At 69.6% G+C, this 230686-nt stretch carries 198 protein-coding genes, 3 tRNA genes, 1 pseudogene and 1 riboswitch (2 of these 203 cut by a window edge); of the genes and pseudogenes, 83 read left to right on the forward strand and 119 right to left on the reverse strand.

Going from position 1 to position 230686, the window contains the following annotated elements; translation table 11 throughout:
- The 3 genes from ASD84_RS10905 to ASD84_RS10915 all read right to left on the reverse strand — a co-directional run.
- A protein-coding gene (locus tag ASD84_RS10905; RefSeq protein ID WP_056709954.1) for an NADPH:quinone oxidoreductase family protein crosses the window boundary here: on the reverse strand, positions 1–670 show its 5' portion. Its footprint begins 296 nt before the window's first position; the window shows 670 of its 966 coding nt (coding positions 1–670); the start codon lies at positions 668–670; its stop codon lies off the left edge, out of view.
- A 70-nt stretch (positions 671–740) separates the two neighbouring features.
- Positions 741–2096, reverse strand: a complete 1356-nt coding sequence (locus ASD84_RS10910; RefSeq protein ID WP_056709956.1) for a GH1 family beta-glucosidase — start codon at positions 2094–2096, stop codon at positions 741–743.
- 53 nt (positions 2097–2149) lie between these two features.
- Positions 2150–3538, reverse strand: a complete 1389-nt coding sequence (locus tag ASD84_RS10915) for a glycoside hydrolase family 1 protein (protein WP_056710921.1) — start codon at positions 3536–3538, stop codon at positions 2150–2152.
- A 16-nt stretch (positions 3539–3554) separates the two neighbouring features.
- Here ASD84_RS10915 and ASD84_RS10920 point away from each other — a divergent pair, with 16 nt between their 5' ends.
- From ASD84_RS10920 to ASD84_RS10935, 4 genes are all read left to right on the forward strand, one after another.
- Positions 3555–4250: a pirin family protein gene (locus tag ASD84_RS10920; RefSeq protein WP_056709957.1), complete on the forward strand. Its 696-nt coding sequence runs from the start codon at positions 3555–3557 to the stop codon at positions 4248–4250.
- A gap of 93 nt (positions 4251–4343) precedes the next feature.
- Positions 4344–5381, forward strand: coding sequence for a sigma-70 family RNA polymerase sigma factor (locus ASD84_RS10925; RefSeq protein WP_082573284.1), 1038 nt, complete (start codon positions 4344–4346; stop codon positions 5379–5381).
- Between the two features lie 3 nt (positions 5382–5384).
- The gene (locus ASD84_RS10930; RefSeq protein ID WP_056709959.1) at positions 5385–5963 is read left to right on the forward strand and encodes a TIGR03086 family metal-binding protein; all 579 of its coding nucleotides are present in this window, start codon (positions 5385–5387) and stop codon (positions 5961–5963) included.
- A 10-nt stretch (positions 5964–5973) separates the two neighbouring features.
- A complete protein-coding gene (locus tag ASD84_RS10935) occupies positions 5974–7212 on the forward strand; it encodes a low temperature requirement protein A (RefSeq protein WP_082573285.1) in 1239 nt (412 codons plus the stop codon).
- Positions 7213–7278: 66 nt separating this feature from the next.
- On the opposite strand, the gene ASD84_RS10940 is transcribed toward ASD84_RS10935, so the two are convergent.
- The 5 genes from ASD84_RS10940 to ASD84_RS10960 all read right to left on the reverse strand — a co-directional run bounded on the left by ASD84_RS10940 (position 7279) and on the right by ASD84_RS10960 (position 13674).
- Complete coding sequence (locus ASD84_RS10940) at positions 7279–8682, reverse strand: MFS transporter (protein ID WP_082573286.1); 1404 nt, start codon at positions 8680–8682, stop codon at positions 7279–7281.
- Positions 8679–10148: an NAD-dependent succinate-semialdehyde dehydrogenase gene (locus tag ASD84_RS10945; protein ID WP_056709965.1), complete on the reverse strand. Its 1470-nt coding sequence runs from the start codon at positions 10146–10148 to the stop codon at positions 8679–8681. The genes ASD84_RS10940 and ASD84_RS10945 overlap by 4 nt, the downstream gene beginning before the upstream one ends.
- Before the next feature lie 217 nt (positions 10149–10365).
- Entirely contained in the window at positions 10366–12300 is a 1935-nt protein-coding gene (locus ASD84_RS10950; protein ID WP_056709967.1) for a penicillin-binding transpeptidase domain-containing protein, read from the reverse strand.
- A gap of 48 nt (positions 12301–12348) precedes the next feature.
- Positions 12349–13158, reverse strand: a complete 810-nt coding sequence (locus tag ASD84_RS10955; protein ID WP_056709969.1) for an SGNH/GDSL hydrolase family protein — start codon at positions 13156–13158, stop codon at positions 12349–12351.
- Between the two features lie 63 nt (positions 13159–13221).
- The gene (locus tag ASD84_RS10960) at positions 13222–13674 is read right to left on the reverse strand and encodes a MerR family transcriptional regulator (protein ID WP_056709971.1); all 453 of its coding nucleotides are present in this window, start codon (positions 13672–13674) and stop codon (positions 13222–13224) included.
- A 27-nt stretch (positions 13675–13701) separates the two neighbouring features.
- On the opposite strand from ASD84_RS10960, the gene ASD84_RS10965 reads away from it, so the two are divergent.
- Both ASD84_RS10965 and ASD84_RS10970 read left to right on the forward strand, forming a co-directional pair.
- Entirely contained in the window at positions 13702–14652 is a 951-nt protein-coding gene (locus ASD84_RS10965; RefSeq protein ID WP_082573287.1) for an NAD(P)/FAD-dependent oxidoreductase, read from the forward strand.
- A gap of 12 nt (positions 14653–14664) precedes the next feature.
- Positions 14665–15267, forward strand: coding sequence for a hypothetical protein (locus ASD84_RS10970; protein ID WP_056709975.1), 603 nt, complete (start codon positions 14665–14667; stop codon positions 15265–15267).
- Here the strand turns inward: ASD84_RS10970 and ASD84_RS10975 are convergent.
- Entirely contained in the window at positions 15264–15881 is a 618-nt protein-coding gene (locus ASD84_RS10975) for a lytic transglycosylase domain-containing protein (RefSeq protein WP_056709977.1), read from the reverse strand. The genes ASD84_RS10970 and ASD84_RS10975 overlap by 4 nt on opposite strands.
- 12 nt (positions 15882–15893) lie before the next feature.
- Positions 15894–17609, reverse strand: a complete 1716-nt coding sequence (locus tag ASD84_RS10980) for a DEAD/DEAH box helicase (protein WP_200954490.1) — start codon at positions 17607–17609, stop codon at positions 15894–15896.
- A 164-nt stretch (positions 17610–17773) separates the two neighbouring features.
- Between ASD84_RS10980 and ASD84_RS10985 the strand changes: the two genes are divergently transcribed.
- A complete protein-coding gene (locus ASD84_RS10985; protein WP_056709980.1) occupies positions 17774–19063 on the forward strand; it encodes an endonuclease/exonuclease/phosphatase family protein in 1290 nt (429 codons plus the stop codon).
- Between the two features lie 71 nt (positions 19064–19134).
- Positions 19135–20724: a fibronectin type III domain-containing protein gene (locus ASD84_RS10990; protein ID WP_156391762.1), complete on the forward strand. Its 1590-nt coding sequence runs from the start codon at positions 19135–19137 to the stop codon at positions 20722–20724.
- A 49-nt stretch (positions 20725–20773) separates the two neighbouring features.
- Here the strand turns inward: ASD84_RS10990 and glmS are convergent, their stop codons facing one another.
- Both glmS and ASD84_RS11000 read right to left on the reverse strand, forming a co-directional pair.
- Positions 20774–22609: a glutamine--fructose-6-phosphate transaminase (isomerizing) gene (glmS, locus tag ASD84_RS10995; protein WP_056709984.1), complete on the reverse strand. Its 1836-nt coding sequence runs from the start codon at positions 22607–22609 to the stop codon at positions 20774–20776.
- A 9-nt stretch (positions 22610–22618) separates the two neighbouring features.
- Positions 22619–22882 (reverse strand): hypothetical protein, encoded by a 264-nt coding sequence (locus ASD84_RS11000; RefSeq protein ID WP_056709986.1) that lies wholly within the window; start codon positions 22880–22882, stop codon positions 22619–22621.
- Positions 22883–23119: 237 nt separating this feature from the next.
- Between ASD84_RS11000 and ASD84_RS25075 the strand changes: the two genes are divergently transcribed.
- The 6 genes from ASD84_RS25075 to ASD84_RS11025 all read left to right on the forward strand — a co-directional run bounded on the left by ASD84_RS25075 (position 23120) and on the right by ASD84_RS11025 (position 29245).
- Positions 23120–23257, forward strand: a complete 138-nt coding sequence (locus ASD84_RS25075) for a hypothetical protein (RefSeq protein WP_156391764.1) — start codon at positions 23120–23122, stop codon at positions 23255–23257.
- A 181-nt stretch (positions 23258–23438) separates the two neighbouring features.
- Positions 23439–23993: a YceI family protein gene (locus ASD84_RS11005; protein WP_056709987.1), complete on the forward strand. Its 555-nt coding sequence runs from the start codon at positions 23439–23441 to the stop codon at positions 23991–23993.
- Positions 23994–24081: 88 nt separating this feature from the next.
- Positions 24082–24909: a DUF4261 domain-containing protein gene (locus tag ASD84_RS11010; RefSeq protein ID WP_056709989.1), complete on the forward strand. Its 828-nt coding sequence runs from the start codon at positions 24082–24084 to the stop codon at positions 24907–24909.
- 4 nt (positions 24910–24913) lie between these two features.
- Positions 24914–25840, forward strand: a complete 927-nt coding sequence (locus tag ASD84_RS11015) for a GNAT family N-acetyltransferase (protein ID WP_056709992.1) — start codon at positions 24914–24916, stop codon at positions 25838–25840.
- Between the two features lie 80 nt (positions 25841–25920).
- Positions 25921–27060: a serine/threonine-protein kinase gene (locus ASD84_RS25505; RefSeq protein WP_056709994.1), complete on the forward strand. Its 1140-nt coding sequence runs from the start codon at positions 25921–25923 to the stop codon at positions 27058–27060.
- 52 nt (positions 27061–27112) lie between these two features.
- On the forward strand, positions 27113–29245 hold the full coding sequence (locus ASD84_RS11025; protein WP_156391766.1) for a TerD family protein: 2133 nt from the start codon (positions 27113–27115) through the stop codon (positions 29243–29245).
- Between the two features lie 207 nt (positions 29246–29452).
- Here ASD84_RS11025 and ASD84_RS11030 read toward each other — a convergent pair whose 3' ends face one another.
- Positions 29453–30802: a hypothetical protein gene (locus tag ASD84_RS11030; protein ID WP_056709999.1), complete on the reverse strand. Its 1350-nt coding sequence runs from the start codon at positions 30800–30802 to the stop codon at positions 29453–29455.
- A gap of 105 nt (positions 30803–30907) precedes the next feature.
- Between ASD84_RS11030 and ASD84_RS11035 the strand changes: the two genes are divergently transcribed.
- Together ASD84_RS11035 and ASD84_RS11040 are read left to right on the forward strand one after the other, a co-directional pair.
- Positions 30908–31477: a SigE family RNA polymerase sigma factor gene (locus ASD84_RS11035; RefSeq protein ID WP_056710001.1), complete on the forward strand. Its 570-nt coding sequence runs from the start codon at positions 30908–30910 to the stop codon at positions 31475–31477.
- Positions 31470–32582 carry a hypothetical protein gene (locus ASD84_RS11040; protein ID WP_056710004.1) on the forward strand — a complete coding sequence of 371 codons (1113 nt, stop codon included), beginning with the start codon at positions 31470–31472 and terminating at the stop codon, positions 32580–32582. Before ASD84_RS11035 ends, ASD84_RS11040 begins: the two co-directional genes overlap by 8 nt.
- A 58-nt stretch (positions 32583–32640) precedes the next feature.
- Here the strand turns inward: ASD84_RS11040 and ASD84_RS11045 are convergent, their stop codons facing one another.
- The 4 genes from ASD84_RS11045 to ASD84_RS11060 all read right to left on the reverse strand — a co-directional run bounded on the left by ASD84_RS11045 (position 32641) and on the right by ASD84_RS11060 (position 37368).
- Positions 32641–33447 (reverse strand): PadR family transcriptional regulator, encoded by an 807-nt coding sequence (locus ASD84_RS11045; RefSeq protein ID WP_056710006.1) that lies wholly within the window; start codon positions 33445–33447, stop codon positions 32641–32643.
- A gap of 173 nt (positions 33448–33620) precedes the next feature.
- Positions 33621–35603, reverse strand: a complete 1983-nt coding sequence (locus ASD84_RS11050) for a M3 family metallopeptidase (RefSeq protein WP_056710008.1) — start codon at positions 35601–35603, stop codon at positions 33621–33623.
- Positions 35604–35764: 161 nt separating this feature from the next.
- Positions 35765–37009, reverse strand: a complete 1245-nt coding sequence (locus ASD84_RS11055; protein ID WP_082573288.1) for an RNA polymerase sigma factor — start codon at positions 37007–37009, stop codon at positions 35765–35767.
- Positions 37006–37368, reverse strand: coding sequence for a YciI family protein (locus tag ASD84_RS11060; RefSeq protein ID WP_056710010.1), 363 nt, complete (start codon positions 37366–37368; stop codon positions 37006–37008). The genes ASD84_RS11055 and ASD84_RS11060 overlap by 4 nt, the downstream gene beginning before the upstream one ends.
- Before the next feature lie 152 nt (positions 37369–37520).
- On the opposite strand from ASD84_RS11060, the gene ASD84_RS11065 reads away from it, so the two are divergent.
- Both ASD84_RS11065 and ASD84_RS11070 read left to right on the forward strand, forming a co-directional pair.
- On the forward strand, positions 37521–39089 hold the full coding sequence (locus ASD84_RS11065; RefSeq protein WP_056710012.1) for a hypothetical protein: 1569 nt from the start codon (positions 37521–37523) through the stop codon (positions 39087–39089).
- Positions 39090–39124: 35 nt separating this feature from the next.
- A complete protein-coding gene (locus ASD84_RS11070) occupies positions 39125–40411 on the forward strand; it encodes an MFS transporter (RefSeq protein ID WP_056710013.1) in 1287 nt (428 codons plus the stop codon).
- On the opposite strand, the gene ASD84_RS11075 is transcribed toward ASD84_RS11070, so the two are convergent.
- Both ASD84_RS11075 and ASD84_RS11080 read right to left on the reverse strand, forming a co-directional pair.
- A complete protein-coding gene (locus ASD84_RS11075; RefSeq protein WP_056710928.1) occupies positions 40380–41132 on the reverse strand; it encodes an alpha/beta fold hydrolase in 753 nt (250 codons plus the stop codon). The two genes, ASD84_RS11070 and ASD84_RS11075, sit on opposite strands and share 32 nt — an antisense overlap.
- Before the next feature lie 55 nt (positions 41133–41187).
- Entirely contained in the window at positions 41188–41592 is a 405-nt protein-coding gene (locus tag ASD84_RS11080) for a hypothetical protein (protein WP_056710016.1), read from the reverse strand.
- An 80-nt stretch (positions 41593–41672) separates the two neighbouring features.
- On the opposite strand from ASD84_RS11080, the gene ASD84_RS11085 reads away from it, so the two are divergent.
- Positions 41673–42092 carry a MarR family winged helix-turn-helix transcriptional regulator gene (locus ASD84_RS11085; RefSeq protein WP_056710018.1) on the forward strand — a complete coding sequence of 140 codons (420 nt, stop codon included), beginning with the start codon at positions 41673–41675 and terminating at the stop codon, positions 42090–42092.
- On the opposite strand, the gene ASD84_RS11090 is transcribed toward ASD84_RS11085, so the two are convergent.
- A complete protein-coding gene (locus tag ASD84_RS11090) occupies positions 42067–42585 on the reverse strand; it encodes a mycothiol transferase (protein ID WP_056710020.1) in 519 nt (172 codons plus the stop codon). The genes ASD84_RS11085 and ASD84_RS11090 overlap by 26 nt on opposite strands.
- Before the next feature lie 105 nt (positions 42586–42690).
- Here ASD84_RS11090 and ASD84_RS11095 point away from each other — a divergent pair, with 105 nt between their 5' ends.
- Together ASD84_RS11095 and ASD84_RS11100 are read left to right on the forward strand one after the other, a co-directional pair.
- Positions 42691–43695, forward strand: a complete 1005-nt coding sequence (locus ASD84_RS11095) for an ATP-binding cassette domain-containing protein (RefSeq protein ID WP_056710022.1) — start codon at positions 42691–42693, stop codon at positions 43693–43695.
- Positions 43692–44495 carry an ABC transporter permease gene (locus ASD84_RS11100; protein WP_056710024.1) on the forward strand — a complete coding sequence of 268 codons (804 nt, stop codon included), beginning with the start codon at positions 43692–43694 and terminating at the stop codon, positions 44493–44495. Before ASD84_RS11095 ends, ASD84_RS11100 begins: the two co-directional genes overlap by 4 nt.
- 21 nt (positions 44496–44516) lie before the next feature.
- On the opposite strand, the gene ASD84_RS11105 is transcribed toward ASD84_RS11100, so the two are convergent.
- The 19 genes from ASD84_RS11105 to ASD84_RS11190 all read right to left on the reverse strand — a co-directional run bounded on the left by ASD84_RS11105 (position 44517) and on the right by ASD84_RS11190 (position 66300).
- Complete coding sequence (locus ASD84_RS11105; RefSeq protein ID WP_056710026.1) at positions 44517–47171, reverse strand: ABC transporter permease; 2655 nt, start codon at positions 47169–47171, stop codon at positions 44517–44519.
- On the reverse strand, positions 47168–47887 hold the full coding sequence (locus ASD84_RS11110) for an ABC transporter ATP-binding protein (RefSeq protein WP_056710028.1): 720 nt from the start codon (positions 47885–47887) through the stop codon (positions 47168–47170). The genes ASD84_RS11105 and ASD84_RS11110 overlap by 4 nt, the downstream gene beginning before the upstream one ends.
- Positions 47884–48033, reverse strand: coding sequence for a hypothetical protein (locus ASD84_RS25085; RefSeq protein ID WP_156391767.1), 150 nt, complete (start codon positions 48031–48033; stop codon positions 47884–47886). The genes ASD84_RS11110 and ASD84_RS25085 overlap by 4 nt, the downstream gene beginning before the upstream one ends.
- Complete coding sequence (locus ASD84_RS11115) at positions 48030–48668, reverse strand: PadR family transcriptional regulator (RefSeq protein ID WP_056710030.1); 639 nt, start codon at positions 48666–48668, stop codon at positions 48030–48032. The genes ASD84_RS25085 and ASD84_RS11115 overlap by 4 nt, the downstream gene beginning before the upstream one ends.
- Before the next feature lie 75 nt (positions 48669–48743).
- On the reverse strand, positions 48744–50090 hold the full coding sequence (locus ASD84_RS11120) for an aldehyde dehydrogenase family protein (protein ID WP_056710033.1): 1347 nt from the start codon (positions 50088–50090) through the stop codon (positions 48744–48746).
- 78 nt (positions 50091–50168) lie between these two features.
- A complete protein-coding gene (locus tag ASD84_RS11125) occupies positions 50169–53180 on the reverse strand; it encodes a S8 family serine peptidase (protein WP_056710035.1) in 3012 nt (1003 codons plus the stop codon).
- Between the two features lie 165 nt (positions 53181–53345).
- Positions 53346–53726, reverse strand: coding sequence for a type II toxin-antitoxin system VapC family toxin (locus ASD84_RS11130; protein ID WP_056710037.1), 381 nt, complete (start codon positions 53724–53726; stop codon positions 53346–53348).
- On the reverse strand, positions 53723–53989 hold the full coding sequence (locus ASD84_RS11135; protein ID WP_056710039.1) for a ribbon-helix-helix protein, CopG family: 267 nt from the start codon (positions 53987–53989) through the stop codon (positions 53723–53725). The genes ASD84_RS11130 and ASD84_RS11135 overlap by 4 nt, the downstream gene beginning before the upstream one ends.
- Before the next feature lie 31 nt (positions 53990–54020).
- Positions 54021–55514, reverse strand: coding sequence for a hypothetical protein (locus ASD84_RS11140; protein ID WP_056710042.1), 1494 nt, complete (start codon positions 55512–55514; stop codon positions 54021–54023).
- A 15-nt stretch (positions 55515–55529) separates the two neighbouring features.
- Positions 55530–56246 carry an ABC transporter ATP-binding protein gene (locus ASD84_RS11145; protein ID WP_056710930.1) on the reverse strand — a complete coding sequence of 239 codons (717 nt, stop codon included), beginning with the start codon at positions 56244–56246 and terminating at the stop codon, positions 55530–55532.
- A 73-nt stretch (positions 56247–56319) separates the two neighbouring features.
- On the reverse strand, positions 56320–57828 hold the full coding sequence (locus ASD84_RS25510; protein WP_056710044.1) for a CoA-acylating methylmalonate-semialdehyde dehydrogenase: 1509 nt from the start codon (positions 57826–57828) through the stop codon (positions 56320–56322).
- Positions 57829–59142 (reverse strand): aspartate aminotransferase family protein, encoded by a 1314-nt coding sequence (locus ASD84_RS25515; RefSeq protein ID WP_056710046.1) that lies wholly within the window; start codon positions 59140–59142, stop codon positions 57829–57831.
- 2 nt (positions 59143–59144) lie between these two features.
- Entirely contained in the window at positions 59145–60329 is a 1185-nt protein-coding gene (locus ASD84_RS11160; RefSeq protein WP_056710048.1) for an ABC transporter substrate-binding protein, read from the reverse strand.
- A 45-nt stretch (positions 60330–60374) separates the two neighbouring features.
- Positions 60375–61199 (reverse strand): ABC transporter permease, encoded by an 825-nt coding sequence (locus tag ASD84_RS11165; RefSeq protein ID WP_082573290.1) that lies wholly within the window; start codon positions 61197–61199, stop codon positions 60375–60377.
- A complete protein-coding gene (locus ASD84_RS11170; RefSeq protein WP_056710051.1) occupies positions 61196–62029 on the reverse strand; it encodes an ABC transporter ATP-binding protein in 834 nt (277 codons plus the stop codon). Before ASD84_RS11170 ends, ASD84_RS11165 begins: the two co-directional genes overlap by 4 nt.
- On the reverse strand, positions 62026–62907 hold the full coding sequence (locus ASD84_RS11175) for an ABC transporter permease (RefSeq protein WP_082573291.1): 882 nt from the start codon (positions 62905–62907) through the stop codon (positions 62026–62028). The genes ASD84_RS11170 and ASD84_RS11175 overlap by 4 nt, the downstream gene beginning before the upstream one ends.
- A gap of 2 nt (positions 62908–62909) precedes the next feature.
- The gene (locus ASD84_RS11180; RefSeq protein WP_056710052.1) at positions 62910–63932 is read right to left on the reverse strand and encodes a TIGR03842 family LLM class F420-dependent oxidoreductase; all 1023 of its coding nucleotides are present in this window, start codon (positions 63930–63932) and stop codon (positions 62910–62912) included.
- A gap of 78 nt (positions 63933–64010) precedes the next feature.
- A complete protein-coding gene (gene hydA, locus ASD84_RS11185; RefSeq protein ID WP_056710054.1) occupies positions 64011–65441 on the reverse strand; it encodes a dihydropyrimidinase in 1431 nt (476 codons plus the stop codon).
- A gap of 10 nt (positions 65442–65451) precedes the next feature.
- The gene (locus tag ASD84_RS11190) at positions 65452–66300 is read right to left on the reverse strand and encodes a nitrilase-related carbon-nitrogen hydrolase (RefSeq protein ID WP_056710056.1); all 849 of its coding nucleotides are present in this window, start codon (positions 66298–66300) and stop codon (positions 65452–65454) included.
- A 138-nt stretch (positions 66301–66438) separates the two neighbouring features.
- On the opposite strand from ASD84_RS11190, the gene ASD84_RS11195 reads away from it, so the two are divergent.
- Positions 66439–67788, forward strand: coding sequence for a PLP-dependent aminotransferase family protein (locus tag ASD84_RS11195; protein ID WP_056710057.1), 1350 nt, complete (start codon positions 66439–66441; stop codon positions 67786–67788).
- Positions 67789–67837: 49 nt separating this feature from the next.
- On the opposite strand, the gene ASD84_RS11200 is transcribed toward ASD84_RS11195, so the two are convergent.
- Together ASD84_RS11200 and ASD84_RS11205 are read right to left on the reverse strand one after the other, a co-directional pair.
- Entirely contained in the window at positions 67838–70030 is a 2193-nt protein-coding gene (locus tag ASD84_RS11200) for a 3-hydroxyacyl-CoA dehydrogenase NAD-binding domain-containing protein (protein WP_056710059.1), read from the reverse strand.
- Between the two features lie 127 nt (positions 70031–70157).
- Entirely contained in the window at positions 70158–71369 is a 1212-nt protein-coding gene (locus tag ASD84_RS11205) for an acetyl-CoA C-acetyltransferase (RefSeq protein ID WP_056710061.1), read from the reverse strand.
- 95 nt (positions 71370–71464) lie between these two features.
- Between ASD84_RS11205 and ASD84_RS11210 the strand changes: the two genes are divergently transcribed.
- Positions 71465–72199, forward strand: coding sequence for a MerR family transcriptional regulator (locus tag ASD84_RS11210; protein WP_056710063.1), 735 nt, complete (start codon positions 71465–71467; stop codon positions 72197–72199).
- Between the two features lie 82 nt (positions 72200–72281).
- Here the strand turns inward: ASD84_RS11210 and ASD84_RS11215 are convergent, their stop codons facing one another.
- The 6 genes from ASD84_RS11215 to ASD84_RS11240 form a co-directional block, all read right to left on the reverse strand.
- Entirely contained in the window at positions 72282–73784 is a 1503-nt protein-coding gene (locus ASD84_RS11215) for a DEAD/DEAH box helicase (RefSeq protein WP_056710065.1), read from the reverse strand.
- 256 nt (positions 73785–74040) lie between these two features.
- Positions 74041–75204, reverse strand: a complete 1164-nt coding sequence (locus ASD84_RS11220) for a CaiB/BaiF CoA transferase family protein (RefSeq protein WP_056710937.1) — start codon at positions 75202–75204, stop codon at positions 74041–74043.
- Positions 75205–75323: 119 nt separating this feature from the next.
- A complete protein-coding gene (locus tag ASD84_RS11225; protein ID WP_056710067.1) occupies positions 75324–76547 on the reverse strand; it encodes a M15 family metallopeptidase in 1224 nt (407 codons plus the stop codon).
- Between the two features lie 54 nt (positions 76548–76601).
- Positions 76602–77222: a TetR/AcrR family transcriptional regulator gene (locus tag ASD84_RS11230; protein ID WP_156391769.1), complete on the reverse strand. Its 621-nt coding sequence runs from the start codon at positions 77220–77222 to the stop codon at positions 76602–76604.
- 8 nt (positions 77223–77230) lie between these two features.
- Positions 77231–77425, reverse strand: coding sequence for a ferredoxin (locus tag ASD84_RS11235; protein ID WP_056710069.1), 195 nt, complete (start codon positions 77423–77425; stop codon positions 77231–77233).
- The gene (locus tag ASD84_RS11240) at positions 77422–78939 is read right to left on the reverse strand and encodes a fatty acid desaturase (RefSeq protein ID WP_235531060.1); all 1518 of its coding nucleotides are present in this window, start codon (positions 78937–78939) and stop codon (positions 77422–77424) included. Before ASD84_RS11240 ends, ASD84_RS11235 begins: the two co-directional genes overlap by 4 nt.
- Positions 78940–79149: 210 nt before the next feature.
- Here ASD84_RS11240 and ASD84_RS11245 point away from each other — a divergent pair, with 210 nt between their 5' ends.
- Positions 79150–80718, forward strand: coding sequence for a serine/threonine-protein kinase (locus ASD84_RS11245; RefSeq protein WP_056710070.1), 1569 nt, complete (start codon positions 79150–79152; stop codon positions 80716–80718).
- A complete protein-coding gene (locus ASD84_RS11250; RefSeq protein WP_156391771.1) occupies positions 80712–81452 on the forward strand; it encodes a M15 family metallopeptidase in 741 nt (246 codons plus the stop codon). The genes ASD84_RS11245 and ASD84_RS11250 overlap by 7 nt, the downstream gene beginning before the upstream one ends.
- Positions 81453–81489: 37 nt before the next feature.
- Here ASD84_RS11250 and ASD84_RS11255 read toward each other — a convergent pair whose 3' ends face one another.
- Together ASD84_RS11255 and ASD84_RS11260 are read right to left on the reverse strand one after the other, a co-directional pair.
- Complete coding sequence (locus ASD84_RS11255; RefSeq protein WP_056710075.1) at positions 81490–82803, reverse strand: cytochrome P450; 1314 nt, start codon at positions 82801–82803, stop codon at positions 81490–81492.
- Positions 82790–83167, reverse strand: a complete 378-nt coding sequence (locus ASD84_RS11260; protein WP_156391773.1) for a hypothetical protein — start codon at positions 83165–83167, stop codon at positions 82790–82792. Before ASD84_RS11260 ends, ASD84_RS11255 begins: the two co-directional genes overlap by 14 nt.
- Positions 83168–83361: 194 nt before the next feature.
- Here ASD84_RS11260 and ASD84_RS11265 point away from each other — a divergent pair, with 194 nt between their 5' ends.
- Positions 83362–84627: a sensor histidine kinase gene (locus tag ASD84_RS11265; RefSeq protein ID WP_162251520.1), complete on the forward strand. Its 1266-nt coding sequence runs from the start codon at positions 83362–83364 to the stop codon at positions 84625–84627.
- Positions 84627–85367: a response regulator transcription factor gene (locus tag ASD84_RS11270; protein WP_056710081.1), complete on the forward strand. Its 741-nt coding sequence runs from the start codon at positions 84627–84629 to the stop codon at positions 85365–85367. Before ASD84_RS11265 ends, ASD84_RS11270 begins: the two co-directional genes overlap by 1 nt.
- Before the next feature lie 45 nt (positions 85368–85412).
- Here the strand turns inward: ASD84_RS11270 and ASD84_RS11275 are convergent, their stop codons facing one another.
- On the reverse strand, positions 85413–86936 hold the full coding sequence (locus ASD84_RS11275) for a flotillin family protein (protein WP_056710083.1): 1524 nt from the start codon (positions 86934–86936) through the stop codon (positions 85413–85415).
- 44 nt (positions 86937–86980) lie between these two features.
- Complete coding sequence (locus tag ASD84_RS11280; RefSeq protein WP_056710085.1) at positions 86981–87478, reverse strand: NfeD family protein; 498 nt, start codon at positions 87476–87478, stop codon at positions 86981–86983.
- 134 nt (positions 87479–87612) lie between these two features.
- On the opposite strand from ASD84_RS11280, the gene ASD84_RS11285 reads away from it, so the two are divergent.
- Together ASD84_RS11285 and ASD84_RS11290 are read left to right on the forward strand one after the other, a co-directional pair.
- Positions 87613–88200 carry a TetR/AcrR family transcriptional regulator gene (locus ASD84_RS11285; RefSeq protein ID WP_056710086.1) on the forward strand — a complete coding sequence of 196 codons (588 nt, stop codon included), beginning with the start codon at positions 87613–87615 and terminating at the stop codon, positions 88198–88200.
- Between the two features lie 78 nt (positions 88201–88278).
- Entirely contained in the window at positions 88279–90570 is a 2292-nt protein-coding gene (locus ASD84_RS11290) for an MMPL family transporter (RefSeq protein ID WP_056710088.1), read from the forward strand.
- Between the two features lie 97 nt (positions 90571–90667).
- Here the strand turns inward: ASD84_RS11290 and ASD84_RS11295 are convergent, their stop codons facing one another.
- From ASD84_RS11295 to ASD84_RS11320, 6 genes are all read right to left on the reverse strand, one after another.
- Positions 90668–91147, reverse strand: coding sequence for a glutathione peroxidase (locus tag ASD84_RS11295; RefSeq protein WP_056710090.1), 480 nt, complete (start codon positions 91145–91147; stop codon positions 90668–90670).
- Positions 91148–91160: 13 nt separating this feature from the next.
- Complete coding sequence (locus tag ASD84_RS11300; RefSeq protein WP_056710091.1) at positions 91161–91568, reverse strand: hypothetical protein; 408 nt, start codon at positions 91566–91568, stop codon at positions 91161–91163.
- 93 nt (positions 91569–91661) lie between these two features.
- Positions 91662–92282, reverse strand: coding sequence for a nitroreductase family protein (locus tag ASD84_RS11305; RefSeq protein WP_056710093.1), 621 nt, complete (start codon positions 92280–92282; stop codon positions 91662–91664).
- 76 nt (positions 92283–92358) lie between these two features.
- A complete protein-coding gene (locus ASD84_RS11310) occupies positions 92359–93546 on the reverse strand; it encodes a lytic transglycosylase domain-containing protein (protein ID WP_056710943.1) in 1188 nt (395 codons plus the stop codon).
- Between the two features lie 88 nt (positions 93547–93634).
- Positions 93635–94876, reverse strand: coding sequence for an NAD(P)/FAD-dependent oxidoreductase (locus tag ASD84_RS11315; protein ID WP_162252164.1), 1242 nt, complete (start codon positions 94874–94876; stop codon positions 93635–93637).
- Positions 94877–94892: 16 nt separating this feature from the next.
- Complete coding sequence (locus ASD84_RS11320) at positions 94893–95213, reverse strand: 2Fe-2S iron-sulfur cluster-binding protein (protein WP_056710097.1); 321 nt, start codon at positions 95211–95213, stop codon at positions 94893–94895.
- A 754-nt stretch (positions 95214–95967) separates the two neighbouring features.
- Here ASD84_RS11320 and ASD84_RS11325 point away from each other — a divergent pair.
- From ASD84_RS11325 to ASD84_RS11335, 3 genes are all read left to right on the forward strand, one after another.
- The gene (locus tag ASD84_RS11325) at positions 95968–98298 is read left to right on the forward strand and encodes a YncE family protein (RefSeq protein WP_056710102.1); all 2331 of its coding nucleotides are present in this window, start codon (positions 95968–95970) and stop codon (positions 98296–98298) included.
- Positions 98299–98535: 237 nt separating this feature from the next.
- Positions 98536–99660 carry a copper resistance protein CopC gene (locus tag ASD84_RS11330; protein ID WP_056710104.1) on the forward strand — a complete coding sequence of 375 codons (1125 nt, stop codon included), beginning with the start codon at positions 98536–98538 and terminating at the stop codon, positions 99658–99660.
- Positions 99657–101618, forward strand: a complete 1962-nt coding sequence (locus tag ASD84_RS11335) for a PepSY-associated TM helix domain-containing protein (RefSeq protein WP_200954492.1) — start codon at positions 99657–99659, stop codon at positions 101616–101618. Before ASD84_RS11330 ends, ASD84_RS11335 begins: the two co-directional genes overlap by 4 nt.
- A gap of 29 nt (positions 101619–101647) precedes the next feature.
- On the opposite strand, the gene ASD84_RS11340 is transcribed toward ASD84_RS11335, so the two are convergent.
- The 4 genes from ASD84_RS11340 to ASD84_RS11355 form a co-directional block, all read right to left on the reverse strand.
- The gene (locus ASD84_RS11340; RefSeq protein WP_056710106.1) at positions 101648–103258 is read right to left on the reverse strand and encodes a copper resistance protein CopC; all 1611 of its coding nucleotides are present in this window, start codon (positions 103256–103258) and stop codon (positions 101648–101650) included.
- Entirely contained in the window at positions 103255–103953 is a 699-nt protein-coding gene (locus ASD84_RS11345) for a YcnI family protein (RefSeq protein WP_056710108.1), read from the reverse strand. Before ASD84_RS11345 ends, ASD84_RS11340 begins: the two co-directional genes overlap by 4 nt.
- A 95-nt stretch (positions 103954–104048) precedes the next feature.
- Positions 104049–104690 carry a response regulator gene (locus tag ASD84_RS11350; protein ID WP_056710109.1) on the reverse strand — a complete coding sequence of 214 codons (642 nt, stop codon included), beginning with the start codon at positions 104688–104690 and terminating at the stop codon, positions 104049–104051.
- Complete coding sequence (locus tag ASD84_RS11355) at positions 104681–105838, reverse strand: sensor histidine kinase (protein ID WP_056710111.1); 1158 nt, start codon at positions 105836–105838, stop codon at positions 104681–104683. Before ASD84_RS11355 ends, ASD84_RS11350 begins: the two co-directional genes overlap by 10 nt.
- Positions 105839–105982: 144 nt before the next feature.
- On the opposite strand from ASD84_RS11355, the gene ASD84_RS11360 reads away from it, so the two are divergent.
- On the forward strand, positions 105983–108163 hold the full coding sequence (locus ASD84_RS11360) for an MMPL family transporter (RefSeq protein WP_056710113.1): 2181 nt from the start codon (positions 105983–105985) through the stop codon (positions 108161–108163).
- Positions 108164–108240: 77 nt separating this feature from the next.
- The gene (locus tag ASD84_RS11365; RefSeq protein ID WP_056710114.1) at positions 108241–108933 is read left to right on the forward strand and encodes a hypothetical protein; all 693 of its coding nucleotides are present in this window, start codon (positions 108241–108243) and stop codon (positions 108931–108933) included.
- A 10-nt stretch (positions 108934–108943) separates the two neighbouring features.
- On the opposite strand, the gene ASD84_RS11370 is transcribed toward ASD84_RS11365, so the two are convergent.
- The 3 genes from ASD84_RS11370 to ASD84_RS11375 all read right to left on the reverse strand — a co-directional run bounded on the left by ASD84_RS11370 (position 108944) and on the right by ASD84_RS11375 (position 122879).
- Positions 108944–117472, reverse strand: coding sequence for a tandem-95 repeat protein (locus ASD84_RS11370; RefSeq protein WP_235532840.1), 8529 nt, complete (start codon positions 117470–117472; stop codon positions 108944–108946).
- Entirely contained in the window at positions 117459–122009 is a 4551-nt protein-coding gene (locus tag ASD84_RS24730) for a beta strand repeat-containing protein (protein ID WP_082587100.1), read from the reverse strand. Before ASD84_RS24730 ends, ASD84_RS11370 begins: the two co-directional genes overlap by 14 nt.
- Positions 122010–122207: 198 nt before the next feature.
- The gene (locus tag ASD84_RS11375) at positions 122208–122879 is read right to left on the reverse strand and encodes a response regulator transcription factor (RefSeq protein WP_268788467.1); all 672 of its coding nucleotides are present in this window, start codon (positions 122877–122879) and stop codon (positions 122208–122210) included.
- Between the two features lie 63 nt (positions 122880–122942).
- On the opposite strand from ASD84_RS11375, the gene ASD84_RS11380 reads away from it, so the two are divergent.
- On the forward strand, positions 122943–124457 hold the full coding sequence (locus ASD84_RS11380; RefSeq protein WP_056710118.1) for a histidine kinase: 1515 nt from the start codon (positions 122943–122945) through the stop codon (positions 124455–124457).
- A 7-nt stretch (positions 124458–124464) separates the two neighbouring features.
- On the opposite strand, the gene chrA is transcribed toward ASD84_RS11380, so the two are convergent.
- Positions 124465–125850: a chromate efflux transporter gene (gene chrA, locus ASD84_RS11385; RefSeq protein WP_056710120.1), complete on the reverse strand. Its 1386-nt coding sequence runs from the start codon at positions 125848–125850 to the stop codon at positions 124465–124467.
- Between the two features lie 9 nt (positions 125851–125859).
- Positions 125860–128865 (reverse strand): MMPL family transporter, encoded by a 3006-nt coding sequence (locus ASD84_RS11390; protein WP_200954493.1) that lies wholly within the window; start codon positions 128863–128865, stop codon positions 125860–125862.
- 182 nt (positions 128866–129047) lie between these two features.
- Between ASD84_RS11390 and ASD84_RS11395 the strand changes: the two genes are divergently transcribed.
- Both ASD84_RS11395 and ASD84_RS11400 read left to right on the forward strand, forming a co-directional pair.
- On the forward strand, positions 129048–129653 hold the full coding sequence (locus tag ASD84_RS11395) for a TetR/AcrR family transcriptional regulator (protein ID WP_162251523.1): 606 nt from the start codon (positions 129048–129050) through the stop codon (positions 129651–129653).
- A gap of 650 nt (positions 129654–130303) precedes the next feature.
- Positions 130304–131719 (forward strand): trypsin-like serine protease, encoded by a 1416-nt coding sequence (locus tag ASD84_RS11400; RefSeq protein WP_162251524.1) that lies wholly within the window; start codon positions 130304–130306, stop codon positions 131717–131719.
- A gap of 901 nt (positions 131720–132620) precedes the next feature.
- Here the strand turns inward: ASD84_RS11400 and ASD84_RS11415 are convergent.
- The 9 genes and pseudogenes from ASD84_RS11415 to ASD84_RS25100 all read right to left on the reverse strand — a co-directional run bounded on the left by ASD84_RS11415 (position 132621) and on the right by ASD84_RS25100 (position 139284).
- The gene (locus ASD84_RS11415) at positions 132621–132866 is read right to left on the reverse strand and encodes a hypothetical protein (RefSeq protein ID WP_056710133.1); all 246 of its coding nucleotides are present in this window, start codon (positions 132864–132866) and stop codon (positions 132621–132623) included.
- A 190-nt stretch (positions 132867–133056) separates the two neighbouring features.
- Positions 133057–133293: a hypothetical protein gene (locus ASD84_RS25090; RefSeq protein WP_156391777.1), complete on the reverse strand. Its 237-nt coding sequence runs from the start codon at positions 133291–133293 to the stop codon at positions 133057–133059.
- A gap of 309 nt (positions 133294–133602) precedes the next feature.
- Positions 133603–134427, reverse strand: a pseudogene (locus ASD84_RS24735) (IS3 family transposase); the annotation flags it as partial.
- A 47-nt stretch (positions 134428–134474) separates the two neighbouring features.
- Positions 134475–134756: a transposase gene (locus ASD84_RS11425; RefSeq protein WP_056710949.1), complete on the reverse strand. Its 282-nt coding sequence runs from the start codon at positions 134754–134756 to the stop codon at positions 134475–134477.
- 401 nt (positions 134757–135157) lie between these two features.
- Positions 135158–135613, reverse strand: a complete 456-nt coding sequence (locus ASD84_RS11430; protein WP_156391779.1) for a hypothetical protein — start codon at positions 135611–135613, stop codon at positions 135158–135160.
- Entirely contained in the window at positions 135610–136968 is a 1359-nt protein-coding gene (locus ASD84_RS11435; RefSeq protein ID WP_056710138.1) for a hypothetical protein, read from the reverse strand. Before ASD84_RS11435 ends, ASD84_RS11430 begins: the two co-directional genes overlap by 4 nt.
- A gap of 638 nt (positions 136969–137606) precedes the next feature.
- A complete protein-coding gene (locus tag ASD84_RS24740; protein ID WP_082573300.1) occupies positions 137607–138131 on the reverse strand; it encodes a helix-turn-helix domain-containing protein in 525 nt (174 codons plus the stop codon).
- Complete coding sequence (locus ASD84_RS25095) at positions 138017–138838, reverse strand: hypothetical protein (RefSeq protein ID WP_056710142.1); 822 nt, start codon at positions 138836–138838, stop codon at positions 138017–138019. Before ASD84_RS25095 ends, ASD84_RS24740 begins: the two co-directional genes overlap by 115 nt.
- An 11-nt stretch (positions 138839–138849) precedes the next feature.
- Positions 138850–139284: a hypothetical protein gene (locus ASD84_RS25100; RefSeq protein WP_156391783.1), complete on the reverse strand. Its 435-nt coding sequence runs from the start codon at positions 139282–139284 to the stop codon at positions 138850–138852.
- 653 nt (positions 139285–139937) lie between these two features.
- Here ASD84_RS25100 and mobF point away from each other — a divergent pair.
- From mobF to ASD84_RS11460, 3 genes are all read left to right on the forward strand, one after another.
- Positions 139938–142670 carry a MobF family relaxase gene (mobF, locus tag ASD84_RS11450; RefSeq protein ID WP_235531062.1) on the forward strand — a complete coding sequence of 911 codons (2733 nt, stop codon included), beginning with the start codon at positions 139938–139940 and terminating at the stop codon, positions 142668–142670.
- A 153-nt stretch (positions 142671–142823) separates the two neighbouring features.
- Positions 142824–143036 (forward strand): hypothetical protein, encoded by a 213-nt coding sequence (locus ASD84_RS11455; RefSeq protein ID WP_056710144.1) that lies wholly within the window; start codon positions 142824–142826, stop codon positions 143034–143036.
- A gap of 9 nt (positions 143037–143045) precedes the next feature.
- Positions 143046–143318 carry a helix-turn-helix domain-containing protein gene (locus ASD84_RS11460; protein WP_056710146.1) on the forward strand — a complete coding sequence of 91 codons (273 nt, stop codon included), beginning with the start codon at positions 143046–143048 and terminating at the stop codon, positions 143316–143318.
- A gap of 129 nt (positions 143319–143447) precedes the next feature.
- On the opposite strand, the gene ASD84_RS11465 is transcribed toward ASD84_RS11460, so the two are convergent.
- Together ASD84_RS11465 and ASD84_RS11470 are read right to left on the reverse strand one after the other, a co-directional pair.
- On the reverse strand, positions 143448–144707 hold the full coding sequence (locus ASD84_RS11465) for a tyrosine-type recombinase/integrase (RefSeq protein ID WP_056914046.1): 1260 nt from the start codon (positions 144705–144707) through the stop codon (positions 143448–143450).
- A 128-nt stretch (positions 144708–144835) separates the two neighbouring features.
- Positions 144836–144918: transfer RNA gene (locus tag ASD84_RS11470), tRNA-Leu, on the reverse strand.
- Positions 144919–145079: 161 nt separating this feature from the next.
- On the opposite strand from ASD84_RS11470, the gene ASD84_RS11475 reads away from it, so the two are divergent.
- Genes ASD84_RS11475 through pknB form a run of 7 tightly spaced genes read left to right on the forward strand, consistent with a single transcriptional unit; the run spans position 145080 to position 154287 of the window.
- Positions 145080–145817, forward strand: coding sequence for an FhaA domain-containing protein (locus ASD84_RS11475; protein ID WP_056710152.1), 738 nt, complete (start codon positions 145080–145082; stop codon positions 145815–145817).
- Positions 145810–146274 (forward strand): FHA domain-containing protein, encoded by a 465-nt coding sequence (locus ASD84_RS11480; protein ID WP_056710154.1) that lies wholly within the window; start codon positions 145810–145812, stop codon positions 146272–146274. Before ASD84_RS11475 ends, ASD84_RS11480 begins: the two co-directional genes overlap by 8 nt.
- Entirely contained in the window at positions 146275–147882 is a 1608-nt protein-coding gene (locus ASD84_RS11485; RefSeq protein WP_235531063.1) for a PP2C family protein-serine/threonine phosphatase, read from the forward strand. It begins immediately after the preceding gene.
- Positions 147883–147915: 33 nt separating this feature from the next.
- Positions 147916–149301, forward strand: a complete 1386-nt coding sequence (locus ASD84_RS11490) for an FtsW/RodA/SpoVE family cell cycle protein (protein ID WP_056710155.1) — start codon at positions 147916–147918, stop codon at positions 149299–149301.
- Positions 149298–150809: a peptidoglycan D,D-transpeptidase FtsI family protein gene (locus ASD84_RS11495; RefSeq protein WP_056710157.1), complete on the forward strand. Its 1512-nt coding sequence runs from the start codon at positions 149298–149300 to the stop codon at positions 150807–150809. Before ASD84_RS11490 ends, ASD84_RS11495 begins: the two co-directional genes overlap by 4 nt.
- Positions 150806–152338: a serine/threonine-protein kinase gene (locus ASD84_RS11500; protein ID WP_056710158.1), complete on the forward strand. Its 1533-nt coding sequence runs from the start codon at positions 150806–150808 to the stop codon at positions 152336–152338. Before ASD84_RS11495 ends, ASD84_RS11500 begins: the two co-directional genes overlap by 4 nt.
- Positions 152335–154287 (forward strand): Stk1 family PASTA domain-containing Ser/Thr kinase, encoded by a 1953-nt coding sequence (gene pknB, locus ASD84_RS11505; protein WP_056710161.1) that lies wholly within the window; start codon positions 152335–152337, stop codon positions 154285–154287. Before ASD84_RS11500 ends, pknB begins: the two co-directional genes overlap by 4 nt.
- On the opposite strand, the gene ASD84_RS11510 is transcribed toward pknB, so the two are convergent.
- Positions 154284–155081 carry a DUF881 domain-containing protein gene (locus ASD84_RS11510; RefSeq protein WP_082573302.1) on the reverse strand — a complete coding sequence of 266 codons (798 nt, stop codon included), beginning with the start codon at positions 155079–155081 and terminating at the stop codon, positions 154284–154286. The two genes, pknB and ASD84_RS11510, sit on opposite strands and share 4 nt — an antisense overlap.
- Positions 155082–155129: 48 nt before the next feature.
- On the opposite strand from ASD84_RS11510, the gene ASD84_RS11515 reads away from it, so the two are divergent.
- Positions 155130–155633, forward strand: a complete 504-nt coding sequence (locus tag ASD84_RS11515) for a cell division protein CrgA (protein ID WP_235531064.1) — start codon at positions 155130–155132, stop codon at positions 155631–155633.
- A 171-nt stretch (positions 155634–155804) separates the two neighbouring features.
- Here the strand turns inward: ASD84_RS11515 and ASD84_RS11520 are convergent, their stop codons facing one another.
- Positions 155805–156728, reverse strand: coding sequence for a rhomboid family intramembrane serine protease (locus tag ASD84_RS11520; RefSeq protein ID WP_056710163.1), 924 nt, complete (start codon positions 156726–156728; stop codon positions 155805–155807).
- A gap of 30 nt (positions 156729–156758) precedes the next feature.
- On the reverse strand, positions 156759–157265 hold the full coding sequence (locus tag ASD84_RS11525) for a peptidylprolyl isomerase (RefSeq protein ID WP_056710166.1): 507 nt from the start codon (positions 157263–157265) through the stop codon (positions 156759–156761).
- Positions 157266–157386: 121 nt separating this feature from the next.
- Here ASD84_RS11525 and ASD84_RS26015 point away from each other — a divergent pair, with 121 nt between their 5' ends.
- A complete protein-coding gene (locus ASD84_RS26015) occupies positions 157387–157512 on the forward strand; it encodes a hypothetical protein (RefSeq protein WP_268788468.1) in 126 nt (41 codons plus the stop codon).
- Between the two features lie 21 nt (positions 157513–157533).
- Here the strand turns inward: ASD84_RS26015 and ASD84_RS11530 are convergent, their stop codons facing one another.
- From ASD84_RS11530 to ASD84_RS11540, 3 genes are all read right to left on the reverse strand, one after another.
- Complete coding sequence (locus ASD84_RS11530; RefSeq protein WP_056710168.1) at positions 157534–157914, reverse strand: hypothetical protein; 381 nt, start codon at positions 157912–157914, stop codon at positions 157534–157536.
- A 151-nt stretch (positions 157915–158065) separates the two neighbouring features.
- Complete coding sequence (locus ASD84_RS11535) at positions 158066–158401, reverse strand: DUF3817 domain-containing protein (protein WP_056710169.1); 336 nt, start codon at positions 158399–158401, stop codon at positions 158066–158068.
- Positions 158398–159141: an SURF1 family protein gene (locus ASD84_RS11540; RefSeq protein ID WP_056710171.1), complete on the reverse strand. Its 744-nt coding sequence runs from the start codon at positions 159139–159141 to the stop codon at positions 158398–158400. The genes ASD84_RS11535 and ASD84_RS11540 overlap by 4 nt, the downstream gene beginning before the upstream one ends.
- A gap of 123 nt (positions 159142–159264) precedes the next feature.
- Between ASD84_RS11540 and ASD84_RS11545 the strand changes: the two genes are divergently transcribed.
- Together ASD84_RS11545 and ASD84_RS11550 are read left to right on the forward strand one after the other, a co-directional pair.
- Complete coding sequence (locus ASD84_RS11545; RefSeq protein WP_056710173.1) at positions 159265–159990, forward strand: FadR/GntR family transcriptional regulator; 726 nt, start codon at positions 159265–159267, stop codon at positions 159988–159990.
- Positions 159987–160724, forward strand: a complete 738-nt coding sequence (locus ASD84_RS11550; protein ID WP_156391785.1) for a sterol desaturase family protein — start codon at positions 159987–159989, stop codon at positions 160722–160724. Before ASD84_RS11545 ends, ASD84_RS11550 begins: the two co-directional genes overlap by 4 nt.
- On the opposite strand, the gene ASD84_RS11555 is transcribed toward ASD84_RS11550, so the two are convergent.
- From ASD84_RS11555 to egtB, 3 genes are read right to left on the reverse strand one after another with little or no spacing between them, the layout of a single operon-like run.
- Positions 160721–161677, reverse strand: a complete 957-nt coding sequence (locus ASD84_RS11555) for a hypothetical protein (protein ID WP_156391787.1) — start codon at positions 161675–161677, stop codon at positions 160721–160723. The two genes, ASD84_RS11550 and ASD84_RS11555, sit on opposite strands and share 4 nt — an antisense overlap.
- 30 nt (positions 161678–161707) lie before the next feature.
- The gene (egtD, locus tag ASD84_RS11560) at positions 161708–162688 is read right to left on the reverse strand and encodes an L-histidine N(alpha)-methyltransferase (RefSeq protein ID WP_056710177.1); all 981 of its coding nucleotides are present in this window, start codon (positions 162686–162688) and stop codon (positions 161708–161710) included.
- Complete coding sequence (gene egtB / locus ASD84_RS11565) at positions 162685–163965, reverse strand: ergothioneine biosynthesis protein EgtB (RefSeq protein WP_056710178.1); 1281 nt, start codon at positions 163963–163965, stop codon at positions 162685–162687. Before egtB ends, egtD begins: the two co-directional genes overlap by 4 nt.
- A gap of 53 nt (positions 163966–164018) precedes the next feature.
- Between egtB and ASD84_RS11570 the strand changes: the two genes are divergently transcribed.
- The gene (locus tag ASD84_RS11570) at positions 164019–164732 is read left to right on the forward strand and encodes a flavodoxin family protein (RefSeq protein WP_056710957.1); all 714 of its coding nucleotides are present in this window, start codon (positions 164019–164021) and stop codon (positions 164730–164732) included.
- A 17-nt stretch (positions 164733–164749) separates the two neighbouring features.
- Here the strand turns inward: ASD84_RS11570 and ASD84_RS11575 are convergent, their stop codons facing one another.
- The 11 genes from ASD84_RS11575 to recF all read right to left on the reverse strand — a co-directional run bounded on the left by ASD84_RS11575 (position 164750) and on the right by recF (position 176501).
- A complete protein-coding gene (locus ASD84_RS11575; RefSeq protein ID WP_056710180.1) occupies positions 164750–166159 on the reverse strand; it encodes a phosphatidylinositol-specific phospholipase C domain-containing protein in 1410 nt (469 codons plus the stop codon).
- Positions 166160–166260: 101 nt separating this feature from the next.
- Entirely contained in the window at positions 166261–167361 is a 1101-nt protein-coding gene (locus ASD84_RS11580; protein WP_082573304.1) for an alpha/beta fold hydrolase, read from the reverse strand.
- Positions 167362–167528: 167 nt separating this feature from the next.
- The gene (locus tag ASD84_RS11585) at positions 167529–168404 is read right to left on the reverse strand and encodes a hypothetical protein (protein WP_156391789.1); all 876 of its coding nucleotides are present in this window, start codon (positions 168402–168404) and stop codon (positions 167529–167531) included.
- A 254-nt stretch (positions 168405–168658) separates the two neighbouring features.
- Positions 168659–168731: transfer RNA gene (locus ASD84_RS11590), tRNA-Ala, on the reverse strand.
- 67 nt (positions 168732–168798) lie between these two features.
- Positions 168799–168924 (reverse strand): DLW-39 family protein, encoded by a 126-nt coding sequence (locus ASD84_RS25745; protein ID WP_235531065.1) that lies wholly within the window; start codon positions 168922–168924, stop codon positions 168799–168801.
- A gap of 58 nt (positions 168925–168982) precedes the next feature.
- A tRNA-Ile gene (locus ASD84_RS11595) sits at positions 168983–169056 on the reverse strand.
- A gap of 134 nt (positions 169057–169190) precedes the next feature.
- Positions 169191–169694 carry a DUF3566 domain-containing protein gene (locus ASD84_RS11600; protein ID WP_082573305.1) on the reverse strand — a complete coding sequence of 168 codons (504 nt, stop codon included), beginning with the start codon at positions 169692–169694 and terminating at the stop codon, positions 169191–169193.
- Complete coding sequence (gene gyrA / locus ASD84_RS11605; RefSeq protein ID WP_235531095.1) at positions 169694–172276, reverse strand: DNA gyrase subunit A; 2583 nt, start codon at positions 172274–172276, stop codon at positions 169694–169696. The genes ASD84_RS11600 and gyrA overlap by 1 nt, the downstream gene beginning before the upstream one ends.
- Positions 172277–172387: 111 nt before the next feature.
- Positions 172388–174478, reverse strand: coding sequence for a DNA gyrase subunit B (locus tag ASD84_RS11610; RefSeq protein ID WP_056710189.1), 2091 nt, complete (start codon positions 174476–174478; stop codon positions 172388–172390).
- A 294-nt stretch (positions 174479–174772) separates the two neighbouring features.
- Positions 174773–175372, reverse strand: coding sequence for a DUF721 domain-containing protein (locus tag ASD84_RS11615; RefSeq protein ID WP_056710191.1), 600 nt, complete (start codon positions 175370–175372; stop codon positions 174773–174775).
- The gene (gene recF, locus ASD84_RS11620) at positions 175365–176501 is read right to left on the reverse strand and encodes a DNA replication/repair protein RecF (RefSeq protein WP_056710193.1); all 1137 of its coding nucleotides are present in this window, start codon (positions 176499–176501) and stop codon (positions 175365–175367) included. The genes ASD84_RS11615 and recF overlap by 8 nt, the downstream gene beginning before the upstream one ends.
- 103 nt (positions 176502–176604) lie before the next feature.
- On the opposite strand from recF, the gene ASD84_RS11625 reads away from it, so the two are divergent.
- Together ASD84_RS11625 and ASD84_RS11630 are read left to right on the forward strand one after the other, a co-directional pair.
- Positions 176605–177039, forward strand: coding sequence for an NINE protein (locus ASD84_RS11625; protein ID WP_082573307.1), 435 nt, complete (start codon positions 176605–176607; stop codon positions 177037–177039).
- Positions 177040–177061: 22 nt separating this feature from the next.
- Positions 177062–177502, forward strand: coding sequence for a DUF2752 domain-containing protein (locus ASD84_RS11630; protein WP_056710195.1), 441 nt, complete (start codon positions 177062–177064; stop codon positions 177500–177502).
- A gap of 8 nt (positions 177503–177510) precedes the next feature.
- Here the strand turns inward: ASD84_RS11630 and gnd are convergent, their stop codons facing one another.
- From gnd to dnaA, 3 genes are all read right to left on the reverse strand, one after another.
- Positions 177511–178392: a phosphogluconate dehydrogenase (NAD(+)-dependent, decarboxylating) gene (gnd, locus tag ASD84_RS11635; protein ID WP_056710197.1), complete on the reverse strand. Its 882-nt coding sequence runs from the start codon at positions 178390–178392 to the stop codon at positions 177511–177513.
- Positions 178393–178451: 59 nt separating this feature from the next.
- Entirely contained in the window at positions 178452–179597 is a 1146-nt protein-coding gene (gene dnaN, locus ASD84_RS11640) for a DNA polymerase III subunit beta (protein ID WP_056710962.1), read from the reverse strand.
- 490 nt (positions 179598–180087) lie between these two features.
- Positions 180088–181659, reverse strand: coding sequence for a chromosomal replication initiator protein DnaA (gene dnaA, locus ASD84_RS11645; protein WP_056710199.1), 1572 nt, complete (start codon positions 181657–181659; stop codon positions 180088–180090).
- Between the two features lie 558 nt (positions 181660–182217).
- Between dnaA and rpmH the strand changes: the two genes are divergently transcribed.
- The 8 genes from rpmH (at position 182218) to ASD84_RS11680 (ending at position 187710) form a co-directional block, all read left to right on the forward strand.
- Entirely contained in the window at positions 182218–182355 is a 138-nt protein-coding gene (rpmH, locus tag ASD84_RS24745) for a 50S ribosomal protein L34 (RefSeq protein WP_082573308.1), read from the forward strand.
- Between the two features lie 42 nt (positions 182356–182397).
- Complete coding sequence (gene rnpA, locus ASD84_RS11650) at positions 182398–182787, forward strand: ribonuclease P protein component (protein WP_056710201.1); 390 nt, start codon at positions 182398–182400, stop codon at positions 182785–182787.
- Positions 182784–183062, forward strand: a complete 279-nt coding sequence (gene yidD / locus ASD84_RS11655; protein ID WP_056710203.1) for a membrane protein insertion efficiency factor YidD — start codon at positions 182784–182786, stop codon at positions 183060–183062. The genes rnpA and yidD overlap by 4 nt, the downstream gene beginning before the upstream one ends.
- A gap of 3 nt (positions 183063–183065) precedes the next feature.
- The gene (gene yidC / locus ASD84_RS11660) at positions 183066–184109 is read left to right on the forward strand and encodes a membrane protein insertase YidC (RefSeq protein ID WP_082573309.1); all 1044 of its coding nucleotides are present in this window, start codon (positions 183066–183068) and stop codon (positions 184107–184109) included.
- Positions 184106–184732, forward strand: coding sequence for a R3H domain-containing nucleic acid-binding protein (locus ASD84_RS11665; RefSeq protein ID WP_082573310.1), 627 nt, complete (start codon positions 184106–184108; stop codon positions 184730–184732). The genes yidC and ASD84_RS11665 overlap by 4 nt, the downstream gene beginning before the upstream one ends.
- Before the next feature lie 115 nt (positions 184733–184847).
- Positions 184848–185564 carry a 16S rRNA (guanine(527)-N(7))-methyltransferase RsmG gene (gene rsmG / locus ASD84_RS11670; RefSeq protein ID WP_321164025.1) on the forward strand — a complete coding sequence of 239 codons (717 nt, stop codon included), beginning with the start codon at positions 184848–184850 and terminating at the stop codon, positions 185562–185564.
- Positions 185565–185632: 68 nt separating this feature from the next.
- Complete coding sequence (locus ASD84_RS11675) at positions 185633–186709, forward strand: ParA family protein (protein WP_082573311.1); 1077 nt, start codon at positions 185633–185635, stop codon at positions 186707–186709.
- Complete coding sequence (locus ASD84_RS11680; protein ID WP_056710204.1) at positions 186706–187710, forward strand: ParB/RepB/Spo0J family partition protein; 1005 nt, start codon at positions 186706–186708, stop codon at positions 187708–187710. Before ASD84_RS11675 ends, ASD84_RS11680 begins: the two co-directional genes overlap by 4 nt.
- A gap of 192 nt (positions 187711–187902) precedes the next feature.
- Here ASD84_RS11680 and ASD84_RS11685 read toward each other — a convergent pair whose 3' ends face one another.
- Positions 187903–188691 (reverse strand): lysophospholipid acyltransferase family protein, encoded by a 789-nt coding sequence (locus ASD84_RS11685; protein WP_056710206.1) that lies wholly within the window; start codon positions 188689–188691, stop codon positions 187903–187905.
- 13 nt (positions 188692–188704) lie between these two features.
- Positions 188705–189919, reverse strand: a complete 1215-nt coding sequence (locus tag ASD84_RS11690; RefSeq protein WP_056710972.1) for a pyridoxal phosphate-dependent aminotransferase — start codon at positions 189917–189919, stop codon at positions 188705–188707.
- Between the two features lie 85 nt (positions 189920–190004).
- On the opposite strand from ASD84_RS11690, the gene ASD84_RS11695 reads away from it, so the two are divergent.
- Positions 190005–190670, forward strand: a complete 666-nt coding sequence (locus ASD84_RS11695) for a GNAT family N-acetyltransferase (protein WP_056710209.1) — start codon at positions 190005–190007, stop codon at positions 190668–190670.
- A gap of 146 nt (positions 190671–190816) precedes the next feature.
- On the opposite strand, the gene trxA is transcribed toward ASD84_RS11695, so the two are convergent.
- The 7 genes from trxA to ASD84_RS11725 all read right to left on the reverse strand — a co-directional run bounded on the left by trxA (position 190817) and on the right by ASD84_RS11725 (position 199952).
- Complete coding sequence (gene trxA / locus ASD84_RS11700; protein ID WP_056710211.1) at positions 190817–191149, reverse strand: thioredoxin; 333 nt, start codon at positions 191147–191149, stop codon at positions 190817–190819.
- Between the two features lie 54 nt (positions 191150–191203).
- A complete protein-coding gene (trxB, locus tag ASD84_RS11705; RefSeq protein WP_056710213.1) occupies positions 191204–192187 on the reverse strand; it encodes a thioredoxin-disulfide reductase in 984 nt (327 codons plus the stop codon).
- A gap of 96 nt (positions 192188–192283) precedes the next feature.
- Positions 192284–193150 (reverse strand): hypothetical protein, encoded by an 867-nt coding sequence (locus ASD84_RS24750; RefSeq protein ID WP_082573312.1) that lies wholly within the window; start codon positions 193148–193150, stop codon positions 192284–192286.
- A 62-nt stretch (positions 193151–193212) separates the two neighbouring features.
- Positions 193213–193944, reverse strand: coding sequence for an RNA polymerase sigma factor SigM (sigM, locus tag ASD84_RS11710; protein ID WP_200954495.1), 732 nt, complete (start codon positions 193942–193944; stop codon positions 193213–193215).
- Complete coding sequence (locus ASD84_RS11715) at positions 193934–195901, reverse strand: protein kinase family protein (RefSeq protein WP_056710215.1); 1968 nt, start codon at positions 195899–195901, stop codon at positions 193934–193936. The genes sigM and ASD84_RS11715 overlap by 11 nt, the downstream gene beginning before the upstream one ends.
- A 45-nt stretch (positions 195902–195946) precedes the next feature.
- Positions 195947–197644 carry a murein biosynthesis integral membrane protein MurJ gene (gene murJ, locus ASD84_RS11720; RefSeq protein WP_056710217.1) on the reverse strand — a complete coding sequence of 566 codons (1698 nt, stop codon included), beginning with the start codon at positions 197642–197644 and terminating at the stop codon, positions 195947–195949.
- Between the two features lie 7 nt (positions 197645–197651).
- The gene (locus tag ASD84_RS11725) at positions 197652–199952 is read right to left on the reverse strand and encodes a DUF6049 family protein (protein ID WP_056710219.1); all 2301 of its coding nucleotides are present in this window, start codon (positions 199950–199952) and stop codon (positions 197652–197654) included.
- 136 nt (positions 199953–200088) lie between these two features.
- On the opposite strand from ASD84_RS11725, the gene ASD84_RS11730 reads away from it, so the two are divergent.
- On the forward strand, positions 200089–201528 hold the full coding sequence (locus ASD84_RS11730; RefSeq protein WP_056710974.1) for a CCA tRNA nucleotidyltransferase: 1440 nt from the start codon (positions 200089–200091) through the stop codon (positions 201526–201528).
- Positions 201529–201567: 39 nt separating this feature from the next.
- Here ASD84_RS11730 and ASD84_RS11735 read toward each other — a convergent pair whose 3' ends face one another.
- Entirely contained in the window at positions 201568–202287 is a 720-nt protein-coding gene (locus ASD84_RS11735; RefSeq protein ID WP_156391791.1) for a hypothetical protein, read from the reverse strand.
- 14 nt (positions 202288–202301) lie between these two features.
- On the reverse strand, positions 202302–203975 hold the full coding sequence (locus ASD84_RS11740) for a PQQ-binding-like beta-propeller repeat protein (protein ID WP_056710224.1): 1674 nt from the start codon (positions 203973–203975) through the stop codon (positions 202302–202304).
- 116 nt (positions 203976–204091) lie between these two features.
- On the opposite strand from ASD84_RS11740, the gene ASD84_RS11745 reads away from it, so the two are divergent.
- Positions 204092–204574, forward strand: a complete 483-nt coding sequence (locus tag ASD84_RS11745; RefSeq protein ID WP_056710226.1) for an SRPBCC family protein — start codon at positions 204092–204094, stop codon at positions 204572–204574.
- Positions 204575–204646: 72 nt separating this feature from the next.
- Here the strand turns inward: ASD84_RS11745 and ASD84_RS11750 are convergent, their stop codons facing one another.
- Both ASD84_RS11750 and ASD84_RS11755 read right to left on the reverse strand, forming a co-directional pair.
- A complete protein-coding gene (locus ASD84_RS11750) occupies positions 204647–205732 on the reverse strand; it encodes an inositol-3-phosphate synthase (protein ID WP_056710227.1) in 1086 nt (361 codons plus the stop codon).
- A gap of 63 nt (positions 205733–205795) precedes the next feature.
- Entirely contained in the window at positions 205796–206392 is a 597-nt protein-coding gene (locus ASD84_RS11755) for a PadR family transcriptional regulator (protein ID WP_056710230.1), read from the reverse strand.
- Positions 206393–206510: 118 nt separating this feature from the next.
- On the opposite strand from ASD84_RS11755, the gene ASD84_RS11760 reads away from it, so the two are divergent.
- From ASD84_RS11760 to ASD84_RS11770, 3 genes are read left to right on the forward strand one after another with little or no spacing between them, the layout of a single operon-like run.
- On the forward strand, positions 206511–208850 hold the full coding sequence (locus ASD84_RS11760; RefSeq protein ID WP_162251526.1) for a transglycosylase domain-containing protein: 2340 nt from the start codon (positions 206511–206513) through the stop codon (positions 208848–208850).
- A 28-nt stretch (positions 208851–208878) separates the two neighbouring features.
- A complete protein-coding gene (locus tag ASD84_RS11765) occupies positions 208879–210390 on the forward strand; it encodes a glycosyltransferase family 87 protein (protein WP_056710234.1) in 1512 nt (503 codons plus the stop codon).
- Between the two features lie 3 nt (positions 210391–210393).
- Positions 210394–210867 carry a hypothetical protein gene (locus tag ASD84_RS11770; RefSeq protein ID WP_056710236.1) on the forward strand — a complete coding sequence of 158 codons (474 nt, stop codon included), beginning with the start codon at positions 210394–210396 and terminating at the stop codon, positions 210865–210867.
- On the opposite strand, the gene ASD84_RS11775 is transcribed toward ASD84_RS11770, so the two are convergent.
- From ASD84_RS11775 to ASD84_RS11785, 3 genes are read right to left on the reverse strand one after another with little or no spacing between them, the layout of a single operon-like run.
- Positions 210857–211939 carry an alanine racemase gene (locus ASD84_RS11775; RefSeq protein ID WP_056710238.1) on the reverse strand — a complete coding sequence of 361 codons (1083 nt, stop codon included), beginning with the start codon at positions 211937–211939 and terminating at the stop codon, positions 210857–210859. The two genes, ASD84_RS11770 and ASD84_RS11775, sit on opposite strands and share 11 nt — an antisense overlap.
- 1 nt (position 211940) lies before the next feature.
- Entirely contained in the window at positions 211941–213092 is a 1152-nt protein-coding gene (locus ASD84_RS11780) for a lipid II:glycine glycyltransferase FemX (protein ID WP_056710241.1), read from the reverse strand.
- A gap of 33 nt (positions 213093–213125) precedes the next feature.
- Entirely contained in the window at positions 213126–213923 is a 798-nt protein-coding gene (locus ASD84_RS11785) for a deoxyribonuclease IV (RefSeq protein ID WP_200954498.1), read from the reverse strand.
- Positions 213924–214009: 86 nt separating this feature from the next.
- Here ASD84_RS11785 and ASD84_RS11790 point away from each other — a divergent pair, with 86 nt between their 5' ends.
- The 6 genes from ASD84_RS11790 to ASD84_RS11815 all read left to right on the forward strand — a co-directional run bounded on the left by ASD84_RS11790 (position 214010) and on the right by ASD84_RS11815 (position 218859).
- Positions 214010–216016, forward strand: a complete 2007-nt coding sequence (locus tag ASD84_RS11790) for an FHA domain-containing protein (protein ID WP_056710244.1) — start codon at positions 214010–214012, stop codon at positions 216014–216016.
- Between the two features lie 210 nt (positions 216017–216226).
- A complete protein-coding gene (gene rpsF, locus ASD84_RS11795) occupies positions 216227–216514 on the forward strand; it encodes a 30S ribosomal protein S6 (RefSeq protein WP_056710976.1) in 288 nt (95 codons plus the stop codon).
- A gap of 120 nt (positions 216515–216634) precedes the next feature.
- A complete protein-coding gene (locus ASD84_RS11800; protein WP_056710247.1) occupies positions 216635–217207 on the forward strand; it encodes a single-stranded DNA-binding protein in 573 nt (190 codons plus the stop codon).
- A 76-nt stretch (positions 217208–217283) separates the two neighbouring features.
- A complete protein-coding gene (gene rpsR, locus ASD84_RS11805; RefSeq protein WP_056710249.1) occupies positions 217284–217520 on the forward strand; it encodes a 30S ribosomal protein S18 in 237 nt (78 codons plus the stop codon).
- 28 nt (positions 217521–217548) lie between these two features.
- On the forward strand, positions 217549–217995 hold the full coding sequence (gene rplI / locus ASD84_RS11810; RefSeq protein WP_056710251.1) for a 50S ribosomal protein L9: 447 nt from the start codon (positions 217549–217551) through the stop codon (positions 217993–217995).
- Between the two features lie 216 nt (positions 217996–218211).
- Complete coding sequence (locus ASD84_RS11815) at positions 218212–218859, forward strand: hypothetical protein (RefSeq protein ID WP_056710252.1); 648 nt, start codon at positions 218212–218214, stop codon at positions 218857–218859.
- 46 nt (positions 218860–218905) lie between these two features.
- On the opposite strand, the gene ASD84_RS11820 is transcribed toward ASD84_RS11815, so the two are convergent.
- Both ASD84_RS11820 and ASD84_RS11825 read right to left on the reverse strand, forming a co-directional pair.
- Positions 218906–219457: a hypothetical protein gene (locus ASD84_RS11820; protein ID WP_056710254.1), complete on the reverse strand. Its 552-nt coding sequence runs from the start codon at positions 219455–219457 to the stop codon at positions 218906–218908.
- Positions 219454–220842 carry an MATE family efflux transporter gene (locus ASD84_RS11825; RefSeq protein WP_056710256.1) on the reverse strand — a complete coding sequence of 463 codons (1389 nt, stop codon included), beginning with the start codon at positions 220840–220842 and terminating at the stop codon, positions 219454–219456. Before ASD84_RS11825 ends, ASD84_RS11820 begins: the two co-directional genes overlap by 4 nt.
- A 590-nt stretch (positions 220843–221432) precedes the next feature.
- Here ASD84_RS11825 and dnaB point away from each other — a divergent pair.
- From dnaB to ASD84_RS11850, 5 genes are all read left to right on the forward strand, one after another.
- Positions 221433–222737 (forward strand): replicative DNA helicase, encoded by a 1305-nt coding sequence (gene dnaB, locus ASD84_RS11830; protein WP_268788473.1) that lies wholly within the window; start codon positions 221433–221435, stop codon positions 222735–222737.
- A 79-nt stretch (positions 222738–222816) separates the two neighbouring features.
- A complete protein-coding gene (locus ASD84_RS11835; RefSeq protein WP_056710259.1) occupies positions 222817–223392 on the forward strand; it encodes a nitroreductase family protein in 576 nt (191 codons plus the stop codon).
- A 181-nt stretch (positions 223393–223573) separates the two neighbouring features.
- Entirely contained in the window at positions 223574–224554 is a 981-nt protein-coding gene (locus tag ASD84_RS11840) for a matrixin family metalloprotease (protein WP_056710261.1), read from the forward strand.
- A 76-nt stretch (positions 224555–224630) separates the two neighbouring features.
- Positions 224631–225653 carry an RNA polymerase subunit sigma-70 gene (locus ASD84_RS11845; RefSeq protein WP_056710263.1) on the forward strand — a complete coding sequence of 341 codons (1023 nt, stop codon included), beginning with the start codon at positions 224631–224633 and terminating at the stop codon, positions 225651–225653.
- Complete coding sequence (locus ASD84_RS11850) at positions 225653–226216, forward strand: dihydrofolate reductase family protein (protein ID WP_056710265.1); 564 nt, start codon at positions 225653–225655, stop codon at positions 226214–226216. Before ASD84_RS11845 ends, ASD84_RS11850 begins: the two co-directional genes overlap by 1 nt.
- A 7-nt stretch (positions 226217–226223) precedes the next feature.
- Here ASD84_RS11850 and ASD84_RS11855 read toward each other — a convergent pair whose 3' ends face one another.
- Positions 226224–227132 (reverse strand): RNA polymerase sigma-70 factor, encoded by a 909-nt coding sequence (locus tag ASD84_RS11855; RefSeq protein ID WP_056710266.1) that lies wholly within the window; start codon positions 227130–227132, stop codon positions 226224–226226.
- 98 nt (positions 227133–227230) lie between these two features.
- Here ASD84_RS11855 and ASD84_RS11860 point away from each other — a divergent pair, with 98 nt between their 5' ends.
- The 4 genes from ASD84_RS11860 to ASD84_RS11875 form a co-directional block, all read left to right on the forward strand.
- A complete protein-coding gene (locus ASD84_RS11860; protein ID WP_056710268.1) occupies positions 227231–228178 on the forward strand; it encodes an NAD-dependent epimerase/dehydratase family protein in 948 nt (315 codons plus the stop codon).
- A 32-nt stretch (positions 228179–228210) separates the two neighbouring features.
- A riboswitch (cobalamin riboswitch) is annotated at positions 228211–228394 on the forward strand.
- Positions 228395–228450: 56 nt separating this feature from the next.
- A complete protein-coding gene (locus tag ASD84_RS11865; RefSeq protein ID WP_156391793.1) occupies positions 228451–229446 on the forward strand; it encodes an ABC transporter substrate-binding protein in 996 nt (331 codons plus the stop codon).
- Complete coding sequence (locus ASD84_RS11870) at positions 229446–230519, forward strand: FecCD family ABC transporter permease (protein ID WP_082573318.1); 1074 nt, start codon at positions 229446–229448, stop codon at positions 230517–230519. Before ASD84_RS11865 ends, ASD84_RS11870 begins: the two co-directional genes overlap by 1 nt.
- On the forward strand, positions 230516–230686 hold the start of the coding sequence (locus ASD84_RS11875) for an ABC transporter ATP-binding protein (RefSeq protein WP_082573319.1). 684 nt of this gene lie beyond the right edge of the window; 171 of the gene's 855 nt are visible here — the first part of the coding sequence; its start codon is at positions 230516–230518; the stop codon falls past the right edge of the window. Before ASD84_RS11870 ends, ASD84_RS11875 begins: the two co-directional genes overlap by 4 nt.

A 230686-nucleotide genomic window follows, 5' to 3' on the forward strand; every position in this document is an offset into this window, starting at 1 on the left:
TGCCGAGCGAGCGCAGCGAGTCGGTGAAGAGCGAGCCGCCCACGACGTCGAGGACGACGTCGACACCCTTGCCGCCCGTCAGCTCCCGCGCGGCGTCCTTGAAGCCCTCCACCGCGATCGCCTCGTCAGCGCCCGCGGCGAGCGCGAACTGCCGCTTCTCCTCGGTGCTCGCGACCGCGATGGTCCGGGCGCCCAGACCCTTCGCCACCTGCAGCGTGGCCGTGCCGACGCCACCCGCGGCGCCGTGGACCAGCACCGTCTCTCCGGCCCGGAGGCCGCCACGCTCGTCGAGCGCGAACAGTGCGGTGAGGTAGTTCATCGGCAGCGCGACCGCCTCCTCGAAGCTGATCACGTCCGGCAGGGCGAAGACCGACTCGTTCGACCCGATGACCAGCTCCGCGGCACCGCCGTACCCGCCGACTCCGGCCACCCGCTGGCCCGGCGCGAACCCCGGTCCGGAGACCACGACGCCGGCGAAGTCGACCCCGACCGTGAAGGGCGGCTCGGGCCGCAGCTGGTACTGCCCCTTGCTCAGGAGCAGGTCGGGGAAGGAGATCCCGACGGTGTGGACCTCGACCAGGAGGTCGTCGGGGCCGGCGACCGGATCCGGGACCTCCCTCACAACGATGTCGGAGGGACCCGTGGTGGTGATGACCTGGATGGCGCGCATGAACGGCAGGCTAGCGGCCGGCCCTCAGTGCCAGGCCTCAGGATCGGGCCTCAGGATCAGGCGCCGAGCATCAGACGCGCTGTGCGTGCCGGGCCACCAGGTCGGCGTACCAACCGAAGGACCGCTTGGGCGTGCGCACCTGGGTGTCGTAGTCGACGTGCACGAACCCGAAGCGCTGGGTGTAGCCCTCGGCCCACTCGAAATTGTCGAGGAGAGACCACGCGTAGTAGCCGCGGACGTCGACACCCCGCTCGGTCGCCTCGGCAACAGCGGTCAGGTGAGCCTGGTGGTAGTCGATGCGCGGCTGGTCGTCGACGACCCCCTGCTCGTCGGGGCCCATGTTGTAGGCGCAGCCCGACTCCGTGATCACGATCGGGGGTACGGCGGCCCGGAGTCGCGCGCGGAACATGATCAGCCACTCGCGCAGGGCGTCCGGGACCACCGGCCAGCCGAAGTCGGTCACGGGGTAGCCGAGCACCTCGCGGAAGTCGAACGGCAGGTCCGCGTCCTCGGCGGCCGCGCCGATCCGCATCGGGTTGTAGTAGTTGACGCCGTAGAAGTCGAGGGGCTGGCGCATCGTCGCGAAGTCGCCGTCGCGCACGTGGTCCTCGACCAGCATCGCCAGGTCGTCGGAGTAGCGGCCGAGCAGCATGCCCTCGAGGTAGTGGCCGTTCCAGATCAGGTCGAAGATCTTGGCGGCCCCGACGTCGGCCGGGTCGTCGCTCGCCGGCCAGATCGGCGCATGGTTGTTGGCACAGCCGACGCTGGTCGCCCCCGCGGCGCGTAGCGCGATCGCAGCGCGGCCGTGCGCGACGAGCAGGTGGTGACCGACCCCCATCGCGTCGAACATGAGCTCCTTGCCGGGCGCATGGATCCCGACGCCGTAGCCCATCAGCGTCACGACGTTCGGCTCGTTGACGGGCACCCAGTCGGCCACCCGGTCACCGAGCCGCTCGCCGACGATCGCGGCGTAGTCGGCGAAGCGGTCGATCGTGGCCCGGTTGAGCCAGCCGCCGTCGTCCTCCAGCGCCTGCGGGAGGTCCCAGTGGAACAGCGTCGCCATCGGCCGGAGGCCGGCCTCGAGCAGGCCGTCCACGAGGCGGTCGTAGAAGTCCAGGCCGGCGGCGTTGGCGGGCCCGCTGCCGGTCGGCTGGATGCGCGGCCAGGCGATGGAGAAGCGGTAGCCGGGGGCACCGAGCTCCTTCATCAGCGCGATGTCCTCGGGGAAGCGGTGGAAGTGGTCGCAGGCCTCCGCGCCCGTGGAACCGTCCACGATCCGGCCGGGTTCGTCGGCGAACGTGTCCCACACCGAACGCCCGCGGCCGCCCTCGTCGACCGCGCCCTCGATCTGATAGGCCGCCGTGCTCGTGCCGAACAGGAAGTCCTTCGGGAGCCGGTCGGCCAGGTCCCTCTCCCGGTCCACCATGGGGCCACTGTTCCACGTCGACGCGTCCCGGTCAGCCGATCAGCGAGGTCAGCTCAGGCATGCAATTTTCGGTGAGCGGCCACCAGATCGGCGTACCAGCCGAAGGACCGTTTGGGGGTACGGACCTGGGTGACGTGGTCGACGTCGACGAAGCCGTAACGGGGCACGAACCCGTCCCCGCCCTCCCACGTGTCGAGGAACGACCAGACGTAGAACCCGCGGACGTCGACCCCCATCGCGATCGCGTTGGACACCGCATCGAGGTGGCGGGTCAGGTAGGCGATCCGGTCGCCGTCGTCGATGCTTCCGTCCGCACCGGCCGGGACGGAGTAGGCCGCACCGGCCTCGGTGATCACCAGCGGTGGCAGCGCGGCGCGGTACCGGGCCCGGGTCATGATCAGCCATTCCTGCAGGGCTTCGGGTACGACGGCCCAGCCGGTCTCGGTCTGCGGCCGACCGAGGATGTCGAGGAACCGGAACGGCGACTCGTCGTCGCCGTCGGCGTACTCGTTCACCTCGTCGCCCTCCGCATCCAGGGCGGCGCCGACCCGCAGCGGCGTGTAGTAGTTGACGCCGTAGAAGTCGAGGGGCTGACGGATCACCAGGTGGTCTCCCGGGAGCGCGATGTCCTCCATCAACGGGGCGATGTCCTGGGGTTGGCGACCGAGCAGCATGCCCTCGAGGAACAACCCGTTCCACAGCGCGTCGAAGAGCTTCGTGGCGCCGACGTCGGCGGGGTCCTCGGAGGCCGGCCACATCGGGGCGTGGTTGTTGGCGCAGCCGACCCGTTCGGCGCCGGCAGCACGCAGGGCGGCCGCGGCGCGGCCGTGCCCGAGCAGCAGGTGGTGGGCCGCCGGCAGGGCGTCGAAGAGGAGCCGGCGGCCGGGCGGGCGCTCGCCGGTGCCGTAGCCGAGGAACGCGGTGACCGCCGGCTCAGCCACCGGGATCCATTCCTTCACCCGGTCCGTGAGGCGCGTGCCGACGATCGCGGCGTACTCGCCGAACCGGTCCGACGTCTCCCGGTTGAGCCAGCCGCCGTCGTCCTCGAGGCCCTGGGGCAGGTCGCCGTGCAGGAGCGTCGCCATCGGCTCGATGCCTGCCTCGAGCAGGCTGTCGACGAGCCGGTCGTAGAAGTCCAGGCCGCTGGCGTTGACCGCGCCACGGCCGGTCGGCTGCACCCGCGACCACGAGATGCTGAACCGGTAGCCGGGCGCTCCGAGCTGTCCCAGGAGCGCCACGTCCTCGCGGTAGCGGTGGTAGTGGTCGCATGCGATCGCGGGCGTCGAACCGTCCAGGATCCGGCCGGGCTGGGCGGCGAAGGTGTCGATGATGCTGGGCCCGCGGCCATCGACCGAGGCAGCGCCCTCGATCTGGGCGGCAGCGCTCACCGTGCCGAATCGGAACCCTGCAGGGAGCCGCGCTGCGAGGTCGGCGTCGGGCACCGGCACAATCTGCCATGTGAACGTGGAGATCCGCAGGGGTTCGGTCAGGTTCGTCGAGCGCGAGCGCGGACGGCTGAGCAGGCATGCCTTCTCGTTCGGGCCGCACTTCGACCCCGAACGGCTGTCGTTCGGCCCGATGGTCTGCCACGACGACCACGTGCTCGGTCCCGACCTCGGTTTCGAGGAGCACACCCACCAGGCCCTGGAGATCGTGACCTGGGTCGTGTCCGGCACCGTCGTGCACACCGACGGCACCGGCGCCGCGGTGACGCTGGGCCCCGGCGAGTGCGGCGTGCTGAGCGCCGGCGCGGGGGTGCGCCACTCGGAATTCGCCGGGCCCGACGGCCCGGTCCGCTTCGTGCAGGTCTGGCTGACCGCGGACGACCCCGAGACCACGCCGGCCCACGCCCGCGCCGCGGTGGTGGCGGAGCCGGGCGCAGGACTGGTGCGCGCGGTCGGCGACGGCGGCCCGCTGAGTGTCGGTGTCTCCGGCGCGACCCTCGACGTCGTGCGGCTCGAGGCGGGCGAGGTCCTCTCGCTCCCCGCCGCCCACCAGGTCCACGCCTACATCACCACGGGGGCGCTGCTGCGGTTCTCGCTGGCCGAGCCGCTGTCAGCGGGCGACGCCTTCAGCCTGACCGGCCAGCCGTCGTACGACGTCACGGCTGCGGTGCCGACGGAGATGCTGATCTGGGGTTTCGAGGCTCGCTAGCGCTCGCACCTCAACCACCGGGTGGCGACCGATGAGTTTTCCGATCGACCCCGGTCAACTCGTCAGGCACACTGGCGACACACAGGGGTAGTGATGGGAAGCGCGACGGTGACCGAGATCGAGACGGCGGCGACGGCAGTGGTCGGGAGCGAGGAGCTCGCTGACTTCGACACGCTGACCGGCCGCTACCAGCGAGAGCTGATGGCGCACTGCTACCGGATGAGCGGCTCGGTGCACGAAGCCGAGGACCTCGTCCAGGAGACGTTCCTGCGGGCGTGGAAGGCGTCGGCGAACTTCCAGGGCCGCTCCTCGGTGCGGACCTGGCTCTACAAGATCGCCACGAACGTGTGCCTGACGAACCTGGAGAGCAAGCCCCGGCGACCACTGCCGACGGGCCTCGGTACGTCGGACTCCGCTCCGGCCGACGAGCTGCTCGAGGACCACGAGGTCCCCTGGCTGGAGCCGATCCCGGACGCTGCCGTCGAGGTGGCCGAGCGCGACACGATCCGGCTCGCGTTCATCGCGGCCCTGCAGCACCTGCCGGCCCGGCAGCGCGCCGTCCTGATCCTGCGCGACGTGCTGCGCTGGTCGGCCGCCGAGACCGCGACCGCCCTCGACACGACGACCGCGGCCGTGAACTCCGCACTCCAGCGCGCACACGCCCAGCTCGCCGAGCGCGGACTGACGCCTGACACGGTGGAGGCCGACCTCGACGCTGCCCAGAAGGGGCTGCTCGACGCCTACCTCGAGGCGTTCTGGCGCAAGGACATCGACCGCATCGTCCAGCTCCTGACGTACGACGCGACGTGGGACATGCCGCCGTTCCTGAACCACTACCGCGGCACCGCCCACATCGCCGAGCTGATCGGCACCAAGTGCCCCGGCGGGGTGGCCGACATGCCGATGGTCGCGACGACCGCCAACGGCCAACCGGCGTTCGGGCTCTACATGCGCCAGCCCGAGGGCCACTTCGAGCCGTTCCACCTGCAGGTGCTGCAGATGGTCGGCGCCGGCGAGGACGCCAGGGTCGAGCACGTCACGGCGTTCTTCGACACGGCACTGTTCGCCCGGTTCGGGCTCCCCGAACGGCTCCCGGCCGACTACGTGCCGGACCTCGCCCCGGCCGGCTGAGTCATGTCCGCGGTTCCCGGAGTCGAGCCGATGTCGACGGATCCGGGAGTGGAGCTGCTGGAGCGTGCCCTCGCCTACACCCAGGGTGCACTCGTCACGATCACTCCCGCGCACCTGGGCCTGCGCACACCGTGTGCGCACTGGCGACTGGTCGACCTGCTCGCCCACATGGAGGACTCCCTCGACGCGTTCGCGGAGGGCGCGACAGGAGTGATCAGCCTGCACAGCGCCGCGCCGGCCGCGGTCGGTGACCAGATCGCGGCGCTGCAGACCAAGGCCTGCGGGCTGCTCGGCGCCTGGGCGTCGGCCACCACGCCGCTGGTCGAGGTGGGCGGGCGGCCGGTGCCCGTGGGCACCATCTCCCGCCTCGCCGCGTTGGAGATCGCGACCCACGGCTGGGACGTCGGCCGAACCACGGGGCACGCCGCTCCCCTGCCCGACGAGCTGGCCGAGGGCCTGCTGCCCACGGCTCTCGCGGTGGCGCTGGAGCAGCACGGCGAGTTCGGGCCGCCGGTGCCCGTCAGCGCCGACGCGGGGCCTGGGCGCCGACTGCTCGGCCTGCTCGGGCGCCGCGGCTCCTAGACTCCCCACCATGGCTGAGTCCGTGGTGGCACATCACAAACAACGGATGACCGGGCGGGATCCCGACGAGCACCATCGCGTCGCGACGCCGCTGGAGCTGCTGTTCGACCTGACCTTCGTGGTCGCGTTCGGCACGGCGGCCAACGCGCTGGCGCACGCGCTCGCCGAGGACCACGTCGGTGCGGGACTCGTGGGCTTCGCGTTCGCGACGTTCGGCATCTCCTGGGCATGGATCAACTTCACGTGGTTCGCGTCGGCGTACGACACCGACGACTGGATCTACCGACTGACCACGATGCTGCAGATGGTCGGCGTGCTGGTGTTCGCGCTCGGCCTGCCCGCCATGTTCGAGTCGATCCACGACGGCGACCACCTCGACAACGACGTGATGGTCTGGGGCTACGTCGTGATGCGCGTCGCGATGGTGTTCCAGTGGTGGCGCGCCAGCCGCCAGGATCCGGACCGGCTCGGCGCACACCGCGCGTACATCGGCTCCATCGTCGTCGCGCAGGTGCTGTGGTGCGCGATCGCGCTGATCGACCTCCCGGTCGGCACGACCTTCGCGGCGATGGCGATCCCGTTCCTGATCGAGATCGGTGGACCGGCATACGCCGAGAAGAAGTGCGGCGGCACGCCCTGGCACGCGCACCACGTCGCCGAGCGGTACGGCCTGATGGTCATCATCACCCTCGGCGAGGGGATGATCGGCACGATGGTGACGCTGACTGCGCTCTCCGAGGACGGGCTCACCTTCGACGTGGCACTGCTGGCCTTCGCCGGCACGGCGCTGACCTTCGGCACCTGGTGGATGTACTTCGGCGTGCCGCACGGCGAGATTCTGCACGCCCGACGCGAGAGCTCGTTCGTGTGGGGCTACGGGCACATGGTGCTGTTCGGCGGCATCGTCGCCATCGGTGCGGGGCTGCACGTGGCGGCGTCGTACCTCGAGCACGAGACCCACCTCGGCCTGACCGCGTCGGTGCTGACCGTGGTGGTGCCGGTGGCCATCGTGATCGTCGCGTTCTTCCTGCTCTACTCACTGACCACCCGATCCGCCGACAGCTTCCACCTGCTCCTGCTGGCCCTCACCGTCGTCCCGCTGGTCGCGCCGGTGCTGATGGCGGCCGGACACGTGGACATCACGTGGTGCCTGCTCGTGCTCTCCCTGGCCCCGTGGGTCACCGTCGCGGGCTACGAAGCAGTCGGGCACCGCCACCTCGCCACGACGATCGCGCGCCTGAAGGGATGACCCTCGCGCGTGTTGATTGATGTCAATCAACACGTACGGAGCTCCACCGAACGTAGAGGTGCCCCCTCAGACTTCCGATTCGTCCCGCAACTCGTCGATCAGGTCATTCGTGACGGAGACGCCGCCCGTCGGCAACGGGTGGAACCCGAAGTCGTCCCGCAGCGGGTGAGCCAGCTCGTCGGCCGGCAGCTTCGCCCACACCACGGCCACGATCGCCGCGATGCCGGGCACGATCGCCGCGATCGCGAAGGTCATCTCCAGGCCGATCAGCTCGGCCACGGGGCCGGCGATCGCCATCGAGACCGGCATCAGGCTGACGGAGACGAAGAAGTCGAGCGAGGCCACACGACCCAGCAGGTGCGGCGGGACGCGGCGCTGCAGCAGCGTCCCCCAGATCACCATCGGCGCTGAGAAGAAGGCGCCGATCACGAACGCCGACGCCGCGATCACCCACACCTCCTGCGCGAAGCCGATGAGCAGGAACGGCAGGCAACCCAGGCCCCACATCAGGTTCATCCAGGTGAGGTAGCGCCGCGGCATCCTCAAGGACGCCATCACGAACGACCCGACCGCGCCACCGATGCCGAAGCAGGCCAGCACGATCGCGTGGTCGCCCGGACCGCCGCCGAGCTCGTCCTTGATCAGGAACGGGACGAGCACCTCGAGCGGGCCCATCAGGACCAGGATCATGATCGAGGCGAACAACAGCGTGGCCAGCAGCCACGGCGTCTTCATCATGTAGGCGAAGCCCTCGCGGATGTCCGCGATCGCCGTGGCGACGGCACCCGCCGGGCTGGTGTCCGGATCGTGCGCGACGGCCTCCCGTCGTACGGCGGTGAGCGGGACCGTGGTCAGGGCCAGCAGCCCGATCAGGCTGAACGCCGCCGCGACACCGAGCGCGGCCGAGGACGAGGCCGCGCCGACGACGACTCCGGCCACACCGGGACCGATCGCCTGCCCGACCGTCGGGCGCACCATCCCCTCGAACCCGTTGACCGCCATCAGGTCCTCCTCGGGGACCAGCGCGGGCAGCCAGGCGGAGTAGGCCGGGTAGTAGAACGCCATCGCCACACCGGTCACGAAGGACACGGCCGCGAGGTGCCACAGCTGCGTGAGGTCGCCCCACGACAGCAGCGCAACGACGCTCATGCCGGCCAGCTCCACCGCTGCGACGACGAGCAGGATCAGCTTCTGCGGGATCCGGTCGGCGACGACGCCGCCGAGCAGGGCCGGCAGCAGGACGCCGACGGCCGCCGCGGTCGACACCACGGACAGCTGGCCGGGGCCGCCGTCGATCCGGATGACCTCCCAGACCAGCGCGACGATCCACACGCCGCTCGCGAACGTCTGCAGCACGAGGGCCGTGCCGAGCCGACGGTAGGCGGCGTGGCGGAACGGTGTCAGGGCGCGCGGCAGCCGACGGACGGACGGTGCCGACAGTCCGGGTTCGGTGGGGGCCGGGAGCGTCACGGGGCCGGCAGGGCGACGTACGTCGTGTCGAGGTACTCCTCGATGCCCTCGAAGCCGCCCTCGCGACCGAACCCGCTGGCCTTCACGCCACCGAACGGAGCCGCCGGGTTGGAGACGATGCCGGTGTTGATGCCGAGCATGCCCGTCTCGAGCCGCTCGGCCAGCCGGAGGGTGCGGGTGAGGTCACGGGTGTAGGCGTAGGCGGCCAGGCCGTACTCCGTCGCGTTCGCCAGGGTGATCGCCTCGTCCTCGCTGGTGAACGTGGTGATCGGTGCGACCGGACCGAAGGTCTCGGCGGTGACCGCGTCCGCGTCGGCCGGTACGTCGACCAGGACCGTCGGCGGGTAGAAGAAGCCCGCTCCGTCGACCCGCTGCCCACCGGTGAGCGCCCGTGCTCCCCGCGCCAGCGCGTCGTCGACGACCGCGGCGACCGAGGTCACCGCCTTCGCGTCGATCAGCGGACCGACCTGGACGCCGACGTCCTGGCCGCGGCCGACGCGCAGCGAACCCATCCGGTCGGCAAGCCTCGCGGCGAACTCGTCGGCGACCGACACCTCGACCAGGAACCGGTTGGCCGAGGTGCAGGCCTCGCCCATGTTGCGCATCTTGGCGAGCATCGCCCCGTCGACCGCCGCGTCGAGGTCGGCGTCCGCGAAGACCAGGAACGGCGCGTTGCCACCGAGCTCCATCGACACCCGCTGCAGCTGGCCGGCCGACTGCTCGACCAGCCGCTTGCCGACGGGCGTGGACCCCGTGAAGCTCACCTTGCGCAGCCGCGGGTCGGCCATCAGCGTGCTGCTCAGCCCGCCTGCGTCCTCAGTCGTCACGATGTTGAGCACGCCGGCCGGCAGGCCGGCCTCGGCGAGAAGTCCGCCGAGCAGCAGCATCGTCAACGGTGTCTGGGCGGCCGGCTTGACCACCATGGTGCAGCCCGCGGCGATGGCCGGTCCGATCTTGCGGGTACCCATCGCGAGCGGGAAGTTCCACGGGGTGATGAACAGGCACGGGCCGACCGGCTTGCGCACGGTCAGCAGCCGGCTGCCACCCGCAGGGTTGTGCATCCAGCGGCCGTGGATGCGGACCGCCTCCTCGGAGAACCAGCGCAGGAACTCCGCGCCATAGGTGACCTCGCCCTTGGCCTCGGCGATCGGCTTGCCCATCTCCAGGCTCATCACCAGCGCCAGGTCGTCGGCGTGGGCCGTGACCAGGCCGAACGCACGGCGCAGGATCTCGCTGCGCTCGCGGGGCGCCGTGGCCGCCCAGTCCGGCTGCGCAGCGACCGCCGCGTCGAGGGCCGCCCGGGCGTCGTCCAGGGTGCCGTCGGCGACGTCGGTGAGGACCGATCCGTCCGCCGGGTCGATCACGTCGATCCGCGCACCGTTGCTCGCCGGGACCCAGTGGCCCCCGACCAGGAGCTGGCGGCGCGCCTCGGGAAGCAGGTGGGTCAGACGCTCACGAAAGCTCATGCCCCCACCCTGCCAGTCCCGGGCGAAAAAGGAGCGAGCCCGTCATTGCATGGGGTCAACGACGGGCTCTTGTCGGAATCGGTGCTCCCTCCGATGTACGACTTGCTCCACGATAGCGCGGGCCTGGCGACCGCCATAGGGGAGAAGGTCCCGCCGATCGGCCATTTCGACCCGGGACCAAAGTCCCGGGTCGAGTAGTCCCCGGTGTCTCGAGACCTCATCGGGCGCGGCGGAGGAACTCCTCGATCAGCGGGCCCGCGGTCTGCGACCCGGACACCCCGGTCTGCACGAACACGGCGACGGCGAGGTCACCCTGGGCGGAAACCATCCAGGCGTGGGTCCTGATGGCGGCGCCGTCGGCGTACTCCGCGGTGCCGGTCTTGGCGATCACCGGACCACCGGGGACGTCGGCCAGCCCGCGGCCGCTGCCGTCGGTGACCACGCCCCGCAGCATCGTCTTCAGCGCCGCGGCCTCGTCCGCGGTGAGGGGTGCGGCCTGCTTGGGGACGGTCACGTCGACCTGCTCGAGCAGGCGGGGTACGACGGTCTTCCCTGCCTGCACGCTCGCGATCACCGCGGCCATCGCCATCGGCGAGGCGAGCACCTTGCCCTGGCCGATCAGGTCGGCAGCTGCCTCGGTCTCGCTGGCGGGGTCGGGCACCTCACCGAAGAAGGCGGGGAAGCCGAGGTCGTGATCGATGCCGAGCCCGAGGCTGGCCGCAGCGGCGGCGAGGTCGCCGTCGTCGACCTTGGCGCGGGCATTGATGAGGGCGGTGTTGCAGGAGTTCGCGATGGCCCTGCGGAGCGGGATCGTGCCGAGCGCCGCGGACGGGTAGTCGGAGTAGTTCTTGAACCGCTTGCCGTTGACGGTGGTGGTCGGCGTGCACTCCACCGGTGTGTCCGGGGTCAGTCCGGCGCGCAGCAGCGCCAGCGAGGTGACGATCTTGAAGGTCGAACCCGGGGCGAACTGGCCGAAGGTGGCGTAGTTCTGCTCGGGGGACGCGGCGGCCAAGATGGCTCCGTCGCTGGGCCGGATCGCGACCAGCGCACGCACGCCGTCGGCCTTCGCCAGCACGCTCTCCGCGATGTTCTGAGTCGCCGTGTCGAGGGTCAGGGACAGGTTCCGGCCCGCCACGGGGGCGCGGTCGTAGAGGGTGCGCTTCTTCGCGTCGCCGGCCTCCGGGACGGCGTACACGATCCGGCCGGGTGTGCCGCGCAACTGGTCGTCGTACCGGCCCTGCAGGCCGGAGAGGCCGGCGATGTCGCCGGTCCGGTACTTGTCGGGGCTCTTCTCGACCATCTCGCCGGTCACCGGGCCGACGCGTCCGAGGATCGGCGCCGCGAAGTCGCGGGTGGGCGCGAGCGCGACCTCGGCGCTGACCTGGTGGGCGCCGTCGATGGTGCGCACACCGGTCTGGACGGCACCCGGGACCTCGCCCTCGCGGTAGGTGATCGCCTCGACGAAGGCCCGGTCCCCGGCGTTCGTCACCGCCTTGACGAACGGAGCCACGTCGATGTCGACGAGCTCGGCCAGTGCCTTCGCGGACGCCGGTGCCTGGGCCTTCTCCACGCGGGTGCGGTCGATGCCGACCCGGATGACGGGACGCTCGGTGACCAGGACCTCGTCGCCGGCGCCGAGGACGTCGCCGCGATCCGTCGGCTGGGTGACGGCGTCCAGGACGTCGCCGTCCTTGAGGCTGGGCTCGACGATCGACGGCGTCCACACGACGCTCCACTCCTCGCCGCTGCGGACCAGGTCGACCTGGGTGTCGTAGCCCCAGGCCGCGTCCTTGCTCTCGGGCCAGGACCAGGTGAGCGTCGCGGTGGCCTTGTCGTCGGTGACGGTGGCCTCGTCACTCGCGCTGACGCTGGGCGCGATGCCGTCCATGTCGTCGATGATCGAGGCGTACGCCTCGGCCACCGTGGCCGTCTCCACCTCCCCGAAGGGGACCGTCGCGAACCGGTCGGGCTGCGGGTTGCCGGCGTCCTCGCCCTCAGGTGCGGCAGCGGTGGCCAGCACCCCGGCCAGCTGGACGGCCAGCGCGTGGGCGGCCTTCTCGTCGTCGCCCTGGTTGCTGCAGGCGGCGAGACCGCCCGCCACGGGGAGGAGCACCAGCAGGAGGGGGACGAGGGTCACCGAGGTCCGACGCATGCCGATGGTTCTACCAGCACGCGCCGACCCGCCAGCGAGCCAGCGGCCTCAACCGACCAGCAGGCCCGACACCAGCGGCTGGAAACCGGACGAGTGACCGAGCTTGTTCGGGTGATAGCTCTCGCTGATCGGGTTGGACAGCCCGTTGAGCCACTCGACGTCGTCACAGACCGCGTGCCCGACGAAGCGTGAGGTGGGGTTGGCCCACTTGAAGCCCTTGGCCCCGGCAGCCGCCGACAGCTTGCTGTTGAGGAGATCGGCGGTCGCATTGAGCCGGGTCTCCTCGGCCGGGGAGAACCAGGTGGCGGCGTTGCAGTCCTCGCCCTGGAACAGGCGCGGGTACCCGACCACCACGACCACGGCGTTCGGCGCCTTCGACTTGATCGAGGCGTACAGCGTGCTGAGCCGGCCCGGCAAGGTGTTGTTGATGAACGACTGGGCGGTGTTGATCGCCCCGTCGCAGTTGGACAGCCACCCGGGCTGCGCGCACTCGGTGAGGACACTGGTGAAGCCCGCGTCGTTGCCGCCGACCGAGATCGTGACGTACTGGGTGCCCGTCGTCAGTGCGCTCAGCTGGCTGTTGGTGACCGTGCTGGTCGTCGCGCCCGAGCAGGCCTTGAAGGTCAGGGCGTAGCCCTTCTGGGCCGCCACCAGCTTGGGATAGGCGTAGTTGGAGCGTTGGCAGCTGGTGCCGTCATCGATGTAGCTGCGGGTGCCGGTGCCCGAGGCGTACGAGTCACCGAGGGCGACGTACGGCAGTGCAACGGCCTGGGCCGGAGCAGGTACGCCGACGAGGGTGACCAGTGCGGCCGCGAGACCGCTGAGGGAGGAGACGAGCAGACGCAGCGACCGGGACATGGCGTGACACCTTCTGCCGAGAAATGTGACCTGGATCACTAGATCACGAAGGTGGTCCCCGCGTCACCTGGTGTGCGAACCGTGCCCGTTCACCCACGGCAACCCACGGCGGGTGCCCTCGACGATGTCGGCGACGTGCGACTGGAACGACGGGCAGGTGGTGATGTCGTGGGCGCGGCACTCGAGGGCGTGCTCGGTCATGTGACGCGACCGCGCGAGCTCGGCCTCGCGGCGGTCGAGCTCGACGAGGTGCTGGCGCAGCGCCTCGCGCCGACCGTCCGCCGAGGCGTCGACGAGGGTCCGGATCTGGTCGAGGCTCATCCCCGACTCCTTGCTCGCGATGATCGCGGCGACCCGGTAGGCGTCGTCCTCCGCGTAGTACCGGCGGCCGGCGGAGTCGCGGGCGGGATGCAGCAGCCCCTTGTCCTCCCAGTGCCGCAACACGTGCGTCTCGAGGTCGAACCGGTGCGCCAGGTCGCCGATGGACCACCGCACTGCAGCGGGACTTGACTTCATGTTGACATGAACTCACACGCTGGTGCCATGACGCAAACATCACAGCCCAGGCACTACGACGTCGCGGTGATCGGCGCCGGCTCCGCCGGCCTCCAGGCCGCCCTGACCCTCGGCCGGATGCGGCGCGACGTGGTCGTGTTCAGCACCGACCGGTTCCGCAACGACCCCGCCGAGCACATGCAGAACTTCCTCGGCCACGACGGCGAATCGCCCGCCGAGCTGCGGCTGGCGGCTCGCAAGGACCTTGAGCGCTACGGCACCGTCGAGCTCGTCGAGCGTGCGGTGGTCGCCGTCGAGGGCGCGCCCGATGCGTTCGTGGTCGCCGTCGACGGATCACCGGACGTCACCGCCCGGCGGGTGCTGCTCGCCACCGGCCTGTCCGACGAGCTGCCCGACGTCCCCGGACTGGCCGACCTGTTCGGCACCGTCGTCGCACACTGCCCCTACTGCCACGGCCACGAGCTCGCCGACCGCCGGGTCGGCCTGCTGGGAGCCGGGCCGCACGTCCCGATGCTCGCGCAGCTGATCTCGCGCCTGGCGAGCGAGGTCGTCGTACTCACGAACGGGGCTGAGCCGGAGCCCGCGGTGCTGGCCGCGATCAAGGCGCTGCGCCTCGAGCTGCACACGGGACCGGTGCTGGGCGTCGAGGCTGCGGGCGACGGGCTCCGGGCGCTGCTCGGTCAGGACCACGCGGTCGAGCTGGGCGGGATGTTCGTGGCACCGACCTGGCGCCAGGCCGCCCCGTTCGCCGAGCAGCTGGGACTCGAGACCGGCGAGCTGGGCGGCGTCCTCGTCGACATCATGGGCGCCACCAGCCGTCCCGGCGTGTACGCCGCCGGCGACCTCGCCCACCACCGCGACCTGCCGATGCCGATGGCCTCGGTGCTCACCGCTGCTGCGGCCGGACTGGTCGCGGGTGCGGCGTGCGACCGGGACCTCGCGATGGCCGACCTGGCCCGTGTCGTCACGATGACCTGACAGGCTGGGGTCGTGGCCCCCCTCCTCCGCCGCTCCGGCCTGCTCCTCGGTGGGTGCGTGATCCTCGGGATCGGAGTCGGCTTCCTCCTCGGCGCGAACCTCGGGTCCGACGGCTACTCGACGCTGGTCAACGGCGTCGCACTGTCACTGGACCTGGAGTTCTGGATCGCGAACCTCGCCATCGGCGTGCTGTTCGTGGCGCTGGCCGCGACCCGGAAGGTGTTCCCCGGTGTCGGGACCGTCGTCCAGGTGCTCCTGGTCGGCGTGACCGTCTCGGTTGCCCTCGACGTGCTGGGCTGCCCGGAGGAGCTCGCGACCCGCGTCGTGTTCCTGGCGATCGCGTTCCCGGTGCTGGCGCTGGGCATCGCGACGTACCTCGGCAGCCAGACCGGCGCCGGTCCGGCCGAGGCCGCGGCCCTCGCGTGGGACCCGCCGGTCCCGTTCCGGTGGACCTACAGCGCCGTGCAGGGTGGCGGCGCGTTGATCGGGTGGCTGCTCGGCGCCACGGTCGGCCTCGGCACCGTCGCCGTGATCCTGCTGCTCGGCCCGCTCGTCGACGTGCTCGCGGGAGCCCTCCACCTCGACGTGCACCAGGGCACGTCGGACGAGGCCTAGTACCAACCCAGGCGCTCCGAGTGCTGCCACGCCCGCTGGGCGTTGCCGTACCGCGCCGCGATGTAGGCCAGCCCCCAGCGGATCTGGGTGTCCGGGTTCGTCTGCCAGTCAGCCCCGACGACGGCCATCTTGATCGCGGGCAGCGACTGCGGGATGCCGTAGGCCCCCGAGGTCGGGTTCTCGGCCAGGTGGTTCCAGCCGGACTCGCGGTGCCAGAGCGCGTCGAGGTAGGCCCACTGGTCCGCGGGGAAGCCGAACTCGATCATCAACTGGTAGCCGAGCGCCCGGTTGCTGCCGCGGTCGACGTCGGTGGGGACGACGACCTTGGGCAGGTTCTTCGCGATCCGCTCGGCCCGGCGGGCGAGCTGGGCCATGATCTCGATCAGGGGTACGTCGGCGCGGGCGCCCGACAGCTTCGCCGCGGAGGGCGAGGCAGTGGGCGAGGCAGTGGGCGAGGGGACCGGCGTCGACGCGGGAGCCGCGCTCGAGACGCTCGGTGACGCAGCAGCCTCGGGCTCAGCAGGCGTGGCGGCGCACCCGGAGCCACACCAGACGGCAGTGGTCGCGACCGCGACGAGAGCACCAGCCCTCGCGCGCCGCGACCACCGCACCATCAGCCAGTCCGATCAGCGACTCGGCGGGCCCTGGTCGACCTGCAGCTCGATCAGCTTGCCGCTGATCCGCGTGGTCTTCAGCTTCGCCCAGGTCTCGGCGGACAGGTTCGCGGGGAGCTCGACGACCGAGTAGTCCGGGCGGATCGTGATCCGGCCGAAGTCGCGACGGTCCAGGCCACCCTCGTTGGCGAGCGCGCCGACGATCTGGCGGGGCTCCACCTTGTGGCGCTTGCCCACCTGGATCTTGTACGCCGCCAGGCCGGCTGCCGGCGGCCGGTCGCTCCGGTCGGGGCGGGCACCGGAGCGGGGACCGCGGTCGCCACGGTCGGACCCGTAGCTCTTGCGCTCGCCCTGCTCGGGACGGTCGAAGGACTTGGCGCGCACGGTCTTCTCGGCGGCCGGGTCGAGCAGCAGCGGGGTGTCGCCCTGCATCGCGATCGCCAGGGCGGCGGCCACGTCGACCTCGGGGACGTCGTGCTCGCGGATGTAGTGGCTGACCACGTCGCGGAAGAACGAGATGCTCGGCGACTCGAGAGCCGCGGTGATCTGGTCGTCGAAGCGGGCCAGACGCGTCACGTTCACGGCCTCGACGGTGGGGAGCTGCATCTGCTCCAGCGTCGAGCGGGTGGCCTTCTCGATGTGCTTGAGCAGGTAACGCTCGCGCGGGGTGACGAACGAGATCGCGTCGCCGCTGCGGCCGGCGCGGCCGGTGCGACCGATCCGGTGCACGTAGGCCTCGGTGTCGGTGGGGATGTCGTAGTTGACGACGTGGCTGATCCGCTCGACGTCGAGGCCACGGGCCGCGACGTCGGTGGCGACCAGGATGTCGAGCTTGCCGCTCTTGAGCTGGTTGACGGTCCGCTCGCGCTGGGCCTGCTGCACGTCACCGCTGATCGCGGCGGCGCTGTAGCCGCGGGCGCGCAGCTTCTCGGCCAGCAGCTCGGTCTCGCTCTTGGTGCGGACGAAGACGATCATCCCCTCGAAGTTCTCGACCTCGAGGATGCGGGTGAGGGCGTCGACCTTCTGCGGGTAGCTGACGATCAGGTAGCGCTGCCGGATGTTCTCGGCCGTGCGGGTCTTCCGCTCGATCGAGATCGACACCGGGTCGTTGAGGTACTTCGCCGACAGCCGCTTGATCTGGCTGGGCATGGTCGCGGAGAACAGCGCGACCTGCTTGTTGTCCGGGGTGTCGGCGAGGATCGTCTCGACGTCCTCCGCGAAGCCCATGTTGAGCATCTCGTCGGCCTCGTCGAGGACCAGGAAGCGCAGCTGCGTCAGGTCGAGAGTGCCCTTCTCGAGGTGGTCCATGATCCGGCCGGGGGTCCCGACGACGATGTGGACGCCGCGACGCAGCGCGGAGAGCTGGGTGCCGTAGCCCTGGCCGCCGTACACGGGGAGGACGTGGACGCCCTTGATCGTGGCGGCGTACTTCTCGAAGGCCTCGCAGACCTGGATCGCGAGCTCACGCGTCGGCGCCAGCACCAGCGCCTGGGGCGTCTTCTGGGTCAGGTCGAGGCGGTCCAGGATCGGCAGCGCGAAGGCGGCCGTCTTGCCCGTTCCGGTCTGCGCGAGACCCATCACGTCGCGGCCCTCGAGGAGGTGCGGGATGGTCTGCGCCTGGATGGCGGACGGCGACTCGTAGCCGACGTTCGACAGGGACTTCAGGATCCGCTCGCCGAGACCGAGGTCGGCAAACGTGGCGGTCTCGTGCTCTGCGGTCTCACTCACACCCCGCAGCCTAAGGCCGTGAGGCGTATCACGGGCGATCGTCAGCGCGGTGCGCTGGGTCACCCTCCGGCCACGTGCGCCGCCAGAGGTCCCGAGCCGCCGGATTCTCAGGTTCGGATCCCACCTGCCGACCTACCCTGCAGAGGGGTAGGGAGAAGGACTCGATGCGCAACGGGAACGGCACACACCGCTGGGTCGTGCTGCTCGCTGCGCTCGTCTGCGCCCTGCCGCTGATCGGCCTGTCCGCCGCGCCCGCCTCCGCCGCCAAGCCGAGCAGGGCGGGCGTCTCCTGGGTGACGGTGCAGGCCCTCAACCCCGGACCGACCGTCTCCGTGCGGGTCGAGTGGCCGCGGGTGGGCGGCGCGACGTCGTACGAGATCGACTTCGCCCTCTCCTCGGGCGCGATCAGCAGCAACGAGGTGCAGGGCTCGCGCACGAAGCGGACCGCGAGGGTGCGCGGGACCCGCAGCAGCCTCCAGGTCGGCTACGCCGGCGGGCTCCGGCCCGGCGCGACGTACTGCTTCCAGGTGCGCGGCCGCAACAGCAGCGGCTTCGGCTACCGCGGTCCGATCCACTGCAAGGTCACCGTCCGCTCTTCGCGGGCGACGCCCGCACGCTCGATCCCGATGGTCGTCGGCACGTACAACACGTGCAGCAGTGCCTGCACCAGCTCGCTCGGTGCCTGGAGCAGCCGCGGCGCGCGGGTGCGTGACCGGATCCGGCAGATGAACGTCGGGACCACCGGGCGCGCGGTCGACGTGCTCGCCATCCAGGAGGGCAACGACGCGACGCCGTACCTCACGACACAGCTGGACGGGACCTTCACCCGGGGTTGCCAGACCGGTGACGGCACCGGCCGTGTGTACGACGAGAACCAGTCGCTCTTCGTCCGCGACAGCACCTACGAGGTGGTCCCCGGCACCGCCGACGGGGTTTCCTTCGCCCGCTTCGACGACCCCTCGCACGGAGCCTGCTGGGTGAAGGTGCGCGAGAAGGCGTCCCAGCAGGAGGTGGTCGTGGTCAGCATGCACCTGTGGCACGTCTCCGACGCCGCGGCCGACAGCCGCCGGGCGACGGAGACGGACCTGGTCGCCGACACCGTCAAGGCTGCGTTCCCCGGTGCCACCATCGTCTACGCCGGCGACTTCAACTCGAGCCGGAGCCGCGCCACCGATGCGCCCCTGCTCCGGATGTACGCCGACGGCGAGGACGACTCCTACGACCAGGCGACCCGCTACCTCTCGCGGCCCTACCGCAACTCGGCATGCGGGACGACCACCACGCCCCGCACGTCGTGGCGGTGGGGCGATCACATCGACCGGGTCTTCGTCCCGGCGGGCGTGCACGTCGCGAGCTGGGAGGTGGACTACCGGATGGACGGACGCCTCTACGTGGCGCCGATGCCGTCCGACCACAACCCGGTACTGGTCTCCCTGCTCATTCCGGCGACTTGACCTGTTCGCCGGACGGCTGCGCGAACCGTATTTACCCTTGACTTCCGAGGGACTCTTTTCGGGAGCAGATCGTGGACGCATGGGGAGCTGTCCGGTCCTGCCTGGTGGCACTGACCGGCATCACCGTCATGGTGGTTGTCATTGTGGCCGGACCGCTGTGGCCGGGCGCGCCGGCGCACGCCGACGGCGGCAGGCCCGGCGCCATCAGCAGCGTCCGGGTCGGCGAGGGACGCACCGTGGGTGCCGACGCACGGCTCGTGGTCCGCTGGCGTGCGGCCCGCGGAGCGACGTCCTACCAGGTGTTCTACGCCGGTTCGCGCTCGATGGCCGGCGCGAAGTCGAAGCGCACGACCAGGACCGGGATCGCCATCCACGGCCTGCGCGCTGACCGTGGCTACTGCTTCCGCGTCCGGGCGGTACGACGCGTCGGGTCGCGGCTGCTCAACGGGCGCGCGACGGGTGTCATCTGCGCCCGCACGCCCAGGCCGGTGCGCACCTCCCACGCCGCGTGGATGAGTGCGCAGCAGGTCGTCACCGGGACGGGCGGGGCGACCACCACGCTCACCATCCACTGGCCGCGCACGGGCGGCGCGACGTCGTACGACCTGCTCCTGGCGCCGTCCTCGGACGTGCTCGGCTCCCGGTACCGCACGGCCCGCACGGGCATCAGGGTCGGCGGCGGGTCCCAGGAGACCTTCGTGCTGCGCGGCCTGAAGCCCGACACGTTGTACTGCTTCCGGGTGCGTGGCCGATCGAGCACCGGGATCGGCAACCTCGGTCCGCTGCACTGCAAGGTCACCATGCCGGCCGCGCGGGCCCTGGCCCCGACACCGCTGGCCATGAACGTCGCGACGTTCAACGTCTGTGGTCGCGCCCTGTCGTGCCAGCGATGGAGCTGGGAGACGCGCCGACCGGTGGTCAAGCAGCACATCCTGATGTCCGGCGCGGACGTGGTCGCGATCCAGGAGGGGCGCACGCGGATCGCGGACATCGAGGCGGACCTGGCGGGATCGGGCTTCGTCAAGGCGTGCGACGCCAGCGGTGCCCAGGCCGTCTTCGTGCGCAGCAGCGTCTACGCCGTCGCGCCGAACAGTGCCGACGGCGTCCGGTTCGCCACCGACCTGTCGCACGGCGGTTGCTGGGTGCGCCTGCTGCACTCGGCGACCCGGACACCCGTGGTCGTGGCCAGCGTCCACCTCTACGTCGGTAGCGGCGACGTCGGCAACCGGACCCGGGCGGCACAGACCTCCCAGGTGCTGGACCTGATGGCGGCGAAGTACGGCGCCATCAACCAACCGGGCACGCCGCGCTTCGTCATCGCCGGCGACTTCAACTCGCACCGGTCCCACTCGGTCGATGCCCCACTGGTCCGCCTCAACCAGGCCGGCTTCGCCGACGCGTACGACGTCTCCGCGACCTATCGGTTGCCGTACCTCAACTCCGCGAACGGGTACGACGTGGTGCCGAGGACCTCACTGCTGTGGGGCGCGCACGTCGACCGGATCTTCGTCCCGCAAGGTGGTTCCGCGACGGGCTGGCGCACGATCTCGCGACTGAGCAACGGTCGGTACGTCGCCCCGATGCCGTCGGACCACCACCCGGTCGCAGCGACGGTCTACCTCCCGCCGGCGACCTGCACCCTCGGCCTGTTCTGCAGCTGAGTGACCCGCTGGTCGAGGAGGGCCGTCTCGCGGCCCGTCTCGAGACCTCTCACTCGACCGTGACGGACTTCGCCAGGTTGCGGGGCTTGTCGATGTCGTGACCCAGCTCCAGCGCCGCGTGGTACGACAGCAGCTGCAGCGGGATCGTCAGCAGGATCGGGTCGAGCTCGCGCTCGTTTCGCGGTACGTCGACCCGCTCGACCGCGCCCGCCAGGTCACCGAGGTCCACGCTGGCGTGGGTGATCACCGTGAGCGGACCGCCCCGGGCGGCGATCTCGTGCAGTGCCGCGACGTTGCGCTCGACCAGCTCGTCGTCGGGCACGATCGCGACCGTCGGCACCGCCGCCGAGATCAGCGCCAACGGACCGTGCTTGAGCTCGCTGGTCTGGTACGCCTCGGCGTGGCGGTAGCTGATCTCCTTGAACTTCTGGGCGCCCTCGCGCGCGACCGGGAAGCCGCGGACCCGGCCGATGAAGAACAGGCTCTCGGCCTCCGCGAGCGTGTGCGCAATGTTCGCCAGCTGGTCCTCGGTCGCCAGGATCTGCTCGATCTGGCCCGGGATCGCGGCGAGGCCGGCGATCAGTCGCCGGCCGTCGGAGATCGACAGGTCACGCACCCGGCCGAGCTGGACGGCCAGCAACGCGAACGCGAGGAACATGTTGGTGAGCGCCTTCGTCGACGCGACCGCCACCTCCGGACCGGCGTGGAGGTAGATGCCGCCGTCGACCTCCCGGGCGATGGCGGAGCCGACGACATTGACCAGCCCGATCACGCGGCCACCCTTGCGTCGTACCTCCTGCACGGCAAGCAGCGAGTCGATCGTCTCCCCCGACTGGCTCACGACGACGTAGAGGGTGTCCGGGTCGACGATCGGGTTGCGGTAGCGGAACTCGCTGGCGGCTTCGGCGTCGGCGGGGATCCGGGCCAGCTCCTCGATCAGGCCCGCACCCATCTGGCCGACGTAGTACGCCGACCCGCAGCCGAGGATCTTGACCCGCTTGATCGCGCGGAGATGGCGCGCGTCCAGGTTGAGGCCACCGAGGTGGCCCGTCCCGAACCGCTCGTCCATCCGGCCCCGCAGCACCGCCTCGGCGCGGGCGGGCTGCTCGAGCATCTCCTTGTGCATGAACGAGTCGTGCTCGCCGGCCTCGTAGGCCTCGGGGTCGATGTCGACCTCGTTGGCGCGGCGGTTGGTGGCCGACAGTCCGGAGGCATCGAGGCGGTAGGTCTTGAAGCCGCCCGCCGTCACGGTGGCCATCTCGCCGTCCTCGAGGTGGGCGACCGTCGTCGTGTAGCGAATGATCGCCGCCAGGTCGGAGGCGACGTGCATCTCGTGGTCGCCGACGCCGATGAGCAGCGGGCTGCCGTTGCGGGCCACCACGATGCGGTCCGGGAAGTCGGCGTGGGTGACGGCGATGCCGTAGGTGCCGTCGATCCGGCCCAGTGCCTCGGCGACCCGGGCCTCCAGGGTCGGTGCCGTGGACCTGCCGATCAGGTGGGCGAGCACCTCCGTGTCGGTGTCGGAGGCCAGCTCGATGCCCTGGTCCCCCAGCTCCGCGCGCAACGCCGCGGCGTTGTCGATGATCCCGTTGTGGACGACGGCCACGCGGCCGTCGACGCTGGTGTGGGGGTGGGCGTTGACGTCGTTGGCCGGCCCGTGGGTCGCCCACCGGGTGTGCCCGATCCCGGCCTTGCCCGAGAACCGCTTGGGCAGGCCGTCGGAGAGGTCACGGACGCGGCCGGCACGCTTGGCCACCTTCACGCCGCTGCCTCCGACGACCGCCACTCCGGCGGAGTCGTAGCCGCGGTGCTCGAGCCGGGTCAGTCCTTCCAGCAACAGCGGGGCCGCCTGCTGGGTGCCGATGTATCCGACGATGCCGCACATGGGCTGGTCCTATCCGTAGATCATCCGGCGCAGCTGACGCTCGGACAGGTCGGGCGCGGCCACGACGTGGCCACGCAGTTCGTCGCGGAGCCGGTGGAAGATCTCGGCGTTCTTCGCACCGACGGTCTTCAGCTCCGTGTGCCGGCGGCGGACCAGGTCCTCCACCGGCTCGGCGTGGAAGGACAGGACGTCCTCCACCAACCGCAGGGCCTCCGCCTCCGTCAGTCCACTGGACTCCTGCACGTGGCGCAGGAGCCGCGGGTCGACGTACACAACGACGAGAGTGCATCTTCGCGTACCAAATCTCAACTTCCTGCCCGGAAATGGGCAGATTCATCCGACTCGAATCAGGTGACGGGCGTCACGGGTGCGGCAAATGGAGCGTCCGAGTCGAGTGGAACGAGCGATGACCGGTCAGGTGGAGTGCCGGGAAGCAAAATGTGGCGTTTTCCGGGCCTGGAGTGGGGGACGTGCTATCTTGGTGAACACAAGGTGAACAGGAGGTGTCCCATGACCAACACCGAGACGACAACCAGGCTCGAGATGCGCTGGGTCCCCGTGACCGCCGACGACGGCCGCACCCGCATGGAAGCGGTGTGGATCGAGGTCGGCCAGCCCGCGATCGCGCACTCGCACGCTGCCGCCTGACCCAGAACCCGAGGACGCCGCCCCCGCCAGGGGGCGGCGTCCTGTTTTTTGCGCCCTCGTTGCGCGCGCCGATCTGTGGCAACGTGATCCAGGTCACGCTTGAAATCGGAATGGTTGACATGTCACCATTGGTTCAAGTCATTGAAACTTCAACGGCACACCCCTCCAAGGAGCCCCACTCATGACCGAGAACGCAGCCCTCTCCGACATCACCGGTGACTACACCCTCGACCCGGCCCACAGCCGCCTCGGCTTCGTGGCCCGCCACGCGGTCGTCACCAAGGTCCGCGGCCAGTTCGGCGACTGGACCGCCACCGCCCACATCGACACGGCCACCCCGGCCAACTCGTCGGTGACCGTGACCATCAACGCCGGCAGCGTCAGCACCGGCAACGCCGACCGCGACGGCCACCTCTCCTCCCCCGACTTCTTCGACGCCGCGACCTACCCCGAGTGGAAGTTCGTCTCCACCGACGTCTCGCGCGACGGCACCGACTGGGCCGTCACCGGCGACCTGACCATCAAGGACGTCACCAAGCCGATCACCATCAACTTCGAGGAGAACGGCTCCGCCAAGGACCCGTTCGGCAACATCCGCGTGGGCTTCGAGGGCGACGTCACCGTCAACCGCAAGGACTGGGGCCTCACCTGGAACGCCGCGCTCGAGACCGGCGGCGTGCTCGTCTCCGAGAAGATCAAGCTCGAGTTCGACATCTCGGCGATCAAGAACGCCTGAGTCTCCGGACGCCTGCCTCTCCGGACGCCCGAGCGGATCCCTGCGATCTGCTCGGGCGTCGGCCATTTTTCGCGTACGTTCGGGAGCCATGACCGCCGCCACCCTCATCGCAATGCTCCTCCAGGACCCGCCGTCCGCGGGGAGGCCGGCGACGTACAGCGCCACCTCGCTCGCGATGCGGCTCGGCACGGACTGGCGTGGACAGGCCCCGACCGGGATCGAGCTCGGTACGCCGACAGAAAGCGGCACCGAGTCGTTCTCCAGCGCCGGCTGCGACGTCCTGTGGACGGCCATCGATGCCCCGGTCCCCGACGACATGGAACAGATGGCGCGGCACAGTCGCCTCTGGCCGACGGACGCCCCGGGCCCGACCAACCACGCACGCCACACGATCGTCATGGTGCGGTCCGACGACCCGGACAGCACCAACCTGCGCGGGCTCGCCACCTTGCTGACCCAGGTGGTGACCTCGCTGATCGCCCTGGACGACAGCATCGTCGCGGTGCTCTGGAACCCGGCCGAGCACCTGGTGCTGCCCGCGGCCTTCCGCGAGCTGGCGCTCGCCGATCTTCCGGCGCCGGTGCTGCACGCCTGGGTGGCGTTCAACGTCGCTCCCGACCCCGGCGGCAACCTCACCGGCCACACCCGCGGGCTGCGCAGCCTCGGGCTGATGGACATCGAGGTCCCCTCCACCCACGACACGCCCCAGGCGTTGCTGGACAGGCTGCGGGGCCTGACGCAGTACCTGTTCGACAACGGGATGACCATCAAGGACGGCGACACCGTCGGCGCCAGCGACCGCGAACGGATCGTCGCGCGCCACCTGCCCTCGGCTCTCGATCCCGAAGTGACGGTGCTGACCCTGATCGACGATCGAGCCGGGGCGAAGAAGCGCGGCTTCCTCCGGCGGGGCTGATCGCATGGTCGACGCTGTCCTGCCCTCCGGCCTCACCGTCCGTCCGTTGGTCCCCGGTGACGCACGCGCCGTGTTCGAGGTGATCGCCGAGCAGGAACGCACCGACGTCGGCGCCGTCGAGATCGAGGAGGACGACCTCGTCAGCGAGTGGCAGCGGCCGTCGTACGACCTCTCCGGAAGCTCCATCGGCGTGCTCGACGGCGAGCGGATCGTGGCGTACGCCGAGTACATGGGCGAGGAGCGGTACGACGCCGCCGTACTGCCGTCCCATCGTGGGCGCGGGATCGGCACCTGGCTCGCCGGGTGGGTGCAGGACCTGGCCCGCAGCCGTGGCGTCGCGATGATCGGCATGCCCGTGCCGGAGGGCTCGGTCGGCGACCGCCTGCTCACCGCCCTCGGGTACGACGTCCGGTGGACCAGCTGGGTGCTGCGACTGCCCGAGGGCGCGATGGTCGAGGAGCGCCCGTTGCCCCCGGGCTTCCAGTTGCGGAAGGCGACATCGGCCGACCACGAGCAGGTGTGGACCGTGACCGAGGACGCCTTCCTCGAGTGGGCGGTGCGCGAGCGGGAGTCCTTCGAGGACTTCGCTGCCCGCGTCTGGCAGCGGCCCGGCTTCGAACCGTGGCACCTGCAGGTGGTCACCGCGCCCGACGGGCAGGTCGTGGCCGTGGCCAACGCGTGGAACGCTCCCGCGGACGACCACCTCGACACCTACGTGTCGAAGCTGGCCGTGGCCTCCTCTCATCGCCACCGCGGCCTGGCGCAGGCGCTCCTGGTCGCGGTCTTCGCTGCCGGGCGCGAGCGAGGTGCGACGTCGTCCAGCCTCGCGACGGACTCGCGCACCGGGGCGCTGTCGCTCTACGAGAAGGTCGGCATGCGGCCGGCCTCGGTGTGGCTGCACCGCGCGATCGCGCTCGGCCCCGGTGGTTGAGGTGCGAGCGCAGCGAGCCTCGAAACCCCTGGACGCCAGCGCACGCGTGAACGGGCTCCCCGCTGGATAGAGTCCCTTCCATGGGTGAGGTCTTCGCGGGACGCTACGAGCTGCTCGACCCCATCGCCACCGGTGGCATGGGCACGGTGTGGCGCGTCCTGGACCGCACGGCCGGCGAGGTCAAGGCCGCCAAGATGCTGCGCCAGACCGACGCCGCGATGCTGCTCCGCTTCGTGCGCGAGCAGGGGGTCCGCATCGACCACACGCACGTGGTGACCCCGCAGTCCTGGGCCGGCGTCGACGACCGCGTCCTGTTCACGATGCCGCTGGTCCGCGGCGGTTCGGTGTCGAACCTGACCCGCCGCCACGGTGGCAGCCTGCCGCCACGGTGGATCGCCGTACTCGCCGACCAGACCCTGCAGGCGCTCGAGGCCGTGCACGCCGCGGGCATCGTGCACCGCGACATCAAGCCCGGCAACCTGCTCCTCGAGCCGACCGGCAGGTCCCGTCCGCACCTCCGGCTGACCGACTTCGGCATCGCGGTCCCCAGCGACGAGCCGCGGCTGACCCATGTCGCCATGGTGATCGGCACCCCGGGCTACATGGCGCCCGAGCAGTACCGCGGCTCCGACCCCGACCCGAGCGCCGACATCTACGCCCTCGGAGTCGTCGTCCTCGAGATGCTCACCGGCCGACGCCCCTCCAGCGACGGCGAGCCGCCGCCCATCGACGTCGCCGCGCTCCGCAACGGCAACCCCGAGCACGACGCGATCCTCGACGTGGTCGAGGCCGCGACGGCGTACGACGCCCTGGCCCGCCCGAGCGCAGCGGCGCTCCGCGCCCACCCGGCCCTCCAGTCGCTCGCCGCCCGCTGGGACGACCCGGCGCTCCTCGATGACCTGGAGGTGCCGGACGAGTACCCGACGCCGACGCCGGACATCTCGGCGACCAACCTGCCCACGACGTCGTACCCACCGCCTCCGCCGTCGAGCTACGGCCCGCCCCCGACGATGCCGCCGTCCGCGCCCCCGTCGGCGCCTCCGTCGACGCCCCCGATCGGTACGGCCGTCCTGCCCCCGCACCCGGCCGCAGCACCCACCCGGCTCGACGCACCGCGCCCGCACGGTTCCGGCAGGTCTGGTCCGCCGATCGATGCGCTGGTACTGCTCGGCCTGGGCCTCGTGGGCCTGGTCATCGCGCTGATCCTGCTGCTCGGCTGACTTCCCTGAAATTGTGGCGCGGCATGGCGCGCCCCTCCGTCATGCTGGCTCGGTGATCCATACGCCCGATTCCGCCCCGGCAACGCTGACCGGTCTACTACTTCGCCGTTCGTCGGCTGCCGTCGCCCTGAAGCCTGGGACGCCGGACGAGCGCGTCCCGGCGCTGGTCGCAACGGTGGCGCACAACCTTGAGCGGGTCGGCTTTGCGCTGTCCCGTCCGGTCATCGACAACTGGTCTGCGGCAGACCCGGCCGACGTGATCCGGGTCGGTACCCAGCTCTCCGCGGTCGCTCGGGAACTCGTCGGCGACCACGTCGCACACACAGCCATGTACCCGAACTTTCCCGCGCAAGTGATGGCCGCCTCAGATGCCGAGCTCTATCTGAATGCGTTCCTGCACTACTACGGCGACCTGATCGGCGCCCGAATCATGCCGGTTTATCAGGCCGCACCCCGCCGGCACCGGCGCGACCCTCAGATCCTGATGCGCCCCGTCGGGCTCGCCGCCGACGACGAGATCACGGCCCTGGCCAGCTCATTGATGGCTGCCAACGGCGGCCTCTCCCCGACCGATCGCGACGACTTGCGGGTCCTGGCGCGGTGGAATGCCCAGCGCTTCGCGAGCGCTGTTCCCGAATCGTTCGTAAACCGGGAGAACCGTGCCACGGTCACAGCCCTGCTCCTCGATACAGGTCGTCCCGAAGCAGACCGGTTGCTGCAGGAGATGTCGACCGCGACCGACGTGCTCCGCCTCGCGGCGGGATTGTCCGGCGGTGATGTGTCGCTCGCCGAGCAGACGAAGTTCGTGTCGTTCAGCCGCAAGATTCGCCGCGACCTCCTCGCCTTGCTGGAGAGCGCCAACGATCCGCTCGACGACATGCTTCGCCGAACGGAGGAGTTCAAGCGGTTGGGGGAACGGCTGCACCCTGGCGAGCACCGCATCCGCTTCCCCAACGCGGCACGGGCGTTCGACGTGATTCGACAAGGCCTCGACCACGAGACGTTCAACTCCAGGATCGAGACCTTGATCCTGTCTGGTGATTCGGTGGCTGCTACCCGATTGCTCAGCACTCGCCCCGGCATTCTCGCGCGCCGTCTCGACGAGCTCGTCCGGCTGCGCGCTGAGCACGCGGCTCTTGTCATCACGGAGTTCGAGAGCGTGGCCTCCGACGTCGCGACGCGCGTCCTGCTGCAGGCTCGCGCTCACTTCGCCTCCCGGGGCACAGGTCGACTCCGTGCGTTCTTTCCGAAGGGCAACATCTCCCGTGTCCGTACGGTCCCCGACCAGCTCCCGTCGATCAGTGAGGAATCCCGCGCGCGAATCGTCGCCGTACTCGATGCTGCACTCGTGAAGCGCTTCGTTGCCCTGCCGCCATTGGGCAAGGTCTACATCGACCCCGCCATGGCGCTGTACGCCGTCCCGCTCTCGGCTCGCTCTGCTTCGCGTTCCTTGCGCACCGCGGGCCGGGGTTCCCACCTGCCACTGCCCGACGCCGAGGTGCTGCGCTTCTTCATCTGGTGGCAGGACCAGTCCACCGACAACGAGCGCGCCCGCGTCGACCTGGACCTGTCCGCGGTGCTCTACGACGAGACCTTCGCCAAAACCGCGCAGATTGCCTATTACAACCTTCGCGGCAGCGGCTGCACCCACTCGGGCGACATCACCAGCGCCCCTCAAGGCGCCTCCGAGTTCATCGACATCGAGCGAGCCAAGCTACAGAGGAACGGGTATCGCTACGTCGTCATGGTCGTCACGTCCTACACCGAGCAGCCGTTCAACGAACTGCCCGGTTGCTTCGCAGGCGTGATGGGGCGCGGAGAGCCGCAGTCCGGCGAGATCTACGACCCGGCGACGGTCCTCGATCGCTGGGACCTGTCGGGTGACAAGCGGATCGCCGTACCTCTCATCATCGACCTGCAGTCCAACGAACTCATCTGGACCGACCTCACGTTCAGCAACCACCTGCAATCGGTCAACGCGGTCGCCAACAACAACTCGAGCTTGGCCTCGGTCGTTGAAGCGATGGTCGAATTCCAGCCGCCGACGGTGCAGGACTTGCTCGTTGCGCACGCACAGGCACGGGGCAAGCTGGTAACGAATCGCGTCGACGCCGACTTCGTGGTTGCCCTGGACGGAGACTTGTCGCCGCTCGATCTCGATCGACTGATGGCCGAATTCGTCTAGACTGGCCGCGGCGGCTATGCGACTGCTTCCTTCTCACTCCTGTCAACCCAGCGGTCGCGCTCTCCGCCGTTCTGTGGAGCGCTCGGGCTCCCAGGCATTCCCGAAAATGTAGAAGAGCAACCAGCCGGGCAAGGCGTATCGATACATCTTCGCTCGTCCCTCACGACAGATCGCCTGGCGGCTCGGGCCACTCGACGACCTCGGTGGTCAGCGGCGAGCGCGCAGCCTGAAGAGCCCTCCGGCAACGCAGGCGAGGCTGGCGGCGCCGAGGCCCAGCCCGGCGAGGTGCCGACCCGACAGCCAGCTCTCGGAGTCCTCGTCGTCGACCACGGGGTTGCCCGAGGCGGCGGCCGAGAAGGTGTCGTCGGCGACCAGGAATGGCTTGCCGGGTGAGTACCCGTCGGGGCCGGCCTTCTTGTCCTGCGACAGCACCGCTGCGTCGTACGTCGGGGCATCGGCGCCGGTCGCGTCGACGGCGACCGTGATGGTGACCGGGATGTCGACGGGGTCACGGTCCTCGACCTCGGCCTCGGGCACCGCCTCGGCGGCCAGCGAGATCCAGTAGTCGCCGGGGAGACGACCGTTCGCGCGGCGGACCGGGTAGCCGGAGGCGACGAGCTGGTCGATCTCGCCGGTGGTGCTGGCGACGTACTGGCCGGTGGCGGAGTCCTCGCGCTCGGTGTTGACGTAGCGGAACCGCCCGCGCAGCGGGTCGATGAAGTGCAACGTCAGGTCCGGGCCGCTGTAGGCGAAGTCCTCGGCGTGCTCCTTCGAGGCAGCCGGTACGTCGACACGGACCACCGGGAGGTCGCCCCACGTCAGGGGGACCCGCCAGAGCAGCTCGGTGCCTTCCTTGATCGTGGTCTCGATCGTGATCGTGCCGGAGCGGGCATCGACCTTCGGGGCCTCGTCGAAGGATGCGGCGCCCGGCTCGTCGGTCGTGCTGACCGGATCGGGGACGTCGTACTCCGGCTTGTCGTCGGGCTCGATGCCACCGGCGTCGGAGACCGGCGCCTCCTCGACGATCTTGATGACGTAGGGGAGGTCGTCGAGACTGCTGGAGCTGCGGCTCACCGCGATGACCACCGTGTCGGCGGCCCGGCAGGTGTCACCCGTGCTGCCGTCCTCGTCGCCGACGACCACCCGGTTGCCGACGACGGCGAACGGAGCGAGGTAGTCGGTCGAGTCGTTCTCGTCACCACAGCTGGTCAGGTCGGTGCTGCCCTCGGTCTGCACCCCTGCGTTCACGCGGATGCCGTCGCTGCCCGTCCCCTGGGGCGCGCCGAGGACGCCGACATGGACGGTGCTGTCGTTGATCCGCCGCTGGTAGCTGAAGTACTGCGGGAACTCCGGGGCCAGCGTCGCCTTCCACAGGCCGGGGGCGAGCGGTGTCGGCTGGGCGGGGTTGGTGCTCGCCGTACCCGACAGGGATGACCCGCCGAGGTCGACGGGGTCCGAGGGCTCGAGGGCCGCCGCGGCGCCGTACCCGGTCGTCAGCGTCAGCCAGGACAGGCACACGACGCCGACGAAAGCGGCGGGAAGTCGACGGGAGAGCACGAGGGGAGCCTATCCGCGTGAAGACGTCCGCAATCACCCCAACCGAAGTGGCGCACCAAAGCGTCTGGGTATTGGGCTACACCTGAGGATGAGGAAGGGGATTCCATGGCGCGTATCGCTTCTCGGGCACCGACGGAGGACGAGTTCGTCGAGCTCGTCCATGCCGCCTGGCCATCGCTGTACCGGACCGGCCTGCTGCTCGTCGGCGACCACGCGCTCGCCGAGGACCTCGTCCAGGCCGCGCTCGCGAAGACGTACGCCCACTGGCACCAGGTGCGCGAGCCCGCCGCCGCGCGGGCCTATGCCCGCCGGATCATGGTGAACACCGCGACCAGCTGGTTCCGCCGCCGCAGCTTCGGGGAGCGGCCCACCGAGCAGGTTCCCGACCGGCCGGCAGCCGGAGCCCGCGACGAGCACGACGACCGGTTGCGCCGGCTCGACATGGTCGCGGCCCTCGCCCAATTGCCGCCGCGCCAGCGCGCGGTCGTCGTGCTCCGCTTCTACGAGGACCTCAGCGTGCGGGAGACCGCCGCCGCCCTCGGCGTCACCGACGGCACCGTCAAGAGCCAGACGTCCCTCGCCCTCGAACGGTTGCGCGCGATCCTCGGCGACGAGGTCGCCCTGCCGGCCGAAGGGCCGGCCACCTACTCCACCACCGGAGGTCCCCATGCCTGAACAGCTCACCGACCTGCTCCACGCCAGCGTCGACGACGTGCCCGTGCCCCACCCTTCGGCGTACGACATCCTCGGCCGGGGTCGGAGCCTGCGCCGGCGTCGCCGGGTCGCGACCGGCGTGGTCGCCGCCGTCGCCGTGCTCGCCGCCGGACTGGGGGGCGCGCTGGTCCACGACCTCGGTACGCCCGACTCCCGCGACAACCAGGAGATCGCCGACCAGCCCACTGGCGGTGCGGTCGAGGCCTATGACCAGTCGGGCGCGTGGGTCGTCGGCGACCAGCTCACGATCGGCCAGAAGACCGTGACCCTCCCCCAGCCGCCGACCTACCTCGCGCAGACCTCGGCCGGCGTGGTCGCGCAGCTGCGCAACGGGCCGGGCGACTCGACCTTCGTGCTGGTGCGGCCCGACGGCACCCAGACGACGCTCACCATCCCGTCGACGACGTTCACCATCAACGGGGACCTCAGCGCACCCCGCGTGGCGTGGGTCGATGACGGCGACGACGTACTGGACCTCCACGTGTGGGACGTCGAGGCGGACCGGGAGGTCGGCAACGGGACGATCCCCGCGCCCGGCACCAGCCCCGCCAACAGCGGCCAGTTCCTCACCCCCGCCTTCCTCGACGGCGACAGTGCGTACGTCGGCGCCGACGACGGCACCGGCCACCGCGTCCGGTGGGCGACCGGGGCGGTGAGCACCATCGAGCACGCCCCCTTCTCCGTCCGCAACGACGTGCTCGCCTGGCAGGCGAAGGACGGCTGGGCCTTCGACGATGCGGCCGGCAACCGGCAGCTCGGGGTGCTGCCCAGGGAGTTCCACAACCCGCTCCTGTCGCCGGACGGACGCTTCATCGCAGTGGCCCGGACGAACGAGACCGAGGACCGGATCGGGTTCGCCACGGTGTCCGGTGGAGAGTTCACCGAGATCCCCGGGCTGCGGATCGTGTCGGTGTGGACCCCCGGCGGGCGGATGTTGTCGACCAGCGAGGACGGCACAGCCGTGCGCATCTGCACGACCTCGGGAGACTGCGAGACGCGGGCGGTCGACCCGGCGGGCCTCGCCGACAACGGCATCCTGCTGGCCGACGTCCTCAACGTGGGCTGAGCCCGACGCGGGCGCACGACAGCCCCCGCCGATCGGGCGGGGGCTGTCGTGTCGTTGCTCAGGCGTCGGTGTCGTCGCCCTCGGCTGCCTCTTCGGTGTCAGCCTCATCGGTGTCGGCCTCGGGGCCGGCGGCGAGGATGCCGTAGAGCCCCTTGCGGGCCTCGACGAGTACGTCGACGGCGGCCCGGCGCTGGGTGTCGGACCCGGCGCTGACGATCTGCCAGACCGCGCCCATGACCTGCCCGATCTCGGACTTGAGGTCGGCGTGACCGGTGGTACCGGCACCCCGGCCCTCGGTGCCCTCACGGCTCCGGTCGAACGGCACCCAGACCGCGGCGAGCTCATCGGCGTGCTCGGCACACCAGGTCGCTCCCTTGGCCGTCAGCCGCAGCGAACGGCGGCCCCGGGCGTCGTCGAGCTCGACGAGCTCCTCGTCCTGGAGCTGCTGCACGTGCGGGTAGACCGAGCCGGGGCTCGGCTTCCACGCGCCACCGCTGCGCTCGGTGATCTGCTGGATCACCTGGTAGCCGTTCGGCGACTCCTCCCGCTCGTTGGCGGTGCGGAGCACGTCGAGGATCGCGGAGCGGACGTCGCCGCGCCGTACCCGCGGACCGCGGCCGCCCTCGGGGCGACCCTGGCCGAAGAGACCGGCCAGCCACGGCGGGGGAACCCCCGGGCCGTGGCTGTGGCCACCGCGCCCGGGTTCGCCCCACTGGGCCCAGCCACCCCACGGCCCGCCCCAGGGACCGCCGCCGGGGCCGAAGCCACCGCGCTGGCGACGCTGGAAGCCGCGAGGTTCACCGCGACCGAACGGGTCGCGGTCGTCGGATGATGCGAAGTTCTGCTGAAAGTTGTGGCGTCCCATGGTGGGGACCTCCTTGTGCATCGGCGGGGCGATCGGCCCCTGTGTCTGTGAGATACCGCGTGATGTTTCGTGTTGCTATCGCGATATATCGCAAGCGTACGCCGACTGTTCTGCTGACGCAACCCTCAAGGTCGTCGAGTAGCGGCGAGCGCAGCGAGCCGCGTATCGAGACGTCAGCGGGCCAGCCAGGCGGCGTACGCTTCGAACGAGAACGGCCGGCCGAGGAAGTCGGCGACCAGGTCGGCGGCGTCACCCGCGCCGCCGGGCACGAGGATCCGGTCGCGGTAGCGGGTCGCTGCCTCGGCGGCGAACACGTCGGTGTCGTCGAAGGCGCTGAAGAGGTCCTTGGCGATCACCAGCGACCACATGTACGTGTAGTAGCCCGAGCTGTAGCCCCCGAGGTGGCCGAAGCTCGCGAACATGTGCGTGTCGGGGAGGTAGGGCAACGCGGCGTACTTGCCCTGCAGCTCGACCATCCGATCGGTGAGGTCCGGGACCTCGGCGCGAGCCCGGTCGGCATGGAACCAGTACGACATCGCGGCGTAGAACATCTGCGTGCGCGCGAAGATCCCCTTGCCGTAGTCATCGGCGTCGCGCATCGCGGTGACCAGGTCCGCCGGGATCGGCTCGCCGGCGGCGTCGGTCGCGAACGTCTGGAGCACGTCGGCATGCCACGCCCACTCCTCGAGCATCTGGCTCGGCGCCTCGACGAAGTCCCACTCCGTCGCCACACCGGCGAACCGGAACCAGTCGCCGTGGCCCGCGAGCACGTGGTGCAGCAGGTGGCCGAACTCGTGGAACAGCGTGACGACGTGGTCGTGCTCCATCAGGCCTCGCGCGAAGTTGCAGACCAGGACGCCCTCCGGGGTCTGGCCGTGCCCGTCGCTGGCCTCGACCCCGTCGACGAGGGTGAACTGCGCGGCGTGCTTGTACTTGCCGTCGCGGGGGTGGAGGTCGAGGTAGATCCGCCCGACGCGGCTCTCGCCGGTGGTTGAGGTGCGAGCGTCAGCGAGCCTCGAAACCCCCGCGAAGACGTCGTACGCCGTCACCTCCTCGTGCCACACGGGTACGTCGACCTGCTCGTAGCGCAGCCCGAACAGCCGACCGGTGACGTCGAGCAGGCCCTGGCGGACCTTGCCGAAGTCGAAGTACGTGCGCACCCGCTGCGAGTCGACGTCGTACTTCTCGGCCCGCACCAGTTCGGCGTAGTAGTTGTAGTCGTAGCCCGGGACGACGGTCGCGTCCGGGAAGTCGCGGCGGTAGCGCTCCAGCAGCTGCCCGAGGTCGCGCTGCATCGGCTCCTCGGCGGCGGCGGCGATCTTGTCGATGAACTCCGGGATCGCCGGTCCGGTGCGGATCATCTTCACGTCGGCGTCGTACGACGGCCAGTCGGCGTAGCCGACGGTGGTGGCGAGCTCGTGGCGCAGGCTGAACAGCTCGACGAGGAGCGCTTCGGTCGCTGGCCAACCACGCTCCTGGAACGCGATCGTGATGTCGCGGCGGACGTCCTGGTCGTGCGCGAACATCCGCACGGGCACGGAGTCCGGGTAGTCGGTGGTGACGGTGACCAGGCCCTCGTCGTCGACCGGGTGTGCCTCCAGCCAGTCGGCGGGCATCCCGTCGAGGCGGTCCGGTGTGACCTGGATGGTGCGCACGTCGTCGCGGATCACACGGCTGAACTCCTGGTCCAGCTCGGTGATCCGTTCGCGGATGGCCGAGATCCGGTCGCGCGTCGCCTCGTCCTTGTCGACGCCCGACCGGCGGAAGTCGGCACGCACCTTCGCGAGCAGCCGAGTCGCCAGCGGGTCATCGGCGACCGCGCTGTCCTCGATGCCGGCGAAGACGTCGTACAGGTCCCGGTCCAGGCTCCACCGGGTCCCGACCCGGGAGGCCTCCTGCTCGGCGTTGTCGGCGAGCTCGCGCACCTCCTCCGAGGGGTGCACGTTGCCGAACAGCGACCCCACCGCCGCGACGTTGCCGAGGTGCCCGCCCGCGCGGTCCCACTGCCGGAGCACGGCGACCGGGTCGGCCGGCGGGTCGTTGCGGAGCCCCTCGACCAGCTCGGTCGCCAGCGCCAGCTCGGACGCGCCCCGATCACGGATCCAGGCGGGCCAGGCGTCGGGCGAGGTCGGGAGGGCGAGCGGCTCCGTGGTCATGGAGCACAGCCTAGGAGCGTGGACGAAGTGCGTGGGTTTCTCCCACGAAGTGCGTGGGTTTCTCCGTCGACGTACGACGGTTGCTCACCTCACAGCGAGAAACAGCCGGACCTCGGGCGAGAAACCGCCGCAGTTCGTGCGAGAAGCCCACGCACCTCGCGTCACACGAGTTCGCCGCGCTTGCGGGTGAGGTAGGCGCGTTCGGCGGTGTTGTCGCAGCAGGCGAGGGCGGCGTCGTACTCCTGGCGCGCCTCGGCGCTGCGGCCCAGGCGCCGGAGCAGGTCGGCCCGGGTGGCGTGCCAGGCGTGGTAGCCGGACAGGGGCAGCCGGTCGACCTGGGCGAGGGCGACCTCGGGTCCGTCGAGCTCGGCGATCGCGACGGCCCGGTTGAGCGCCACGATGGGCGACGGGTCGAGGCGGACCAGCTGGTCGTACAGCGCAGCGACCTGGGACCAGTCGGTGTCGGCAGCGGACGGTGCGTCGGTGTGGACGGCGTTGACAGCCGCGAGGATCTGGTAGCGGCCGGGGCGGTTGGCGGCCAGGCACTCCCGGACCAACGCATGTCCTTCGGCGATCAGGGCGCGGTCCCAGCCGCCACGGTCCTGCTCGTCGAGCGGCACCAGCTCGCCGTGCCGGACCCGCGCCGCGCGCCGCGACTCGGTGAGCAGCAGCATCGCCAGCAGCCCGGTGGTCTCGCGGTCGTCGGGCAGCAGCTCGTGCAGGATCCGGGCCAGCCGGATCGCCTCGCCCGTCAGGTCGGCGCGGACGGGGTCGCCGTCGCTGGCCGACAGGTAGCCCTCGTTGAAGATCAGCAGGAGTACGGCGAGCACCGCGCCGACCCGCTCGGGCAGGTCCTCGGCGGAGGGCACCCGGTAGGGGATCTTGGCGCCCTTGATCTTGGTCTTCGCGCGGGTGATCCGCTGGCCCATCGTCGTCTCCTGGACGAGGAAGGCACTCGCGATCTCGGCGACCGTCAGCCCGCCCATCAGGCGCAGCGTCAACGCGATCCGCGCCTCCGGCGCCAATGCCGGGTGACAGCAGGTGAAGATCAGCCGGAGCCGGTCATCGGTGATGATGCCGGTCGGCTCGTGCGGTGTGTCGTCATGAATCATCTCTGCCGCCTGGTGCTTGCCGTCGCGGAGCTTCTCGCGGCGGAGCCGGTCGATCGCCCGGTTGCCGGCAGTGGTCGTCAACCACCCACCGGGATTGGGCGGTACGCCGACCTCGGGCCACTTCTCGAGAGCGGTCACCAGCGCCTCCCCGGCCGCCTCCTCGGCGATGTCGATGTCGCCGAAGCGGCGGACCAGGGACGCGATCAGGCGGCCGTACTCCTCACGGAAGATCCCCTCAACGGCCGCGAACTCGGTGGTTGAGGTGCGAGCTTGCGAGCCTCGAAACCCCGTCACGCGGCCGGGGGCTCGGCCTGGAACGGACGGACCTCGACCTTGCCCTGGCACGCCTTCGAACCGGCTGCGGCGTACTTCAGCGCGGCGTCCAGGTCGGGCACGTCGATGATCCAGAAGCCACCGATGTGCTCCTTGGTCTCCAGGTAGGGACCGTCGGTGAAGACCGGGCTGTCACCCGAGTTGTCGACGACCGTCGCGGTCTCCGCACCCTCGAGCCCACCCGCGAACACCCACACGCCGTCGGCGCGGACCTGCTCGTTGAAGGCCTCGACCGCGGCGAACATGACGGGCCACTGGTCCTCGGGGACCTTGGCGTTCTCCTCTTCGCTGCCGTGCACGGTCAACAGGTACTGCGTCATCGCGATCTCCTAGTTTCGGTGTGCTCGAAGCGGTCCCGATGACCGCCTCTCACCCTCACCACGAAGGGGGCCCTGCCGATACGACACCTTGCCATGAAACTTTTCAAAGCGAATCGGTGACAGCGGACCGCGACCGGAGGACGCTCGGCTTTGTGTTCAACAAGCTGAAGCAGATCGGGCAGGCCCTCAGCCCCGACGCCATCAGGCAGGGACTCGCCGCCAGCCGCGAGGCCATGGCCAACGGCGGGCGCCTCACGCCCGAACAGCTCGCCACCATGACCCCCGAGCAGCGGGCGCAGTACGACGAGGCGATGGCCCGGGCGCAGAAGTCGGTCGACGACACGATCGCCAACGAACGGGCCCGACGCGTCCTGCTCGGCCCGGCGGGCGACCACGTCTACGGACCGATGCCCGACCGCGAACAGATGACGTCCACGGACATCGGGCTGCACATTGCCCAGGCGAAGGACGGCTTCAAGCAGGCGCTCCGGGACACGGTGAAGGGACGGCCGATTCCCCCGCCGCCCATGCCCCCGGTCAGCGCCAACCCGGCCGAGCAGTCGGCGGCCGAGCGAGCCATGCGTGACGAGGCGCGGACGCCGTACCTCGCGCCCGACCGGAGTCCCGTCGTGTTCACGCGGATCGCCGCGGACCGCAAGCGCCCGCTCGAGGACCTGTGCGCCTGGCTCGGTACGTCGGGCCTGGCCGGCCGCCCCGACCTCGTGTACGGCGTCGCGCGGGTCCCCGACCACGTGCCCGGGAAGCTCGGCATCGGCCGGGCGGCGATCGTCGAGTGGGAGATCACGCACGCCGCCCTGTCGACGCTGCCGCCCGCACCGCCGCCGACCGCCGTCTCCTTCGACGCGCGCGAGACGTGGGCCGCGCGTCGTCCCGGTGAGCCCTCGGTGCTCGACGAGGACCTCGGCGTGGAGTACCTCCGCGCCGGCGACCTCGGCCCCGAGCAGTGCCTCGGCATCGCCCGCCGGGTCGCGGTCGACGCCAGCGGAGGAAGCGGTGGCGACGACGGTGGCGGGAGTGATCCGTACGTGCTCGCCGGTGTCACCGGTGTCGTCGTCCTGCATCCGACCGGCCTCGCCGTGGGCGCCGTCGACCGGATGCGCGCGACCCGGCCGCTCCAGGTGATTCCCCCGCCGGACCTGCACGTTGCGGTGCTGAACTGGCTGGAGATCCGGCGCGTCGTGATGCCCCGCACCGACAAGCGGCCGCTGGTGCCCTCGCCGTTCCCCTACCTCCCCGGCACCGCGGCCGAGCTCCTCCACGCCTACCTGTCGATCGTCGGCATCAAGCCCCGCGACTGCTACAGCGCCCAGGTCACCCAGGACCAGCCGGGCAACATCATCGGCGGCACCGCCCACACCATCACCACCGGCGCCGACAAGGAACCGGCGGCCGACGGCGAGATGCGCAAGCGGTTCCGTGGTGGCAGCCGGGTCGTCGTCGCGTACCGCGACGCAGTGGAGTACGTCGCGGGGCGGGAGCGCTGGGCGTCGTACGAACGCGAGGTCCTGCAGGCCCAATTGTCCGTGGGTACGGCGGTCCGCGCTCCCGTCGACAAGCAGAGCGCGCTGGACCGCGGGGTGCTCGGTGCGCTGGTGCGCACCGCCGAGGTCGTGGGCGACGTGGTCAGCGGCTACGGCTGGGAGAGCACCGACTTCGACAAGATCCCGCACCACCGCTACTGCTGGCCTCCAGTTCAGTGAGTCGACCAACGAGTCCGTAGCCTTGCCGGGTGAGGATGCGTGGACTGCTGGCCGACACCCGGCCGCTGCGCAACCAGCACTTCCGGCGGCTGTGGACCGCCAACATCATCACCGTCGTCGGCGCGCAGCTGACGGTGGTGGCGGTCCCGGCCCAGATCTACGCGCAGACCGGCTCGTCGGCGTACGTCGGCCTGACCGGGCTGTTCGGCCTCGTGCCCCTGGTGGTGTTCGGCCTGTGGGGCGGGGCGCTGGCCGACCACTTCGACCGGCGCACCCTGCTCCTGGTGACCACCACCGGACTGATCGGCACGGCGGTGCTGTTCTGGCTGCAGGCCGCACTGGGACTGGGAAATGTCTGGTTGCTGCTGACGCTGTTCGCCGTGCAACAGGCGTTCTTCGCCGTCAACCAACCCACCCGGTCGGCCGTCCTTCCGCGTCTCCTCGAGCCCGAGGAGCTGCCGGCGGCCAACTCGTTGAACATGACCGTGATGCAGGCCGGTGCGATCGGCGGCCCGCTCGTAGCGGGCATCCTGATCCCGTTCGTCGGCTTCTCCTGGCTCTACCTCGCCGACGCGGTCTGTCTCTTCGCGACCCTGTTCGCAGTCGTCCGGCTGCCACCACTGCCGATCCAGGGCATGACCGGGACGCCCGGCCTGCGCTCGGTGATCGAGGGCATCACCTACCTGCGCACCCAGCCGGTGCTGATGATGTCGTTCGTCGTCGACATCATCGCGATGGTCTTCGGCATGCCGCGTGCCCTGTTCCCGCAGATCGCCCACGAGAGCTTCCTGGGACCGGAGGAGGGAGGCCTCGCCTTCGCCCTTCTCTTCGCCGGAATCCCCGCAGGTGCGGTGATCGGTGGCATCTTCTCCGGATGGGTCTCGCGGGTGAGCGGTCAGGGACGAGCCGTGCTCTGGTGCATCGTGGTGTGGGGACTGGCGATGGTCGGCTTCGGCCTCGCGGTGTTCGGCGCCGATGAGCTGTCGGGATCGCCCCACCTGTGGCTCGCGCTGGCCGTCCTGATGCTCGTCGTCGGCGGCGCCGCCGACATGGCCTCGGCGGCCTTCCGCACGTCCATGCTCCAGAGCGCCGCGGCCGACGAGGTCCGCGGCCGGCTGCAGGGCATCTTCATCGTGGTCGTCGCAGGCGGCCCGCGCATCGCGGACGTCGCCCACGGGGCCACCGCCGCCATGGTGGGTACGGCGACCGCGGCTGCCGGAGGCGGCGTGCTCGTCGTGGTCCTGACGGTCGTGGCCGCGCTCGCGGTGCCGTCGTTCGTCCGCTACCGGATCACGCGAGAAACTCCGCCAGCAACGCGTTGATCGCGGAAGGCCGCTCGAGACTGGGAAGGTGCGCGGCCCACGGCAGATGCTCCAGGCGCGCACCGGCGACGGAGTCGGCCACGTGCTGTGCGATGTCCTGGAAGTGGTCCAGGTCGAGACCACCGCTCACGACCAGCGTGGGCACGGACACCAGAGCCAGGTCCACGTCGACCCGCGTCGCCTCAGGGCCCGGATCGAGTTCCTCGGCGGCCAGCTGGACCTCGAAGGCATGCGCCTGCATCCGGCGGACGAGGTCACGACTCGCAGCAGACGCCTCCGGCCCGAGCCACGTGGAGACGTTCAGCTCCACTGCGCCCGCCACGTCGCCACTGGTGAGCAGCCGGTCCTCCTCCTCGTCGAAGGCATCCGCCCGCGGCGTGCTCGGGACACCCCGGAATGCCGGACACAGCAGGGCCAGGGACGCGACCCGTTCACCCGCGGTGACGGCCACCTCCAGCGCCACCCGCCCGCCGAAGGACGACCCGACGATCGCGGCACGTTCGATCTGCAGGTGGTCGAGGAGCGCGACCACGTCACCGGCGAACGAGAACCGTTCCGCCGGCAGCGGTGTCGCACCGAACCCCCGCAGGTCCGGACGAATGACGCGGTGAGACGACGCGAGGGCAGCGACCTGGTCGTCCCACATGCGTCGATCACAGACGCCCGAGTGCAGGAGGACGACCGCCGGACCGGAGCCCTCGTCGTCGTGGGAAAGGATCATGCCCTGATCGAACCCCATCACCGGCGACGGCGTCGACCGGATTCCTGCCCTCGCGTCAGGCCAGCAGCGCGGTCGTCCGGCGCAGCACCTCGTTGAGCACCCGCTCGGCAGCCGCGACGTCGTCGAGGTCGAGACCGGCCCAGACCGGGCCGACCACCTCGGCGATCCGTGCCTGGACCTGCTCGACCAGGGCGGTGCCGACAGGAGTCGGAGCACCGTCGGCGAGCAGGCCACGGCCGGTGAGGACCGCGACGAGCTCCGTGGCATCGGCGAAGTGGGCCCGCTCGCCCACCTGGGCGACGAGGTCGTCCTCGCTGTGCACCTCGCTGGCGGCCAGGTGGGCCACGCGCAAGGTCACCCATTCCGGCTCGCTGACCCGGCCGGCAAGGAGGGCCTCGAGCAGCGCGCCGAGCGACTTCTCGGTCTGGCCGATGAGCTGGGGTCCGAAGGGGACGGTCATGGTTTCTCCTGGATCGTTGGTGATACCAACGATATACCGAGACCGTTGGTGTTGCCAACGGTTTGCTCTAGGGTGGGCGCGTGACCTCCCTCCAGCGCGTTGCGAACCGCCCGACCTGGCTGCTCAGTCGTGCGAACGCCCGCGCGCAGGCACTGCTCGCCGACGCGTTCGCCGCCGAAGGCGTGCGCGGCTACCACTTCCGGCTGCTCGCCGCGCTCGACGAGCTCGGCCCGGCCAGCCAGGCCGAGCTCGCCCGCAGCACAGGCGTCGACCGCAGCGACGTGGTCGCGACCCTCGACGACCTCGTGGGCTGGCGGTTGGCCCGACGAGACCCGGACCCCGTCGACCGGCGCCGCAACATCGTCACCATCACGGCCCGCGGCACGACGCGCCTCGCCGGGCTCGACGCCGTGCTCGACGAGGTGCAGGCTGCCGTCCTCGGCCCGCTCACCGCCGGCGAGCGAGCCGCCCTCGTCAGGATCCTGGCGAAGCTGGGCTGAGCAGCCCGCGCACGTAGGCCGCCTGGCCGACGTGTTGCGTGCAGTCGTTGACGACGCTCACCAACCGCACGCCGAGCGTGACCGGCGGGTCCCAGTGGGTGTCGACGACGCGATCGAGGTCGTCCGGCCCCACGGTGGCAACGAAGGCGAGCGACTGCTCGTGGGTCGCCCGGTAGTAGCTCAGCAACAGGTCGGCAGGAGCACTCACCAGGGCAACCTGGTCGCTCGTGTGGCCGTAGCCGATGTCGCCCGTCTCGAGGGGAAGGCCGAAGCGCGCGTCGTACCCCTGCGCCGTCCAGATCTGTTCGGTGCCCGCGACTCCGGCGACGTGGTCGTCCTGCACGCGCGTCAGGTGCCAGACGAGCCAGCCGATGCTGTTCGCGTCCGGCCGCGGCCGCTGAGCAAGGAGCGCGTCGTCGGCATCGTCGAGAAGTCGCTCCACCTCCTCCAGCACGCGGTCGAGGGCATCAGTCAACACGTTCGCGGGCGTCATGCCTCGACGGTACGACGACAACGGCTGCGATGAGTCGGGCTGTCGGTGTCGGTCTCTAGTGTTCAGGACAGGGCACCCGAGACGACGACGGAGACGAACGCGAACATGGACGAGACGATGATCCGCGCCAGCGGACTGACCAAGAGCTACAAGGCGGTGCAGGCGCTGGCCGGACTCGACCTGGCCGTCCCCGAGGGCAAGGTCCTCGCCCTGCTCGGCCCCAACGGTGCCGGCAAGACCACCGCCGTGCGCTGCCTGACGACCCTGCTGAAGCCCGACTCCGGCTCGGCGACGGTCGCCGGCATCGACGTGCTGGCCGACCCCGCGGGCGCGCGCGCCAAGATCGGCCTCTCGGGCCAGTACGCCGCCGTCGACGAGCACCTGACCGGCTACGAGAACCTCGTCATGGTCGGCCGGCTCTACCACCTCGGGAAGGCCCGGGCGCAGGCCCGCGCCCGCGAGCTGCTGGAGCGCTTCGACCTCACCGAGGCGGGCGACCGGCCCTCCAAGACCTACTCCGGCGGCATGCGCCGCCGGCTGGACCTCGCCGGTGCGCTGGTCGCCGAGCCACCCGTGCTGATCCTCGACGAGCCCACCACCGGCCTCGACGTACGCAGCCGCCAGCAGATGTGGGACGTCATCCGCGAGCTCGTCGCCAGTGGGGCGACGCTGCTGCTGACCACGCAGTACCTCGAGGAGGCCGACCGGCTCGCCGACGACATCGTTGTCATCGACCACGGCCGGGCGATCGCGCACGGCACGGCCGACGAGCTCAAGGCGACCACCGGCGGCGAGCGGATCGAGGTCGTGCTCGCCGACGTCGAGGACCGCGAGGCCGCCGTCCGCACCCTGGCCGAGGTCGCCGTCGGCGACGTCCGGGTCAGCGACAACGGCCGCGAGCTCAGCGCGGCGGTCTCCGGACGCGGCGCGGGCCACCTGCTGCACGTCCTGCAGGGCTTCGAACGCGACTCCGTCACCGTCCTCGACGTCGGCCTGCGCCGGCCGACCCTCGACGACGTCTTCCTCTCGATCACCGGCCACGCAGCAGAGGAAGCTGCCACCACGACCGGCACCGACGCCCCCGCCGACACCCAGGAGGTGGCTCGATGAGCACCGCTGTCCAGGCCCTCACCGACGGCTGGGTCGTCGCCCAGCGCAACCTGATCAAGATCAAGCGCGTGCCCGAGGTGCTGGTCTTCGTGCTGATCAGCCCGATCATGTTCGTGCTGCTCTTCGCCTTCGTGTTCGGCGGCGCGATCGACCCACCGGGATCGGTCAACTACAAGGAATGGCTGATCGCGGGCATCTTCGCCCAGACGGTCGTCTTCGGCGCCACCTTCACGGGAGCCGGTCTCGCCGAGGACATGCAGAAGGGCATCATCGACCGGTTCCGGTCGCTGCCCATGTCGGGTTCGGCGGTCCTCGTCGGGCGGACGACGTCCGACGTCGTCTACAACATCCTGTCGCTGATCATCATGGCGCTCACCGGCCTGCTGGTCGGGTGGCGGATCCGCGAGGGCATCGTCGACGCGATCCTCGGCTTCGCCCTGCTGCTGCTCTTCGCCTACGCGGTGAGCTGGGTGATGGCGTTCGTCGGGATGCTGGTGCCGAGCGTCGAGGTCATCAACAACGCGTCGTTCATCGTGATCATGCCGTTGACGTTCGTCTCGAACGCCTTCGTCCCGACCGAGTCGTTCGACGGCGTGCTGCGCACCATCGTCGAGTGGAACCCGGTCTCCACACTGACCCAGTCCTCGCGCGAGCTGTTCGGCAACACCGGCGGGTTCTCGCCGACGGACGCGTGGTCGATGCAGAACCCGGTCCTCTACACGCTGATCTGGGTCGCGATCATCCTGGTCGTCTTCGCCCCGCTCGCGGTCCGGCAGTACCGCCTCACCACGAGCAAGTAGCCACACCGACCCGCCCGGGCGTCACTCCACCCGGGCGGTCAGCGGCAACCGACCCCGCGCGCAGGCCCCGACGGCCGCGGCAGTGAGCAGGGGCAGCCCGATCACGACGGCGATGATGAGCAACCACGGCACGTCCAGGCTGGAGACCCCGGTCTCGTGGTGGCGGGTCAACGGCTGGCTGATCGCGAGCCCCGGGATGAAGCCGACCGGTGCTCCGAGCAGGGCACCGATGCCACCGACGAACAGTGCGTAGCCCGCGGCCACCCGTCGCCGTTCCCGTGGGCGGGCGCCGACGGCCGCCATCGTGGCGAGGTCGGGGCGCGCATCGGACAGGGCCAGGAAGGTCGCGGTGAGCGTGCCGCCCAGCATCAGGATCGCGCCGAGGGCAGCGAGCACGAACTGGATGATCTGCACCGCGTCGTCGGCCTGGTAGCCACGCTCGACGTAGAAGTACGGCTGCACCGCGAGCGCACCGAACGCCTCCTGGACGTCCTTCTCCTGGCTCTCACTCACGGGGCCGGGCAGGACCAGGCCGACCGTGTCGACCTCGAGCCCGAGTGACCTGGCGACCTTCGGTGACATCAGCGCCGGGGCGGGTGCCGTCGGCCGCTGCACGTGGACCACCCCCGCCTTCGACGTCGCCGAGGCGAGGTCCTTCGGCTCATCGCCGGCCGGGTCGTAGCGCCGTACGTCGACCTGCACCTCCGGCGCGTCGGGACCGTCGTCGTCGGCGCCCCGGAGCAGGACGAGACCGCCGTCGGCGAGGAGCTCGTCGGCGCGCTCCCGCTCGCTGGCGTCCATCTCGATGAAGTCCGGCACCTCGGTGCCGACCAGGTACGGCGACCCGATCGAGGACCAGTAGTCCAGCATCACCGCCTCGCCATCGGCGGTGAACTCGATCTCCAGCTCACCGGCTTCGGTCGAGGTCTGCAGGCCCCGGACGGCCTGGACACCCTGGCCCGGCAGGAACCGCGTCAGGGTCTCCTCGACCGCGTCCCGGTCGGCGTCGAGGCCGAGCGCGATCGATGCATACCCGATGGGGAGCTGCGGTTGATAGGCGTCCTTGTTGGCTGCCTCCTGACTGCTGACCGCGATGCCGAGCGCCACGACGCCCGCCACGGTGGCACCGACTGCTGCGACGGCGGGCACGGTGCGGGTGCGGTGCCGGGCGGCGTCACGGGCGGCAAAGCGCAGCGCGAGCGGCCACCGCGCAGCCAGGCGGGAGATCAGTCCGACCACCATCGGTACGACCAGGATCATCCCGAACACGGAGACGATCGCGGAGCCCGCGATCAGCAGCGGCGCGGTGTCCCGCCCTCCGGCCGAGCCGAGGACGGCGCTGACCACCCCGCCGCCGAGCAGGACGAGTCCGAGGATCGGAGTGCGGACCGAGGGACTGCCCTCGCCCCGACGCCCGCCCAGCACTGCGACGACGTCGTGCCGCGACGCCGAGAAGGCGGGCACGACCGCGGCCAGCAGGGCAGAAACCAGTCCGAACGCGGCGACGACCAGCAGCAACAGCCACGGGACCTCGAACGGACCGAACCGGCTCTGGTCGAAGCGCTGGGCAATGGGTACGGCGAGCACTCCGATGAGCACACCGAGGGCTACCCCCAGGACGCCCCCGACGGACCCGATCACCACACCCGAGGCGAGGACGGTCCGCCGCGCTTGGCGCGGGGTGCCACCGGCGGCGGCGACGAGCGCCAGCGTGTGCGCCTGCGCCTTGGCGCGTACGGCGAACGCGGGGCCGGCCAGCAGCACGACCTCGATCAGCACCATCGCCACCACGAGCGCCAGCACGGTCATCGTGATGTCGTCGATGCCGTCCTGGGACGGCACGGCGGTCGGGTCGAGATCGAGCGTGGGTGGGTCGTTCAGGACGGCACGAGAGGTGACGAGCAGGCCCACCTCGTTGAGGGCCTGGACGTCGTCCCAGGTCACCGGGCCGCCGCCGACCAGCCAGCGACCGGTCGTGTCCTCGCCCTTCCCGAAGGCCCCGGGCAGAGCGGCCGCGATGGGATACCCCCGCGATCCGGCGCTCTCGGCGACACCGACGATCCTGAGCCGGAACTCCTGCTCGGTGCCGTCCATCCGCTTGCGGACCGCGGTCAGCGAGTCGCCGACACCGGGTCCACGATCGGCGAGTGCCTGGTTGACCACGACCTCGCCGGGCCCGGGCGGGTACTCGCCACTGACCGGCTCGAACAATCCGTCGGTGACGGGATTCGCGAGGTCGGTCGTGAAGGCCTCGAAGTCGCCGATGCCCTTGTCGGTGCGGAAGCCGAGCGAGTCGCGGCCGAAGACGGTGACCGGGCGGTCGCGGCCGACCACGTCGCGCACCGCGGCGAGGTCGTCGATGTCGAGGACCTCGTCTTCGTTGACCTTCTCGCCGGGGATGCCGTAGCCGCCGGACTCCGGGTCTGGGGTCTGGACGATCTTGTCGGCGTAGCTGGTCTCGATCAGCGCCTCGGCTGATCCCATCCGCCGATCGATGCCCTCGACGCTGGACACGTCGGCGGTCCGCCACACGATCGCGGCGGCGCTGACGGCGAGGACGGGCAGGCAGATCAGCACCAGCATCAGGGCGGTCTGACCCTTGCGACGCAGCGCTTCGCGGCGGGCCAGGCGCAGGGCCACCCGCCAGCCGCCGCTGGTCGACAGGTTCTGGCTCATCGCGCAGCGTGCTCGGTCAGGACGTCGACCCGGTCGGCGCCGGTCTCGTCCACGACCACACCGTCGCGGAGGAACACGACCCGGTCGGCCCAGGCCGCGTGCCTGGCCTCGTGGGTGACCAGGACGCCGGCGGCACCCGCGTCGCAGCGGGCACGCAGCAGCTGCAGGATCTCCTCGCCGGTCTCGGTGTCGAGCGCGCCGGTGGGCTCGTCGGCGAGGATCAGCCGCCGCTCGCCGATGATGGCGCGGGCGATGGCGACGCGCTGCTGCTGGCCGCCGGACATGTCGTCGGGGAAGCGGTCGGCGAGCTCGCCGATCCCGACCTCGTCCAGCGCGGTGCGCGCCTCCTTGCGAGCAGCCCGGGCACTGATGCCGTCGAGCTCGCGCGGGAGCGCGACGTTCTCCGCTGCCGTCAGTGCGGGGATCAGGTTGAAGCCCTGGAAGACGTAGCCGATCGACGTACGGCGCATGCGTGCCCGGCCCTGCAGGTCAAGCCCGCCGAGGTGGGTGCCCTCGACGGAGACCGTGCCAGCGGTGGGCTGGTCGAGGCCACCGGCGATGGTCAGCAGGGTCGACTTCCCGGATCCGGACGGGCCCATCACGGCGACCAGCTCGCCGGCGTGGGCCGTGAACGAGATGCCGCGCAGGGCGTGCACCTGGTTCGCGCCCTCACCGTGGACACGGGTGACGTCGGTGAGCTCGAGGATCGGATTCATCGTGACTCCTCGGTCTGCTCCGGTGCGGTCGTCGCAGGGGTGGGGCGCACGGTCGCGGTGCTCCGCAGCCTGGCCCGCGCGTCGACCAGCCAACGCCGCTCGGCGCGGGCCAGCCGACTCGCGTGGTCGTGCAGGGTGTCGTTCATCGCGAGGTCCCCTCCGTGCCGGACGTCGAGGGAGTTTCACCGGCCGGCCGGTGAAACTCACGGTGGGACGAGGAAGTTTCGTCGTCCAACCTTGAGTTCTGTCGTCCAGCCTCGAGCGCCGCCCGTCGCAGCCGCGCCTCGCAGTGGTCGAGCCAGCGGATCTCCGCCTCCGCGGCGAAGACCAGCGAGTCGAGCACCAGGCTCCAGGCCAGCTCGCGCGGGTCGGCGCCGACCGCACGTCGCTTCAACCGGGTGTAGTCCTGGAGGGCGGCCATGGTCGCGCTGCGCTGCTGCTGGATCACGGTGCCGATGTCGACACCCGGCACCGTGACGGCCAGCGCGAGCTTGATCGCGAGCTCGTCGCGCGGCGGCTGGGTGCGCGCCACCGGCGTCGTGAACCACGCTGCGACCTCGTCACGCCCGGCCTCGGTGATCCGGTAGACGACGTGCCCCTCGGCGTTCTCGGCCTCGGCGGCCGCGAAGCCGTCGCGCTCCAGGCGGGTGAGGGTCGTGTAGACCTGCCCGACGTTCAGCGGCCAGGTCTCACCGGTGCGCTGCTCGAACTCGGCGCGCAGCTGGTAGCCGTACATCGGTTCGGTCTCCAGCAGTGCCAGCAGTGCGTGCTTGACGGACATCGTGCCCCCTCGGGTGGCCTACATACTCGGTATGGCCATGTATACCCGATATGCATGCGGCCTGTCGAGCGCCCGTCAGGTCAGCGAGTGGCGGAGGTGGAACGCGAGCCGCGCCGCGAGCTTGCCCGCCGGCGTCGCCAGGAGTACGTCGGCCGGGTTGCCCGGCACGGGAACCGACAGCCGGCGCCGGGTGGTCACGGCCACCGCGCGTCCGAAGGTGCGCAGGCCGTGGTCCCCCGAGAGCGGCCCGTACCCGCGTGCACCGATCACCTGGCGCGGCAGGGCTCCAGCGACCGAGCCGACGCCCACGTTGACACTCACCTGCGCCGCCCGGAGCGCCTCGCCGATCTGCGTTCCCCTGCCACGGGAGAAGACAGCCACGTGGGCATAAGGGCGATCGCGGAGGCGCGCGAGGACCTCGCCGAACTCCGCCTGTCCGTGCACGCGCAGTCGCGGGTCGGCGTCGGTGGACCCGGCTGCCAGCTCGGCCGCCGCGCGCGGTCGACGTACGCCCAACGCCCGCGCCAGCCCACTCCCCAGGCCGCTCCCCAGGCCGAGGGGCGCCGGGTCGGCCGCCGCGAGGGCTTCACGCAGCTCGGCGTCGAAGTCGGCGCTGACGTCCGGGGCGACGAACACCTCCGGAACGGCGCCGGCGTCGGCCGACCCGGCACGTCCGACGGTGCGTGCGACGCTGGCCGCGGCAGCCCGCAGGTCGGCGTCGGGCGCCACGACCGTGACCGCGGGGCCGACCGGAACGACCGTGACCGGCACCAGCGCGCGGGCACTCACCGCACTGATCCGCGCGGCCACCGCAGCAGAGCCGAACACGCAGACCCGGTCCACGGGAGACGCCGCGAGTGCCGCGGTCGTGGTCTCGTCGCCGGTCACCACCTGGAGCAGGGGGACGTCGGCGCGGAGCAGCTCGGCGTAGGCGAGCAGCGTCGACGGGTGCTCGAGGGCCGGCTTGAGGACGACCGCGTTGCCCGAGGCCAGGGCGTTGACCACCGCGCTCGACGGGCCGTAGAGCGGAGCGTGGGACGAGGCGATGACCGCGACGACACCCTCGGCCGCGTAGCTCGTGCGCGTGGTCAGCTCCGGGTTGAGCAGTCCGGCACCGTGGGCCGTCGCGTTCAGCACGCGGGCAGCATTCGCCTCGACCCACTTCAGGTGCTCGATGCTGTGGAGCACCTCGAGCATCGCCTCGTCGATCGAGAGCCCGGCCTCGAGGTGGAGCGTGCCGGCGAGGTCGCTCGCGGCTCGCCACAGCCGGCCACGCCAGGCGCGGAGCAGTCGGACCCTCTCGGCCACGGACGTGGCCGCCCAGTGATCGCCGGCGACGTGGGCGGCACGGACCACCTCGGCGACATCGACTACATCGACTACATCGACGACATCGCCGACATCACGTGCTTCGAAGCCCATGCGGCTCAGGATGCCACCTCCGTACGACGAAGGGTCGGCCCCGTGCGGGACCGACCCTCGTCGTTGGAGACCTTGCGACTACGGAGTCGCCGTGTCGACGTACACGAACGTCGAGTTGGGCGCGCCGTCGTACCCGAGCAACCCGAAGTAGTGGGCCTCGGCGTCCAGGCCGGACCACGACACGTCGAAGCTCGTGTCACCACCGGTCGTGACCGGCACCGGGTTGGGATCGACGGCGAGGTTGCCCACCGACGGGGTACCGCCGAGGTCGTAGACCCGCAGCGAGTACGGCACCGGAGCGCCCTGGTCACCGGCCGCGAACGCGTCGACCTCGACGAGGTAGGTGCCGGCCGGTGCGCCCTCGAGCGAGAACGTCTCGCCCGGGGACGGCGTCGCCACCTCACCCGCGACCGCGAAGATCGTGGCGGGATCGCAGGACGATGCGGCGTAGACGAACATGTCCAGGTCGCTGGTCTGGTCCGGCGCGACCAGGTCGAACTGGGCCAGGTCGTTGCCCTCTCCGATCGTGACGCACTCCAGGGCGTAGTCCCCGACGGCCAGCGCGCCCTCGGCGACCTGTCCCTTGACGAGGCCGGCCGTGGACACCTGCAGGTCACCGTTGAAGCCACCGGTGATCGGCACGTTCGTGGAGCCGTCGGTGCCGGTGCCGTCGATCGACGTGGGTGCCTTCACCGACACCGGGCGCAGGGCAACAGGCAGGCGGACGGTGGTCGGACCGGTCAGCGTCACGTGACCGAAGGCCCACTGGCTCAACGGCGCCGTGGTGCGCTGGAAGGTGAACCCGACCGTCGTCTCCTGGCCGGCCTTCTTCGCGACCACCGACGACCGGCTCGCGGTGGACTTGAAGCCGGGGACCTCGACCTTCACCTTCCAGGTGCCCTTGCGGGCGGCCGTGAAGGTCCGGTTCAGCGACACCTCGGTCATCACGTGGCCCTCGGCGAGCGAGGGCAGGTTGACGGCGTTGGGTTCGATCGCCGGCACACCGGTGTCCAGGCCCAGGCCGGTGATGTAGCCATACCACTGCTCCCAGTCGGACAGGACGAACAGGCCGGGATCGAGGAACGCCTTCGCGTTGACGTGCCCGGCGCCCTGCGCGAACAGGTCCGTCGACTTCGCCCCGGTGGCCGTCTTCAGGTCGGTCGCGGTCGTCATCATGGCCGACTTGATCTGCATCGGCGTCCACTTCGGGTGCTTGCCCTGGATCAGCGCAGCGAGACCCGCGATGTGCGGAGCCGACATCGACGTACCGGAGTAGAGGTCGTAGTCACGGCCGTGGTTGGACGGCGGCGCGACCGCGGCCAGCACGCTGACTCCGGGCGCGGAGATGTCCGGCTTCAACAGGTCGCTGTCGTCGGACGCGGCCGGGCCCCGGGACGAGAAGCCGGCGATCTGCGGCACGGGAGTCACCGTGCCGGTGAGGTTGCCGAGCTCGAACCGCGCCGTCGCGCCGGCACCGGCGGACTCGAGGTAGTCGTAGACCTTCGGGGAGTCGACGTGCGAGACGTGGATCGTCGGCACCGCATGGAAGTCCGCGTCCAGGCTGCCGTCGGTGATGTTCGCGAGGACGACGCCCACGCCGCCCGCACGCTTCACCTCCTCGCTCTTCACGACGCGGTCGTAGACGCCGCGCTGGCAGACCACGATCGTGCCGGCGACCTTGGCCGGGTCCAGGCTGTTCGGCGGGCACAGTGCCGTGTCGGGGGCCGAGCCGTTGCCGACGTCGGCGGCATCGACCAGCTTCGTGTCCGGCAGCGCCGTGCGGCTGATCGAGGCGCCGACCAGCTTCTGGCCGTCACCCAGGACGACGGTGTTCTCGAAGCTGGTGTGCGTGCTCGCCGCGACCGTGGTCACCCACGGGCTGTTGTGCGCGACGGTCGAGGCACCCGGGCCCTCGTTGCCGGCGGAGGCGGCCACGAAGACGCCGGCCTCGGCCGCACCCTCGAAGGCGATCTCGGCGGCTTCGAGGACCGTGTCGGTCGGTCCCGAGATCGAGTAGTTGAGGACGTCGACACCATCGGTGACGGCCTGCTCGATCGCGGCGACCAGGTCGGACGTCGTACCGGAGGCACGGCCGTCCTCGGTGGCCCACAGGGCCTTGTAGACGGCGATCTTCGCCGCGGGGGCGACACCGCTGATGTTGCCGAAGGTGACGCCCTCGGTGGCGACGTCCTTGACCGGGTTGCCCGCCGACGTCGAGGCCGTGTGCGAGCCGTGGCCGTTGCCGTCACGGGCGGAGAGGTAGTCCTCCTCGACGGTGCGGCTCTCGCCGTACCCCTCGACGAAGGACCGGGCGGAGATCAGCTTGGTGTTGCAGTTGGCGAGGGTGAACTCCTCGCCGGTCTCGCACTCACCGCGGAACAGGTTGCCGTCCGACTTCTTCATCGACGTGATCGAACCGCTGATCTTCGTGCCCCACTTGCCCTGCGGCTTCGAGGTCAGCTTGCTGCCCTTGAAGGACTTCGACTCGGGCCAGATGCCGCTGTCGATGACACCGACGACGACGCCGTCGCCCGCCTTGTCCTGGCCACCGACCTGGTTCCACACGCCCCGCTTGCCGGTGAGGCCGAGGAAGTCCGGGGTGTTCCAGGTGTCGGCGTAGACGATGGAGTCCTTCTGGACCGTCAGCACCCGACGGTCGGTCGCCAGCTCGGTGGCCTGCTTGGCGGTGAGGTCCGCGACGAAGCCGTTGGCTGAGATCGTGTAGTGCACCTTGACGTCGAAACCGAGGTCGGTGCCGAGCTTTTCGTGGCTGGCGCGCAGCTTCTTCGTGTACGACGCCACGCCGGCGCCCTTCGCGTCGAACTGCTCGCCCGCGCCTGCGCGGGTCGGGCCGGCCGTGGAGGCGGGCGGTGCCGCCAGCATCACGACGTAGCGGCCGGCCTTGTAGCGGGTGAGGTCGGCCTTGACGGCTGACTGGCCTTCCCCGTCCGCGGCGCCGGGACCCGGGTCGCTGGGATCAGCCAGCGCCGGCGCCCCGAGGGTGACGGTGAGTCCGAGCGTCGCCGCGAGGGCGAGCACGAGGAGTGAGGGAAGCCGACGAGCGCGAGCGCCCGTACGCAGGTCCTGCATGGGGGGTCCTCCGGGTCCGAGAAGGAAGAGACAGGGTGGGGGTCCTGCCGTGGTGGCGGAGATCGTTCCGCCTCCGTCACCCAAGCGGCGAAGATCCTCCGCGTCAAGGGTCCTGCGGCAGGACGACACGAATCGTGACGATCGTCAGGCCGGATCGCTCAGGACTCAGTACGGCGCCGCGAGGTCGCCGAACATCGGGAAGTGCTTCACGTTCCGGGTCCAGAGCCGCCCCCCGACCGCCTCCACCGTCGCCGCGATCACGTGGTCGACCGTGTCGACCCCGGTGTGCGACCGGAGATACGTCTGCGCAAACCGACCTGCCCGATCCGCGATGTCGGCTGTCACCGGCAGCCACTCCAGGGTGTCGAGCAGAGCCAGGGTGCCCACGTCCTCACCGCTCCGCATTCCAGCGAGGACCTCGGTGCGGGAGAGCACCGTGCCGACGATCGCCTCGCCGGACTCGATCAGGCCGCTGAGCGCTTCGCGGGCAGCAGGCTTTCCGCGGAGGTGGTCGATCAGCACGGAGGTGTCGACGACCACGGTCACTGGCGGGCCAGCCTTGCGCCGAGACCGCCCCGGAGGCTCTCGACGTAGTCGGCACCATCGAGGTCCTCGTCGAGCTCGACCCTCGCCCACGCACCGAAGGAGGCCTCGAGGCGGAGCTTGCGCTCAGCGGTGGTGCTGGTCCCGTAGACCTCGTTGATCGCCCGACGGACGAGCTCGGCCAGACCGAGACCGGTCTGCGCAGACTCGGCCCGGAGGCGCGCGTACTGCTCATCCTCCAAGGTGATCTGGGTACGGTGGCTCATGATGTAAGCCTACATCACCCGTCCGGCAAGTTCAGGCCGCGACGACCGCCACCACCGCCGCCCGGCGTACCGGATCCGACCAGCGGTGCGCGGCGCGCACGACCCGGACGGCGGAGAACGCGAGCAGCACCGCGGCCAGCTCGAGCATCCAGACCGGTCGGTCGACGGCGGCCAGCGTGGCGAAGAACAGCCCGGTGAAGGTGGTGGCGAGAGCGAGCCGGAGCGAGTACCCGACCATCGCAAGCGGCGGCGCGGGCGTCGCGCGTGCCGAGCGGAGGTCGACGGCGTACGGCGCCTTCGCCGACCAGCGCAACCCGGCGGAGACGGCCTGTCCGACGACCACCAGCAGCGCCAGCACGATGGCGAGGGCCTCGGCCCGTGTGGGCAGCCCGGCACGCACAGCACCGAGCGCGATGGTCAGGAGTCCCGCGCCGAGCAACACCTCGGCGAGCACCCACGCCCGCGCGAGCAGGACCGTCCGGGGAGTGACCGGCAAGGTCTCGCGCCAGAGCAGGCCCCGGCCGTCGAGACACCAGAGGTTCACACCGAACAGCAGGACGCAGCCGGACGCAACCAGTCCGGGGAACAGGATGAGGGTCGACCACGGCATCGCACCGGCGAGCGCGACCAGTCCGGGGGCGAGGGCGAGCAGCAGGGTGCCGCGACGCAGCGGGACGCTGCGCCACACCGAGGCCCGGTCGATCCGGCACATCATCGCCAGTCCGGAGCCGCCCATCGGGCGCGCCGCATGGGTGCGGCTCTCCTGGCGGCCCTCGTCACGTGGGGTCCGAGTGGCGGCGAGGGTGGCGAGGCGAGCACCGAGCACCACCAGCGCCACGGACGTGACGAGCAGCGTGAGCACCAGTGCAGCGACGGTGACGACGGTGCCGCCCTCGATCGCGGCGGCGGTGACCCTGGCCGGTCCGGCGACGAGCAGCGCCCGCGCATCGGTGGCGCCGGCTGCCGCCAGCAGGGCAAGTACGACGGCGACGGCCAGGCGCACCAGACGTACGCCGCGCGGACCGCGCCTGATCCACTCGACCCCCCACGCCACGGTCTGTCCGAGCGCGGTGGCGGCCAGCACCCAGGACATGGTCAGCAGCTGGGCGCCGAGCAGGCCCGGGGGCCCGGTCACGACGGCGGTGAGGCCCAGCAGCAACCAGGTCTGCAGCAGCCAGCCGGTGTTGAGCGGCGCCAGCACCAGCGCGCCCAGGTGGTCGGTGACCGGGCTGATCGGGTGGATCGACGCCGGGTCGCGTGCCAGCAGCTCACGCCCGCCTGCACCGGCGACGGCGCTCGCCACGCTGACCCCCGCGACTGCGGCGAGGGCGGCGGGCAATGCGCGCGCCGCGCGGGTCGCCGCATCGACGTCGATGTCCAGCCACGCCGGCACCGTCGCTGACAGGGCCGTCACCACGCCGAAGACCACGAGAGCCACGGCGACGGCCCGCGGCCGTTTCAGGGTCGCCGCCCGGAACCACAGCAGGTGCCGCACGTCCGCGACGGCGCGGCCGACCTCGTTCAAGGGATGCTCGGACGATCAGGCGAGGAGGGCGCGGTACGCACGCGCCCCGTCGTCGCCCGCCATGAAGCCGGACGAGATGGTGGCCATCCGGGTCCCTCCGCGGAGCACGGCGACCTCGCCGCACACCTGGACCGCGAGGTCGCGCAGGTGGGTGGAGACGAGCACCCCCGCGCCGCGTGCACGGGCGTCCTCGATGACCTCGAACGTCGCTTCGACCCCCACCGGGTCGACCCCGTCGAACGGCTCGTCGAGCAGCAGCACCGTCGGCTCGTGCAGGGCCGCGAGCACCACGCTCAGCCGCCGCGACATGCCGTGGCTGAAGCCCGCAGTCACCCGGTGCGCGACGAGACCGAGGTCGAAGCGCTCCAGCAGCGCCCGAGCCCGCGACTCCCAGCCCTCGAGGTTGCGCAGCCGCGCGCTGAGCTGCAGGTGCTCCCACGGCGTCGCGCGCGGCACCAACCCGCCGACATCCGGGCAGTACCCGACGGCGCGCTTGGCTTCGAGCGTCGACTCCCGGACGTCGTACCCCGCGACGAAGGCGGTGCCCTCGGTCGGCGGCACCACGCCTGCCAGCACGCGCATCGTCGTGGACTTGCCCGCGCCGTTGCGGCCGAGCAGGGCCATGGCCTGGCCCGGCTCGACCCGCAGATCTACTCCAGTCACCGCTTCTACCGTGCCGAACTGGACCCGCAGGCCCGACACCTCGATGGCGGCGTGGGTTCCCCTCCCCATCACCTCCACATCCTCGCCCGGATCGGACGCGGGACCAACGGCCGAGCGGCGCGGAAGCGCTAGTCCTTTCGGGTCAGGTGTGTTGCGGGAAGCCGAGGTTCAGACCGCCGTGCGAGGGGTCCAGCCAGCGCGAGGTCACCGCCTTCTCGCGGGTGAAGAACTCGACGCCCTGGGGGCCGTAGGCCTTGGCGTCACCGAAGAGCGAGGCCTTCCAGCCGCCGAACGAGTGGTAGGCCACCGGGACCGGGATCGGGACGTTGATGCCGACCATGCCGACCTCCACCTCCCGCTGGAAACGCCGGGCCGCGCCGCCGTCGTTGGTGAAGATCGCGGTGCCGTTGCCGTACGGGCCGGCGTTGATCAACGCCACCCCGTCGGCGTACGACGCCACCCGGACCACGGAAAGGACCGGCCCGAAGATCTCGTCGATGTAGACGGTGGAGGTCGTCGGCACCTTGTCGATCAGCGTGGGGCCGAGCCAGAAGCCCTCGGCAGCACCGTCGATCTCGACCTCGCGCCCGTCGACGACGACCGTGGCGCCATCAGCGGCAGCGACGTCGAGGTAGCCCGCGACCTTGTCACGGTGCTCGCGGGTGATCAGCGGTCCCATGTCGCAGGACCGGCGACCGTCGCCGATCACCAGCTTGCCCATCCGGTCGCTGATCCGGCTGATCAGGTCGTCGGCGATCGGCTCGACGGCGACCACGACGGAGATCGCCATGCAGCGCTCGCCGGCCGAGCCGAACCCGGCGTTGACCGCGGAGTCCGCGACCAGGTCGAGGTCGGCGTCGGGCAGCACGAGCATGTGGTTCTTGGCGCCGCCGAGGGCCTGCACCCGCTTGCCGTGCGAGGTCGCCGTCTCGTAGACGTAGCGGGCGATCGGGGTCGAGCCGACGAACGAGATCGACGCGACGTCGGGGTGGGTGAGCAGTGCGTCCACCGCCTCCTTGTCGCCGTGCACGATGTTGAAGACACCGTCGGGCAGGCCGGCCTCCTTGAGGAGCTCGGCCATCCAGTTCGCGACGCTCGGGTCCTTCTCGCTGGGCTTGAGGACCACGGTGTTCCCGGTCGCGATCGCGATCGGGAAGAACCACAGCGGCACCATCGCCGGGAAGTTGAACGGGCTGATGATGCCGACGACGCCGAGCGGCTCCTTGAGGGAGTAGACGTCGACGTCGGTCGAGACGTTCTGCGAGAACGCCCCCTTCGCCAGCTGCGGCATCGCGCAGGCGAACTCGACGACCTCCAGCCCGCGGGCGACCTCACCGGCGGCGTCCGACAGCACCTTGCCGTGCTCGGAGGTCAGGATCGCGGCGAGCTCGTCCTTGCGGGAGTTGAGCAGCTCGCGGAACCCGAACAACACCTGCTGGCGACGGGTGATCGAGACCTGTCCCCAGCTCGCGAACGCCTCCTTCGCCACCGCGACGGCACGGCCGATGTCCTCGGCGCTGCCGTAGCGGACATGCTTGGAGACCTGTCCCAGCGCGGGGTCGTAGACGGGTCCCGTTCGGGGCGAGACGCCGGCATCGGGGCCGCCGGCGATCCAGTGGTCGAGAACGGGCAGTTGCGTGGTGTCAGACATCTAGAGCTCCTCGTCGAGCAGGGTGAGTACGGCGTCGTACGTCGCCAGGGCCTCGGCCACCTCGTCGGCGGTCACGACACAGGGCGGGACGACATGGATGCGGTTGTCGGCGGTGAAGGGGATCAGGCCACGGCCGAGCAGCTCGGCCTTGGCCCGCCCCATCAGCGCGGCGGGCAGGGGGGCGCGGGTCGCACGGTCGGCGACCAGCTCCACGGCCCAGAAGACTCCGGTGCCGCGGACCTCGCCGATCACCGGGTGCTTGTCGGCAAGGACGTCCAGGCCGGGGCCGATCACCTCGGCACCGATCTTCTTCGCGTGCTCGACGATGCCCTCGCTCTCCATGGCATCGATCGAGGCGACGATGGATGCGGCCGCAAGCGGGTGGCCGCTGTAGGTGAGCCCGCCGGGGAAGACCCGGTCGTCGAAGGTCTTCGCGATGACATCGCTCAGCACCACGCCGCCGACGGGCACGTAGCCGGAGTTGACCCCCTTCGCGAACACGACGAGGTCCGGGGTGACGTCGAACGCGTCGAACGCGAACCACTCCCCCGCCCGACCGAAGCCGGCCATCACCTCGTCGAGGATGAGCATGATCCCGTGCTCGTCGGCGAGGGCCCGCACGCCCGCGAGGTAGCCGGGCGGCGGCACCAGCACGCCCGCCGTACCGGGGATGGTCTCCAGCAGGATCGCGGCCACACTCTGCGGCCCCTCGCACTCGACCACCCGGCGCAGGTGGCGCAGCGCCCGCTCCGCCTCCTCCTCGGGCGTGGTGGACCAGAACTCCGACCGGTAGAGATAGGGACCGAACACGTGCACGTGTCCGCGCGCGTACTCGTTGGGCAGCCGTCGCCAGTCGCCCGTGGAGACGATCGCTGCCCCGGTGTTGCCGTGATAGGAGCGGTACGTCGACACGACCTTGTCGCGGCCCGTGTGCAGCCGCGCCATCCGGATGGCGTTCTCGTTGGCGTCGGCACCGCCGTTGGTGAAGAACACCTTGTTCATGCCCTCGGGGGCGCGCGCCGCGATCCTCCGGGCGGCCTCGCCACGGGTGAGGTTGGCGGTCGCCGGCCCGATCGTCGCCAGGGTGGCCGCCTGCTCCTGGATCCCCGCGACGACCGACGGGTGCTGGTGCCCGATGTTGACGTTGACCAGCTGGCTGGCGAAGTCGAGGTAGCTCCGGCCGGCGTGGTCCCAGACGCGGGTACCGAGACCCCCCGCGACGACGAGGGGCGCGAGCGCCGCCTGCGCGCTCCACGAGTGGAAGACGTGCTCGTGGTCGAGCTCCGTCGCGAGGGTGTCTCGGTCCTCGGACATGGCTACTTGCCGCCTTCCTTGAGCTCGACCTCGATCGGCTTGAAGCCGGCGCCCTTGGTGTCCACGCCGTCCGCCTCGAGCTCGGCGAGTGCCTTCTCGACGTACTCGTTGGTGTGGGCCGAGGCCGGCGGTTCCTTGCTGATGATCGATGCGCCCGTCTCGTTCTTCGTGTGGAGCGCGATGTCGACGGTCTGCTTCCAGGCGGCGTCGTCGATGATCCCGACGCCGTTGGTGGAGGGCCACAGCAGCTTGTTGACCTCGTTGGTCATCCAGAGCTGGTGGCTGGTGCCGAGCTCGGAGCCCGACTCCGCCACGATCTTCGCGCCGTCCTCGGGGTTGTCGCGGACGAAGGCCCAGCCCTTGATGGAGGCCTTGATGAAGGCCACGGTCTGCGCCTCGTAGTCGGCGTCGGAGAGCTTCTCGGTCTGCGCCCAGATGGCGTCCTGGAGCATCGCGGAGCCGACGTCGTTCCAGTCGATGACGTTGAGGTCCGCAGGGGTGTAGAGCTTGCCCGTGTCCGGGTTCACCGTCTCCAGCACCTGGGCGTACTCGTTGTAGGTCATCGCCTGCGCGGCATCGATGTCGCCGGCGAGGAAGGCGTTCATGTCGAACGCCTGCTGCACCAGGTTGATGTCACCGACACCGACCCCGGCCTCCTGCATGCCGGCGAAGAGCTCCCACTCGTTGCCGAAGCCCCAGCTGCCGACCGCCTTGCCCTTCAGGTCCGCGGGCTTGGTGATGTCCTTGTCCTTGAAGGAGATCTGGGTCGTGGCGCTGCGCTCGAAGATCTGCGCGACGTTCGTGATCTTGGCGCCCTGCTCGATCGAACCGAGGACCTTCGGCACCCACGAGATCGCGTAGTCGACGTCGCCGGACGCCAGCACGTCCTGCGGGACGATGTCGACACCGCCCTCGACGATCTTCACGTCGAGACCCTCGTCGACGTAGAAGCACTCCGCGACCGCGGCGTAGTAGCCCGCGAACTGGGCCTGCGAGACCCACTGGAGCTGCAGCGACACCTCGTCCAGCTCATCCGCGTCCCGCGCCTCCTGGGTGCGCTCCGCGCAGTCCTTGTTGGCCGCGACGTCGACCTCCGAGGAGTTCTTCCCGTCGTCGCTCCCACATCCGGAGGCGACCAGTGCGAGGGCGGCAACGGCGACGCCCAGCTTCAGTGTTGGTTTCTTCATTGGATCTCCTGTTTTCCTCAGGGGGTTCCGAGACTCGGGGGGTGTTCAACCAGCGGTGGGACGGTGGTGGCGGGAGAACCACAGCTCGACGAGCAGGGTGACGACGTAGAAGAGCAGGCCGAGCACGATCGCTCCGGACACGTAGGCCCACGCCAGCGGGTAGTTGCTGCTGGCCGCCGACGAGGTGATCGACTTGCCGAGCCCGCCGATCGGGCCACCGAAGTACTCCGCGATCAGCGCCGCGATCACGGCCAGTGAGGACGCCACCCGCAGTCCCGTGAAGACGTACGGCGTCGCCGTCGGCAACGTGACGCTCCGGATCACCTGCAGCGGCCCGGCGGCGTAGGCGGTCATCAGGTCGCGATGGACGGCCTTCACCTGGCGCAGTCCGCGCAGGGTGTTGAGGTAGACCGGGATCGACACCGACAGGCCGGCCACGATGATCCGGCCGGTGTCGACCGCGGCGCCGTACATCGAGTAGAGCACCGGGGCCAGCGCGACGATCGGGATCACCGCGAGGGCGGCGACCACAGGGGCGGCCATCTGGTCCAGGAACCGGAAGGTCCCGGCCAGCATCGCGCCGGCGACCCCGATCACCGCACCCGCCAGGGTGCCGATCAGGGCATTGCGACCGGTGACCGTGGCGCCCTTGACGATGCTGTCGAAGTTGAGGGTGATCTGGTCCCAGATCGCGCTGGGCGCGGGCAGCACGAACGGCTCGATCTCGAGGGAGTCGACCAGCCACTCCCACGCCGCGATCGCCAGGACACCGACGACCAGCGGCGCCAGGACCGTGCTCCACCGCAGCTCGGCGATGGGCAGCCGGGCGCGGGTGTCCTTGGCGGGCGAGACCTGCGCGACGGTGGTCATCGTGTGTCGACTCCTCGCGCAGCCACGGCCTGTTCCGGGGTGCCGTGCAGCAGGGCCCGCACCTCGCCGACCGCGCGGAAGAAGCCCTCCTCGTCACGGGCGCCGGCCGAGCGGTCGTGGGCCGGGACCATGCCGTCGGCGCGGACGTCGACGACACCGGTGATCCGGCCGGGACGCGGCGACATCACCACCACCCGGTCGGACAGGAAGACCGCCTCGGGGATCGAGTGGGTCACGAAGAGGACGGCGGCGCCGGTCTCGGCGCAGATCCGGACCAGCTCGTTCTGCATCCGCTCGCGGGTGATCTCGTCGAGCGCTCCGAAGGGTTCGTCCATCAGCAGCAGGCGCGGGCTCTCCGCCAGCGCGCGGGCGATGGCGACGCGCTGCTGCATCCCGCCCGACAGCTGGTCGGGGTGGCTCTTCGCGAAGTCGGTCAGGCCGATCAGCTCGAGGAGCTCCGCCACCCGCTGGCGCCGTACCTCGGCGGGGACGCCGTGCAGCTTGAGCGGCAGCTCGACGTTGCCGGCCACGGTGCGCCACGGCAGCAGGCCGGACTGCTGGAAGGCGATGCCGTACTCCTGGTCCAGTCGGGCCTGGCGAGCCGTCTTGCCGAAGACCGTGATCGTCCCGGAGGTCGCGGCGTCGAGGTCCGCGACGAGCCGCAGCAGGGTGCTCTTGCCGCAACCACTGGGGCCGATCAGGGAGACGAACTCTCCGTCAGCGACCGTCAGGTCGACGTCCGTGAGCGCGTCGACCTGCTTGCGCCCCTTGCCGAAGATGCGGTGGACACCGCGCGCCTCGATCGCCGGGTCGGTCCCCAGATGGTTCACTGCGCGACTCCTGTCAGTCGGAACGGTCGGAGGGCCAGTCCCAGCAGGCCGATGGCGCCCGCAGCCACCAGGCCGATGGCGACGGCACCGAAGATGGGCGCCCAGGGCTTGGCCGGGTCACCACTGGCAGCGACGGCATAGTCGATGACCATCCGGCCCAGGCCACCCTTGAGGCCGATCGAGACCTCGGCGACGACCGCGCCGATCACCGCGCTCGCGGCGCCGAGGCGCAGCGCCGGCAGCAGGTACGGCACGCTCGCCGGGATCCGCAGGGTCAGCAGGGTGCGCCACCAACCGATCCCGAAGGCACGCATCAGGTCGAGGTGCGTGGCCTCGGGCGACTTCAGTCCACGCAGCGCGCCGACGGCCACCGGGAAGAACGCGAGGTAGGCGGCGATCACGGCCACCGAGTCCTCGCTCGTCCACACGTGCCCACCGATCTCGACGGCCGATCCCCAGCGCCGCACGAGCGGTGCGATCGCGATCAGCGGCACCGTCTGGCTCAGCACCACCCACGGCAGCAACGCCGACTCGATGATGCGGAAGCGGCTCATCACCAGCGCGAGCAGCAGTCCGACGACCACACCGATCAGCCAGCCACGGGCTGCCAGTCCGAGCGAGAACATGCTGGCGTCGTACACCGTGGAGAAGGCGTCGGGGGCGCCGGCCAGCGAGGTCACCGGCTCGGTGAACCGCTGCAGCATCTCCCACGAGTGCGGCATCGCCAGGTCGGTCGTGCGCGGCAGGATCCGGGTGTCGCCGATCAGCACCCCCTGCTCCGGTCCGAGCGCCTTGTAGAGGTCCCAGCTCGCGACGACCGCGGCGACGCCGACAGCGCCCAGGATGACCGCGCGGAAACGGGTCCAGATCTGTGCCAACGTCAGGCCTTCGCCGTCACGTGCTCGCGGAGTGCCGGCATGATCGACTCGCCGTAGAGACGCAGGGTCTCCTCCTTGTTGTCGTGCTGGAGGTAGACGGCGAACTGGTCGACGCCGATGTCCTTGAGCTCCTTGAGCTTCGCGATGTGCTGCTCGGGGGTGCCGAGGATGCAGAACCGGTCGACGATCTCGTCGGGCACGAAGTCGACGTGGTCGTTGTCGGCCTTGCCGTGGGTGTTGTAGTCGTAGCCGGTCCGGCCCTTGATGTAGTCGACGAGGACCTTCGGGAACTCGCCGTCGTCGCCGTACTTCTCCACGATGTCGGCGATGTGGTTGCCGACCATCCCGCCGAACCAGCGCGTCTGGGAGCGCATGTGGTCCATCTGGTCCTCGCTGCCGACGTACGCCGGCGCGGCCACGCAGAAGGTCAGCGCATCGGGGTCGCGTCCGGCGTTGGAGGCCGCCGTCCTGACCTGCTCGATCATCCACTTCGCGACGTCGACGTCACCGAGCTGCAGGATGAACCCGTCGCCCGCCTCACCGGCGGCCTTGAGCGCCAGTGGCCCGTACGCCGCGATCCACACCTCGAGCGCGGAGGACCGCGCCCACGGGAACTGCAGGGTCGCGCCGTTGTGCTCGACCGGTCGGCAGTTGCCGAGCTCGCGGATCACGTGGGTGGCGTCGCGGACCTCCTTCAGCGTGCACGGCTTGCCGTTGAGCACGCGGACCGCCGAGTCACCGCGACCCATGCCGACCACGGTGCGGTTGCCGTACATCTCGTTGAGGGTGGCGAACACCGACGCCGTGACGGTCCAGTCCCGGGTGGCCGGGTTGGTCACCATCGGCCCGACGATGATCCGGTTCGTCTCGGCCAGGATCGCCGAGAAGATGACGTAGGGCTCCTGCCAGAGCAGGTGGGAGTCGAAGGTCCACACGTAGTCGAACCCGTGCTCCTCCGCCTGCTTCGCGAGACCGACGGTCCGCCAGGCCGGCGGGTTGGTCTGCAGTACGACACCGAAATCCATCTTCACTCCTAAGTTCGTCGACCAGCGGAACAAGTTCGTCGAGTAGCCGAGCCGCCAGGCGAGGCGTATCGAGACGCGCTACACCAGGTACTGCGTCAGATCGCGCTTGAGGAACTGCCCGTGGCCCTTGGTCCCCTTGAACTGGCCGTCCTCCACGAGGACCGTGCCGCGGGAGATCGTGACGTCGACGTGGCCGTCGATCTCGAAGCCCTCCCACGCGGAGTGGTCCATGTTCATGTGGTGCGTCCTGCCCTCACCGAGCCCGATGGAGGTGTGGCCGTTCGGGTCGTAGACGACGATGTCGGCGTCCGCGCCGGGCTGGATGACGCCCTTGCGCCCGTAGAGCCCGAACATCCGCGCCGGGGTGGTGGCGATCAGCTCCACCCACCGCGACAGGGAGATCCGGCCGTCGACGACGCCCTGGTAGAGCAGGTCGACGCGGTGCTCGATCGACCCGATGCCGTTGGGGATCGCCCGGAAGTCGTCCTTGCCGAGCTCCTTCTGGTCCTTCATGCAGAACGGGCAGTGGTCGGTCGACACCATCTGCAGGTCGTTGGTGCGCAGGCCCTGCCACATCGCCTCGAGGTGGCCCTCCTCCTCCGAGCGCAGAGGCGTCGAGCAGACCCACTTGGCGCCTTCGAAGTCGCCCCACTCCTCGCTCCGTGCCCCGAGCTGCTTCTCGAGGGAGAGGTAGAGGTACTGCGGACAGGTCTCGCCGAAGACGTTCTTGCCCTTGTCGCGCGCCCACGCCACCTGCTCGACGGCCTGTTTCGCGCTCATGTGGACGATGTACAGCGGCGCCCCGGTGAGGTCGCTCAGCATGATCGCGCGGTGCGTGGCCTCCTCCTCCATCTGCCAGGCGCGCGCAATGCCGTGGAAGTACGGCCCGGTCTTGCCGGCCTCTGCGAGCTGCGCGGCGAGGACGTCGATCGCCGGACCGTTCTCGGCGTGCATCATCGTCATCAGCCCGAGCTCACGGGCCTTCTGCATGGCGCGCAGGATCTGCGCGTCGTCGCTGTAGAAGACGCCGGGGTAGGCCATGAAGAGCTTGTACGACGTGATGCCCTCGTCGATCAGCCCGTCCATCGCCTTCAGGGAGTCGTCGTCGACGCCGCCGATGATCTGGTGGAAGCCGTAGTCGATCGCGCAGTTGCCGGCCGCGAGCTCGTGCCAGTGGGCCAGGCCGTCCTGCACCCGCTCGCCCGTCTTCTGGACCGCGAAGTCGATGATCGACGTCGTGCCACCCCACGCGGCGGCCGTCGTACCGGTCTCGAAGGTGTCGCTGGCCTGGGTGCCGCCGAAGGGCAGCTGCATGTGGGTGTGCGCGTCGATGCCGCCGGGGATGACGTACTTCCCGGTCGCGTCGATGACCTTGTCGGCGGCGATCGCCCCGAGCGGCTCGGTGCCGGGCGTGAGCAGCGCGACGATCTTCTCGCCGTCCACGAGGACGTCGGCGACTACGGTGCCGGTCGCGTTCACGACCGTGCCGCCCTTGATCAGGATGGTCATGGTTTCCCCCTCAGGGCCGGGCGATGGCGGCGTACGAGTCGGGCCGGCGGTCGCGGTAGAACTGCCAGTCGTCGCGCATCTGCTGGACCATGTCGAGATCGAGGTCGCGGACGAGCAGCTCCTCCTTGTCGCTCGAGCCCACGTCGCCGACGAAGTTGCCGCGCGGGTCGATCACCTGGCTGGTGCCGTAGAAGTTGACCGCCTCGTCGCCGTACTCGTTGTCCTCGAGGCCGACGCGGTTGGGCTGGAGAACGAAGTACCCGTTGGCGACGGCGGCGCACGGGCCCTCCACCTCCCACAGCCGGTTCGACAGGCCGGGCTTGGTGGCGTTGGGGTTGAAGACGATGTGCGCCCCGTTCAGGCCGAGCTCGCGCCAGCCCTCGGGGAAGTGCCGGTCGTAGCAGATGTAGGTGCCGACCTTGCCGACCGCGGTGTCGAAGACCGGGTAGCCCAGGTTGCCGGGACGGAAGTAGAACTTCTCCCAGAACTTCTCGACGTGCGGGATGTGGTTCTTGCGGTACTTGCCGAGGATCGTGCCGTCGGCGTCGACCACGACCGTCGTGTTGTAGTAGACGCCGGTCTGCTCCTCCTCGTAGATCGGGAGCACCATCACCTGGCCGAGCTCCTTGGCCAGGGCGGCGAAACGCTGCACGACCGGGCCGTCGGCCGGCTCGGCGTAGCGGTAGTACTTCTGGTCCTGGGTGATGCCGAAGTAGGGGCCGTAGAAGAGCTCCTGGAAGCACATCACCTGGGCACCCTGCGCCGCGGCGTCGCGCGCGAACTGCTCGTGCCGGTCCAGCATCGAGTCCTTGTCGCCCGTCCAGGTGGTCTGGCTGATCGCTGCGCGCACGATGGTCAACGTGCACCTCCAATGGGGGTTGGGGTGAGGGGAGCGGTACTTCCCGTTATTCGTTATCCTTCGGGTTGAACATTTCGCTTGTATTTCTCTCCTGTCAAGGTTCTCCCGCAAAACCGGTACACCGAGGAGGTCGCCGTCGTGGGTCGTGCACCGGACCTGGCTTCCCTCGAGGACCGCTCCCCGTCCGGGATCGCGGGGGCGTTCAGCCGTGCCATCCGCGCCGGTGAGCTGCTCCCCGGCGACCGGCTCCCGACCGTGCGGGAGGTCGCCGCCGAGCTGGGCGTGTCACCGGCCACCGTGTCCGCGGCGTGGCAGGCGCTTCGTCGTACCGGAGCGGTGGTGTCGCGCGGCCGCGCCGGGACCTACGTCCAGGACATCCCGACCCCCTGGCTCTCCCCGCGCCATCGCGAGCTCGTCGGCGCCGGCCCCGACGGCCTGCGCCTCGACCTCTCCCGCGGCACACCCGACCCCCGGCTGCTGCCCTCCCTGGCGCCTGCGCTGCGCCGGGTCTCGGAGCGGGCCGGCACCCTGACCTACCAGGACGAGCCGGTGCTCCCCGAGCTGCGGACCGTGCTGCGGGCGTCGTGGCCGTACGCCGCCGAGGCGCTGACGGTCGTCGACGGCGCGACCGACGGCATCACCCGCACCCTCGAGCAGGTGGTCGGGTACGGCGACCGCGTGGTGCTCGAGTCGCCCGGCTTCCCGCCGTTCTTCGATCTCGTCGAGGCCCTCGGCGGCGAGATCGTGCCCGTCGAGCTGGACGACCGCGGCGTACGGCCCGATGCCCTGCGGGCCGCGCTGCGCACCCGCCCGGCCGCCGTGCTGCTCCAGCCCCGCGCCCACAACCCGACCGGCGTGGCGATCGACGCGGCTCGCGCCCAACAGCTGGTCCGGGTGCTCCGCCGCTCGACGACCGGGCCGCCCGTGATCATCGAGGACGACCACTCCGCCGGGATCAGCACCTCACCCGACGTCACCCTCGGCAGCTGGCTGCCGGACCAGGTGGTGCACGTCCGGTCCTACTCCAAGTCCCACGGGCCCGACCTGCGGATCGCCGCCATGTCCGGACCCGCGTCGCTCATCGACCGCGTCGTCGCGCGCCGCATGCTCGGACCCGCGTGGACCTCGCGGATGGTGCAGACGATCCTGCTCGACCTGCTCACCTCGTCGCAGTCGATGGACGAGGTCGGGGAGGCCCGCCGTCAGTACTTCGCACGGCAGCGCACGATCGTCGCCGCGCTGGCCACGCACGGCGTCGAGGTGGCAGCCCCGGACGGCATCAACCTCTGGCTCCCGGTCCGGGACGAACGGGCCGCCCTGGTGCACCTGTCCGCCTCCGGCATCCGGGCAGCGGGCGGCACACCCTTCCTCGCCGGTGACTCCGCGGCCACGGGCGAGGCGTTCGTGCGGGTCACCACCGGCCTGGTCTCCCCCGACGACGCGGCCGACGTCGCCGCTGCGATCGCCGAGGCGGTCGTCGCGGTGTGAAAACGCCAGAAGCGCCTCGACACTCTCGTGCCGAGGCGCTTCCGATGGATCAGGCGGGGAACGAACCGCCCGAGGCGGCCAGGTCACGCAGCCAGGCGGTGGCCTGGAAGCGCTCGCCGTACTTCGCGGCCAGCTCGTCGGCACGCGCGATGAACGCGGACAGGCCGATCTCGCCGGTCGCCTTGTTCTCGTAGCCGGTCATGAACTGCGCGGCACCACCGGTGTTCGGCGGGAAGCCGATGCCCATGATCGAGCCGATGTTCGCGGCGGCCGCCGAGGTGATGACGCCCTCCTCGAAGGTCTTCGCGGTCTCGAGCGCCTCGGCGAAGAGCATCCGGTCCCGGATGTCCTGGATCGGCGGCTGCTCCTCGGCGACGGGGAACAGGGTCGCGAGCTCGGTGGAGATCGAGCCACGCTTGCCGTCCACGTAGTCGTAGAAGCCGGCGCCACGCAGGCGACCGGGACGACCGGCGTCCAGCATCTTCTGGACGACGGCGATGCCCGGGTGCTCGACGTACGTGTTGCCCGCCGCCTCTTCGCCCTCGCGGGTGGCCTTGGCGATCTTGCCCATCAGCTCGAGGTTGAGCTCGTCGGAGAGCTGCAGCACCGGGGCCGGGTAGCCGGCCGAGGTGGTCGCGCGCTCGATGGAGTACGGCGCCACGCCCTCGGCGAGCATCGCCATGCCCTCGTTGACCATGAAGCCGATGACCCGCGAGGTGTAGAAGCCGCGGCTGTCGTTGACGACGATCGGCGTCTTGCGGATCAGCTGCACGACGTCGTACGCCTTGGCCAGCGCGACGTCGTTGGTCTCCTTGCCGGTGATGATCTCGACGAGCGGCATCTTGTCCACGGGGGAGAAGAAGTGCAGCCCGATGAAGTCGGCCGGACGGTCGACACCCTCGGCGAGCTGGGAGATCGGCAGGGTGGACGTGTTGGAGCAGAGCAGCGCGTCCTTGTTGATGAACGGTGCGATCTCGGCGAAGACCTTGGCCTTGAGGGCCGGGTCCTCGAACACGGCCTCGATGACCAGGTCGACGCCGGTCAGGTCGGCCGGGTCAGCGGTCGCCGTGATCCGGCCGAGCAGCTCGGCCTTCTTCTCCTCGGTGGACTTCCCACGGGAGATCGCCTTGTCGAGAATGGCCTCGGAGTACGCCTTGCCCTTCTCGGCGTTCTCGACGGCGACGTCCTTGAGGACGACCTCGAAACCGGCCTTCGCACAGACGTAGGCGATGCCCGCGCCCATCATGCCCGCGCCGAGGACGCCGACCTTGGTGGGCTTCCACGGCTCGATGCCCTGGGGACGGAGCGAACCGGAGTTGATCGCCTGCAGGTCGAAGAAGAACGCCTGGATCATGTTCTTCGAGTCCTGGTTGACGATCAGGTTCGTCAGGTAGCGCGACTCGATCCGCGAGGCGGTGTCGAAGTCGACGTTCGCACCCTCGACCGCGGCCGAGAGGATCGCCCGCGGCGCGGGGTAGTCGGCTCCCTTGACCTGCTTGCGGAGCAGGGCCGGGAAGGCCGGCAGGAAGCCGGCGAGGGCCGGAGACTTCGGGGTGCCACCGGGCATCTTGTAGCCGGGGGCGTCCCACGGGTTCAGCGCGGCTTCGGGGTTGGCCTTGATCCATGCCTTCGCAGCGGGGATCAGCGCATCCTGGCTGTCGACGAGCTCGTCGACGATGCCCTTCTTCAGCGCCGTCTCCGGGTCGAACTGGGTGCCCTGGAGGAGCACGTCCATCAGCGCGGACTGCAAGCCGAACTTGCGGACCGTGCGGACCACGCCGCCGCCGCCCGGCAGCAGGCCCAGGGTGGCCTCGGGGAGGCCGACCTTGATCTTGCGGTCGTTGACGAGGATCCGGTGCTGGGTCGCGAGGGTGATCTCGTAGCCACCGCCGAGCGCGGCGCCGTTGATCGCGGAGACGACCGGCTTCGGGAACAGCTCCAGGCGACGCAGCGCCTTCTTCACGTTCTCGGCCATCTGGAACACGCCTGCGGCGTCGGCCTTGGTCGTGGTGACCATGCCCTTGAGGTTGCCGCCGGCGAAGAAGGTCTTCTTCGCGGAGGCGACGACGACGCCGGTGACGTCGTCCTGCTCGGCGTACAGGCGCTCGACGGCATCGGCCATCGAGGAGATGTACAGCTCGTTCATCGTGTTGGCGCTGGCGTTGGGGTCGTCGAGGGTCAGCGTGACGATGCCGTCGGCGTCGCGGTCGTAGCGGACCGCGGTCTGGGTCTCGGTGCTCAATTTATGTCCTAGATTTCTGAAGTCTCGAGTTGGGGTTTGTCACCGTCGAGTTGTGGCTTGTCGTCCCGCATCCAGTGGCAAAAGTGCCAACTCGACGGTGACAAACCCCAACTCGACATCAGGTCGGTCAGACCAGTTCCACGATGGTGGCGATGCCCATGCCGCCGCCGACGCAGAGCGTGGCGAGGCCGCGGCGCAGGTCGCGCCGCTCGAGCTCGTCGATCAGGGTGCCGAGGATGATCGCGCCGGTCGCACCGAGCGGGTGACCCATCGCGATCGCGCCGCCGTTGACGTTGGTGATGTCGTGGCTGATGCCCATGTCGCGCATGAACCGCATCGCGACGGCGGCGAACGCCTCGTTGATCTCGAACAGGTCGATGTCGCCGACCTCGAGGCCGGCCTTGGCCAGTGCCTTGCGGGCCGCCGGGGCGGGACCGGTGAGCATGATGATCGGGTCCGCGCCGGAGACGGCGGTCGCGATGATCTTCGCCCGCGGCGTCAGGCCGAGGTCCTTGCCGACCTGCTCGCTGCCGATCAGGGTCAGCGCGGCGCCGTCGACGATGCCCGAGGAGTTGCCGGCGTGGTGGACGTGGTTGATCTTCTCGAGCCAGTGGTACTTCTCGAGCGCGACGTCGTCGAAGCCGGCGTCGGCACCGAGCTGGGCGAAGCTCGGCTTGAGGGCGCCGAGGCTCTCGACCGACGTGTCGGGACGGATCGTCTCGTCCTTGTCGAGCAGGGTGAGGCCGTTGATGTCCTTGACGGGCACGACGGGGGTGTCGTAGTAGCCGTTGGCCCATGCCTTGGCGGCGCGGTGGTGCGACTCGGCGGCGTACGCGTCGACGTCCTCACGCGACCAGCCCTCGATCGTGGCGATCAGGTCGGCGCCGATGCCCTGGGGCACGAAGCCGGCCTTGAACGCGGTGGCCGGGTCAGAGGCCCAGGCGCCACCGTCGGAGCCCATGGCGACGCGGCTCATCGACTCGACGCCGCCGGCGATGATCAGGTCCTCGAACCCACCACGCACGCGGCTGGCGGCCTGGTTGACGGCCTCGAGGCCGGAGGCGCAGAAGCGGTTGAGCTGCACACCGGCAACGGTGTCCGGAAGGCCGGCCGCGATCGCAGCGGTCTTGGCGATGTCGCCACCCTGGTCGGCGACCGGGGAGACCACGCCGAGCACGACGTCGTCGATGCGGTTCGTGTCGAGGCCCGGGTTGCGCTCCTGGAGTGCGTCGAGCAGCCCGACGACGAGGTCGACCGGCTTGGACTCGTGGAGGGAGCCGTTGGCCTTGCCTCGTCCTCGCGGAGTGCGAATGTGGTCGTACACGAATGCTTCTGCCATGACCGTCCTTGTTGCTTGGCGTGACATACGGCGACAACGGGCGCGCCGTACTGGAATGGGGTGTCCCTGCAGACGATTGTGACACTATTACTGTCATGGTCAAGAGCGACGGTCAGCACAGCCGTGTGACGCACGACGCATCCGAGGCCACGCTGACCCTCGAGGAGCTCACCGCCCGGGTCGGCCTGAGCGTGCGGACGCTGCGGTTCTACACCTCGCGCGGGCTGGTGCCGCCGCCGGTCCGCCGCGGCCGGTCGGGCTACTACTCCGCGATCCACGTGGCCCGGATCGAGCTCGTGCTCGAGCTGCAGAGCCACGGCTTCACGCTGTCGGCCATCGAGCGGTACGTCGCCGGCATCCCCGAGGACGCGACCCCCGAGGACATCTCGCTCGCCCGGACGATGCTCGCCCCCTGGCAGTCCGACCTGCCCGTGGAGATGGACCGGGAACAGCTCGAGACCCGCGCCGGACGGGCGCTGTCGAGCGAGGACCTCGCCACGCTGCAGGCGCTCGGCGTGCTGCGGGGGCGCGGGTCGTCGTACCTCGTGGCGAGCAACCAGCTGGCCATCGGCGTCCGGCTGCTCGAGCTCGACTTCCCGCGCGAGGTCGCCGCGGCTGCCGCCGCCGTCTACCAGGAGCACGGCGAGCAGATGGCCAAGGAGCTCTACGAGGTCATCAACGACAAGCTCGCGCCGTTGTACGACGACGCTGCCCAGTCCGACCACTTCCGCGAAGTGATGGAGCGGCTCAAGCCGCTCTCGGTCGGTGGCCTCGTGTCGGCCTACGAGGCGGCCGTCGCCCGCGCCGCTCGCTCCCCGCGCCAGAAGTAGACCGGACCCGAGATCGGAATTGAGACCGGCCCGACTCGTCGAGACGAGTCGGGCCGGTGTCAGTCTGTCGTGCGGGTGACGCTCAGCGTCGACCGCTGAAGCTGGCGGCGCTGTGGCTGCCGCCGCTCGCGTTGCCACCGCTGCCACCACGACCGCCGGCGCCACCACCGGCGCCGCCGCCGCTGCGCCGACCGCGGTTGCCGCCAGCCGACTGACCGGCCTGGCCGGACTTGGCCGACGAGCCGGACTTGGCACCGGCGGACGCGCCGCCGTTGCCGCGCGGGGCACCGCCGGAGCGACCGCCACCCGTCTTGGTGCCGGTCTTCGCCGCACCGGACTTGCCGCGGTTGCGACCGCCGCCACCGTTGCCGCCGCCACCGGCCGAGGGGGCCGGGCCGAGGTCGATGCCGCCGGGGCGCGAGCGCTCACCGGGAGCGAGCTCCTTGAGCATCGGGTGGTTGGGGTTGTCGATCCGGGTGGTGGTCGGCTTGATGCCGGCCGCCCGGGTCAGGTCGCTGACGTCGCGACGCTGGTCGCTGGTCATCAGGGTGATGACCGTGCCGGCGGCACCGGCGCGCGCCGTACGGCCCGAGCGGTGCAGGTAGGCCTTGTGCTCGGCCGGCGGGTCCGCGTGCACGACGAGCGAGACGTCGTCGACGTGGATGCCGCGGGCGGCGATGTCCGTGGCCACCAGGGTGGTCGCGGTGCCGCTGTGGAAGGCGTCCATGTTGCGGGTACGAGCACCCTGGCTCAGGTTGCCGTGCAGGTCGACCGCGGGAACGCCGTTGCTGTTGAGCTGGCGGGCCAGGCCCTTGGCGCCGTGCTTGGTGCGGGTGAAGACGACCGTGCGGCCCGGCGCGCTGACCAGGTCGATCAGCACCGCGAGGCGCTGCTCGCGCTCGATGTGCAGCACGTGGTGGTCCATCTTGGAGACCGGCGACTGCGCCGAGTCGGCCTCGTGGACGGCCGGGTTGGCGAGGAAGCGCTTCACCAGCACGTTGATCGCGCCGTCGAGCGTGGCGGAGAACAGCATCCGCTGGCCGTTCTTCGGCGTCTGGTCCAGCAGGCGTCGTACGGCGGGCAGGAAGCCGAGGTCGGCCATGTGGTCGGCCTCGTCGAGCACGGTGACCTGGATGTCGCTCAGGTCGCACGCGCGCTGCTGGATCAGGTCCTCGAGGCGACCGGGGCAGGCAATGACGATGTCGACACCCTGGCGCAGGGCGTTGACCTGCGGGCCCTGGCCGACGCCACCGAAGATGGTGGTGACGCTCAGGCCGGAGGCCTTGGCGAGCGGCGTGATGGTCGCGGCGATCTGCGAGACCAGCTCACGGGTCGGCGCGAGGACGAGGGCGCGCGGCTTCTTGGGGGCCGGGCGGCGGTTCGCGGTGGCGAGCCGGGCAACGAGCGGAAGACCGAACGCGTAGGTCTTGCCCGAGCCGGTGCGCCCGCGGCCGAGGACGTCGCGTCCAGCCAGGGAGTCCGGCAGGGTCGCAGCCTGGATCGGGGTGGGGATGGTGATCCCGTCGGCCGTCAGGACGGCGAGCAGGTCAGAGGGAACGCCGAGATCGGCGAACGTGGAAGTCATCGGGATGTTTCTCTCCGGGGACCGCAACAACTCGGCGCAGCCCCCTGATGTGGGCGTCTCGCCGTGCTGCCCGTCTGGTGACGGGCGGTGAAGCGGTGCCTCAGGTAGAGGGCGCATCCGCGGGCGGAGCGCAGGATCCAGGGCAAGACTGGCCGGATCGGTGACTCCACCCTAGGGGTACGGCGGGGCGCGGGGTGAATCTTCGCGCAACGATCGGGTGTGGGCTGTGACACGCCCCGGCCGCCGCCCGGACGGATCAGCCGTCGAGCTGCACCGCGGCGCCGCGCTCGATCAGCCCGTCGACGTCCTTGATGCCCCACGCGACGAGCGCCTCGCGGGTGTGGGCGCCGGCGCCGGGTGCGGGCGGGTGCGAGAGCGTCGCCTGCGTGCGGGAGAACCGCGGGGCGGGCTGCGGCTGCAGGATCCCCTCGTGCTCGACGAACACGCCACGGCCCTTGATGTGCGGGTGCTCGGGCGCCTCGCTGAGCTTGAGGATCGGCGCCACGCAGGCGTCGGTGCCGTCGAAGATCGCGCACCACTCGTCGCGCGTCCTGGTCAGGAAGGTCGCCGCGAACAGCTTGCGCAGCTCGTCGGTCTTCTCCGCGTCCCAGCGGTCAGGTGCCTGGTCCCGGACTCCGAGCCCGTCGATGAGGAGCTCGTAGAACTGCGGCTCCAGGGCGCCGACCGACAGGTGCTCACCATCGGAAGTCTCGTAGATGTCGTAGTACGGCGCCCCGCCGTCGAGCATGTTCGAGGCCCGCTCCTCCTTGAAGCCGTTGCCGGCAAGGAACGCGGAGGTCATGGCGTTGAGGCTCGCGGTGCCGTCGACGATCGCGGCGTCGACGACCTGACCCTGGCCGGAGGCCTTCGCCTCGAAGATCGCGGCCAGGATGCCGATGACGAGGTACGTCGACCCGCCACCGAAGTCGCCGACGAGGTTGGTCGGGAACTGCGGCTTGTCCTTGCTCTGGCCCAGGCCGTGCAGGGTGCCGGTGATGGCGATGTAGTTCATGTCGTGGCCGGCGACCTGCGACCACGGGCCGTCCTGGCCCCAGCCGGTCATCCGCCCGTAGACCAGGCGCGGGTTGCGAGCGTGGCAGTCCTCCGGACCGAGGCCGAGACGCTCGGTGACGCCGGGGCGCATGCCCTCCACGAGGACGTCCGCCTCGGCGACCAGGTCCAGAACGGTCGCGACCGCTTCGGGGTCCTTGAGGTTCAGCGCGATGCTCGGCCGACCACGGTTGAGCAGGTCGTGCGAGCCGCCGCTCAGCATCTGGCCACCGGGCCGCTCGACGCGGATCACGTCGGCGCCGAGGTCGGCGAGGATCATGCACGCGTGCGGGCTCGGCCCGATCCCGGCGATCTCGACGACCTTGAGGCCCTTGAGCGGACCGGTTCCCTGACCCAGTGCGAACGTCATGGTGCGCATCATGGCACGAACGTGACAGCGTTGGTGTCACTGTCCGGAGCGCTCCGGAGCGCTCCGGAGAAACGAGCGGGGTCTCGAGACGGTTGCTGCGCAACCTCCTCGACCACCGGTCAGCCCGGGTTGACGATGCGGGACAGCTCGAAGTGCATCGGGTCGGTGAACGCCCAGTCGCCACCCCAGGCGAAACCCCACCGCTTGAAGATCGCGACGATCGCGCGGTCCATCTGACCGACGGTGCCCCGCTGGTTGCCCGGCACGTTCATGTCGAGCGCGAGGCCGAACGAGTGGTTCGACAGTGACGAGGACCCGGCGATGAAACGCGGGTAGTAGCAGCCGGCGTACTCACCGGGGTGGATCTTGTCGGCCAGCTTGCTCGTGACGACCTCGGCGAGGGCGGCCTTGAGCTGCGGCATCATGAACTTGTTGCAGGTGACCCGGCCCAGGATCGGCACCTGTTCGGTGACGATGTGGGACCGCACCCATGCCGGGTCGGGAGCGATCCGGCCGCCGCCGATCGGGCGGTAGCGGAACACGCCGACCGCGTCGCCGAACGCTCCGACCGGGATGACGTTCTGGAAGGTGTCGAGGTCGATGCCGGCCTGGGCGACGATGTCGAGCGCCGTGATCGAGAACGTGTCCTTGCCGAAGGCCTTCTCGATGACCTTGCGCACCGCCTGGGGTGAGGTGATGCCGGTGTTGATCAGTACGGCGTTGTCCTCGGGCAGGCCGAGCTCCTCGCCCCACTTCTCGTTGACCACCGCGTCGACGCTGTCGACCCCTTCGCGGTCCCACGAGCCGACGTGGATGTCCTGCTTGCCGACGGCGAGGTAGCCCTTGCCGTCGATCGGGAGCTCCTGCTGCAGGTGCACCGCGACGGAGACCTCGCCCCCGGCGATCCGGTCCCACTGCTCCTGGAACTTCGCGCTGTTCGGGCCGGCGAACCGGCGGTACTCCGCCGGGTCCACTGCGGCGATGTTGAACAGCTTGTTCTCGACCGAGAACTGTCCGTAGGAGAGCTGGGTGTAGGCGGCGACGCCCACCTTCTTCTTCACCTTCACGCCGGTGATCTGCTTGAGGACGTCCGCGGGGATCGTCTTGTTGCTGACCAGGAGGAGGTCGTCGCCGAACTGCGTGCCGTCGAACTTGCCGGGCGGCGCCACGGCGTGGGACGGGTCGGCCGCGTCGGTGGAGACCGCGGTCGTGGACGCGGCGGCCTTGCTCGCCTTGGCCTCGGGCGTGCCCTTCTCAGGCGTTCCGCAACCGACCATCAGCGTCGCGACGACGACGGCCGACAGCCCAGCCGTCAGCCGTACGCGTCCTCGCCCCAACGCCATTGTCCCTTCCCTGCCACCGGTGACCCGGCAGTCCTCCCACAGGGAGGATACCGGTCACCTCAGGACACGTTCAGCGATCCATGCGATGTCATCGCCCGTGCGGGCCGGGTCGGCCGAGGGCTGCATGACGTGGCTGAGCACCAGACGGACCACCATGTCGATGCTCGCGTCGAGCCGTCCCTCCGGCAGGTTGAGGTCGTACGACGCCACGCGCTCCGAGACGACGGCCTTGGCTCCCTCGAGGAGGTACTCGGAATGGGTGGTCAACAACGGCAGCAGCTCGGTGTCGGCGCCATGGGTGGCGGACACGACCGCGTGGAGCAGGGCGTTGTTCTGGGCGTACTTGAGGACGCGGCGTGCCGAGGCGCGGATCGCGTTGATCAGGTCGCCGGGGTTCTCGTCGAACGAGCGGGTCACGCCGGCGAGGAACCGGTCCAGCTCGCGCATGACCATCGCCTCGGCGAGGTCGTTCTTGGTGCCGATCTCGTTGTAGACCGTCTGCCGGCTGACGCCGACCTCGTCGGCCAGGCGGGCCATGGTGACCTTCGCCCACCCGGCGCTGGTCATCACCCCGACCGCGGCATCGATCATGCGCTCGCGCAGCGACGAGGCCGCCTCCCCGTCCGGGGAGGCAACCTCGTGCGCCTTCGCGGGGCGACCCACGAGAATCGACATCGGTGAGCTCAGCCTTCCAGGGTGAGCGCGAGGACGGGGCAGGCCTGGACGGCGGCGTAGACGTGCGCGCGATCCTTCTCCGGCGGCGAGTCGTCGAGCACCTCGACCTGGTCCTCGTCCTCGTCGACCATGAAGTAGTCGTTGGCCATCGCCTCGCACATGCCGAGGCCCTCGCACTTGTTCAGGTCGGCAACGATTTTCATGCCTGCACCTTATCCGGGTCGAAGGGAATGAAGTCTGCCTTGTCGCGCACGCCGCAGTCGGGGCAGAACCAGTCCTCGGGGATGTCCGACCATGCCATGCCGGCCGGGAAGCCCTGGTGCTCGTCGCCCGCCGCCACCTCGTAGACGTAGGAACAACCGGGGCACTTCGCAGCCAGGATCTCGCCCTCGTGCTTCTGCAGCCAGTGGTCCTCGTGCTGGACGTGCTCGGCCGGCGGCGGGAACTTCGCGAGGTACTTCGCCACCTTCCTCGGGTGGATGTTGGCCAGGGTCACGTCACCGTCGAGGTGCTCGACCACCCGGTGGTCCATCACCCTGCGCCACAGCGGCGGGAACAGGGCGAGGGTCAGCATGCCGGCGTACCCGGTCGGCAGGGCCGGCGACTCCTTGAAGTCACGCAGCGTCTGGTAGCGCCGGGTCGGGTTGGCGTGGTGGTCGCTGTGGCGCTGCAGGTGGTAGAGGAACAGGTTGGTGACGATGTTGTTGCTGTTCCAGCTGTGCATCGGCAGCACCCGCTCGTAGCGCTGCTTCTCGCCGACCTTCTGGCGCTTCATGCCGTAGTGCTCGAGGTAGTTGATGATCTCCAGCAGGGAGAAGCCGAACACGATCGTGACGAGTGCGTACGGCGCGATGTCCCAGCCGTAGAGGGCGAACATGCCGCCGTACAGGACGGCTGACATCACCCACGCGTTGAGGACGTCGTTGCCGATGTGGAACGGGTGCGTGCCCTTGCGCTTGTAACGCTTGGCCTCGACCTCCCAGCCCGACTTGAGCGAGCCGCTCACGGTGCGCGGCCAGAAGGCCCAGAAGGACTCACCGAGACGGCTGGACGCGGGGTCCTCGGGGGTGGCGACGCGGACGTGGTGGCCACGGTTGTGCTCGATGTAGAAGTGGCCGTAGAACGTCGGCGCGAGCGCGATCTTGGACAGCCAGCGCTCGACGGACTCCTTCTTGTGGCCGAGCTCGTGGGCCGTGTTGATGGCGATGCCCTGGACGCCGGCGATCGAGACCGCGAGGAAGAGCTTCTCGTACCAGGACATGTCGACCGAGCGCACCAGGTCGCTGCCGAGGTTGTCGGTGACCCAGCTGGTCGCGCCGAAGAGGTCGGCGAGCCAGGCGACGGGGTTGGTGCCGGCGATGATCGCGAAACCCGCGAACAGGATGAAGAACTGCAGCGGGATGTACGCGTAGACCACCCAGCGGTAGTACTTGTCGTTCTCGAGCTCCTCCATGACGTCGTCCGGAGGGTTGGACGGGTCGAGGCCGAGAGCCAGGTCGAGGAGCGGGATGACCGCGTTCACCAGGATCGGACCGGCGAGCAGCAGCCACATCCAGTCGGTGTAGAGCCACGCGATCACGGCGGTGATGCCGAGCCCGGGCACCATCAGGCCGAGCAGCCAGAGGTAGCGCTTCTTGTCCTTCCACTTCTCGGTGGAACCGTCAGGGACGGTCTTGCCGATCTGCTCCGGATTCATCCCGGTGCTCGAGGTCTCCATCGATCTCTGCCTTCCATCTGGGTACACGCTGAGTCCCTCCCCGGGCACAGCGGCCGCGACGTCAACTGTCGCTTGACAAGACGGTACGACTTGTAAAGGCCATTTGACAACCCCCCTTGATCTGTAAAGTGGTCACCCGGCGTGATGGGCGGCCGTCGCAACAGGCGAGAATGCGACTGCACCCGGACCCGGCGCACCGAAAGGCTCCTGATGGTCGGCTACCCACGCGAGGGCGAGACCTTCGGCGAGTACCTCGTCGACGGCGTCCTCGGCCGCGGCGGGATGGGCGTCGTCTACTCCGCCACCCACGTCCGGATCAAGCGTCGCGTCGCGCTCAAGGTGATCACGCCCCAGCTCGCCGGGACCGACGAGTACCGCGAGCGGTTCCTCAACGAGGCCGAGACCCTGGTCCGCCTCGACAGCCCGCACATCATCCAGGTGCTCGACCACGGCGAGGTCGACGGATCGCTGTTCATCGCGACCCAGCTGGTCCACGGTGCCGACCTCGCGCAGCGGATCGAGAGCGGCCCACTGTCGGTCGGTACGGCGCTGGCCCTCGCGATCCAGGTGACGTCCGGCGTCGCCGATGCCCACCGCGGTGGCGTCCTGCACCGCGACATCAAGCCCAGCAACGTGCTGGTGACCGGACCTGACGACGCACCGTTCGCCTACCTCTGCGACTTCGGCATCGCCCAGGACACCGAGCCGGACCGTGGCCTGACCATGACCGGCGCGGTCATCGGCACCTTCCCCTACCTCGCCCCCGAGCGGTTCGACGGCGCCCCTGCGGCCGTCACCACCGACGTGTACGCCCTCGGCTGCCTGCTCTGGGCGATGCTCACCGGTTCGCCGCCGTACGACGGCACGCAGTTCACGATCGCGCGCGACCACGTCGAGGCGCCGGTGCGGCAGCTGCTGCCCGGCCAACCATGGGTCCAGGACCTGAACGGCGTGCTGGCGCAGTCGATGGCCAAGGACCCGGCGCACCGGTTTGCGGGGGTCCACGCGATGCGGGTCGCGCTCGACCACGTGCTGGCGGGCATCCCGATCGACCGTCGGCGGGACCACGTGCAGCCGGCCGCAGCGAAGCCCGCCGCTGTGCTGTCGCCGCCCGCGCGTCCGATGGCGCCGGCGGACGTCACCGAGGCAGCACCGTTCCCCGCGTCGCGCGCCTTCGCGCCACCGCCGCCCCCGCCACCGGCGCCCGGTCCGGCCGTCCCCCTGCCCGGGTCACGTCCGGCACGGCGCGGCCGTCGCGCTGGCTGGGTGGCGGTGGCTGCCGCTCTCACCGCTCTGGTCGCGGTCGGTGTCACCGCGGTCGTGCTGCGCTCGGGCTCGGACGATCCCACCGCTCGCGACGACACCAGCGCCACGGAGTCGGTCGGCACTCGCGACACGGAGACCGGTGAGGTCGGCGGAGTTGCCACGACCGCGGACCCCACCACCGCTGGCCGCACCACTGCCACCCCGCCCACGGGGTCCCCGGATCCGACGCCGATCGCCGTACGCGTCGTCGGGACCTGCGGCGACGGCAGCTGCTACCTCCAGGTGCGGACCGGCACGTCCGCCGGCGCGGACGAGCTCGTCCGCGACGGGCACAGCGTGCGCTGGGCCAACGACAGCGCACACGAGGTCCTCTGCCAGGCCCGCGGCGCCACCGTCTCCTCCACGAGCCTCAACGCGAGCTCCGACGTGTGGGCGAGGACCAGCGACGGCGGCTGGGTCTCGGCCCTCCACCTCGACGGCATCGACTCGTTCAACGTCGAGGTGCCGTGCTGAGGGTGCGGGTCACCGCGCTGATCCTGCTTGCCCTGACGGCCGCCGGCTGCAGCACCGACGACCCTGTGGTCGAAGAACCAGCGGCGACGCCGCGGTCTTCCGCCAGCACGGATCCCTCCACCACGACCGGCCCGTCCGCGACCGTTGCGCCGACCGGCTTCGACTCCGCCAGCCGCCGCCTCACCGCTCGCGAGCGGGCGGCGATGACCGGGGTGACCTGGCACGAGGGCTGTCCGGTCCCGCTCGCCGACCTGCGCGTCGTACGACTGACCCATCGCGACTTCGAGGGACGGCGCCGTACGGGCCGGCTCGTGGTCCACGCCGATGCGGTCGCCGACGTCACCGCGATCTTCGAGAAGCTCTACGACCTCGACTACCCGATCCGCCGGATGGTGCCGATCGAGGCGTACGACGGCGACGACTTCGCCTCCATCGAGGCCGACAACACCTCGGCGTTCAACTGCCGTGCGATCACCGGCGGGACCGCGTGGTCACACCACTCCTACGGCCGGGCGATCGACGTGAACCCGATCGAGAACCCGTACGTGTACAGCGGTGGGCGCACCGACCACACCGGATCGCAGTCCTATCTCGACCGGTCCCGCGAGCGCCCCGGCGTACTGCTCCCGGACAGTCCTGAGGTGGCGGCCTTCGAGGACGCGGGCTGGTTCTGGGGCGGTCGGTGGACCGACCCGGTCGACCACCAGCACTTCTCCTCGATGCCGACGGGCTGACCGGCTGACTCAGGCCCGGACGATCAGGCCCGGACGATCAGGCGACGACCCGCGCCCCCGTCGTGACGGGCAGCCGCTCGAACCCGCGCAGCACACGGGTGCCCCGCCGTTCGGGCGTCCCGCTGATCCGCAGGTCGGGGAAGCGTTCGTAGAGCGCCCGCAGCGCGACGGCGGCCTCGAGCCGGGCCAGGCTCGCGCCGAGGCAGAAGTGCACGCCGGCCGAGAACGCCAGGTGGTCGGCGGCGTTCGGGCGGGTCACGTCGAAGGCGGCCGGATCCTCGAACACGGCAGGGTCCCGGTTGGCACCACCGAGGTAGAGCAGGATGCCGTGACCGGGCTCGAACCGCTTGCCGGCGACCTCGGTCTCGCGCAGCGCGATCCGCAGGGTCAGCTGCACCGGCGACTGGTGCCGCAGCACCTCGTCGACAGCATTCGCCCAGCCGTCGGGGTTCTCCTGCAGCCAGCGCAGCTGCTCGGGGTGCTCGTCGAGCATCGCGACGGCGCTGCCGATCAGGTTGACCGTGGTCTCGAAGCCGGCGGCGAGCACCAGCAGGCCTACCTGGTGCAGCTCGACGGGAGTCAGCCGATCGTCGCCCTCGAGGAGGGTGAGCTGGCTGATCAGGTCGTCGCCGGGGTCGGCCGTGATCCGCTCGACGTGGCCGCGGAACCACCCGTGCATCTCCCGCAGGGCCGTCTCTGCGCGGCGGAACTGGCGCCAGGACAGGCCGGGATCGAGGGTGACCGCGGCTTCGTTGCCGAGCGTGAGGAGCCGTTCGCGGTCCCGGTCCGGCACGCCGAGCAGGTCGGCGATCAGCGTGACGGGCAGCTGGGACGCATACCTCTCGATCAGGTCGAAGTCGTGCTCCCCCGCGAGGTCGTCGAGCAGCTGGCGGGCGACGTCGTCGACCCGGTCACTCATTCGGCCGACCTTGCGAGCGGTGAACGCGCGAGCCACCTGCTTCCGGTACCTGGTGTGCAGCGGCGGGTCGACGGCCAGCATCGACGGCGGGTCGACCGGCCCCAGCGTGTCATCGTCGATCACCTTGTGGTGCAACCACCGCAGCGGCTTCGGCAGCTCGCCCTGCCCGCCGGCCGTGCCGAAGGCATCGCTGCGCAGCACCTCGTTGCAGACCCCGTGGTCGACGCTGGCCGAGATCAGGTTGTTGGCGCTGACGAGTCCGCGGCCGCGCAGCTCCTCGTACGCCGGGAAGGGGTCGGCCCGCAGAGAGGGGTCCATGACCATCCGGGCGATCAGGTCGCCTCGGCGTGCGCCGCGCTGGATGAGTGATCGCTGGATCCCGTGGGCCAGGGTCCAGGCCACGAAGGAGCGCGGGGTGTCAGGCGACCACACGCGTCGTACCCCACGTCTCGTCGTCCAGTCGGCCCGTCCTCTGGCCCGTCCTCTGGCCCGTCATCTGGTCAGCCTGCATCGATGCAGCATGGTCCTCGGCCTGCAGGAGGCGCAACACACCCTGTGTGCGTGCGACCAGGTGGGCCCGCTGCTCCTCGAGCACCGCCTCGGGCAGGTGGGTGTCCATCTGCGTGTTGACGGCCAGGCGCAGGCGGTAGCGGAGTGCGGCGAGGAGGCTGGCCCGGTCACCGAAGACCAGGGCGAGCTCGTCGTTCCACGGGAGCTCGGGCTTCGTGGCGGTGGCCAGCTGCTCCTCGATGGTGCGCAGTGCCTGCCAACGACGGTGGGTCTCGGTCCAGGTCATGGTCCTCACGCCTCTCTTCGGTGCTGTCTTCGGTGCTGTGACGGGGAGGTCACTGGGGATGGCACCGACGCTACGGAGGATCGGCAGCACGGACATCGGCCCACGGAAGGCACCTGGACTCCTCCCAGGGGAGGAGTCGACCCACCTCCCGCGGACCGATGCCGAGCCGGCGCGTGGTGCCTAGGCTGGGGGTCATGTTGTGGCGGCTACCGCGCTGGGTGCGCGATCGGATCGAGCGCAATCTCGCGCGCCGCGACATCCTCTACCCGTGGTGGGTCCCGATGACCTGCTTCGTCGGGCAGACCCTCGCCGTGCTCCTCGCCCTCGCCCAGCGCGAAGCCCTGTGGCCGGTGCAGCCGATGACCGTCACCGTCGTGCTGGTGCTCATCTCACCGGTCGTGCACTTCGGCTTCGGCGGCTGGCTGCCCTGGTGGATCGACAGCGCGGCCACGATCGTGGCCGCAGCCGTGCTCATGGCGTCCCCCGTCGAGTCCGGCATCGACCTCGCGCCAGCCCTGCTGGCGCTGATCGCCGCCGAGGCCGTCGCCCGCGACGGGCTGCGCCCGGGAGCCGCCGTCGCCACCGTCGCGACCGGCGTGATCATCGCGACGGAGGTCACCGCTGACCTCGACAGCTACGGCGTCTACCTGCTGGAGGTGCTGCTCGGCTTCGTCGTCGGCGCCATGCTGTGGTGGCAGATGCGGGCGCTGGCCTCGGAACGCGAGGCCCGCACAGCCGCCTGGGCCCAGGCGACCACCGCCGAACGCGAGCGGATCGCCCGCGAGATCCACGACCTCGTCGCCCACTCGCTCAGCGTCTCGCTGCTGCAGGTCACCGGCGCTCGCCGCGCCCTCCGCGACGTCGCCGACGCGGCCGGCCCCGACGAGACCGCCGACGCCGTGGCCGAGGTCGACGCCGCCCTGGCCGACGCCGAGCAGGTCGGCCGCCGAGCGATGGCCGACATCCGCCGCACCGTCAGCGCGATGGCCGACGGCCCCAGCGACCGCAACGCCCTGCCCGGAGCCGCCGACATCGCCGCCCTCGTCGAGGAGGTGTCGGCCGCCGGCCTCCGGGTCGAGTACGACGAGCAGGGCGATCCGAGCACGCTGACGGCCGCCGCCGGGCTCGGCCTCTACCGGATCGCACAGGAGTCACTCGCCAACGTCGCCAAGCACGGCAGCGGCGTGGCCCAGATGTCGTTCCGGGTGACCGGTCCCGGTGCCGCCACCCTGCGGGTCCTCAACCCACTGCCGCCCGGCCGGACCCGTGCCGACGGGCTCGGCTCGGGCCTGGCCGGCATGCAGGCACGGGCGAGCCAGCTCGGGGCGACGCTGCACACCGGTGCCGCGGACGGCGGCTGGGAGGTCGTCGTACAACTGGGACCGGAGCGGAGCCCGCGTCGCGAGGCGTGGGTGGAGCTGCCGTGCGGGAAGACGATCGGAAAGGTGGCCCCGTCCTGATGGAGCCCACGGTACGAGTGGTGCTGGTCGACGACCAGGAGCTGGTGCGGTCCGGCCTGCGCCGGATCCTGCGCCGGCGCGACGGGTTCGAGATCGTCGCCGAGTGCAGCGACGGGTCCGAGGTGCCTGCCACGCTCGACCGGCTCGTAGACGGCGCCGATCGCGGGGCCGATCGCGGGGCCGATCGCGGGGCCGATCGCGGGGCCGATCCCGGGGTGGACGTGATCGTCATGGACCTGCGGATGCGCACCGTCGACGGGATCACCGCCACCGGGGCCGTGGTGGCGCGCGGCGACGGTCCGCCGGTGCTCGTCCTGACGACCTTCGACGACGACGAGATGCTGTCCGGCGCGCTGCGGGCGGGTGCCGCGGGCTTCCTGCTCAAGGACTCCTCGGCGGACGACCTGATCCGCGCCGTACGCACTGTCGCCGAAGGCGGCAACTGGCTCGACCCGTCGGTGACCGGCCGGGTGTTGCACCGGTTCCGGAGCATCGCGCCTCCCCCGGACAGGTCCGCCGCGAACGGAGCCGCCGACCAGCTCACGGTCCGCGAGCTCGAGGTGCTGCGCCGGATGGCGCTGGGACGCAGCAACGGCGAGATCGCCGGCGACCTGGTGATCTCGGAGCTGACCGTGAAGAGCCACATCGGCCGGATCTTCACCAAGCTGGGGCTGCGCGACCGGCCCGCGGCGATCGTCTACGCGTACGACCACGGACTGGTGCAGCCCACGCCCAGCTGACAGGCGGACCCGTCAGCTGGGCGACTGGACACCTCGGGCGTCGGGCTACTTGGCCGACTTGCCGGTCAGGGTCGCCCCCGTGTCACCCATGCCGCTCGCGGCCCGCTCGACCGAGCGATGGATGAGGGACTCCAGGTCCAGACCCGTCGTCGTCTTCAGCATCTGCAGGGTCTGGGTCACGTTGTCGGTGACCTGACGCGGCAGCGCGCCGGCTCCGTCGCTCGACAGGATCGTGAGCTGGTCGATCGCAGCGATGGGGGCCGCGACCTCCTTCGCGATCTGCGGGAGCACCTCGATCAGCATCTGCAGGACGGCGGCGTCGTTGTAGTTGGCGAAGGCCTCGGCGCGCTTGTCCATCGCCTCCGCCTCGGCCTGACCGACCGCGAGGATGGCGGCCGCCTGGGCCTCGCCCTCCGCACGAGTGGCGTCGGCCTCGGCGATACGGCGACCCTTCTCGGCCTCGCCTCGCTTCACACCCTCGATCGCATCGGCCTCGGCGAGCGCGGACCGCCGGGCCTTCTCTGCCTCACCACTCAGCTTGGTCTCCTCGGCCTTGGCCTGCGCGGCGGCGATGGTCGACGCCTTGCGGGCGTCGGCGGCCGCGATCTCGGACGACCGGCGGGCCTCGGCCTCCTGCTCGACGCGGTACCGCTCGGCGTCGGCCGGCTTGCGCACCTTCGTCTCGAGCTGCCGCTCGGTCAGCGCGGCCTGCTGGACGGCCACCTTCTCCTGCTCCGCGAAGATCGCCTGGTCCCGGTCAGCCTGGGCCAGTGGGCCGGCCGCTGCTGCCTGGGCGGCGGCGGCGTCGGTCTCGGCCTTGATCTCGGCCTGCTTGAGGGCGAGCGTCCGCTGGGAGACGGCGATCTCCTGCTCCGCCGCGATCTGGGCCTGCTCGGCTGCCTGGCGGGCGTTGGCCTCGGCGATCCGGGCCGCCTGGCTGACCCGCGCGGCCTCGGGGCGACCGAGGTCGGCCAGGTAGCTGCCGTCGTCCGTGACGTCCTGGATCTGGAAGGCATCCAGGATCAGGCCCTGTCCGGTCAGCGAGCTCTCCGACTCGTCGGCCACGCGCTGCGCGAACGCCGCGCGGTCGCGGATGATCTGCTCGACGGTCAGGCCACCGACGATCGAGCGGAGCGCGCCGGCCAGCACCTCCTGGGTGAACGTCTCGATGTCGGCCTGCTGGCTGAGGAACCGCTGGGCACCGAGCCGGATCTGGTCGGCGTTGCCCCCGACCTTGACGATCGCAACGCCGTCGAGGTTGAGCTTGATGCCCTGCCCCGAGACCGCGCCGCGGATCTGCACCGAGATCCGGCGGCTGGACAGGTCCATCGTCGCGAGCTTCTGGACGAACGGGATGACGAAGACGCCGCCGCCGAGGACGACCTTCTGGCCGGACAGGTCGGTGCTCAGCTCGCCCGTCTCCGGGTTGATCACCGCCTTGCCCTTGCGGCCGGTGACGATGAACGCCTGGTTGGGTCCGGCCACCTTGTAGCGGCTCGTGACGAGCAGGACGAGCAGGACCAGGAGGACGGCGATGCCAGCGATCGGCACCCAGACAGCGGGGTTCATGGGTCGACTCTCAGTTCGTGGGTGGGTGGTGGATCAGGGACGGTTCAGGGCTGCCAGACGGTCGTGACGCTGACCGCTGTCGGGGACAGGACGCCGGTGATGTGGACCTTGGTCCCGGCTTCGACCGGCAGGTTGGCGGACGCGTTGACCTGGAGGCTGTGGCCGCCCACGATCACCCGGATCACGCCGTACCCCTCGCTCGGGATCGCGGTGATCACCTGCGCGGTCTGGCCGACGCTGTCGCTGATCGAGACGGTCCCGTCGCTGGGACCGTCCTTGACCAGACGGGTCAGCCACCACGCGAACCAGGCGACCAGGACGCCGGAACCAGCCCCGATCGCGACAGCGACCGGCCAGGGCAGGCCGGCGCCGTCGGCGGCAGCGCCGCCGAAGCCGAAGGCCGACACGAAGCCGCCCACGACAGCGGTCGAGATCCAGTCGGCCTCGAGGGCGTCGAGCGCTCCGTCGAGGAGGTCGGCGACCAGCAGCGAGAGAGCAAGGATCACCAGGCCGGCGAGGCCAAGGACGAGGAAGACGGTCACGAACGCTCCTGAACGGGGCCGAGGTACGTCGCGGCCGGTGTCCAACGATCGTATCCAGTCGCACCTCGCGGCAAACGGCGTGATCGCCCTCACAAATCTTGCACTCGCGCTCCCAAGGGTGCAAAGATGCACTCATGGAGCAACTGTGCAACCGGCGTGAGACGAAGCGGACCCAGACCGCGCTCCGTCTCCAGCAGTGCGCGGTCCAGCTCACCATCGACCGCGGCTTCGACGGCTGGACCATCGATGACCTGGCCGCGGCTGCTGATGTCTCCCGCCGGACGGTGTTCAACTACTTCGACGGCAAGGCGGACGTCGTCCTCGGGCCGGTCGTGGAGCTCGATCCGGAACGGGTCGCGGTGTTCGTCGCCGGTGGCCCGTCCGGGAACCTGCTGGCCGACGTCCTCGCGCTGGCGGCCGACCTGATCGAGGAGCACACCAGCGACCAGGACATGATCGCCACCGGACGCAACGCAGTCCTCGGCGATGCGCGGCTGATCGGCCTGGCACACCAGCGCTTCGAGGACATCACGGCGACGTTCGTCGAGCTGGTCCGCGAACGCGACGGCGACGCCTACAGCCCGGACCGCGCCCGGCTGCTGAGCCGGCTCGTGGTCACCCTGTTCGACAACGCCGCCGAGCGGTCGGTGGCCGACCCGGGCCGTCCGTTCTCCGAGCACTTCGACGCCGCGATCCGTGACGCCCGCGACGTCCTCGCCTGACCCTTCCCCACCTCTTCCCCCACCATCGGCCCTGTGCGGGCGAACCCTGCACACCCACCACTCACAGGAGACCTCACCATGGCCCGCCTGCTCTATCGACTCGGCTCGACCGCCTACCGGCGGTGGCCCTTCTTCATCGCCGGCTGGCTGCTGCTCGCCGTCGCCGTCGGCGGCGTCGCTGCCGCGTACTCCAAGCCGATGGTGGACTCGTTCTCCATCCCCGGCATCCCGTCGGAGAAGGCCGCCGACATCCAGCAGGAGCTGTTCCCCGACGCCGAGGACGCGTTCGACTCCGTCCCCGTCAGCATCGTCGTGGCCGCGCCGGAGGGCCACACGTTGGCGGAGCCGGAGTACCAGGCCGCTGTCCAGCACCTGATCGACGAGGTGCCGACGCTGCCCCAGACCGCCGACGAGAACCCGCAGCTCGTCGCGCCCGCTGCCGCTCCGGACGGAGCCTCACCTGCTGCGGCCACGCTGTCCGACGACGGCCGGATCGGCATCCTCGGCTTCGAGTGGGACGTCGACGGTCCCTCCGACCTCAAGGCCGCCTCGATCGAGGACCTCAAGGACCTGCTCGCCGACACCGCGGACCAGTACGGCCTCACCGTCGAGGCCAACGGCGCCGGCACGGCCGCGATGGAGCCGCCGGGCGGCAGTGCCGAGCTCATCGGTCTCGGCATCGCGCTGATCGTCCTCGTCCTGACCTTCGGCTCGCTGCTCGCCGCGGGCATGCCGCTGCTCAACGCCGTCTTCGGCGTGGGGCTCGGGATGACCGGCATCACCGCGATGACCGCCTTCATGGACATCGGATCCAGCACGCCGATGCTGGCCACGATGATCGGCCTCGCCGTCGGCATCGACTACACGCTCTTCATCCTCGCCCGCTACCGCAACGAGCTGCACCACACCGACGACAGGCCCCACGCCGCCGGGATCGCCGTCGGTACGGCGGGTTCCGCGGTCGTCTTCGCCGGACTCACGGTCCTGATCGCGCTGTCGGCCCTGGCCGTCGTACGGATTCCGTTCCTGACGGCCATGGGCCTGGCTGCTGCCGCGACCGTGCTGGTCGCCGTGCTCGTGGCCCTGACGTTGCTGCCGGCGCTGCTCGGCCTGACCAAGTCGTGGGCGTTCCGCGGACAGGTGCGCAAGTACCGCCCCCGCCGTGACGAGCACGGCCGGGTCCACAACAACGGTGTCCGCTGGGCGAAGCTGCTCGCGAAGGCGCCGGTGGCCTGGGCCCTGGCCGCCGTGGTGCTGCTCGGCGCGCTCGCCGTACCGATCACGCAGATGTACCTCGCCTTCCCGACCGACAGCACCGCCGCCAGCGACACCACGCAGCGCAAGGCCGCGGACCTCAAGACCGAGGCCTTCGGTCCCGGCCGCGAAGGTCCGATGACGCTGGTCGTCGACGGTGCCGACATCGCCGACGACGCCGCCCGCAGCGACGCCTTCGAGACGGTCCGCGCCTGGGCTGCACAGCAGGAAGACGTCGAGTACGCCGACCTGCTGTTCACCAACGCGCCCTTCGCCGAGGACGGCACCCAGGAGGGCACCGGAACCGGCGCGATCATCAACATCACGCCGTCCTCCGGCCCCGACGACCCGAAGACGCTCGACCTGCTCGAAGCCCTGCGCGACGGACAGGGCGCCATCGAGGCGCAGACCGACACGGTCATCGGCGTCACCGGGCTCACCGCCATCACCACCGACGTGTCGGACCGCCTCAACGGCGCGCTGCCGATCTACCTCGCGGTGGTCATCGGACTGGCGTTCATCCTGCTGGTACTGGTGTTCCGCTCGATCCTGATCCCGCTGACCGCCACCCTGGGCTTCCTGCTCTCGGTGCTGGCCACGCTGGGCGCGACGGTCGCGATCTTCCAGGAGGGCGCCTTCGGGATCTTCGAGGGACAGCCGATCGTCAGCTTCATGCCGGTGTTCCTGATCGGCGTCGTGTTCGGGCTCGCGATGGACTACCAGGTCTTCCTGGTCACCCGGATGCGCGAGGCCCACGTCCACGGCCTGCCGATGCACGAGGCCGTCATCGACGGGTTCCGCAACAGCGCCCGCGTCGTCGTCGCGGCCGCGTCCATCATGATCGCGGTGTTCTCCGGCTTCATCCTCGAGGACGACGCCGTCGTGAAGTCGATGGGCTTCGCCCTCGCCGCCTCGATCATCTTCGACGCGTTCATCGTGCGGATGGTGCTGATCCCGTCGGTCCTCTACCTGCTCGGCGAGAAGGCCTGGTGGCTGCCCGCCTGGCTCGACCGGATCCTGCCGAACGTCGACATCGAGGGTGAGTCCCTCGAGCGCGACTCGGCACCCGTGGCCGTCGACCAGGGCGACGAGGACCGGGAGCTGGTCAGCGTCTGATTCGCCGAGTTGGGGTTTGTCACCGCCGAGTTGTGGGTTCGCTCCGGCTCACCCGGTGACAAACCCCAACTCGAGGGTGACAAACCCCAAGTCGCGATCAGGCGAGCGCCTTCTCGATGTCGCCGGCGATCTTCTCGGGCTTGGTGGTCGGTGCGTAGCGGTCGATGACCTGGCCGTCCTTGCCGACGAGGAACTTGGTGAAGTTCCACTTGATGCTGCCGCCGATCAGGCCGCCCTTCTGGGACTTCAGCCACTGGTAGACCGGGTGGGTCTCGTCGCCGTTGACGTCGATCTTCGAGAACATCGGGAACGTGACGCCGTAGTTCTTCTGGCAGAAGCCGGCGATGTCGTCGTCGTTGTCGAGCTCCTGGTTGGCGAACTGGTCGCACGGGAAGCCGAGGACGGTGAACTCGCGGTCCCCGAACTTGTCGTAGAGCTCCTGCAGGCCCTCGAACTGCGGCGTGAGGCCGCACTTGGAGGCGGTGTTGACGACGAGCACCACCGTGCCGTCGTACGACGACAGCTCGATCGGCTTGCCGTCGATCGCGGTGGCGGAGAAGTCGTGAAGGCTGGTCATGGCGCCCAGTCTGTCACCGGGTGCGAAGCGCCCGTGCCTGGAGCAGCGCGAGGTCGGCGACGACCAGGGCCTGCAGGACGACCCAGACGCGGCCGGCGCCCTCGAGTCCGCCCATCGCCGTGAGGGCGACCTCGATCGAGGCGATCACCCAGACCACGTTGCCGGCGACGACCGCCCAGCCCAGGCGCGGCGACATCGCGCTGCGCGCGTAGGCGCCGACCACGACGGCGTAGCCGAGGAGGAAAGCGCCCACCCAGCGGTGAGCGGCCACGTCCGCGCCGACCAGGTCGGCCAGCGGTACGGCGGCCGCGAGGTGCGCGACGCCGACGACCGCCGACACGACGGCGTCGGCGGCGAACCAGAAACGCCGCGGGGCGGTCGTGCGGGGAGCGGTGGTGCGGGGAGCGGTGGTGACGGTCATGGCTGTCCTCCTCGGTCCGGTCACCCCGGTTGTGGCGACCTCGGTGCCATGACTCTCACCCGGCGGACGGTCCCCTGACGATGACGTCAGAGGTCATGCGGGCTCGGCAGTGGTGGGACCGGAGGGCGTGATCCCGGGCCACGGCGTGCCCCAGCGGTCGCCGTACGCGGTCTCCTCGAGGGGGCGCCGGGACCGGACCTTGTGCTCGCGCTCGGCATCGCGTTCGCTGACCTCCGCCGGGTTGCCGCGCACGCCGACGGCGATGCCCGCGACGACCCGCGCGTGGGCTGGCACGCCGAGCGCCTGCCCAACCGCGTCGTGGTCGAATCCCGCGAACTGGTGGGCTTCCAGGCCCATCGCCCGCGCCTGCAGGGTGAGGTGGGCGGAGGCCTGGCCCAGGTCGTGCAGGGGGTACGTCGGGTCGCCCGGCCCGTCATCGTCGGGCTCGACGACAGCGACCGAGATGAAGACGACCGATGCCCGCGGCACCCAGCCGGAGTTGCCACGGCTCAGGTGCGGGACCAGCACGTCGTGGGTCTCGTTGCCACGGACGGCGACCAGGTAGCGCCACGGCTGCCGGTTGCCGCTGCTCGGCGCCCACTGGGCCGCCTCGAGCAGCCGGCTGATCTCGACGTCGCTCAGCTCGTGGCTGGCATCGAAGACGCTCGGACTCCAGCGGGAGCGCAGCGGCTCCACGATGTCGACGGGGTTCATGGGGTGAGTATCGCGGGGTCTCGAGACGGTTGCTGCGCAACCTCCTCGACCAGCGGTGGTCGGTGTCGGGTCCAGGTCAGGGCTGTGTGAAGTTGCGGACGCACCTGTCGAAGGGGTCGTTCCGGACCAGGATGTTGTCGAGGTGGCCGTTGAGGGTGCACTGGACGACGGCCTGGACGACGGTGAGGAGATCGTCGACGGGATCGATCGAGGTGGTCGGCAACGGGGGCAGCCGGATGGTCGGCGCGTCCGGGCTGTCCTTGCCGCCGCCGTCGTTGCCGCCGTTGTTGCCGCCGTCTCCGGGGGGGTCGATGGGCGGGTCGGTGGGCTCGGGGTGCTTGGTGGGGGTGCTCGGCTCCTGGCCGCCCGTGTTGTCGGCTCGGGGCTGTCCCTGTCCGCGGTTGTTGCCACCGGTGGGCCGCCGCACGTAGGTGGGGCCGGAGGCGATCACGCCGGCTGCGGTGCCGCTGGTGGGCACCGACATGAAGTCGCCGTCTGAGTAGGCGTTCATGATCGAGAGCACCAGGTCGACGTACGCCTGGGAGTGGTTGTAGCGGTAGACCGCGGCCCGCTGGCCCGCCGTGGCGGAGAGGTCGTCGTCGCCGGAACAGAGGTAGACGGCCGTGGCGAGCGCGGCGTCGTCGATGTCCTGCGGGTCGCGCTGGCCGTCGCCGTCGGCATCGACCCCGACCACGGACCAGGTCGAGGCGATGAACTGCATCGGCCCGACCGCGCGGTCGTAGCTCGAGTCGTTGTCGAGCTTCCCCGCGTCGGTGTCACTGATGACCGCGGTGTTGTTGGAGCCGTCGAGCGCGATGCCGAAGATGCCTGGCTGTGCGACGCCGTCGTCATCGAGCACGTTGCCGCCGAAGCGACCGTGGTTGGACTCCACCCGGCCGATGGCCGCGATCAGCTGCCAGGTCAGGTTGCAGCTCTCGTCGGCGGAGTTGATAACGCTCGCGGCCCGCTGGTAGGCCGCGAGCGCGGCCGCCGAGATGCCGTTGGTCGTCGAGCTGGCGATGATCTGCTGGGTGTCACCGTCGACGCCGAGACCGAGTCCGCCGCCCACCGAGACGCCGGTGGGTGCCTCGATCGCTTCCTTCAACACGGGCAGTGACGCCTCCGCATCGGCCGAGGCGACAACTGAAGTGTTCGACGTGGCACCGAGTCCAGCAATCGTGGTGGTGGACGCCACGGACAGGGCCACGACAGGGAGGAGCACAGAAAGGCGTTGCCACCAGACGAACGGGAAGTCCGTGGCCATGTCACCGCCTGCACGCTGCGGCTGCATCCATCTTGCGAGTACCCCAAGGAGGGAGTGCGACCTCATTTCGACCTTCTTCCACGGTTCATCAGGGCGAACCCGGTAGGGCGGCGTCGACGGTCATCGCTCGACGCGCGAGCTTGCGCACATCGAAGTCGACCTCCTCGAGCTCGATCTCGGTGGGAGTGATCCGGCTCAGCAACCTGCGGGCCGCCATGTGGATGGCCGAATCGTTGACCGACTCGACGCCGGTGAGCAGGCCATCCTGCAGACAGAGCACGGAGAACCCGGCGTCGCCCTGGCGGACGACCAGTCGATCGTGCCCGGGCACACTCCTGACCATCTGCAGCTTGAGGGCACCTTGGTTGCTCCAGAACGACGGCAGGGCATGGTACGGCGGGACGTCCCCGAGGATGCGCGCAGCGACATAGCTGCCCTGGTCGGTTGCGTTCTGGATGGACTCCAACCGCCGAGACGTACCGGTCGCGGCATCCCCTACCGACGCGCAGTCCCCAATGGCGCTGATCCGGGGGTCGGAGGTGAGCAGCCATTCGTCGACGAGCACACCGTCGTCCGTGGCCAAGCCGGCCCGGCGAGCCAGACCGTCCTCGGCGATCGAGCCGACGCCGAGAACAACGAGGTCGGCCGGAAGCCATTCCCCGGCCACTGTCTGCACACCGACTGCGCGGCCGTTGCGGCCGACCACCCTGTCTGCCTGGTCGCCCAGCAGAAGTCGCACGCCTTCGGCACGGTGGTGCGCCGCGACAGCAGCGGACACCGGTGGGCTGACCGCACGCCCCAACACCCGGTCACCCTGCTCAAGCACGGACACATGGAGTCCCCGCTTGCATGCCGCGCTCGCCACCTCCATGCCGATGAAGCCGCCGCCCAGGACCACCACCCGCCGGGCCCGGTCGAGCGCGCTGCGGAGCGCCAGTGCGTCGCTCATGGTGCGCAGCTCGTGCACCCCAACCAGCGCGGCACCGGGAAGCGTGATCCGCCGCGGTGAGGCGCCCGTGGCGAGCACCAGGTGGTCGTATCCCAGCCGGCGGCCACCGGTGATCTGCACGCGCTGGCTCAGCCGGTCGATCTCGATCGCCTGCCCACGCAGCACCGAGATTCGATGATCGGTGAAGAAGTCATGGGGTCGCAACGAAAGAGAGAACGAAAGAGAGGCAGCGTCGACTTCCTGGTCGAGTGCTTCCTTCGACAGAGGTGGCCGCTCGTAGGGGAAGTGCGCCTCGGTCGTCACCATCGTCACCGGCCCGCCATAGCCGCCGGCACGCAGACCGGCGGCGGCCTGCACGCCGGCATGCCCAGCGCCGATCACCACGACACCGTGCACCTCAGACCTGCTTGCTCGGGACGTGGACGACCAGCTCGGCGTCCGCACGGGTGAGGGTGAGCTGGCAGCTCAGTCGGCTGTTCGCGGCCCGCTCGGAGGCCGTCCACTCCAGCATGTCCTCCTCGTCGGGGGAGGGCGGGGCGAACTGCTCGGTGCTGTGGGCAACGTAGACGTGGCAGGTGCCGCAGGTCGCCGCGCCTCCGCATTCGCCGATGATGCCGGGCACTTGATGGGCCAGGGCTGCCTTCATCAGGTTGGTGGCCGTAGCCACCTCGACCGTCCGACGGGAGCCGTCCTCGTAGACATAGGTGAGACGGGGCACGGTTTCTCCTCCTTTGGCAGTTGTTCCGGATGTCGCGGGCGAAGGCCCGGATCCTGAGGCGCGATGGTCTTCGACGCTGAAGCGGCCAGTTAACCGACCAATTCGGACCGGTTTGTCGCGGTAATGCAACGCGCCAGTGAAGAACATCTCACCGATTTCCGTGGAATGCCGTGAGAACAGCGCCGCACTGACGCCGCCGGACATTCGAGCCGGTAAATGGTTTTTCGCCGTAATGAAACGTGGCAGTAAACAACATTTACCAATTCCTGTGGAGCGCCGTGAGGAACAGTGCTGTACTGCCGCCTGGGCGGTTAATCGTTTGTCGCGGTGACAGCACGTGAGAGTAAACAACATCTCACCGATCGCCGTGGAGCGCCGTGAGAACACCTCCGTACTGACGGCGCCCACGGGATCTGCCCGCCTGTGGCCCGCCCGCCACCATCCAATTGCCTATCGGCGGCTGGTGCTCGCGCGCCTTCGAGATCCTGTCCGAGCAGCCGGGGTCGAGGAGATGTATTTGTCGACAGCGGCACCCCGCCGTTGACTTCTCCGTCGCCTTTCCAATTCCTTCGTGAGGACCTGAGGACCTGTTTACGAATCAGGTAGTTCTCAAGGTCTAGGCCCTTAACAGGCTCGGGATTGACTGGCTCACTCCACGCGCTCTCCTGAGTTGTCCCAGTGGAGCTCGAACAAAGTGCGAATACGAAAGGAAACCTTCATGTCCGAATCAGCTCCCCCAGGATTCATGGGGTCCATGAAGCGACGGCGGCTCGGCGCAGTGGCCGTGGTGGCGGCCACGGCGATCACCATGACGACGCTGGCCGCGATGCCGGCATCAGGCCATCCGGACGCCCCGAGTCCGAACAACGGCCCGAATCCGATCGGGGTGGGACCGCTCCCCATCACCTTCGACCTGACCGACAAGAACGGAGGATGGTTCGACTCCGGTCTCAACCTCTTCGGCAGCACGTCCCTCGCGGTCGGCGTGCTCCCCCGGGTCGGCGTACCCAATGTCGGAATCCCCACCATCGGTGGCCCCGTGCTGCCGACTGATCTGTCGTTGGTGAACAACGTCCTCGGCGGGCTCTTCGGCGGCGGCGGCAGCAGCCTCGGCCTCGGCAAAGTCCTCGGTGGAGAGGGCGGCGGCCTGACCGACCTGCTGGGCCTCGACTCGACCCTGGCCGCCGTGCAGGGCCTCGCGAAGTCCTCGCCGAAAGCGGCTCCCAAGGCCGCCGAGGCCAAGAAGCTGATCGGCGAGCTCAAGACGACTGTCGCCAGCATGCCGGCAGGCGCGCCGGTCGACCTGACCTCTCTACCGGTCGGCGTGGACCTCATGGGTGTCCTGGAATCCCTCTCGGACTTCGCGGTCAAGGGGCCCCCGGTCACCGTCACGTTCAACGTGGACCCCGCCAAGTCGGAGGGAATCCGCAACCCGATCGGGCTGATCGCCCCGGAGGGCGCGGACAACTTCCCGTACATGGACAACGGAGGCGCCTTCTACGGCAAGAAGACGATCCAGCTCACCGAGCCGGGCCTGTACGCCTTCACCGACTCGGTCGCGCCCTACATGCTCGGCGCCGTCGTGGTCGACGACCCGCTGACGTTGGGTCTCGACTTCGGCGAGAAGCTGGTGGTCAACGGCAAGCCCGAGGCCGTTCCTTCGAACGCCGACATCATCCAGCGGCTGGTGAACGCCTTCTTCACCATCACCAACCCGAACAACTGGCAGCAGTTCAGCAACACCAAGGAGGTGTCCTGGAATCCGGTCCAGCCGCCCGCCCCGATCCTGCAGTACGACGCAGACGGCAAGCCGGTGCTGATCCCGAACCTGGACGCGTACTACGACAAGAAGTTCTCGTACCCGCGGAAGCTGCCCGCGTTGAAGGCGCCGACCACCCCTGGTGTCGGTGAGGTCTGGATCGCCACCCAGATGGAGGACTACGCCGGGAAGACCAAGCACGGCTCCATCACGAAGATCAATGCCGAGAACTGGACGATCGATCGGAAGATCGCAGCCCCGGAGATCAATTTGAACAACGTCCACAACATGTGGACGGACAAGAACTACAAGTACATCTACGGCAACGAGTGGTTCGACAACGAGACCGACGTCTTCGACCGGGCGACCGGCAAGTTCATTCGGAGCCTCGAGGTCGGGCCCAACCCGGCGCACGTGATGACCCGTCCAGGCAACGACAACCTGACGATCGGCATCAACGCCGGGACGGACATCGTCGAAGCGACGCCAGGCGCCACGAAGATCATTCAGCGCATCCACGTCGACCCGGACAGTGGCATCACCCCCCACCCGCACGCGCACTGGACCAGCCATGACGGCAAGACGGTCGTCGCGCCGAACACGATGACCGACGAGGCCGTCATCGTCGACCTGGACTCGGGGAAGGTCAGGCACGAGCCGGTCGGGGCGTTCCCGATCGCCACGTCGATGACGCCGGACTCGAAGAAGGCGTACATGTCCAACTTCCTGGGCATGAGCGTGTCGTGCGTGTCGCTGGAGGAGGACGCCTGTGCCACCCCCGACGGCGGCGTGGCCAAGAACTCCACGATCGACCTGTGGGAGAACTACGACACGCAGACCGGCCCCGAGAAGGGCAAGCCGTGGGGCGGGCTGACCATCCAGCTCCCGGTGAGCCCGGATGGCAAGGCGCTCCTGGCGGTGAACACCCTGTCCCAGACGGTCAACGTGATTGACCCGAAGACGAACAAGGTGATCAAGGACCTGCCGTGCAACGCCGGTTGCCACGGCGCCAACTTCGGTGCCAAGAAGGGTGGCGGCTACTACGCCTACGTCTCCAACAAGTTCTCCAACGCCACGCAGGTCATCGACATCGACCCGAACAACGACGGCGACATCTCCGATGCCGCCATCGCCGGTCAGCTGGTGCTGGGGCCGACGTCGGACACCAAGATGGACGACAAGCTCGTCGCGCACCCCGGTCAAGGTGGACAGGGCGTGCTGGCCATCCCGCTGGTCTACAACGGCTGGTCGCAGGAGATCCCGACGGCCTGGCGAAAGGGTCTGACCTGCGAGCAGATCAACCCGATCAGCAAGTCGGCCTGCTGATCACTGGCTGAATCACCGACGGTCCGGGGCTGGGCAGCGCTGCCCAGCCCCGGACCGTTCCTGCCAGGCCTTCGTTGCCGGCGCTCGCATCACCACCCCCCAACTGTTCCCCTTCATGCTGGAGGCTTGCCGATGACGGCGCAGGAGATTCACGCACGGGCTGTCCCCACCCCACCCCACCCCGAGCTCCGTTGGCGTTTGACCGGGCTGGTCGTGTTGGTCGCAGTCTGCTGGGGAGTGTTGCTCACTGTCCTGCCATCAACATCCGGTGACCCCGAACTGATCTCGCTGAGCCCGGGGGACGGCGAGACGGTCAAGTCCCCCGACGAGGTCCGGATCACGTTCGACCGGCCTGTCCCCGCGGAGCTCACGTCTGTCCAGATGACAAGTCCCGCAGGCGAGCGCCTCGTGTCGACCCGTCCGTACAACCCGCCGGGTGCTGACGACGCGATTGCCGTGCCGATGCCGGAGACCCGCTACGAGGGGATCTACACGGTCATCTGGTCGGTGCCGTCCAGCACCCTCGAGCCGATGATCGGTTCGTCGACCTTCTCGGTGTACTCCGCGGCGAGGTTCACCGCCGTCCCCGGGCTCGTCGTCGACCGCGACCCAGTCGTCGTCACGGTGTACACGGTGGCAGAAACCTTCGCGACAGCCGCCCTGGTGCTCGGTGTCGGGACCGTGTTCGTGCTCGGAGTCGCCTGGCCTGAGGGCGCCCGCCGTCGGGGATCGCGCCGTCTGCTCCGGTACACGTGGACGACCATGGTGCTGGCGACGCTCGTGTCCCTGCTGTCATTCGGCGGTTACGCCGCCCGGACCTCGCTCGGTGACGCGTTCGACCCGGCTCTCCTGGCCGGGACGGTCAAGTCGGACATCGGGGCTGCGTACCTTGCCAGGCTCCTCGTCCTGCTGCCGCTCACGCTCGGCTTCTGGCAGCTCCTGCGGAGCGCGGCCGCCCGGTCCTCGCTCGAGCGCTGGACGGCCGCCGCGACGGTGCTCGGTGCCGCCTCGGCGTTGGCGGCCACCTGGATCTTCGCCCGCCCGCACGCACCGGCGGGACCGGGACCGCTCAACCTGCTCGCAGGCATCGCGCTCCTGCTCGCGGCTGCCGTCGGCGTCGGCGCGGCCGTGATGCGGTGGACAGTCCTGCGTCGAGCCGGTGGACAGGCGGCGCCCGCCGCGCGGCTGCTTGCCCGGATCATGCCGGTGAGCGCTGCGGTGCTGCTGCTCACGGCGGCGATCACGACCGCCGGCTGGCAGCTGATCGTGTACGGCGCGCTGGCGGTGGTGATCGTCGGCACGGGGGTGGCACCCCTCTACCGCGAGCGGCTGCGCAGGGCCGAACCGGAGGGAGCACGATGAGCGAAGTCTCCGACGCAAGGACTCCGGTGCGATCGCACCGGACGAGCGAGATGAACCCGAGCCTGGGTGCGCCCGTCGGCGCTCCGGCCGCGGTGTCCACGACCGACCTCCGACCGGCCCCCACGCGCCCGGAGCGGCGGCGGCCGACGAGCACCGTGGGCGCGGCACTGCGCCCGCTCGCCCGCCGGGTGCACCTCCTGGCCGGGATCCTGGTCGCCCCGCTGTTGCTGGTCCTGTGCCTGACCGGGCTCGTCTACGTGTTCAGCCCGCAGATCCACGAGAGCCTCTATGCGAGCCAGCTCTTCGTCGACACGGTCGGCGAGGAGCGACGCCCGGTGGCCGAACAGGTCGCTGTGGCACTGGCCGCGCACCCGGAGGGTGAGCTCCAGTCGGTCGTGCCACCGTCCGAGCCGGACCGCACCACGCGGGTGAACCTGTCGGTGCCGGGCAACGGCGACCCGAGCCATGCGCGCACGGTCTTCGTCGACCCCTACACGAACTACATCAACGGCGAGATGAACACCGAACACGGGCGGCTGCCCGCCAACGTCTGGCTGCGTGATCTGCACGCCAACCTGCACCTCGGCAAGGTCGGCCGGCTGTACTCCGAGACCGCGGCGAGCTGGCTGCCAGTGATCGGCGTCGGCGGGCTCCTGCTCTGGCTGATCAAGCAGGGGCGCCGGGCGCGTACCGCCCGGGAGTTCCTGGTTCCCGCCCCACGCGGCAAGGGCGCACAGCTCCGCCTGAAGTCCGTGCACGGACCGCTGGGATTCTGGGCGTTCGCGCTGTTGCTCGTCACAGGGGTGACCGGACTGATGATGAGCCCGTTCGCCGGACCGCGGCTGTTCGACGCGCGGCCGCCCCGCCTCGGCGCAGCACCGGTCGACGTCCCGGTCCCCGCGAAGCCGATCGGCGTCGACGCGGTGCTGCACGCGGCGCGCGACCGCGGCCTGAGCGGGACGCTCGAGGTGACCCCGTCCGCCGCGCCGGGGCAGGTGTTCACGGTCACCGAGACCTCGCCCGGCCTGCCCGTCCACCGGACCGCCGTCGCCGTCGACCCGTACACCGGTCGGATCACCGAGCAGATCGGCTGGGACGACTACTCCCTGCTGGCCCAGATCCGGACCCTCGGCATCGAGCTGCACACCGGCACCCTGTTCGGCCTGGCCAACCAGGTCCTGCTCGCCGTGTTCGCCGTCGCCACGATCGTCCTGATCGCCGGTGGCTACCGGATGTGGTGGAAACGCAGCCCGTACCGCGGGCAGCTGCCGCCCGCCCCGCTTCCCGCCCTGCGCCAGGTCCCCCTCCCGCTCGCGGCTGTGGCGGTGCTGGTCGCGGTGGTGCTCGGCTGGTACTTGCCGATGTTCGGAGCGAGCCTGGCCGCGTTCGTCCTCGTGGACATCGTGATCAACGCCATCCGGCGACGACGACAGAGGTCGCCGAAGGTCCCGACCCCTCCCAGGCACGCCGCTGCCGCCCAGGTCGACGTCCCGGACCCGATGCGTCAGACGATGGACGTGCCCGAAGGCGTTGTCGAGTTCAAGCGGCGCGGCGCGTCCCGGTGGATCTCCGTCGTCCTGCAGATGGTGCTGCGGATGGTCCTGCTCGCGCTGGCCCTCGGGGCGCTCCACCTCGCCTACCAGGAGCCCACGGCCACGACCGTCGTACCAGCTGCTGCACTGTCCCTGGCCTTCCTGGTGCTGGGGTTCCGGTCCAGCTCGTCGCCGGCCAGGCTCAAGATCGAGGACGGCACGCTCGACATCGTCGCGTCCAGGTCGCACTACCGGTTCGACCTGAGCAAACCCGGGTTCCGACTGGAGATGCCACACCCGCCGGAGAGCCGCAAGTGGAAGGTGCTGGTGCACCGCACCGGCCTGGCTCCCTACGCCATCGACGCGAGCATGGTCGCTCCGGCCGAGTTCACGACGGCTCTGCGGCGCTACCGTCCCGAGCTGTAGTCCACCGTCCACGCTGGCGAGCACGCGGCTCAGGACACCTCGAGCTCCAGCGTCGCGACGGGGTTCTCGAACCGGGACATCCGGACGCCGACCTGGAACGTCCAGGTCCCCGAGGTCGGCAGCACGGCCGTGACCACGTAGGTGCCGGGCGCGCCGGCGACGACGGGCTGGGAGCCGAGGTGGACGTCCATGGAGTGCAAGGAGATGTCCGGAAGGGCCCGGGGCACCACGGGCCCTCCGGCGCCGTCCCGCAGGTGGACGGTGATCGTGTTCGGTCCCCGTCGGCCGGGTGAGATCGTCGCGTGAAGGTTCAGGTCCGGAGTCACGACGGCGGTGGCCCCCCGCGACGGTGCCGCCGTCGCCGAGCGTTCGCGCGGCGAGTGCTGGGTCAGCAGGCCGGTCAGGGCGAGCAGGAGCACGAGCAGTGCTGCCTCGACCCGCACCGCGACCCGAACGGATCCGGACACCGGACCGGCGCCTTCGCCCGGGGCAAGCACCGGAGGCAAGAGGCGGAACCGGTTCCAGGCGGCGACGGCGACGACCACGGCCGCGACGCCGATCTTGCCGAGCAACAGGCGCCCGTAGGCGGTGTCGACCAGCGGCTGCCAGGCGCCCAGGATGCGCCAGGCCATCAGCATGCCGCTCGCTGCGAGCAGGACGACCGACCCGGCCGCCAGTCCCGAGAAGCGGGACAGCACCAGGCCGGTGTCGCGGGCACGCCCGCGCAAAGGTCCCAGGACCATGGCGAGGGCGATCAGCCCGCCCAGCCACACGAGGCCAGCCATCACGTGGACGACGTCCGTCAGCAGCATCACCACCACCGGCTCGACGGAGCGCGAATGCCCCACCAGGACAGGGGAAACCCCTGCCAGCAGTACCGCGACCGAGGCTGCCCACCGCGCACCCGAGCGCGCGAACGCCAGGGCCGCGACGAGCCCCGCAGCTTGCAGTCCCGCAACGACGGTGTCGTTCGAGAGCAGATCCAGGTCCGCCAACCGGTCGAGCCCGACTCCTTGCAGATGGGCCGCCTGCAGGGGAACCAGCAGCACCGCACTCAGGACCGCCAACCGGACTGCGCCGCGAGCGACGGCGAGCAGGCTCGCGTGGACCGCGGCCGGCACCGTGATGCCGGCCAGCACCCAGAGCAGGAACAGCAGGACGCCACCGGCAACGAGGAGGCCGACGTAGTCGAGCGCCTGGAGCACCGCCACCATCGACCCGATGCCGGCCACGTCGTCGTCGCGCAGCGTCGGAGGCACGACCTCCGGACTGGCCGCACCGACAGCGAAGGTCAGCGAACCGGCGATCGGGTGGCCGTCGGCCGAGACGGCCCGCCACACGACGACGTAGCTCCCGTCCGGAAGCCGATCGGGCAGATCGACGGAGATGACGGCGTCCTGACTGGCCGCGGCGGCGGTCACCTCGATTCCCGTGGCATCGAAGACCCGGACACCTCCGGCCGTCAGCGAGACAGCTTCGTCGAAGGTGAAGGTGACGACGTCAGGAGTGCGGGGCAGGACCGCACCCTCCGCGGGGTCGCTGCTGACCAGCGATGCGTGCGCCGCGGCAGGCGAGGCCGTCCCCACGACCGACAACACCGTGAGGACGACGCACGCCAGCGCCGCAGCAAACCGGCTCACGAGGAGCGCGTGCGCACCAGAGCAAAGCCGGCGACCAGCAGGCCCAGCGCCCCCAGGACCACACCAACGACCCCCACCGTGCTGCCGCCGTCGGTGTCGTCCTCCTCCGCCTCCGCCGAGCGGTCCGCGGCACCGCCGCGCGCCCCGTCTTCGCTTGCCGTCACCACGAACGACGGAGCCGGGTGCTCGAGATCGTCCGCGGACTGGCCGCTGGACGGGATCTCGGTCCACGCCGTCTGTCCCTCGGCGCACGTCTGGACGACCGGGAACGCGAGCGTCTCCCCGGCCATGTCCTCGGGAATCTGGAGCTGCACCTGGAAGGCGTCGCGGTAGCCGTCGGGCAGTGCCGTCGTGGCGGCGTACGTCACCGTGGCGACCCGCTCGGTGAGCTCGTTGCCGTGCGCGTCCTTCACCGCGGGTTCGAGGTCCTCGAACTGCTTCGACGCCTCGTAGAAGGGTTGCCGCGTCGGCGTCACGGCGTTGACCCCGTCCGGCACCGAGATGGTGATCTTCGTCGTGGGGGAGCCTTCGCAACCGTGCCCGTTGCTGAAGGTGAGGACGGTGTACGACCCGGCACTGGTCACCGTGGGCGTGACGGTGACATGGGCGGACGCAGGCGTCGCACTGATCAGGGCAAGAGCAGCAACGATGCCGGCGACGCCGGCGAAACGGGCCACGGAGCGTTGAATGGTCATGGTCGATCGTCGCTGCGGACCGTGTCAGCGGATCGACACGAGCGCATCACCTGCGTTTCCTTGTCCGCACCGGCGTTTCCGCATCCGCACGTGGATCAGACGTGCAGCCACGCAAGGACCGCCCGGACCCGGCGGTGGTCGTCGGTGTCGGCGGGCAGGTCGAGCTTCGCGAAGATGCTGTTGATGTGCTTGGCCACGGCCTTCTCGGTGACCACCAACGACTCGGCGATCCCTGCGTTGGCGCGGCCTTCGGCCATCAGCGCGAGCACCTCCCGTTCCCGGTCGGTCAGTCGCTCGATGGGCGAGTCCTTGCGGCGGTCGAGGACGGCTGCCACGACCGAGGGGTCCAGCACCGTCGCGCCGCCGGCCACGCGTCGTACGGCGTCGACGAACTCGGCGACGTCGGAGACGCGGTCCTTGAGCAGGTACCCGACCGCGCCCTCGCCGCTCGCGAGCAGCTCGCGGGCGTAGAGCTGTTCGACGTACTGCGACAGCACCAGCACGGGGAATCCCGGCCGGGCGGCGCGCACCGCGATCGCTGCCCGCAGGCCCTCGTCGGTGAACGTCGGTGGCATGCGTACGTCGACCACGGCCGCTTCGGCGCGGGGGTCGGCGAGCGCGCGCTCCAGCTCGGGGAGGTTGTCGACGGCGGCGATCACCTCGAAGCCCTTGGCCTCGAGGAGCTGGGTGAGGCCGGCGCGGAGCAGCGCGTGGTCCTCGGCGAGCACTACGCGCACGGGACCTCCCAGCTGACGACGGTCGGGCCACCGACCGGGCTCGACAGGGCCATCGTGCCGTCAAAGGCCGCGAGGCGCGCGGCGATTCCCTGCAGGCCGGAGCCGGCGCGGGGGTCGGCACCGCCGCGGCCGTCGTCGCCGACCTCGCCGCGCAGCAGGCCGTCCGCGTGCGTCAGGCGGACCCACGTGCGGGAGGCACCGGCGTGCTTGGTGGCGTTGGCGAGGCACTCGGCGACGGTGAAGTAGACGGCCGACTCGACCGGCGCCGGGAGCCGTGACTCGACGGAGAGGTCGAGCTCGACGGGCACCGCCATGTCCAGCGCCAGCGCGGAGACGGCACCGGTGAGACCCCGATCGGCCAGCACCGGGGGGTGGATACCGCGGACGACGTCACGCAGCTCGCCGAGCACCGCCGACGAGTTCGACCGCGCGTCGAGCACGAGCCGGCGGGCCGCCTCGGGGTCGGTCTCGAACAGGTCCTCGGCCAGGCCCAGGCTCAGCGACACCGCGGCCAACCGGGCCTGGGGGCCGTCGTGCAGGTCGCGCTCGATCCGGCGCAGCTCGGCAGCGGAGTGGTCGACCACGACGGCCCGGGACTCGGTCAGCACCTGCACCCGCTGCTCGAGTCGTTCGGTCCGGCCGACAGTGAGGATGGCGCGGTCGACGGCCGCCCGGGCGCGCATCAGCGGGCCGACGCCGTACCACCAGATCGGCCAGGTCACGACGCCGACGAACAGGATCAGCGCCAGCAGGGAGATGACGAACCCGAAGGTCATCGCCCACAGCATCCACAAGATGTCGCGCCAGGTCATCGGGTCGGTGGCGCGGGTGTTGAGGTTGCGCAGCAGGCCGCCCGGCAAGGGGCGGTACGGCGCCACGAGGGGCACGCCGAGCAGGCGCCCGGCGATCGACCTGTGCACGCCGACCAGGGCGCGCATCAGCGGCAACAGGCCCGCGAGCAGGAGCACGCCGACCCACACCACGACCAGCACCGCGCTGACCTTGACCAGGACGAAGACGACCACGACCGGTACGAACAGCAGGAGGTGGAGCGCGGCGTAGCCGGTGGCCGCCCAGCGACCGGCACGCAGGTCGTCGGCCCGCAGGTCGTCGGCGCGCAGGTCGTCGGCGTACGGGCCAGCAGTCATGGACCCAGTCTCTCGCGTCGACCGCTGGCGGACAGGGGTGCAGGCACCACCCCGGGCCGGGACGCTCCACCCCTGACGCGCGGCGCCCGGAGCGATTCGCTGGAGACACCCCTCCTCTCCCCCCGACCAGCCCCAGGAGTCCCGATGTCCAACCCGCTCGCCCAGCTACCGACCCGCGCGGCACGGTGGAGCGCCACCCATCCGTGGCGCGCCATCGGTGCGTGGTTCCTCCTCGTCGCCCTCGCCGTCGGCCTCGCGATGACCGTGTCGCCCAACGAGGTCAAGGACTCCGACTACCGGATCGGTGAGTCCGGACGCGCCGACGCGATGCTCGACTCCGCCGGCCTCGACCACCCGCCGACCGAGAACGTGCTGATCACGTCGAAGAGCGGGGGTCTCGACACCGCCGATGCCCGGGCGGCCGCGGCTGAGGTCGCGTCGTCCCTGGCTGACGTGAAGGGCGTCGTCGGCGTCGGGGACGCCGTCGCCAGCGAGGACGGAAGCGCCCTGCTGGTGCCGGTCGAGCTCACCTCCGACGAGATCGATGCCGAGCCGTTGCTGGAGGCGACGGCCGCCGTACAGAAGGCCCATCCGGGGCTCGTCGTCGAGCAGGCGGGCGACGTCACCATCGACGAAGCGATCAACGAACGCGTCGCCGAGGACCTGCACTCCGCGGAGTTCATCAGCCTGCCGATCACGCTGGTGCTGATGCTGCTGGCGTTCGGGGCGTTGATCGCCGCCGGCCTGCCGGTGCTGCTGGCTGCGACCAGCGTGGCCGCCACGATCGGCATCAGTGCGCCGGTCTCGCTGCTCGTGCCCGCTGAGCCGACCGTGACGAGCATGATCGTGCTGATCGGCATGGCCGTCGGTGTCGACTACTCGCTGTTCTACCTCAAGCGCGAACGCCAGGAACGCGCCGCCGGCCGTACGACGCTCGACGCCGTCGCGATCGCCGCGGAGACCTCCGGCCACGCGATCCTGGTGTCCGGTGGCGCCGTGATCGCCGCACTGGCGGGGCTCTTCGTGCTCACCGACGTCACGTTCAACTCGTTGGCCACGGGCTCGATCATCGTCGTGGCCGTCGCCGTCCTCGGCTCGATCACCGTGCTGCCGGCACTCCTCGCCAAGCTCGGTCGCTGGGTCGACCGGCCGCGGGTCCCGTTGCTCTGGCGCCTCACCCGTCGTACGACGACCGGCTCCATCAGCGGACGCCTCCTCGGCCCGGTGGTCCGTCATCCCGTCGCCGCCCTGGTCGTCGCTTCAGTCGGCATCGTGGCGCTCGCCGTACCGGCGTTGTCCATGAAGACCCACCAGGCCACGCCCGAGACGCTGCCCCGCGACATCCCCACGGTGCAGACGTTCCGCGCGATCACCGCGGCCTATCCGAGCGAGGGCACGTCCGCGCAGGTCGTCGTCACCGGTGCAGACCCGTCGGCGGCGAAGGCCGCCCTGGAACGGCTGGCTGACGAGGCCGGGAGCTCCGACGACTTCGCGACGGACGGTGCGCGGGTACAGGTCTCTGCCGACGGGAACACGGCGGTGCTCGACCTGCCGATGCCCTACGAGGAGTCCGATGACCGCGCAGGTGCGGCGATCGAGCGGTTGCGGACCGATCTCGTGCCGGCCGCACTCGACGACCTCACCGGTGCGGAGCACGCCGTCGGCGGCAGTGCGGCCGAGGCGCTCGACAGCTCGGAGAAGCAGTCGGCGCGGATGCCGTTCCTGCTCGGGTTCGTGCTCCTGCTGACGATGGTGATGATGATCGCCGCGTTCCGCAGCGTGCTGCTCGGCGTGGTGTCGACGGTGCTCAACCTGGCGTCCGTCGGCGTCGCGTTCGGCATCCTCGCGATCGTCTTCCAGCACGGCGTGGGTGAGTCGCTGCTCGACTTCACCAGCCCCGGCTTCGTGATCGACTGGATCCCCGTGTTCGTGCTGGTGGTGCTGGTCGGCCTGTCGATGGACTACCACGTGTTCGTGCTCAGCCGGATCCGCGAGCTCATCGACTCGGGCATGTCTTCCAGGGACGCCGTGCACCGCGGCATCGCCGACACCGCCGGCGTGATCACCAGTGCTGCGGCAGTGATGGTGTCGGTGTTCGCCATCTTCGCGACCCTGTCGATGATGGAGATGAAGATGATGGGCGTCGGCCTGTCGGCCGCGATCCTCATCGACGCCACGGTGATCCGGCTGGTCGTGCTGCCCGCGATCCTGGTGCTGCTCGGGGACCGGGCGTGGCCGAAGCGTCGTACTCCTGTGGTGGCGGTGGAGTCGTCGCCGACCTCCTGGGAGTCACAGAACGGGGTGCTGGTGCCGACCGGTCGCTGACGGCGACCCGGTGGTTGAGGTGCGAGCGAAGCGAGCCTCGAAACCTCCGGGCCGGCGGCGCTTGCTTGAATGAGCCGGTGCTGCACTCCTTCCACCTGGCCGAGCTCCCGCCCCGCTCCACGAGCGGGGCGTTGCTCCGCCCGCCCCGCGCGGGCGCCGTACCGGGAATGAAGCATGCGGAGACCCTCGCGATGATGCGGCTCGGCTCACCGACCATCTCGCTGGAACGAATGCAGCTGAAGCGGCTCGCGGTGTTCGCAGCGTGGGAGGACGAGGCCGCGCTCGAAGCCTTCCTGGCGACCCACCCGCTCGGGCAGAGGCTCGCCACCGGCTGGCACGTGCGCCTCCAGTTCCTGCGTCGGTACGGCGAGGTGGCCGCCCTCGCGCCGCTCCCCCAGAAGGCCGGTGACTGGGACCCCGAGGAGCCGATCGTCGCGGTGACGCTGGCCCGGCTCCGCCTGCGCGAGCTGCCGCGGTTCCTTTCCTGGGGCAAGCCGGTGGAGCGCCTCGTCGCCGGTCACCCCGCTGCGGTGTTCTCCACCGCCGCGATGCGCCCGCCGCACACGTTCTCGACGTTCTCGATCTGGCGCACGGTCCGGGAGATGACGGAGATGGTGCACGGGCGAAGTGAGGGCGTCGGCGAGCAGCCCGCACACACCGTCGCGATGGCCGAGCAGCGGCGTCGCGAGTTCCACCACGAGTCGGCGTTCATGCGGTTCCGGCCACTGTCCGAGCACGGGACCTGGCAGGGGCGGACGCTGCTGCCCTGACCGCTGCAGCTCACACGCCCGGCGGCAGGGTGCAGCTCGTGTAGTTGCTGCCGGTCGCGTAGACCCGCTTGCCTGCGTAGAAGCCGGCTCCGACGGCACTCAGCGGGTTGAGCCCGGTCACGTAGGCCTCGGTCTGCAGGGCGGTCGCCGGTGACGGGGCCAGCCCGACCAGGCCGAACTTGTACGTCGTCGCGCTGGTACTTCCCTTCCTGAGCGCGATGCCGGGGTCCTGGTCGCCGAAGCCGTCGGCCGGACCGTTGGCCACGTTGTTGTTCGCGACGCTGGCGCACATCGTCGGGTTGTAGGCGACGTTGCCGGAGCTGCCGTTCTCGATCGAGATGCCCGCGTTGGGACCGAGGACGTTGGTGATCGTGTTGTTCTCGACCCGAAGGTCCAGGCTGCCGTTCGTGTCGTGGTTGAGCACCCGCAGGCCGCCACCGGAGGTGTTGGCCACCGTGTTGCCGGTGATCGTGGCGCGCACGACCGCGTTCGCGAGCGTGCTGAGGTCGGCCTGGATGTTCTTGTCGACCCCGAGGGCGATACCTGAGCTGCCGAAGCCGTTGTTCGCGCTGATCCGGTTGCCCGTCACCGTGAAGTACGCCGTCACGTCACCAGCAGCGCCGATGGCGATCGCCGACGACTTCATGTACTGCAACGGACTCCCGGCGCTGCCGTTGTTGGTGATCACGAAGTTGCCCTGCCCACGACCGGTGACGCTGGCCGAGATGCCGAAGCCGTTGATCTTGTTCGTCGGATCACCGATGACGAAGTTCCCGGTGATCGTCACGGGCGCACCACCCGGCGTGCCGTAGGTGCCGGCGGGAGCAGACGCGCTCGCGGTGTTGGCGCCCTGGATCGAGATGCCGTCACCGCTCGGGAAGCCGGTGACCGTGTTGCCGGAGATGGTCGCCGTGGTCAGGCTGGCCACCGTCGTCGTCGAGCCGAACAGGTTCAGGGCAATGCCGCTGCGACGGGACACAGCCGGGTCGGTGAGGCTGGAGACCTGGTTGTTGGAGATGTTCGCGTTCGTGATCGTCCCCGCGTAGTTGAAGATGTCGATGCCGCCGCCGTACGCCTGCGAGAACTGGTTGCCGGTGATCGTCACGACGCCGTCGACGTTGTTGTTCTGGCCACCGGTGGTGGTGTTGAACGCGATGGACGAGTCGTTGTCGTCCACGGCCGAGTCGCCGGCCCCGAGAATGATCCCGTTGGTGAACGAGAACCCGGTGACGCCGACGCCTTGGACACCGCTGCGGTTGGTGCCTGCGATCCGGAGGTTGTTGAACGAGGCCCCGTCGGTGTCCGTCAGCGAGACGCCGGGACCCGTGGTGTTGAGGATCTGACCGCCGGTGGGCGCAGCACCGGTACCGGTGACGTTGAGGTTGCCCACCGTCCCGGTGTTGTTCAGCACGATGCCACTCGGGGCGCCGTTCGCGGAGATGTTCTGGAAGGTCAGGTCGGCCGCGCCGATCGTCGTACTCGTGATGCTCAGGGCAGTTCCCGCGAGGGTGCTGATCACGTTGCCAGCACCGGTGACGGTGACCGTGCCACCGCCGGACGCGAGGAAGCCTGAACCTGCGCCGGCGAGGGCGTTCAGGCCACCTCCAGTGAAGTTGGTCGACGTCGCCGCGTTGTTGGAGGTCAGCACGACCCCGTTGGAGGTACCCGTATTCACGACCTTGGTGGCGCCGGTGAAGTTCACAGCGCCCCCGCTGTTGTCCGTGACGGCGATGCCGCCTCCGACGTCGGCGCCGTCGCTGATGTCGCCGCTGACGGTCACCACGCCACCGTCGCGGCCGGTGACCTCCACACTCAACGGTCCGGGCCCGTTCTCGATGCGCGTGTTGACGGTCACGTCGCCGGCCGCACCACCGCCATTGACGTCGAGGCCGATCCCGGAAGCCCCGGAGATCACACCACCGGTTGCACTGAAGAGCGTCCCGACGTTGGTGTCGAGGTTGATGCCGTCGCCCGCGCTGTTGGTCGAGCTGACCGAGTCGAATCCATACGTCGAGCCGAGGCTGTTCCGGATGTCCACGGCGGGTCCCCCGACGGCGACGATCACATCGGTGCCAGCGGCGTCGACGGTCACGGTGTTCGAGCTGGCGATGTCGAATGCCGGCGTGGAACCGGACGTGATGTCCAACGAGACGTCGGTGCCGACACCGTCACCGAGCGTCGGGGTGCCCGAGACGCTGTTGAACCTGACCCCGCCCGTTGTCGAGGCGATGGACGTGACGAGGTCGAACACGCTGGAGCCGAGGTTGGTCGAGATGACATCGAGGGCCTTGGCGCCATTGCTGACGGCCGACACGTTGGAGGCGGCCGGGAAGAGAACCGTCCCCGCGCTGCTCAGGACGATGGCCGACTGACCGGTGGCGGTGATGTTCGCGGAGCTGAACGTGAGAGAACCCGTGGTGTTGGTCAGGCTGATGCCCGGGCCGGAGGTGCTGCCGCTGACTTGCACGCTGACGGTGCCGGCGAGCGCGGTGCCGGCGAGGGTGAGCGCACCGGCCGACGTGGTGATCAACGAAACCGGCGACGTGAAGGTGAGGCCATTGCCGACGCCGGTGGTCTCGATCGCGGGTTGGGTCGCGGCCGCACCCGTGTCGTTGACGTCCATCGAGCGCAACGTGACCCCGGCCGTTGCGTTGCCGAAGACTCCGTTGGCTGCTCCGTCGGCATTGATGCTGACTCCGGCGACCGTGGTGTTCGACGCAAGGGTGACGACGTCGACTCCGGACGCGGTGAGCACCGGCCTGGTGCCGGTGGCGGGGAACAGCGTCTCCACGGTGGCCGTACCGACCTCGACGTTCGTCAGGGCGACGCCTTCGCCGAGCAGCTTGTCGCCCGCTCCGAGGACGATGGCACCGCTGAGGATGCCGTCACCGAAGCTTCGCCGGATGTGGACCGGCTGGCCAGCGGGTGCTGCGGCCAGGGCTGCGGCGACCGTGGCGAACGGCCGCACCGCCGTGCCGTTCGCGCCGACGATGGCCTGGTCGGCGACGTACCAGATGGCGCCGCTGAGGCTGATCGTGAAGGTGATCGGCGCGCTCGGGGAGGTCCCGTCCGTGAGCGTGTACGCGTAGGTGTCGCTGGCCAGGGTCCCGCTGGCGGGCGGCTCGTAGCGCAGGCTGCCGTTCGCGAGAAGGCCGATGATTCCGCCCGATGACGTGGTCACCGAATCGACCGGGACGACCGAGATCGCGGACTCGAGGTTGTCCGGGTCGACGGCGTTGCCGACGAAGGGCACCGCGGACCGGACCACATGAGGCTCGGGCGTGGTCACGCCGGAGACCAGCGTGGTGTTGCGTACGCCAGCCACGGTCGGCAGCACCGATGGTGCGGCGGGCGCGTCGTTGATCGGCGCGATGGTGACGACACGGGTCACGGGCGAGCTGGTGAGGGTCCCGTCGTTCACGACCACCGACAGGGTGCGGCTCGCGTCGAGCGCATTGGGCGTGCCGTCGTTGCGGTGGTCCGGGTCGTTGTCGGTGTTGCCGAACTGCACGTTGCGCAAGGCGTTCTGGTACTCCGCGACCGTTCCGCCGGCACGCGTCAGCGTGAGCACGCCGCCGGTGAAGGTGGGTGTGAAGCCGGTGATCGTCGGGTTGAGGCGCACCGTGTCGAAGCTGGCGTCGAAGCCGGCCGAGACGGTCACACTGAGCGAAGCCAGGGTGGCCGAGTCGGGGTCGACCACGGTCGCCGCGGGACCGAAGGCGTTCACGGAGCCGGCCTGCTCGGCATACGGCAGACCGCCCGCGCCGTCGAGGTTGACCACCGACGGATCGTTGACCTGGGTGATCGCGATCGTCTTGTTCGAGGTGTTGGACGCGACGGGTGCGGTGATCCGGAACCCGATCACCCGGGTGGCCCCGGGGGCGTTGTTGCTCGCGTTGGAGAACTGCACGGTGCGCAGCGCCGCCTGGTACTGGGCCAGGGTCGCCGTACCGGAGAGGGTCAGCACGTTCGAGGCGAAGACGCCCGTGATCGTGCCCTGGGTGGTGAAGTGAAGGGTGTCACCGGCGAGCGCGGACACGACGGTGACGGTCGCACCCGTCACGTTGCCGGCATCGAGGTCGGTCGCAGTGAGGCCCGGGTCGACGACGGTCGCCGCCGCCTGTTCGGTGTACGGCGTCGTCCCGGCGCTCGCGGTGACCACGGGCGCGTCCTCGACGGCCGTCACGTTGATGGTCCGGGTGCGGGTGGCACTGGTGCCGCCGTCGCCGTCGGTCACGACGGCTCGCACGGTGCGCGCGGCCGTGGACGGGGACTCCGACACGTTGGCGTAGGTGATGGACCGCAGCAGAGCCTGTACGGCAGCGGGCGTCGCGGTCGCGTTCAGGGTGATGACCAACGGGGTGGTCCCGTTCGTGCCGCCCACGACAGTGCCGATCGTCGTACCCCCGGCGACGGCGAGGCGGTCCTCGGCCAGGCCACCGGCGGAGAAGTCCACCGTGAGGGTGCCGGTCGCGAAGTCGGCCGAGTCGACGTCGGTGACGGTCACGGTCGCCGTGATCGGGGTCGCTGCCGCGTTCTCGGTGTAGGCCAACGCGGCGGCTTCGAAGACCGAGACGGCTGGTGCGTCATTGACGCTGGCGACCGTGATGGTGCGGATGCCCGCGCCGCTGGTGCCGCCGTCACCGTCGGAGACCACGACCCGCACGGTCCTCGATGCGGTCACCGGGTTGTTCGAGGCGTTCGCGTAGGTGACGTTGCGGTGCAGCGCCTGGACGGCGGTCGGGGTCGCGCTGGCATTGAGGGTGACCACCAGCGGGGTGGTGCCGGGGTTGCCGCCCGCGAAGGTACCGATCGTCGTACCGCCATAGGTGACGTTGGCGCCCGAGACACCGATCTGTCCCGCAGCGACGCCCTGGTTGCGGATCGCCAGCCGGTCCTCGGCCTGGCCGCCCACGGAGAAGTCGGCGGTGTAGGTGCCGCCCGCGAAGTTGGCGGAGTCGGGGTCCGTGAGGGGGCCCGTGACGGTGATCGGCGTGGCCGCGGCGTTCTCCGTGTAGGCCAGGACGGCGCCCTCGAGCCCGACCAACGGCGGGTCGTTGACCGCCGCCACGCTGACCGTCTTCGTCGCGCTGTTGCTGGGGGCGGTGCCGTCGTTGGCGACGAAGGTCACCGTGCGGTTGGCGGTCGCCGGGTTCTCGCTGCTGTTGCTGTACCGGACGCCGCGCAGGGCGGTCTGGTAGGTCGCCACCAGGGCGTTGCCGCTGAGCGTGAGCTTCCCTGTCGCGGCGTCGTACCCGACCGTGATCCCGGACGGCGGGGTGAGCGAGAGCGTGTCCTGGGCGCTGACGAGGCCGCCGGTGATCTGGACGGTGGCACCCGCCAGGTTGGCGTTGTCGGTGTCGGTGACCGTCACTGCGCCGTCGACGACGAGGGCCGCGCCGTTCTCCGTGTACGCCGTCGTGCCCGCGCTGGTCGTCACCACCGGCGGAGCTGCCGGTGCGCTCACCGTGATGGTGCGGAAGACCGGACCGCTGGTCCCGGTCAGGCCACCGCCGCCGTCGGCCATGATGAAGCGGACGGACCGGTTGGTGGTCACCGGACTCGCCGCGACGTTCCGGTAGGTGATCACGCGGAGCACCGCCTGGGCGACGGGCGGGGTGACGTTGGCGTTGAAGGTGACGACCAGCGGCGTGAGGCCCGAGCCACCGCTGAAGGTGCCGATCGTCGTACCGCCGTAGGTGACGTTCGCTCCGGACACGCCGATCTGACCGGCGCCGGTGCCCTGGTTCAGGATCTCCAGCCGGTCCTCGGCCTGGCCGCCGGACAGGAAGTCGACGAACAGGCTGCCGGTGTCGAAGTTGGCCGAGTCCGGGTCGTTGACCGAGCTGTTGGGCGTGATGACGGTTGCCGGGTCGCCGGCGTCGTACACCAGAGGGGTGGGGTCACCCATCAACAGGACCGGTGGGTCGTTCTCGGGCGCGACGGTGATGGCCCGGGTGGCCGCGTTGCTGGTGCCGCCGTCCCCGTCGGTCAGCACGAAGCGGACGGTGCGGGACGGGGCCGGTGCATCCGACAGGCTCCGGTAGGTGACGTTGCGCAGCAGTGCCTGTACGGCGGCGGGCGTGGCGCTCGCGTTGAGGTTGACCACGAGTGCGTCGAAGACGCCGCCCGCGAAGGTGCCGATCGTCGTACCGCCGTAGGTGACGTTGGACCCGGAGACACCGATCTGCCCCGCAGCGAGGCCCTCGTTGCGGATCCCGAGCTGGTCGGCGGGCTGGGTTCCGACCGAGAAGTCGACCGTCAGGGTGCCGGTCGCGAAGTTCGGCGAGTCGGAGTCGGTCACCGTGCCGGTTGCGGTGATGGGTGCGTACGGGTCGTTCTCCGTGACGGCCAGCGGCGTGGTCTCGACGGCCGCGATCACGGGGGCACCGTTCACCGCGCAGGTCACGGTGATCGAGACGGTGGCGGAGTCGCCGCCGTTGAGGACGTAGGTGAAGGTGTCCGGGCTGCCGCCGGTGTTGCAGTAACCGGGGTCGGGTTCGTAGGTCAGTCCGGTGTGCGCACCGACGCTGCCGCCGGTGAGGATCACCTGTCCGTTGGCCGGGTCGCTCGCGGACGAGATGGTCTTCGGACCACCGTCCACGTCGGTGTCGTTGGTCAGCACCGGGACCGCAGTCGCCGGAGCGTCCTGGCTCATCGTGGCTGTGTCGTTGACCGCCACCGGGGCGTCGTCGATCGCAGTGACCGCGATGCCGCGGGTGGCGGCGTTGCTCGTGCCGCCGTCACCGTCGGTCAGCACGAACCGCACGGTCCGCGCCGCGGTGGACGGGTTGTTGGAGACGTTGGCGTACGTGACGCTGCGCAACAGGGCCTGTACGGCGGCCGGCGTGGCCGTCGCGTTGAGGGTGATCACCAACGGGGTGGTCCCGTTCGTGCCGCCCACGACGGTCCCGATCGTCGTACCACCAGCAACAGCGAGGCGGTCCTCAGCCGCACCCCCCGCGGTGAAGGAAACCGTCAACGTGCCCGTCGCGAGGTTCGCGGAGTCCACGTCGGCGACCGTGCCGGTCGCGGTGATCGGCGTCGCGGCCGCGTTCTCCGTGTAGGACAGGGCGCCCGCCTCGATCGCCGCGATCACCGGGGCATCGTTCGCGCCAGTGATCGTGATCGTCACGGCCGCGGTGTCCGTGCCACCGTTGCCGTCGGACACCGTGTAGGTGAAGGTGTCGGTCGCGGTTTGACCCGCACCCAGCGCCTCGAAGGCACCGTTCGGGTTGTAGCTCACGTCGGTGCCGTTGTTCGTCACCAGGCCCAGCGTCGAACCGACTCCCAGGCCGCTGACCGCCAACGTGTCCCCATCAGCATCGGTGTCGTTGCCCAACACCGTGACCACCGTCGGACCGGTGTTCTCAGCGACCGTCGCAGCATCGTTGACCGCCACGGGGAGGTCGTTGACGGCCGTCACCGTGATGCCGCGGGTGACGGGTGCGCTGGTGCCACCGTCGCCGTCGGTCAGCACGAACCGAACCGTCCGCGCCGCCGTGGACGGGTTGTTGGAGACGTTGGCGTAGGTGACGCTCCGCAACAGGGCCTGTACGGCGGCCGGCGTCGCCGTCGCGTTGAGGGTGATCACCAGCGGGGTGCTCCCGTTCGTGCCACCCACGATCGTGCCGATCGTCGTACCACCAGCAACAGCGAGGCGGTCCTCGGCCGCACCACCAGCGGTGAAGCTCACGGTCAGGGTGCCCGCGGCGAGGTCTACGGAGTCGGCGTCGGCAACGGTGCCCGTTGCGGTGATCGGCGTCGCCGCTGCGTTCTCGGTGTAGGCCAACGGGGCGGACTCGATGGCCGCGATCACGGGGGCGTCGTTCGCGGCGGAGACATTGACCTGGCGGGTGGGGGCATTGCTGGTGCCACCGTCGCCGTCCGTCAGCACGAACCGCACCGTCCGCGCAGCCGTAGACGGGTTGTTGGAGACGTTGGCGTAGGTGACGCTCCGCAACAGGGCCTGTACGGCGGCCGGGGTCGCGGTCGTGTTGAGGGTGATCACCAGCGGGGTGGTCCCGTTCGTGCCACCCGAGACCGTGCCGATCGTCGTACCACCAGCAACAGCGAGGCGGTCCTCCGCCAGGCCACCCGCGGAGAAGTCGACGGTGAGGGTGCCGGTCGCGAGGTTCGCGGAGTCGACGTCGGCCACGGTGCCGGTCGCGGTGATCGGGGTTGCTGCCGCGTTCTCGGTGTAGGCCAACGGGGCGGACTCGATCGCCGCAATCACAGGGGCGTCGTTCACACCGGTCACGGTGATGGTGACGGTCGCGTCGTCCGTGCCGCCGTTGCCGTCGGAGACGGTGTAGGTGAACGAGTCCGTCGCGGTCTGTCCCGCACCCAGGAACTCGAACGCACCGTTCGGGTTGTAACTGACATCAGTGCCGTTGTTCGTGACGACACCGGTGGTGCCGGTCGTGTCGGTCGCCGACACCACGAGGGTGTCGCCGTCCGCGTCGGTGTCGCCGACCAGCACGGGAACCACCGTCGGACCGGCGTTCTCGCCGATCGTCGCGGTGTCATCGTCCGCCACCGGCGCCGTGTTCGGCGTGCAGTCGACGGTGATCGAGACGGTGGCGGAGTCGCCGCCGTTGAGGACGTAGGTGAACGTGTCCGGGCTGCCGCAGACCGGTGTGCGCACCCACACTGCCGCCGGTCAGGACCACGACCCCGTTGGCCGGATCACTCGCGGACGAGATGGTCTTCGGACCACCGTCCACGTCGGTGTCGTTGGTCAGCACCGGGACCGCCGTGGCCGGGGCGTCCTGGCCCACGGTGGCGGTGTCGTTGACCGCCACCGGTGCGTCGTCGACCGCAGTGATGGCGATGCCACGGGTCACCGGGGCACTGGTGCCGCCGTCGCCGTCGGTCAGCACGAACCGCACCGTCCGCGCCGCGGTGGACGGGTTGTTCGAGACGTTGGCGTAGGTGATGGACCGCAGCAGGGTCTGTACAGCCGTCGGGGTCGCGGTCGTGTTCAACGTGATCACCAGCGGGGTGGTGCCGTTCGTACCACCCACGACAGTGCCGATCGTCGTACCGCCCGCGACGGCCAGGCGGTCCTCCGCCGCACCACCGGCGGTGAAGGAAACCGTCAACGTGCCCGTGGCGAGGTTCGCGGAGTCGACATCGGCAACTGTGCCGCTCGCGGTGATCGGCGTCGCCGCGGCGTTCTCGGTATAGGCCAACGGCGACGGCTCGATCGCCGCAATCACCGGAGCGTCGTTCGCCCCCGTGATCGTGATCGTCACGACGGCGCTGTCCGTTCCCCCGTTGCCGTCGGAGACGGTGTAGGTGAACGAGTCCGTCGCGGTCTGACCCGCACCCAGCGCCTCGAACGCACCGTTCGGGCTGTAGCTCACGTCGGTTCCGTTGTTGGTCACCAGACCCAACGGGGACCCACTCAGCCCGGTCACCGCCAACGTGTCCCCGTCAACATCGGTGTCGTTGCCCAACACCGCCACCACCGTCGGACCGGCGTTCTCACCCACGGTCGCGGAGTCATTCGCCGCCACCGGCGCCGTGTTCGGCGTGCAGTCGACGGTGATCGAGACGGTGGCGGAGTCGCCGCCGTTGAGGACGTAGGTGAACGTGTCCGGGCTGCCGGTCAGACCGGTGTGCGCACCCACACTGCCACCGGTCAGGACCACGACCCCGTTGGCCGGATCGCTCGCGGACGGAATGGTCTTCGGACCCCCGTCCACGTCGGTGTCGTTCGCGAGCACCAGAACAGCCGTTGCCGGGGCGTCCTGGCCCACCGTGGCGGTGTCGTTGACCGCAACCGGCGCATCATCAACAGCCGTCACCGTGACTCCGCGGGTCACCGGGGCACTGGTGCCACCATCGCCGTCGGTCAGCACGAACCGCACCGTCCGCGCCGCGGTGGAAGGGTTCTCGGACATGTTGCGATAGGTGACGCTCCGCAACAGCACCTGGACAGCGGCCGGCGTCGCGAGCGCATTGAGGGTGATCACCAGCGGGGTGCTGCCGTTGCTGCCGCCCACCACGGTGCCGATCGGCGACGTACCGGTCGTGAGCGCCAACCGGTCCTCGGCCTGGCCACCGGCAGTGAAGCTCACCGTCAAGGTGCCCGTGGCGAGGTTGTCCGAGTCGACGTCGACCACGGTGCCCGTCGCCGTCAGCGGCATCGCCACGTCGTTCTCCGTGTAGTCCAGCCCAGCGGTCTCGATGCCCGCGACCACGGGTGCGTCGTTGCTGCCCGTGACGGTGATCGTCACGATGGCGGTGTCCGTGCCTCCGTTGCCGTCGGAGACGGTGTAGCGGAACGTGTCGAACACGGTCTGACCGGCAGCGAGCGCCTCGAAGGCGCCGTTCGGGCTGTAGCTGGCGGTGGTGCCGTTGTGGGTCACCGTCCCCGTCGTCCCGATCGTGTTGACCGACAGGACCGCCAACGAGTCACCGTTGGCATCGGTGTCGTTGCCGAGCACCGCGACCACGGTCGGACCGTCGTTCTCGCCCACCGTCGCGGAGTCGTCGACGGCGACCGGCGGCACGTTGGCGGTCGCGACGCCGGTGACGGTGATCGTCACCGTCGCGGTGTCCGTGCCGCCGTGGCCGTCGGAGACGGTGTAGCCGAACGTGTCCGTCGCGGTCTCCCCGGCGCCCAGGGAGTCGAACGCGCCGTTCGGGTCGTAGCTCACGTCGGTGCCGTTGTTGGTCACCGTTCCCTGGGGCGTGCCGGTCACCCCGACCACCGCCAACGTGTCCCCGTCGGCATCGGTGTCATTGCCCAGCACGGTGATCACCGTCGTACCCGCGTCCTCGGCCACCGTCGCAGCGTCGTTCGCGGCGACCGGATCGTCGTTGACGGGAGTCACCGTGATGCCTCGGGTGACCGGAGCGCTGGTGCCGCCGTCCCCGTCGGTGACCACGAAGCGCACGGTGCGGGCCACCGTGGAGGGGGCGTTCGACACGTTGCGATAGGTCACGCTCCGCAACAGCGCCTGTACGGCGGCCGGTGTCGCCGTCGCGTTGAGGGTGACCACCAACGGAGTACTCCCGTTGGTGCCGCCCGAGACCGTGCCGATCGTCGTACCTCCCGGGACGGCCAGGCGGTCCTCGGCCTGGCCACCGGCGCTGAAGCTCACCGTCAAGGTGCCGGTGTTGAAGTCGTCGGAGTCGACGTCGGACACGCTTCCCGTCGCCGTCAGCGGAGTCGCTGGCGCGTTCTCGACGTAGCCCAGTGCCGCGGTCTCGATGTCCGCGATCACGGGGGCACCGTTGACACCCGTGACGGTGATCGTCACGGTCCCGGTGTCGGTGCCCCCGCTCTCGTCGGCGACGGTGTACCCGAACGTGTCGGTGGTCGACTCCCCCACACCCAATGAGTCGAACGCGCCGCTCGGGTCGTAGGTGACGTCCGTGCCGTTGTTCGTCACCACACCGTCTGTCCCTGTTTGATCGATGTCCGACACCGACAACGCGTCCCCGTCCGCGTCGGTGTCGTTGTCCAGCACATCGACCACCACGCCCGAGGAGTCCTCAGCAACTGTCTTCTCGTCGTCCACCGCCACGGGATCGGTGTTGGGCGTGGCGACACCGGTCACCGTGATCGTCACCGACGCGGTGTCGGTCCCGCCGTTGCCGTCGGACACCGTGTACTCGAAGGTGTCCGTCGCCGACTCACCAGCACCGAGCGAGTCGAACGCACCGTTCGGGTCGTAGGTCACGTCCGTGCCGTTGTTCGTCACCGCCCCATCGGTCCCGGTGTCATCGATCGCCGACACCGACAACGCATCCCCGTCCGCGTCGCTGTCGTTGTCCAGCACATCGACCACCACGCCCGAGGAGTCCTCGGCAACTGTCTTCACGTCGTCCACCGCCGCGGGATCGGTGTTGGGCGTGGCGACACCGGTCACCGTGATCGTCACCGACGCGGTGTCGGTCCCGCCGTTCCCGTCGGACACCGTGTACTCGAAGGTGTCCGTCGCCGACTCACCAGCACCGAGCGAGTCGAACGCACCGTTCGGGTCATAGGTCACGTCCGTGCCGTTGTTCGTCACCATGCCGTCGGTCGCGGCGTCGTCGATCGCCGACACCGACAACGCGTCCCCGTCCGCGTCGCTGTCGTTGCCCAGCACGTCCACCGTGACACCACTGGAGTCCTCGGCCACCGTGGCCTCGTCGTCGTCCGCCACCGGGTCGGTGTTGGCGCCGGCGCTGGTGATCTCGTAGTCCTCCAGCGTGGTCAGCGGCGAGGTCCGGTTGGTGGCCGATCCGATCCGGGCGATGACCGTCTTGTCGTCACCGAGCGCGGTGGCGATCGTGACGTCCTCCCACGAGCCGAGGATCCGGCTGTCGGTGGTCGGTGCGATCGGCCCGGAGGTGAAGTCGTCGGCACTGCTGATGAACGTCCCCGCCAGGCTCGATCGAGCGGCCGTCGGAGTCAGGGTCCCCGTGGTGCGGTTGCGTCCGCAGACCACCAGGGTGTGGCCGGTGCTGGCCGACTCGGCCGACTTGCTCGCCGTGGGGCAGGGATCGCCGGGCGTGGTGGTCTCGGGATCGACGACGACGTCGAGCACCTGGAAGGAGTGCACGGTGATGCCGAGGCCCGGCGGGGCCGCCGCGGCAGCGGCCAACGTGTCCTTCTTGTCGAAGGTCCCGTTTCGGCTGACCACCACAGGCCAGGTCCCGGTCAGGTTCTGGCTCCCGGCCGACGACGTCGCGGTGACCTTGAAGGCCGAGCTCTCCCCACCGGGTGCGATGTCGTCGGCGAGGGAGGCCCCGCTGCGGTAGCGACACATCGTGTCCGAGCGCTGCGCTGTCCAGCCGACCGGCGCACCGGGGCAGCCCGTGATCGTCCACGACTTCCCGGGGCGGTCGATCTCCACCGCACCGATGGACTGCGTGGTGCTGGTGTTCGAGATGGTGAAGGTGAACGTGGTCCCGGCGGAGTCGCCGAGGTACTGGATGCCGGGCGACACGCTCGCGCGCGCGGCAAAGGCAGCGGCACCGCTGGCGGGCACGAGCACACCGCCGAGCACGGTGGACGCGAGACAAAGGGTCACGGCGACATAGCCCGCCGGGCGGAACAGCTGGCGGAAAGGCACAAGCCCTCCAGAGGGGGGAGCGGAGGGCCTGGTCAGGGGTCGCCGGACTGCCCCATGGCGACCCGAGTCAGAACCCCTGTTGGTTCAGGGGGAACGTATGACCGTCCGTCGCCGGCTGTCGTCCGTGCTGGCACGTAGCCCGAATGGCGACCGGCCACCTGGACTGCCACCTGGCCTGCCACCTGGGCTGCGCGCGATTCAGTCAGCAGGCGACGAGCCGGCCCGCAGATGGGCCAGCACGGCCAGTACCCGGCGGTGGGTCGTGGCGCTCATCTCCAGCTCGAGCTTGGTGAAGATCCGGCTCGTGTGCGTCTCCACCGTGCGGACGTTGGAGTCCAGGAGCTCGGCGATGGTGGCGTTCGAGTGCCCCTCCGCCACGAGGGTGAGGACCTCGCGCTCCTTGTGGGTCAGCCGGGTGACCGGGTCCGCCCGCCGCGGCGTCTCGATCACCCGTCGTACGACGTCCGGGTCGATCACGGTGCCTCCGGCAACCACCCGCGCCAGGGCGTCGACCAGGTCCGCGGGCTTGGCGATGCGCTCCTTGAGCAGGTAGCCGACGCCGCGCTGCCCTCCGGTGAGCAGCTCCAGGGCATGGCGCGTCTCGACGTACTGGGACAGCACGAGCACGCCCACCCGGGGGTGGGTCCGCTTGAGCTCGACGGCGGCGTCCAGGCCTTCGGTGGTGTGCGTCGGGGGCATCCGTACGTCGAGGATCACCACGTCCGGTCGGGTCTCCTCCACGGCGGTGACCAGGCTCGTGGCGTCCGCGAGCTGGGCGACGACCTCGAGCCCTTCCTCGCCGAGCAGCCGGGCGATTCCTTCACGCACGAGCGCAGCGTCATCGACCAGAAGCACCCGAATTGCCCGCACATCGGAATTATGGACCCCCCGAGACGTTGGCGCAGCGGCTTCGGGAAGAGGAGTCTGGGCACCGTGGTGATCTCGTGGCCCCGACAATGGCGACTCGGCGATCGGCGAGCAGCGCAGCGGCTGGTCGAGCTGGTCGCGGGCCTGCAGACCGTGGGGCCGGGAGACACCCTCCGCAACGCCTTGCGCAGGTCGCTCGGCGATCCCGGGCTCGACATCGCCTACCTCCGCATCGGCAGCGGCGGTTGGATCGACGAACGCGGCCAGTCGATGACCGAGCCCGTCCACACCGCTGGGCGGGCGGTGACGCCGATCGACTGTGGCGGGAAGCCGATCGCTGCCCTCGTCCACGACCCGGCGCTGCTCAGGAATCCGGGTCGCCTGAAGGCAGCTGTCGACGCTGCCACCCTGGCCTTCGAGAACGAGCAGCAGCGGGCCGACCTCCGGGCCGAGATCGCCGAGCTCCGCGCGTCGCGTGCCCGGATCCTCGAAGCCGTCGACCTCGAGCGCCAGCGCGCCGAGCGGAACCTGCACGACGGCGCCCAGCAACGCCTGGTCGGGGTGGCCCTGATGCTCCGGCTTGCCGGGAACAGGTCCAGTGCCGACGCGGCACTGTCCGCGATCCTGACGAACGCCGCCGGTGAGCTCGATGGTGCCATCGCCGAGCTGCGCGAGCTCGCCCGCGGCATGCACCCCGCGATCTTCGCTGCCACCGGCCTCGTCGGGGCACTCGAGTCCCTTGCCGAACGTCCGGGCGTACCGGTCGACCTGCAGGTCGACGTACCCGTGCCGCTGCCGGACGTCGTCGAGGTCGCCGCCTACTACGTCGTCGCCGAGGCGCTCGCCAACGTCACCAAGCATGCCGACGCCACGCACGCCGTGGTCAGCGCCGTCGTGACCCCTCAGGGCCTGCGCGTCGCGGTCAGCGATGACGGCAGCGGCGGCGCCAGGCCGTCACCCGGCTCCGGGCTTGAAGGACTGTCCGACCGGGTCTCCGCCCTCGGCGGGCGCCTGGAGCTCTCGAGCGTCCCCGAGGAGGGGACCACGATCAGCGCCCGCTTCCCGCTCGGCGACCACCCGCTCGCCGTACGCGATCCCCACAGCCTGACCGCGCTGCGCTGGGTGGGCTGGGAGATGTACGAGCTGCCGGCCGAGATGTACGACCAGCTCACGCACGAGGACCAGCGGTCCTGGGTGCGCGCAATGTTCGCCGCGGCTGGCGGCGTCAGTCACGTCACGCCTCGGCAGCGCGAGTGGGCGATCGGCTTCGAGGCCGCCGCCGGCGCCGCGCCGTGGGTGCTGGAGGACCTGCGGACCTACGACGTCGACGAGACCATCGAGAACACCCTGGCGCTGCCCGGGATGGCGGCGGGCGGACGCGGCGTGCTGTATTGCACCCTGCGCATGTGTACGGCGGACGGCGACCTCACCGCCGACGAGCTGGCCCGGATCACCCGAACCGCCGACGGGCTCGGGCTCCGCGACCTCCTCCCCGACCTCCAGCGGCTCGTGGAGCAGGAGCGGATCCTCCAGGACCAGCGCTTCGAGGTCCTCGTCGCCCCGGCGCTCCAGCACCGGTGACCTGCCTTCAGCTGACGGCTCCGACCACAAAGACACCGACACCGATCAGTGCGCACGCCCCCAGGGTGCGCAGCGGGCTCCAGCCGCGCCCGAACATCAGGGCGACGGCCACTGCGGTGATCGCGAAGGCGACCGGGTCCCAGGAGTCGAGCACCGGGAGATCGAGGTGCACGATGCCCTCGTCGACGTCCCGACTCCGGTCGAAGAGGTTGTGCAGTGCGAAGAAGACCGCCAGGTTCGCGATCACTCCCACCACGGCTGCAGTGATGCCCGTCAGCGCGGCGGTGAGGTGCTGGTTGTCGCGGAGCCGCTCGACGTAGGGCGCCCCGAGCAGCACGAACAGGAAGCACGGCACGAATGTCACCCAGGTGACCAGCAGCGAGGCGAGGACGGCGGCGACCCACGGGTCGAGGGAGCCGGGGTTGCGGTAGGCGCCGACGAAGGCGACGAACTGGACGACCATGATCAGCGGCCCCGGCGTGGTCTCGGCGAGGGCGAGTCCGCGGACCATCTCGCCGGGAGCGAGCCAGCCGTAGACACCCACGGCCTGCTGCGCGACGTACGCAAGCACGGCGTAGGCACCACCGAACGTGACCACCGCGGCGCCCGAGAAGAAGAGTCCCTGGTCCACGAAGACGTCCGTGTCGGTGACTCCCGCCAGGAGCACGAACGCGACGACCGGCGCGCCCCACAGGGTGAGCCCGAGCGCGATCACGCCGGCGGAGCGGCGCAGTGAGGGGAGCTCGTGGTGGAGCGCCTCGTCACTGATCAGTGGCTCGGGACCGTCCTCGGCTCCGTGTCCCTTGGTCTCGCGCAGGGCGGGGATGCGGCGGCTCAGGAGCCAGCCCAGCAGCCCCGCCGTGAAGACCACGGCGGGGAAGGGCACGGCGAAGACGGTGAGGGCGACGAAGGAGGCCACGGCCAGCGCGACGAGGGCGGGGTGGTGCAGCGCCCGCTTCCCCACGCGCTGCACGGCATGGACGACGATCGCGATGACGGCCGGCGCCACGCCCGCGAACAGTGCGTTGACGAAGTCCGTCTCGCCGTACCCGACGTAGATCCCTGACAGGGCGAGCAGGGCCACCATCCCGGGGAGCACGAACAGCCCGCCGGCGATGAGGCCGCCGCGGATCCCGTTGAGCAACCAACCCGTGTAGATCGCCAGCTGCTGGGCCTCGGGACCGGGCAGCAACATGCAGTAGTTCAGGGCGTGCAGGAAGCGCTTCTGCCCGATCCACCGCTTCTCGTCGACGAGCTTGTGCTGCATGACCGCGATCTGGCCGGCCGGCCCGCCGAACGTCTGCAGGGAGATCGCGAACCAGGCCCGGGTCGCATCGCCGAGCGGGATGACGTCACCGCCCGTGGGATGGCGGCTCGCGCGGGTCTCCCCCATGGCCAGAAGTCAAGCACGCGGTGCCTCTGTCCCCTCGGCCGCCCGTGGCCACCACAACCGTGGCCCGAGCAGGGCAGCCCCGGCCGGGACCACGAGGGTGCGCACGACGAAGGTGTCGAGCAGGAGGCCCACCCCGATGGTGAAACCGATCTGCACCAGGGTGAAGACGCTGCCGGCCATCATCGCGAACAGGCTCGCCGCGAAGATGACCCCCGCTGCCGTGATCACGCCTCCTGTGGCGGTGACTGCTCGCGCGATGCCCGCCCGGGACCCATCAGGTGCCTCCTCGAGCATGCGCTTCATCAACAGCAGGTTGTAGTCGGCGCCGACGGCGACCAGGAGGATGAACGCGATCGTCGGCACGCTCCAGTCCATCGGACGGTCGAGTGCGATCTGCCAGACGAGCACGCCGACGCCCATCGCGGCTGCATAGGAGAGGGCGACCGAGGCCAGCAGGAACCCCGCTGCCACGACGCTGCGCAGCAGCACGAGGAGGATCAGGAAGACACCCAGCAGAGCCACCAGGGCGATCAACGCGAAGTCGTCGTCGTTGATCGCCTCCAGGTCGGCCATGGTCGAGGCCATCCCGGTCGTGGCGACCGCGCTGCCTTCGAGCTGTGTGCCGCGCAGTCCCCGTTCCGCTGCCTCCCTCACCTCGATGGACCGCTCGGTCGCCGAACGCTCGAACGCATCCGTGTCACCGAGCACCACGAACCGGGCAGTGCGACCGTCAGGGGAGAGGAACAGGCCGCTGGCCAGCGCGAACCGCGGACTGTCGAGCGCTGCCGGAGGCAGGTAGAAACCACCGACGGCCGGGTCCTTGCTCGCCTTCCCGGCCTTGCGGAGGTACGACGCCGCGCGGTCCAGGCCGCTGCGGAGCTCGGCGACCGAGACCGCCATCTCCCCGGTTCCGTCCTCCACCGCCCGGCTCCCGTCGGCGACCTTGTCCGCACCACTGGCGAGCTCGGCGAGCTTCGTCTCCATCGTCTGCGAGCCGGTCTCGAGTGTCGCGACCCCGCGCTCGGCGCGTGAAAGTCCTCCGTCGAGAGCGGTGAGTCCTCGCTCGAGGTCCACGCTGCCGTCGGCGATCCGGCGAGCGGCGGTCGCCGCGTCCCGCAGCCCGGGCAGCAGCTGGTCACGTTCGCCCTCGTAGACCTGACGAACGCCGTCGCGGGCCGCCTTGCAGACGGGGTCGAGTGAGCAGGTCAGGCTCCGTTTCAAGGCGTCGTACGCGAGACCGAGACCGTCGACCGCGACCTTGGTCTGGGTCTGCGCCAGCTCGAGTCCGTCGGCCAGCTGGTCGGCGCCGGCGCGCAGCTTCGCACTGCCCTTCAATGCCTCGCCATTTCCTGTGGCGAGGCGCTCGACCCCGTCCTGCAGTCGACGGACGCCCGCGACGAGCTGGCCTGCCCCGTCGACAGCCAGGTCGGCTCCGTCGGCGACCGCGACGGTGCCGTCACTCACCTGACCGGCGCCGTCAGCGAGCCGCGCCGCGTCCGCCTCGCCGTCGCGGAGGTCGTCGCCGGCACCGTCGAGCCGGTCGCCGACCTTCTCGGCCTGGTAGCCGAGCGATGCCTCGGTGATCGTCTCTCCGAGCGGACGGGTGACGCCACGGACCGAGACCACGCCGGGTGTACGGGCGATGGCAGCCGACATCTGCTCGAGCGCGGCAAGATCGCTGGCGTTGCGCAGGTCGTGGTCGGCGGTCACCAGGACGTAGTCGGGGAGGGTCTCGTTGAGCGGAAAGTGTTCACCGAGGACCCGGTACCCGACGTTGCTCTCGGTGTCGTCCGGCTGCACGGTCGCTTCGTTGAAGCTCGGCTCCAGCAGCGGGTAGAAGCAGGCCAGCGCGATCAACGGAGCCAGGCCGGCCGCGAGCACCCTGCCCGGCCGCGCCACCACGACCCCGGCAATGCGCTGCCAGCTGATCGGACCCGTGGTGCGCGGTCGTGGGTCGAGCCAGCCGCGGGCACCGAGGAGACCGATGAGCGCCGGCATCAGGGTGAGCGAGAGAACCAGGGTGACCAGGATGCTCACGGCGATGGCGGGGCCGGTGGTGAGATAGATGCCGACGTCGGCGAGGGCCATGCACGCATTGGCCAGGACCACGGTCATCGCCGAACCGATGATGACCGGTGCGACACGGCCAGCGGCCTGGACGGCTGCGTCCGGCGCAGCCACCCCGTCCCTGCGCAGCTCCTGGAAGCGGCTGACCAGGAAGACCGCGTAGTCGGTCGCGGCCCCGAGGACCACCGCGGTCAGGAACGACGCCGTGAAGGTCGACACGTCGAACGCATGGCCGCCCAGCAGTGCGGTGAGTCCTCGAGCAGCCGCGAGGGCGATGCCGATGAATCCGAGGATGAGCGCAGTGACCGCGACCGAGCGGTAGATCAGCATCAGGATGATCGCGATCAGGCCGACGGTCACGAAGGTGATGTGCAGGATGCTGTGCTCCACCTCGGTGGACATGTCCGCGATCGTCGCCGCCGGCCCGGTGACGAGCACCTCCAGCCCAGCGGGCTGGTTCTCCGCCACGATGTCGCGGACCTCGTGGATCTGACCCAGCGAAGCCGGCGCCCCCACGTCACCGGGGAGCCCGACCTGGACGTAGACGGCCTCCCGGTCACGACTGGTGACCGCGTTCATGATCTCCGGGCTCCTGGTGACGTCCTGCACGAACGCGACGTTCTTCTCGTCCGCTCGCAGGTCCACCAGGAGGTGTCGGAAGTAGGCCTTGTCCGCACGTGTGAGGCCGCCGTCGCGCTCCAGCACGACGAACACGGTGCCGAGGCTGCGGCCGTTGCCGAACTCCCGATCCATGGTCCTGAGGGCCTGCACCGCAGGTGCCTCCTGCGGGACCACCGGCGTCGTGTCCTTCGCCATCACCTCCTCGAGCTGCGGGACCAGCACGTTGACCAGCCCGACCAGCGCGAGGCAGGCCAGCAGGATCGGCAGGGGCCGGCGGACACAGGTGCGGGCCAGGGTGACCATCCAGCGACTGGGTTCGTGGGCCATGGCGTGCACTCCTCGTGATGCGCCGCAGCGCTGTCGACTCCGACCCGTCGTTCGGGTCTTGTGACACTGTCAAGTGGTGGATGTGACAGTGTCAACGAAACGAGGCTGTGATCGCCGACACCCGCGCCTCGGCACGCCCGGCTCGAGTTGACTCCACCCCGGTGGCACACCACGATCGGAACGTGCCGAAGCCCACACGCAGCGCGGACGCGGCGTCCACGTCGTTGCGCGAGCGCTTGCTGAAGGCGACGGCCGTCGAGGTCTCGGAGGTGGGCGTCGACGGAGTCAGCCTGCGTGCGATCGCCCGCCGTATCGGTGTCTCCCACCAGGCACCGGCTCACGTCTTCGGCTCGCGCAGGGGGCTCCTCACGGCACTGGCCACCGAGGCCGTGAACCGGATGCGGGACGAGACGAACGCCACCGCCGAGGCAGCACGAGCGGCGGGCCGGAGCGGCCCGGAGGTGGTCGTCGCCATCGGTCTGCGCTACATCGAAATTGCCCTGCGCGAACAGGCCCTGTTCGCGCTCGCGAGCCGGTCCGAGGTCCTCGACCTCGCCGACCCCGACCTGGTGCGCGCCCGCGACGGCGCCTGGCTGGTGCTCCTCGACGCGGTCACCGACGCCCAGGCCCAGGGCTGGCGCGCGGGCCAGCCGACCGACGTCGTCGCCCTCATGTGCTGGTCGATGGTGCAGGGCCTGGCCGTGATCTACCGCGACCGGCTCGCCCCCGAGGAGATCGCCAACCGGTCCCCCGAAGATCTGGTTCGCGAGATCACCGCCCTGTTCTGACGCGACGTTCTGACGCGACCCACCAGGGACATCCGGAAATGCGGAAAGCCCCGGTCTGTCGACCGGGGCTTTCGCCACACGTGCGCGAGGGGGGATTTGAACCGGAGAATCCTGCCGCTCAGGTGACCAAATTTCGCCGTTCTGAGCGTGGATTCAAGGTCCCGTTGGCTCCCGTTGTGCGCGGTTTCGCCGGGGGTGTGCCACCTGGGTGGGCACCAAACTATTCTTCCGCGAGGGCAGAACTGCTCCGCCCCGTTCGCCCGGATTGGCCCGTGGCGACCACCACAGCCTACTCGTGCCCACCCGTGGGGGCACGACATCCGTTCCAGCTGAGCGCACGCGTCGGGACCAGTGCTACCAAGGGAACTTTCCTACGGGAGTCTGGCATCTACTGACCATTGTTGTTCCTCGATGAAGGAACGGTCCGATAGTCCCCAGATCGTCGTATCTGGGACCGGCCGGAGGGTGACAGTCAGCCCGGCGGCCGTCGTTTTCGGCTGCCGCCTCCTTGTTCCCTTGCGAAATGAAGGAACCATTCTCACTTTGGCGCCGTCATTTCCTAAAGGACCGGACAGCGGCGCGCCGCGCCGTTAGCGTCGTACTCCCTTACACCCTCCGAGGGGCCTTATATGTCCAAGAGATTGCTCAGCGTGGCTACCGCCCTGATCTCCGCGAGCGTCCTCACTCTGGCGGCAGCGACCGCCGGGGCCTCATCGGAGGCAGACTCCGATGGCCCAGACAGGGCCGAACTCGAAGCAGCGCTGAAAGCGTGGACGAACGGAGAGCCCGCGGAACTCGCAAAGCTCCCGGACGACGCGCGCGGCGATCTCGCTCGAGGCGCCAACCTCTGGCCGACGTGGGGCGAACTCGAGATGCTCGAGGGCTTCGTCGACGGGGGAAATGCTTCCCGAGACTCGGATGTTCTTGAGATCGTCTGGCACGGCCCTCAGACCCAAGAGCTCGAGGACGTACGTCAACGCGCCGCCGACCGTGGACTGGTAACGACGCTCATCGAAGCGCGCTTCGACAAGGCCACCCTGGAAAAGGCCGTGCTGGACGTGGCCGCCGCACTGGAAACAGCAAAGATCAACTACGACGGCGTCGGGCCTAAATGGCCCTACGCCGGCCTGAAGATTGACCTTCCCCTCTACGACGCCGAGGCCTCCACATTGATCGAGGCCAAATCGGTGGCTGAGCGTGCGATGCCCGGCATTCCCATCGAGGTCGTCCCCTACGACACTGGCTGGAAGCCAGGCGAGAAGATGAACATCGGGACAGCAACCTCGCGGCAGAACGATACGGGGTCAGTTGATGCCGGAAGCACCACCAGGAACAACCACGTCGCGACTAATGGCAATCCCTGCACCACGGGCCTCAACTTCACCCGGCCGGGCAATCCTAACTACCAACTGCAGGCCGCCCATTGCACCCAGTTCGTGAACAACGTCCCCATCGAAACCTGGGCCGGCGGCCTTAACTTGGGCATCAGTCGAGGTGTCCAGATTTTCTGGGGTACGGGCGTCGACTCCGTGGGGCCGCGTCTCGACGCTGGTCTCATCGAACTGGACAACCCCCCACGGGCCGTCAGCACCAGTGTCTTCGTCGGATCGGCGACAACTTCGACAAAGAGCGCTGTCGCCGCGACGTCATCGATCCCGTACAACCAAGGGCTATGTGTGTCTGGAGGATCCTCTGGATTCCACTGCCAGGCGGAGCGCAACTCCGAGCAAGTCCTCAGGTGTATCGAACTAACCGCTGCCGGAGCGTGCGTACGCCACGCGAATATCGTCGCCATCACCTCGACTAACCCGAATCAAGTCGTGATCGCACAAGGTGACTCCGGTGGCCCGGTGTTCTGGTACACCAACACCGGCGGCCTGACTATCACGTCCATCGTCGAAGGCTTCAGGAATGGCTTCACGTGTAGTTCCTCGCAGAGCTTCTTCTGGAACTTCACCGATGATGGCGTGTTTTGCACGATTACTGGAGGACGGGTGACTGCCCTTTCATCGATCGGCAACGCGCTCGCGGGCTTGGGGTTCGACTCGGCGACAACCTCCGGGTAGCCGCGACGATGTTGTCCCGTCATGACGTCGCCAGGGGCCGCGGTCGCCGCGCGACCGCGATCGCCCTACTCACTGGTGTCGTGCTGGCGTGCCTCGCGTGGGTGGTGCTTGATTCGAGCACCGATCGAAACCAGAGGGCTCCCGACCCGAGTTCGGTAAGTGCTTGCGAAGCCGTGGACGAGCTGTTGACCGCAGAGTCGAAACAGACGACTCCGGTACCAGGTCGAACTCTCAGCGGCACTCTGACCGAGATCTCCCGCTACGCTCACGGATCCCTCGCTGACACGATTTCCGCTCTCGGAACCGAAACCCATCAGACCGGCCCTCAGTTCGTCGACGACCCAGTCTCCGTGCCGCTCTTGGTCGACGAGGATCGGATTAAGCGGTACCACGAAGCCTTTGCTGCGGTCATAAATGAATGTCGAGACGTCGGCGTAGATCTCACCCGACACGCTCCGGAGGGCAACTGGCAGGGACGGGAGTTCATGAGGCGGGAGTAGCGGGGGACGCGAGCGATCACGAGGGTGGCGGCCACTGCCTGCCTGACAGCACCGCGTACGGGCGATGGGAGCTGGTCCTGGCGCAGCACATTGCCGCGTTCGACTCCCTCACCGCCCACCCGTCGCGCTGGCACGCGATCGTGTGGATCGCTTGCATCAACGGGGCTCTCTGACAGTCGACCAGGATGCAGACACGTTGAGCGAGGTCGGAATTCGCTTCACTGCCGTCGACCTCGAGGCCGGCCAAGCGATCCACCAATGGATGCTGAACCTGGCACAGCGAAACATCATCGAGCCACTGGACAGCCCGACAGCGGAGTGGGAGTCGTTGTATCGGCTCCGGTCTTCGGTTGAATCGCCCCGGGTCTGATGGAGGCTCGGGACATCCCGGGGCGGTTCAATCAGGCACCCTCAGGGCCGCCTGGACGGGTCGCGACCCTGTCGAAGGCGATGACAGCCGCGATGAGCTCCCTCACGGAAGCAGCGTCAAGATCCTCTCGCTCGAAGATGGGCGAATCGGGGTTGGCTACGGTGATCCCACCCTGCTGGGCAGTGGAGAAGCCGACCTCGATCCGAACGCCATTGGCCGTTACGATCACGGCCGCGATCGTGCCGTCGGGCAGGCTCGTCAAGCTCTCCACCCTCACCGGAAGACACCTCCGCTCACGTACTGGCCAATCCAATCGCTGCCGACTTCGTATGTGGAGCCGCCTGCCCAAGGATCTCTGACGACGAAGGGGCCTTCTCCAAGGAGTGAGGTCACGACCATGTGCCCCGGCCCGTGACTGTCTGCAATGGCCGCAGGAGACAGCAGTCCGTGGACGCGTCGCCGAATGCTCAGCACAGGTCGTCGCCTGCCTCGCGGCGGTCCAAGTAGGCGCCGAGCACCGCAGCTGCCTCGTCGTGTTCAGGTAGTGCTTCAAAACAAGCTAGGTGAACTCCCGAGTCATTAAGATGCTCGGCGTCGGAGGAGGACGCGAATAGAGCCGGAGGAAACAGTTGGATTTCGTCGCCTTCCGCGACTACGAGACCACAGATGTGGCAGAGGCTCTTGCCGCGAATGATCATCGCCATGCGATCGTCCCTCCCGGCCCGAACAGAATTATCTGGCCGTGCTCGAGCAGGATCGAGCTGCTCTGGCCGAGTTGGCTCAGCATCGCGACATCGTCAGCAGAAGGCCCAAGCGCCGGCAGATGGTACGGATGCGTATGAGCCAGCACCTGAGTGACGTCCGAGCTGAGATCGATGCCCGTCGCTCCTCCAGCGTGGATTTGAAACTGTCTGGCCCCAGGTTTCTGGTCCACCCGGTGTGAGAGTTCCGGGCTAGGCATCGAGTCGCTGGCCGGAGACGGACTGGTCCAGGCGCAGTGGTGGTAGTCCCTCTCACGGGCAACCACCATCCTCTTCGGGATCGACTGTGTCTGGATACATCTTCGCGTACGCGGCGGGCGTCTTGCCGCCAAGGCCGCGGTGGGCGCGGCGAGTGTTGTACTTCTCGGTCCACTCGTTCACGACGTGCCTGACTTCGATCACTGAGTGGTAGATCTCGTGGCCGAAGAGCTCTCTGGCCATGGTCCCGTTGAAGCGCTCGACGTAACCGTTCTGCTGGGGCGAGGCCTTGGCCACGAAGACAGCCCGGACGCCCTGGTCGTTCAGCCATTCACGCAGGGTGTCGGCCACGAACTCGCGGCCGTTGTCGGCCCGGATCAACGAGGGTTTCCCGTGGCGCTCGAAGAGAACCTCGAGGTGGCGTTGGACATGGATCGCACCGATCGACCTGGCCACCCATGAACCCAGCGCGACACGGGTGAACTCATCGATCACGTTCAGCACTCGAACCGCTCGCCCATCGTTGGTCCTTCGGGTCACGAAGTCATAGGACCAGATGTGGTTGCGACGTAGAGGTGGCAGCTTCCACAAGGAGTTCTCGTCGTCCCCTAGCGCCTTCTGACCTGCATCTTTGGCTTTGCGTGGGGGCACCTGGAGGCCTTCTTGGCGCCACAATCTCTCGATGCGTTTCTTGTTGACCTGCCAGCCCTCCTCGACAAGGAGTGCGTGGATCATCCGGTATCCCCACTTCGGGTGCCGGCCCGCGAGCTTCGTCATCCGCGCGACCAGTTGCGACTCGAAATCGGACGGGACCGGGGTGTAGCGGTTGGAGGATCGGTGCTGCCCGACCAGTCGACACGCACGCCGCTCACTCACCTGGAACTTCTTCTGAAGGTGAGCAACAGCGTCGCGTCGACGGGCCGGGCTTAGAAGTTTCCCTTCTGCAGATCCTTGAGCATCGAGATGTCCAGGGCCTGCTCAGCCACGATCCGCTTCAGCCTGGCGTTCTCCTGCTCGAGCGTCTTGAGCCGGATCGCCTCGTCCTCCTTCAACGCGCCGTACTTAGTGCGCCACCGGTAGAACGTCTGCTCGCTGACCCCGAGGCGTTTGCAGACCTGCGGGATCGTCGCCCCCTGGCCCTGCAGCTTCTCCGCGTCTCGCAACTTCGCCACGATCTGCTCAGGCGACAACCGTTTCGATGCAGCCATCACTTACACCGGTCCTCTCACTCATGGATGGATTCTCACAAGTTCTGGACCAAAATTCGGGGGGCCGGACAACCTGGATGCTGTCGCACCGCCGGCAGGCTCAACGAGTATCGGCGTGAACGGGCCGAACTTGAGCGGTCTGTAGTTATTGCGACTTGAGCGAAAGACTGCCCCCTAGTGCTGAGTGGGCGACGGCTGGTCACCCTCGGCGTCGAGTCTCAGCGCTCGACGCCGCACGCGCGGCCGCAGCCCGCGCACGCGATCGACCAGAGCAGTGCAAGGCGATATATCGCGATACAGCCGGTAACTTTCGTTATGTCCGACTTGTGGTCTGCGTATTGCGCCAGACGAATCAGCGGCGCTGATGCACCCCAATAGCGTCGATCCCTGTACTCGCGATCTCACTCCTCGTTATCGAAGCCGAAGTCGAGGACGGTCTGTTCATCTTCTGCCGCAAGGCATGCAACTGCCTGATCGCGGGCGCCGGCCGGAAGGTCGGCGACCGGGACTCGGCGTGCGACTCCGCTCACAACGTCACCTACGGCGTAAGTGACGCCCGCGTCCGTCTTGAGACCGGGGGGATCGATGATCTCAGTGAAGCCGGGGACCATCAGCAATACGCCGTCAAGGGTGAAGCAGCCCCTTTGGTTAACCTCGAGTGCATCCGTGAGGGGGTCGCCTCCGACTTCGCGGAGCGCGCTTCCTTTCAAGACCGTGAGCTCTTGGCCAGGCGAAACCTTTCCGGTTGAAGACTCTGCGCCGGGATTCTCACTGGGTTTTTCTTCGGAGCAGCCGCTGATACTGGAGCTGAGCGCGATGCCGACGACCAGGGCCGCTCCCGAGAAGCGCACGTTCATTGCGTCAGCACATCGGCGTGGAGGTACACGGGAAGGGCGCGAATTCTGGTGAAAAAGGATGTGTCGGCGCTTGAGTTGAACCCAGAGGTGATTCCGATCGCCGTGTTGGCGCTGAACCAGGGACCTCCACTGTCAGTGTGGTCGATGATATTCGTGGTGGTCGTCGCGATGCGACAAATCTGCACAATTCCTGTGGGGCCCGGCCAGTCTGCGCTGAAACAGGTGTCTGGGTCGTCGACATTCGTGCAGTCGAACCCGGAGAGGATCCCGTTGGCGCAAACGAACTGATTGTCTACGGGGTTCGCCCAAGACAAGACGCTGCGGAGGTCGGTCGTCGTTTCGGACCACTGGAACCGATTGTCGGTTGTGTGCCCCGAAAGGGTCCTGTGGAACTGGAGATCTACGACGTCGGTCCCCGACGGATCAGCATGATCGACGTACTGAATGATGCCGGCGACGTTGCGATACGTCATGGTGTCGGGGCAGTGCCGAGCGGTGACCATGCCCCGAACTCCGTTCCGGACGGCGGTGAAGCCGCCTGTGCACTGCACGAGGCCGCCGCTCCAGAGGTCCCGGCCGCCAATGACCGTGTTGGCGAGTAAGTTCCTACTTTCGGCATCGACGAGCTGGACCTCGACCTGAAGGTCTTGGTTGCCGGTCGCCTTTCGGACGGTAGCTGTCAAAACCGCCAGTACGCGGTCGAGGTCCTCGGTGGTGAGGTCCTGACTGCTGGCGAACTTGACCTTGATGCCGGAGCCTGCGTCATTCAGACCAGCGGATCCGACCCCGGAGACAGCCACATCAAGTTCACCCAGCGCTCGAAGCGCGGCCGATGACGCAGTTGCTTGGGCATCGCCGTCCAGCTTGATGCCTCCGAATCGGATCTCGGTAATTCCGTTCAGTGCCTTCAGCTCGTTCAGGACCTTCTCGTCGGGTGCTGATACAAGCTGGATGTAGTAGTTGTACGAGCTGTCGGCGTCGCTGGAGATTCCTGCCTTCACGAAGTTGCCCGGGAAGGACATCTCGATGGCGGTCGCTGCAACTGCGAAGGCGGCCTCGTTCGCGAGGTCAATCGCGCTTACCGTGGGATTTCCCTTGTTCGCCGAGTACCGCTCCGCATCTTGAGCAGCTGCCTCACTGACCTCCGCGGGACGTCCCGTTCCGGTGACCTGCACGATGTCGAAGTCGGCTGCTGAGATTGGAGCGGTGTGCGCCAAGACCAGCCGTTCGTCAGGCTCGGCCGCGTTGTCACTGAATGCTGGCCCAGAGAAGGCGAAGGCTGGTGCCAGGACGGCGATCGCCGCGGCCGCAGTCAACCAAGCCGACTCCTTACGAGTCGGACTAATGCTCTTCATGTTTGGTTCTCCTGTTGCTATCAGCAAGTAGGGGCGCGGCTCGCAAAGTCGAAGAACGTGGTCGTCCTCACAAAGGGTGTGACGTTGGGAAACGCTCTCACGTTCCCAACATCCGCGGGCCTTTTAGAGGGATCTGGCTAGCCGCGCGTCACAAGTGGGTCGGGGATGCCGCGTGTTGTGGCAACGGGGCCTGGCTCCGGGCTCCAGTTGGAAACGATCGGCCGTCTCGAAAAACGCCGCGCGGCAGTCGACAAACAGGTGAGCGAACTCGACCAGACGGTCTTCAACGTCGGCTGGACTGTGCTGCCAGAAGGCCATGCGCGCAGGCTCCGAGCATGTCGCGCGGCCGCCCGACGAACTCAGGCGTGGCGAGCCGTATCGACTGCTCGTGCGCGCAAGTCGCCTCACCGGCCATCGACCGGAATATGCCCGGAGCTTGAAACGCGCGGTGTCCACTACTGCAGCACTGGCGATACAACACCACCCGACAGTGCCTGGTCAGTCGTCGCGGACAAGCCGGCGCGAGGGTCGCGACGTCGCCCTAGGATCCGCGGGCAGGCGATCCCAGAAGACCTCGTCCGTGACGGACAGGTACCTGGACGGCCTGGCAACCGATCAGTAAAGAGAGGGCGAGAGTTTCACCGAGAGGGTTGTTCGCCGACCTCCGGGCTGCGGGCTTCTTCCCAGACCCGGATCGAGGTTACGAGGTCCTCATAGGTACGTGTGTTCGCCGGCGAGTGAAGCCAGCGAGCTGCGGCAGCCGCAACGGCGTCAGCCAGACCCTCCCCGTTGTTGACTCCCACGAGCTCATCGACGTCCACGCCCAACTTTGCCGCGATGTGCTCGAGCACGCTGACGCTGGGGCGTCGCTCACCGTGCTCGATGCGGGACAGGTAGGCGGCACTCACGCCGGCACCAGCCACAGCTTCGGCCTGGCGCAAGCCTGACCCGAGTCGGCGGGCCCGGATCCTCGATCCCAGGGTTGCTGGGAGGATTCGTTGGTGCGCGAGCACTTGAGCGGGCGTCATCAAACCGAGTCCATCATCGATTAAGTCCACGGTCCTGCTGGCGAACGATCCCGCTGCTCCGGGCTGGCCGTGGCTTGGCGTTTCGCCCGTTCTTCGTTCGGGTGGCCTCCGTTGCCGGCCGGCCCTGCGCGACATTCGGACCGCATCCGCGCCTCGACGGCCTGGGAGTCGTCGACCTTACTGTTGAGGTCCTGCGCAGTGGCTTCGCGCCGCTCCGCGCAGTCCCAAGCAACCTCAGCCTTCTCGTCGAGTTCGCCGCGGTCCTCGCGCAGATCCTGCGCGACTTCTTGAGCCTCGTGGATCTCCTCGCTCTTCGACGACGGATCATGCTCCGTCTTCGCCGCGTGCTCCTCAGCGCCTCGGCGAGCAGCATCAGCCCGGTCGGCGGCGGCCGTGAGCACCACCGCCTCGGCGGTGTCTCGCGCAGCTCGAGCACGCTCGGCGGCCGCGAGCTCTGCCGGCACGGTGGCCAGGTCGACCAAGCGCGGGTCGACGTCGTAGCGACGCCGGATCTCCTCAGTCATGAATTCCTCGACCCTGCGAGCCTCGGGGTCGAGCTCGCTCCACACAGTCGCGACCTGGTAGACCTCCGCGACTCGTTCGGGTGTGGGGTTGGTCCACCACTGAGGATCGTCGACCGAGCGGTACGACGTGCGTGCAGCGTCGCGCTCTGCGTCGAGCCGGGCCGTGAGGTCGGCCGCACGTGCCTCGGTCTCCGCTCGTCGACGTTCGGCGATCAGCTCGGCGGCCTTGGCAGCCGCTTCGGTCAGTCGCGTAACCACGGTTGCCGCGACGCGCAAGTGCTGCCCGACCGCCTCGTGGATCTCCTTCTGCTCGTCCATGTCTGTTCTCCCTATCTGTCGATGCCACGGTCCGGGCGCCCCGATGCGCCCGGAGCCTGCCGCGGCCCGATCTGCGGCCGCTCGGTCGCTCCCGGCGTACGTACCGGCCCCGTCGAACATCTACCTGTCGCCGGCATGACCCCGGTGCTCGGGGAGGCACCAACTCCGGCTGCTTCCAGCCTTCGGGAAACCATGTCGAGATCTCTTCGCACCACCAGCTGAATGGTCCGCGCCCGACGGGCGGCGGCCTCAGCTCGGTGCATGTCGTGCAGTGCCTTGGCCAGGTTGGCCAGCTGCTTGAGTACGGCGACGTAGGCCGCCGGGCCGGGCCGGCTCGCGGCGAGCAGCAGGTATGCCGTGCCGGCCGACGCCATCGATCGTCGCGGCGTCCGCCGTGGCTCGACGATCGTGCTCGAGCGCGCCAAGGCATCAGCAGTTGCAGGCACCGGACCAGGCGTTGCCTCAGTCCTCAACGACCATGCAGCGAACGCACCGGATGGTCGCTGACGGAGCCAATCGGTCCGTCCGTCTACGCACTCATCGGCATGAGCGTGCGGGTCGCGCACGGCGACGGGGACAACAGGCGAAGCCTGCACTCACACAGCTCACGCCGTTCCCAGCGGAGGGGACTGCTGCTAGAAAGCGTGGCGAGTCCCCTGGATTTTCGACGTCAATCAGATCGATTTCATCGTCGAGGATCGAGCTACGTGAACGCCGACCCGGAGCCAAACGACCTCCGTTGCTGTCGCGATCGGCGTGCTCGGCAGCGCCGCAGACGGTCTGCCGCGGCGCCTGCGCAGCCCGGGAACCGTCGGCCTGGTGCCTCTGGGGACGTGCCACTTGCTGTCGACTGCGCCCTGTAACTGCACCTTTGCCACCCCTAAAGCATCACCGCTGACATTCCATCGCCGCCATCCGACCGCGAGCCCCCGATGACGAACGGTGACGGATTCTGACGAGCCCGAAAACCCGCTCGCCCTGAGGCGATTCGAAGGCTCGAAACCGAGCGGCACGCATGCTACGAAGGTCCGTAGATCGATCAGCACGGCCCGTCCCCCCAAGGGCGGGCCGGTGTCATTTCAGGGGTCTTTGACGAACCGTGACGGGCGGTGACGAGCACATCATGCACGGTGGCGTGAAGTTCTACCGCGGCTCAGCAGCCGCCGCACGTTCCTACGTCGAGGCCGACCACTCACGTGCGGACGACTACTACCTGACCGAGGGCAGCGGCGTTGCCGAGCACTACGTCGTCGACGTGAGCGACGACGGAACTGCGATCGTCCGGCGACCGGATCTTGACGGTCCGGCGTACGAGAAGTGGGTCGCGGGGTACGACGTCGCAACCGGTGCCGCGAAGGGGCGGTTGCGTGATGACGATCGCGCGTTGCGGTTCGTCGAGGTGGTCGTCAACGGGCCGAAGACCTGGTCGCTCGCTGCCGCACTCCATCCGGATCTCGCTGCTGCGTACGAAGCTGCACAGACCCATGCGGCCGAGGAGGTCATCGGGTGGGTCGCCCAGCACGCGACCACGCGCATCGGTCCGCGTGGCCGACAGGTCCAGGTGCCCGTCGAAAAGATCGAGGCCGCGGTCGTTCGGCACTACACCTCGCGCGCCGGTGACCCGCACCGCCACCTCCACGTCCAGATCAACACACGCGTGTACGCAGCCGGCGCCTGGCGTGGCCTCCACTCCGTCGGAGTCGTGGACTCCATCGAGGCACTCAACGGCATCGGTCACGCCGCCGTCATGTGCGACCCCGAGTTCCGCGCTGCGCTCGCCGAACATGGCTACACCCTCGACGACTCCGGCGAGATCAAGGAGCTCGCTCCGTACGCGGGTCGGTTCAGCCAACGCACCTCGCAGATCAACCGCAACGTCGACCGCTACGAAGCCGAATGGCGCACCGACCACCGCGGCGAAGAACCGGGTCCGAAGCTGCGACAGTCATGGGACCGCCGCGCATGGGCCGACGCACGACCCGACAAAGTCGTACCCGCCAGCGGCGCCGACCTCGTCACCCGCTGGAACGGTGAACTGCACGACCTCGGCTTCCGTCCACCGACAGAAACAGTTGAGGTTCACTCAACGGCTATCGGTCGGTTGCGTCGCGACGCCGTCGTCGACCTTGTCCTCACCCGACTCGGAGCGAAACGCTCGGCATGGAACGCGGCCGACATCCGCGGCGAAGTCGAGAAACTGATCCCCGCCGTCGGCATCATCGCCGACCGAGCAGTGCGCACAGAACTTGCAGAGGACCTCACCGCACGGGCAGTGTTCTCGTGTCGCCCGCTGCGCGAACGCGGCGACGTTCCCGAGCACATCAGGAACCTCACCTCCGACCGGGTCCTCGACGTCGAAGCGAACCTGATCGACGCCATCGCAACCCGCGCACTGCAACCAGTTCGACCATCAGTTCCGATGCGGGGGTGGGAACACCTCGATGCCGCGCAGCGGAACGTTGTTGCTGCACTTGCCGGTGACGCTGGCCTGCTCGTGATTGAGGGCGCGGCCGGTACCGGGAAGACCACCACCCTCGCCGCCGCCCGTGATGCGCTCGATGCCAGCCACTGCCGACTCGTTGTCGTCACCCCGACCCTCAAAGCCGCCCAGGCTGCGCGCCAACAGGTCGGCACCGACGCGTTCTCCGCCGCGTGGCTCATCCACCAAAACGGATTCCGATGGGACACCGACGGCCACTGGTCACGCATCGACCTTGCCCGCGAACAGATCAACGCCGTGGCACGGCTGTCGCCTGGCGACGTACTGCTCGTCGACGAGGCCGGGATGCTCGACCAAGACACCGCCCGCGCACTGTTCGCGATCGCTGACCGCGCCGGCGCGACTGTTGCGCTCCTCGGGGACCGCCACCAACTGCCCGCCGTCGGTCGCGGCGGGCTACTCGACCTCGCAACGCGCTGGGTGACACCCGAAGCACACCTCGAGCTCGAGTCCGTGCACCGGTTCGTCGACCCCGCGTACGCCAACCTCAGCCTGCTCATGCGCTCTGGTGAGCGATCTAGTGAGATCTTCGACGCCCTCCTCGAGCGCGGACTGATCACGATCCACGCCACCGAGGTCGAACGCACCGCCGCCCTCGCGGACATCGGCGCTGCAAGCGAGGACCTGATCATTGCCGACACCCGCGAACAAGTCGGCGCCCTCAACGCCGCTATCCGCGACCACCGCCGCCGCACTGGTGAGCGGGTTGGTGAGCGGAATGGTGAGCGGAATGGTGAGCCTGTCACCCGTCGTGGTGAGCGGATCGGGCTCGGTGACCGTGTCGCCACCCGTCGCAATGACCGCGACCTTGGCGTCGCCAACCGCGACGTGTGGACTGTCGCCGGCATCGGAGACGACGGGAGCCTTCTCGTCGCTGGTCGCGCCGGCCAACGAGAACTCCCCGCCGACTACGTCGGCGAACACGTCGAGCTCGCCTTCGCCTCGACCGTCTATGGAGCCCAGGGCGAGACCGTCGACTCCGCCCACCTCGTCATCGGCGAAACGACCGGTGCCGCAGCGGCGTACGTCGCGATGACCCGCGGCCGCCACAGCAACACGGCGCACCTGGTCGCCGACTCTGTTGATGACGCCCGCGACCAATGGGTGGGCGTGTTCAGCCGCGACCGAGCCGACCTCGGCCCCGGATACGCCGCCATCCGTGTCGATGAAGACGTCGAGCGCTACGGCATCCAGACGTCACGTCCGGAGACAACGCTCCAGGCCGCTGCACTGAAGCGCGCACTGGCCGATGGCCTGGCCGGACGTCGGCCGCGACCCGAAGACCGGCAATACATGAGTCCTCCACCGGTTGGGCCGGGGATCGGCCGATGACATTCCTGACCAGGGGTGATCGGTGATCGCACCGGGGCGATGCGCGACATAGGTGACTGTGAGAGGTCAACGGCTGCCGTCCGATCTAGGACAACAGCGGTTGCTTCTCCGGCCATGAGCGCCGCCCGGCGCACCGCCGACTGAGGAGTCACCATGACGATTGCACCGATCAGCGTCCCCGAGGAGTGGGACGACAACGCGATTCTTCTGTTCGAGGAGTTCTGCGCCTTCATCCGCACCCCGCAGCGCACCGTCCGTGAGTGGCGCCGCCTCAGGCGCGGACCACGCTGGTGGCGTTTCAACGGCAACGGCCGGCTCTACACAACCGTCGCCGAACTGCGCCGCTTCCTGGGTCCCATCGCCTGAGGAGTCGTCGTGACCACTTCACCGATCAACCCCGATGTCGTAGCGGAGCCAACCCAAGGACGTTCATCGCTACTGACGATCGACGAGGCGGCGGCCTACCTCAATGTGCCCGCACGATGGGTCGCCGAAGCGGTCCGACAACGGAAGGTCCGCTGCACGCGCATCGGTAAGCACGTCCGATTCCGGGCCGAGCACCTCGAGGAACTCATCGTCGCCGGCGAGCAGCCCGTCACCACAGAGGTGGTCACCCTTCACCGCGATCGACGTCGCGCCCGGCTGTGAGCCTCGGGCGATACCGCGTTGAACAATTGCGGCAACATGGTTGGCGCGTTGTTCCGGGTTCAGCGCCAGTTGCCCCAGCGTCGCCCGGTCGAACGGGCTTGCTGGCCTCCATGGAGGTCGCTCGGATGCTCATACCCCGGCCTTGGGTCGCACGGTCTGGCCGGACAGAGCGGTGTCGATGATCCCGGAGATCAGCTCATCACCGGCTGAGAGCAGGTGACCGTAGGTGTCGATCGTCGTGGTGATCGACTCGTGACCGAGGCGGGCCTGGATGTGTGGCAGCGGTGCGCCGCCGGCGACCAGCCAAGCGACGTGAGTGTGTCGAAGGTCGTGGAAGCGGAACCTGCCGATGCCCTCGGCCTCGAGCGCTTTCATCAACCTGCGCCACACGTGCGTGCTGAAGTCACCGTTGTGCAACGGGTAGCCCGCGTTCGACACGAAGACGAAGTCGTCGGCCGCCTTGTCCTTGAGCCGCTCGCGCAGGACGGCGACCAGTGCTGGGGAGATCGTGATGGTGCGGCGTGACTTCGTCGTCTTCGGTACGCCGAGATGGTGGTCGCGCATCGTGTGCTTGGGCTTCAGCAGCTTGGCCAGCCAGCCGGGGACATCGGTGCTGTCGTCCTCTCCGTTGCGCTTCCATGCCTTGTTGACCCGGATCGTGCCGCGTTCCAGATCCACGTCCGAGGCCCACAGCGCGCCGAGCTCCCCGAAGCGCATGCCCGTGCCCACAGCGACCACCAACAGGTCGGCGTACCCGCCCGCCAGCTCGACCGCCCTCTTTAACTCCAGCTCGGTGAGGAACCGCAACTCCGGGCGCGACTGCTTCACACGCGACATCCGCGGCGCCGTTCCGATAGCGGTGTTCGCGCTGAGGTAACCAAGCTTGACTGCGTAGGCGAACACGCCGTGGATCAGACCGTGGTAGTTCGCCTTCGTCTTCAGCGACCGGTCCCAGTCGATCAGCCACTCCTTCAGGTCCGCCTCTGTGATCGCGGTGACCGGCTTGGTGAAGATCAGCGCCCCACGGATCCGGGTCTTCTCCAGCACGCCCAGGTGGCCGAGGTAGCGCTTGCGGGTGCCGGGCGTGAGGTCGACGATCTGGCGGACGTACTCCTCGCCGATGTCCACGAACCGCGGCGGCGCCTTGAGCGGATCGGTTTCGCCGGGTGGGCGGACAAAGCCCTCACCCTTCACCCAGCCCTCAGGCCATCGCTGGCCAGCAGCGTCGACCATCTTCCGGAAGCCGTCGGCCCGTGCCAGGTTCTGAGCGTCAGTGCCGACGCTGAACGTCTCGACCTGTTTTGCACCGTCGCGGGCGCCTCCGAGGCGCCACATCACTCTCGCAGAGACGCCGCCGTCGCCGCGCTTGCGCTTCTCTATCCACGCCATACCAGGACCTTCCGAGTGTCGCTGGTGCCCCCATCGTGCCCCCATGGGGCCAAACGGTGGTGACGAGGCTACGCCCGAAATGAGTGAAACCCCAGGTCACCCTGGGGTTTCACACCAACTGCTCAACGTGCGCGAGGGGGGATTTGAACCCCCACGCCCTTTCGGACACTGCGACCTGAACGCAGCGCGTCTGCCGTTCCGCCACTCGCGCGTGAAGCGTCGGCAAGGTTATCCCAGTCCGCGCCACTCGCCCAAAACCGGGTCGCCGATGCCGGGACCACGCGGGGTCGCGGACGATGTACCGGGTCCGGAAGGGCACCACCGATACGATCGAGAGACCCGTCAGACGACCTCGGAAGGGAGGGCACCCACGTGGGGGGACTGCAGCGTTTCGAGCAACGGCTCGAACAGGCGATCTCCGGCGCGTTCGCGCGCACCTTCCGGAGCGCCGTCCAGCCGGTCGAGATCGCGGCCGCTCTCCAGCGCGAGCTGGACAACAAGGCGCAGGTGCTCTCGCGGCATCGTCGACTGGTGCCCAACAGCTTCGCCGTCGAGCTCTCGACGGGTGACCTGGACCGGCTCGGACCCTATGACGCGGCGCTGGAGACCGAGCTCGTCGAGCAGCTGACCGAGCACGCCGAGCTGCAGTCCTATGTCTTCCCCGGGCCGATCCGGATCGTCTTCGAGGCAGCCGACGACCTCGGCACCGGGCGGTTCCGGGTGCGCAGCCAGGCCGAGGCGTCCGTCACCGGACAGGCCCGGCGCGGCGGCGGCCAGCGCACCCGCGCGGTCATCGAGGTCAACGGCACCCAGCACGCGCTGCAGGCGCCGGGCCTGGTGGTCGGCCGCGGCAGCGAGGCCGACATCCGGATCAACGACCCCGGCGTGAGTCGGCGTCACGCGGAGTTCCTGATCACCACCCAGTCCGGGGACGGCTTCGCGCCGGGTGAGGGACCGGTGCACATCGAGGTCCACGACATGGGCTCCACCAACGGCATCCGGGTCGACGGCCAGAAGGTCGCCCGCTCCGCGCTGCGCGACGGCTCCCGCGTCCAGATCGGCCACACGTCGCTCGTACTTCGACTGCTCGAGGAGGCGGCCGATGTCTGAGCTGACCCTGTTCCTGGTCCGGATCGCCTACCTGGCGATCCTGTGGATCTTCGTCCTCTCCGCGATCTCGGTGATCCGGTCCGACATGTTCGGTGCCCGGGTGCCCACGCCCGCCGGACCGGGCAAGCAGCCGAAGCCGCCGAAGGCACCCGCGCCGCGCCGTGGGCAGCCCAAGGAGGTCGCCGTCGTGCAGGGCGTCAACACCGGGATCGTGGCCGACCTCGCGAACGCGCCCGTCCTGATCGGTCGCGGCAACGACGCGGCCATCCGGCTCGACGACGACTACGTCTCCACCCGCCACGCACGGATCGTGTCCTCCGGCGGGCAGTGGTACGTCGAGGACCTCGGCTCCACCAACGGCACCTACATCGGCAGCCAGCGACTCACCCAACCCGTCCCCGTGGGCCTCGGCTCGCAGATCCGGATCGGAAAGACCATCGTGGAGCTGAGGAAGTAGATGACCGAACCGACACCGCCGGACGGTCCCGAGACTCCCCTCCCGCCGCCCGCCGAGCCGATGCCCGCCGAGCCGATGCCCGCCGAGCCGCCGCCCGCCGAGCCCACCAGCGACCGGCCGGTCGACCCGGACCCCATCGCGGGCCCGACCGTCGAGTCCGACACCGTGCTCCCCGCGATCCCGGTCGACACCGTCGACGCCCCGGTTCGCGCCCCGCGCCCCGCCCTGGCCTTCAGCTTCCACGCCGTCTCCGACGTGGGCCGGGTGCGCAAGGACAACCAGGACTCCGGGTACGCCGGCCCGTGGCTGCTCGCCGTGTGCGACGGCGTCGGCGGCGCCGCCCGCGGCGACATCGCGTCCAGCACGGCCGTCAACGAGCTGCGCCAGCTGGACGAGGCACCGGGTTCGGTCGACCTGATCGACCGGATCAACGACGGCCTGAACGAGGCCCACGTCTCCATCGGCGCCCAGGTCGACCACGACGCCTCCCTCAGTGGCACGAGCACGACGGCCACCGTCGGGCTCTTCGACGGGTCGCGGCTCGCGCTCGGCCACGTCGGCGACTCGCGCGCCTACCTCTACCGGGACGGCGAGCTGTCGCAGCTCACCAACGACCACACCTTCGTCCAGAGCCTGATCGACGAGGGCCGGATCACCGAGGAGGAGGCGCGGGTCCACCCGCACCGCAACCTCATCCTCAAGGCCCTCGACGGCCTGCACGACGTCGAGCCGGACCTGTTCTCGATCGAGCTGGTCGCCGGCGACCGGCTGTTCTTCTGCAGCGACGGCGCCTGCGGCGTCCTCGACGACCGCCGGATCACCGAGATCCTCGCCGACGGGACTCCCGAGTTCTCCGCGGTCGAGATGGTGCGCGCCAGCCTCGAGGCCGGCAGCTCCGACAACGTGACCTGCGTGGTCGCCGACGTCCATCTCGCGCCCGACCCGGATGCCACTGCCGTCGTACCCCCGGAGCCGCAGATCGTCGGCGCCGCCGCCGACCTGAAGCAGCGGCGCCCACGGGCGCTGTTCCGTGGACACCGCTCCGGCGACACCGGCGAGCTCGAGCCGATCGACGAGGAGATCCCGGCCGGCGTCGACTACGCCATCCGCGCCGACCCGCCGCCGGACCCCGAGGCGGTCCGCTACGCCCTCCAGCCTCCGCCCCGGTTCACCTGGGCACGCCGCCTGCTCGCGCTGGCCGTGCTGCTCGGCCTGGTCTGGGTGGTCCTCGGTACGGCGTACTGGTGGAGCCAGCGGCAGTACTACATCGGCGAGCAGGAGGGCGAGGTCGTGCTGTTCCAGGGCGTCGACGTCCCTGGCCTCTCCGACGTCGTGTGGTCCCCGGGCCTGTCCTTCGAGGACCTCAGCCAGGCCGACCAGAGCGCCGTCGACGGCCGGTTGAACTACGACAACTACGAGGAGGCCGTGAAGAAGCTGCGCCAGCTCGCGGACCACCCGGACCAGACGCCGACCGACGACCCGACCGACCAGCCGACCGACCAGCCGACCGAGGAGCCCTCCGCCACGCCCCCGACGACGTCCACGACCAGTCCTGCGCCGTCCTCCGGCGAGGCGAGCGACTTCGGCGACCCGGCCGACGGCTCCTGAGCGCGCCACGACGGCACGGACGGCGACACTGACATGGCCACCAACTCAGCCCTGATGGGCTTCGTCCACCGCAGGCGGCGGGGCGCGGAGCTCTTCTTGCTGATCCTCGCGCTGCTCGTCGGCGTCGGCGCGTACGCCGCGGTCGGGCTCGGCGTCGACGGTGAGGTGCCGACCAACCTGATCGGGTACGGCGGCTGGCTGACCCTGCTCGTCGTCGCCGCCCACGTCGCCGTCCGCCGGGTCGCGCCGTACGCCGACCCGGTGCTGCTGCCTGTCGTGGCAGCCCTCAACGGCCTGGGCCTGGCGATCATCCACCGCCTCGACCTGGCCAGGGAGACCGGACTGGCCAGCCAGCAGCTGACCTGGATGACGCTGGGCGTCGTGCTGTTCATCGGCACCCTGGTGGTGCTGCCCGACCACCGCCTGCTCGCCCGCTTCACCTACACGTCGGGCCTGGCCGCGATCGCGCTGCTGATCCTTCCGATGCTGCCGGTGCTCGGCACCGAGATCAACGGTGCCCGGATCTGGATCTCCGTGGGCCCGTTCAGCTTCCAGCCGGGCGAGATCGCGAAGCTGCTGCTCGTCGTCACCTTCGCCGGGTACCTCGTGGTCCACCGCGACGCGCTGGCACTGGCCGGGCGTCGCGTCCTGTTCCTGGACCTGCCCCGCGGCCGCGACCTCGGACCGATCCTGATGATGTGGGTGGTCAGCCTCGGCATCCTGATCCTGCAGCGCGACCTCGGCTCCAGCCTGCTGTTCTTCGGCCTCTTCCTGGTGATGCTGTACGTCGCCACCGAGCGCCCGGGCTGGATCGTGGTCGGCGGGCTGATGTTCTTCAGCGGTGCGGCCGTTGCGGTCAAGATCTTCTCCCACGTGCAGAACCGCGTCGACATCTGGCTCGACCCGTTCGCCGACCCGAGCGGCAGCGGCTACCAGCTGGTCCAGGCCCTCTACGGCTTCGCGTGGGGCGGCCTGATCGGCCGCGGCCTCGGTGAGGGCATGCCCGAGCGGGTGCCGTACGCCGAGTCCGACTTCATCCTCGCCGCGATCGGCGAGGAGCTCGGTCTGACCGCGGTGATGGCCGTGCTGCTCCTCTACGGACTCGTGGTCGAGCGGGCGCTGCGTGCCGCGCTGATCTCGCGCGACGGCTTCGGCAAGCTGGTCGCCACCGGACTCGCGGCGGTGTTCGCGCTGCAGATCTTCGTGGTCATCGGCGGCGTCACGCGGCTGATCCCGCTGACCGGCCTGACCACACCCTTCCTGTCGTACGGCGGCTCGTCCCTGGTGGCCAACTGGGTCATCATCGCGATCCTGCTGCGGATCTCGGACCAGGCCAGGCGGCCGGTCCCGGACCTCAACGAGCAGCAGGACGATCCCGACGAGCAGCAGACCCAGATCGTGAAGGTGGTGCCGTCATGAACAAGCCGATTCGTGCCGTCTCGATCTTCTGCATGTTCCTGTTCCTCGCCCTCATGGCGAACGTGACGTTCCTGCAGTTCTGGCGCGCCGACGAGTACAACACCGACCCGAAGAACTCCCGGGTCGCGGCCGCGGCGTTCAGCCGAGAGCGCGGCCTGATCCTGGTCGGCGAGGACCCGATCGCGCGCAGCGAACCGGTCGACGACCAGTACAAGTACCTCCGGGTCTACCCCGGGAAGCAGCTCTACGCACCGGTCACCGGCTACCTCCAGCTCGGCAGCCAGACCGGCATCGAGCGCAGCCAGAACGAAGTGCTCTCCGGCGAGGACCCGCGGCTGTTCGTCAACCGCCTCGTCGACCTGCTGAAGGGCGACACCAACCAGGGCGGCAACGTCCTGCTCACCCTCGACCCCGCCGCCCAGCGCGCGGCGTACACCGCGCTGCGCGACACCGTCGGTCCCGAGGGCGAGGGCGCGGTCGTGGCGATCGAGCCGAAGACCGGTCGGATCCTCGCGATGGTGTCCTTCCCGTCGTACGACCCGAACAAGCTGGCCTCCCACGACCGGGAGACCCGCGAGAAGGCGTACGACACGCTCGACGGCAACAAGCGTCAGCCGCTGCTGAACCGGGCCATCCAGACCCGGCTCTTCCCCGGGTCGACGTTCAAGGTGGTCACTGCCGCGGCGGCGATCGAGAACGGGGTCTACGACGCCGACGACGACGTGCCTGCGGGCGCGACCTGGCAGGCGCCCGGCACGTCCGGCTCGCAGAACGTGATCGACAACGAGGGCCGCGCCGGCTGCAACCCGGCGAAAATCTCCTTCTCGGCAGCGATGGAGAACTCCTGCAACACGGCCTTCGCGAAGATGGCCGTCGAGGTCGGACCGGAGAAGCTGCGTGAGCAGGCCGAGAAGTTCGGCTTCAACAGCGACTACCTGCTGGACCTCGGACCGCAGGCCCGGTCGGTGTTCCCCGAGGAGGTCGTCGACACGATCGACGACGTCCAGCAGGACCCGCGCGAGCTCAACGACGCGGAGACCGCACGCTCCGGCTTCGGCCAGTTCTCGGTCCAGTCGACGCCCCTGCAGATGGCGATGGTGGTCTCCGCGATCGCCAACCGGGGCGCGCTGATGCGGCCCTACCTCGTCGACGAGGTGCAGACCGCGACCTTCGACGTGCTGGAGACGACCGAGCCGGAGACGCTCCGCGACGCGATCTCACCCCAGACCGCCGACCAGCTCACGGACCTGCTGGTCGCGACCGTCGACGACGGCACCGCCTCGCCCGCGGCGATCGACGGCGTCAGCGTCGCCGGCAAGACCGGTACGGCGCAGCGCGGCGTCGAGGGCAAGGCGCCGTACGGATGGTTCGTGTCGTTCGCCCCGGCCGACGACGCCCAGGTCGCCGTGGCCGTGATGATCCAGGAAGCACCAGGCAAGGAGATCGCGGGCGGCCAGCTCGGCGGCCCGATCGCAAAGGCAGTGATGGAAGCGGTGTTGAACAAGTGAACTCCGAGCAGCGGCAGTACGCCGACCAGGCCGGGCGCTATCACCTCGACTCCGTGATCGCCACCGGCGGCATGGGCGTGGTCTGGCGGGGCACGGACACGCGCCTGAACCGTTCGGTCGCGGTGAAGGTGCTCAAGCCCGAGTACGCCGACGACCCGATGTTCCGCACCCGTTTCGAGGCCGAGGCGCGCAGTGCCGCGGCCCTGCACCACCCGGGCATCGCCGGGGTCTACGACTACGGCGCCAGCGAGGTCGGCGGCTCCCTGCCGCCGTACCTGGTGATGGAGCTGGTCGACGGCCAGCCGCTCTCGAGCCTGCTCGCGACCGCGCGCGGCAACAACCGCACGCTCGACACCGCCGTGGTGCAGGACCTCGTCGCCCAGACCGGCGAGGCGCTCGCCGTGGCGCACCGCGCCGGGATCGTGCACCGTGACGTGAAGCCCGCGAACCTGCTGGTCACCGCCGATCGCCGGGTCAAGATCACCGACTTCGGCATCGCGCGCGCGGCCGACGCGGTCGCGCTCACCCGCACCGGTTCGGTGATGGGCACGCCGCAGTACCTCAGCCCGGAGCAGGCCCGCGGCAACGCGTCGACGCCTGCCTCCGACGTCTACTCCCTCGGTGTCGTGGCCTTCGAGTGCCTGACCGGGCGCCGTCCGTTCGACGCCGAGACCCCCGTCGCGACCGCGCTGGCGCACCTCCAGCAGCCCGTCCCCTCGCTGCCGTCGACGGTGCCGCCGGCCCTGGCGGCCGTCGTCACGCGCGCCCTCGCCAAGGAGCCGGCCGACCGGTACCCCGACGGTGCGGCGTTCGCCGCCGCCGTACGCGGGGCCAGCCTCGACCCGTCAGCAGCAGGGGCAGTGCCGCCGACCCCGGCCGAGGGTTCGACCCAGGTCCTCCCGGCCACGCCCTCGCACCTCGCGGTCCCAGCGCCGATCCCGGTGCCGGCCGCCGTGCCCGGCCAGCCGATCCAGCGCCTCGACGCGCCGGGGGCGTACGCCGGCTCCCCGGAGGCCCAGCGCCAGGGGCGTTCTCCGTGGCCGGCCGCGATCGCGGTGATCCTGCTCGTCATCGCCGCCGTGGTGGTCGCGGCGCTGCTGCTCGGTCGCGACGGTGACGACGACCCGGCCGCCGACGACACCACGTCCGAGGCGCGCACCACGCCGACCACGGAGTCGTCGTCCAGCGAACCCACCGAGACGACCGAGACCACCGACGAGGCCGCCACGGTCCAGGTCGACGACACGCCGTACTCCTGCACCCGCGACTACCGCGACGCCGTGGCCGACCTGCAGGACAAGGGCCTGCAGGTCACCTGGGAGCAGGACTCCGCCGTCAACGACGGGACCTGCCCCGCCGACACCGTCGTGCGGTTCTCCACCAACGGCACCTTGAACGAGGGCGACCCGATCACCGTCTACTACTGGGGCCCGGTCGTGGAACCGACCGAGGAGACCACCCCGACCGACGAGACCACCGACCCGACCGACCCGCTGAGCGACCTCACTGACGGAGGTGCGGACGGATGACCACTCCTCCGACGGAGCCCGGCTCGGGCGGTCCGACGGTCGGCGGCCGGTACGAGCTCGCCGAGCTCCTCGGCCGCGGCGGCATGGCGGAGGTCCGCAAGGGCACCGACACCCGGCTCGGCCGGGTCGTCGCCGTCAAGCGGCTGCGCACCGACCTCGCCAGCGACCCCACCTTCCAGGCGCGTTTCCGCAGGGAGGCGCAGTCCTCGGCCTCGCTGAACCACCCCTCGATCGTGTCGGTCTACGACACCGGCGAGGAGCGCACCGTCGGCGGCGTCGACGACGGCGAGATCGTCCCCTACATCGTCATGGAGTACGTCGCCGGGCGCACCCTGCGCGACATCCTGCGCGAGGGTCGCAAGATCCTGCCCGAGCGCGCCCTGGAGATCACCAGCGGTGTGCTGTCCGCGCTGGACTACAGCCACCGCGCGGGGATCATCCACCGCGACATCAAGCCCGGCAACGTGATGCTCACCCCGTCGGGCGACGTCAAGGTGATGGACTTCGGCATCGCCCGCGCGATGAGCGACGCCCAGTCGTCGATGACCCAGACCGCCGCGGTCGTCGGTACGGCGCAGTACCTCTCCCCGGAGCAGGCGCGCGGCGAGACCGTCGACTCACGCTCCGACGTGTACTCCGCGGGCTGCCTGCTCTACGAGCTCCTCACCGGACGGCCGCCGTTCGTCGGCGACTCACCGGTGGCGGTGGCCTACCAGCACGTGCGGGAGCCCGCCGTACCCCCGTCAACGCACGAAGCCGACCTCACTCCGCAGATCGATGCGATCGTGATGAAGTCGCTCGCCAAGCGGGTCGAGGACCGCTACCAGTCGGCCGCCCAGATGCGCGCCGACATCGAGCGCTACCTCGCCGGCCGGCCGGTGCAGGCGGCCGTGAGCGACGGCACCACCGTGGTGCCCGTCGTCGGCGGGCCTGGGACCAGCGTGACCAACGCGACCGACGCACACCACGAGACCGCCGTCCGTTCGGCGGTGCCACCGGCGCGCGACGACGACCGGCGCAGCCGGGTGGCGCTGTGGGTGGTGCTCGGGATCGTCGTCCTGGCCCTCCTCGGAGCCGCCTTCTGGAGCCTGCCCAAGCTGTTCGACACGACGCCGCCCGACGTGAAGGTGCCCTCCGTGCTCGGCCTCGACAGCGACGTGGCGCGCGACCGGATCGGCGACGTCGGACTGGCCATCGACGACCGCTCCACCGAGTGCAGCGACGAGTACCCCGAGGGCGGCCAGGTCATCAAGCAGGACCCTCTGGGCGACCGCTACATCGAACCGAACGGGACGGTGTTCCTGACCCTGTCCACGGGGCCCTGCGACTTCCCGATCCCGTCGGTCACCGACCAGCCATACAAGGACGCCGTTCGCGACCTGCTCGGCGCCGGCATCCTGCGGGCGAACATCAAGAAGAACGAGACCGACTGCAAGGACTCCGACGAGCCCGCGGGCACCGTCGTCACCCAGACCCCGGAGGCGGGGATGGCGATCGACACGTCCGCGATCGTCGAGCTGTGCGTCTCCGACGGGCCGGCCAAGGTGCCGAACGTCGTGGGCCGCACGCAGGCGGCGGCAGAGAAGGCGATCCGCGACGCGGGGTTCATCCCCGTCGTCAACAACGCGGCGGCCGACGACGACAGCCAGCCCAAGGGCCGGATCACCCGACAGGACCCCATCGCGGGTGAGCCGCTGCGCCAGGGCGACCGCGTCGTCCTGTACGTGTCGATCTACGAGAAGCCGGCAGCGCCCGTGGACACCGACGGCGACGGACTGTCGGACGCCGACGAGGCGACGGCCGGCACCAACCCCGCGGTGGCCGACAGCGACCTCGACGGCGTCAGCGACGGTGCCGAGGTCGCCGCCGGCACCGATCCGCTCAACCCGCTGGACCCGCCGCCCGGCGGCGGGCCGGGAGCGGGACGGGCAGCACACCGAACCGGCTAACGCAGGGGGCGCGCGTACTCCAGGTCGACGACGGCGTCGTACGCCGGCGCCTTGACCAGCTCGGGCTCCTCCAGCGACCAGCCGATCCGGATCTCGGCGTTGTCGGCGTCGGAGCGGTAACGGTTGACCAGCTCGTCGGTGTCGACCGAGGCCAGCAGGGCGGTCTGGTCGCCGACCGCCTCGATGACGTACGGCTGCGGGTAGGGCACGCCGGCGAGCTGGACGACAGGGCCCTTGCACTTGATGCCGGTCGTGCTGATCACGCGCTGCCCGGCGATCGTGACTGCCGTGGCGCCGCCGCTCCACAGAGCGTTGACGACGGCCTGGATGTCCTGCTGGTGCACCACGAAGCGGTTGAGGTTCAAGCGCTTCTCGGGCGGGAGCTCCCGGTTGCGCTTGGCGGCTTCCTCGAGGAGGTCCTCGGGTCCGTCGGCAAGGGTGATCCGGAGGCCGGCCCCGCGGCGCGGCGTGAAACCAGCCGGGTCATTGAGCTCCTCGACCTTGGCGCGCGCACTGTCGACCCCCTTGTCGCTGACGTCGGCGCCGAGCCGGTCGACCTCCTCCGAGAGCTCGTTGAACTGGTCCTCGACGGCCTGGTAGTCGGCCGCCTCGCCCTCCACCAGTCCCGCGAGATCGTTGTAGCGACCGGGGCGGAGGTCGGTGCCGTCACTGTTGGTGGCCGACACCGCGAGCAGGCTGCCGCAGAGCACCGCGACGGCGGGCGTACCGATCCGCCACGCCAACGAGCGGCCCGAGCGATGGCCCGTCGGACCGTCGGTGTGCGTACCCGTCATACTGACAGTGTCTACTACCCAAGTCCCAGAACGATCGAGGAGCCCTCCGTGGCAAAGTTGCCCCGCCTGTCGAAGAGCAAGGAACGCGACGTCCTCGCGCCCGACCGCGGGCCGCTGTTCACGCTGCGGTTCGCGCTCGCCCTGCTGCTCATCGTCGGCGGCATCGCCTGGATCCTCTTCTACTACTTCGGCGTGCGCCCGACTGACGGCTTCGGCAGCATCAACGCCGACGGCAAGCCGAACCAGCCGACCGGCCCCTCGTTCCTGCAGGACCTCGAGGGCAAGAACTACCTGATCGGGTTCATCGCACTCTTCCTCGGCCTGGCCATCTCGGCCCACCCGAAGACGCCGCTGGGCCGCGGCCAGGGTGTCGTGATCGGCATGCTCGGCTGCTTCATCATCGGCCTGATCTGGATCTGCATCTTCTACATCTTCCTCACGGGCAACGACCCGAAGGACCTGGCGATCTTCAACGACCTCGGCCAGAAGAACCTGTTCGTCGGCATCGCCTTCATGGCGGTCGGCTTCACCTTCGCCACCCGCTGGGAGTAACCCACCTCGTTGGTCGAGGAGGTTGCCCAGCAACCTTCTCGAGACCACAACGCCGGCGACCCTTCGGGGTCGCCGGCGTTTGTCGTTCCACAGGTTTGTCCCCAGATGTGGAGAACTACATGGGTGTGATTCATCCACAGCGGTGGATAACCCTGTGGATGAAGGTCCCGGTCAGGTCAGCGTGAGCGTGCGAACGACGGTCGCCGCGACCAGGGCGAGGGCAACCGCACCCAGGCCGATCACCTGGAGCTGGGTACGTCGTCCCTTCGGCGCGTAGGCGATGACAGCAGCGATCAGGGCACCGCCCGCGAGGCCGCCGAAGTGGCCCTGCCAGGACACGTTGGAGAGGGTGAACGTCAGGGCCACGTTGATGCCGATCCACAGCAGCAACCCCTGGAGCTGGCCGCCGACCTTGAAACCGACGATGACCAGCGCACCCATCATCCCGAAGATGGCACCCGAGGCGCCGACGGTGCTGCCGTGCTCGGCAGAGAGCCAGTAGACCGCCACCGAGCCGGCGAGGCCCGAGAGCAGGTAGATGGCAAGGAAGCGCGCCCGGCCGAAGACCTGCTCCAGCTGCGGGCCCAGTACCCACAAGGCCAACATGTTGAAGCCGAGGTGCCACGGTTCGACGTGGGTGAACATGCTGGTGAACAGCTGCCAGTAGGCGCCGTCCTGCACACCGTGGACCCACTGGGCCGTGGCGCCGCCGGTGCAGGTGGCCGCGTCGGTGATGAACGGGTAGTAGGACCCGTCGTCCTCACGGCACGAGCCGGTGGGCTGGAGCGCGAAGTGCTCGTAGAGCCAGCTTCCGTAGCGGCCGGTGGCCATGATCGCGATCCAGACCAGGGCGTTGATGCCGATCAGGACCTGCGAGGTCAGCGCGGGATTCGTGGACCTCGCGCCGCCGTACGCCGCAGTGGCCTGGCGGACGGACTTGCGGCCTTCGGCCACGCACTCGGGGCACTGGAAACCGACGGCAGCATCACTCATGCAGTCGGGGCAGATGGATCGCTCGCAGCGCTGGCAGCGGATCCAGGACTCGCGGTCGGGGTGCCGGTAACAGGTCGGCACCCCGACCGGAGGGTTGGTCATGTGTTCAGTGGAGCTTGTCGAGACCCGAGGTCAGCCGACGATTTCGACGGACTCGATGACGACCGGCTCGACCGGCTTGTCGTTGCGACCGGTCGGGACCGCAGCGATGGCGTCGACGACGTCGCGGCCGGCCTGGTCGGCGACCTCACCGAAGATGGTGTGCTTGAAGTTCAGCCACGTGGTCGCGCCGACGGTGATGAAGAACTGCGAGCCGTTGGTGCCCGGGCCGGCGTTGGCCATGGCGAGCAGGTAGGGCTTGTCGAAGACCAGCTCGGGGTGCGGCTCGTCCTTGAACGTGTAGCCCGGCCCGCCGGTGCCGGTGCCGAGGGGGCACCCGCCCTGGATCATGAAGCCCGGAATGATGCGGTGGAAGGCGAGTCCGTCGTAGAACGGGCCCGTCTTGCCGTTGCCGGCGTCGTACGCCTTCTCGCCCGTGGCGAGGCCGGTGAAGTTCGCGACCGTCTCCGGCGCGTGGTTGGGGAACAGGGTGACGTTGATGTCGCCCTTGTTCGTCTTCAGGATGGCCTGGTCTGCCATGAAATCCTCGTCTCGGTGATGGGTACGTCTTCGTGCGCGGTCGATCCTACGGGCACCCTGCTTGAGCGATGGGACATGCTGGGTCCTGCCCGCACAACCACGACCGCAAGGAGAACTCGGGATGAAGAAGTTGAAGACGCTCGTGCTGGTTGCCGCGCTCGGTGCGGTCGTCGCCGCCGTGGCCAAGAAGGTGCAGGCCGGCAACGCCGGTGCGGCCCAGTGGCAGTCGGCAGACACCGCCGCCTGACCAGCCTCTCGGTGATGGCCGTCAGGCGGCCGGACGTGTCGCTTCGTCCAGGACAACGGCCACCTGTCGGGCCATCACCTCACGGGCAGCATCCACACCCAGCGTCGAGCCCGGACGCGTGAGTTCGACCCGCAATCCATCGGCCAGAGCCAGCAGGGTCACCAGCTGATCCTTCGACGGCGGTCCACCCGCTGGTCGACCAAGCGCATCAGCGACCAGCTGACGCTCATCGTCACGGGTCTCGGCGAGAAGCTCGGCTGGCACGGAGTCGCCAACGAGCACACGCCCCCTTGCGACCTCGTGCCACGCCATCCACACCGTGACACCCATGTGTTCGTGCTCGGTCTCCGGGAAGCGGAACTCCGGGATCTCCGGGTCGAGAACCATCAGCGACTCGCGCACCCACGCGAACCATCGTTGCCCCAAGGCCACGGACGCTGACACCTGGCACCGACATCGAGACGGTCCGTCCACAGGGTCGGTCGGCGGCTGCCCGGCAACCACCCTCACCGCAGGTTGATTGATATCAATCAACCTGGAAACGGGGACCTGCTCAGGAGCTGACGAGCTCGGGGTGCTCCTCGCGCAACCGGTCGGCCACCCGGCGCTCGACCCAGAAGATCAGGCCGGGGATCAGGCCGGCGATCATCATCAGACCGAACTGCGGCAGCGTCCAGCGCGCCTTCTGCGTCAGCACGAACGCCACGGCGACGTAGACCATGTAGATCCAGCCGTGCACCAGCCAGATCGGCGTGAGGTCGTCCCCGAGCTGCTGCAGTCCGCTGCCGTCCTCGAGCAGGTACTTCAGGACGGAACCGACGGTGCCGATGACGAGAAGGACGCCGACCACGAGGGCGAGCACGCGGTAGGTGTTGAAGAGCTTGGTCACGCCTGCGAGCGTACGGCGTCGCGCACGTAGCGCCACCAGAGGAACCCCGCGAACGCCGCGAACACCCACCACTCGATGGCGTAGAGGATGTTGCGCAGGCCGGTGAACCGGCTGGCCGGGGGGAGCTGGTCGAGGGTGGCCGCGGTGACGCCCTCGGCCTGGTCGGCAGGCAGCGGTTCCTCGGTGACGACATAGGCCTCGTAGAGGTCCTGGTCCTCCTCGAGGAGCTGCAGCAGGTCGGCGATCCGCAGCGCCGGGACGACGGCGTCGTCCGGGTCGTCGTCGGGCTCGCCGGCGGCTTCGGTGGGCTGGAGCCAACCCAGGATGTCGACCTCGCCGGACGGGGGAGCCGGAAGGTCCTCGACGGCGGTGTCGGCAGGGACCCAGCCCCGGACGACCGGTACGGCGGGCGCCCCGAGCGCTCCGACGCTGAGCGGAGTGACCAGCCAGCGACCGGGTTCGCCGTCCGCGCTGTCACGGTCGGCGACCAGCACCGTGCCCTCGGCCAGGAAGGTGCCGCGCACCTCCACGGGTCGCCCGAGTCCAGCGGTCTGGAACGGCTGGTCGGGACCGAGCACGTCGGTCAACGGCACCGGCTCAGCCTCGGTCAGGTCGATCCGTTCGGCTGCCCGACGCTCCTGCCAGGCGTCGTACTGCCACACGCCCAGGCCCGCCGCGAACGCGATGCAGACCAGGGCCAGCAGGTGGGCGGCCCACAGTCGCGGGCTCCAGGGGCGCACTCTCGACTCCTGGACCACGGCTGCAGCCTACGAGCCGTCTGTCTGCTCGCGCTCCGCGGGATAGTCCCTGACCAACTGGTCTGACCACTTGACCACCGGACCAAGGCGGTCTACGGTCGCGACATGGCCCTGCGACCCGTCACCCGCCGCTCCGTGTCCGACCAGGTCTTCGACCAGCTCGTCGACGACGTCGTCGACGGCGAGATCGCCGTCGGCGAGGCCCTGCCCAGTGAACGTCGGCTGGCCGAGGTCCTCGGCATCTCGCGTCCCGCGGTCCGTGAAGCCCTCCAGCGGATCGGTCAGACCGGTCTGGTCGAGATGCGCCACGGCGGCGCGACCACCGTCCGTGACTTCCGCCGGTTCGCCGGGCTGGACCTGCTGCCCAAGCTGTTGGTGCGGGGCGGACGCCTCGACGCATCGATCGCCCGCAGCGTGGTCGAGGCCCGCGCCGAGGTCGGACCCGGCATCGCGGCGCTGGCCGCCGAACGCGGTGGGCCCGGGCTTGCGGCCGCGCTGGACGGGGTGGTCGCCGACCTCGAGGCCGCCGACGACGCGGTCGCCTGGCAGCGACTGGCCCTCGACTACTGGGACCTGCTGGTCGACGGAGCAGACTCCCTGGTGTTCCGGCTGATGTACAACAGCCTGCGCACGGCCTACGAGCCCGCGCTGCCGGCCCTCGCCGCGGTGCTCGCCGACGAGGTCGGTCAGGTCGAGCCCTACCGCCTGCTCGCCGCCGCGATCCGGGCCGGCGACCCCGCCACGGCCAGGGCCGCGGCCACCCGCGTCCTCACCCCGACAGCGACGTCCTTGCTCGGCGCGCTGGCCGCTCTGAGCGGACAGGACCAGTGAGCCGGGAAGCCGAGTCGCTCGCGGCACAGCGGGTCGATGCGGACGAAGCGCGACTCATCGTCGGCGACAAGGCCACGGGGCGTCGTACCAACCTCAGCCTGGGGGCGGTGTTCCGGGAGTACTGGAAGCACCCGAGCCCGTACCTGCTCAGCACCTGCCTGATCGCCGCGATCACCGGACGCGTGCTCACCGGGCGCGACGGGGGCGGTTCGTGGTGGGAGCTCGCGATCCCGCTCGGGCTGATCGCGATCCTGCCCGTGGTGGAGTGGCTGGTCCACGTCTTCATCCTGCACTGGCGTCCGCGTCACGTCGCCGGCCTGACCCTGGACCCACTGCTTGCACGCAAGCACCGCGCGCACCACGCCAACCCCCGCGAGATCCCGCTGGTCTTCATCCCGTGGCAGGCGCAGCTCTGGCTGGCACCGGCCTGGGCCGGGCTGGCCTGGCTGGTCACCCCGACCCCGACCGCGATGTTCTCGCTGCTGGTCGCGATCTACCTGCTCAAGTCCGGCTACGAGTGGACGCACTACCTGCTGCACAGCGACTTCCGGCCGAAGTCGGCGCACTACCGCAAGATCTGGCGCAACCACCGCCTGCACCACTACAAGAGCGAGCACTACTGGTTCACCGTCACCTCCGCGGGCACGGCGGATCGGCTCTTCGGTACGGCGCCCGAGCCGAGCAGCGTGCCGACGTCACCGACCGTGCAGCGCCTGCACGACCTCGGTCGCTAGCCGCGGCAGACCGCGAACGGCAGGTGTTGGGTCCGGGTGAGCTCGGCCGCGGCCGCCGGGTCGCCCAGCGTGTAACCGAGCCGACCGGTCGAGGGGTCGGCCACCGGACGGCTCATCGCCAGCGGGAACTCGGGGACGGTCGGCGGCATCACCTCGGCGATCCGGGCACGCTCGAAGGCGTCGGAGCGATCGTCGCCGAGCAGGACCGTGGCGAGCTCGTTGCCGAGGGCCACCCCGAAGCCGTCGAGCTCGTCGAGCCCGCTCAGGGCGGCGGCAGGCGCTGCGGCCAGCTGAGCCTGCATCCCGGCGCCGAAGACGGTGTCGAAGGCCAGGCAGCCGCGTACGAGGTACGTCGACACGGCCTCGCGCCCAGCGAGCCCGACCATCTCTGGTTCGGCTCCCCAGGAATCCGCCACCTCGGGCGGTGCGACCGACGTGACCAGGTGGCGGGCGGCATCGACGGAGGCGCCCTTGAGCGGCCCCACCCCGGCGCGGACGGCGCGCGCCACGTCGGCCATCGAGGTCGTGGGCCGGAACGCCAACACCCAGCCCGCCGAGTCGCCCGCGTAGGTGGCTTCCCAGGCGACGTCGTCCTGGCCGATGCCGAAGTCGGCACGCAGACGGTCCTCGAACGGGCGCAGCATGCCGGACGACAGGGCCGCCGTACGTGGGACCTTGCTCCAGAAGGAGGCCAGCTCAGCCGGCGGACTGGCCTTGTCCAGTGAGCCGAAACCCAGCACGAGGCGCAGCTGGTCGAAGTCGGTCACCATCACCGAGCTGGCCTCGGCCGGCACCAGCACGAGCACGGCGGCCGACGGCTCCAACGACCCGTCGTACTCCACCACGACCGCAGCGGGACTGGGGGCGTCCTGGTAGACCGGCTTCGGATCGCTGCTGCAGGCCGTGAGCAGGGCAAGCCCGGCCAGTACCGCTCCCGTCCGCACGCCCCTCACGGCGCTGATCTTGCCACGCCCGACGCTGGATCAGGGCTTGGTGGCGAGGGTCAGCGCGAAGTCGGCGGGTTCATCGGTCCAGACCCGCCCGACCACCAGGCCCGCCGCCTCCAGCTCGGCCGCCACCTTGCTGATCTTGAACTTGGTCGAGATCTCGACCCGGATCTCCTCGCCCACGTCCAGGTCGAGCACCAGATCTGCGCCCGGTACGGCGACGCGCTGCGGCACCTCGGAGCGCAACCGCATGTCGATCCGCTCCATGTGGGCGTCCCAGAACGGGATGTAGGAGAAGGCCGACTGGTCGAAGTCGGCACCGAGCTCGCGGTTGAGGACCGTCAGCGAGTTGCGGATGAACTCCTCGGTCACGCCGGCCGCGTCGTCGTAGGCGGCGATCAACCGGTCGGTGCTCTTGACCAGGTCGGTGCCGAGGAGCAGCGAGTCGCCGGGCTCCAGGAGATCGGCAAGGATCCCGAGGAACGCACTGCGCTCCTCGAGGTAGAGGTTGCCGATGGTCCCGCCCAGGAACGCGACCATCCGCTGGCCGCCCTCGGGCAGGTGCGAGAGGTGCAGGGTGAAGTCACCGACGACGCCCACCACCTCCAGACCGGGATAGGCGTCGGCGATCTGGGCGGCCGCGTCGCGCAGCGTGCCCTCGGAGACGTCCACCGGGGAGAACCGGGTCAGTTGGCCGGTGCGCGTGAAGGCGTCGAGCAGCAGCCGGGTCTTCTCGCTCGTGCCGCTGCCGAGCTCCACGAGAGCAGTCGCGCCACTGGCCGCCACGATCTCGTCGGCGTGGGCCTCGAGGATCGCCCGCTCGGCGTTGAACGGGTAGTACTCCGGTTGCCGGGTGATCTGGTCGAACAGCGCCGACCCGCGGTCGTCGTACAACCACCGGGGCGGGAGGGTGCGCGGATGGCGGGTCAGGCCCCGGCGTACGTCGTCGACGAGGCTCCCGCTCGCCCAGTCGGGGTCCAGCAGCACGGCCAGCTCCGGCTCGAGGCGTTCACTCATGCGGGCACGCCCCCGTCGGCGAGGCGTACGCCGCTGAGCGCCCAGCGCGCACCGGGCGGGAAGAAGTTGCGGTACGTCGCGCGGGCGTGGTCGGGCGACGTCAACGCGCACCCGCCCCGCAGGACCATCTGGTTGGACATGAACTTCCCGTTGTACTCGCCGATGGCCCCGGCGGCCGGATGGAAGCCGGGGTAGGGGAGGTAGGCCGAAGAGGTCCACTCCCAGCAGTCGCCGCCGACCTGGCGGAGCCGTCCGGTGGCCGGGCCGGCAGCCTGCGGGTGCCACGTGTCGGGGCGACCGACGGCCTCGACGGACGCGCCGTCGGAACGCACGCCGTGCTCCCACTCGGCCTCGGTCGGCAACCGCTTGCCCGCCCACGTCGCATACGCGTCGGCCTCGTAGTGGCTGACGTGGCTCACGGGCAGGCCGGGGTTGACCGGCCAGGTGCCGTTCAGGGTGTGCTCGAACCAGACACCGTCGACCTGGGTCCAGTAGAACGGCGCGTTGTTCCGTTGGTCGACCTTGTCGAGACCCGCCCAGCCGTCGGAGAGCCACAGCTCGGGGCGCTGGTAGCCGCCGTCGGCCATGAACGCCAGCCACTCCTCGTTGGTCACCAACCGGTCGGCCAGCCGGTACGGCTCAAGGTGCACCCGGTGCTCGGGCAGCTCGTTGTCGAAGGAGAATCCGCTGCCGGAGTGGCCGATCTCGACGAGCCCACCCTCGACCTCGACCCATCCGAGCGGGTCGGTGGTCGCACTCGGAGCGGGCGTGCCGGCGTACACCGGCTGCAGCGGGTTGAGGGACAGCACGTGCTTGATGTCCATCAGCAGCAGCTCCTGGTGCTGCTGCTCGTGGTGGAAACCGAGCTCGATGGTGGCGGCCAGCTTGTCGATGCTGCCCTGGTCGAGCGAGTCGACCAGCGTGCGCACCCGGTCATCCACGTTTCTGCGGTAGACGCCGACGTCGTGCGCCCCCGGGCGACTGATCACGCCGCGCTCGGCGCGCGCGTACCGCGGTCCGACCGCCTCGTAGTAGCTGTTGAACAGGAACCAGTACTTGTCCTGGTACGGCGAGAAGCCCGCCTCGTTGTCCGCGAGCAGAAAGGTCTCGAAGAACCACGTCACGTGCGCGCGGTGCCACTTGGTCGGCGAGACGTCGGGCATCGACTGGACCGTCTGGTCCTCCGGGGAGAGCGGAGCGGCGAGCGTTTCGGTGTGGGAACGGACGTCGTCGTACCGCTCCAGGATCGAGTCTGCAGTCCACTGTCCAGCAGTCATGGGTCGAGCCTAGGAGAGTGCGCCGACAAACCGAAGGGTCCATGCTGGATCGCATGTCCGAGACCTACGACTTCAGTGACCTGCGGGCCACCTTCATCAACTGCACCCTGAAGCGGTCACCCGACCTCAGCCACACCGAGGGCCTCGTCGACGTGAGTGCCGCGATCATGCGCAAGCACGGCGTCACCGTCGAGAAGTTCCGCGCGGTCGACCACCCGATCGCGACCGGCGTCTACACGGACATGCGCGAGCGCGGCTGGGACGTCGACGCGTGGCCGGACATCCACCGCACGGTGATGGCCAGCGACATCCTGGTCCTCGCCGGACCGATCTGGCTGGGCGACAACAGCAGTGTCATGAAGCAGGTCATCGAACGGTTGTACGGCGGCAGTGCGGACCTCAACGAGCGCGGGCAGTACGCCTACTACGGGCGGGTCGGCGGTTGCCTGATCACCGGCAACGAGGACGGGGTCAAGCACTGCGCGATGAACATCCTCTACTCGCTGCAGCACCTCGGCTACACGATCCCGCCCCAGGCCGACGCGGGGTGGATCGGCGAAGCCGGGCCGGGGCCGTCGTACCTCGACCCCGGCAGCGGCGGCCCCGAGAACGACTTCACCAACCGCAACACGACGTTCATGACGTGGAATCTGCTGCACCTCGCGCGGATGCTCAAGCAGGCCGGCGGGATCCCGGCGTACGGCAACCAGCGCTCGGCGTGGGACGCCGGCGCCCGGTTCGACCACGAGAATCCCGAGTACCGCTGACGCCGGCGTCACCCCCACTAGAGCAAGTTGGCCTTGATCACCGAGTTCGTCAGGTCGTACGAGATGCCGTCCGCGATCACGATGTCGTCGACGTAGTCGATGTTGACGATGTTCGCCTTGGCCCGCCCGATCGCGCCCTGGTCGATCCAGGTCATCAACAACGGTGTGTTGCGGACGTGCTTGTCGTAGAGGCAGTCGCCGGTGTGGCCCGCTCCTCCCCACGGAGTGTTGGTGTGGAGGATCCAGCCACCGTCCGGGCGTGGGTACCGACCATAGGCGTCGTAGATGTCCTGGGCCGTGGCCATCGAGTTGTTGACGTACACGCCGGCCAGGTCCATCTGGTTCATCGGCCCGGTCGCGCCGTCGGAGTGCGCTGCCCACGGCGCCGCGAAGATCTGGTGTCCGTCAGGTGCCTCGAACTTCCACGACGTGACCTCGCCCCAGTTGAACAGGAGCACGTTGGCCCCGAGGTCCCGCACCCGTCTCGGCGTGAGGGTTTCGAAGTCCAGCCCCGCACTGTTGACCACGTACTGCTCCAGTGCGACATAGGCCTGCTCCCAGGCCCCGCGGTAGGTGCCGTCGAACGCGCCGACGCCCTGGACCCCCTCCACGAGCAGGGACGCGATCACGGTCTCGTCCGGATGGTTCTGGAAGAAGACGGCCATCTCGGAGAGGACGTCGGAGAAGCGGAGGTTGGTCCAGTCGGCGCCGTGGTAGAGCCACCAGTCGCCGTCGCTCGCCTTCCACACCCGTAGGTCGAGGTAGCGGACCCCCGCCCGCAACTGGGCGCCGATGCCGATCGACTGCGTCTTGCTCGAGCAGTCCGTACCCGGGCTGGGCTCCCACATGTTGGAGCACGCTGCGTCGTGCGCGCCCGGGAGCATGATCTCGCTGAGCTTCCGGTCGGCGATGACGTCGGTCTGCTCGCTCATCCAGTTCTCGTTGCCACCGGCGTGGTCGTGCTGGGGGACGAGCTCGAAGGTGACCGGCGAGCCGCTCGCCGGCCATCCCCACTGCAGGGAGCCCGGGGTGTTCGTCGTGTAGAGCCCGGCCTGGTCGGAGGGCCGCACGAGGACCACCTCGTCGGTGTCGGCCACCGGCGCGACCTTGATCGGGAACGCCTTGTCCGGCGTCGGCACCCAGCAAGGGAACTCCGCGCTGGTGCGGTAGCTGCCCAGGTAGCGCACGCCGCCACCGGGGACGTCGATCGCGCAGAGGTACTGCTCGGCCACCGAGCCGCGACGGTCGAGGACCCAACGCACCGGCTGCACGCCGGCGGGTGGTGCCGACGGATCGCCGATGAACTTCGGGATCACCGGGTCGGTGTCGCTCAGCGCCAGCCAGCCGAGCCAGTTGTGCACGCCGTTGTCCTGCTGGACCCAGCGCACCTTGATGTAGTTGATTTCGCCGTCGGACCAATCACCCATGACCGGTCTCCTTCTTTGGGGGGAGTACCAGCACGCTAGTGAGGAGTGGCCGCCCCGTCGTCCGTGGCACCACGGACGGCGGGGCGGTCAGCGGTCGGTCGCTACGGCGTCCAGGCACACAACCCCAGGGTGGCACCGCCGGCGATCAGCGCCGGCACCTCGGCATTGGGGAACGTCTTCGTCTGGCCGCTCTTGCACACGACCGTCTGGTCGCTGTGACCGGCCATGTCGAGCAGGATCTGGTCCCAGTGGCGGTACTGGACCGTGTGACCCTCCCCGGGGTAGACGGTCGTCCTGACCACGTTGGGCAGCGCTTCCTGCCAGTTCTCCATGACACTGGCCGGCACCGTTGTGTCCGCGCCACCCCAGTAGAGGTAGGTGGGCGAGGTGATCTGCGCCGGGTCGACGATGGCGCCCGACAAGCAGGGCAGCTCACCCTCGTGGCTCAACGGGCTCGGATCGACCGGTCCGTCCCCGAGGTGGAAGGAGCGGACCGCGTCGAGATAGGCGGTGGACTGCCAGCCGGGGATGGCGAGAACAGGTGATCCCGGTACCCCCCACCAGGCCTTGGCGTGCTCGTACCAGTACTGGTTCGAAGCGTTGCGCTGCTCGAAGGTCAACGTGCAGTTGCGCGGGTTGCGGTTGGGCAGGGTCGCGTCCGAGGCAGCCGCAGCGTGGAGCGAGATGACACGGTCGGGTACGGCGGCCGCGAGATGTGCGGCATAGGCACCGCCGCCGGAGATCGCCACGGTCACGAAGCGGTCGATGCCGAGGTGGTCGAGCACCGCCAGGACCTCCGCGGTGTAGTCGGCATACCCGAGGGTCAGGTCGAGCGGCGACTCACCGAAGCCGTTGCGCTCGACCGAGATGACACGAAGCCCGAGCTTCTCGCGGCTCGTGCGCGCGAACTCCGACAACTGGAAGGCCTCGAGGCTGGTGCCTTGTCCGCCGATGAAGACCACGGCACGCTGGCCGGGCTGGCCCTCGTCGACGTAGTAGAGGTCCCGGCCTCCATGGTTCAGCGAATGGACCTCGGCACCGATGTGGTCGAACTCGGTCTGCAGCGTGATCGAGGCCGGCTTGGGCTTGGCCGCCTGGGCCGTCACCACGCCCGCCACGAACGCGCCGCTGACGCACGCCGTCACCGCGGTCGCTGTCGCGAGGATCCTGAGTCTTCTGGTTCGTGCCGCTTGCTGTTGCATTGAGCTGTCTCCTTGGGGGGATGGGCCCACCAGTCGACTGGTCGGCCCGCGGTTGGATCTCCTCCCTCCAGAGCGGCTTCAACGTAAAGCGCCTCCTCACCGGCCGACAATGGCAACTTCCGGCTACGTGCTGACCCCACCTGCGGCCCGAGCCCAAGGCATCGGACCTAGCTCAACGCGGCGATGCGGTTGCGCACCCATGCCTCGTTGACGCGACGGAAGGCTGCCTGGGAGAACCTGATGTCCCGCCCATCCGTCGAGTCGATCGACTCATTCATCGAAGCCCGGATCAATGCCGGCGGCTTGAACGCAAAGGTGCTGGCCCACGGTCCGTACACCGACGGTTCGAGGACGGTCAGCGCACCGGGCACGATCTTGAATTCCACCGACTCGTCGTCGCCGAACTTCGGACCTGCCTTCAGCCGGGCGTAGCCGTCGGCCACCTCTTTCCGAGTGCTGCGCCCAGCGGCCAGTGACACCCGCACCCGCTTTCCGGCGTACGTGCAGAGGAGCCCGGCTTCGTCGGTGTCATGTCCGGTGGCGTACTTCACCTCGCCGACCGCCGCCGTGACCATTTTCGAGCGCGGCGACGGGCAGGCGCGCGGAACCTGGATCGGATGCTCGTGCATGCCCGGAGTCGCCTGGTCGAGCAACGTGGTGAGGAGCTGCTGGACGGTTGCCTGAGAGCCCTGGAACCACCCCGAGCCGACGAACACCGCGTAGTCACCCTTGCGTGCCCACGCGTCGAAGCCGTACTTCGAGTCGCGCACGTAGAGCGCCTCGTCGCCCACACCAGCGAGGGGTGTCAGCGTTCCTCTGAAGTCGGCCGAGCGGCGAAGGTCCGCGGCGAACTTCCGGCCGGGAACCTGGCTGAAGCCGTAGTAGATGAGCGCGACGCCGTCGTTGCCGGCGACGACACAACGGGCCAGCCGTGCGTCGCCGGGATCCATCTCCGCACCGACGCCCGTCACCTTCTCGGCGCCGATCACCTCGAACTGGTCGTCGGCGGAGAGCAGTGCACACGTGTCGACCGGGGCGTGCATCGCCTGCTCGTCCACAGCAGTGTCCGAAGCCGCGGCACTGGGACGGGTCGGAACGTGTCGCGAATCCTCTTCGGGTCCGCCTGACCGGTCCTGGTTGCTGCAGCCCGACATGGCCAGCACCACGCAAGCCAACAGGACGGCGAACGGAGCACGCCGGACTCCCGAGAGGTTCATGGATGAGGACGTTCCCCTGTCGGGTCGGGACAAACCGCACAAACAGGAAGAAACCGCAGGGTGAGCTGCGGTTTCATCGGTGGAGCCTAGGAGATTCGAACTCCTGACATCTGCCTTGCAAAGGCAGCGCTCTACCAGCTGAGCTAAGGCCCCTCGTGCACCGGCGTCTCGATCCGCCGCTCGTTGCTGGCGGCTTCTCGACGACCCCGGTGCGGGTTGTTCAGTTCTTGGGGAGGGTGTCGGTGGCCTCGGCCCACAGGGCCTGCTCCGCCTTGCTCTCCTGGAGCTTCTTGCGTGCGAACACGGCTCCGGCAGCGGCGAGCGCTGCGAGAATCAGCTTCTTCACTGGTCCACTCCTTTTTCGAAGAAGCCCCGGTCTGCGTGTCCGCAGCCGGGGCAACTTGTGGGCCTAAGAGGACTTGAACCTCTGACCCCCACATTATCAGTGTGGTGCTCTAACCGTCTGAGCTATAGGCCCGGGTGGCCTGCTGCTTCTGGGTGGAAGCCCCTCCGCAGCAGACCGAGAAGGAACCTTACCGGAGCACTCGATCACCGAACAAAACGCGGGGTTTCGAGGCTCGCTCCGCTCGCACCTCAACCACCGGATTCAGGTCAGTGCGGGTCCTCGGCGAGGGTGATCTCGACGCCACCGAGGAGGGCGGCCGCCATGTTGTAGAGGAACGCGGTGAGCGTCGCCGTCGCGGTGATGAGTACGACGTCGATGGCTGCCACGAGCATCGTGAAGCCGAGCACGCGGCTGGTGCCGACGTAGTCCTCGATCCGGAATCCGGCGACGTCCTCGCCGCCGATGCTCTCCTGGATCGTGGAGTTGATCGAGTCCCAGACACCCGCGGCGCCGAGCACCTGCCACACCATCGCCACCGAGACGACGGTGACGACGGCGAACGCGATGGAGAGCAGGAAGGCGGTCTTCATGACCGACCACGGGTCGATCCGCGTCAGCCGCAGGCGAGCCCGCCGCGGTGCGCGACCCCGGGCGGCGGCCGCAGCAGCGGCAGCGCCCGGTTGTCCAGCCTGGAAGCGCGCCGACTGACCTGCGCCCGGCGCCGCCGCGAAGGCGGTGCGGCTCGCCGTGTCATCGATGCGCTCGGTCATCAGCTCTCACTCTCTCCGGTTTCGGATGCCTCGATTGTGGCATCCGGAGCCTGATCGAGCGATTCCGTCGCTGCGACGGGGGCGTCGGCGGTCACGTCGGCGGTCGCTTCGGCCTCTTCGCCCGCGCCCTCCTCGTCGAGCTCCTTGGCCTCGACCGATCGAGCGACGACCGCAACGGAGTCACCCTTCTTCGGCGTGACGAAGTTGACGCCCTGCGTGGAGCGTCCGGTGACCCGGAAGTCCTCGTTGATCGGGCTGCGCACGACCTGGCCGGTGGCGGTGATCGAGAGGATCTCGTCGCCGTCGACGACGATGAAGGCGCCGACCAGCGAACCGCGCTCCTCGTTGGTGAGGGTCATCGCCTTGATGCCGAGACCGCCCCGCGACTGGAGGCGGTACTCCGAGATCCGGGTCCGCTTGGCCTTGCCCGCGTCGGTGATCGTGAAGACGTACTGGACGTTGTCCGCTGCCTCCTCGTGCGCGACGTCGGCCGCGCGGATCACGGCCATCGACAGCAGCGCGTCGCCACTGCGGAACTTCATGCCCGTGACGCCGGAGGTGGCCCGGCCCATCGGCCGCAGCTGCGAGTCGTCGGCGGGGAAGCGGATGGCCTGGCCCTTGCGGGAGACCAGCAGGATGTGGTCCTCGCTGTTGACCAGCTCGGCCCCGATCAGCTCGTCGTCGTCCTCGCGGAAGTTGATCGCGATGACGCCGGCCTGACGCGGACTGTTGTAGTCACCCAGTCGGGTCTTCTTGACCAGACCACGCCTGGTCGCGAGGACGAGGTACGGCGCCTGCTCGTAGTCCCGGATCGCCAGCACCTGGGCAATCGACTCGTCCGGCTGGAACGACAGCAGCCCGGCCACGTGGCCGCCCTTGGCGTCGCGCGACGCCTCGGGCAGGTTGTAGGCCTTGGTGCGGTAGACCCGGCCGGCCGTGGTGAAGAACAGCAGCCAGTGGTGGTTGGTCGTCGAGATGAAGTGCTCGACGACGTCGTCGCCACGCAGCGAGGCCCCACGAACGCCCTTCCCGCCGCGCTTCTGCGTGCGGTACTGGCTGGCGAGGGTCCGCTTGGCGTAGCCGCCGCGGGTGATGGAGACGACGAGCTCCTCGTCGGGGATGAGGTCCTCCATCGACAGGTCACCGTCGGCGGCGATGATCTGCGAGCGCCGGTCGTTGCCGTACTTCTCGACGATGCCGCCGAGCTCGTCGATGACGATCTGCCGCTGGCGGCTGACGTTGGCGAGGATGTCGCGGTAGTCGGCGATCTCGAGCTCGATCTCGGCGAGCTCGTCGATGATCTTCTGGCGCTGCAGGGCTGCGAGCTGGCGCAGCTGCATGCCGAGGATCGCGGTGGCCTGGAGCTCGTCGACGTCGAGCAGCGCCTGCAGGCCCGTGTTCGCCTCGGCGACGTCGGGTGAACGCCGGATGAGCGCGATCACCTCGTCGAGCATGTCGAGCGCCTTGACCAGGCCGCGCAGGATGTGGGCCCGTTCCTCGGCCGCCCGCAGCAGGTACTCGGTACGACGCCGGATGACCTCGACCTGGTGGGTCACCCAGTTGCTGATGAACTGGTCGATCGTCAGCGTGCGCGGCACGCCGTCGACCAGCGCCAGCATGTTCGCGCTGAAGTTGGTCTGCAGCTCGGTGTGCTTGAGCAGGTTGTTGAGGACGACCCGGGCAACGGCATCGCGACGGAGCACGACCACCAGGCGCTGGCCGGTGCGGTCCGAGGTGTCGTCGCGGACATCGCTGATGCCCTGCACCTTGCCGGAGTCGGCGAGCTCGGCGATCTTCAGCGCCAGGTTGTCCGGGTTGACCATGTAGGGCAGCTCGGTGATGACCAGGCAGGTCCGTCCCTTGCTGTCCTCGTCGACCTCGATCACCGCGCGCTGGGTGATCGAGCCACGACCGGTGCGGTAGGCCTGCTCGATGCCGGTGGTGCCGACGATGAGCGCGCCGTTGGGGAAGTCGGGGCCCTTGATCCGCTCCAGGAGGGCTTCCTGGAGCTCCTCACGGGTGGCGTCGGGGTTCTCGAGCGCCCACGTCGCACCGGCGGCGACCTCGCGCAGGTTGTGCGGCGGGATGCTGGTGGCCATGCCGACCGCGATGCCGGCCGAGCCGTTGACCAGCAGGTTCGGGAACCGGGCCGGCAGGACCTTCGGCTCCTCGGAGCGACCGTCGTAGTTCGGCTGGAAGTCGACGGTCTCCTTCTCGATGTCGCGGACCATCTCCAGCGCGAGCGGCGCCATCCGGCACTCGGTGTACCGCATGGCCGCGGCGGAGTCGTTGCCCGGCGAACCGAAGTTGCCCTGGCCGTTGATCAGCGGCGCACGCATCACCCACGGCTGGGCGAGGCGGACGAGGGTGTCGTAGATCGCGGTGTCACCGTGCGGGTGGTACTGACCCATCACGTCACCGACGACACGGGAGCACTTGGAGAAGCCGCGGTCCGGACGGTAGCCGCCGTCGTACATGGCATAGAGGACGCGCCGGTGCACGGGCTTGAGGCCGTCGCGCACGTCGGGCAGCGCCCGGCCGACGATGACCGCCATGGCGTAGTCGATGTAGGCGCGCTGCATGGAGGTCTGCAGCTCGATGGGCTCGATCCGGCCGCCGAGCGGGACGGGAGTCTCAGTCACGATTGGTCTTTCTGCTGTCGTCTATCGATGTCTAGGAAAACTGCGAGAGTTCTAGATATCGAGGAATCGGACGTCCTTGGCGTTGCGCTGGATGAAGGACCGACGCTGCTCGACGTCCTCACCCATCAGGATCGAGAAGATCTCGTCGGCCTGGGCCGCGTCGTCGAGGGTCACCTGCAGCATCAGGCGCTGATCGGGGTCCATCGTGGTCTCCCACAGCTCCTTGGCGTTCATCTCACCGAGACCCTTGTAGCGCTGGACCGGGTTCTCCTTGGGGAGCTTCTTGCCCTTGCTCAGGCCGTCGGCCATCAGGGTGTCGCGCTCGTGGTCGGAGTAGACGAACTCGTGCTCGGCTGGCTTGTTCCAGCGCAGCCGGTAGAGCGGCGGCTGGGCCATGTAGACGTAGCCGTGCTCGATCAGCGGCTTCATGAAGCGGAACAGGAGCGTCAGCAACAACGTGTTGATGTGGTGGCCGTCGACGTCGGCGTCCGCCATCAGCACCACCTTGTGGTAGCGCAGCTTGTCCTCGTTGAACTCCTCGTGGATCCCCGTGCCGAGCGCGGAGATGATCGAGAGCACCTCGGTGTTGGCGAGCACCTTGTCGATGCGCGCCTTCTCGACGTTGAGGATCTTTCCGCGGATCGGGAGGATCGCCTGGATGCGCGGGTCGCGTCCCTGACGGGCCGAGCCACCGGCGGAGTCACCCTCGACGATGAAGACCTCGCACTCCTCGGGGTTCGTCGACTGGCAGTCCGACAGCTTGCCCGGCAGGCTGCCGCCGCCCAGCAGGCCCTTGCGGCCGCGGGCCAGGTCGCGGGCCTTGCGAGCCGCGATCCGTGCGGTCGCCGCGGCCTGCGCCTTGCGGATGATGTCCTTGCCCTCGCTGGGGTTCTCCTCCAGCCAGGCACCGAGGCGGTCGTTGACGATCGACTGCACGAAGCCCTTGGCCTCGGTGTTGCCGAGCTTGGCCTTGGTCTGGCCCTCGAACTGAGGCTCGGAGATCTTGAGGCTGATGATCGCCGTCAGGCCTTCACGGATGTCGTCACCGGTGAGGCGATCTTCCTTCTTCTTGATCATTCCCCACTCCTCACCCCACTTGTTGATGAGTGTGGTGAGCGCCGCGCGGAAGCCCTCTTCGTGGGTGCCGCCCTCGGGGGTGTTGATCGTGTTCGCGAAGGTGTGGACCGACTCGTTGTACGACGTCGTCTGCCACTGCATCGCGAGCTCGAGGCTCATCGGGTTGTTGGCGTCGACCGCGGTCTCGGCGTCGAAGTCGATGATCGCGCCGACCGTCTGCTTGCGACGGTTGAGGAAGTCGACGTAGTCGGCCAGGCCGCGCTCGTACTGGAAGACCTGCTCGAGGGCCTTGTGGCCGTCGACCTCGGTCGCGTGGATCTCGGTCGCCGCAGCGGCGACGCCCTCGATGTCGGTCGTGCCGTCCTCGACCGCGTCGGCCAGCTCCTCGGCCTTGGGACGGGCGTCGACCAGGACGATCTTCAGGCCCTTGTTGAGGAAGGCCATCTCGCGGAAACGCGTGGAGATCGTCTCGAGGTTGTAGTCGGTGGTCTCGAAGATGTCGGGGGAGGCCCACCATGTGACGGTGGTGCCCGTGCCCTCGCCGTCCTCGAGGGGGCGGACCTGGCGCAGGGTGTAGTCGGGCACACCGAGGGAGAACTCCTGCTCCCAGAGGAAGCCGCGGTTCTTCACCTCCAGGTGCAGGTGCGTCGAGAGCGCGTTGACGACCGACGAACCCACACCGTGCAGACCACCGGAGACCTTGTAGCCGCCGCCGCCGAACTTGCCACCGGCGTGCAGGACGGTCAGCGCCAGCGTCGCGGCGGGCAGCTCCTGCCCGGGAGCGGTGTCGGTGGGGATGCCGCGGCCGTTGTCGATCACGCTGATCGAGCCGTCGGGGTTGAGCGTGATGTTGATCGTGTCGCAGTAGCCGGCGAGCGCCTCGTCGACCGCGTTGTCCACGATCTCCCAGATCAGGTGGTGCAGGCCGCGCTCACCGGTCGAACCGATGTACATGCCGGGGCGCTTGCGGACTGCTTCGAGTCCCTCCAGCACCTGGATCGCCGAGGCGTCGTACTCGACCTCATCGGCGGGAACCGCGGGCACGGGCTGGTTGTCGTCGGACACGCAGGACCTCTTCTGGCTGGACCTCGAACTCGCCATGCCGGAGGCATGGCGAAGGCCGAGTCGTGCGCACAGGTGACGCGTTCCCGGCCAGACGGCCATTCTAGCCTGCTGAAGGCCTCAGAACACGTTCCATGCCCTCCGGATGGGGGGATCCTTGTGGAAATCCCGCCCTGAGCGGCTCATAACGCCGGTTTGGAGGGCCGGAGAGGGGGTCCGCTGTGTCCCTGTACGGCTGAGGGGGCCGTTCGGGCCGCAGATCCGCCCCCACATCCGCGCGGGCCGATCACCCCCGGCTCACCCGTAGGTGTCGCGCGGGCCGCGCCCGTCCCGCACGCCGCGCTTGCCGTGCTTCCAGGTCGGCGCGAGCGGCCCCAGGACCTCCACCACCGTGACCGTGCCGGTGCCGAGCTCCTCGTTGAGGCGGCGCACGATGGTCGTGGCGAGCAGCTTGAGCTGGGTCGCCCACGCCGTCGACTCGGTGCGCACGATCAGGACCCCGTCGACCAGTGACTCGGGCGTGGAGTGGGCGCCGATCTCGTCCCCGACGATCTCGGTCCAGCGCCCGAACACCCCGCGGACCTGCAGGTCCAGGGCCCAGCCGCGGTCCTTGATGAGCTTGCCGATCTCGCCGGTCAGGCCCTGCGGGTCGCGGCCGTCGGGATGGGCGCTGCTGTACTGCGGGTCGCCGCGGCGACCGCGCGAGCCGGGGCGAAAGGTGCCGTTGGGGGAGACCGTGGTGTCGGAGAACCGCCCGCCGCGGCGCTTGGCGGGCGTCGTGCTCGACCCGGCGGTGCCGAGCGTCTGGGCACGGGCCAGGTCGAGACCGTCCGCGTGGTGCTCGGGTTCGGGCTCGACGGCGTCCGTCTCCTCCGTGCTGTCCTCGGGTTCAGTCACGGGTCACCTCACCGCCGGCCACCTGGAAGGTGACGCCGCGCAGCTGGGGAGGGACGTCGGCCGCGACCGCCGCCGTGACCAGCACCTGCTCGGCACCGGCGACGAGCTCCGCCAGCTGGGTACGGCGTTCGGCGTCGAGCTCGGCGAACACGTCGTCGAGCACCAGGATCGGGTCGTCGCCGTCGGCCCGCAGGAGGTCGTACGACGCCAGCCGCAGCGCGAGCGCGAACGACCAGGACTCCCCGTGGCTGGCGTAGCCGCGCACCGGCAACCGCTGGTCGTCACCCGGGCCCAGGGTCAGCAGGATGTCGTCGCGGTGCGGGCCGACCAGGGTGACGCCGCGACCGATCTCGTCGTGCTGGCGGCGGGCGAGCTCGGCACGGAAGCTTCCCGTGAGGTCTTCGTCGTCGACCGGCGCCGGCACGCTCGGCTGGTACTCCAGGCGCGCGTCGTCGCGCGAGGCTCCACGCGCCACCGCCTCATAGGCCTTCCCGAGGTACGGCGCGAGGTCGGTCGCCAGTGCCTGGCGGGCCGCGAGCAGCTCGGTGCCGGTGGCGACGAGGTGGTCGTCCCACACCGCCAGCGTCGCCAGGGCGCTCTCGCGCGAGGAGCCGCGGGCGGCGTACATCGTCTTCAGGAGGGTGTTGCGCTGGCGCAGCACGCGCTCGTAGTCGGACAGGACGCCGGCCATCCGCGGCGTGCGGAGCACGATCAGGTCATCGAGGAACCGCCGCCGCTGGCTCGGGTCGCCCTTGACGAGGGCGAGGTCCTCGGGGCTGAACACCACGGTGCGAACGATCCCGGCGAGGTCGCGGGCCCGCGACAGCGGCGAGCGGTTGATGCGGGCGCGGTTGGCGCGACCCGGGTTGAGCTCGACCTCGAGGATGGCGGTGCGTCCTTCCCGGACGACCGCGGCCCGGATGACCGCCTGCTCGGTACCCGCCCGGATCAACGGCGCATCCGTGGCCACCCGGTGCGACGACAAGCGCGAGAGGTAGTCGATCGCCTCGACCAGATTGGTCTTGCCCTGACCGTTGCGCCCCACGAATGCGGTGACTCCCGCTTCGAGCGCCACGTCGACATCGGCGTAGGACCGGAAGTCGTGGAGGGTCAGATGCGAGACGTGCACAGCCCCATCATCCCCCTCCCTGACCACAACTTTTACGTGCCTCAAAGGACATCCTGCGGGGCAACATGTTTGAAGGGGCCTTCGGGGACCTAGGCTGACGTCCATGACGCAACCTCCCCAGAACCCTCCGCCCCCCGGCGGCTACGGCTACGGCGCCTCCGCGCCCATCCCCACCGGCGGCCCGTACTTCGTGAACGTGCTCGGCCAGGAGCAGGGCCCGATCGACTTCAACACCCTTGCCCAGATGGCCGTTTCCGGCCAGATCAAGTCCGACGCCCCGGTGCGCTCGGCTGACAGCCAGCAGTACATCGCGGCCAAGGACGTCCCCGGTCTGTACTCCGAGAAGGAGTGGCTGACCGTTGTCCTGCTCTCGTGGCTGCTCGGCAGCTTCGGTGTCGACCGCTTCTACCTCGGCCAGACCGGTCTGGGCCTCGGCAAGCTGTTCACCTGCGGTGGCTGCGGCATCTGGGCGATCTACGACCTGATCATGTTCGCGCTGCGCAAGCAGCACGACGCTGACGGCCGCCCCTTCCGCTGAGCACCCACCCTGCATCAGACGCGTGACCACGACCCCGCCCGCCACTGAGGAGTCCTCCACCAGGAGCCTCCTGCGACACGTCCGCCTCTCGAGCGCGGACGTCGTCGCGGCGGGTGGGGTCGCTGCCGTCGGGGTGGCCTTCCTGTTGTCCCCCGACCACATCGAGGACGGGCCGATCCTGTGCCCGTTCCGCGGCCTCACCGGTCTGCCCTGCCCCGGGTGCGGCCTGACCCGGTCCTGGGTCTACGGCGCCCACGGCTGGTGGCGGGAGTCCTTCTCCGCCAACCCGTTCGGCCTGGTGGCGCTGGCGGCCGTCGTGACCTTCGTCGTCCTGGTCGTCGTACGACGCGCGCGGCGACTGCCGCCGCCCTCGCTGGACAAGATGCTGCGGCACCCGGTGGCCATCGGCCTGGGTGCGATCTGGCTGGTCTACGGGCTGATCCGCCTCGTCCTCGCCATCTGACTTCTGCGTCAGTCCTTCTTGATGCTGTGGCCGCCGAAACCGGCACGCATCGCCGAGATCGCCTTCATGGCGTGGTCCTCCGGCTGCCGCGAAACGAAGCGCGCGAACAGCGACGCGGAGATGGCCGGCATCGGGACAGCGTTCTCGATCGCGGCCTCGACCGTCCAGCGACCTTCACCCGAATCGTCGGCGTAGCCGCGGATCCCGTCGAGGTGCTCGTCGGCGCGGAGTCCTTCGACGAGCAGGTCCAGCAGCCAGGAGCGGACGACCGTTCCGGTGCGCCAGGACGCGAAGATCTCGGGCACGTTCTCGACGATGTCGACCTTGTCGAGCAGCTCCCAGCCCTCGGCGTAGGCCTGCATCATCGCGTACTCGATGCCGTTGTGGACCATCTTGGCGAAGTGACCGGCGCCCGGCGTCGGGCCGCAGTGCACCAGACCGTCCTCGGTGTCGGTGGGCTTGAGTGCCTCGAACGCGGGCATCACCTTCGCGGCGTCGTCGACCGAGCCGCCGTACATCAGGGCGTAGCCGTTCTGCAGGCCCCAGACCCCGCCCGAGGTGCCGCAGTCGACGAAGCCGATGCCGTTCTCGGCAAGGGAGGCAGCGTTGATCGCGTCGTCGGTGTACTTGGAGTTGCCGCCGTCGACCACCACGTCGCCGGCGCTGAGCAGGCCCTTGAGCTCGGTGATCGTGGAGCGCGTCGGGTCACCGGCCGGGACCATCACCCACACGACCTTGGGGGAGGGGAGTGCCTCGACCAGCGCGGCCAGGCTCTCCACGTCGGCAAGGTCGGGGTTGCGGTCGTAACCGACGACGGTGTGACCCGCGTTGCGCAGGCGGGTGCGCATGTTGCCACCCATCTTGCCGAGTCCGACCAGTCCGATGTCCATGGGCGCAATCCTCCAGGTGGTGATGAAAGGGGTGCTGTGGGTGGCTCAGCGCGAAGAGGTCAGCTCAGGAGGCGGCGCGGCATGAGCAGGTAGCGGAACGAGCCGCCGTCGGTCGGCGCCGTCTCGTCGCCCGTGCCGCTGATGACGACCGGCTTCGAGGCCTGCGTGAACGCCAGCTCGACGACCGGTTCGTCGATCGCGCCGAGGCCGTCGAGCAGGAACGCCGGGTTGAACCCGGTGACCAGGTCCTCACCGTCGATCTGCGCGGGGACCGACTCCGAGGCCTGGGCGTCGTCGCCCGAGCCGGCGTCGAGGATCAGCGCACCGTCGCGGAAGCTGAGCTGGACGGCGGTGTTGCGGTCGGCAACGAGCGAGACGCGCTTGACCGACTCGATCAGCTCGGCCCGGTCGATCCGCGCCACGGTCAGCTTCTCGCTCGGGAAGAGCGCCCGCACCTTGGGGAACTCACCGTCGAGCAGTCGCGTCGTCGTACGACGCACGCCACCGGGGCCGGTGCCCTCGAAGCCGATGATGCCGTCGCCGGCACCGGAGGCCGAGAGCGCGATCGTGACTTCAGGACCCGCGGTCAGCGACTTGGCGGTGTCGCCGAGGACCTTCGCCGGGACCAGGGCGGCCATCGTCACGTCGGGGGTGCCCGGGTTCCAGGTCAGCTCGCGCTGCGAGAGCCGGAACCGGTCGGTCGCGAGCAGGGCGATCGTGTCGCCCTCGATCTCGACCCGGACGCCGGTGAGGACGGGGAGCATGTCGTCGCGACCCGCTGCGGTCACGGCTTGCGCGACGGCGTGGGCGAAGGCCTCGCTCGGCACGGTACCGGTGGCCGAGGGCATGTCCGGGATCGAGGGGTAGTCCTCGACGGGCATCGTCTGCAGCGAGAAGCGCGAGGAACCGCAGGTCAACGAGACCCGGGTGCCGTCGAGGGTGATGTCGACCGGCTTGTTCGGGAGGCTGCGGCAGATGTCGGCGAGCAGCCGGCCACTGACCAGCGCCTTGCCCTCGTCGCTGACCTCAGCAGTGAGGGTGGCCCGAGCCGACGTCTCGTAGTCGAAGGTCGACAGGATCAGGCCCTCGTCGCTGGCCTCGATCAACAGGCCGGCGAGGACGGGGGCACTGGGGCGCACCGGAAGGCTGCGAGCAGCCCAGGCCACGGCGTCGGCGAGGACGTCACGGTCGACACGGAACTTCACGGCGTCGTACCTCATCACTAGTTCGAAGGAGCCGGGCCCAACTCGCTGCGGTGCGCCTGCCGGGGAATGACAGATCTGGAGTTCGTGCCCGTGTGGGGTTGCATCCTGCCATGTCATTCCCAAGAGCGGGACCAGCAACCTCGTCGAAGAGCCTTGTGGGTGCCTCCCGATCGGCTGAGTGCACAGGGAGAGGGCCCGGAGAGGTGCTGCGCTTCGAAGTGTTGGAGTTCAAGAGGGAGTAGTCATAGGTGCGGTGGAAACTGTGGATGACCGTTGTTTGCGCAGGTCAGGTGCCCGATGACCGGTGGATGAAGGTTGTGGATGAAATCGGTACGGACGGGGTCCCCCTGTGCAGGAAGCTCCGGTCGTACGACGAGCTCCAGGTGGTTCCACGGAATCCTCCCCGTGTAGTTCGCACCATTGGGGGTGGTTTATCCACAGGAACGAACCACAAGAAGAAATGTGGTTCGTTCCTGGGATCAGCCTGGGATCAGCCTTGTCGGGCCTGCATCTTCACCCGGTTGGTCAGTTCGCTGACCTGGTTGAAGACCGCACGCCGTTCGCCGAGGAGCTGGTTGATCTTCCGCTCGGCGTACATCACGGTCGTGTGGTCCCGGTTGCCGAACTGGGCGCCGATCTTCGGCAGCGACAACCCGGTGAGCTCGCGGCACAGGTACATCGCGATCTGACGGGCCATCACCAGGTGCCGGCCGCGGCTCGGTCCGGTGAGCTCCTCGATGGAGAGCCCGAAGTACGCCGCGGTCTGCGCGATGATCAGCGGTGCGGTGATCTCCGGCTCGCCGCCGTCGGGGATCAGGTCCTTGAGCACGATCTCGGCCAGCGTCATGTCGACGTCCTGGCGGTTGAGGTTCGCGAACGCGGTGACCCGGATGAGGGCGCCCTCGAGCTCACGGATGTTCGTCTGGATCTTGCTGGCGATGAACTCCAGGACGTCCGAGGGTGCGGTGAGGCGGTCCATCGCGGCCTTCTTGCGAAGGATCGCGATCCGGGTCTCGAGGTCGGGAGCCTGGACGTCGGTGATCAGGCCCCACTCGAAACGGTTGCGCAGCCGGTCCTCGAGGGCCTCGAGCAGCTTGGGCGGACGGTCGGAGGTCAGCACGATCTGCTTGTTCGCGTTGTGCAGCGTGTTGAAGGTGTGGAAGAACTCCTCCTGGGTCTGGGTCTTGCCCGCCAGGAACTGGATGTCGTCGATCAGCAGCACGTCCACCTCGCGGTACTTCCGCTTGAACCGGTCCTGCCGGTCGTCGCGGATCGCGTTGATGAACTCGTTGGTGAACTCCTCGCTGGAGACGTAGCGCACCTTGGAGCCGGCGTAGATCGTGCGGACGTAGTGCCCGATCGCGTGCAGCAGGTGGGTCTTGCCGAGGCCGGACTCTCCATAGATCAGCAGCGGGTTGTAGCTCTTGCCCGGCGCTTCACTGACCGCGACGGCTGCTGCGTGCGGGAAGCGGTTCGAGGAGCCGATGACGAAGGTCTCGAAGGTGTACTTGGGGTTGAGGCGGGTCTCACCGGAGCCGGTGGCCGAGGGACCGGCCGCGTTGGCGGCGTTCAGGTCGGGCGGGGTGAACGTGGCGTCGTACCCGGGAGCGGCGACGACGGCCGCGGCGTCGTACGTCGATGAATCGGCTTGTGGCTTTGTCGACAAGTCGACGGACTGCTCCAGGGCCGGCTGCTCGAACGCCGGCCGGGGCTGGTCGTAGCCAGGGCCCTGGTCGTACGGCGCCGGGCCGCCCTCGAACGGCACGTCGTGGCGCAGGGTGCTGTCGACGGTCACCGCGAGCTGGACCTCCTGGCCGAACCGCTCGGTCAGGGCGTCCTCGAGCTGGCTGCGCAGTCGGCCCTCGAGCCGCTTGCGGGTGAAGTCGTCGGGTACGGCGACGATCGCGGTCGTGCCGTGCAACGTGACGGGTCGGCTCGCCTGGAGCCAGGCGCGCTGGTGGGCCTGCAGCTCACCGACGACAGCGGACCACTCGCGGCCGAGCCGGGCCGTCGCGGAGTCCTGGTTGGGGTCGTTCTGGGGCTGATCGGGGTTGCCGGTCACGCCTCACACCTCTCGCTGTTCGTCTGGTCCGGTCCGCCGGTGGGCGGCCTTCGGGTGGTGACAGCCCAACTTCCCACGGGAATGTCAGGCTGGCTCCACAAGTTTGTCCACAGGTTGTGAACATTTGCATCACTGGCGCGTGATGCGAAACCGAGGCCGCCTCGATTCGGCGCTCCGATCACTGTTTCCGCAGGTCAACGCCCTGTGATGGGGGAAATTGGTGCTGCGGGTCACGGTGTCGAAGGGCTGCTTCGAAGCCGGCGGGGGAAACCCGGATCCGTCGAACTTAATCGCCGATCGCCCCATGGATCAACCCGCTATCCACAGGTTTTCACCTTGATCTGTGCACGGAGCGGGGGAGTGCCGTCGGTTTGACCCCTGATTGGGCCTGCGCGTACCGTTGATTGGTCAACCGGTGTCGACCGGTGCCGCATGTCCACGAGGCCCTGACCGCCTCGTGGCTGCGCGGTGCCGGCCGACAGGCCTGGTGGCTCCTGTTGGGAGCGACTTCTGGCTGCCGGTGGACCCTTCCCGACATTTGCACCCTGAGAGGTCATCGTGAGCAAGCGCACGTACCAGCCGAACAACCGCCGCCGGCACAAGGTCCACGGCTTCCGCCTTCGTATGCGGACCCGCGCGGGTCGCTCGATTCTGGCGAACCGTCGCCGAAAGGGCCGTCAGAGCCTGTCCGTCTGAGGACGGCTCGTGTCCGCCCAGCGCATTCCGTGGGGCTGACCGATGCTCACAGCCGGTTCGCGGCTCACTGACCCCGAAGGTTTTCGGGCAGCGAGTCGTCGCGGCCGTCGCGCCGGAAGCCGCTCCGTCGTCACCCACCTGCTGCCCCCTGGGGGCACGCAGGTTGTTGGCATGTCCACGACTGGGTCCGCGCCTCGCGTCGGGTTCGTCGTGAGCAAGGCGGTCGGTACTGCCGTCGTGCGCAACCGCGTGAAGCGCCGGTTGCGCCACGCCATGCGCGAGCGGATGGACCGCCTGCCTGCGGGATCACTGCTGGTGGTGCGGGCCCAGGCGCCGGCTGCCACGACGTCGTACCCGGAACTGGTGGCCGACCTCGACCGTTGTCTGCAACGCGTGGTCCAGTCCGGTTCCACCGCCGGGGAGGCGCAATGAAGTGGCTGCTCATCGGCCTGGTGCGTGGCTACCAGTTCCTGATCAGCCCGATGCTGGGTCCCACCTGCCGTTACTACCCCTCCTGCTCGGCGTACGCCGTCCAGGCGCTGCAGGTGCACGGCGCCTTCAAGGGCACCTGGCTCGCCGTACGGCGGCTGCTGCGGTGCCACCCCTGGTCTCCCGGGGGCGTTGACCACGTCCCTGAGCGCACTCCGCGCTCCCCCGAACTCCGTACGGCGTCCGCCGGCGGACCTCACTCCCAGCAAGGAGCCTGATCCGTGGGCATCTTCGGCGACATCGGCCACTTCATCATGGTGCCGCTCTACTACGTCATCTCGGCAGTGCTCCTCGCCTGGCACCAGCTCTTCACCTGGGTGGGGCTCGACCCCGACGGCGGACTCTCGTGGGCGCTGTCGATCATCGGCCTGACGCTGGTGATCCGGGCGGCGCTCATCCCGCTGTTCGTGAAGCAGATCAAGTCCAGCCGCAACATGCAGCTGCTGCAGCCCAAGGTCAAGGAGCTGCAGAAGAAGTACGGCCACGACCGGCAGAAGCTGGCCGAAGAGACCATGAAGCTCTACAAGGACGCCGGGACCAACCCGTTCGCGTCCTGCCTGCCGATCCTGCTGCAGATGCCGATCTTCTTCGCGCTGTTCCGCCTGCTGTCGTCGGCCGCCAAGAGCGACAAGGCACACGGCTTCCTCACCAAGGAGAAGGCCCACCAGTTCGGTGAGTCGCAGATCTTCGGCTCACTGCCGATCAACGGCAACTTCTGGGAGTCGCGTACCTGGGGCGACGACCCGCACATGGGCGTCATGCTCGTCGCGGCGTTCCTGGTGCTCGCGATGACGGCCACGACCTTCACCACGCAGCGCCAGCTGATGGCCAAGAACATGCCCGCCGAGGCGATGAGCGGGCCGTACGCCCAGCAGCAGAAGATGCTGCTCTACATCCTCCCGGTCGCGTTCGGCCTCGGCGGTGTCGCGTTCCCGATCGGTGTGCTCCTGTACTGGACCACCTCGAACCTGTGGACGATGAGCCAGCAGTTCTACGTCATCCGCAACAACCCCGCCCCCGGGACGCCGGCCGAGCAGGCCAAGAAGGACCGGGACCGGGCCAAGGCGCTCAAGCACGGCAAGGTCGACCTGGTCGCCGAGGCCGAGGCAGCCGAGGCGAAGGCCGTGGAAGAGCGCCGGGCCGCCGCCGTGCGCCAGCAGCCGAAGCGGCAGACCAAGTCGCAGCGCAAGAAGACCACCGGTGGCGCCAGCAACAGCGCCCCGAGCAAGCAGAACCCCACCACGAACGAGGGAGAATCCGAATGAGCGCCGACATCGAGACCGAGGCCGCGACCGAGAACGAGGTCGTGGAGACGGACGCCGCCGAGACGGACACCGACGTGGACACCGACGTGGACACCGACGTGGACACCGACGTGGTCACCGACGACAGTGCCCCGGCCGCGCCGAAGTCCGAGGCGGACCGGATCGCCCGCCTCGAGCAGGAAGGCGACATCGCCGCCGACTACCTCGAGGAGCTGCTCGACATCGCGGACCTCGACGGTGACCTGGACATCGACGTGGAGGCCGACCGGGCCGCCGTGTCGATCGTGGGCGCCGAGCTCTCGCAGCTCGTCGGTTCCGACGGCAAGGTCCTCGAAGCCCTCCAGGAGCTCACCCGCCTCGCGGTCTACCGCGAGACCGGCGAGCGCTCGCGCCTGATGCTCGACATCTCCGGGTTCCGTGCGGACAAGCGCACGCGGCTGACCCAGCTCGGCGCGGAGACGGCCGCTCAGGTCCTCGCCTCCGGTGAGCCGGTGTCCCTCGAGGCGATGTCGCCGTTCGAGCGCAAGATCGTCCACGACGCCGTGGCCGCCGCCGGCCTGCGCTCGGAGTCGGCTGGCGTCGAGCCCCGTCGTTACGTCGTCGTACTGCCCGCGGACGCCTGAGCCTCCCCGGCCACGGTCGACGTTTCACGTGAAACAAGACGACTCCACCACACCCCCGGTGTCTCCGGATCCGCAGGATCCGGCAGGCCCGGGGGTGCGGCCTTCTGGGGGACCTGTGCCGGCCGTTGCCGCCGCGATGTTCCCGAGCGACCGGTTGCCCCTGGCGATCCGGTACGCCGAGCTGCTGGCCACCGAGGGAGTGATCCGCGGTCTGATCGGACCGCGGGAAGCCCCGCGATTGTGGGACCGGCACCTGATCAACTGTGCGCTGCTGTCCCCCGCGCTCCCCGAGGGCGCCACGGTCGTGGACATCGGCTCCGGCGCCGGGTTGCCCGGGTTGGTGATCGCCATTGCCCGCCCCGACCTCTCCATCACGCTGGTGGAGCCCCTGCTGCGTCGTACGACCTTCCTGGAGGAGGTCGTGGCCGAGCTGGGGCTGTCCAACGTCACGGTCGTGCGCGGTCGCGCTGACGTCCTGCACGGCAAGGCGACGTACGACGTCGTCACCTCGCGTGCGGTGGCGCCGCTGGAGCGGCTGCTCGGCTGGAGCATGCCCCTCGTCGCGCCCCACGGAGCGCTGGTCGCCATGAAGGGCAGCTCGGCTGCCGACGAGGTTGCTGCGGCAGGCCCGACGCTCGCGAAGTTGCGCTGTGCTCCCCCCACCATCGAGTCCCTCGGCGTCGAGCTCGACGACGTCGACGGTGTCGATCCAATTCAGGTCGTCCGGGTCACCTGGGCCGATCCAACCCGCGTATCGTTGCCCCTTCGTGGCACCCGTGGTTCTCGCGAATCACGTCCCGGTACGTCGCGTTCCAAGAGGAGGAAGTCGTGAGCGACTCGTTCACCCCTGAAGGGTTTTCCACCGATGGGAGTACCGGTCCTGAGCGTGGCCGTCCACAGATGGGCACCAGTTATCCACAGGTAGGCACCAACGACACCTTCGTCGCCCAGGGCGATGTTTCACGTGAAACAGGTCCGTCCGAGGATGCTGGCGTTTCACGTGAAACGTCCCCGCCGCCTCCCCCGCCGCCGTCGAGCCAGGTCCGGACCGCAGCACAGCTGGCCGAGGCTGCCGCGGACTTCGACGACGACCTGACGCCACTGGCGCGGGCCGCGCAGGCCACCGTCCTGGTGCGCGCCGGCATCCCGCAGGAGCACCTCGCCCGGCCTTCGGAAACCCGTGTGTTCGTCGTCGCGAACCAGAAGGGCGGGGTCGGCAAGACCACCTCGACGGTCAACCTCGCGGCCGCGATGACCCAGCTCGGCCAGAAGGTCCTGGTCATCGACCTGGACCCCCAGGGCAACGCCTCGACCGCGCTGAACATCGACCACCACCAGGGCACGCCGTCGACCTACGAGCTCCTCGTCGACGGCCTGGCGATTGCTGACATCGCCCAGCCGTGCCCGGATGCGGCCGGCCTCTGGGTCGTGCCGGCGACCATCGACCTGGCCGGCGCCGAGATCGAGCTGGTCAGCGTCGTGGCCCGCGAGCAGCGGCTCAAGAAGGCGATCGATGCCCACCCGCGGATCGGACCGGCGGCGACGGCAGGGGAGGACCGCTTCGACTACGTCTTCATCGACTGCCCGCCGTCCCTGGGCCTGCTCACCCTGAACGCCCTGGTCGCAGGCGCCGAGATGATGATCCCGATCCAGGCCGAGTACTACGCCCTCGAGGGCCTGGGCCAGCTGCTCAAGACCGTCGACATGGTCCGGGCGCACCTGAACCCCGATCTCGCCGTCTCGACGATCCTGCTCACCATGTACGACGCCCGCACCCGGCTGGCCGCCGGCGTGGCCCAGGAGGTCCGCGACCACTTCGGTGACCAGGTCGTGAAGACCGCCATCCCGCGGTCGGTGCGCGTGTCCGAGGCGCCGTCGTACGGACAGACCGTGATGACCTACGATCCGGGCTCTCCGGGGGCGCTGAGCTACCTCGAGGCGGCCCGCGAAATCGTCATGAAGGGCAGTCTTCAGTGAACGCCCAGGCACCGCGCCGTGGCCTCGGACGTGGCCTCGGATCGCTCATTCCCACCGCGCCCCCTGTCAACTCGACATTTCAGGATGCGGACCTTTCCGCAGGAGCGACTTCCAGCGAGTCCGTGGACCCCGGGTCCACCGAATCGGCGCGAGGCCCTCAGATCGAAGATTCGGGTCTGGCGCCCGTCGACGGGGCCTATTTCGCGGAATTGCCCGTCGACCAGATCAAGCCCAACGCAGTCAACCCGCGGACCGTCTTCGACGAGGACGCGATGGCCGAATTGGTCCACTCGATCCGTGAGATCGGGCTTCTTCAGCCGATCGTCGTACGACGGAGCGGGCCGGAGACCTTCGAGCTGGTCATGGGGGAGCGGCGTTGGCGCGCGACCCAGCAGGCCGGCCTCGCCACGATCCCGGCGATTGTCCGCGAGACCGACGACACCGCGATGCTGCGCGACGCGCTGCTGGAGAACCTGCACCGCAGCAACCTGAACCCCCTCGAGGAAGCCGCCGCGTACCAGCAGCTGCTGGAGGACTTCGCGTGCACGCACGAGGAGCTCGCCCAGCGGATCGGGCGCTCGCGTCCGCAGATCAGCAACACGATGCGTCTGCTCAAGCTCTCCCCGGCGGTCCAGCGCCGGGTGGCCGCCGGCGTGCTGTCCGCCGGTCACGCGCGGTCCCTGCTCGGTGTGGCCGACGCGGACCTCCAGGACCGGCTCGCCCAGCGCGTGGTCTCCGAAGGCATCTCGGTGCGTGGCCTCGAGGAGATCGTCGCGGTGGGGGACATCGGCGGCGCCGCCCCGCGTCCGCCCCGGGCCCGCCCCAAGGCGCCGGGTCTGGCGGATCTCTCCGAGCGCCTGGGCGACCGGCTCGAGACCCGCGTGAAGATCGACCTGGGCAAGACCAAGGGCAAGATCAGCATCGAGTTCGCCAACACCGGGGACCTGCAGCGCATCGTCGACCTGATCGATCCGCGCAACCGGGACGACCGACCGATCTGAGCGTCTCGCTGGTTGAGGTGCGAGGAGCGCAAGCGACGAGCCTCGAAACCTCCGGGCTCGCCTCGCGTAGGTCAGTCCGGAGGTTTCGAGGCTCGCTTCGCTCGCACCTCAACCACCGGGTCAGGCCGCTGACCTGCGGAAACACTGATTGTCGACAAAGCGACAAGACGACAAACCGATATATCGGTAAGGCTACTTACCCCGCTTGGCGCGCCTCTCGGCAGCCTTGGCTGCGCGCTTGGCCGCTCGCTCCCTGAGCTCCGCCGCGTCCATCTCGAGTGCCTTCTCGGGCGTGGGAGCCGAGCCGCCGAACCGGGCGGGGGTCCACCAGGAGCCCGGAGCCTTCTCGTCCTCGGGGTACTCGGCGATGACCTCGTCGAGCATCTTCTGCATCGCCGCGCGCAGGGCCGCGGTCTCGGCCGCGAGGTCCTTGCCGGTCGGGTACATCGGCTCGCCGACCTTGATCGCGATCGTCTTGCGCTTGCGGGAGAAGTCCTTCTCGTGGTCCTTGGTCATCAGCCGGTGCGCGCCCCACACGATCATCGGGATCAGCGGGACGCCGGTCTCGGCGGCGATCTTGACCGCGCCGACCTTGAGCTCCTTGATCTCGAACGAGCGCGAGATGGTGGCCTCGGGGTAGATGCCGACCACCTCGCCGGCCTCGAGGTAGGCCTTGGCGTCGAGCATCGACTGCGCGCCCGCGGCGCGGTCGACGGTGATGTGGTGGAAGGAGCGCAGGAGGTGCCCCACACCGGGGGTGTCCATCATCTCGCGCTTGATCATGAACCGGACCAGGCGCTTGGACGGGTTGGCGCCCAGGCCGCCGTAGACGAAGTCGACGTACCCGGTGTGGTTGATCGCGAGCAGCGCTCCGCCGGTCCTCGGCACGTTCTCCGTGCCCGACAGCTGGAACTTCTGGCCCAGGGCCTTGAAGAGGACCTTGGCAGTGACGATGACCGGCGGGTACGTGATGTCGCGCATACCCCCCAGTCTGTCAGCGTCGTGTGGCGAGGAATTCCGCGATCCGGCCAATGGCCTCTTCGAGCACGTCGACGTCGGGGAGCGTCACGAGGCGGAAGTGGTCGGGTGCGGGCCAGTTGAAGCCCGAGCCGTGGGTGACCAGGATCTTCTTCGCCCGCAGCAGGTCGATGACGAACTGCTCGTCGTCGTCGATCGGGTAGACCTCGGGATCCAGGCGCGGGAAGCAGTACAGGGCCCCGCGGGGTCGGACCGAGGAGACACCGGGAATCTCGTTCAGGAGCCGGTCGGCGAGCATCGACTGCTCGTAGAAGCGCCCACCGGGCACGATCAGCTCGTTGATCGACTGGTAGCCGCCCAGGGCGGTCTGGATCGCGTGCTGGGCGGGCACGTTGGCGCACATGCGCATGTTCGCGATCAGGGTGAGGCCCTCGAGGAACTCCTCGGCGATCTCCTTGGGCCCCGAGATCATCACCCAGCCGGCGCGGTAGCCGCAGACCCGGTAGGCCTTCGAGAGCCCGCTGAAGGTCAGGCAGAGCACGTCGGAGCCGGCCGCCTCGGCCGCGTGGTGGTGGACCGCGTCGTCGAACAGGATCTTCTCGTAGATCTCGTCGGCGAAGACCACGAGATCGTGGCGACGCGCGATGTCGACGAGCTTGGCGACCATGTCCTTGCTGTAGACCGCACCCGTGGGGTTGTTGGGGTTGATGATGACCAGGGCGTGGGTGTTCTCGGTGATCTTCGACTCGATGTCGGCCAGGTCCGGCATCCAGTCGTTGGCCTCGTCGCACTTGTAGTGCACGGGCTTGCCACCGGACAGGGACACGGCGCCGGTCCACAGGGGGTAGTCGGGCGCCGGCACCAGGATCTCGTTGCCGTCGTCGATGAACGCCTGGAGCACCATCGAGATCAGCTCGGAGACGCCGTTGCCGATGAAGACGTCCTCGACGTCGGTGTCCTTGAGGCCGCGCGACTGGTAGTACTGCGCCACGGCGGTGCGGGCGGAGTAGATGCCGCGCGAGTCGCTGTAGCCCTGCGCCTCCGGCAGGTGGTGGATCACGTCGGCGAGGATCGCCTCCGGAGCCTCGAACCCGAACGGTGCCGGGTTGCCGATGTTGAGCTTGAGGATCCGGTGGCCCTCGGCCTCGAGGCGCTGGGCCTCGACGAGGATGGGTCCCCGGACGTCGTACCGGACATTGCGAAGCTTCTGGCTCTGGCGGATCTTGCGCACCTGCGCATTCTCGCAGGTCCGTGCCACCGGATTTCGGGACTACCATCGACAGCACCCCCGCTTCGGAGCGCCCGAGAGGACTGCGATGGCGCGTACGACGGTTCCACTGACGCTCGACCTGCTCGAGGTCCTCGACGCGCCGTGCCGCAACTGCCTGTTCTGGGAGCGCGAGCCGGTGCACCGGGACGCCATCGCGACCGCCGAGTGGGCGCGGGAGAAGGAGACCTGGATCTCCGAGGTGCTGCGCGAATGGGGATCGTGCGGACGAGTCGCGCTGGTCGACGGTGAACCGGTCGGCTACCTGATCTACGCCCCGCCGGCCTTCGTGCCCGGTGTTGCCGCGTTCCCGACCGCACCGGTCTCCGCCGACGCCGTGCTGCTCACCACGGCCTGGGTCCGCCCGGAGTACACCGGCGCCGGTGTGGGACGGCTCCTGGTGCAGGGCATGGCCCGCGACCTCGTCGTTCGCGACGACATCCGCGCTGTGGAGGCGTTTGCCAGCACCGGTCGGGCCTTTCCGGGCGTCGGTACGAGCGTCAACTGCGTCGTACCGGCCGAATTCCTGGCCCGGGTGGGCTTCAAGACCCATCGGGCGCACCCGCGCACGCCCCGGATGCGGATGGAGATGCGGTCCCTGGTCACCTGGCGCGGCGAGGTGGAGGCCGCGTGGGAGCGGATCGTGGGCGCCGTACGACGGCCGAAGCAGGCGCCGACGCCTGTTTCACGGGAAACAGGAAGCCCCCGGGGTTGAGTCCCGGGGGCTGCTGCGGTGCGTCTCGATACGCCGCTCGTACCTCGCGGCTACTCGACGACCGTGCCGGCAGCGTGGCGGGAGGCGTCGACGGGCAGCTTGCTGCCCCGGATCTACGCCGGAGACACGCTCGGCCGATGAAGCAGTCAGGCGTCAATGAAGTCGGCGAGCTCCTTGAGGATCGCGGCCTTCGGGCGGGCGCCGACGATCGTCTTGACGACCTCGCCACCCTGGTAGACGTTGATCGTCGGGATGCCGGTGACGCGGTACGAGGCCGGGGTGACCGGGTTCTCGTCGACGTTCAGCTTGTAGAAGGTGATCTTGTCACCGTGGGCACCGGCGATCTCGTCGAGGATCGGGGCGACCTGGCGGCACGGGCCGCACCATTCGGCCCAGAAGTCCACGAGGACAGGCTTGTCGGACTTGAGGACCTGAGCGTCGAACTCGGCGTCGGTCACAGCGGAGATGTTGTCGGCCACGAGGGCTCCTTCGAAAGTATGGTGAATCTTGAACGGAACGTCTGAGGGGAGAACCTACGCCTGCGCGGGAACATTCCCGGCGGTTGCGGCGGCGTGGTCGAGGAAGCCGATGTACCGCTCGGCGTCCAGCGCAGCGGCGCAGCCGGTGCCCGCGGCGGTGATGGCCTGGCGGTAGACGTGGTCCACCAGGTCACCGGCGGCGAAGACACCGTCGATGTTGGTGGCCGTGGAGCCCGGCTTGACCAGGACGTAGCCGTTGTCGTCGAGGTCGACCTGCCCGACCAGCAGCTCCGAGCGGGGCTCGTGGCCGATCGCGATGAACAGGCCGGTCGCGGGCAGCTCGCTGAGCTCGCCGGTCACGGTGTCCTTGAGGGTCAACGACTCCAGCGACTCCTCGCCGTTGATCGTCTCGACCGCGGAGTTCCAGATGATCTCGAGCTTCGGGTCGGCGAAGGCCCGCTCCTGCATGATCTTGGAGGCGCGCAGCTCGTCGCGGCGCACGATGAGGGAGACCTTGGAGCCGAAGCGGGTCAGGAAGGTGGCCTCCTCGACGGCGGAGTCGCCACCGCCGACCACGGCGATGTGCTGCTCGCGGAAGAAGAACCCGTCGCAGGTGGCGCAGTAGGAGACGCCGCGACCGGACAGCTTCTCCTCGTTGGGCAGGTCCAGGTGGCGGTAGCCCGAGCCGGTGGACAGGATCACCGAGCGGGCGGTGTACGTCGCGTCGGCGGTCTTGACGATCTTGATGTCACCGGTGAGGTCGACCTCGATGACGTCGTCGGCGATCAGCTCGGCGCCGAAGCGCTCGGCCTGGGCGCGCATCTCGTCCATCAGGGCCGGGCCCTGGATGCCGTCGCGGAAACCGGGGAAGTTCTCGACCTCGGTGGTGTTCATCAACGCACCACCAGCGGTCACGGAGCCCTCGAAGACCAGGGGGGCGAGCTGGGCGCGGGCGGCGTAGATGGCCGCGGTGTAGCCGGAGGGCCCGGACCCGATCACGATGACGTTGCGCGTCTCGGAGGTGGCGGCGGTGGACATGGAACTCCCCAGGTTGATCGGACAGGCTGCTACGACGATTGACTCGATGGTGCAACCAGATCGTAGGCGCCCGGATTCCCCAGGGCGATGCTGGCCTCAGCCGGTGGCAGGCAGCGTGGTCGAGTGCAGGACGTCACCGGTCCCGCACGCGAGCACCTCGGCTGCCTGGGTCTGGCCCACGCGCTCGCGGAAGGCCACGACGGCTGGCTTGCCGTCGTACAGGACGCCGACGAGGTAGCCGAGGCCGAAGTCGGCCGGCTCGCACATGAAGTCCTTCGGTGCGGTGAGCGTCGCGCCGGTGTAGTCGGCGGCCGCCGGGTGGGGCAACGTGATGTGCTGGAGCGCGACGAGGTCCTCGCGGAGCCGGTCGGGGCGCACCTCGCGCAGCGGTTCGTCGGTCACGATGCGCCGGGGCTCGACACCGAGCCCGGGGGGAACCTCGGGCGCAGCCTCCTGGTCGGGCGTCGCTTCGCCGGCCTTGTCCTCCACGGACGACGGTGACTCGGCCAGGGCGCCGGCGTCGCTGCGGGCCGGGTCGTCGTCGGACATCTGGTCGGCTGCGGTCGACGCGTCACCGCTGCCATCGCGGTCGCTGATGACGCCCGCCCCGACAGCCCCCGCAACGACCACCGCCGCCGCAGCGAGCAGGAACCGGGCGCGCACCCGCCGGTGCCGGGCGAACGGGTCCAGGGGGAGCACCCGGTGGTCCTCGGGGTGGGAGATGTCCGGTGTGATCCCGCGGTCGGCGGCCAGCGAGGTGATCACGGCATCGAGCCGGGCCGCGATCTCCTCCGGCATCGGCTCCGGACCGCCGGCGTCGGCGAGCGCGCGTCGTACGGCGGCGTCCTGGGCAGGCGTGAGCGGCGCATCGGCGCTGGCGCTCTCGTCGGTGCCGTCAGCGCTGTCGGTGCTGTCGGTGCCGTCGGTGGCAGCCGGGTCGATCGGTTCGAGCGGGTCAGTCATCAGGTCCCCTGGCAATCGGACGCCGGCCGGTCCCGGTGGGTGTCGGTGGGTGTCGGGCGGAGTCAGTCGGTGGTCGGCGCGCCGGCCGGGGGAGGCCCACGTGTCGCCAGAGGTCCGACGTGCGGGTCCGCCGCAGGGTTCCCGGGTACGGCGTCGCGCGCGGCGGCAGGTGCCACCACAGCGGCGTCCTCACCGTCGTGGAGCACGTCGGCCAGCAGCCCGGCGAGGCGGGCGCGACCCCTGGAGCAGCGACTCTTCACCGTGCCCTCGGCGCAGTCGAGGATCCGGGCGACCTCCGCGACGGGGTAGCCCTCCATGTCGACGAGCACCACGGCCGCCCGCTGCTCGACGGGAAGCGTCGCCAGGGCGGCGCGGACCCGGTCGCGGCGCTCGAGCGCGACGCTGGCCTCGGCCGGGTCGATGCTGTCGCCGACGGTGGTGTGGGCACTGCTCGCCTGCTCGTCCAGGTTCTCGGGCAGGGATTCTGCCCGTCGTACCTTCGCCGAGCGGAGCCGGTCGAGGCAGGCGTTCACGACGATGCGGTGCAGCCAGGTGGTGACCTGGGCGTCGCCGCGGTACGACGACGCCCGGCGGAAGGCCGCGATCACGCCCTCCTGGAGCCCGTCGGCCGCGGTCTCGGGGTCGCTGCAGGTGCGCAGGGCCACCGCCCACAGCCGGTCGCGGTGCCGGGCGAAGAGGATGCCGAACGCCTCGGCGTCACCGGCGACGTGGGCGGCGAGGAGGTCGGAGTCCGGGAGCTCGGAGTCGGGGAGCTCGCGGGGCTCACTCTCCACGGACCACCACCTCAGAGATCTCGGCCCGGAAGTCTCCAGCGACTTCGGGCAACACCGTCAACCAGAGCACAAGGTAGCGGCCCGTGAGCGGCGTGGCCGCCACGCCCTCGGCTGCGGGAGCCAGGGTGAGCCGCCCCGACCCGGTGTCCGTGGCGACCGGCGTCCCCGTGGGCGCGTCCTCCGGAAGCGTGTCGTACGCGTAGAGCTGGACGGTCCCGGAGCCCTCGGCGAGACGGAGGTCGACGGTGCTGACGTCGCGCTTGCGGCCCAGGTCGAGGATCAGCCCGACGCCTGTCTTGAGCCCGAGCGGCGGCCCGAACTGGTCCTTGTAGGTCGCGGTGTTCCAGCTGGTGGCGTTGTTGCCGTCGAACAGGTTCGGCAGGCCGTCGGGGTTCTCGCCGTCCTCGCCGAGCGGGTCGAAGTCGGTCGGGCGCACCCCGGTGATGACCGGAGCCTCGCTGGCCTCGGGGCTCGACGGCTGGCTCGGGTCCGGGTCCGGGTCGCCGCCCAGCGCCGTACGGCCGCGGCCGAGGTTGAAGGCGATCGCGACGGCCACCAGCAGGAGCACGGCGAGCGCGACCACCATCGCCAGGCGCAGCCAGTTGCGGCCCGGCACCGGCTCGGCCTCGGTCGTGTCGGAGGAGTCCGCGGCGGGCGCGCCGCTGGGGTCCCAGGGCCAGTAGCCGTGGGGTCGGACACCGTCCTCGCCGGGATCGCCCGGATGCGGACCGGTCAGGGGTACGGCGTCAGGTGGCTGGCGTCGTACGGAGGGACCGTCAGGTGAGTCGGGCGCGAAGAGCGGGCGTTCGGGCGGGTCCTCGAACGGCGGCGGGGGCGGAGGCGGCGTGCTGCGGGTCCGCAGCCACTGGACGTCGTCGTCGTCACCACCGAAGAGCGGGATGCCGGCCTCAGTGGGGAGCTCGGACACGAGCGGGATGGGCGGCTCCTCCGGCTCCGCGGGCTCCTCCGGTGCCGGGCGGGCGTCCTCGCGCTCCTGGGTCCGTTCGTCGACCTCGAGCACGATGGGTGCCGTCGGCTCCGGCTCGGGCGGCACCACCGGCAGGTCGTCCTGCGAGGCGTCGTGGGGCAGCGGATCGAGGACCGCGGGGAGCCAGATGGGGCGCAGCTCGTTGATCGGCGGGATGGACTGCGCCAGCGCGTCCGGCATCCCTGCCGGGTCCCCGACGAACGCGAGCAGCTCCGCCGCGATGCCCTGGGCGGTGGTGACGTCGGGGTGGTCGGAGCCGAGCCGGCGCCGGCGGCCGTGGTCCTGGGTGCAGTCGAACTCGCGCCAGAGCAGGTCCAGCGGCTTGGGCACGCCGGCGCGGACCTGGCGCGGGCTGAGGAAGGCGTCGTTCTCCCGGGGCGCTGCGGGCACGATTGATCCGGACGGCCCTGGCCAGGTGGCGGTCAGTGCGCAGTAGAGGAGTCCACCGAGGTCCTCGAGGTCGCCGCGGACCTCACCGGGCGGCAGGCCGTGCAGGGCCGCATCGACGCACATGCCGATGATCCGGACCGAGCCGTAGCGGTCGATCAGGATGTTCTCGGGGTTCAGCCGGCCGTGCGTGACGCCCGCGGCGTGGGCCCGGGCGATGGCCGACGCGACATCAGCGACCAGCCAGGCAGCCCGGCGCGGGCCGAGCGGGCCGACGTTGGTGACCAGGATGTCGAGGGAGATCCCGGTGCCCCACTCGTTGACGACGAAGCAGCGCCCGGCCTCCTGCTCGGCGTCGAGCACGCGCAGGATCCGCGGGTCGAGCACGGATGCCGACGTACGAGCGGCCTCGACGAGCCCGGGTGCGCGGGGGTCGTCCTCGGCGATGACGTGCAGGGCGACGAAGCGTTCGAGGACGGCGTCGCGGGCACGCCAGAATCGCCCGCCGCCCGTCTCGCTCAGCAGGTCGATCAACCGGTAGCGGCCGGCGAGCACATCCCCCGACCGCGTCGACGTCGCCACCCCAGTCCCTCTCTGATCGTTTGCCATCCTAGGAGACCGTCAAGGTCACCTGCGCCGGAACCGCGCGGTGATCGTGGAGACCACCGAGGTCACCTCGTCCAGGCGGAGCAGCTGAGCCGCCGCGAGGAAGGCACCGCCCGCCCCCGCGGTCACGATCGCCGCCTCCAGGACCGACCAGCTCCAGTGGGGACGGGAGACGACCTCGGCGATCGTGTCGGTGACCACGAGGTCGAGGAACAGGCCCACGCCCAGCACGACCGCGGCGGCGAGGAGCAGGCGCAGCACGAACCCGGCCCAGGCCCGGACCGGGCGGGGCGCCGCGTCTTCACCGGAACCGAGCAGCCGGAGCAGCACGATGGTCGAGATCGTGGCGCCGACGGTGTAGGCGCCGGTGTAGGCCACGACCAGCATGGGCGCGGTGTGGTCGTCGTCGACCAAGCTGACCAGCACCGTGGCGAGGGCGATGTTGGTCGCTGCGATCGCGCACTGCACGAAGAAGACGGTGCGGTTGCGCTCGAGCGCGTAGAACCCGCGCAGCACCAGGTAGTGCACCGTGAAGGCCACGACGCCCAGCCCGAACAGCACCATCGACGGCTCGAACCTTCCGGCCTGCCCTGCGGTCGCACCGTGTCCCCACAGCACCGTCGCCAGGGGCAGCGCGAGGGCCGGCAGCAGGGCCGCAAACGGTACGACGACCACGAGCGCCGTGCGCAGCGTGCTGCCGAGCGTGGCACCCAGCGCGGCGAGGTCGCCCCGCGCGGCGGAGGCCGAGAGGCGGGGCAGGATCGCGGTCGCGAGCGAGACCGTGATGACCGAGTGCGGCACCATCACCGCGAGCATCACACTGGAGTAGATGGTGATACCGGTGCCCTCGGCCGACGAGGCCGTGCCCCCGGACGCGAGACGCACGACGACGACGTACGCGATCTGGTTGACGACGACGAACAGCACGGTCCAGACCGCCAGCCGGAAGGTCTGGCCCAGGCCCACGCCACGGAAGTCGAAGCGTGGCCGATAGCGCACGCCGGCGGCCCGCAGGTAGGGCACCAGGACCAGCAGCTGCGCGGCGATGCCGAGGGTGGAACCGACGCCGAGGAGCAGCTCCTGACGGGGCGTGAACGCGCCCTGCTGCTCGGTCAGCGTCGCCGCGCCGAACACCACCAGGTAGGTCACCAGCACCGCGATCGAGATGATGTTGTTGGCGATCGGCGCCCACATCATCGGGCCGAACTTCCCGCGGGCGTTCAGGATCTGGCCGACCAGCGCGAACATCCCGTAGAAGAAGACCTGCGGCAGGCAGAAGCGGGCGAAGTCGATGGCGGACTGGCGCTGGGTGGCCAGTGCCGGCTCGTTGTAGTCGTTGTTCAGCATCACCTGCATGACCCACGGTGCGGCCACGACCAGCAGCACCGTGACGGTGGCGAGGAAGCAGATCGCGAGCGTCATCACCCGGTCGACGTACGCCGCACCGCCGTCGGTGTCGTTCTTCATCGCCCGCACCAGCTGCGGGACGAGGACGGCGTTGAAGACCCCGCCCGCGATCAGGATGTAGAGCATGTTCGGGACGGTGTTGGCGATGGTGAAGATGTCGGCGTGCAGCGTGACGCCGAGCGCCGCCGCCAGCAGGGTGGAACGGATGAAGCCGCTGAACCGCGACACGACGGTTCCGGCCGCCATCACGGCGGTGTTGGCGAGGATCCGCTTCTGCTCGGTGGAACCGGTGCCTGCGGGGGCCTCGCTCATGGCCTGCTCATGACGTTGCCTCGAGGGCCTCGGCGTCCTGCTCGGCGTCCTGCTCCGGGTCCTGCCCGGCGTGCCTCCGGAACCGGCGCACCAACCGGATCCCGATCGCCAGGAACAGGATCGCGGCGCCGGTGCCGATGATGATCCAGATGACGACACCGACCTGGCCCGAGCGCAGCGGCAGCGCGTCGTCCGCACCGATCGCGACGCCGTCGGGGTCGGTCACCCGGAGGGTGACGTTGTGGACGCCGGTGCGCGACATGTCCGCGGTGATCGGGACCGACGTACGGCTGTTCGCGGCGAGCCGGACCGGGTTGGCGACGCCGATCCTCGCGCTCTGGTCGGTGCTGGCCGCGACGTTGATGGTCACGGGGTAGGGCAGCGCGTTGCGGACCGAGACGCTGAAGCCGCCAGACGTGCCGGACAGGGTGACGCCGTTCGGGGCGTCGATGGTGACCTGGCCGAGCTGGTCCTCGATCCACTGCCGGGTCCGGGTCAGCCGGGCAGAGGCCTCGGTGTCGCCGCGCAGGGCGTACGACGTCCCGGCGAGCGCCTCCGCGACCAGCTCCTCGCCGATGTCGTAGTCCTCACCGAGGATGGCCTGGAAGGAGCGGGCAGCCCGGATCAGCTGGCCTGCCTCGATCAGGACGCTGGAGCTGACCTCGTCCTTGGTCTGCGCCTTCGGGTAGGAGAGCGCGCCCGCGTCGATCTGCCGGGCGTCGGTCCCGGGGCCTTCGGTCGGCTGCGCCGCGGCGACCATCTCGCGCAGGCTGGTCAGGTCGAGCCAGGGGACGGCGAGACCCTCCCAGAAGGCGGCGGCGTCGTTGGCCGTGACGGTCTCGGGCAGCACCACGACGAGGGGTTCAGGGACCTGGTCCTTCGCCGTCACCAACCGGATCGCGGCTTCGCTCAGGATCCGCTGGCGCAGGGCCACCGCAGCGGTCACCGGGTCCGGGCCGGGCCCGCCGGTCGCTGCCGTCGTCGCGGTCACCACGACCGGGCGCTCGCCGATCAGGCCGTCGGAAGGGGGCCGGTCGGAGAAGCTCTCGGTCGGGAACACCTGGTCGCCGAGCAGCACCACGGCTCCGTCGTCGACGGTCTCGATGCCGGCCGCGCTGAGGTACCCGTCGGGGCCGGTGACCGCGGACAGCGGTTCCACGCCCCAGTCGTCGAGCTCGGCGCTGGCGTGGGCGCGAGCGGTGCCGTAGAGGCTCGGCAGGTGACGGGCCGCGGCCGAGAGGTCCGGGTCGCCGTACGGCAGGGCGGCGACCGTGTCGCCGGGGAGCACCGCCTTGGCCTGCAGCAGCCACGAGGTCGCCGCGCTCACGAGCGGGTGGTCGGCGGCCAGTCCGGGCTCGTCGGCCGCGCCCTCGTCGGACTCCTCGTCCTCGGACGGTTCATCGCTCGGCGAGGGGTCCTCGGGATCGGGGGCCGGAGCGACGTCGCGCGGCAGGTTGCGCCGTGCGAGCTGGCGCACGGCGTCGAGCACGGCGGGATCGACCAGCCACGTCACCGGGTTGAGCCCACTGGCCGCGCCGAAGGCCAGCGGTCCTCCGAGGGGGCCGTCGAGGGTGAGGGCCTGCTGCCAGGCCGCCGTACGGCTGAGGGACCCGTCCGTGGCGTGCGTGACCGGGGCCCGCAACGGCATCACCACGGCGGTCTCGACGGTTCCGTCGACACCCCGTGGCACGTAGGGCAGGAAGGTGCGCGCGCGGCCGTCGGCCACCAGGTCGCGTGGCGTGCTCGGGCTCGCGCCCAGGGCGTGCACCCCGAACCAGTAGACACCGGCGCTCGGGGAGGGGAACCGCGTCCGCAGTGCGGCCTGGGGTATCCGCAGCGTGTACGTCGCCACCTGGCCCGGCACGAGAGCGGCCACCTGTGCCTGGACCGCGGTCATCCGGTCGCCGACCGGGGCCTCGGCGTCCTGGTCGGCGGCGACCTCCAGCTCGGCGGACGTGGTCATCACGCTCGCGCAGATCGTGCAGTCGGGCCCGGAGCCGAACATCGGGTAGAGGCTGACGTCCGTCCAGGTCTCGAGGCCGACGTTGGTGATCGTGCCGCGCACGACGAGCGGCCCCGAGCGCGGCAGCGCCCCCGGCGTCAGCTGGTCGATGGTGATCGCCAGTGGCGCGTCGTCGCCGTCATCGTCGGGCGTCGTCGCCACGGATGGGGTGGCGGTGGGGGCGTCGTACGCCGGGACGGTGGTGTCGTCGGCGCTGGCCGCGGGACCGCCCAGGACGCTCGCGGTGAGGACCAGTCCGGTCAGTCCACCCGCGAGGGAGCGCAGGGGAGAACGACGGACGACCACGTTCCGAGGGTAGTGGGGGCACCCGGCGTGCCAGCGGACCCCACGGCGAGGAAGGGGTCAGCGCCCGCAGCGCCTAGACTCCTGCGCCGTGACCGACCCCGCTGACGCCCACGAAGGTCAGGGGCCCGCTGCCCCGCTGCGGCTGGTCGACGTACAGGCGGCCGTCACGGCCGAGCTGGACCGGATCGCACCGGTGATCGACGACCTCGGCCGCCTCTTCGAAGCGGCCGGGCACGAGCTGGCCCTCGTCGGCGGGCCGGTGCGGGACGCGATGCTGGGACGTCGTTCCAACGACCTCGACTTCGCGACCTCGGCGCGACCCGAGCAGACCGAGAAGCTGTTGCGCGCCTGGGGCGACGCGTGGTGGGACATGGGTCGCGACTTCGGCACCATCGGCTGCCGCAAGGGCGACTGGGTGGTCGAGGTGACGACCTACCGTTCCGAGGAGTACGACGCCGACTCCCGCAAGCCCGAGGTGCAGTACGGCGACACGCTGGCCGGTGACCTGGGGCGCCGCGACTTCAGCGTCAACGCCATGGCGGTGCGGGTGCCCGGCCGCGTGATCGAGGACCCGTTCGGCGGCGTGCTGGACCTGGCGCACCAGGTGCTCCGCACGCCGGGGACCCCCGAGCAGTCCTTCTCGGACGACCCGCTGCGGATGATGCGCGCCGCCCGTTTCGCCTCCCAGCTCGGTTTCACGGTCGACCCGGACGTGGTCCGGGCGATGACCGAGATGGCTGAGCGGATCGAGATCGTCTCCGCGGAGCGGGTGCGCGACGAGCTGGTCAAGCTGATCTGCGCCGACCACCCCCGCCAGGGGCTGTCGCTCCTCGTGGAGACCGGGCTGGCCGAGCACGTCCTGCCGGAGCTGCCCGCGCTCAAGCTCGAACGCGACGAGCACCACAGCCACAAGGACGTCTACGACCACACCCTGACCGTGCTCGAGCAGGCCATCGACCTCGAGCCGCGCCTGGCCGAGCGGGCCGGTATTGCGGCTCCGGACTTCGTGTCCCGCTTCGCCGCGCTCATGCACGACGTCGGCAAGCCGAGGACCCGGCGCTTCCAGGACGACGGGGTGGTCACCTTCCACCACCACGACGTCGTCGGCGCCAAGCTGACCCGCAAGCGGATGAAGGCCTTGCGCTTCTCCAACGACCAGATCGAAGCGGTCGGCGACCTGGTCGAGCTGCACCTGCGCTTCCACGGCTACGGCTCCGGTGAGTGGACCGACTCCGCCGTACGCCGCTACGTCCGCGACGCCGGCGACCAGCTCGAGCGCCTGCACGTGCTCACCCGCGCCGACTGCACCACCCGCAACAAGCGCAAGGCCGACCGCCTGAGCCGGACGTACGACGACCTGGAAGCCCGCATCGACCGGCTCAACGAGGAGGAGGAGCTCGCCTCCCTCCGCCCGGACCTCGACGGCAACCAGATCATGGAGATCCTCGGCATCGGTCCCGGCCGCGACGTCGGCGAGGCCTACAAGTTCCTCATGGAGCAGCGCCTCGACAACGGCCCGATGGCCGAGGCGGACGCGATCGCCGCTCTCCAGCAGTGGTGGGCGGCTCGTCACTGACGAACGTGTCGTGAATTTGCCGGATCCACGACGGATTCGTCAGGTGCGTGGCACGCTGCGGGGCGGCCGTTGGGGGCCCAGCACGTCCTCGGTGGCCGCCAGCTCGTCGTACCAGGGCTTGCCGAGGACCGATTCGGCCCGGTCCTCGACCACCGACCTGTCCGCGGAGACCAGGTCGACGGCAACGACGTCATCGATCGTCAGTACGTACGCGGTGGAATCGGTGAGGCCGAGGACTGCCGGCTCGAGCTCGGCGTAGAGCTCCTCGAGGCCGACACCGTGTCCCATTCCGTCGGTGCTCCGAACGATCTCCTCGCCCTCGACGAGGTCGACCACCACCAGCTTCCACGGCATCCGGTCGGCTTCGAGGAACGCGAGGTGGCGACCGTCGGGCGACACGTGAAGGCTGTCGGGGTAGGGGTGTGCGCCGACGGTCGACACCTCTCCGTCCACGCTCACCACGTGCAGCTCGTCGTCATCCTCGGGCAGGAAGTAGACGCCGGCCCCGCCGACGACGTACACCTCGATCGGCTGGCCCGCGTCGACCGTGGTGCCGTCGGGAAGCGTGACCACGTTGCCGGAGACGCTGGTCTTCCCGGGCACGACCGGGTCCTTCGCCGACGACCAATCCCCGACCGGTGGCCCGTCCTTGGGGTCGCGGATCAGCCACACCCCGACACCGACGAGCAGCACCAGGATCAACGCCGCGCCGCCGTAGAGCAGCAAGGCTCGTGGTCGACGACCACTGCGGGTTCCCATGCAGTGAGTCTCCATCAACCGAGGGTGCCGAGGAATCGCAGGAGGTTCTGGACGTCACCGGCGACGCCGTCGTCGGTCTTCTCGTAGTCGAGGGCGGACTGGACCAGCCCTTGCGCCGTCAGGTCCGCAGTGACCCGGCTCTCGTCCAGCCAGTCGGCGGTGGTGTCGAGGTGGCCGACCAGGGCGGTCGCGAAGGTCGCCGCTTGCGGGACGCCACCGAGGGCGCGAGCAGGCAGGGTGAGTCGGTCGATCTCGGTCTTCGTACGGTCGATTCCGGCCTCGGCCTCCCGAAACGACGAAGCCGCCTCGGTGAGGGTGGTGGGCTCGACTTCGACGACGCCGCTCGTCAGACCGAGCTCGGAGTACGGCGTCAAGGTCATGTTCATGGATCCCCACATGTCCTGGGGAGGCGTGTTCGGTGGCCGGTGCGAGTACTTGGACGAGCCCGACTCGTAGGTGGTGACGATGCCTTCCGGGAGCAGGACGAGGCCCTCGGCCATGTTGGGCAGACGTTCGGACCCGACCTCGAGGCCGGTGGCCCGGTCGACCGCGATCAGCTCACTGTCGAACCCACGCTTGAAGGACGTGCTGAAGAAGATGTGGCCGTCGGTCACCGCGATGCCCTGGGTGCGCGGAGGCGCGTCGTAGGGCCCGTCGCCGGTCGGCACCCACTTCCCCGTGTCGGGGTCCTTCTCGTAGGTGTAGAGCTTGCCGGTGTCCTTCTCGGAGAACGTCCCGACGTAGAGGATGCCGCGGTCGATGGTCGAGTAGGCACCTGCGGCGACTTCCTGCGGCTCGCCCTGCACGGCTACGGGATCCCCCGGCGCCGAGGCAAGGATGTCTGCCATCGAGTACTGGTAGAGGCGGCCCGGGTTGCCCGAGGACGACACGTAGACCTGGCCGTCGTGGACCGACACGCCGCCAGCGTGGCTCGGAGCGGCACCGCCGTCAGGAGCGCCGAGGTCGACCGAGCGGATCACCTCGCCGGTGTCGGGATCGATGAGCGAGAGGGTTGCCCGGTCGTCGTCGCGTCCGTCGCCGCCGGAGTCGTAGCTGGTCTGGACGAGGTTTCCGGTCACCGGGTCGTAGCCGAGACCCTGCGGAATCATCATGCCGTCGTCGTCCCCGGTCGCCAGGGTGTCCGGGATCGCCGGACCGATGCTCGTCGGATCATCCAGGTCGAACCGCAATGAGCGCGCAAGGCCGTTCTCGAGCCACGCCAGTTGTTCGTCGGTGAAGCCGTCGGTGGTGAAGAAGTCACGGGCACTGTCGAGCAGGCCGCCGTACGTCGTCGCGACCTCTTCGAGCTTCGTCATCACGTCGATCCGGGCGAGCAGGAAGAACAGGGGCGAGACGTAGCTGTCCTTGTGGTCTCGCCACCACTCGATGATCCGCGTCGCCTGCAGCTCCATCCACTCGTAGTCAGCGGTCGCTCGGTCCACGCCCAGCTTGGCGCGGTTCAACCGGACCAGGCCGACCTGCGCTGCGGCGTTCGCTGCCCAGGCCTTCATGTTGAAGCGGGTGCTCGCGTCGGGGCTGTCCCAGGTGGGCACGCTGGCGGCGTAGCGGACATGGTCGATGCATCCGTCGACATTCAGAATGGCCAGGTGAAGGTCGGCTGACAGCGTGGTCAGCGTCGTGACGTTGCCAGAGGCGAGCTGTCGGTAGATCTTCTCCGGGCCGGTCACGCGATGTACCTGCCCTTTCAGGTCTGTCCGGAAACGGGGACGGGGTGGGTGGGCGGCCGGCCATGTCCTACCTGGGACGGATGTCGCAGACCCCTACCAGCCGGTAACCTCCGGGCATGGCTGACACGATCGAAAAGCTCCTCGAAGACTCCATCGAGATCGACGCCCCCGCCGACAAGGTCTGGGCGCTGGTCACCGACATTCCCGCGATGTCCAAGCGCAGCCCCCAGGTCGTGAAGTCGACCGTCAAGGGTGGCGTGGTCAAGGAAGGTGCGACCTTCCGCAACCTCAACAGGCAGGGCATCAAGCGCTGGCCCACGAACGGCAAGGTGGTGCGCTTCACCGCCCCCACCGATTCCTCGGTCGGCGAGTTCGCGTTCCGGATCCGCGAGAACTGGACCATCTGGTCCTTCGAGCTGGAGCCGACCGCCACCGGCGGCACCCGCCTCACCGAGCGCCGCGAGGCGCCCGACGGCATCTCGAAGCTGTCGAAGGTCCTCACCAAGACCGTCCTCGGTGGCCAGAAGCCCTTCACCGCGGAACTGTGCGGAGGCATCCGCCAGACCCTCGAGAAGATCAAGGCGGAGGCCGAGGCCTGAGCTGAGGCGCCCATCGACGACGAAGGGCCGGTTCCCCGTGGGGGAACCGGCCCTTCGGCAGTTGCTACGAGGTCACTCGTCGCCGGAGATGAACTTCTCCAGCAGGAGGCGACCCTCGGTGTCCTCGATCTGAACCGGCGGGCTCTTCATGAGGTACGCCGACGCGGCGATGATCGGGCCACCGACGCCACGGTCCAGGGCGATCTTCGCGGCGCGCACGGCGTCGATGATGATGCCGGCGGAGTTCGGGGAGTCCCAGACCTCGAGCTTGTACTCGAGGTTGAGCGGGACGTCACCGAAGGCGCGACCCTCGAGGCGGACGTAGGCCCACTTGCGGTCGTCGAGCCACGCGACGTAGTCGGACGGGCCGATGTGGACGTTCTTGCTGTCCGTCAGGTTGGCCAGCGAACCGGTGAGGTTCGAGGTCACGGCCTGGGTCTTGGAGACCTTCTTGGACTCGAGGCGCTCGCGCTCGAGCATGTTCTTGAAGTCCATGTTGCCGCCGACGTTGAGCTGGTACGTGCGGTCCAGCGCCACGCCACGGTCTTCGAACAGCTTCGCCATCACGCGGTGCGTGATGGTCGCGCCGACCTGCGACTTGATGTCGTCACCGACGATCGGGACGCCGGCGTCCTCGAACTTCTTGGCCCACTCGGGGTCGGAGGCGATGAAGACGGGCAGGGCGTTGACGAAGGCCACGCCCGCGTCGATCGCGCACTGGGCGTAGAACTTGTCGGCCTCTTCGGAACCAACGGGCAGGTACGAGACCAGCACGTCGACCTTGGCGTCCTTGAGGGCCTGGACGACGTCGACCGCCTCGGCGGCGGACTCCTCGATCGTCATCCGGTAGTACTTGCCGAGACCGTCGAGCGTCGGGCCGCGCTGGACCTCGACACCGAGGGTCGGGACCTCGGCGATCTGGATGGTGTTGTTCTCGGAGGCGTTGATGGCCTCGGAGAGGTCCTTGCCGACCTTCTTGTCGTCGACGTCGAACGCGGCGACGAACTGGACGTCAGAGACGTGGTACTGACCGAACTTCACGTGCATGAGCCCCGGGACGGTGCTCGTCGCATCGGCGTCCCGGTAGTACTGCACGCCCTGGATCAGGGACGTGGCGCAGTTGCCCACGCCGGCGATCGCTACTCGAACCGAACCCATCGGGTGTGTTCCTTCCTGGTACTCATGACTGTGACTGTTCATGAACGTGTGCTGGATGTGTGATCAAGAAGCCGACGGTGTCGGCGTCTCGGGCGCTGCTTCGGCGCGCGACTGCCCGAATGTCTGGGCACCGCGCTCGGCGTTGATGAGGTCCGAGAGCCATCGGACCTCTCGCTCGACCGATTCGACGCCGTGCCTCTGGAGCTCTGAGGCGTAGCGGTCGGCTTCCTTCTGGGTCATCGCGAGGTCGCGCTGAACCCGTTCCAGCCGCTCCTGGAGCCGCGAGCGACGTCCTTCGAGGACGCGCAGCCGGATCTCCATGTCGGTGGAGGAGAAGAACCGGAACCGGATGTCGAAGTTGTCGTCCTCCCATGCAGCAGGACCCACCTCCGACATGAGGCGCTGGAACTCCTCGGTGCCCTGAGGGGTCACCTCGTAGACGATCCGCTGCCGCCGGCTCTGGGGACCCGACGGAACGACTTCCTCGATGAGGCTGCCGCGGAGCATCTTCTTCAACGCCGGGTAGAGCGAGCCGTACGAAAGCAGCCGGCCCCATCCGAGCATCAGGTTGAGCCGCTTGCGCAGCTCGTAGCCGTGCATGGGTCCCTCGTGCAGCAGTCCGAGGACTGCCAACTCGATGGTGTCGCCACGCCGTGCCATGCGACCTATCGTAGCGATATATCCACGGAACGTGAACTTTCGATGGATCGAGAGTGTCCTTGCGACGACCGTCGGTCACGAATCGGGTGACACAGGTGTGCGCCGTACCCTGTGGTGCGTGGTCGAGGGAAAGCGCAAGTCGCAAGGTTCGTCGTCGTCGCGCGGCAGGTCCGGGTCCGGAAAGTCGGGCGGCAAGGGCGGCGGCAAGGGCGACAAGGCTCCCCGCACGCTGAAGCAGAAGATCAAGCGCCTCGCGCTGTGGAGCCTGGTCAGCGGTGTGGTCCTCGGCCTGCTGGGCCTGCTCGCGCTGTTCATCGCCTACCGATCGATCGACATCCCGGACAAGAACGCCGAGTTCCTGACCGAGACCACGCAGGTCTTCTACGCCGGCGGCAAGTCCGAGCTCGGCGAGTTCGCGATCCAGAAGCGGGACTCGATCGACTACGACGAGATGCCGCAGTTCGTGAAGGACGCGGTCGTCGCCTCGGAGAACCAGACGTTCTGGACCGACAGCGGCCTGGACCCGAAGGGCATCCTGCGCGCGGCGTTCAGCAACGCCCAGGGCAACTCGAAGCAGGGTGCCTCGACGATCACCCAGCAGTACGTGAAGATCCTCTACCTGACCCAGGACCGCACCTGGAAGCGCAAGGCCAAGGAAGCGCTGCTGTCGCTGAAGATCAAGAACCAGCTGTCCAAGCAGGAGATCCTCGAGGGCTACCTCAACACCATCTACTTCGGTCGGGGTGCGTACGGCATCCAGGCCGCCGCCCAGGCGTACTTCGGTCGTGACGCGAAGGACCTGCGGTTGAGCCAGTCGGTCGTCCTCGCAGCCGTCCTGAACAACCCGATCCGCTTCGACCCCGCCAACGGCGAGGACGCGAGGGCCCGGCTCGAGGCCCGTTACGAGCGGATCATCCGGGCCATGCAGGACATGGACACCGTGGACCCCGATCTCGCGACGAAGGCGCTCGAGCAGGGCCTGCCGGACTTCCCGGACATCAAGCAGGGCAACCAGTACGCCGGCCAGAAGGGCCACGCGCTGACGATGGTCCGCAAGGAGCTGATCCGCCTCGGGTTCAGCGAGGAGGAGATCGATGGCAGCGGGCTGAAGATCACCACCACCTTCACCAAGAAGGCGATGCGGGCCGCCCAGCAGGGTGTCCAGGCGGCCCGGCCCGAGGGCTTTGGTGCGAACCTCCACATCGGGGTCGCCTCGGTCGAGCCCGGAACGGGCGCGGTGCGGGGCTTCTACGGCGGCCACGACTTCCTCAAGTCCCAGCTCAACTGGGCGGTGTCCGGGGGCCAGGCCGGGTCGACGTTCAAGCCGTTCGCGCTGGCGGCCGGCATCGAGGCGGGCTGGGAGCTCAAGGACACCTTCGACGGCAACTCGCCGTACGAGCTGCCCGGCGGCGGCCGACCGATCGAGAACCAGGGCGACCACTCCTACGGCAAGGTCAACCTGGTCAAGGCCACCGAGGACTCGATCAACACCGCCTACATCGACATGACGCTGGCGACGCCCGACGGTCCCGAGAAGATCATCGAGACGGCCAACCAGATGGGGATCCCGCCGGAGCAGGCCGCCTCCAAGCCGTACGGCTTCCCGACCTCGAGCCCCGGCCTGGAGCCCAACACGGGTGTCGCCCTGGGTTCCCAGACCGTCAGCCCCATCAACATGGCCAACGGCTACGCCACCATCGCCAACCGCGGTGTCGCGGCCGACGCCTACATCATCGAGAAGGTGGAGGACGCCGACGGCGTCGTCCGCTACTCCCACAAGGTCACCGACCACCGCGCCATCCGCGAGGGCGTGTCCGACGACGTCGGCTTCGCGCTCCAGCAGGTCGTGAAGTCCGGCTCCGGGACGGCAGCACTGGGGCTGGGTCGCCCGGCCGCCGGCAAGACCGGCACCGCGACCAACGGCAAGGGCGAGGTCTCCTCGGCCTGGTTCGTCGGCTACACGCCGCAGCTGGCCACCGCGGTGATGTACGTGCGCGGCAAGGGCAACGAACAGCTCCAGGGCTGGCTGCCGTCGTACTTCGGAGGGGCCTATCCCGCGGAGACGTGGACCGAGGTGATGACCCGCGCGCTCGACGGCGAGGACATCGAGGAGCTGCCGCCGGCCGCGAACGTCAAGGGCGAGGCTCCCGGGAAGGGCCACGAGCCGCCGAAGCCGAAGCCGAAGCCGACCAAGAAGCCGAAGCCGACGCCGACGCCGACGCCCACCCCGACGCCGACGCCCACCCCGACGCCGACCAAGGACCCCGGACCGCCGACCAGCACACCTCCCGACCCGTCTACTGACACGGACGGCGACGGGACCCCGGACATCTTCGACGAGGACGACGACAACGATGGCGTGCCGGACCTGGATGATCCCCAGCCGCTGAACCCGGCGGTGCCGGGGAACGCCAACAACCGCGTGCGGGTCGGCCGCCGTCGTCGTACCGCCGCCTGAGGCCAGCGGCTCGATGCCCCAGGAGCGGATGCCCCACGTCCACGCCACCAACGACGACCCCGTCGTCGGTGCGCTGAGCGAGGTGGTCGGCGGGCCGATGGGTGAGCGCGCGCGGCCGCACCGGTGGTGGACGCCACTGCGGGTGCTGCTCCTGCTGACCGCGTTCACCTGCTGCCTGGGCCTGGTCCAGAAGGCGCCGTGCTCGCTGGTCGACGGCAAGGACCAGAACTGGGTCTACTCCCACATGTGTTACACCGACCTGCGGCCGCTCTACGTGCCGCGAGGCCTGGCCGAGCACGCGTGGCCGTACTCCGACGACGAGCAGACCCGTGAGCGCTACGAGGTGATGGAGTACCCCGTCGGCATCGCCTACTGGGCGTGGAGCACGGCGTGGGTGACGCACTGGCTGAACGGTTCACCCGACGTCGAGCAGCGCTACCAGTCGCCCGTCGACCGGTTGTACGACGACGACGAGGTCAACGACGAGCAGACCATCTTCCTGCTGGTCAACGCCGTCGGATTCGCCCTGCTCGCGCTGGTGGCGGTGTTCCTGCTCTCCCGCACCCATGAGCGCCGCCCCTGGGACGCCGCGGCGTTCGCCCTGTCGCCGGCGCTGCTGCTGACCGGCCTGATCAACTGGGACCTGATCGCCGTCGCGCTGGTGGCCGGAGCTCTCTGGTCGTGGTCGCGCGACCGGCCGGTGCTGACCGGCGTACTGATCGGGCTCGGCACGGCCGCCAAGCTCTACCCGCTGTTCCTGCTCGGCGCGATCCTGGTGATCTGCCTGCGCCGGCGTCAGTACTGGACCTTCGCCTCGGTGACCGTGTCCGCGGCCCTGGCCTGGCTGGTCGCGAACGCGCCCGGCTTCCTCACCGGCCCCGACCAGTGGAAGGTGTTCTGGAGCTTCAACGCCGAGCGCACCGCCGACCTCGGCTCGGTGTGGATGCTGATCGACCAGGCCGGCGACGTGGGGTTCAAGGCGCACACCATCAACGTGTGGTCGTGGGTGATCTTCGGCGCGTGGTGCCTCGGTGTGTTCGTGATCGGGATGACGGCCGCAAGGTCGTCGAGTGCCCGCGACGAGGAACGAGTCGCGGGTGTATCGAGACGCCTCGACACCCCGCGCCTCGCCCAGCTCGGCTACCTGATCGTGGTCGGGTTCCTGCTGGTCAACAAGGTCTACTCACCGCAGTACGTCCTGTGGCTGCTGCCGCTCGCTGTCCTCGCCCGGCCGCGCTGGCGCGACCAGCTGATCTGGCAGGGCACCGAGGTCTTCTACTTCTGCACGATCTGGTGGTACCTCGGTGGCTACCTGTCGCCGGCGGGTGGTGGCGACGCCGGCTTCTACTGGGTCGGCATCGCTGTCCGGGTGGTCGGCGAGCTCTACCTCGCGGCCGTCATCGTGCGGGACCTGTACCGCCCCGAGCACGACCCGGTGCACGACCCGGACCGCGATCCTCCGGCGCTCGACGAGGCCGACGAGGCCGACGAGATCGGAGAGGCCGCGCTGCGACCGTCTCGCGACCAGGCGAAGGTGTAGTCGGTGAGCCGGTCTCGGGGTCTGCTCCTGTTCTCCACCGCCCTTGTCCTCACCGGTTGCGCCGGTTTCACCGAGCACTCCACGGCCGAGCGAGCACACGACGATGCCGTCTCCTCGGCCGCGGCGGTGGAGGAGCTTCTGCAGGACCGGGTCGCCGGTGTCGCGCCTCCGCGTCGACTCGAGGAGGCCCGGCGCTGGGTTGAGCAGCCCGACGAGCTCGACCTGGCGGACCTCGGGTTCCCCACGGTCGCGTTGTTCCCTGAACAGTCCGGGGCGTCCGCGGAGTCCAGCAGCTTCGTCGCCGTCGTCTACGAGTACTCGGAGCCGAAGAGCCCCTTCGATGGCGGGGACTGGGTGTGGGGTCGTGTCTGCCAGCGCTACCTCGTCGACGACGACGGAAGGCTCGCGACCGACGAGATCACCTGTCCGGCCGGAACGCCCGAGAACCCGGACGACCTGAAGACGCCTACGGCGTGACGACGACCCGGTCGAACGCCGTCGCGGTGTAGCGCACCCGCACGTCGACGTCCTCGCCCACCTCGGGCACCCGCGAGCCGTGCGGGAGGAACAGCATCGAGGCCTGCATGTGCGGGGGCTCGGCGAAGAGTCGCTGCTTCCCGTCGATGGAGTACGGCGACCGCACGAAGCCGACCGCGTCGAGGCCGCCTCGGGCCAGCGTCGCCGCACGGGCCTTGATCGTCTGTTCGCCCGAGGGCGCCTCGAGGCCGATGCCGTGGGCGGTGCCACCGCTGACCACGAGCACGTGGCCGGACTTGGGGGCCGTGCGGCTGCGGTACCCGAACGCGTCCCCACGGTCCACCGCGTGCACGTCCAGCACGGTCGCGGTGACGCGCAGCGCGGACCGCGCACCCAGCCACAGGCCGGTGCCGATGCGCGGACGGAAGGTGAAGTCGCCGTACTGCCCGCGCAGGGTGCCCAGCTCCGCGTCGGTCAGGTGGCTGACCCAGACGGTCGGTCGGTGCGCGGGTGACTGGTCGGGCACCTCGGCGGCGACGTAGTCGTTCATCAGGCGGGTGACCTCGCCCAGGTGGGTGCCCTGGCCGAGGGGCAGGTGCAGGGCGAGGCCCTCGACGCGGGCGCCGGGGTGCTTGCGCAGCAGGTCGCCGGCCTCCCACAGCTCGCGTGCGGCCATGCCGTGGCGACGCATCGAGGTCATCCGCTCGAGGACGACGCGGGCGGTCGGGTCGGCGTGCAGCAGGTCGCGCAGGTCGGCGACCCGGCTGACGGTGTGGATCAACCGGCGGGCGAGTGCGGGCTCCAGCGGCACCCACGGGCGCCACGGGGTGAGGACCAGCACGTCGCCGTGCCACCGTTGGACGACGTCCGGCAGCTCGTCGTACATCCCGACCGCGAGGGCGTGCACGTCGTGGCCGCGGTCGATGAGCCACTGCGCCTTGCGCGCCAACCGGGCGTTGGTGAAGCCGTAGCCGTTGCCCTTGGCGACTGGCACCAGGCCGGGGTGGGCGGCGGCGACCGACTCGAGGTGGTCGCGCCAGCGTGGCCCGTCGACCGTGAGGGTCAAGCTCATGTCAGCCCCGCCGAGCCAGGTAGACCTGGAACGCCTTGTAGAGCGCCCGGTTGATCGGCAGGTCCCACTCGCCGGCGTACTCGACGGCCTCGCCACCGGTGCCGACCTTGAACTGGATCAGGCCGACGTGGGAGTCGCTGGCGTCGAGGGTCTCGGTGATGCCGCGCAGGTCGTAGACGGCCGCACCGGCCGCGAGGGCGTCGCGGATCATCGCCCACTGGACCGCGTTGGAGCCGCGGACCTCGCGCTTCTCCGTGGACGAGGCGCCGTAGGAGTACCAGGCGTGCTCGCCGACCCGGATCGCGATCGTGGAGGCGACCAGGTCGCCCTCGTGGTGGGCCAGCCACAGCTTGAAGCGGTCGCCGGGGGTGTCCACGTCGGCGACCAGGGCGTCGTACATCGTCTCGAAGTAGCGCAACGGACGCGGGGTGAAGTGATCGCGCTGGGCGGTGTGGACGTAGAGCTCGTGGAACGCCGCGAGGTCCGCAGGGCTGCCGACGGTGACCTCGACACCCTCCTTGGCGGCCTTCTTGATGTTGCGGCGCCACAACTGGTTCATCCCCTTGAGGACGTCGTCCTCGGTGCGCTGGTTGCCGTCGGCGTCCCGGAGCGGGATCTGGAACACGAACTGCGGCTGTCCCGCAGCGAACCCGCCCTCGACACCCTGGTGGCGCCACCCCAGCTCGTGCAGCTGGGCGACGACGCGGGCACCGGCGGCCGTGCGTTCGGCGGGCGCGATCTGGCTGAGCAGCCTGACCTCGGGGTCGGCGATGCCGTCCTTGACCTGGGCGGTCGACCAGCGGCGAGTGACGACCGGCGGGCCGATCCGGACGGCGAACGCGCCCTGTTCCTTCAGGTGCGCCACCATCGGTGTCAGCCAGTCGCCGAGCTGGTCGGTGGTCCAGTCCAGGACCGGTCCCTCGGGGAGGTAGGCGAGGTAGCGGTTCAGCTTCGGGAGCTTGCGATAGAGCACCAGCGCGACGCCCTGCTGCTTGCCGGCGTCGTCGAACCAGCCGATCGACTCGCTGCGCCACTCGCTCTTGACCTTCGCCCACCCGGGGGTCTGCAGGAAGCTCGCCGAGGGAAGCGTGGCGAGGTGGTCGCGGTGCTCGGCTGCGCTGATTTGACGGGTGATCGGGCGCACGCTGGGCATGGGCCCGAGGTTATCGGGTCGCCCCGGCGGCTCTCACAGCCGTTCGCGGAGCCAGGCGAAGTCGGTGACGTGCTCGTCCGCACCACCGGGCGTCTCGCAGACGACCGGCGCCCCGGCGTCACGGACCACCTGCGCGAGCAGGTCGGGGTCGATCCGGCCGGCGCCGAAGTTGGCGTGCCGGTCGGCGCCGGAGTCGAAGTCGTCGCGGCTGTCGTTGGCGTGGACCAGGTCGATCCGGCCGGTGATGGCGCGGATGTCGTCGACGATGGTCTCGAGCCGGTTGCCGCCCGCGTGGGCGTGGCAGGTGTCGAGGCAGAAGCCGACCATGTCGGCGCCCTCGGCCGCGCCGATCGCGTCCCAGGTGCCCTTGATCCGGTCGAGGTAGCGGGTCATCGCGTTGGTGCCGCCCGCGGTGTTCTCGATCAGCAGCGGGAGCTTGAGGTCGGTCGCCTCGATCGCCTTGCGCCAGTTGTCGAACCCCTTCGCGGGATCGTCCTCGTCGGTGACGTGGCCGCCGTGGACGATCAGTCCCTTGGCACCGATCTCGGCGGCGGCGTCGACGTGCTGCTGCAGCAGCTTGCGGCTCGGGATCCGCTGGCGGTTGTTCGTGGTCGCCACGTTGATGAGGTACGGCGCGTGCACGTACAGGTCGATCCCGGCCTCCTCGGCGTCGGCGCGCAGCTGCGCCGGCCCGCCGTCGTACGCAAGGACGGGGCCCTTGTAGGACTGCGGGTTGCCGAGGAAGAACTGCACCAGCGGGGCGTTGCGGGCGCGGGCCTCGCCGATGGGGTCGGTCTGGTCGACATGGGCTCCGATGCGCAGCTCGCTCATGGCCGCCATCGTAGGCAGCGGCTCCGACAGGCGACCGCGGCGGTGCGGTCGCCGTGAAGGCGCGCGCACGGCTAGCGTTCGACCCCGTGAGCACCCTTCATGCAGAGGTCTCGGGCCGAGCGTGGGACTTCGACGGCCAGCGTCCCGTGACCATCGGCCGTGACCCCGGCTGCGACATCGTCCTCAGCGGCCCTTCCGTCTCCCGCCAGCACGCGCAGCTGCGGTACGACGGCTCCGGCTGGACGCTCGTCGACACCGGGTCGAGCAGCGGCACCTGGCAGGGCGGCGTCCGGGTCACCGAGGTCCGCGTCAGCGGCCGTACGGCGATCCGGTTCGGCTCCGTCGACGGTGAGGAGCTGGTGCTCACCCCGGCCGCCACGGCCCAGCGTCCCTTCGACGCGGCCGGTGTGCCGCCGGGCCTCCCGCTCGCCCAGACCGTGCTCCCCGGCGTCGGCCCGCTCGGGCCGAACTACGTCAGCGGCCCCGGCCTGCTCGTGCGTACGGCGACCGGCCCGTTGCGCTTCCCGCCGGGCAGCGTCGTCCGGATCGGTCGCGACCCCGCCAACGAGGTGACCATCGACGACCCGTCGGTGTCGCGGCTGCACGGTGTGATCGAGGGCCGCCCCGACGGCTGGTGGTACGTCGACAGGTCGACCGCCGGCACGTTCCTGGAGGAGGACCGGGTCGCCCAGCGAAAGCTCGTCGACCCGACGACGCTGATGCTCGGCCACCCCACGGCGGGTGCCGAGCTGGAGGTGATCCCGATCGTCGAGGCCGGCAAGGCCCAGAAGTCCATCGCGAAGAAGAAGCGCAGGCGCACCGCTGCCCTGGTCGGCGGCATCGCCGCCGCGCTGGTGCTCGTCGGGGGCGGCGTCACGGCCGCCGTCCTGCTCGGTGGTGACGACGAGGGGTCGTCCGACGCCGACGGGCCCGGCGGCTCCGACGGTTCTGACGGGGTCCTGACGACCGCTGAGCTCGACCGCGCCAAGCTCGCCAGCGTGCTGATCATCGCGGTCGACGATGACGGTGAACCGATCTACACCGGGTCGGGCACGATCATCAGCGACGACGGCCTGATCCTGACCAACGCGCACGTGGGCAAGCCGAGTGCTCCCGGACAGCAGCCGCCCGCCGCGGACCCGGCCGCGCTGCGGATCGCGCTGACGTCCATGAACGACGACGTGCCGGTCGCGGCGTCGTACACGGCGGAGCCGATCGTGGCCGACGGCGTGCTCGACCTCGCAGTCCTCAAGATCACTGCCGACGCGGACGGCAAGGAGATCAAGGGCGACCTGGACCTGCCGGAGCCGGTGCAGCTCGGAGACAGCGACGAGCTGCGCACCGGTGACGAGATCACGGCGCTCGGGTTCCCCGCCGTCGCCCACGTCGCCTCCGACGACGGCATCGAGAGCGGCCTCACCGTCACCCGCGGTGTCGTGTCGACCTTCCTCACCGAGACTGCGATCGACAGCCCCCGGGCCTGGATCGACAGCGACATCCGGATTGGCTCCGGCAATTCCGGCGGCGCCTCGATCAACCTCGACGGGGAGCTCGTCGGCATCAACAGCGCCGTCGTCACCGAGGCGTCGGTCGGCGAGTCCGGCGCGGGCGGCAGCTTCACCGGCGGCTCGGCGCGGATCCGGCCGGTCAACCTCACCGAGGCGATCGTCGAGATCGCGAAGAAGGGTGGCGACCCGGAGTACGTGTCGCCGTACCTGGACGACGTACCGGAACCGCCGTCCGACCCGATGGGCCAGGCCAGCGCCGGTGGCGCCGGTTGGTCGGTCGACGGCAAGAACGACTGCTCGGAACCGAGCACCCTCGACGACCCACAGACCCTGTCGGGTGTCACCCTGCCCGCGAACCTCTTCGCCCACTTCGCGGTCACCGGGCTGTCCGACGGCACGGCGTTCACCCTGGAGCTGCGCAACCCGGACGGGGACGTGCTCGGTTCGTCGGAGGGCGAGTGGAGCCTCGGGTCCGACGACGTGTGCGCAGCTGTCGGCCTGGACGTGCCCGAGGACCTGGTCGGGGCGAACGCGGTGCTGGTGATCGGCGACGTCGAGATCCAGAACCCGGTGCTCTTCGAGTAGCCCGACGACACCTGCTGGCCGGCCTGCTGAGTGGCCTGCTGAGGCGCCTGCTTCAGCGATTGTGAGGCACGTCGCCTGCGCTGTTAACCTCTCCTGTCCGGTGCCGCAAGGCGCCGGTCCGACCGAGCCGGGCAGATCCGGATCGGTTTGCAGAGCCCTCCTGCCACGGAAAGTCCGCGGCCGCCAAGTCCAGAGGAGGTGGAGACCGCTTTGCGTAACTATGAAGTCGTGGTCATCCTCGACCCGAGCCTCGATGAGCGTACGGTTCAGCCGTCGCTCGACAAGTACCTCAACGTCATTCGTAATGACGGAGGAACCGTCGACAACGTCGACATCTGGGGCAAGCGCCGTCTTGCCTACGAGATCAAGAAGAATGCCGAAGGCATCTACGCGATCATCAAGCTGACCGCTGAGCCGGCAACCGTCGACGAGTTCGACCGCCAGCTGGGCCTCAACGAGGTCATCCTGCGGACCAAGGTCATCCGACCCACCATCTGAGGATCCCCGTCGCCTGTGGACGACTACTTCTGTATGTCGGCCCCACAGGCAACGATGGGGGCCATCGCCCGGGCCTGACCCGGGTTGGCCACTCGAACCCACCCTCACCAGGAGAGCACCATGGCTGGCGACACCGTCATCACCGTTATCGGCAACCTGACCGACGACCCGGAGCTGCGTTTCACGCCCTCCGGCGCCGCGGTTGCCAACTTCACGGTGGCGTCGACCCCTCGCATCTTCAAGCGAGAGTCGAACACCTGGGAGGACGGGGAGACCCTCTTCCTGCGGTGCTCGATCTGGCGCCAGGCGGCGGAGAACGTCGCCGAGTCGCTCCAGAAGGGCATGAAGGTCATCGCGCAGGGCCGGCTCGTGTCGCGCTCCTACGAGACGCGTGAGGGCGAGAAGCGCACGGTCAACGAGCTTCAGGTCGAGGAAATCGGCCCGTCGCTCACGTTCGCCACGGCCAAGGTCACCCGTGCTGCCCGCTCCGGCGGCGGCCAGGGTGCCGGCGGTCAGGGCGGCGGCTACGGCGGTGGCCAGGGTGGCGGCAACCAGGGTGGCGGCCGTCCGGCCGGCAATGACCCGTGGGGCAACGGCGGCGGTGCCTCGGCACCGGCCAGCTCGGGCGGCGCGGCGCCGGCAGGTGACCCGTGGGCCGCTCCGGGTGTCTCGGCCGACGAGCCCCCTTTCTAGGCAACAACACATCAACCATTCCGGCCCCGCTGCCTGACCAGGCGGGCGCGGCCGGGCTCTGAGGAGGAGCACCACAATGGCGAAGGCAGTCGTCCGCAAGCCCAAGAAAAAGGTTTGCCAGTTTTGCAAGGACAAGGCGACCGGTGTCGACTACAAGGACACCGGCCTGCTGAAGAAGTTCATCTCCGACCGCGGCAAGATCCGTGCCCGTCGGGTGACCGGCAACTGCGTCCAGCACCAGCGGGACGTCGCCATCGCGGTGAAGAACGCCCGCGAGGTCGCACTGTTGCCCTACACCTCCGCCGGCCGCTGATCAGCGACGCGACAGAAGGAGACTGAACATGAAGATCATCCTGACCCAGGAAGTCGACGGCCTCGGTGCCGCTGGCGACGTGGTCGAGGTCAAGGACGGCTACGGCCGTAACTACCTCCTCCCGCGCGGCTTCGGCATCCGTTGGACCCGTGGCGCGCAGGCGCAGGCCGACTCCATCAAGCAGGCCCGGGCCGCTCGCGCGGTTCGTGACGAGGCGCACGCCGCCGAGATCAAGGCCAAGCTCGAGGGCAAGCCGGTCGACGTCAAGGTGAAGGCCGGCCAGGGCGGCCGGCTGTTCGGCGCGGTCACCGCTGCCGACATCGCCGCCGCGCTCGGCGAGGCCGCCGGCGAGGCGATCGACAAGCGCACCATCGCGCTCGGCAACCCGATCAAGGCGCTGGGCAGCCACGCCGTGACGGTGAAGCTGCACGACGACGTGACCGTTGCGGTCGCGCTCAACGTCATCCCCGGCTGACAAGAAGCAAATTCGTCGAGTGGTCCGAGCCGCAGGGCGAGGACGTATTGAGACGCACGGCGTGGCCGGTCCCCTTGGGGGCCGGCCACGCTGGGTTTTTCGGGCCGAGCGCGTCTTCGGCACTGCTGCGGGCAGCAAGCTGCCACCGGCGCCTCCCGCCGCGCTGCCGGCTGGGCCGCTAGTTTTGAGGGACTTCCCCCATCTCAGGAGTTCCTTGTGCGCGTACGACGGATCTGGCCTGCTGCCTTCCTGCTCCTCGCCCCGGTACTGACCGGCTGCAGCGACGACGGAGGTGTCGACGGATCGGGCGTCACGCCGCCCACGGACACCCCGAGCACCCCGGCGGTCTCCGACACGACGACCGCTCCGACGGAGACGACGTCGGCAGCCGAGACCACCTCGGCCGCACCGGCCGCTCTGCCCGCGGCGTGTGACCTGGTCACCTCCGACGACATCGCGAAGGCCTTCGGTGTCTCGTTCGAGCCGGGTGTGGCCGGCGGGGGCTCCAACGGCGAGGGCGCGTTCGTCTGGGAGAGCGACGACTGCTCCTTCGTCGCCACCGACCTGGTCCGGGTGACGGTCGCGGTCAGCGGTCCCGACGACTTCACCAAGGGCGGCTTCGGTTGCCCGCAGCCGAGTGAGGACTCCGCCATCCTCGAGCCGGCCGATGACATCGCCGGCGCCACCGACGGCTGGTGGAAGGTCAGCGACGCCCCGCCGTTGGCGGCAACGCTGCGCGCCTGCTCTGCGTCGGCACTGGTCGCGGTCGAGCTGGAGTACGAGGACGGCGTCGACTACGAGGGCGACCCGCGCAGCCAGTCGATCGCCCTTGCCGAGCTGGTGCTCGCGGCACTGCAGGGCTGACGCCCGCAGGTCGAGGAGGTCGCTCTTCGACCGTCTCGAGACCAGGTCAGGTCGGCTCCGGCTCCGGGTCGGGCTCGGGGCCACCCGCCCAGACGGCCGGGCCGTAGACCAGGCACAGCACGATGACGAGGAGCACCCCGGCGAGTCCGAGGGTGCCGACTCCGTAGAGCCAGCTCCAGCCGGCGCCGTCGTACAGGACCGTGGAGACCAGGGCGACCAGGATGCCTGTCTCGGCGACCGTCCACCACCAGCCACCGCGGGCGCCTGCGGTGCGCGCCTGGCGGGTCAGGGCGTGGCAGAGCGTGGCCTGGAAGCCAAGTGCCGGCAGAGAGGCGGCCCAGACCACGGCCGTGTCGGCGTCGTCGAGCCATGCCCGAGCGTCGGCAGCGCTGAGCACGGTGGACAGCAGGAACGCCACCACCGCGAGATACCAGAGGGTCAGCCGCAGCGGGATCTCCGGTCGCGTCCGGGCGAGCTTGATCCAGCCGATGAGGACGAACGCGTTGCCCAGGACCTCGGAGTAGTCGTAGCGGTCCGCGGGGGCCTTGGTGAACACGACGAGGGCGAGCCCGGCGGCGATCCAGTACAACGGCTTCATCGGCCGCGCCCGGCGCCCGTGACCAGCCAGCGGTCGCCGGCCGCGCGATGCAGCAGGGTGGCGAGGCGTCCGCCCATGAACACGGCGCCGAAGACCACCCACAGCCAGGGCAGTCCGGCGCCCAGCCCACTCGTCAGCAGCACGACGGGAGCGTAGCCGCAGAGCACGATGAGTCCGGCGACCGCCAGGTAGCGGCCGTCGCCCGCGCCGATCAGGACTCCGTCGAGCACGAACACGACGCCGGCAACCGGTTGGGCAGCGGCCGCGACCAGCAGCACGGGGACGAGTGCGTCGCGCACGCCCTGGTCGGGGGTGAACAGCGCGCCGAGCCAGGGGCTGGAGGCGGCGAGCAGTACGCCGGTGACCACGCCGCTCGCGACGCCCCAGCCCACCATCCGGTTCGTCACCGCCCGCGCGGCGGCGACGTCACCCGCTCCGAGATGGCGCCCGGTGATGGCCTGGGCCGCGATCGCGATCGCGTCGAGGACGAACGCGAGGAACCCCCACAGGGTCAGCGCCAGCTGGTGCGTCGCGATCGGCACCGCGTCGTCGCTCGCCGAGCCGGACGGGCCGCTGGGACTGGCCGCGATCACCACCGCGTACGTGGTGACGAGCAGGGACGCGCGCAGGGTCAGGGTCCGCACCAGCAGGGGTACGCCGGCCCGGGCTGCCGCACGGACGCCGGGCAGGTCGGGGCGCAGGTCGGCACCCTCCCTCCGCGCGGCCCGGACCACGACGAGCACCAGCGCCACCGCCATCGCGACCTGTGCGATCACCGATCCGAGGGCCGAACCGGCGATCTCCAGTCGGGGGACCGGCCCGCCGCCGTACACGAGGAGGATGTTGAGGGCGATGTTGGCGAGGTTGCCGACGACGGCGACGACCAGTGGCGTGCGGGTGTCCTGCAGGCCACGCAGGACGCCAGTTGTCGCGAGGACGAGGAGCAGGGGCGTGATGCCGCCCGCGGCGATCCGGAGGTACGTCGTCGCGGGGTCGTTGACCGCGTCGGACGCACCGAACAGGCCGACGAGCGGACCGGCGAGGAGGGCGGTTGCCAGCGTGACCGGGACGCCGATGACGACAGCCAGCCAGAGGCCGTCGATGCCCTGGGCGAGTGCCGCTCGTCGTTGTCCGGCGCCGAGCTGGCGCGCGACGCTCGCGGTGGTGCCGTAGGCCAGGAACACGCACAGGCCGACGACGGTGGCGAGCACCGTCCCGGCGATCCCGAGGCCGGCGAGCTCGCGGGTGCCGAGGTGGCCGACGACGGCGGCGTCGCCGAGCAGGAAGAGCGGTTCGGCGACGAGCGCGAGGAACGCGGGGACCGCCAGACGGGCGATTTCCCGGTCGAGCAGCCGGTGTTCGGGGCGTCGGGTGAGGCGGCTCACGGACCTGCTGTCCTGATCGGTGGATAACTCGGGCGTGGTTGTGGATAGGCGTTCGGAGCGGCGGGGGCGCCGGGGTGCGCCAAAGGGGACCCCGTGTGACACCCGTATGTCCGGAAAGTGAACGAGATCACACCGAACTTTTTCTTCATCCACAGGCTCGGGAGAACGTTCATGCAGGTCAGAGGCACAATCGGTGTCCGCATCAGGCCTCTCTCCACAGGTTCCTCCCCAGCCCGTACACACCATCCACGCGTGTCGTCCACGGCGGGTCGCAGGTTATCCCCAGGCCCTGTGTACAGGCCGCTTTCGCCGGACGGCTACTGACCCGTAGGTTGCCAGTCCGGGTGCAGGACGCCCCTCCCGGGGTACGGCGCGGCTGCCGCATTGTGTCGGGGCCGGTTCGTACCGTGACGGCAAGATCGCTGGGCCAATTGCAGCGCCCGGATGCAGGGCAACGAAAGAGGGAGAGGGCAACCGTGAGTCTCACGGACGACGCGCCGTCATGGACCTCCGAGCCACCCGCGGAGTGGGGTGACGGCCCCGCGGCCTACGCCCCGGGTGACGCCCCGCAGCAGTCCGCCGGCGGACGGGTGCCGCCGCAGGACATGGCTGCCGAGCAGTCCGTGCTCGGCGCGATGCTCATCTCCAAGGACGCGATCGCCGACGTCGTCGAGGTGCTCCGCGGCCCGGACTACTACCGCCCCGCGCACGAGTCGATCCACGAGACGATCCTCGACCTCTACAGTCGCGGCGAACCGGCCGACATGGTCACGGTCGCCGGTGAGCTCCAGCGTCGCGGCGAGCTGCAGAAGGTGGGCGGGGCGCCGTACCTCCACACCCTGGCCGCCAACGTCCCGATCGCCGCCAACGCCGGCTTCTACGCCGAGATCGTGCGCGAGAAGTCGATCCTGCGCCGCCTGGTCAACGCCGGCACCAAGATCGTCCAGATCAGCTACGCCGGCGAGGGCGACGTCGACAGCATCGTCAACGAGGCGCAGGCCGAGGTCTACCAGGTCACCGACCGCCGCAAGGCCGAGGACTACGCCCCCCTCGGCGACATCATGGACGGCGTCCTCGACGAGATCGAGGCGATCGAGAACCGTGAGTCAGGGATCTACGGCGTCCCGACCGGCTTCGCCGATCTCGACGACCTGACCAACGGCCTGCACGCCGGTCAGATGATCGTCGTCGCCGCTCGACCGGCCATGGGCAAGTCGACCCTGGCTCTCGATTTTTGCCGGGCCGCCTCGATCCACCACAACATGACCAGTGCCTTCTTCAGCCTCGAGATGACGCGCGCCGAGATCGTGATGCGGTTGCTCTCGGCCGAGGCACGCATCCCGCTGAACCACATCCGCAACGGCAAGATGGGCACCGAGGAGTGGGACCGCCTGGCCCGCCACGTCGCCAAGATCTCCGCCGCGCCGATGTTCATCGACGACTCCCCGAACATGACGATGACCGAGATCCGCGCCAAGGCGCGCCGGCTCAAGCAGAAGCACGACCTGCGGATCCTGGTCATCGACTACCTCCAGCTGATGAGCTCGGGCAAGAAGGTCGAGTCCCGTCAGCTCGAGGTCTCGGAGTTCTCCCGGCAGATGAAGCTGCTGGCCAAGGAGCTCGAGGTCCCGATCATCGCGCTCTCGCAGCTGAACCGTGGCCCCGAGCAGCGCGCGGACAAGAAGCCGATGATGAGCGACCTTCGTGAATCCGGCTCGATCGAGCAGGACGCGGACATGGTGATCCTGCTGCACCGCGAGGACGTCTACGAGAAGGAGTCGACCCGCCCCGGCGAGGCCGACCTGATCGTTGCCAAGCACCGCAACGGCGCGACCCGGGACGTCACCGTGGCCTTCCAGGGTCACTACAGCCGTTTCGTCGACATGGCGCACTGACGCCGGCGTCTTCCGGTAGCGGACGTCGAGGCGTCGTCGGTCCGAAATATCCCTGCAGCGATCCGGGTTGAGCAACGACATGACTGCCTCCCCGCGCCTGACCGGGTTTGCTCGAAGCCGCTTCAGTCCCGTGCTCTTCGACGAGAACCATGTGATGTCGCAGGGGGACGTCGACAGCCTTCTCGACGCGGCGCGGCTGGCGCCGTCGGCTGGCAACTCACAGCCTTGGTCCTTCATCGTCGGGCGACGTGGCGACGACGTACACCAACGACTCGTGTGCCATCTCGCGAGGAGCTCAGCCTCGTGGGCACCGTCAGCGAGCCTGCTGGTCGCCAACATGTCGCAGCGCTTCGTCGAAGGCAGCACCTTCGAGTACTCGGAGTTCGCCCAGTACGACCTCGGCCAGGCCGTGGCTCATCTGACCTTCCAGACTCACGCGCTCGGTCTCGCTGTCCACCAGTTCCGGGCCTTCGACCGCGACGCCATCGCCGTGGAATTCGGGGTCCCGCCCCACTGGGAGGTGACGACCATGGCGGCCATCGGCAGTCCCGTAGGTGCCGCGGAGACCCACGTCGGATCGGGAACCAGTCGAGAACGGCGAGCGGCGAACGATGTCACCTGGGCGCGGGTCATGGACCCGGACGAGGGTCAGTGAGTCGGGGCGAACGTTTCCAGACGGCCCTGCCGGGGCCCAGCCAGAGCTGCCTGACCCAGAAGTCGTTGCCCAGTGCTCGCATCCGGGGGTTCCCCGGGCTCGTTCACGGGCGTACCGTCGAATCACCTGCCGTCTCGGGGGGGCAGGCCGGACCCGGTCCCGCCACTGCCGGAGGCGCGGCATGCGACGTACGAATCCCCGACTCGCGGGCGGAGTCGCGCTGGCCGCGACCGCCGCCCTCCTCGCCGCGTTCCTGGGCACGCCCCGGGTGGTCGCTGACGAGGGACCGCCGCGCGCCACGACGTCCAGCGCCGGTCTGGAGGCGGCGCTGGACGCCCACATGGACCTGGTCAACACCCGGCTCGAGGCGCTGCGCGCGCCGATCCGTCTCGCCCAGGTCGAGGCGTTCCAGGTGGGCGGCGGCCTGTTGCGGGTGGGCAACCGCTTCAAGCGGTACTACGGGCAGCGGTGGGTGCCCGGCGACGAGCGCCGGGCGGCTGACGGCGAGCGGCTGACCTATGTCGTCGACCAGAGCGACGGCGACACGGCGAGTGGGCTCGCCAGCGCGACGACCGAGGCCGCGCTCGACCGGTCCGTCGGGGTCTGGGCCCCGGAGCGCTGCCTCGAGGCGGTCCCGTTGGTGAAGCGGGCGGACCCCGGCCACGACCTCGACATCCTCGACAACATCCTGCTGCCGCTCGACTACGAGTGGGGTACGCCGGCCGCCGACATCCAGTTCGCCGGGTGGTACCCGATCGAGCTGTTCATCGCCTTCGTCCCGTCCTTCGAGGGCGCCATCCTCGCGTTCTCCGAGACCTTCGTGTTCGTCGACGAGGTCACCCTGGAGCTGACGGACGTGAACCGGGACGGCTACCTCGACACCGCCTTGAACGAGATCTACTTCAACGACGAGTTCGGTGACCCGAGCGGCACCCGACCGGGCCGCGCCTGGGCGATCGACGTACCCACCGGTTCGCCCGACTTCGACGTCGAGACCGTGGCCGCGCACGAGTTCGGTCACTCCCTCGGCCTGGGCCACTTCGGACCGCCGCCGCGGGCCATCATGAACCCGGGCGCCTTCAACCCGCCGGGGCGACCCCACACCTATCCGTCGGACAGCTCGGCGATCTGCTCCCTGTACGCCAGCTGGCCGTTGCCCTGAACAGCGACCGACCGATCACTTCTCCGCCGTCCCACCGTCGTTACGTGCGACAGTTCAGGTGATTGCAGGAGATGCCATGGAAACGACCGCACCGAGCACCACCGGCCCGATGGGCACCGACGAAGCCGAGTTCATCGAGGCAGCCCGCGCGGGCGACGGTGGCCGGTTCGCGCTGCTGACCGAACACTTCCGTCGCGAGCTGCAGGTCCACTGCTACCGGATGCTTGCGTCGTACGACGACGCCCAGGACCTCACCCAGGAGACCTTCCTGCGGGCGTGGGCGAAGCGGGAGACCTTCCAGGGCCGGGCGTCGTTGCGCACCTGGCTGTACCGGATCGCCACCAACGCCTGCCTGGACTTCCTCGAGAAGCGGCGCGACCGTACGCCGGTCCCCACCGACCTGCAGGGCGCGGGCGGGACGGGCACCGAGGTGCTCCACCTGCAGCCGTGGCCCGACAGCCAGCCGCAGGACCCGCACGCGCAGGCGGTCGCCCGGGAGACCATCGAGCTGGCGTTCATCGTGGCGGTCCAGCACCTGCCCGCACGCCAGCGTGCGGTCCTGATCCTGCGCGACGTGCTCGGCTGGCCGGCCCAGCAGACCGCTGACAGCCTCGAGCTCACGCTGGCCTCGGCCAACAGTGCCTTGGCCCGGGCCCGGACCACGATGCGCCAGCACCTTCCCGACGGGCGGCTCGACTGGAGCGCCCGAGCCGCGCAGGGGTTGAGCGAGGAGGAGCAGACGCTGGTGTCGACGTACGTCGAGCGCCTCGAGCGCTTCGATCTCGAGGGGCTGAGCGAGCTGCTGCGCGACGACGTCCGGTTCGCGATGCCGCCGCAGGTCGGCGTGTGGGTTGGTCGCGAGGCGGTCTTCCAGACCTGGATCGACGGACTCAGCGACGCGGACCCCACCGGCTTCCGGTGCCGGACCACGACGGCGAACGGCCAGCCCGCCGTGGCGGCCTACTACCGCCAACCCGGTACGACGCCCTACGTGGCCCTCGCGATGGACGTGCTGCGGGTCGACGGCGGGCTGATCGCCGAGCTGCTCACCTTCGGACCGGAGATGTTCGAACGTTTCGGCCTTCCCCAGGAGCTGTGATGCGTGCCGTGACCTACTCGATGTCCATGTCGCTCGACGGCTACGTCGTCGGACCCGACGGCGGGTTCGACTGGAGTGCCCCCTCCGACGAGGTCTTCCAGCTGTCCATCGACGAGATCCAGGGCGTCGGCATGCACCTGATGGGGCGGCGCCTCTACGAGACGATGCTCTACTGGGAGGAGCCCGAGCAGCAGGCGGGTTTCGACGACGCGGAGCTCGAGTGGGCCGGCCTCTGGAACCCGCTGCCCAAGGTGGTCTTCTCGACCACGCTGTCCGAGGTGCGGGGGAACGCTCGCCTGGCCACGGGCACCGTGGCGGAGGAGATCGCGCGGTTGCGGGCCGAGCCGGGCGAGGGCGACATCGCGATCGGTGGCGCGACCCTTGCTGCCGAGGCGGCCGAGCTCGGCCTGATCGACGAGTACCGGATCCGGGTCTGCCCGGTGCTGGTCGGCGGCGGCACCCCGTTCTTCGTCCATCGCGAGAGGCGGGTCGACCTCGAGCTGGTCGAGACCCGCGCCTTCGACTCGGGGGTGGTCTTCCTCCGCCACCGGGTCCGTCGCTGACGAAGCCTCAGTCGCGACGACCGAGCAGCGCCAACAGGTCGCCGACCTCACCGAGGTGGCCGAGCTTGTCGGGGTTGAGCACGTTGCTGAGTCCGACGATCCTGCCGTCGTGGACGTCGATCGACATCACGCCGACCACGGCGCCGTCGCTGTCGCGGGTCCGCAAGGCCGGCTGGCCGTTGGCCTGCACCAGGTCGAGGAGTACGCCGAGCCGCTCACCTTGGCGCATCAGTCCGAGCAGGAACCTGGCCACGGGCACGACGCCGGTCATCGGCCTCTGGATCGCGGGCGCCCGGCCACCGCCGTCGCCGACGAACACGACGTCCTCGGCGAAGAGTCGCTCCAGCTCTTCGAGCTCGCCGCTGTTCATCGCGGCGAGGAACTCCGTCGCGACCCGGTCACGGTCCTCGCGGGTCGCCTGGAACCGCCGTCGGCCGTCGTCGATGCGCTTCCTCGCACGGGCGAGGATCTGCCGGCAGTTGGCCTCGCTCTTGTCGACGGTCGCCGCGATCTCGGCGTACTCGTACTCGAGGACGTCGCGCAGCAGGAACACCGCACGCTCCACCGGTGACACTGCTTCGAGCAGCACGAGGAAGGCGGTCGACACCGTCTCGTCGAGCTCGATGCGGTGCGCCGGGTCCATGTCGTCGGACTGCACGATCGGCTCGGGGAGCCACGGGCCGACGTACTGCTCCCGCCGCAGGCGGGCTGACCGCAACGTGTCGATGGCGAGCCGCGTGGTGACCGTCGTGGCGTACGCCTCGAGGTTGTCGACGCCCTCCAGACCGCCGCGATGGAGGCGGAGGAAGGCGTCCTGCACGACGTCCTCGGCCTCGACCACGCTGCCGAGCATGCGATAGGCGATCGAGAACATCAGCGGCCGCAGCTCGTGGTGCGCCTGGGCGAGATCGGTCATGGCCCGGTCCAGATTAGCCAACTTCTTCTGCGCAACCTGTCACAGGCGGCCGGCCTGTCCCGTCGAAGGGGACACAACCCGAACCGAAGGAGAAGAAAATGCGCATCTTCATCGCAGGCGCCACCGGAGCGTTGGGAAGCCGTCTGGTTCCCCTGTTGACCACGGCCGGCCACGAGGTGTTCGGCACGAGCCGCAACGAGGCCGGGCGAGCCACCATCGACGCGCTCGGGGCCACGGGGATCGTGATGGACCCGCTCGACGTCGACAGCGTCCACGCCGCCGTCGCCGAGGCCAAGCCGGACGTCGTCGTCCACCAGCTCACCGCACTGAGCGCGCTGTCCGGAAACATGAAGAAGTGGGACCAGGACTTCGCGATGACGAACCGGCTGCGGATCGAGGGCACCGACCACCTGCTCGCGGCGGCCCGTGCCTCCGGCGTACGACGGTTCGTCGCACAGAGCTACGGCGGGCACTGGACCAACGAGCGCACGGGCGGGCCGGTCAAGACCGAGGCGGACCCGCTCGTCGAGGACCCGGGCAAGGAGGCGCGACAGACGTTGCGCGCGATCAAGCACGTCGAGGAAGCCGTGATGGCTGCTCCCGGGATCGAGGGCGTGGTCCTGAGGTACGGCAACTTCTACGGTCCCGGCAACGCACTGTCACGGGACGGCGAGATGGGCGAGATGGTGCGGCGCGCGAAGTTCCCGGTGGTCGGCGGTGGCGGCGGGGTGTGGTCCTGGATCCACATCGACGACGCCGCGACCGCGACCGTTGCTGCCATCGAACGGGGCGAACCGGGCATCTACAACGTCGTCGACGACGACCCTGCCCCGCTCGCGGAGTGGTTGCCCTACCTGGCGGAGCAGCTCGACGGGAAGAAGCCGATGCGGTTGCCCGCTTGGCTGGCCCGGCCGCTGATCGGCCAGTTCGGCCTCGCCCTGATGACCACGGTCCGGGGCTCGTCGAACGCCAAGGCCCGGCGAGAGCTCGACTGGGCACCGCAGCTCAGCAGCTGGCGCGAGGGCTTCCGCACCGGCATCGGCTGACGCGCCGGCTGCCCGGCTCGGGACTTGCCTCTGCTACGTTCTCGAACGCCAGTCGTACTCACAAGTGAGACAGGGAACCCGGTGAGAATCCGGGACTGACGCGCAGCGGTGAGGGTGACGGGCGAGGCACTTTGCCACTGGATCATTGCGATCTGGGAAGGCGCCTCGTCTGGTTGATCCCGAGTCCGAAGACCTGCTGGCCGTGGACAGGACGTCCGCGTGATCTGTCCAACAGGCTTCGCGACAAAGGCCTCGACATGAGATGAGAACTCATGATGCGTACTTCCCGACCCCTGGCGACCCTTGCCACCGTCTCCCTCCTCACGGCGCTCACCGCCTGCGCGGGTGCTCCGATCGAGGAGAGGACGTCGTCCCCCACGAGCGGCTACCCCGTCGAGGTCACCACCTGTGGCTTCACCTCCACCCTCGACGCCAGGCCGACGAGGGCGATCACGATGAACCAGGGCGCGACCGAGGTCGCGCTCGCCCTCGGCGTCGAGGACCAGCTCGCCGGCACCGGCTACATCGACGACGCCGTCCCGGCGGAGTGGAAGGAGGCGTACGACTCGGTGCCGGTGCTCTCCGACCAGTACCCCGACCACGAGACCGTCATCAGCGTGAAGCCGGACTTCGTCTACGGCTCCTACATCAGTGCGTACGACGACGAGGCCGCCGGTTCGCAGGAGCAGCTGGCGGACCTGGGCATCGCTTCGATGACCTCGCTCTTCGGGTGCGGTGACGGCGACGCCAAGCCGGTCGGTGGCACCACCTTCGAGACGGTCTGGGACGAGATCGACCTGGTGGCGAAGGCGTTCGGCGTACCGGAGCGGGCCGAGGCGATCCGGACCGAGCAACAGGAGGTGCTGGAGGGCCTGGAGTCCGAGAACGCCGGCGCGGGCATCACGGTGTTCTGGTACGACTCCGGCGACAGGACGCCGTACGTCGGGACCGGTGAGGGCGGCCCGCAGCTGATCCTCGACGCCGTCGGTGCGACCAACGTGTTCGCCGACATCCCGCACGGCTGGACGGATGTCGCGTGGGAGAAGGTCATCGCGGCCGACCCCGACGTCATCGTCCTCGCCGACGCCTCGTGGTCCACGGCGAAGGAGAAGATCGCCTACCTCCGGAACGATCCGGTGCTCAGCAGGATGCGTGCGGTGGAGGCCGAGGCGTTCGTGACCCTGCCCTTCTCGGAGACCACACCGGGGGTCCGGCTCGCTGACGGCGCGGTCGACGTCGCCGGGCAGCTCGAGGAACTGAAGCGCTGATGTCCGTGGCGCTTGCGTCGCGCCGGGCCCTCGGGCTCGGCGCGACGGGTGGCCTGCGTGTGGTCGGCCTGGGCGCGCTGCTCGTCGGTGCGCTGCTGGTCAGCGTGGTGATGGGCGTCGGGATCGGGTCGGTCCCGATCCCGACCTCGACGGTGCTCGAGGTCCTCGCGCAGCGGTGCGGACTCGGGGGCGACGTCTCCCTGCTCGACGACCAGATCGTCTGGCAGTTGCGGATGCCGCGGGTGCTCGGCGCTGCGGCCGCGGGTGCGGCGCTGGCGCTCGTCGGCGTGGTGCTGCAGTCGCTCACCCGCAACGACCTCGCGGACCCGTACCTGCTGGGCATCTCCGGTGGTGCGGCCGTCGGAGCGGTCAGCGTGCTGGTCCTCGGGGTGTCGGTCGGCGGCCTGCTCGCCACGACGATGCTCACCCTCGGCTCGTTCCTCGGTGCGATCGGCGCCCTGGTCGCGGTCCTCCTACTCGCAACCGGACGAGCGGGGGACCTGCCGCCCGCCCGCACCGTCCTGGCCGGCGTGGCGATCGGCCAGGTGTGTGCGGCGTACACGTCGTTCGTCACCATCATGAGTGGCGACCACGACGCCGCCCGCCGCGTGCTCGCCTGGACGATGGGCTCGCTGGCCGGCCTGCGCTGGGACTCGGCGATCCTGCTGATCGCCGTCGCCGTGATCGCGTCGGTCGCCGTCCTCGCCTTCACCTCGGACCTCGACGCCTTCGCCTTCGGCGAATCGGCGGCGAACTCGCTGGGAGTCGCGGTGAACCGGACCCGCTGGATCCTGCTGACGGGTACGGCGTTGGTGACCGCGAGCCTCGTGGCCTACACCGGCGCGATCGGCTTCGTCGGGCTCGTCGTGCCCCATGTCGTACGACTGCTCGTCGGCCCGAGCCATCGTCGGCTGCTGCCGTTGAGTGCGTTGGTGGGAGCGATCCTGCTCGTGTGGGCCGATACGGCGGCCCGGTCGATCATCGACGGTCAGGAGATCCCGATCGGGGTGGTCACGGCCGTGCTCGGTGCGCCCGTGTTCGCCGTACTCCTGCGACGGGAGCGGGCGCGATGAGGGCGGAAAGCATCACGTGGGGCGTGCCCGAACGGACGATCCTCAGGGAGGTCTCGGTCGAGTGCCCGCGCGGGACCGTCACCGGTCTGCTCGGGCCGAACGGCTCGGGCAAGACCTCGCTCCTGCACATCCTCGCGGGGCTGCGCCGACCGGACGCGGGACAGGTG

Origin of the sequence: Nocardioides sp. Root682 (assembly GCF_001427795.1) — a bacterium.
In the GTDB taxonomy this organism is placed as follows: domain Bacteria; phylum Actinomycetota; class Actinomycetes; order Propionibacteriales; family Nocardioidaceae; genus Nocardioides.

Bases quoted from the DNA above. Each gene is read 5' to 3' on its own strand.
- ASD84_RS11855 (WP_056710266.1), bottom strand. From the start codon at position 227,132: ATGACCGATCTCGCCCAGGCGCACCACGAGCTGCGGCCGCTGATGTTC.
- ASD84_RS25510 (WP_056710044.1), bottom strand. From the start codon at position 57,828: ATGTCTGACACCACGCAACTGCCCGTTCTCGACCACTGGATCGCCGGC.
- egtD (WP_056710177.1), bottom strand. From the start codon at position 162,688: ATGAGTGAACGCCTCGAGCCGGAGCTGGCCGTGCTGCTGGACCCCGAC.
- ASD84_RS11080 (WP_056710016.1), bottom strand. From the start codon at position 41,592: ATGACCGTCCCCTTCGGACCCCAGCTCATCGGCCAGACCGAGAAGTCG.
- ASD84_RS11215 (WP_056710065.1), bottom strand. From the start codon at position 73,784: ATGACTTCCACGTTCGCCGATCTCGGCGTTCCCTCTGACCTGCTCGCC.
- ASD84_RS11570 (WP_056710957.1), top strand. From the start codon at position 164,019: ATGTCCGAGACCTACGACTTCAGTGACCTGCGGGCCACCTTCATCAAC.
- ASD84_RS11780 (WP_056710241.1), bottom strand. From the start codon at position 213,092: ATGCCCAGCGTGCGCCCGATCACCCGTCAAATCAGCGCAGCCGAGCAC.
- ASD84_RS11585 (WP_156391789.1), bottom strand. From the start codon at position 168,404: ATGCACGCCCCGGTCGACACGTGTGCACTGCTCTCCGCCGACGACCAG.
- ASD84_RS11070 (WP_056710013.1), top strand. From the start codon at position 39,125: ATGCGTGGACTGCTGGCCGACACCCGGCCGCTGCGCAACCAGCACTTC.
- ASD84_RS11870 (WP_082573318.1), top strand. From the start codon at position 229,446: ATGTCCGTGGCGCTTGCGTCGCGCCGGGCCCTCGGGCTCGGCGCGACG.
- ASD84_RS11060 (WP_056710010.1), bottom strand. From the start codon at position 37,368: ATGACGCAGTACCTGTTGACCGTGCACGGCAGCGAAGAGGAGAACGCC.
- ASD84_RS11845 (WP_056710263.1), top strand. From the start codon at position 224,631: ATGGAAACGACCGCACCGAGCACCACCGGCCCGATGGGCACCGACGAA.
- ASD84_RS11160 (WP_056710048.1), bottom strand. From the start codon at position 60,329: ATGAAGAAACCAACACTGAAGCTGGGCGTCGCCGTTGCCGCCCTCGCA.
- ASD84_RS10945 (WP_056709965.1), bottom strand. From the start codon at position 10,148: ATGAGCTTTCGTGAGCGTCTGACCCACCTGCTTCCCGAGGCGCGCCGC.
- ASD84_RS11360 (WP_056710113.1), top strand. From the start codon at position 105,983: ATGTCCAACCCGCTCGCCCAGCTACCGACCCGCGCGGCACGGTGGAGC.
- ASD84_RS11210 (WP_056710063.1), top strand. From the start codon at position 71,465: ATGGTCAAGAGCGACGGTCAGCACAGCCGTGTGACGCACGACGCATCC.
- ASD84_RS10965 (WP_082573287.1), top strand. From the start codon at position 13,702: ATGACGCAAACATCACAGCCCAGGCACTACGACGTCGCGGTGATCGGC.
- ASD84_RS11265 (WP_162251520.1), top strand. From the start codon at position 83,362: ATGTTGTGGCGGCTACCGCGCTGGGTGCGCGATCGGATCGAGCGCAAT.
- ASD84_RS11775 (WP_056710238.1), bottom strand. From the start codon at position 211,939: ATGAGCTTGACCCTCACGGTCGACGGGCCACGCTGGCGCGACCACCTC.
- chrA (WP_056710120.1), bottom strand. From the start codon at position 125,850: ATGGGGGAGACCCGCGCGAGCCGCCATCCCACGGGCGGTGACGTCATC.
- ASD84_RS11485 (WP_235531063.1), top strand. From the start codon at position 146,275: ATGACCGAACCGACACCGCCGGACGGTCCCGAGACTCCCCTCCCGCCG.
- hydA (WP_056710054.1), bottom strand. From the start codon at position 65,441: ATGACCATCCTGATCAAGGGCGGCACGGTCGTGAACGCGACCGGCACC.
- ASD84_RS11075 (WP_056710928.1), bottom strand. From the start codon at position 41,132: ATGATCCTTTCCCACGACGACGAGGGCTCCGGTCCGGCGGTCGTCCTC.
- ASD84_RS11035 (WP_056710001.1), top strand. From the start codon at position 30,908: ATGGCGCGTATCGCTTCTCGGGCACCGACGGAGGACGAGTTCGTCGAG.
- ASD84_RS11600 (WP_082573305.1), bottom strand. From the start codon at position 169,694: ATGACCGAGCGCATCGATGACACGGCGAGCCGCACCGCCTTCGCGGCG.
- ASD84_RS26015 (WP_268788468.1), top strand. From the start codon at position 157,387: ATGAAGAAGTTGAAGACGCTCGTGCTGGTTGCCGCGCTCGGTGCGGTC.
- rplI (WP_056710251.1), top strand. From the start codon at position 217,549: ATGAAGATCATCCTGACCCAGGAAGTCGACGGCCTCGGTGCCGCTGGC.
- ASD84_RS10950 (WP_056709967.1), bottom strand. From the start codon at position 12,300: ATGCGTCGGACCTCGGTGACCCTCGTCCCCCTCCTGCTGGTGCTCCTC.
- ASD84_RS11840 (WP_056710261.1), top strand. From the start codon at position 223,574: ATGCGACGTACGAATCCCCGACTCGCGGGCGGAGTCGCGCTGGCCGCG.
- ASD84_RS25085 (WP_156391767.1), bottom strand. From the start codon at position 48,033: ATGAACGACACCCTGCACGACCACGCGAGTCGGCTGGCCCGCGCCGAG.
- ASD84_RS11090 (WP_056710020.1), bottom strand. From the start codon at position 42,585: ATGACGCCCGCGAACGTGTTGACTGATGCCCTCGACCGCGTGCTGGAG.
- ASD84_RS11430 (WP_156391779.1), bottom strand. From the start codon at position 135,613: ATGAACGTGCGCTTCTCGGGAGCGGCCCTGGTCGTCGGCATCGCGCTC.
- ASD84_RS11750 (WP_056710227.1), bottom strand. From the start codon at position 205,732: ATGGGTTCGGTTCGAGTAGCGATCGCCGGCGTGGGCAACTGCGCCACG.
- ASD84_RS10930 (WP_056709959.1), top strand. From the start codon at position 5,385: ATGTCCGCGGTTCCCGGAGTCGAGCCGATGTCGACGGATCCGGGAGTG.
- ASD84_RS11465 (WP_056914046.1), bottom strand. From the start codon at position 144,707: ATGGCGTGGATAGAGAAGCGCAAGCGCGGCGACGGCGGCGTCTCTGCG.
- ASD84_RS11580 (WP_082573304.1), bottom strand. From the start codon at position 167,361: ATGCAACAGCAAGCGGCACGAACCAGAAGACTCAGGATCCTCGCGACA.
- ASD84_RS11755 (WP_056710230.1), bottom strand. From the start codon at position 206,392: ATGGCACGGCGTGGCGACACCATCGAGTTGGCAGTCCTCGGACTGCTG.
- ASD84_RS11135 (WP_056710039.1), bottom strand. From the start codon at position 53,989: ATGAGCCACCGTACCCAGATCACCTTGGAGGATGAGCAGTACGCGCGC.
- ASD84_RS11105 (WP_056710026.1), bottom strand. From the start codon at position 47,171: ATGAGCCAGAACCTGTCGACCAGCGGCGGCTGGCGGGTGGCCCTGCGC.
- ASD84_RS11850 (WP_056710265.1), top strand. From the start codon at position 225,653: ATGCGTGCCGTGACCTACTCGATGTCCATGTCGCTCGACGGCTACGTC.
- ASD84_RS11510 (WP_082573302.1), bottom strand. From the start codon at position 155,081: ATGACGGGTACGCACACCGACGGTCCGACGGGCCATCGCTCGGGCCGC.
- ASD84_RS11230 (WP_156391769.1), bottom strand. From the start codon at position 77,222: ATGTCGATTCTCGTGGGTCGCCCCGCGAAGGCGCACGAGGTTGCCTCC.
- ASD84_RS25095 (WP_056710142.1), bottom strand. From the start codon at position 138,838: ATGGACGAGCAGAAGGAGATCCACGAGGCGGTCGGGCAGCACTTGCGC.
- ASD84_RS11310 (WP_056710943.1), bottom strand. From the start codon at position 93,546: ATGGCCACGGACTTCCCGTTCGTCTGGTGGCAACGCCTTTCTGTGCTC.
- ASD84_RS11745 (WP_056710226.1), top strand. From the start codon at position 204,092: ATGGCTGACACGATCGAAAAGCTCCTCGAAGACTCCATCGAGATCGAC.
- ASD84_RS10985 (WP_056709980.1), top strand. From the start codon at position 17,774: ATGCGCAACGGGAACGGCACACACCGCTGGGTCGTGCTGCTCGCTGCG.
- ASD84_RS11050 (WP_056710008.1), bottom strand. From the start codon at position 35,603: ATGACCACGGAGCCGCTCGCCCTCCCGACCTCGCCCGACGCCTGGCCC.
- rnpA (WP_056710201.1), top strand. From the start codon at position 182,398: ATGCTCACAGCCGGTTCGCGGCTCACTGACCCCGAAGGTTTTCGGGCA.
- glmS (WP_056709984.1), bottom strand. From the start codon at position 22,609: ATGTGCGGCATCGTCGGATACATCGGCACCCAGCAGGCGGCCCCGCTG.
- ASD84_RS11525 (WP_056710166.1), bottom strand. From the start codon at position 157,265: ATGGCAGACCAGGCCATCCTGAAGACGAACAAGGGCGACATCAACGTC.
- ASD84_RS11145 (WP_056710930.1), bottom strand. From the start codon at position 56,246: ATGGGGAGGGGAACCCACGCCGCCATCGAGGTGTCGGGCCTGCGGGTC.
- ASD84_RS11860 (WP_056710268.1), top strand. From the start codon at position 227,231: ATGCGCATCTTCATCGCAGGCGCCACCGGAGCGTTGGGAAGCCGTCTG.
- ASD84_RS10975 (WP_056709977.1), bottom strand. From the start codon at position 15,881: ATGGTGCGGTGGTCGCGGCGCGCGAGGGCTGGTGCTCTCGTCGCGGTC.
- ASD84_RS11425 (WP_056710949.1), bottom strand. From the start codon at position 134,756: ATGGCTGCATCGAAACGGTTGTCGCCTGAGCAGATCGTGGCGAAGTTG.
- ASD84_RS11695 (WP_056710209.1), top strand. From the start codon at position 190,005: ATGGCGCGTACGACGGTTCCACTGACGCTCGACCTGCTCGAGGTCCTC.
- ASD84_RS11335 (WP_200954492.1), top strand. From the start codon at position 99,657: ATGAGCGAAGTCTCCGACGCAAGGACTCCGGTGCGATCGCACCGGACG.
- ASD84_RS11100 (WP_056710024.1), top strand. From the start codon at position 43,692: ATGAGCACCGCTGTCCAGGCCCTCACCGACGGCTGGGTCGTCGCCCAG.
- ASD84_RS11575 (WP_056710180.1), bottom strand. From the start codon at position 166,159: ATGGGTGATTGGTCCGACGGCGAAATCAACTACATCAAGGTGCGCTGG.
- ASD84_RS11800 (WP_056710247.1), top strand. From the start codon at position 216,635: ATGGCTGGCGACACCGTCATCACCGTTATCGGCAACCTGACCGACGAC.
- trxB (WP_056710213.1), bottom strand. From the start codon at position 192,187: ATGTCCACCGCCGCCACCTCCGAGACGCGCAACGTCATCGTGATCGGG.
- ASD84_RS11435 (WP_056710138.1), bottom strand. From the start codon at position 136,968: ATGAAGAGCATTAGTCCGACTCGTAAGGAGTCGGCTTGGTTGACTGCG.
- ASD84_RS11220 (WP_056710937.1), bottom strand. From the start codon at position 75,204: ATGACGTTCGCACTGGGTCAGGGAACCGGTCCGCTCAAGGGCCTCAAG.
- ASD84_RS11240 (WP_235531060.1), bottom strand. From the start codon at position 78,939: ATGGAGACCTCGAGCACCGGGATGAATCCGGAGCAGATCGGCAAGACC.
- murJ (WP_056710217.1), bottom strand. From the start codon at position 197,644: ATGAGCGAGGCCCCCGCAGGCACCGGTTCCACCGAGCAGAAGCGGATC.
- ASD84_RS11045 (WP_056710006.1), bottom strand. From the start codon at position 33,447: ATGGGACGCCACAACTTTCAGCAGAACTTCGCATCATCCGACGACCGC.
- ASD84_RS11735 (WP_156391791.1), bottom strand. From the start codon at position 202,287: ATGGGAACCCGCAGTGGTCGTCGACCACGAGCCTTGCTGCTCTACGGC.
- ASD84_RS11095 (WP_056710022.1), top strand. From the start codon at position 42,691: ATGGACGAGACGATGATCCGCGCCAGCGGACTGACCAAGAGCTACAAG.
- ASD84_RS11785 (WP_200954498.1), bottom strand. From the start codon at position 213,923: ATGAGCGAGCTGCGCATCGGAGCCCATGTCGACCAGACCGACCCCATC.
- ASD84_RS11290 (WP_056710088.1), top strand. From the start codon at position 88,279: ATGGCCCGCCTGCTCTATCGACTCGGCTCGACCGCCTACCGGCGGTGG.
- ASD84_RS11390 (WP_200954493.1), bottom strand. From the start codon at position 128,865: ATGGCCCACGAACCCAGTCGCTGGATGGTCACCCTGGCCCGCACCTGT.
- ASD84_RS11115 (WP_056710030.1), bottom strand. From the start codon at position 48,668: ATGTCCGTCAAGCACGCACTGCTGGCACTGCTGGAGACCGAACCGATG.
- ASD84_RS11865 (WP_156391793.1), top strand. From the start codon at position 228,451: ATGATGCGTACTTCCCGACCCCTGGCGACCCTTGCCACCGTCTCCCTC.
- ASD84_RS11665 (WP_082573310.1), top strand. From the start codon at position 184,106: ATGAGCGCCGACATCGAGACCGAGGCCGCGACCGAGAACGAGGTCGTG.
- ASD84_RS11120 (WP_056710033.1), bottom strand. From the start codon at position 50,090: ATGGGCTTCGAAGCACGTGATGTCGGCGATGTCGTCGATGTAGTCGAT.
- ASD84_RS11490 (WP_056710155.1), top strand. From the start codon at position 147,916: ATGGCCACCAACTCAGCCCTGATGGGCTTCGTCCACCGCAGGCGGCGG.
- rpsR (WP_056710249.1), top strand. From the start codon at position 217,284: ATGGCGAAGGCAGTCGTCCGCAAGCCCAAGAAAAAGGTTTGCCAGTTT.
- ASD84_RS25515 (WP_056710046.1), bottom strand. From the start codon at position 59,142: ATGTCCGAGGACCGAGACACCCTCGCGACGGAGCTCGACCACGAGCAC.
- ASD84_RS10935 (WP_082573285.1), top strand. From the start codon at position 5,974: ATGGCTGAGTCCGTGGTGGCACATCACAAACAACGGATGACCGGGCGG.
- ASD84_RS10910 (WP_056709956.1), bottom strand. From the start codon at position 2,096: ATGGTGGACCGGGAGAGGGACCTGGCCGACCGGCTCCCGAAGGACTTC.
- ASD84_RS24740 (WP_082573300.1), bottom strand. From the start codon at position 138,131: ATGTCGCGCAGGGCCGGCCGGCAACGGAGGCCACCCGAACGAAGAACG.
- ASD84_RS25090 (WP_156391777.1), bottom strand. From the start codon at position 133,293: ATGGCGATGATCATTCGCGGCAAGAGCCTCTGCCACATCTGTGGTCTC.
- ASD84_RS11355 (WP_056710111.1), bottom strand. From the start codon at position 105,838: ATGACTGCTGGCCCGTACGCCGACGACCTGCGCGCCGACGACCTGCGG.
- yidD (WP_056710203.1), top strand. From the start codon at position 182,784: ATGAAGTGGCTGCTCATCGGCCTGGTGCGTGGCTACCAGTTCCTGATC.
- gnd (WP_056710197.1), bottom strand. From the start codon at position 178,392: ATGGACATCGGACTGGTCGGACTCGGCAAGATGGGTGGCAACATGCGC.
- ASD84_RS11625 (WP_082573307.1), top strand. From the start codon at position 176,605: ATGACGCAACCTCCCCAGAACCCTCCGCCCCCCGGCGGCTACGGCTAC.
- ASD84_RS11455 (WP_056710144.1), top strand. From the start codon at position 142,824: ATGACGATTGCACCGATCAGCGTCCCCGAGGAGTGGGACGACAACGCG.
- ASD84_RS25505 (WP_056709994.1), top strand. From the start codon at position 25,921: ATGGGTGAGGTCTTCGCGGGACGCTACGAGCTGCTCGACCCCATCGCC.
- ASD84_RS11820 (WP_056710254.1), bottom strand. From the start codon at position 219,457: ATGAAGCCGTTGTACTGGATCGCCGCCGGGCTCGCCCTCGTCGTGTTC.
- gyrA (WP_235531095.1), bottom strand. From the start codon at position 172,276: ATGCAGCGCGCCTACATCGACTACGCCATGGCGGTCATCGTCGGCCGG.
- ASD84_RS11765 (WP_056710234.1), top strand. From the start codon at position 208,879: ATGCCCCACGTCCACGCCACCAACGACGACCCCGTCGTCGGTGCGCTG.
- ASD84_RS11275 (WP_056710083.1), bottom strand. From the start codon at position 86,936: ATGAACCCCGCTGTCTGGGTGCCGATCGCTGGCATCGCCGTCCTCCTG.
- pknB (WP_056710161.1), top strand. From the start codon at position 152,335: ATGACCACTCCTCCGACGGAGCCCGGCTCGGGCGGTCCGACGGTCGGC.
- ASD84_RS11270 (WP_056710081.1), top strand. From the start codon at position 84,627: ATGGAGCCCACGGTACGAGTGGTGCTGGTCGACGACCAGGAGCTGGTG.
- ASD84_RS11520 (WP_056710163.1), bottom strand. From the start codon at position 156,728: ATGACCAACCCTCCGGTCGGGGTGCCGACCTGTTACCGGCACCCCGAC.
- ASD84_RS11040 (WP_056710004.1), top strand. From the start codon at position 31,470: ATGCCTGAACAGCTCACCGACCTGCTCCACGCCAGCGTCGACGACGTG.
- ASD84_RS11295 (WP_056710090.1), bottom strand. From the start codon at position 91,147: ATGACCAGCCTTCACGACTTCTCCGCCACCGCGATCGACGGCAAGCCG.
- ASD84_RS11675 (WP_082573311.1), top strand. From the start codon at position 185,633: ATGGGCACCAGTTATCCACAGGTAGGCACCAACGACACCTTCGTCGCC.
- egtB (WP_056710178.1), bottom strand. From the start codon at position 163,965: ATGACTGCTGGACAGTGGACTGCAGACTCGATCCTGGAGCGGTACGAC.
- ASD84_RS25075 (WP_156391764.1), top strand. From the start codon at position 23,120: ATGACCAACACCGAGACGACAACCAGGCTCGAGATGCGCTGGGTCCCC.
- ASD84_RS11305 (WP_056710093.1), bottom strand. From the start codon at position 92,282: ATGAACCCCGTCGACATCGTGGAGCCGCTGCGCTCCCGCTGGAGTCCG.
- ASD84_RS11180 (WP_056710052.1), bottom strand. From the start codon at position 63,932: ATGGATTTCGGTGTCGTACTGCAGACCAACCCGCCGGCCTGGCGGACC.
- ASD84_RS11110 (WP_056710028.1), bottom strand. From the start codon at position 47,887: ATGAATCCGATCCTCGAGCTCACCGACGTCACCCGTGTCCACGGTGAG.
- ASD84_RS10960 (WP_056709971.1), bottom strand. From the start codon at position 13,674: ATGAAGTCAAGTCCCGCTGCAGTGCGGTGGTCCATCGGCGACCTGGCG.
- ASD84_RS11835 (WP_056710259.1), top strand. From the start codon at position 222,817: ATGACTGCCTCCCCGCGCCTGACCGGGTTTGCTCGAAGCCGCTTCAGT.
- ASD84_RS11260 (WP_156391773.1), bottom strand. From the start codon at position 83,167: ATGACCTGGACCGAGACCCACCGTCGTTGGCAGGCACTGCGCACCATC.
- ASD84_RS11005 (WP_056709987.1), top strand. From the start codon at position 23,439: ATGACCGAGAACGCAGCCCTCTCCGACATCACCGGTGACTACACCCTC.
- ASD84_RS11300 (WP_056710091.1), bottom strand. From the start codon at position 91,568: ATGACCGTCACCACCGCTCCCCGCACCACCGCTCCCCGCACGACCGCC.
- ASD84_RS11125 (WP_056710035.1), bottom strand. From the start codon at position 53,180: ATGCAGGACCTGCGTACGGGCGCTCGCGCTCGTCGGCTTCCCTCACTC.
- ASD84_RS11480 (WP_056710154.1), top strand. From the start codon at position 145,810: ATGTCTGAGCTGACCCTGTTCCTGGTCCGGATCGCCTACCTGGCGATC.
- ASD84_RS11325 (WP_056710102.1), top strand. From the start codon at position 95,968: ATGAAGCGACGGCGGCTCGGCGCAGTGGCCGTGGTGGCGGCCACGGCG.
- ASD84_RS11345 (WP_056710108.1), bottom strand. From the start codon at position 103,953: ATGACCATTCAACGCTCCGTGGCCCGTTTCGCCGGCGTCGCCGGCATC.
- ASD84_RS11495 (WP_056710157.1), top strand. From the start codon at position 149,298: ATGAACAAGCCGATTCGTGCCGTCTCGATCTTCTGCATGTTCCTGTTC.
- ASD84_RS11015 (WP_056709992.1), top strand. From the start codon at position 24,914: ATGGTCGACGCTGTCCTGCCCTCCGGCCTCACCGTCCGTCCGTTGGTC.
- ASD84_RS24750 (WP_082573312.1), bottom strand. From the start codon at position 193,150: ATGACTGACCCGCTCGAACCGATCGACCCGGCTGCCACCGACGGCACC.
- ASD84_RS11235 (WP_056710069.1), bottom strand. From the start codon at position 77,425: ATGAAAATCGTTGCCGACCTGAACAAGTGCGAGGGCCTCGGCATGTGC.
- ASD84_RS11165 (WP_082573290.1), bottom strand. From the start codon at position 61,199: ATGACCACCGTCGCGCAGGTCTCGCCCGCCAAGGACACCCGCGCCCGG.
- ASD84_RS10925 (WP_082573284.1), top strand. From the start codon at position 4,344: ATGGGAAGCGCGACGGTGACCGAGATCGAGACGGCGGCGACGGCAGTG.
- ASD84_RS10955 (WP_056709969.1), bottom strand. From the start codon at position 13,158: ATGTCCCGGTCGCTGCGTCTGCTCGTCTCCTCCCTCAGCGGTCTCGCG.
- ASD84_RS11010 (WP_056709989.1), top strand. From the start codon at position 24,082: ATGACCGCCGCCACCCTCATCGCAATGCTCCTCCAGGACCCGCCGTCC.
- ASD84_RS11685 (WP_056710206.1), bottom strand. From the start codon at position 188,691: ATGCGCGACATCACGTACCCGCCGGTCATCGTCACTGCCAAGGTCCTC.
- ASD84_RS11545 (WP_056710173.1), top strand. From the start codon at position 159,265: ATGGCCCTGCGACCCGTCACCCGCCGCTCCGTGTCCGACCAGGTCTTC.
- ASD84_RS11245 (WP_056710070.1), top strand. From the start codon at position 79,150: ATGGTCGGCTACCCACGCGAGGGCGAGACCTTCGGCGAGTACCTCGTC.
- ASD84_RS11205 (WP_056710061.1), bottom strand. From the start codon at position 71,369: ATGGCAGAAGCATTCGTGTACGACCACATTCGCACTCCGCGAGGACGA.
- ASD84_RS11225 (WP_056710067.1), bottom strand. From the start codon at position 76,547: ATGGCGTTGGGGCGAGGACGCGTACGGCTGACGGCTGGGCTGTCGGCC.
- ASD84_RS11285 (WP_056710086.1), top strand. From the start codon at position 87,613: ATGGAGCAACTGTGCAACCGGCGTGAGACGAAGCGGACCCAGACCGCG.